This window comes from Lactobacillus helveticus, from assembly GCF_046109915.1.
Classification (GTDB): Bacteria; Bacillota; Bacilli; order Lactobacillales; family Lactobacillaceae; genus Lactobacillus; species Lactobacillus helveticus.
The window spans coordinates 1,094,667-1,325,352 of the sequence record NZ_CP151471.1 but is presented as its reverse complement, the minus strand read 5'-3'; the positions used below and the strand labels follow the sequence as shown (position 1 = coordinate 1,325,352).

197 protein-coding genes, 10 tRNA genes, 3 rRNA genes, 23 pseudogenes, 1 riboswitch and 2 other annotated features (1 of these 236 running past the window's edge) are annotated in these 230,686 nt (G+C 37.2%); of the genes and pseudogenes, 184 read left to right on the top strand and 49 right to left on the bottom strand.

Going from position 1 to position 230,686, the window contains the following annotated elements; all coding sequences use genetic code 11:
• Window positions 1-101: 101 nt before the first annotated feature.
• The 8 genes from AADV52_RS06745 (at window position 102) to AADV52_RS06710 (ending at window position 7,536) form a co-directional block, all read left to right on the top strand.
• Window positions 102-452 carry a hypothetical protein gene (locus tag AADV52_RS06745; protein ID WP_014919386.1) on the top strand — a complete coding sequence of 117 codons (351 nt, stop codon included), beginning with the start codon at window positions 102-104 and terminating at the stop codon, window positions 450-452.
• 127 nt (window positions 453-579) lie between these two features.
• Complete coding sequence (locus AADV52_RS06740) at window positions 580-1,605, top strand: hypothetical protein (RefSeq protein WP_014919385.1); 1,026 nt, start codon at window positions 580-582, stop codon at window positions 1,603-1,605.
• A gap of 12 nt (window positions 1,606-1,617) precedes the next feature.
• Window positions 1,618-2,793 (top strand): MerR family transcriptional regulator, encoded by a 1,176-nt coding sequence (locus AADV52_RS06735; protein ID WP_014919384.1) that lies wholly within the window; start codon window positions 1,618-1,620, stop codon window positions 2,791-2,793.
• Window positions 2,794-2,878: 85 nt separating this feature from the next.
• Window positions 2,879-3,916: a dTDP-glucose 4,6-dehydratase gene (rfbB, locus tag AADV52_RS06730; protein ID WP_014919383.1), complete on the top strand. Its 1,038-nt coding sequence runs from the start codon at window positions 2,879-2,881 to the stop codon at window positions 3,914-3,916.
• A gap of 4 nt (window positions 3,917-3,920) precedes the next feature.
• The gene (gene rfbA, locus AADV52_RS06725; protein ID WP_014919382.1) at window positions 3,921-4,805 is read left to right on the top strand and encodes a glucose-1-phosphate thymidylyltransferase RfbA; all 885 of its coding nucleotides are present in this window, start codon (window positions 3,921-3,923) and stop codon (window positions 4,803-4,805) included.
• Window positions 4,806-4,826: 21 nt separating this feature from the next.
• Window positions 4,827-5,435 (top strand): dTDP-4-dehydrorhamnose 3,5-epimerase, encoded by a 609-nt coding sequence (rfbC, locus tag AADV52_RS06720; protein ID WP_014919381.1) that lies wholly within the window; start codon window positions 4,827-4,829, stop codon window positions 5,433-5,435.
• Between the two features lie 15 nt (window positions 5,436-5,450).
• Window positions 5,451-6,437, top strand: a complete 987-nt coding sequence (rfbD, locus tag AADV52_RS06715; protein WP_014919380.1) for a dTDP-4-dehydrorhamnose reductase — start codon at window positions 5,451-5,453, stop codon at window positions 6,435-6,437.
• A 142-nt stretch (window positions 6,438-6,579) separates the two neighbouring features.
• A complete protein-coding gene (locus AADV52_RS06710; protein ID WP_014919379.1) occupies window positions 6,580-7,536 on the top strand; it encodes an ATP-dependent nuclease in 957 nt (318 codons plus the stop codon).
• A 33-nt stretch (window positions 7,537-7,569) separates the two neighbouring features.
• Here AADV52_RS06710 and AADV52_RS06705 read toward each other — a convergent pair whose 3' ends face one another.
• Window positions 7,570-8,748 carry an IS256-like element IS1201 family transposase gene (locus AADV52_RS06705; protein WP_126096201.1) on the bottom strand — a complete coding sequence of 393 codons (1,179 nt, stop codon included), beginning with the start codon at window positions 8,746-8,748 and terminating at the stop codon, window positions 7,570-7,572.
• Window positions 8,749-8,958: 210 nt separating this feature from the next.
• On the opposite strand from AADV52_RS06705, the gene AADV52_RS06700 reads away from it, so the two are divergent.
• Window positions 8,959-9,738 (top strand): DUF4393 domain-containing protein, encoded by a 780-nt coding sequence (locus tag AADV52_RS06700; protein ID WP_014919363.1) that lies wholly within the window; start codon window positions 8,959-8,961, stop codon window positions 9,736-9,738.
• Window positions 9,739-10,296: 558 nt separating this feature from the next.
• Window positions 10,297-11,691: a hypothetical protein gene (locus AADV52_RS06695; protein WP_014919361.1), complete on the top strand. Its 1,395-nt coding sequence runs from the start codon at window positions 10,297-10,299 to the stop codon at window positions 11,689-11,691.
• A gap of 315 nt (window positions 11,692-12,006) precedes the next feature.
• On the opposite strand, the gene AADV52_RS06690 is transcribed toward AADV52_RS06695, so the two are convergent.
• Entirely contained in the window at window positions 12,007-12,135 is a 129-nt protein-coding gene (locus tag AADV52_RS06690) for a hypothetical protein (RefSeq protein WP_257791307.1), read from the bottom strand.
• Between the two features lie 312 nt (window positions 12,136-12,447).
• On the opposite strand from AADV52_RS06690, the gene AADV52_RS06685 reads away from it, so the two are divergent.
• From AADV52_RS06685 to AADV52_RS06585, 21 genes and pseudogenes are all read left to right on the top strand, one after another.
• Entirely contained in the window at window positions 12,448-13,407 is a 960-nt protein-coding gene (locus AADV52_RS06685) for an Abi family protein (RefSeq protein ID WP_014919360.1), read from the top strand.
• Between the two features lie 88 nt (window positions 13,408-13,495).
• A pseudogene (locus tag AADV52_RS06680) lies at window positions 13,496-14,143 on the top strand (SDR family oxidoreductase); the annotation flags it as partial.
• A gap of 163 nt (window positions 14,144-14,306) precedes the next feature.
• Window positions 14,307-16,262, top strand: coding sequence for an AbiA family abortive infection protein (locus AADV52_RS06675; protein ID WP_014919358.1), 1,956 nt, complete (start codon window positions 14,307-14,309; stop codon window positions 16,260-16,262).
• 81 nt (window positions 16,263-16,343) lie between these two features.
• Window positions 16,344-17,027 carry a hypothetical protein gene (locus tag AADV52_RS06670; RefSeq protein WP_126096197.1) on the top strand — a complete coding sequence of 228 codons (684 nt, stop codon included), beginning with the start codon at window positions 16,344-16,346 and terminating at the stop codon, window positions 17,025-17,027.
• 162 nt (window positions 17,028-17,189) lie between these two features.
• Window positions 17,190-17,420 (top strand): hypothetical protein, encoded by a 231-nt coding sequence (locus AADV52_RS06665; protein WP_014919356.1) that lies wholly within the window; start codon window positions 17,190-17,192, stop codon window positions 17,418-17,420.
• A gap of 173 nt (window positions 17,421-17,593) precedes the next feature.
• Window positions 17,594-18,619 (top strand): ISLre2 family transposase, encoded by a 1,026-nt coding sequence (locus AADV52_RS06660; RefSeq protein ID WP_126096196.1) that lies wholly within the window; start codon window positions 17,594-17,596, stop codon window positions 18,617-18,619.
• A gap of 258 nt (window positions 18,620-18,877) precedes the next feature.
• A complete protein-coding gene (locus AADV52_RS06655) occupies window positions 18,878-20,413 on the top strand; it encodes an RNA-binding domain-containing protein (protein WP_014919355.1) in 1,536 nt (511 codons plus the stop codon).
• A 432-nt stretch (window positions 20,414-20,845) separates the two neighbouring features.
• Window positions 20,846-21,891, top strand: a pseudogene (locus tag AADV52_RS06650) (IS30 family transposase).
• A gap of 11 nt (window positions 21,892-21,902) precedes the next feature.
• Window positions 21,903-22,926, top strand: a pseudogene (locus AADV52_RS06645) (IS30 family transposase).
• 166 nt (window positions 22,927-23,092) lie between these two features.
• On the top strand, window positions 23,093-23,344 hold the full coding sequence (locus AADV52_RS06640) for a type II toxin-antitoxin system HicA family toxin (protein WP_014919354.1): 252 nt from the start codon (window positions 23,093-23,095) through the stop codon (window positions 23,342-23,344).
• Complete coding sequence (locus AADV52_RS06635; protein WP_014919353.1) at window positions 23,341-23,673, top strand: type II toxin-antitoxin system HicB family antitoxin; 333 nt, start codon at window positions 23,341-23,343, stop codon at window positions 23,671-23,673. Before AADV52_RS06640 ends, AADV52_RS06635 begins: the two co-directional genes overlap by 4 nt.
• A gap of 755 nt (window positions 23,674-24,428) precedes the next feature.
• Window positions 24,429-24,644, top strand: a complete 216-nt coding sequence (locus tag AADV52_RS06630; RefSeq protein ID WP_014919351.1) for a hypothetical protein — start codon at window positions 24,429-24,431, stop codon at window positions 24,642-24,644.
• A 38-nt stretch (window positions 24,645-24,682) separates the two neighbouring features.
• Entirely contained in the window at window positions 24,683-24,796 is a 114-nt protein-coding gene (locus AADV52_RS06625) for a helix-turn-helix transcriptional regulator (RefSeq protein ID WP_080588373.1), read from the top strand.
• 85 nt (window positions 24,797-24,881) lie between these two features.
• A pseudogene (locus AADV52_RS06620) lies at window positions 24,882-26,062 on the top strand (IS256 family transposase).
• Between the two features lie 50 nt (window positions 26,063-26,112).
• Window positions 26,113-26,352, top strand: coding sequence for a hypothetical protein (locus tag AADV52_RS06615; protein WP_014919347.1), 240 nt, complete (start codon window positions 26,113-26,115; stop codon window positions 26,350-26,352).
• Entirely contained in the window at window positions 26,352-27,281 is a 930-nt protein-coding gene (locus tag AADV52_RS06610; RefSeq protein ID WP_014919346.1) for a DUF6574 domain-containing protein, read from the top strand. The genes AADV52_RS06615 and AADV52_RS06610 overlap by 1 nt, the downstream gene beginning before the upstream one ends.
• A gap of 130 nt (window positions 27,282-27,411) precedes the next feature.
• Window positions 27,412-28,287, top strand: coding sequence for a UTP--glucose-1-phosphate uridylyltransferase GalU (gene galU / locus AADV52_RS06605; protein WP_014919345.1), 876 nt, complete (start codon window positions 27,412-27,414; stop codon window positions 28,285-28,287).
• Window positions 28,288-28,368: 81 nt separating this feature from the next.
• Window positions 28,369-28,704 (top strand): serine hydrolase, encoded by a 336-nt coding sequence (locus tag AADV52_RS06600; protein WP_014919344.1) that lies wholly within the window; start codon window positions 28,369-28,371, stop codon window positions 28,702-28,704.
• A gap of 95 nt (window positions 28,705-28,799) precedes the next feature.
• Window positions 28,800-30,031: pseudogene (locus AADV52_RS06595) on the top strand (RNA-guided endonuclease TnpB family protein).
• 54 nt (window positions 30,032-30,085) lie between these two features.
• Window positions 30,086-30,820 carry a serine hydrolase domain-containing protein gene (locus AADV52_RS06590; RefSeq protein WP_014919341.1) on the top strand — a complete coding sequence of 245 codons (735 nt, stop codon included), beginning with the start codon at window positions 30,086-30,088 and terminating at the stop codon, window positions 30,818-30,820.
• Window positions 30,821-31,127: 307 nt separating this feature from the next.
• Complete coding sequence (locus AADV52_RS06585) at window positions 31,128-31,691, top strand: GNAT family N-acetyltransferase (protein WP_014919340.1); 564 nt, start codon at window positions 31,128-31,130, stop codon at window positions 31,689-31,691.
• A gap of 16 nt (window positions 31,692-31,707) precedes the next feature.
• Here AADV52_RS06585 and AADV52_RS06580 read toward each other — a convergent pair whose 3' ends face one another.
• Together AADV52_RS06580 and AADV52_RS06575 are read right to left on the bottom strand one after the other, a co-directional pair.
• The gene (locus tag AADV52_RS06580; protein WP_014919339.1) at window positions 31,708-32,214 is read right to left on the bottom strand and encodes a hypothetical protein; all 507 of its coding nucleotides are present in this window, start codon (window positions 32,212-32,214) and stop codon (window positions 31,708-31,710) included.
• Between the two features lie 472 nt (window positions 32,215-32,686).
• A pseudogene (locus AADV52_RS06575) lies at window positions 32,687-32,932 on the bottom strand (hypothetical protein); the annotation flags it as partial.
• A gap of 290 nt (window positions 32,933-33,222) precedes the next feature.
• On the opposite strand from AADV52_RS06575, the gene AADV52_RS06570 reads away from it, so the two are divergent.
• The 4 genes from AADV52_RS06570 (at window position 33,223) to AADV52_RS06555 (ending at window position 36,702) form a co-directional block, all read left to right on the top strand.
• Window positions 33,223-34,560 carry a 6-phospho-alpha-glucosidase gene (locus AADV52_RS06570; RefSeq protein ID WP_014919337.1) on the top strand — a complete coding sequence of 446 codons (1,338 nt, stop codon included), beginning with the start codon at window positions 33,223-33,225 and terminating at the stop codon, window positions 34,558-34,560.
• A 124-nt stretch (window positions 34,561-34,684) separates the two neighbouring features.
• Window positions 34,685-35,458, top strand: a complete 774-nt coding sequence (locus AADV52_RS06565) for a MurR/RpiR family transcriptional regulator (protein WP_014919336.1) — start codon at window positions 34,685-34,687, stop codon at window positions 35,456-35,458.
• Between the two features lie 11 nt (window positions 35,459-35,469).
• On the top strand, window positions 35,470-36,474 hold the full coding sequence (locus tag AADV52_RS06560) for an asparaginase (RefSeq protein WP_014919335.1): 1,005 nt from the start codon (window positions 35,470-35,472) through the stop codon (window positions 36,472-36,474).
• 90 nt (window positions 36,475-36,564) lie between these two features.
• Window positions 36,565-36,702 carry a hypothetical protein gene (locus AADV52_RS06555; protein WP_014919334.1) on the top strand — a complete coding sequence of 46 codons (138 nt, stop codon included), beginning with the start codon at window positions 36,565-36,567 and terminating at the stop codon, window positions 36,700-36,702.
• A gap of 76 nt (window positions 36,703-36,778) precedes the next feature.
• On the opposite strand, the gene AADV52_RS06550 is transcribed toward AADV52_RS06555, so the two are convergent.
• Window positions 36,779-37,450 (bottom strand): hypothetical protein, encoded by a 672-nt coding sequence (locus tag AADV52_RS06550; protein ID WP_014919333.1) that lies wholly within the window; start codon window positions 37,448-37,450, stop codon window positions 36,779-36,781.
• An 87-nt stretch (window positions 37,451-37,537) separates the two neighbouring features.
• On the opposite strand from AADV52_RS06550, the gene AADV52_RS06545 reads away from it, so the two are divergent.
• The 3 genes and pseudogenes from AADV52_RS06545 to AADV52_RS06535 all read left to right on the top strand — a co-directional run.
• Window positions 37,538-38,809, top strand: a complete 1,272-nt coding sequence (locus AADV52_RS06545) for a TcaA 3rd/4th domain-containing protein (RefSeq protein ID WP_014919332.1) — start codon at window positions 37,538-37,540, stop codon at window positions 38,807-38,809.
• A 145-nt stretch (window positions 38,810-38,954) separates the two neighbouring features.
• Window positions 38,955-39,029, top strand: a pseudogene (locus AADV52_RS06540) (bacitracin ABC transporter ATP-binding protein); the annotation flags it as partial.
• A pseudogene (locus AADV52_RS06535) lies at window positions 39,028-39,213 on the top strand (aspartate racemase); the annotation flags it as partial. The pseudogenes AADV52_RS06540 and AADV52_RS06535, both read left to right, overlap by 2 nt.
• 103 nt (window positions 39,214-39,316) lie before the next feature.
• Here AADV52_RS06535 and AADV52_RS06530 read toward each other — a convergent pair.
• Window positions 39,317-39,967 carry a histidine phosphatase family protein gene (locus AADV52_RS06530; RefSeq protein WP_003627817.1) on the bottom strand — a complete coding sequence of 217 codons (651 nt, stop codon included), beginning with the start codon at window positions 39,965-39,967 and terminating at the stop codon, window positions 39,317-39,319.
• A gap of 60 nt (window positions 39,968-40,027) precedes the next feature.
• Window positions 40,028-40,714: a M57 family metalloprotease gene (locus AADV52_RS06525; RefSeq protein WP_003627818.1), complete on the bottom strand. Its 687-nt coding sequence runs from the start codon at window positions 40,712-40,714 to the stop codon at window positions 40,028-40,030.
• Window positions 40,715-40,863: 149 nt separating this feature from the next.
• Here AADV52_RS06525 and helD point away from each other — a divergent pair, with 149 nt between their 5' ends.
• The 5 genes from helD (at window position 40,864) to AADV52_RS06500 (ending at window position 46,150) form a co-directional block, all read left to right on the top strand.
• Entirely contained in the window at window positions 40,864-43,170 is a 2,307-nt protein-coding gene (helD, locus tag AADV52_RS06520; RefSeq protein WP_014919329.1) for an RNA polymerase recycling motor HelD, read from the top strand.
• A gap of 54 nt (window positions 43,171-43,224) precedes the next feature.
• Window positions 43,225-43,456: a binding site (T-box leader), on the top strand.
• Between the two features lie 153 nt (window positions 43,457-43,609).
• Window positions 43,610-44,257, top strand: a complete 648-nt coding sequence (locus AADV52_RS06515; protein ID WP_003627820.1) for an amino acid ABC transporter permease — start codon at window positions 43,610-43,612, stop codon at window positions 44,255-44,257.
• A gap of 15 nt (window positions 44,258-44,272) precedes the next feature.
• A complete protein-coding gene (locus AADV52_RS06510; RefSeq protein ID WP_003627821.1) occupies window positions 44,273-44,893 on the top strand; it encodes an amino acid ABC transporter ATP-binding protein in 621 nt (206 codons plus the stop codon).
• Window positions 44,894-44,896: 3 nt separating this feature from the next.
• Window positions 44,897-45,700 (top strand): amino acid ABC transporter substrate-binding protein, encoded by an 804-nt coding sequence (locus tag AADV52_RS06505; RefSeq protein ID WP_003627822.1) that lies wholly within the window; start codon window positions 44,897-44,899, stop codon window positions 45,698-45,700.
• A 3-nt stretch (window positions 45,701-45,703) separates the two neighbouring features.
• Window positions 45,704-46,150 carry a GNAT family N-acetyltransferase gene (locus AADV52_RS06500; RefSeq protein ID WP_003627823.1) on the top strand — a complete coding sequence of 149 codons (447 nt, stop codon included), beginning with the start codon at window positions 45,704-45,706 and terminating at the stop codon, window positions 46,148-46,150.
• Here AADV52_RS06500 and AADV52_RS06495 read toward each other — a convergent pair.
• Window positions 46,147-46,707, bottom strand: a complete 561-nt coding sequence (locus AADV52_RS06495) for an SGNH/GDSL hydrolase family protein (RefSeq protein WP_003629977.1) — start codon at window positions 46,705-46,707, stop codon at window positions 46,147-46,149. The two genes, AADV52_RS06500 and AADV52_RS06495, sit on opposite strands and share 4 nt — an antisense overlap.
• Window positions 46,708-46,765: 58 nt before the next feature.
• Between AADV52_RS06495 and coaA the strand changes: the two genes are divergently transcribed.
• Together coaA and efp are read left to right on the top strand one after the other, a co-directional pair.
• Window positions 46,766-47,680, top strand: a complete 915-nt coding sequence (coaA, locus tag AADV52_RS06490; RefSeq protein ID WP_003629976.1) for a type I pantothenate kinase — start codon at window positions 46,766-46,768, stop codon at window positions 47,678-47,680.
• Window positions 47,681-47,714: 34 nt separating this feature from the next.
• Window positions 47,715-48,287, top strand: coding sequence for an elongation factor P (gene efp, locus AADV52_RS06485; protein WP_003629975.1), 573 nt, complete (start codon window positions 47,715-47,717; stop codon window positions 48,285-48,287).
• A 52-nt stretch (window positions 48,288-48,339) separates the two neighbouring features.
• Here efp and AADV52_RS06480 read toward each other — a convergent pair whose 3' ends face one another.
• The 6 genes from AADV52_RS06480 to AADV52_RS06455 form a co-directional block, all read right to left on the bottom strand.
• Window positions 48,340-49,641, bottom strand: coding sequence for an extracellular solute-binding protein (locus AADV52_RS06480; RefSeq protein WP_014919328.1), 1,302 nt, complete (start codon window positions 49,639-49,641; stop codon window positions 48,340-48,342).
• Between the two features lie 255 nt (window positions 49,642-49,896).
• On the bottom strand, window positions 49,897-50,244 hold the full coding sequence (locus AADV52_RS06475; RefSeq protein ID WP_014919327.1) for a PepSY domain-containing protein: 348 nt from the start codon (window positions 50,242-50,244) through the stop codon (window positions 49,897-49,899).
• Between the two features lie 81 nt (window positions 50,245-50,325).
• Entirely contained in the window at window positions 50,326-50,502 is a 177-nt protein-coding gene (locus AADV52_RS06470; protein WP_227028434.1) for a hypothetical protein, read from the bottom strand.
• A gap of 150 nt (window positions 50,503-50,652) precedes the next feature.
• Complete coding sequence (locus tag AADV52_RS06465; RefSeq protein WP_003627831.1) at window positions 50,653-51,156, bottom strand: nucleoside 2-deoxyribosyltransferase; 504 nt, start codon at window positions 51,154-51,156, stop codon at window positions 50,653-50,655.
• 47 nt (window positions 51,157-51,203) lie between these two features.
• Window positions 51,204-52,205, bottom strand: a complete 1,002-nt coding sequence (gene add / locus AADV52_RS06460) for an adenosine deaminase (RefSeq protein ID WP_014919326.1) — start codon at window positions 52,203-52,205, stop codon at window positions 51,204-51,206.
• 89 nt (window positions 52,206-52,294) lie between these two features.
• Entirely contained in the window at window positions 52,295-53,209 is a 915-nt protein-coding gene (locus AADV52_RS06455; protein WP_003627833.1) for a prolyl aminopeptidase, read from the bottom strand.
• Between the two features lie 121 nt (window positions 53,210-53,330).
• Here AADV52_RS06455 and AADV52_RS06450 point away from each other — a divergent pair, with 121 nt between their 5' ends.
• The gene (locus AADV52_RS06450; protein WP_014919325.1) at window positions 53,331-54,935 is read left to right on the top strand and encodes an ATP-binding cassette domain-containing protein; all 1,605 of its coding nucleotides are present in this window, start codon (window positions 53,331-53,333) and stop codon (window positions 54,933-54,935) included.
• A gap of 160 nt (window positions 54,936-55,095) precedes the next feature.
• Window positions 55,096-55,833: a PAS domain-containing protein gene (locus tag AADV52_RS06445; protein ID WP_014919324.1), complete on the top strand. Its 738-nt coding sequence runs from the start codon at window positions 55,096-55,098 to the stop codon at window positions 55,831-55,833.
• Between the two features lie 483 nt (window positions 55,834-56,316).
• On the opposite strand, the gene AADV52_RS06440 is transcribed toward AADV52_RS06445, so the two are convergent.
• Together AADV52_RS06440 and AADV52_RS06435 are read right to left on the bottom strand one after the other, a co-directional pair.
• Window positions 56,317-56,427 carry an LPXTG cell wall anchor domain-containing protein gene (locus AADV52_RS06440; protein WP_201726561.1) on the bottom strand — a complete coding sequence of 37 codons (111 nt, stop codon included), beginning with the start codon at window positions 56,425-56,427 and terminating at the stop codon, window positions 56,317-56,319.
• Window positions 56,428-56,445: 18 nt separating this feature from the next.
• The gene (locus AADV52_RS06435) at window positions 56,446-58,197 is read right to left on the bottom strand and encodes a collagen-binding domain-containing protein (RefSeq protein WP_014919323.1); all 1,752 of its coding nucleotides are present in this window, start codon (window positions 58,195-58,197) and stop codon (window positions 56,446-56,448) included.
• 340 nt (window positions 58,198-58,537) lie between these two features.
• Between AADV52_RS06435 and pnuC the strand changes: the two genes are divergently transcribed.
• The 17 genes from pnuC to AADV52_RS06350 all read left to right on the top strand — a co-directional run bounded on the left by pnuC (window position 58,538) and on the right by AADV52_RS06350 (window position 77,947).
• The gene (pnuC, locus tag AADV52_RS06430) at window positions 58,538-59,278 is read left to right on the top strand and encodes a nicotinamide riboside transporter PnuC (RefSeq protein ID WP_014919322.1); all 741 of its coding nucleotides are present in this window, start codon (window positions 58,538-58,540) and stop codon (window positions 59,276-59,278) included.
• Between the two features lie 86 nt (window positions 59,279-59,364).
• A complete protein-coding gene (locus tag AADV52_RS06425) occupies window positions 59,365-59,814 on the top strand; it encodes a DUF3290 domain-containing protein (protein ID WP_014919321.1) in 450 nt (149 codons plus the stop codon).
• A gap of 1 nt (window position 59,815) precedes the next feature.
• A complete protein-coding gene (locus AADV52_RS06420; protein WP_014919320.1) occupies window positions 59,816-60,454 on the top strand; it encodes a DUF421 domain-containing protein in 639 nt (212 codons plus the stop codon).
• Window positions 60,455-60,468: 14 nt separating this feature from the next.
• Window positions 60,469-61,290, top strand: coding sequence for an NAD-dependent protein deacetylase SIR2 family (locus tag AADV52_RS06415; protein WP_014919319.1), 822 nt, complete (start codon window positions 60,469-60,471; stop codon window positions 61,288-61,290).
• An 8-nt stretch (window positions 61,291-61,298) separates the two neighbouring features.
• The gene (locus AADV52_RS06410; protein WP_014919318.1) at window positions 61,299-62,252 is read left to right on the top strand and encodes an exonuclease domain-containing protein; all 954 of its coding nucleotides are present in this window, start codon (window positions 61,299-61,301) and stop codon (window positions 62,250-62,252) included.
• A 90-nt stretch (window positions 62,253-62,342) separates the two neighbouring features.
• Window positions 62,343-63,197, top strand: a complete 855-nt coding sequence (locus tag AADV52_RS06405) for a DNA/RNA non-specific endonuclease (protein WP_014919317.1) — start codon at window positions 62,343-62,345, stop codon at window positions 63,195-63,197.
• Between the two features lie 40 nt (window positions 63,198-63,237).
• Entirely contained in the window at window positions 63,238-64,665 is a 1,428-nt protein-coding gene (locus tag AADV52_RS06400; protein ID WP_014919316.1) for a C69 family dipeptidase, read from the top strand.
• A 253-nt stretch (window positions 64,666-64,918) separates the two neighbouring features.
• Window positions 64,919-66,004, top strand: coding sequence for an ABC transporter ATP-binding protein (locus tag AADV52_RS06395; protein WP_014919315.1), 1,086 nt, complete (start codon window positions 64,919-64,921; stop codon window positions 66,002-66,004).
• Complete coding sequence (locus AADV52_RS06390) at window positions 66,004-66,870, top strand: carbohydrate ABC transporter permease (RefSeq protein WP_014919314.1); 867 nt, start codon at window positions 66,004-66,006, stop codon at window positions 66,868-66,870. The genes AADV52_RS06395 and AADV52_RS06390 overlap by 1 nt, the downstream gene beginning before the upstream one ends.
• Before the next feature lie 3 nt (window positions 66,871-66,873).
• On the top strand, window positions 66,874-67,698 hold the full coding sequence (locus tag AADV52_RS06385; RefSeq protein ID WP_003629944.1) for a carbohydrate ABC transporter permease: 825 nt from the start codon (window positions 66,874-66,876) through the stop codon (window positions 67,696-67,698).
• Window positions 67,682-68,977, top strand: a complete 1,296-nt coding sequence (locus AADV52_RS06380; protein ID WP_014919313.1) for an MBL fold metallo-hydrolase — start codon at window positions 67,682-67,684, stop codon at window positions 68,975-68,977. The genes AADV52_RS06385 and AADV52_RS06380 overlap by 17 nt, the downstream gene beginning before the upstream one ends.
• Window positions 68,978-69,027: 50 nt before the next feature.
• Entirely contained in the window at window positions 69,028-70,329 is a 1,302-nt protein-coding gene (locus AADV52_RS06375) for an extracellular solute-binding protein (RefSeq protein WP_014919312.1), read from the top strand.
• A 138-nt stretch (window positions 70,330-70,467) separates the two neighbouring features.
• Window positions 70,468-71,385 carry a magnesium transporter CorA family protein gene (locus AADV52_RS06370; RefSeq protein WP_014919311.1) on the top strand — a complete coding sequence of 306 codons (918 nt, stop codon included), beginning with the start codon at window positions 70,468-70,470 and terminating at the stop codon, window positions 71,383-71,385.
• A gap of 12 nt (window positions 71,386-71,397) precedes the next feature.
• Window positions 71,398-72,348, top strand: a complete 951-nt coding sequence (locus tag AADV52_RS06365) for a serine hydrolase (RefSeq protein ID WP_014919310.1) — start codon at window positions 71,398-71,400, stop codon at window positions 72,346-72,348.
• Between the two features lie 135 nt (window positions 72,349-72,483).
• Window positions 72,484-73,056, top strand: coding sequence for a TetR/AcrR family transcriptional regulator (locus tag AADV52_RS06360; RefSeq protein WP_014919309.1), 573 nt, complete (start codon window positions 72,484-72,486; stop codon window positions 73,054-73,056).
• A 4-nt stretch (window positions 73,057-73,060) separates the two neighbouring features.
• On the top strand, window positions 73,061-76,765 hold the full coding sequence (locus AADV52_RS06355) for an MMPL family transporter (RefSeq protein ID WP_014919308.1): 3,705 nt from the start codon (window positions 73,061-73,063) through the stop codon (window positions 76,763-76,765).
• 147 nt (window positions 76,766-76,912) lie between these two features.
• Window positions 76,913-77,947, top strand: coding sequence for a zinc ribbon domain-containing protein (locus tag AADV52_RS06350; protein ID WP_014919307.1), 1,035 nt, complete (start codon window positions 76,913-76,915; stop codon window positions 77,945-77,947).
• 44 nt (window positions 77,948-77,991) lie between these two features.
• Here the strand turns inward: AADV52_RS06350 and AADV52_RS06345 are convergent, their stop codons facing one another.
• From AADV52_RS06345 to AADV52_RS06335, 3 genes and pseudogenes are all read right to left on the bottom strand, one after another.
• Complete coding sequence (locus AADV52_RS06345) at window positions 77,992-79,374, bottom strand: NAD-dependent succinate-semialdehyde dehydrogenase (protein ID WP_014919306.1); 1,383 nt, start codon at window positions 79,372-79,374, stop codon at window positions 77,992-77,994.
• An 83-nt stretch (window positions 79,375-79,457) separates the two neighbouring features.
• Window positions 79,458-80,315 (bottom strand): annotated as a pseudogene (locus AADV52_RS06340) (helix-turn-helix domain-containing protein).
• Window positions 80,315-81,112, bottom strand: a complete 798-nt coding sequence (locus AADV52_RS06335; RefSeq protein WP_014919303.1) for an alpha/beta hydrolase — start codon at window positions 81,110-81,112, stop codon at window positions 80,315-80,317. The pseudogene AADV52_RS06340 and the gene AADV52_RS06335 overlap by 1 nt, the downstream one beginning before the upstream one ends.
• Window positions 81,113-81,241: 129 nt before the next feature.
• On the opposite strand from AADV52_RS06335, the gene AADV52_RS06330 reads away from it, so the two are divergent.
• The 7 genes from AADV52_RS06330 (at window position 81,242) to AADV52_RS06300 (ending at window position 89,428) form a co-directional block, all read left to right on the top strand.
• Window positions 81,242-81,850: a TVP38/TMEM64 family protein gene (locus tag AADV52_RS06330; RefSeq protein ID WP_041808809.1), complete on the top strand. Its 609-nt coding sequence runs from the start codon at window positions 81,242-81,244 to the stop codon at window positions 81,848-81,850.
• Window positions 81,850-82,401: a GNAT family N-acetyltransferase gene (locus AADV52_RS06325; protein WP_014919301.1), complete on the top strand. Its 552-nt coding sequence runs from the start codon at window positions 81,850-81,852 to the stop codon at window positions 82,399-82,401. The genes AADV52_RS06330 and AADV52_RS06325 overlap by 1 nt, the downstream gene beginning before the upstream one ends.
• 223 nt (window positions 82,402-82,624) lie before the next feature.
• Complete coding sequence (serS, locus tag AADV52_RS06320; RefSeq protein WP_014919300.1) at window positions 82,625-83,932, top strand: serine--tRNA ligase; 1,308 nt, start codon at window positions 82,625-82,627, stop codon at window positions 83,930-83,932.
• A gap of 551 nt (window positions 83,933-84,483) precedes the next feature.
• Window positions 84,484-86,047: ribosomal RNA gene (locus AADV52_RS06315) — 16S ribosomal RNA — on the top strand.
• A 203-nt stretch (window positions 86,048-86,250) separates the two neighbouring features.
• Window positions 86,251-89,154 (top strand): 23S ribosomal RNA (locus tag AADV52_RS06310).
• A 71-nt stretch (window positions 89,155-89,225) separates the two neighbouring features.
• Window positions 89,226-89,342: ribosomal RNA gene (rrf, locus tag AADV52_RS06305) — 5S ribosomal RNA — on the top strand.
• Together the 16S, 23S and 5S rRNA genes with 1 tRNA gene alongside form the textbook arrangement of a ribosomal RNA operon.
• Window positions 89,343-89,355: 13 nt before the next feature.
• Window positions 89,356-89,428 (top strand) — tRNA-Asn (locus AADV52_RS06300).
• A gap of 99 nt (window positions 89,429-89,527) precedes the next feature.
• On the opposite strand, the gene AADV52_RS06295 is transcribed toward AADV52_RS06300, so the two are convergent.
• Window positions 89,528-89,704 (bottom strand): AraC family transcriptional regulator, encoded by a 177-nt coding sequence (locus AADV52_RS06295; RefSeq protein ID WP_227028488.1) that lies wholly within the window; start codon window positions 89,702-89,704, stop codon window positions 89,528-89,530.
• Window positions 89,705-89,983: 279 nt separating this feature from the next.
• Between AADV52_RS06295 and AADV52_RS06290 the strand changes: the two genes are divergently transcribed.
• The 4 genes from AADV52_RS06290 to AADV52_RS06275 are packed head-to-tail and all read left to right on the top strand — an operon-like array spanning window position 89,984 to window position 93,146.
• On the top strand, window positions 89,984-90,994 hold the full coding sequence (locus AADV52_RS06290; protein ID WP_014919299.1) for a PTS sugar transporter subunit IIB: 1,011 nt from the start codon (window positions 89,984-89,986) through the stop codon (window positions 90,992-90,994).
• An 18-nt stretch (window positions 90,995-91,012) separates the two neighbouring features.
• The gene (locus AADV52_RS06285; RefSeq protein ID WP_014919298.1) at window positions 91,013-91,825 is read left to right on the top strand and encodes a PTS mannose/fructose/sorbose transporter subunit IIC; all 813 of its coding nucleotides are present in this window, start codon (window positions 91,013-91,015) and stop codon (window positions 91,823-91,825) included.
• A gap of 28 nt (window positions 91,826-91,853) precedes the next feature.
• Window positions 91,854-92,774 carry a PTS system mannose/fructose/sorbose family transporter subunit IID gene (locus tag AADV52_RS06280; RefSeq protein ID WP_014919297.1) on the top strand — a complete coding sequence of 307 codons (921 nt, stop codon included), beginning with the start codon at window positions 91,854-91,856 and terminating at the stop codon, window positions 92,772-92,774.
• A gap of 3 nt (window positions 92,775-92,777) precedes the next feature.
• Window positions 92,778-93,146, top strand: a complete 369-nt coding sequence (locus AADV52_RS06275; RefSeq protein ID WP_014919296.1) for a DUF956 family protein — start codon at window positions 92,778-92,780, stop codon at window positions 93,144-93,146.
• A gap of 44 nt (window positions 93,147-93,190) precedes the next feature.
• Here AADV52_RS06275 and AADV52_RS06270 read toward each other — a convergent pair.
• Window positions 93,191-94,072: pseudogene (locus tag AADV52_RS06270) on the bottom strand (LysR family transcriptional regulator).
• Window positions 94,073-94,181: 109 nt separating this feature from the next.
• Between AADV52_RS06270 and AADV52_RS06265 the strand changes: the two are divergent.
• Window positions 94,182-94,697: a DapH/DapD/GlmU-related protein gene (locus AADV52_RS06265; protein WP_014919295.1), complete on the top strand. Its 516-nt coding sequence runs from the start codon at window positions 94,182-94,184 to the stop codon at window positions 94,695-94,697.
• 37 nt (window positions 94,698-94,734) lie between these two features.
• Here AADV52_RS06265 and AADV52_RS06260 read toward each other — a convergent pair whose 3' ends face one another.
• Window positions 94,735-96,108 carry an amino acid permease gene (locus AADV52_RS06260; protein ID WP_014919294.1) on the bottom strand — a complete coding sequence of 458 codons (1,374 nt, stop codon included), beginning with the start codon at window positions 96,106-96,108 and terminating at the stop codon, window positions 94,735-94,737.
• Window positions 96,109-96,420: 312 nt separating this feature from the next.
• Between AADV52_RS06260 and adhE the strand changes: the two genes are divergently transcribed.
• From adhE to AADV52_RS06245, 3 genes are all read left to right on the top strand, one after another.
• On the top strand, window positions 96,421-99,045 hold the full coding sequence (gene adhE / locus AADV52_RS06255; RefSeq protein WP_014919293.1) for a bifunctional acetaldehyde-CoA/alcohol dehydrogenase: 2,625 nt from the start codon (window positions 96,421-96,423) through the stop codon (window positions 99,043-99,045).
• 194 nt (window positions 99,046-99,239) lie between these two features.
• Window positions 99,240-101,051, top strand: coding sequence for a glutamine--fructose-6-phosphate transaminase (isomerizing) (gene glmS / locus AADV52_RS06250; RefSeq protein ID WP_014919292.1), 1,812 nt, complete (start codon window positions 99,240-99,242; stop codon window positions 101,049-101,051).
• 73 nt (window positions 101,052-101,124) lie between these two features.
• The gene (locus tag AADV52_RS06245; RefSeq protein ID WP_014919291.1) at window positions 101,125-101,292 is read left to right on the top strand and encodes a hypothetical protein; all 168 of its coding nucleotides are present in this window, start codon (window positions 101,125-101,127) and stop codon (window positions 101,290-101,292) included.
• Between the two features lie 134 nt (window positions 101,293-101,426).
• Here AADV52_RS06245 and AADV52_RS06240 read toward each other — a convergent pair.
• A pseudogene (locus tag AADV52_RS06240) lies at window positions 101,427-102,050 on the bottom strand (APC family permease); the annotation flags it as partial.
• 168 nt (window positions 102,051-102,218) lie between these two features.
• On the opposite strand from AADV52_RS06240, the gene AADV52_RS06235 reads away from it, so the two are divergent.
• From AADV52_RS06235 to AADV52_RS06205, 7 genes and pseudogenes are all read left to right on the top strand, one after another.
• Window positions 102,219-102,488, top strand: a complete 270-nt coding sequence (locus tag AADV52_RS06235; protein ID WP_227028433.1) for a mucin-binding protein — start codon at window positions 102,219-102,221, stop codon at window positions 102,486-102,488.
• The gene (locus AADV52_RS06230; RefSeq protein WP_041808807.1) at window positions 102,442-103,068 is read left to right on the top strand and encodes a mucin-binding protein; all 627 of its coding nucleotides are present in this window, start codon (window positions 102,442-102,444) and stop codon (window positions 103,066-103,068) included. Before AADV52_RS06235 ends, AADV52_RS06230 begins: the two co-directional genes overlap by 47 nt.
• A gap of 31 nt (window positions 103,069-103,099) precedes the next feature.
• Window positions 103,100-103,570: an LPXTG cell wall anchor domain-containing protein gene (locus tag AADV52_RS06225; protein ID WP_014919289.1), complete on the top strand. Its 471-nt coding sequence runs from the start codon at window positions 103,100-103,102 to the stop codon at window positions 103,568-103,570.
• 331 nt (window positions 103,571-103,901) lie between these two features.
• Entirely contained in the window at window positions 103,902-105,086 is a 1,185-nt protein-coding gene (locus tag AADV52_RS06220) for an acetate/propionate family kinase (RefSeq protein WP_014919288.1), read from the top strand.
• A 111-nt stretch (window positions 105,087-105,197) separates the two neighbouring features.
• Window positions 105,198-105,803: pseudogene (locus AADV52_RS06215) on the top strand (carboxymuconolactone decarboxylase family protein); the annotation flags it as partial.
• 86 nt (window positions 105,804-105,889) lie between these two features.
• On the top strand, window positions 105,890-106,117 hold the full coding sequence (locus AADV52_RS06210) for a hypothetical protein (protein ID WP_003626979.1): 228 nt from the start codon (window positions 105,890-105,892) through the stop codon (window positions 106,115-106,117).
• A gap of 147 nt (window positions 106,118-106,264) precedes the next feature.
• The gene (locus AADV52_RS06205; RefSeq protein ID WP_014919286.1) at window positions 106,265-106,678 is read left to right on the top strand and encodes a bis(5'-nucleosyl)-tetraphosphatase; all 414 of its coding nucleotides are present in this window, start codon (window positions 106,265-106,267) and stop codon (window positions 106,676-106,678) included.
• An 83-nt stretch (window positions 106,679-106,761) separates the two neighbouring features.
• On the opposite strand, the gene AADV52_RS06200 is transcribed toward AADV52_RS06205, so the two are convergent.
• Window positions 106,762-108,420 carry a phosphoenolpyruvate carboxykinase (ATP) gene (locus tag AADV52_RS06200; RefSeq protein ID WP_014919285.1) on the bottom strand — a complete coding sequence of 553 codons (1,659 nt, stop codon included), beginning with the start codon at window positions 108,418-108,420 and terminating at the stop codon, window positions 106,762-106,764.
• 220 nt (window positions 108,421-108,640) lie between these two features.
• Between AADV52_RS06200 and AADV52_RS06195 the strand changes: the two genes are divergently transcribed.
• From AADV52_RS06195 to AADV52_RS06180, 4 genes are read left to right on the top strand one after another with little or no spacing between them, the layout of a single operon-like run.
• Entirely contained in the window at window positions 108,641-110,479 is a 1,839-nt protein-coding gene (locus AADV52_RS06195) for a TerB N-terminal domain-containing protein (protein ID WP_014919284.1), read from the top strand.
• Between the two features lie 4 nt (window positions 110,480-110,483).
• A complete protein-coding gene (locus tag AADV52_RS06190) occupies window positions 110,484-111,809 on the top strand; it encodes an ATP-binding protein (protein ID WP_014919283.1) in 1,326 nt (441 codons plus the stop codon).
• A gap of 11 nt (window positions 111,810-111,820) precedes the next feature.
• Window positions 111,821-114,052 (top strand): DEAD/DEAH box helicase, encoded by a 2,232-nt coding sequence (locus AADV52_RS06185; protein WP_014919282.1) that lies wholly within the window; start codon window positions 111,821-111,823, stop codon window positions 114,050-114,052.
• Window positions 114,053-114,084: 32 nt separating this feature from the next.
• On the top strand, window positions 114,085-114,456 hold the full coding sequence (locus tag AADV52_RS06180; RefSeq protein WP_003626968.1) for a hypothetical protein: 372 nt from the start codon (window positions 114,085-114,087) through the stop codon (window positions 114,454-114,456).
• A gap of 17 nt (window positions 114,457-114,473) precedes the next feature.
• Here the strand turns inward: AADV52_RS06180 and AADV52_RS06175 are convergent, their stop codons facing one another.
• Window positions 114,474-115,223 carry a TIGR02452 family protein gene (locus AADV52_RS06175; protein ID WP_014919281.1) on the bottom strand — a complete coding sequence of 250 codons (750 nt, stop codon included), beginning with the start codon at window positions 115,221-115,223 and terminating at the stop codon, window positions 114,474-114,476.
• 133 nt (window positions 115,224-115,356) lie between these two features.
• On the opposite strand from AADV52_RS06175, the gene AADV52_RS06170 reads away from it, so the two are divergent.
• From AADV52_RS06170 to AADV52_RS06145, 6 genes and pseudogenes are all read left to right on the top strand, one after another.
• A complete protein-coding gene (locus AADV52_RS06170) occupies window positions 115,357-115,479 on the top strand; it encodes a hypothetical protein (RefSeq protein WP_257791310.1) in 123 nt (40 codons plus the stop codon).
• A gap of 15 nt (window positions 115,480-115,494) precedes the next feature.
• Window positions 115,495-115,956, top strand: coding sequence for a PD-(D/E)XK nuclease family transposase (locus tag AADV52_RS06165; protein ID WP_157951890.1), 462 nt, complete (start codon window positions 115,495-115,497; stop codon window positions 115,954-115,956).
• A gap of 383 nt (window positions 115,957-116,339) precedes the next feature.
• Window positions 116,340-116,412: transfer RNA gene (locus AADV52_RS06160), tRNA-Thr, on the top strand.
• A 166-nt stretch (window positions 116,413-116,578) separates the two neighbouring features.
• Window positions 116,579-117,292, top strand: a complete 714-nt coding sequence (locus AADV52_RS06155) for a GntR family transcriptional regulator (protein WP_014919280.1) — start codon at window positions 116,579-116,581, stop codon at window positions 117,290-117,292.
• 16 nt (window positions 117,293-117,308) lie between these two features.
• Entirely contained in the window at window positions 117,309-118,463 is a 1,155-nt protein-coding gene (nagA, locus tag AADV52_RS06150; RefSeq protein ID WP_014919279.1) for an N-acetylglucosamine-6-phosphate deacetylase, read from the top strand.
• 274 nt (window positions 118,464-118,737) lie between these two features.
• A pseudogene (locus tag AADV52_RS06145) lies at window positions 118,738-119,971 on the top strand (RNA-guided endonuclease TnpB family protein).
• 304 nt (window positions 119,972-120,275) lie between these two features.
• Here AADV52_RS06145 and AADV52_RS06140 read toward each other — a convergent pair.
• A complete protein-coding gene (locus AADV52_RS06140; RefSeq protein ID WP_003632976.1) occupies window positions 120,276-120,674 on the bottom strand; it encodes an iron-sulfur cluster biosynthesis family protein in 399 nt (132 codons plus the stop codon).
• Between the two features lie 98 nt (window positions 120,675-120,772).
• Window positions 120,773-120,973, bottom strand: a complete 201-nt coding sequence (locus AADV52_RS06135; protein WP_003626960.1) for a hypothetical protein — start codon at window positions 120,971-120,973, stop codon at window positions 120,773-120,775.
• Window positions 120,974-121,083: 110 nt separating this feature from the next.
• Between AADV52_RS06135 and AADV52_RS06130 the strand changes: the two genes are divergently transcribed.
• Window positions 121,084-121,476: a hypothetical protein gene (locus AADV52_RS06130; RefSeq protein ID WP_014919278.1), complete on the top strand. Its 393-nt coding sequence runs from the start codon at window positions 121,084-121,086 to the stop codon at window positions 121,474-121,476.
• Window positions 121,477-121,510: 34 nt separating this feature from the next.
• Complete coding sequence (locus AADV52_RS06125) at window positions 121,511-122,386, top strand: metallophosphoesterase family protein (protein ID WP_014919277.1); 876 nt, start codon at window positions 121,511-121,513, stop codon at window positions 122,384-122,386.
• A 249-nt stretch (window positions 122,387-122,635) separates the two neighbouring features.
• On the opposite strand, the gene AADV52_RS06120 is transcribed toward AADV52_RS06125, so the two are convergent.
• Complete coding sequence (locus AADV52_RS06120; RefSeq protein ID WP_126096195.1) at window positions 122,636-124,042, bottom strand: ISLre2 family transposase; 1,407 nt, start codon at window positions 124,040-124,042, stop codon at window positions 122,636-122,638.
• Between the two features lie 737 nt (window positions 124,043-124,779).
• On the opposite strand from AADV52_RS06120, the gene AADV52_RS06115 reads away from it, so the two are divergent.
• From AADV52_RS06115 to AADV52_RS06075, 9 genes and pseudogenes are all read left to right on the top strand, one after another.
• Window positions 124,780-125,445 (top strand): SLAP domain-containing protein, encoded by a 666-nt coding sequence (locus tag AADV52_RS06115; protein ID WP_014919274.1) that lies wholly within the window; start codon window positions 124,780-124,782, stop codon window positions 125,443-125,445.
• Between the two features lie 137 nt (window positions 125,446-125,582).
• Complete coding sequence (locus AADV52_RS06110) at window positions 125,583-126,641, top strand: SEC10/PgrA surface exclusion domain-containing protein (RefSeq protein WP_014919273.1); 1,059 nt, start codon at window positions 125,583-125,585, stop codon at window positions 126,639-126,641.
• Window positions 126,642-126,710: 69 nt separating this feature from the next.
• Window positions 126,711-127,289: a histidine phosphatase family protein gene (locus tag AADV52_RS06105; protein ID WP_013854631.1), complete on the top strand. Its 579-nt coding sequence runs from the start codon at window positions 126,711-126,713 to the stop codon at window positions 127,287-127,289.
• Window positions 127,290-127,877: a histidine phosphatase family protein gene (locus AADV52_RS06100; protein WP_014919272.1), complete on the top strand. Its 588-nt coding sequence runs from the start codon at window positions 127,290-127,292 to the stop codon at window positions 127,875-127,877.
• Between the two features lie 66 nt (window positions 127,878-127,943).
• Entirely contained in the window at window positions 127,944-128,603 is a 660-nt protein-coding gene (locus AADV52_RS06095; RefSeq protein ID WP_014919271.1) for a putative quinol monooxygenase, read from the top strand.
• 51 nt (window positions 128,604-128,654) lie between these two features.
• Entirely contained in the window at window positions 128,655-129,350 is a 696-nt protein-coding gene (locus AADV52_RS06090) for a glycerophosphodiester phosphodiesterase family protein (RefSeq protein WP_014919270.1), read from the top strand.
• A gap of 256 nt (window positions 129,351-129,606) precedes the next feature.
• Window positions 129,607-131,050: pseudogene (gene gtfA / locus AADV52_RS06085) on the top strand (sucrose phosphorylase).
• Window positions 131,051-131,254: 204 nt separating this feature from the next.
• A tRNA-Gln gene (locus tag AADV52_RS06080) sits at window positions 131,255-131,326 on the top strand.
• 235 nt (window positions 131,327-131,561) lie between these two features.
• Window positions 131,562-132,604 (top strand): annotated as a pseudogene (locus tag AADV52_RS06075) (PTS transporter subunit IIC).
• Between the two features lie 50 nt (window positions 132,605-132,654).
• On the opposite strand, the pseudogene AADV52_RS06070 reads toward AADV52_RS06075, so the two are convergent.
• A pseudogene (locus tag AADV52_RS06070) lies at window positions 132,655-132,989 on the bottom strand (transposase family protein); the annotation flags it as partial.
• Between the two features lie 170 nt (window positions 132,990-133,159).
• Here AADV52_RS06070 and AADV52_RS06065 point away from each other — a divergent pair.
• The 5 genes from AADV52_RS06065 (at window position 133,160) to AADV52_RS06045 (ending at window position 136,006) form a co-directional block, all read left to right on the top strand.
• On the top strand, window positions 133,160-133,711 hold the full coding sequence (locus AADV52_RS06065; RefSeq protein ID WP_014919267.1) for a hypothetical protein: 552 nt from the start codon (window positions 133,160-133,162) through the stop codon (window positions 133,709-133,711).
• Window positions 133,712-133,784: 73 nt separating this feature from the next.
• Window positions 133,785-133,866 (top strand) — tRNA-Tyr (locus AADV52_RS06060).
• Window positions 133,867-133,900: 34 nt separating this feature from the next.
• Window positions 133,901-133,972 (top strand) — tRNA-Gln (locus tag AADV52_RS06055).
• A gap of 128 nt (window positions 133,973-134,100) precedes the next feature.
• On the top strand, window positions 134,101-135,216 hold the full coding sequence (locus tag AADV52_RS06050; RefSeq protein ID WP_014919266.1) for a hypothetical protein: 1,116 nt from the start codon (window positions 134,101-134,103) through the stop codon (window positions 135,214-135,216).
• A gap of 88 nt (window positions 135,217-135,304) precedes the next feature.
• Complete coding sequence (locus tag AADV52_RS06045; RefSeq protein WP_014919265.1) at window positions 135,305-136,006, top strand: GntR family transcriptional regulator; 702 nt, start codon at window positions 135,305-135,307, stop codon at window positions 136,004-136,006.
• 63 nt (window positions 136,007-136,069) lie between these two features.
• Here the strand turns inward: AADV52_RS06045 and tagD are convergent, their stop codons facing one another.
• Together tagD and AADV52_RS06035 are read right to left on the bottom strand one after the other, a co-directional pair.
• Window positions 136,070-136,456, bottom strand: coding sequence for a glycerol-3-phosphate cytidylyltransferase (tagD, locus tag AADV52_RS06040; RefSeq protein WP_014919264.1), 387 nt, complete (start codon window positions 136,454-136,456; stop codon window positions 136,070-136,072).
• Between the two features lie 110 nt (window positions 136,457-136,566).
• A pseudogene (locus tag AADV52_RS06035) lies at window positions 136,567-137,797 on the bottom strand (RNA-guided endonuclease TnpB family protein).
• Window positions 137,798-138,007: 210 nt separating this feature from the next.
• Between AADV52_RS06035 and AADV52_RS06030 the strand changes: the two are divergent.
• The 19 genes from AADV52_RS06030 to AADV52_RS05940 all read left to right on the top strand — a co-directional run bounded on the left by AADV52_RS06030 (window position 138,008) and on the right by AADV52_RS05940 (window position 160,247).
• Entirely contained in the window at window positions 138,008-138,736 is a 729-nt protein-coding gene (locus AADV52_RS06030; RefSeq protein WP_014919262.1) for a WecB/TagA/CpsF family glycosyltransferase, read from the top strand.
• Between the two features lie 7 nt (window positions 138,737-138,743).
• Window positions 138,744-139,844 (top strand): glycosyltransferase family 4 protein, encoded by a 1,101-nt coding sequence (locus tag AADV52_RS06025; RefSeq protein WP_014919261.1) that lies wholly within the window; start codon window positions 138,744-138,746, stop codon window positions 139,842-139,844.
• 84 nt (window positions 139,845-139,928) lie between these two features.
• Window positions 139,929-141,407, top strand: coding sequence for a nicotinate phosphoribosyltransferase (locus tag AADV52_RS06020; RefSeq protein WP_014919260.1), 1,479 nt, complete (start codon window positions 139,929-139,931; stop codon window positions 141,405-141,407).
• A complete protein-coding gene (gene nadE, locus AADV52_RS06015; RefSeq protein WP_014919259.1) occupies window positions 141,404-142,234 on the top strand; it encodes an ammonia-dependent NAD(+) synthetase in 831 nt (276 codons plus the stop codon). Before AADV52_RS06020 ends, nadE begins: the two co-directional genes overlap by 4 nt.
• A 191-nt stretch (window positions 142,235-142,425) precedes the next feature.
• Entirely contained in the window at window positions 142,426-145,095 is a 2,670-nt protein-coding gene (locus tag AADV52_RS06010) for a calcium-translocating P-type ATPase, PMCA-type (protein WP_014919258.1), read from the top strand.
• A gap of 87 nt (window positions 145,096-145,182) precedes the next feature.
• Window positions 145,183-146,337, top strand: a complete 1,155-nt coding sequence (locus AADV52_RS06005) for a CDP-glycerol--glycerophosphate glycerophosphotransferase (protein ID WP_014919257.1) — start codon at window positions 145,183-145,185, stop codon at window positions 146,335-146,337.
• Window positions 146,338-146,341: 4 nt separating this feature from the next.
• Window positions 146,342-147,772, top strand: a complete 1,431-nt coding sequence (locus AADV52_RS06000; protein WP_014919256.1) for an oligosaccharide flippase family protein — start codon at window positions 146,342-146,344, stop codon at window positions 147,770-147,772.
• 2 nt (window positions 147,773-147,774) lie between these two features.
• Window positions 147,775-148,473 carry a glycosyltransferase family 32 protein gene (locus AADV52_RS05995; protein WP_014564064.1) on the top strand — a complete coding sequence of 233 codons (699 nt, stop codon included), beginning with the start codon at window positions 147,775-147,777 and terminating at the stop codon, window positions 148,471-148,473.
• Entirely contained in the window at window positions 148,461-148,931 is a 471-nt protein-coding gene (locus AADV52_RS05990; RefSeq protein WP_014919255.1) for a SprT family protein, read from the top strand. Before AADV52_RS05995 ends, AADV52_RS05990 begins: the two co-directional genes overlap by 13 nt.
• 65 nt (window positions 148,932-148,996) lie before the next feature.
• Window positions 148,997-149,084: transfer RNA gene (locus tag AADV52_RS05985), tRNA-Leu, on the top strand.
• Between the two features lie 84 nt (window positions 149,085-149,168).
• The gene (locus tag AADV52_RS05980) at window positions 149,169-149,807 is read left to right on the top strand and encodes a glycoside hydrolase family 73 protein (RefSeq protein WP_014919254.1); all 639 of its coding nucleotides are present in this window, start codon (window positions 149,169-149,171) and stop codon (window positions 149,805-149,807) included.
• Window positions 149,808-149,892: 85 nt separating this feature from the next.
• Entirely contained in the window at window positions 149,893-152,139 is a 2,247-nt protein-coding gene (gene pcrA, locus AADV52_RS05975; protein WP_014919253.1) for a DNA helicase PcrA, read from the top strand.
• Window positions 152,140-152,179: 40 nt separating this feature from the next.
• On the top strand, window positions 152,180-154,186 hold the full coding sequence (gene ligA, locus AADV52_RS05970) for an NAD-dependent DNA ligase LigA (RefSeq protein ID WP_107775323.1): 2,007 nt from the start codon (window positions 152,180-152,182) through the stop codon (window positions 154,184-154,186).
• Between the two features lie 12 nt (window positions 154,187-154,198).
• Window positions 154,199-155,347: a CamS family sex pheromone protein gene (locus AADV52_RS05965; RefSeq protein WP_014919252.1), complete on the top strand. Its 1,149-nt coding sequence runs from the start codon at window positions 154,199-154,201 to the stop codon at window positions 155,345-155,347.
• 13 nt (window positions 155,348-155,360) lie between these two features.
• Entirely contained in the window at window positions 155,361-155,669 is a 309-nt protein-coding gene (gatC, locus tag AADV52_RS05960) for an Asp-tRNA(Asn)/Glu-tRNA(Gln) amidotransferase subunit GatC (RefSeq protein WP_003633051.1), read from the top strand.
• The gene (gene gatA / locus AADV52_RS05955; protein WP_014919251.1) at window positions 155,669-157,108 is read left to right on the top strand and encodes an Asp-tRNA(Asn)/Glu-tRNA(Gln) amidotransferase subunit GatA; all 1,440 of its coding nucleotides are present in this window, start codon (window positions 155,669-155,671) and stop codon (window positions 157,106-157,108) included. The genes gatC and gatA overlap by 1 nt, the downstream gene beginning before the upstream one ends.
• A 4-nt stretch (window positions 157,109-157,112) precedes the next feature.
• Window positions 157,113-158,543 (top strand): Asp-tRNA(Asn)/Glu-tRNA(Gln) amidotransferase subunit GatB, encoded by a 1,431-nt coding sequence (gene gatB / locus AADV52_RS05950; protein WP_003626901.1) that lies wholly within the window; start codon window positions 157,113-157,115, stop codon window positions 158,541-158,543.
• Between the two features lie 24 nt (window positions 158,544-158,567).
• Window positions 158,568-159,488, top strand: coding sequence for a diacylglycerol kinase family lipid kinase (locus tag AADV52_RS05945; RefSeq protein WP_014564055.1), 921 nt, complete (start codon window positions 158,568-158,570; stop codon window positions 159,486-159,488).
• Window positions 159,489-159,554: 66 nt separating this feature from the next.
• Window positions 159,555-160,247 (top strand): TMEM175 family protein, encoded by a 693-nt coding sequence (locus AADV52_RS05940; RefSeq protein WP_014919250.1) that lies wholly within the window; start codon window positions 159,555-159,557, stop codon window positions 160,245-160,247.
• 44 nt (window positions 160,248-160,291) lie between these two features.
• Here the strand turns inward: AADV52_RS05940 and AADV52_RS05935 are convergent, their stop codons facing one another.
• On the bottom strand, window positions 160,292-160,996 hold the full coding sequence (locus AADV52_RS05935; protein WP_014919249.1) for a Bax inhibitor-1/YccA family protein: 705 nt from the start codon (window positions 160,994-160,996) through the stop codon (window positions 160,292-160,294).
• A 240-nt stretch (window positions 160,997-161,236) separates the two neighbouring features.
• Here AADV52_RS05935 and AADV52_RS05930 point away from each other — a divergent pair, with 240 nt between their 5' ends.
• The gene (locus AADV52_RS05930; protein ID WP_014919248.1) at window positions 161,237-161,518 is read left to right on the top strand and encodes a hypothetical protein; all 282 of its coding nucleotides are present in this window, start codon (window positions 161,237-161,239) and stop codon (window positions 161,516-161,518) included.
• 36 nt (window positions 161,519-161,554) lie between these two features.
• Here AADV52_RS05930 and nhaC read toward each other — a convergent pair whose 3' ends face one another.
• A complete protein-coding gene (gene nhaC / locus AADV52_RS05925) occupies window positions 161,555-162,931 on the bottom strand; it encodes a Na+/H+ antiporter NhaC (RefSeq protein ID WP_014919247.1) in 1,377 nt (458 codons plus the stop codon).
• A gap of 362 nt (window positions 162,932-163,293) precedes the next feature.
• Here nhaC and rlmD point away from each other — a divergent pair, with 362 nt between their 5' ends.
• The 3 genes and pseudogenes from rlmD to AADV52_RS05910 all read left to right on the top strand — a co-directional run.
• Window positions 163,294-164,646: a 23S rRNA (uracil(1939)-C(5))-methyltransferase RlmD gene (gene rlmD / locus AADV52_RS05920; protein WP_126096194.1), complete on the top strand. Its 1,353-nt coding sequence runs from the start codon at window positions 163,294-163,296 to the stop codon at window positions 164,644-164,646.
• Between the two features lie 400 nt (window positions 164,647-165,046).
• Window positions 165,047-165,355 (top strand): hypothetical protein, encoded by a 309-nt coding sequence (locus AADV52_RS05915; RefSeq protein ID WP_014919245.1) that lies wholly within the window; start codon window positions 165,047-165,049, stop codon window positions 165,353-165,355.
• 58 nt (window positions 165,356-165,413) lie between these two features.
• Window positions 165,414-165,749: pseudogene (locus AADV52_RS05910) on the top strand (transposase); the annotation flags it as partial.
• 94 nt (window positions 165,750-165,843) lie between these two features.
• Here AADV52_RS05910 and AADV52_RS05905 read toward each other — a convergent pair.
• On the bottom strand, window positions 165,844-166,041 hold the full coding sequence (locus AADV52_RS05905) for a cold-shock protein (RefSeq protein ID WP_014919244.1): 198 nt from the start codon (window positions 166,039-166,041) through the stop codon (window positions 165,844-165,846).
• 214 nt (window positions 166,042-166,255) lie between these two features.
• On the opposite strand from AADV52_RS05905, the gene AADV52_RS05900 reads away from it, so the two are divergent.
• Window positions 166,256-166,684, top strand: a complete 429-nt coding sequence (locus tag AADV52_RS05900) for a HEPN domain-containing protein (RefSeq protein ID WP_014919243.1) — start codon at window positions 166,256-166,258, stop codon at window positions 166,682-166,684.
• Window positions 166,685-167,557: 873 nt separating this feature from the next.
• Here AADV52_RS05900 and AADV52_RS05895 read toward each other — a convergent pair.
• A complete protein-coding gene (locus AADV52_RS05895; protein ID WP_349884197.1) occupies window positions 167,558-167,626 on the bottom strand; it encodes a hypothetical protein in 69 nt (22 codons plus the stop codon).
• Window positions 167,627-168,025: 399 nt separating this feature from the next.
• Between AADV52_RS05895 and AADV52_RS05890 the strand changes: the two genes are divergently transcribed.
• From AADV52_RS05890 to AADV52_RS05865, 6 genes are all read left to right on the top strand, one after another.
• Window positions 168,026-168,526, top strand: a complete 501-nt coding sequence (locus AADV52_RS05890; RefSeq protein ID WP_003633097.1) for a GNAT family N-acetyltransferase — start codon at window positions 168,026-168,028, stop codon at window positions 168,524-168,526.
• Between the two features lie 108 nt (window positions 168,527-168,634).
• A tRNA-Ser gene (locus AADV52_RS05885) sits at window positions 168,635-168,721 on the top strand.
• Between the two features lie 6 nt (window positions 168,722-168,727).
• Window positions 168,728-168,801 (top strand) — tRNA-Asp (locus tag AADV52_RS05880).
• 6 nt (window positions 168,802-168,807) lie between these two features.
• Window positions 168,808-168,883 (top strand) — tRNA-His (locus AADV52_RS05875).
• Between the two features lie 4 nt (window positions 168,884-168,887).
• Window positions 168,888-168,960: transfer RNA gene (locus AADV52_RS05870), tRNA-Val, on the top strand.
• Between the two features lie 61 nt (window positions 168,961-169,021).
• Complete coding sequence (locus tag AADV52_RS05865) at window positions 169,022-170,488, top strand: MFS transporter (RefSeq protein ID WP_014919242.1); 1,467 nt, start codon at window positions 169,022-169,024, stop codon at window positions 170,486-170,488.
• 7 nt (window positions 170,489-170,495) lie between these two features.
• On the opposite strand, the gene AADV52_RS05860 is transcribed toward AADV52_RS05865, so the two are convergent.
• Window positions 170,496-171,008: a TetR/AcrR family transcriptional regulator gene (locus tag AADV52_RS05860; protein WP_014919241.1), complete on the bottom strand. Its 513-nt coding sequence runs from the start codon at window positions 171,006-171,008 to the stop codon at window positions 170,496-170,498.
• Between the two features lie 109 nt (window positions 171,009-171,117).
• Here AADV52_RS05860 and AADV52_RS05855 point away from each other — a divergent pair, with 109 nt between their 5' ends.
• Window positions 171,118-172,890, top strand: a complete 1,773-nt coding sequence (locus AADV52_RS05855; protein WP_014919240.1) for an oleate hydratase — start codon at window positions 171,118-171,120, stop codon at window positions 172,888-172,890.
• 404 nt (window positions 172,891-173,294) lie between these two features.
• Window positions 173,295-173,828, top strand: a complete 534-nt coding sequence (locus AADV52_RS05850) for a GNAT family N-acetyltransferase (protein WP_227028486.1) — start codon at window positions 173,295-173,297, stop codon at window positions 173,826-173,828.
• Between the two features lie 64 nt (window positions 173,829-173,892).
• Here AADV52_RS05850 and AADV52_RS05845 read toward each other — a convergent pair whose 3' ends face one another.
• Window positions 173,893-174,750, bottom strand: coding sequence for a helix-turn-helix domain-containing protein (locus AADV52_RS05845; protein ID WP_202452176.1), 858 nt, complete (start codon window positions 174,748-174,750; stop codon window positions 173,893-173,895).
• Between the two features lie 385 nt (window positions 174,751-175,135).
• Between AADV52_RS05845 and AADV52_RS05840 the strand changes: the two genes are divergently transcribed.
• The 5 genes and pseudogenes from AADV52_RS05840 to AADV52_RS05820 all read left to right on the top strand — a co-directional run bounded on the left by AADV52_RS05840 (window position 175,136) and on the right by AADV52_RS05820 (window position 179,931).
• Window positions 175,136-175,264 (top strand): hypothetical protein, encoded by a 129-nt coding sequence (locus tag AADV52_RS05840; protein ID WP_023061789.1) that lies wholly within the window; start codon window positions 175,136-175,138, stop codon window positions 175,262-175,264.
• A gap of 18 nt (window positions 175,265-175,282) precedes the next feature.
• Window positions 175,283-176,104 (top strand): annotated as a pseudogene (locus tag AADV52_RS05835) (helveticin J family class III bacteriocin); the annotation flags it as partial.
• A 374-nt stretch (window positions 176,105-176,478) separates the two neighbouring features.
• Window positions 176,479-177,537 carry an SLAP domain-containing protein gene (locus tag AADV52_RS05830; RefSeq protein WP_014919237.1) on the top strand — a complete coding sequence of 353 codons (1,059 nt, stop codon included), beginning with the start codon at window positions 176,479-176,481 and terminating at the stop codon, window positions 177,535-177,537.
• Between the two features lie 300 nt (window positions 177,538-177,837).
• A complete protein-coding gene (locus tag AADV52_RS05825) occupies window positions 177,838-179,061 on the top strand; it encodes an RNA-guided endonuclease TnpB family protein (protein ID WP_174225715.1) in 1,224 nt (407 codons plus the stop codon).
• A 54-nt stretch (window positions 179,062-179,115) separates the two neighbouring features.
• Window positions 179,116-179,931 carry an aldo/keto reductase gene (locus AADV52_RS05820; RefSeq protein WP_014919234.1) on the top strand — a complete coding sequence of 272 codons (816 nt, stop codon included), beginning with the start codon at window positions 179,116-179,118 and terminating at the stop codon, window positions 179,929-179,931.
• A 54-nt stretch (window positions 179,932-179,985) separates the two neighbouring features.
• Here the strand turns inward: AADV52_RS05820 and AADV52_RS05815 are convergent, their stop codons facing one another.
• Window positions 179,986-181,314 (bottom strand): solute carrier family 23 protein, encoded by a 1,329-nt coding sequence (locus AADV52_RS05815; protein ID WP_014919233.1) that lies wholly within the window; start codon window positions 181,312-181,314, stop codon window positions 179,986-179,988.
• Between the two features lie 12 nt (window positions 181,315-181,326).
• A complete protein-coding gene (pyrR, locus tag AADV52_RS05810; protein ID WP_014919232.1) occupies window positions 181,327-181,857 on the bottom strand; it encodes a bifunctional pyr operon transcriptional regulator/uracil phosphoribosyltransferase PyrR in 531 nt (176 codons plus the stop codon).
• 291 nt (window positions 181,858-182,148) lie between these two features.
• On the opposite strand from pyrR, the gene AADV52_RS05805 reads away from it, so the two are divergent.
• Window positions 182,149-183,618 (top strand): MFS transporter, encoded by a 1,470-nt coding sequence (locus AADV52_RS05805; protein ID WP_014919231.1) that lies wholly within the window; start codon window positions 182,149-182,151, stop codon window positions 183,616-183,618.
• 23 nt (window positions 183,619-183,641) lie between these two features.
• On the opposite strand, the gene AADV52_RS05800 is transcribed toward AADV52_RS05805, so the two are convergent.
• Window positions 183,642-184,847, bottom strand: a complete 1,206-nt coding sequence (locus tag AADV52_RS05800) for a multidrug efflux MFS transporter (protein WP_014919230.1) — start codon at window positions 184,845-184,847, stop codon at window positions 183,642-183,644.
• A gap of 126 nt (window positions 184,848-184,973) precedes the next feature.
• Between AADV52_RS05800 and AADV52_RS05795 the strand changes: the two genes are divergently transcribed.
• From AADV52_RS05795 to AADV52_RS05780, 4 genes and pseudogenes are all read left to right on the top strand, one after another.
• On the top strand, window positions 184,974-186,056 hold the full coding sequence (locus tag AADV52_RS05795) for a M42 family metallopeptidase (RefSeq protein WP_014919229.1): 1,083 nt from the start codon (window positions 184,974-184,976) through the stop codon (window positions 186,054-186,056).
• A 103-nt stretch (window positions 186,057-186,159) separates the two neighbouring features.
• Window positions 186,160-187,782, top strand: a complete 1,623-nt coding sequence (locus AADV52_RS05790; protein WP_014919228.1) for an ABC-F family ATP-binding cassette domain-containing protein — start codon at window positions 186,160-186,162, stop codon at window positions 187,780-187,782.
• 156 nt (window positions 187,783-187,938) lie between these two features.
• Window positions 187,939-188,730: pseudogene (locus AADV52_RS05785) on the top strand (XRE family transcriptional regulator).
• 12 nt (window positions 188,731-188,742) lie between these two features.
• On the top strand, window positions 188,743-189,411 hold the full coding sequence (locus AADV52_RS05780) for a type 1 glutamine amidotransferase (protein WP_014919227.1): 669 nt from the start codon (window positions 188,743-188,745) through the stop codon (window positions 189,409-189,411).
• A gap of 42 nt (window positions 189,412-189,453) precedes the next feature.
• On the opposite strand, the gene AADV52_RS05775 is transcribed toward AADV52_RS05780, so the two are convergent.
• Complete coding sequence (locus tag AADV52_RS05775) at window positions 189,454-190,272, bottom strand: transporter substrate-binding domain-containing protein (protein WP_014919226.1); 819 nt, start codon at window positions 190,270-190,272, stop codon at window positions 189,454-189,456.
• Between the two features lie 141 nt (window positions 190,273-190,413).
• On the opposite strand from AADV52_RS05775, the gene AADV52_RS05770 reads away from it, so the two are divergent.
• The 5 genes from AADV52_RS05770 to AADV52_RS05750 all read left to right on the top strand — a co-directional run bounded on the left by AADV52_RS05770 (window position 190,414) and on the right by AADV52_RS05750 (window position 196,586).
• Window positions 190,414-190,875 (top strand): MarR family winged helix-turn-helix transcriptional regulator, encoded by a 462-nt coding sequence (locus AADV52_RS05770; protein WP_014919225.1) that lies wholly within the window; start codon window positions 190,414-190,416, stop codon window positions 190,873-190,875.
• Window positions 190,854-192,584, top strand: coding sequence for an ABC transporter ATP-binding protein (locus tag AADV52_RS05765; RefSeq protein ID WP_014919224.1), 1,731 nt, complete (start codon window positions 190,854-190,856; stop codon window positions 192,582-192,584). The genes AADV52_RS05770 and AADV52_RS05765 overlap by 22 nt, the downstream gene beginning before the upstream one ends.
• Window positions 192,584-194,353, top strand: coding sequence for an ABC transporter ATP-binding protein (locus AADV52_RS05760; protein ID WP_014919223.1), 1,770 nt, complete (start codon window positions 192,584-192,586; stop codon window positions 194,351-194,353). The genes AADV52_RS05765 and AADV52_RS05760 overlap by 1 nt, the downstream gene beginning before the upstream one ends.
• 28 nt (window positions 194,354-194,381) lie before the next feature.
• Window positions 194,382-194,472: riboswitch (TPP riboswitch) on the top strand.
• A 48-nt stretch (window positions 194,473-194,520) separates the two neighbouring features.
• On the top strand, window positions 194,521-195,099 hold the full coding sequence (locus AADV52_RS05755; RefSeq protein ID WP_014919222.1) for an ECF transporter S component: 579 nt from the start codon (window positions 194,521-194,523) through the stop codon (window positions 195,097-195,099).
• 257 nt (window positions 195,100-195,356) lie between these two features.
• Window positions 195,357-196,586 (top strand): MFS transporter, encoded by a 1,230-nt coding sequence (locus AADV52_RS05750; RefSeq protein ID WP_227028429.1) that lies wholly within the window; start codon window positions 195,357-195,359, stop codon window positions 196,584-196,586.
• A 30-nt stretch (window positions 196,587-196,616) separates the two neighbouring features.
• Here the strand turns inward: AADV52_RS05750 and udk are convergent, their stop codons facing one another.
• Entirely contained in the window at window positions 196,617-197,252 is a 636-nt protein-coding gene (gene udk, locus AADV52_RS05745; RefSeq protein WP_407937383.1) for a uridine kinase, read from the bottom strand.
• Window positions 197,253-197,465: 213 nt separating this feature from the next.
• Here udk and AADV52_RS05740 point away from each other — a divergent pair, with 213 nt between their 5' ends.
• The 6 genes from AADV52_RS05740 (at window position 197,466) to AADV52_RS05715 (ending at window position 203,417) form a co-directional block, all read left to right on the top strand.
• Window positions 197,466-198,794, top strand: a complete 1,329-nt coding sequence (locus tag AADV52_RS05740; RefSeq protein WP_014919219.1) for an RNA-guided endonuclease InsQ/TnpB family protein — start codon at window positions 197,466-197,468, stop codon at window positions 198,792-198,794.
• A 258-nt stretch (window positions 198,795-199,052) separates the two neighbouring features.
• Window positions 199,053-199,298 (top strand) — a binding site (T-box leader).
• A 247-nt stretch (window positions 199,299-199,545) separates the two neighbouring features.
• Window positions 199,546-200,286 carry an amino acid ABC transporter ATP-binding protein gene (locus AADV52_RS05735; protein ID WP_014919218.1) on the top strand — a complete coding sequence of 247 codons (741 nt, stop codon included), beginning with the start codon at window positions 199,546-199,548 and terminating at the stop codon, window positions 200,284-200,286.
• 10 nt (window positions 200,287-200,296) lie between these two features.
• Window positions 200,297-201,115, top strand: coding sequence for a transporter substrate-binding domain-containing protein (locus AADV52_RS05730; protein ID WP_014564026.1), 819 nt, complete (start codon window positions 200,297-200,299; stop codon window positions 201,113-201,115).
• Window positions 201,115-201,756 (top strand): amino acid ABC transporter permease, encoded by a 642-nt coding sequence (locus AADV52_RS05725; protein WP_014919217.1) that lies wholly within the window; start codon window positions 201,115-201,117, stop codon window positions 201,754-201,756. The genes AADV52_RS05730 and AADV52_RS05725 overlap by 1 nt, the downstream gene beginning before the upstream one ends.
• A gap of 14 nt (window positions 201,757-201,770) precedes the next feature.
• The gene (locus tag AADV52_RS05720; protein WP_014919216.1) at window positions 201,771-202,424 is read left to right on the top strand and encodes an amino acid ABC transporter permease; all 654 of its coding nucleotides are present in this window, start codon (window positions 201,771-201,773) and stop codon (window positions 202,422-202,424) included.
• 75 nt (window positions 202,425-202,499) lie between these two features.
• The gene (locus AADV52_RS05715) at window positions 202,500-203,417 is read left to right on the top strand and encodes a DUF2974 domain-containing protein (RefSeq protein ID WP_014564023.1); all 918 of its coding nucleotides are present in this window, start codon (window positions 202,500-202,502) and stop codon (window positions 203,415-203,417) included.
• Window positions 203,418-203,521: 104 nt separating this feature from the next.
• Here the strand turns inward: AADV52_RS05715 and AADV52_RS05710 are convergent, their stop codons facing one another.
• Window positions 203,522-203,977 (bottom strand): hypothetical protein, encoded by a 456-nt coding sequence (locus AADV52_RS05710; RefSeq protein WP_367776550.1) that lies wholly within the window; start codon window positions 203,975-203,977, stop codon window positions 203,522-203,524.
• A 460-nt stretch (window positions 203,978-204,437) separates the two neighbouring features.
• On the opposite strand from AADV52_RS05710, the gene AADV52_RS05705 reads away from it, so the two are divergent.
• Entirely contained in the window at window positions 204,438-205,193 is a 756-nt protein-coding gene (locus AADV52_RS05705; RefSeq protein ID WP_014919214.1) for an SLAP domain-containing protein, read from the top strand.
• Window positions 205,194-205,704: 511 nt separating this feature from the next.
• On the opposite strand, the gene AADV52_RS05700 is transcribed toward AADV52_RS05705, so the two are convergent.
• Window positions 205,705-207,006 (bottom strand): extracellular solute-binding protein, encoded by a 1,302-nt coding sequence (locus tag AADV52_RS05700; RefSeq protein WP_014919212.1) that lies wholly within the window; start codon window positions 207,004-207,006, stop codon window positions 205,705-205,707.
• A 153-nt stretch (window positions 207,007-207,159) separates the two neighbouring features.
• Between AADV52_RS05700 and AADV52_RS05695 the strand changes: the two genes are divergently transcribed.
• The 6 genes from AADV52_RS05695 (at window position 207,160) to AADV52_RS05670 (ending at window position 213,604) form a co-directional block, all read left to right on the top strand.
• A complete protein-coding gene (locus AADV52_RS05695; RefSeq protein ID WP_014919211.1) occupies window positions 207,160-207,963 on the top strand; it encodes a DUF4931 domain-containing protein in 804 nt (267 codons plus the stop codon).
• 177 nt (window positions 207,964-208,140) lie between these two features.
• Entirely contained in the window at window positions 208,141-209,067 is a 927-nt protein-coding gene (rbsK, locus tag AADV52_RS05690; RefSeq protein WP_014919209.1) for a ribokinase, read from the top strand.
• Window positions 209,067-209,759: a ribose-5-phosphate isomerase RpiA gene (gene rpiA / locus AADV52_RS05685; protein ID WP_014564015.1), complete on the top strand. Its 693-nt coding sequence runs from the start codon at window positions 209,067-209,069 to the stop codon at window positions 209,757-209,759. The genes rbsK and rpiA overlap by 1 nt, the downstream gene beginning before the upstream one ends.
• Window positions 209,760-209,819: 60 nt before the next feature.
• Entirely contained in the window at window positions 209,820-211,835 is a 2,016-nt protein-coding gene (locus tag AADV52_RS05680) for a KUP/HAK/KT family potassium transporter (RefSeq protein WP_014919208.1), read from the top strand.
• 117 nt (window positions 211,836-211,952) lie between these two features.
• A complete protein-coding gene (locus tag AADV52_RS05675) occupies window positions 211,953-212,879 on the top strand; it encodes a nucleoside hydrolase (RefSeq protein WP_014919207.1) in 927 nt (308 codons plus the stop codon).
• The gene (locus AADV52_RS05670) at window positions 212,879-213,604 is read left to right on the top strand and encodes a GntR family transcriptional regulator (RefSeq protein WP_014919206.1); all 726 of its coding nucleotides are present in this window, start codon (window positions 212,879-212,881) and stop codon (window positions 213,602-213,604) included. The genes AADV52_RS05675 and AADV52_RS05670 overlap by 1 nt, the downstream gene beginning before the upstream one ends.
• 310 nt (window positions 213,605-213,914) lie before the next feature.
• Here the strand turns inward: AADV52_RS05670 and AADV52_RS05665 are convergent, their stop codons facing one another.
• Window positions 213,915-214,733, bottom strand: a complete 819-nt coding sequence (locus tag AADV52_RS05665; RefSeq protein WP_014919205.1) for a Cof-type HAD-IIB family hydrolase — start codon at window positions 214,731-214,733, stop codon at window positions 213,915-213,917.
• A gap of 133 nt (window positions 214,734-214,866) precedes the next feature.
• Window positions 214,867-215,028 (bottom strand): annotated as a pseudogene (locus tag AADV52_RS05660) (bacteriocin immunity protein); the annotation flags it as partial.
• Between the two features lie 95 nt (window positions 215,029-215,123).
• Here AADV52_RS05660 and AADV52_RS05655 point away from each other — a divergent pair.
• From AADV52_RS05655 to AADV52_RS05625, 7 genes and pseudogenes are all read left to right on the top strand, one after another.
• Window positions 215,124-215,982: pseudogene (locus tag AADV52_RS05655) on the top strand (IS982 family transposase).
• Window positions 215,983-216,068: 86 nt separating this feature from the next.
• Window positions 216,069-216,863, top strand: coding sequence for a Fe-S cluster assembly ATPase SufC (gene sufC / locus AADV52_RS05650; RefSeq protein WP_014564008.1), 795 nt, complete (start codon window positions 216,069-216,071; stop codon window positions 216,861-216,863).
• 11 nt (window positions 216,864-216,874) lie between these two features.
• Complete coding sequence (gene sufD, locus AADV52_RS05645; RefSeq protein ID WP_014919202.1) at window positions 216,875-218,152, top strand: Fe-S cluster assembly protein SufD; 1,278 nt, start codon at window positions 216,875-216,877, stop codon at window positions 218,150-218,152.
• Window positions 218,127-219,365, top strand: coding sequence for a SufS family cysteine desulfurase (locus AADV52_RS05640; protein WP_014919201.1), 1,239 nt, complete (start codon window positions 218,127-218,129; stop codon window positions 219,363-219,365). Before sufD ends, AADV52_RS05640 begins: the two co-directional genes overlap by 26 nt.
• Window positions 219,352-219,813, top strand: coding sequence for a Fe-S cluster assembly sulfur transfer protein SufU (gene sufU / locus AADV52_RS05635; RefSeq protein ID WP_014919200.1), 462 nt, complete (start codon window positions 219,352-219,354; stop codon window positions 219,811-219,813). The genes AADV52_RS05640 and sufU overlap by 14 nt, the downstream gene beginning before the upstream one ends.
• Window positions 219,806-221,209 (top strand): Fe-S cluster assembly protein SufB, encoded by a 1,404-nt coding sequence (gene sufB, locus AADV52_RS05630; RefSeq protein WP_014919199.1) that lies wholly within the window; start codon window positions 219,806-219,808, stop codon window positions 221,207-221,209. The genes sufU and sufB overlap by 8 nt, the downstream gene beginning before the upstream one ends.
• Complete coding sequence (locus AADV52_RS05625) at window positions 221,209-221,532, top strand: metal-sulfur cluster assembly factor (RefSeq protein WP_014919198.1); 324 nt, start codon at window positions 221,209-221,211, stop codon at window positions 221,530-221,532. Before sufB ends, AADV52_RS05625 begins: the two co-directional genes overlap by 1 nt.
• A gap of 86 nt (window positions 221,533-221,618) precedes the next feature.
• Here the strand turns inward: AADV52_RS05625 and AADV52_RS05620 are convergent, their stop codons facing one another.
• A complete protein-coding gene (locus AADV52_RS05620; RefSeq protein WP_014919197.1) occupies window positions 221,619-221,972 on the bottom strand; it encodes a bacteriocin immunity protein in 354 nt (117 codons plus the stop codon).
• A 5-nt stretch (window positions 221,973-221,977) separates the two neighbouring features.
• Window positions 221,978-222,742 (bottom strand): DeoR/GlpR family DNA-binding transcription regulator, encoded by a 765-nt coding sequence (locus AADV52_RS05615; protein ID WP_014919196.1) that lies wholly within the window; start codon window positions 222,740-222,742, stop codon window positions 221,978-221,980.
• Between the two features lie 296 nt (window positions 222,743-223,038).
• Between AADV52_RS05615 and AADV52_RS05610 the strand changes: the two genes are divergently transcribed.
• Both AADV52_RS05610 and AADV52_RS05605 read left to right on the top strand, forming a co-directional pair.
• The gene (locus tag AADV52_RS05610) at window positions 223,039-225,435 is read left to right on the top strand and encodes a phosphoketolase family protein (RefSeq protein ID WP_014919195.1); all 2,397 of its coding nucleotides are present in this window, start codon (window positions 223,039-223,041) and stop codon (window positions 225,433-225,435) included.
• A gap of 67 nt (window positions 225,436-225,502) precedes the next feature.
• Entirely contained in the window at window positions 225,503-226,351 is an 849-nt protein-coding gene (locus AADV52_RS05605) for a patatin-like phospholipase family protein (RefSeq protein WP_014919194.1), read from the top strand.
• A gap of 475 nt (window positions 226,352-226,826) precedes the next feature.
• Here the strand turns inward: AADV52_RS05605 and AADV52_RS05600 are convergent.
• A pseudogene (locus AADV52_RS05600) lies at window positions 226,827-227,330 on the bottom strand (HAD-IIB family hydrolase); the annotation flags it as partial.
• 507 nt (window positions 227,331-227,837) lie between these two features.
• On the opposite strand from AADV52_RS05600, the gene AADV52_RS05595 reads away from it, so the two are divergent.
• From AADV52_RS05595 to AADV52_RS05585, 3 genes are all read left to right on the top strand, one after another.
• Complete coding sequence (locus AADV52_RS05595; RefSeq protein ID WP_014919193.1) at window positions 227,838-229,718, top strand: alpha-glucoside-specific PTS transporter subunit IIBC; 1,881 nt, start codon at window positions 227,838-227,840, stop codon at window positions 229,716-229,718.
• Window positions 229,719-229,782: 64 nt separating this feature from the next.
• Window positions 229,783-230,592 (top strand): MurR/RpiR family transcriptional regulator, encoded by an 810-nt coding sequence (locus tag AADV52_RS05590; protein WP_014919192.1) that lies wholly within the window; start codon window positions 229,783-229,785, stop codon window positions 230,590-230,592.
• Window positions 230,579-230,686, top strand: the 5' end (the start) of a protein-coding gene (locus tag AADV52_RS05585; protein ID WP_014919191.1) for a hypothetical protein. It continues 390 nt past the right edge of the window; only the first 108 of its 498 coding nucleotides appear in the window; it begins with the start codon at window positions 230,579-230,581; its stop codon lies off the right edge, out of view. The genes AADV52_RS05590 and AADV52_RS05585 overlap by 14 nt, the downstream gene beginning before the upstream one ends.

Here is a 230,686-nt window from a genome sequence, read left to right as displayed (position 1 = left end):
CAGAATTACAAATATGTTTAGATTTAAAAGATTCAAGTGAATCTAATACAGTATACAGGTTTATAATAATTGGTTTTGTATGTATTTATGCAGGTCTATTGTTGAAATATGTTCTGCAAATGATTAGCTTAAAGGATGGATTAACACGAGAACAAGAGTACCATAACTGTATTTTGAAATTTATTGAAGGGGTGCTTTTAGTTTTACCTATATTACTGTTACAAGATCAAACGTTAACTTTTGCTTCGGATGGTTATTTGCAGCTGAATTCTAATTTGATACTAAGTATTTGGATAATAGTAGCATGGTTACTTTTTAATATTATTAAAGGTATATCTCTTTTAAAGAGGTGGATAACAAAAGACAAGGATAGCGGTGAGAAATATCCACGTACATATTTACTACTTGCAATTATTACATTTTTAGTTGGTTTGCTTTTTAGAGGAAAATAAACAAAACCTTATTTTTATATGGCCTATTTTATAGCATAATAATCAGTAATATTAAGATAGAACTGAGTATCTTTTGTTAATATTGATGCTGGAGTTTATTTTGTTGTAATTGGGAAAAACAAGAAATATGAAAAAAATTAAGCACTTTAAATCAACAAATATATCAGATACACAACTTTGGGTAGAATCGATAAGGCATATGAGAATATCACACTGCTTTTATCCTGGATGCAAGAATAAGAATATTATAAAATCTCATACTCTTCAGAATAATGGGGTGATTTCGAAATTAGCATTAAAAAATCAAGTTTGTATGCCCAGAGTTTCGAGAGATAGTATGGGTCCTTTAGATAAAAAGATGGGGCTGGAACTAAGAAAAGTTGGCAAAAACATTGCTACCACATTTACAGGTTTTTGTAAAGAACATGATGATAAGCTTTTTGCAGATATAGAAAAAACAAAATGGCAGATTAATGATAAAACTGCCTTTTTGTTTACGTATCGTACTATTTGTTCAGAATTACAAACTAAGCAAGAATTTATAAAAAGAATAGATTATATAGTTAATAAGAAATTTTGGAAGATTAGTAATTTACCGGAGTATACGCAAGCTGATTATCAATTGAATAAATTGGCTGTATCAGATCTGAAACGAGTAAAGAACCAGTGTGATCACTATTTAGAAAAATCTGAGGATAAAGAAATTCCAATATTAGGAATTGCATTAGATATGCCCCAGGCTAAGTTCGCTATTAGTGGTTATTATATTCCTTATTATGATTTCAACGGTAAACTTATGAATAGGAGATTTGGAGAAGTTGACTTCCCAGTCTTTGTAAATATTATTCCATATGGCAATAAGACTATAGCTTTTTTAACGGCATCAAGAGATGATTATGAAAAATTTTATAAGGATTTTTTTGCAGAGATTAATGATCTTTCTTTAGTTAAAAAGGAAATTTTTTTGACCAATATATCAATTAAAAGCTCAGATAATTTAGTAATCAGTCCTGAAGCTGCCAAAAATTTAACCAGAGATCAAGTTAAGTTAATTGAAGGGGAAAATAATAGTGATTATGTAGCGTTAGAAACTATTGCTGAGTCAGGAAGACTTGATCTTATAGATAAAGGCTTAAATTTATTTAAAATATAAAGGAAATCTTTTATGCCTCAATACTACACAAGTGGCGAGTTTGCGAAGAAAGCACATGTCTCGATTCGCACGATTCGCTATTATGACCAAAAAAATTTATTAAAACCAGCAGCCCGCACTAAAGGTGGCGCACGGCGTTATACTGACCAAGATTTTGCCAAGCTGCAACAGATTTTGCTTTTGAAATACTTGGGCTTTTCACTCAGCGACATTCGTGAAATGACGATTGGCTCAGGGGATGCACAATTTTTGCTAAATTCTTTGCAAATTCAGAAGCGTCTAGCTGAAGAACGCCTAGAAGAAATGAAAAACGTGATTGCAGCAATTGATTCAACTAGTCAGGCATTAGAATCTCACGAACAGGTTGATTGGAGCAAGATGCTTAATCTGATTCATCTGACTTCAATCAATCAATCATTAAGCATGCAATACAAGAATGCTACGAATATTTCTGCGCGGATTCGTTTGCATCGAGACTATTCTGTTAATAAGGAAGGCTGGTTCCCGTGGTTGTTTAGCAATTTGCACTTAAAGCCAGGGATGAAAGTATTGGAATTGGGTGCTGGCAATGGGGCGTTATGGTCGCAGAACATCGACAAGGTGCCAGCCGGTGTAACGGTAGTTTTAACTGATATTTCCGAGGGAATGCTTGCCGATGCTAAAAAGGCAATAGGTGATCATTCGCAGTTTCAATATGCGGTGTTTGATGCGCAAAAGATTCCATTTGCAGATAACACTTTTGATTTGGTGATTGCCAATCACATGCTTTTTTACTGTGATGATATTTCCAAGACATTGAAAGAAGTGCGACGGGTGTTAAAGCCAGGAGCATCATTTGTTTGCAGCACATATTCTAAAAGACACATGCATGAGATTACAGATCTGGTTCAAAGCTACAATTCCAATATTGTTCTATCTTCGACTAATTTATATGAACGTTTTGGTTTGGATAATGGTAAACAGATTTTGCAGCCATTTTTTGAAGATGTAACTTGTCACAAGTATCAAGACGCAATTGAATTGTCTGAATCAATGCCGATCATTTCCTATATTTTGTCTTGTCATGGTAATCAAAACTCAATTTTGCTAGATCATTATCAAGATTTTAAGCAATATGTTGATCGCAAGGTTAAGAATGGCTTCTATATTACTAAGGACGCTGGGTATTTTAGTTGTAAAAAAGCTTAACTTTTTTTTATTTACCCTTGAAGGTGACGTAACGTAATGTTATATACTTCGTATGAAATATGATTTTTCAAAGCGGAGGATTAATATGAAAGTTATTGTTACTGGTGGTGCCGGCTTTATCGGCTCAAACTTCATTTTTTATATGATGAAGAAGCATCCCGATTACGAAATTATTTGTTTAGACAAGTTAACCTATGCAGGTAACTTATCAACTTTGAAGAGCGTTTTAGACAAGCCTAACTTCAAGTTTGTTAAGCTTGATATTTGCGATCGCGATGGTGTTTACAAGTTATTTGAAGAAGAAAAGCCTGACGTTGTAGTTAACTTTGCTGCTGAAAGCCACGTTGACCGTTCTATCGAAAATCCAGAAATTTTCTTGGAAACCAACATTATTGGTACTTCAGTTTTGATGGATGCATGTCGTAAGTATGGCATCAAGCGTTTCCACCAAGTTTCAACTGACGAAGTTTATGGTGATTTACCACTTGATCGTCCAGACTTGTTCTTCCACGAAGATACCCCACTTCACACTTCTAGCCCATACTCATCAAGTAAGGCTAGTGCAGACTTGTTAGTTGGTGCATATGGCAGAACTTACAACTTGCCCGTAACAATTTCACGTTGTTCAAACAACTACGGTCCATATCAATTCCCAGAAAAATTGATCCCATTGATGATTCAACGTGCCTTGAATAATGAAAAGTTGCCTGTTTATGGTGATGGTGAAAACGTTCGTGACTGGCTTTACGTTGAAGATCACTGCAAGGCTATTGATTTGATCCTTGAAAAGGGTACTCCAGGCGAAGTTTACAACATTGGTGGTCACAATGAAATGCACAACATCGATATTGTTAAGTTAATCTGTGACTACTTAGATAAGCCTTACTCATTAATTGAACACGTTACTGACCGTAAGGGTCACGACCGCCGTTACGCTATTGATCCAGAAAAGATCCACAACGAATTAGGCTGGCTTCCAGAAACCATGTTTAAAGATGGTATTAAGAAGACTATTCAATGGTACTTGGACAACAAGGAATGGTGGGAAAACATCATTTCTGGCGACTACCAAAACTACTACAAAGAAATGTACGGCGGCAGAAAGGTTTTAGACAAGGACTAATACGATGAAAGGCATTATTTTAGCAGGTGGCTCGGGCACCCGACTTTATCCTTTGACTTTGGTAACTAGCAAGCAATTGTTGCCTGTTTATGATAAGCCAATGATTTATTACCCATTATCAACTTTGATGTTAGCTGGCATTAACGATATTTTGGTAATTTCAACACCAGCAGATACGCCTCGCTTTAAGGAATTATTAGGTGATGGTTCAGAATTTGGTGTTAAGTTGAGCTATAAGGTACAACCAAGTCCAGATGGTTTGGCTCAAGCCTTTACTTTAGGTAAGGACTTCATCAATGGTGAACCTTGTGCCATGATTTTGGGCGATAACATTTTCTACGGCAACGGTTTTACTGAATTGCTTAAGAATGCAACTGCTGATGCACAACAAGGCAAGGCTACTGTCTTTGGTTATTACGTTAATGATCCTGAGCGCTTCGGTGTGGTTGATTTTGATAAGAATGGCAAGGCAATCTCTATTGAAGAAAAGCCAGTACATCCTAAGAGCAACTATGCTGTAACTGGTCTTTACTTCTACCCAGCTGGTGTTAGTGAAAAGGCTGCACAAGTTAAGCCGAGTGCTCGTGGTGAAGTAGAAATCACCAGCTTGAATGAAATGTACTTGAATGAAGATAACTTGAACGTTCAACTTCTTGGTCGTGGTTATGCTTGGCTTGATACTGGCACAATGCAAAGCTTGGTAGATGCAAGCAACTTTGTTAAGATGACTGAAGAACGTCAAAGTGTAGCAATTTCAGCTCCTGAAGAAATTGCATATATCCACAAGTGGATTGATAAGGATCAATTGCTTGCAGCTGCAAAGCACTATGGCAAGAGTCCATATGGACAACACTTGAAGTCAGTTGCAGAAGGTAAATTACGTTATTAATTTTTGTAAAGGAGAAAAATAATGGTACAAATTAAAGTTGAAAAAAATGTCGGCGGTATTGAAGGTTTAGCTGTTATCACCCCAACTGTTCACGGTGATGATCGTGGTTACTTCATGGAAACTTTTAACCAAAGAGACATGATGGATGCCGGTTTCAGCATTAACTTCGTACAAGACAACCAATCAAGTTCAACCAAGGGTGTGCTTCGTGGCTTACACTTCCAAAAGCATTATCCACAAGTTAAGTTGGTTCGTGCTGTTCGTGGTTCAGTATTTGACGTTGCTGTTGACCTTCGTAGTGAATCAAAGACTTATGGTAAGTGGTATGGTGTTGAATTAACTGCAGAAAACAAGAAGCAATTCTTGATTCCACAAGGTTTTGCACATGGTTTCTTAGTATTAAGTGACGTTGCTGAATTTTGTTACAAGGTTAATGACTTCTGGCACCCTAATGATGAAGGTGGTATGGCTTGGAACGATCCTGAAATTGGTATTAAGTGGCCACACGTTAAGGGTGATTACCCAGGCAGTGCTAGTGCTGAAGGCTACACTTTAGATGACGGCACCAAGTTGAACTTGGCAGAACGTGACCAAGAATGGGTTGGTTTAAAGGATACTTTCAAGTTTTAATTAGTGAGGTAAATAATGAAAGTTTTTGTAACTGGCGTTAATGGTCAACTTGGCCATGACGTGATGAATGAACTTGCTAAGCGCGGTTACGAGGGCGTTGGTTCAGACTTAGCTCCTGAATATGCTGGTGTTAATGATGGCACAGCAGTTACCAAGGCACCTTACTTGTCTTTGGACATCACTGATGCCGATGCTGTGGATAAAGTAATTACTGAAGTTAACCCAGACGTAATTATTCACTGTGCAGCATGGACAGCTGTGGATATGGCTGAAGATGATGACAAAGTTGCCGCAGTTCGCAAAGTTAATGTTGGTGGTACGCAAAATATTGCCAACGTTGCCAAGAAGTTAGACGTGCCAATGGTTTACCTTTCAACCGACTATGTATTTGACGGTCAAGGCACTGAACCATGGGAGCCCGACTTCAAGGGTTACAAGCCATTGAATGTTTACGGTGAAACCAAGTTAGGCGGCGAAAAGGCTGTTGCCGACACTTTGGACAAGTACTTCATCGTTCGTATTGCTTGGGTATTTGGCATTAACGGCCACAACTTTATCAAGACCATGCTTAAAGTTGGTTCTACCCACGATGAAGTTAAGGTTGTCGATGACCAAATCGGTACGCCAACTTACACCCTTGATTTGGCTCGCTTGCTAGTCGACATGATCGAAACCGACAAGTACGGTTACTACCACGCAACCAATTCAGAATTGCCTGATACGGCTAGCGGCTATGACAAAAACGGCACCAAGACTGGTTACATTTCTTGGTACGATTTCACCAAGGAAATTTACCGCCAAGCCGGTTACGACACCAAGGTAACGCCAGTTACCACCGCAGAATACGGTTTGTCTAAGGCAGTTCGCCCATTTAATTCACGTCTCGATAAGAGCAAGTTGGTAGAGAACGGCTTTAAGCCATTGCCTGTATGGCCCGATGCGGTTAGACGATATCTTGAGATTTTGAAGAAGCAAGGCTTCTTTGAGGAATTGGGTAAGTAATTGGATAGATGAAGGAAGCGCCCCTGTTTGGGGCGCTTTTTTGTCTTTCATGCTTTTAAAATTAATTTCGATTTTTTGTATATTTTTAAGTAATATGAATAATGTAATAGTAGAGTAGAAATAATCAAGGTGAGGAATTTATATGTGGATTGAAAAATTAGAAATTAAAGACTATAGAGCTTTCCAGAAAAGTACAAAACTAAATTTGAGTAAAAACTTAACTGCAATTTCTGGAATGAATGGCGTAGGTAAATCGACTATATTAGCTATTCTTACTAATGTAGGTGAAATTTCTCCCAAATATAAAACAATTAGTGGTACGCAATTTAGAGGTGAATTCAGTAATGTAATTATGTATGATGAAGATTTTGATAAGCCTGGAGATAAAGTTAGTATAACTTTTAGTGATTTGCCTGAAAATAGTGAAAAATATAATGTAGTTAAAGATTTAGAGTTTAGAGCTACAAGGCAAAAAAGTATTAAAAGACATTATAAGTATCATAAGATTTTAGGAACGGAGAATTATAAAAGAATAGAAGATAAAGAATTTGTTACTAGGTATAGATTGATTCCTAAAAAAGTGGAAGGACATAATAATGAAAAAAAGATTGAATGGCCTTCTTTATATTTAGGATTATCCAGATTGGTTCCTTTAGGTGAATATGATATAGCAGTCCCTAAGAAAATATCTCCCAAAATAATTCCAGAGATTATTCAAGCTCATTCTGAAATTTTAGGAGAAAATTTGGATGAGAATACAAAATTTGCCAATTTAGATATTGGTGTATCTCATTTAAAATCAGAAGTAAATACAAATTATTATGGTTTTAAATCAAATTCAAGTGGTCAAGATAATACAGGTCAAATTATAGAGGCAGTTTTATCTTTTAAAATTTTGAAGAATGAATTAAAAGAAAAATATATAGGTGGAATTCTAGCTATTGACGAAATTGATGCAACTCTACATCCAGCGGCTCAAAATAGACTTATAGATTGGTTGTTAAAAAAGTCAGAGGAATTAAATATTCAAATTGTTTTTACAACACATAGTTTAACTTTATTAGAACATTTGAAACTGTCAAATCTTTTGTGTAAATAGATCTTTCTCATAGATTGATTTTTTATTCTTTATTTAATCAAAGTAAGATTCTAAGGTGTCCTGAACCTGACCAAAGCCTTTGTGAATTCGGTTGAAGTAGCGGTCATTGTAACTCATTACTTGGATGCCAATGAAAGTATCAAGCGACTGTTCAGTCGGAAACTCTGCTTTAGGCTTAGCCTTGCGCTTAATGACGTTGTTAAAAGATTCAATCATGTTGGTAGAGTAAATTGAAGCTCTGATCTGCTTAGGATAATTATAGAAGACCAGCAGGTCCGGCTCGATGTCTTTCAGGTTTCTTATGACATGATTATAACTCTTGTCCCATTTGGCATAGAAGGCATGCAATACATCAACAGCAGCTGCTTTATTGGCTTGCTGGTGAATCTGCTTGAATTCGTTCATAATTGCCTCGCGATCCTCCACGCGTACTTTAGCGCAGATATTACGCATGACATGAACCAAGCAACGCTGGAAATGAGCTTGAGGATAGGTCTTTGCCAGTGCTGTCTTCATGCCCACAACGCCATCTGAAAGAAAAAGCTCTACTTGCTCTAAGCCGCGAGACTTCATGCTTTGGAGCAGCTCCGTCCAGACTTCAATGTTTTCATTGGGCGCAATGCAGTAGTCGATAACTTCCTTGTGGCCATTAGGTTTGATACCAATGGCAATATAGACAGCTTCACGTTCAAAAGTTTCTCGGCGCAGAGGAACGTAGGTAGCGTCTAGATAAACGCAGAAGAACTTATCGCTCAGCTTACGCTTGTGATAGGCCTCTACCTTGGGGATCATCTGCTTAGAAATATTGGATACTTGAGCGGGGCTGTAATGGCTGCCATACATTTTTTCAATCAAATCAGCTATCTCTCTGGTAGTTACACCTTTAGAGTAAAGCTTGATGATCATGTTTTCCAAGACATCGGAGTGCTGCTTGTAGTCAGGCAGCGTGTGCTGATGAAACAGGCCGTTGCGGTCTCGTGGCACCTGGATTTCAATTTTGCCAAACTGCGTATCCACCTTGCGAAAGTAGGCACCGTTCCTAGAATTGCCGGTATTCCAGCCGTCTCTTGCATAAGGATTATAACCTAAAAAGGCAGTTAATTCAGCTTCTAACAAGTCATTAACTGCTTGTTGTAATTCTTTACGCAATAAATCATTAATTTTGTCTTGATTGAATAGAGCTTGAGCCATATTTTTGGTAAAATCATTCATGAAGGAGTTCTTCTTTCTGTATGTGTTTTTTGTTCAAACCAATCATACGAGAAAGGAACTCCTTTTTCTAATATTTTAAGAAATTAATTTAAGGAATCATTCATCCTTACACAAACTATTTTACAGTCTCTACCTTTAAGTCTCAGATTATAATTATTAGTGTAAATAAAATTGATAATAAATAATTAAATATGAAAGTGGTGGATAACTTTGGATTTAGGACCATTACATGATTTAAAAGATGTTTTACCAGAGTCTACTTTAGAAGCTTTATTAAATCCTGCTGCTAAGTCAATTGGGACAGCAGTAGGAGGCTTGAGCGATTTTATATTTTACCCATTACATAAATTAGGTATATATACTGAACAAAAGCTAAAGGAATATAGTGACAAGATAAAACAAAAGACAAATGATATTCCAATCGAAAATAGAGATGCTAGTAAATTAAATCTAGTGTTTAAAGCATTGGAAGATTCTAAATATCAAGTAAATGAAGAAGAATTGCAAGAAGCTTTTGCCAATCTTATAGCTTCTACCATAGATAATAGAGTTAATAAATTTATTACACCAAGATTTTCAACAGCATTAGCTGAATTAGGCCCTGAAGATGCTCAATTAATAAATATAATTGCCAAGCAACCTAATTTTCAAATGGTATGTGGAGATTTGATAGTAATGTATAAAAAAGATGGAAGTTCAAAACCAATTTCTGATCTCTGGATGTCTACCATTGATAGTGTAGTATTTAGTATGCCAGATTCAGTAGATACACTGGATGCATTAAAAATAATATCAGTAACTAGAAATGAGTGGTTTTTAGCTGATGCTTATCAAACCAATTACAAGATTATGGAAAATGCTTTAAAAACTAAATATCATATGTCAAATTTAAAGGAGAATGAAGAAGTTCAACTTAGAAAGGGATGCCTAAGAACTACTACATTTGGAAAACATTTTATTTCTTGTGTAACAGGTAATAAAATGAAATAGTTATATTACTTAAAATTATTTTATTCAAAGTATTATTTGTCGAGTGCTTTTTATGATCGAAGTAAGGTAATACTGTTCTTGTATTAAATATAGATTCCTTCAAATATTTAAGAAGGAATTCACTAAACCAAATATCGCTAATTCATACTGGGAAGATGCCAATAATTTATCATTTATGAAGCATGCTAATGCATACGTAGCACAGCTCATTGCTCTTTATCGATTGGCTTTGGTCGAATATATCAAGGCTAATAAGGATGCTCTTGATGAAATACAAACGAAAATGAAAGATACGGTATTACGTAACGCTATTGTGTGGAGTAATACTTCGCCTCAAGCTGTGCCAAATGCTATGAAGCAGAATAACTTTACGTTGCATCCATAGTAGCGTTGCCAGATTTATTTCGTTTTTATAGGACATTAGAGAAAGAGAATATAGTTAAAATTGAGTAATGACGAAAAATTGCTATAATTTAGATATTTGTTAAGTTTCAGCTTCAATAATTTTATAGTTTGAGGTTATTGGAGTTTTTTTATGTGATATAGATGAATAGAAAAATGGATAAGATTAAATACTTAACACGTCCTCAAATTTGTAAAATTACAAAAGAATTTTTAGTTCATTGCAAGAAAAATGTTCGTTCTATTACTCCTTTAACAAATAAAAACGAAATGTTTCTTTGGAATAGAGATAAGACACTATATGTACAAAAAGACGAATATGAGATGCAAGTCCAATCAGATATTTTTTATTCAGTTTTAAAAAGAATAAATCCCGATTTAAAAGATAGATATACTAAGGATGACATAAGTAATAATTTTTTAGGCGTTTTTTATCATTATGTATTTGATGAGAAAAAGGTTTTAACCGTTGATGAATGGGTATATGATTGGACAAATAGAAAGAAAATTTATACTACTTATTGTTTTAAAATTGCAAATATCCCTGTCTTAGAAAGGCGAGTAAGATTTAATTCAAATATATTTATTGATAAGGTACAAAGAATCAAACTTTTTAAGCCGTATTTACAAGATAAAGAAAAATTTAAGAAGGAGAAAAATGAATTAGTATATTCAACAGTCGAAGATGAGGATACTGCATTAGCAATAAGGGTACATGGTTGTGAATCAAAAAAGACATATAAGAAAGCTAATGATATAGCTCAAAAAGTGATCGATTGCATAAACGTTGCATATAGCTTATTTAAATATCCATTGCAGATAAAAAACTGGAATATTAAAGAACAAGAAAGCCATGTATTTCCCAAATTCTATGAAACGGATGCTATCTCTGTCTTTATAAACAATTGTAAAAAAATCGAAGCACTATCTTTTGAACCACATCCTAATTTGCAATTTGTAACTCAAAGTGATTTAAGGAATATAAAAATTTTTATTAATGGAATGATTAATTTGCCTAGTCTTTTATCTGAAAATATATTGATGAAAAGATATCAAATTGCCTTTAATTGGTTGGGGCAAGCAATAAGAGATCCATTACAATATAGAGGCTTTTTACAAGGAATGATATCTCTCGATACATTTTTAAGTAGAGAAAAATCAGAAATAAAAAATCAGAAGATTCTGACTTCAACTGGACAGAAAATAAAACTTTTTACATCTAGTAAGAGAAAAAGCAAAGAAGTGGATAGATTAAGTTGGAAAAAAGTACAGATTGCAGATGTTGTTGCATTTATTAATAAGGATATGTCATTCTCACGACAAGAGATTCGGGATAAATTTTTGTATTATGGTGATTTAAGAGATGAAATAGTTCATGATGGTTTAACCACGATTGATGAAAATGAATACAAGACATTTTTTATAATAACAGTTGGATTTTTCATGAATGTGTTCATAAAAATCGTTAAAAATAATCTGTCTTCGGCTGAAGATTTATGGAAGTATTGCCATCCTGAAATAATTAATAAACGCTTGGAAAGTATAGAATAGAATTTAAATTTTGATAATATTTTACTTTTTATAATCTATAGATCATTTTTAATAGTAGAAAAAGTAGAGAATTAAGAATACAAAAAATAGGGAGGTCCTAAGCGGATTTCCCTATTTTTTTATGTTTCTTTGATGTAGATTCGACTCGGCAAGCCAATCACATATTCTTGTTCAAGCAGGCCGTACATGATTAGTTTTTTCTTAATGTGAATTACTGAGGATTAGCATTGCTGCAATAGTTCCATTAATTTGCGAATGGTGAACTCACAGTAGACATTGCCCGTCTCATCTTTTAATTTGGATTTCTTAAAGCGATCAATAGATGAGGACATAGGCAAGTTTAGCTTCGCCTCGCAATTTCTTAAAGTGCGGATCCTTGAGAAGCAGTTCCGGAATGAAGAAGTTGAGATCTAATGCGTCTGGTTTTTTGAATAATGTAATCATAGTAGTTCCTCCTTGGATATGAAATATAAATTATTGATTACACTATTACTAACGAATAAGCGACGGAAAATGTGCCAAATTTTTTAAAAAATTAAAGTTTGTGAAATCACGAGTTGAGAGAAAGTTATACAAACTAGTATTCAAGTTTAAAATCCTTTGATAAAATAGAACATATATTCAGTAAATAATAATTATTAATTGACTTAATAATAAAATCTAGTAGAATAAAGGTTAAATGGAAGAGCGGTAGATACTCTACGGAGCCTATTGCGGGAAATACACCTTTATTCTTAAGAATAAAGGTGTATTTTTTTGCAAAAACCATTTAAGACTTTAGACGAACAGATTGAAATTTTAAAAAATCGACACTTACTGGTACCTGATGAGGAGAAAACGAAGAAATACTTACTTTCAACAAATTATTACAATATTATAAACGGATATAGTAAACCATTTTTAAAACAAAAAAACTTATATTTAGATGGTACGACTTTTGATGAAATAAAAAGTTTATATTTTTTTGATAAAGAATGTAAACAGACTTTGTTTAATGCGATTTTAGATGCAGAGCATCATTTAAAATCAAGTTTTGCTTATCATTTTGGTGAAGCGCATAAGGATAATCCTGAGGCATATCTTGATGTTAATGCCTACAATCATGAATATAGCCTTGACATTGCTTATATTATTACAAAATTGCATCGAATTATTAGTGCTAATAAGCGATATCCTAACAATTCTATTTATCATTACTGTAATGATTATGATAATTTGCCAATTTGGATATTAGTAGATTATTTAGATTTCGGAGATTTGTATACTCTAATCAAGATAAGTCCAGTAAAAATTCAAAATGAAATAGCACGTGATATGTCAGATTTTATTCGTAAAAACAATCCAACCTTTCATAATAATTTTCAACCGGCTATTATGCTTTCATTTATTAAGAATATTCATGAAGTTAGAAATTTGTGTGCCCATAATAAGCGACTAATATATTTTAAATGTAGATCAGACTCAATGTATTTTCCCTTCATTCATGATCAGTATCATATTAATGCTGAGGACAATAGGAAAAATATCTACACTACGTTTATCAGTTTACAATGTTTTATTAGTAACACAGAATACTCTAAGTTGAACAATACTTTAAGAAAACGAATGAAAAAAATTTTGTTTAATCATATACATACAATTAATCCAAATGATATTTTAGGTAAACTTGGATTTCCAACGAATTGGCAAGAATTACCACCATTACCACAAGAATAGATATTAAGAGGCAGTGAAATTCATATCTCAGTACTACACCAGCAGTGAATTTGCGGAAAAAGCGCATGTTTCAATTTTATATGAATATGTGCCAATGGTTTACCTTTCAACTGACTATGTCTTTGACGGTCAAGGAACCAAGCCATGGGAACCAGACTTCAAGGGTTACAAGCCTTTGAACGTTTACGGTGAAACCAAGCTCGGTGGTGAAAAAGCTGTTAGCGATACTTTAGATAAGTACTTTATCGTTCGTATTGCTTGGGTATTTGGCATTAATGGCCATAACTTTATCAAGACCATGCTTAAAGTTGGTGCCAATCATGATGAAGTTAAGGTTGTTGATGATCAAATTGGTACTCCAACTTATACCTTTGACTTGGCACGTTTGCTTGTCGACATGATCGGAACCGACAAGTACGGTTACTACCACGCGACCAACTCAGAATTGCCTGATACGGCTAGCGGCTATGGTGAAAATGGTACCAAGACTGGCTACATTTCCTGGTACGATTTCACCAAGGAAATCTACCGCCAAGCCGGTTACGACACCAAGGTAACGCCAGTCACCACTGCCGAATATGGCTTGTCCAAGGCAGTTCGCCCATTCAACTCACGCCTCGATAAGAGCAAGTTAGTGGAGAACGGCTTTAAGCCATTGCCTGTTTGGCCTGATGCGGTTAGACGATATCTTGAAATTTTGAAGAAGCAAGGCTTCTTTGATGAGTTGGGGAAGTAATTGGATAGATGAGGAAGGAAGCATCCCTGTGGGGGATGCTTTTTTGATACATAAAAATATATGATATTGATATAATTAAATTGCTATAAATGTTGTAAAACTCCGTTAATCTCTGAGTGAGGTTAATGGAGTTTTTTAGTGACCAAGATATAGAGAGCGGAAAATGGAAGATACTACAAACTATTTATTTCATATTTCTAAAAAGGTTTGGAAGGATACATGTAACATGTATTTTAAGATTAGTTCGGGATCATTAAGAAATTACTTACAACTTTATCCATTTTCTAAAATGACTTGGAATGATAAGCAATATCTCATGAATGATAAATTTTATAGTAAATATATAAAAAATGGAGCAATAGTACAATTTACTGATGTTATGAGGATTACAGATAACTATCTCTTAAAAAAGGATGGTAGTTTTCGGGATTCAACACTATTATCACCAATATTATTCTTAGTTCTTCAAGCTATAGGAAAAGAAATTTCGTTGAAATATCAAAATACTAGGAGTACTCAGATTGCAACTTATTATTCAGGTAATTACAGTTCAATGAATGCCAAATATAGTAAAGAATATAGTTATTTTTATCGTGAATGTAAAAGATGTGCGACAAAATATGATTATTTCATAAAAACAGATATTTCTAGTTTTTTTGTTAATATTAACGTTGATAAATTGATAGAAAAAATAAAAGTGAATTGTAATGATAGTGTTCAATTAAATCAACTAAAAATATATAAAGAATTTTTACAATATTGTGGAAAGGGAAAATTTCCATTAGTTGAAAATAGTATTGCAAGTTCCTATTTGGCAACAGTCGTTTATTTAAATGATAGTGATAATAGACTTATAGATTATTTAACTAACAATTTAAATATTGCAGATTTTAAAATAGTACGATATGTTGATGATTTATATATTTTTTCAAATGAATTTGATATAAGAAGCTTTCATAAAATTAGAAATAAATATTCTTCATATTTAAAGAAAGAGGATTTAGCAATAAATAGTGAGAAAACTAAATTTTTACGATCAGATGAATTAGAAAATGAAATTAAAACCTCTTTTTATGGTGAAGATCAAATTAAAATTGTTGATGATTCTGATTTGAACTTAAATAATATTAGAGACAGATTTCTTCAATTTTTAAAATCTTTGAATGATCTTTTAGCTGATAATGAATTAGATTATAAAGAATATAAAAAGATAATTGATAGTTCATTTAAAAGTGATAGTAATTTAGTTCCAGATGAGTTGTTTAATAAAATAATTTACGATAAAAAGATAAATTCAGGGGCAACTTCTGTATATCAAGATCCTTATATATTAAGTGAACTTTCAAAGTTGATAGCATATGATGACTTCTTTTGGGTAGATCCCAAAAGATTATTCATTATGTTCTTGAATACTAAGGACGGTAAACTAATAAAGCCTATTTTAAGTATGTTAGGGAAGAAAAAAGCTGAAGAATGGACATTTTATGATTTAGTTATGGCAATAACTTATTTGACTCATAGAAGAACCTCATTTAGAAACTTTTACTCGCATATTTACAATATTGATCATAATTTGGCTACCTACTTAGATTATGATTATACTGGTAATTTTAAATCCCAGTTTGAAAGTGTTGCTATAAATAATTTAATTACAGTTACTGACGCCGATATTACTTCAGGTTGGATCTCCTACTATTTGTATTTTGAATCGATAATAGAATATTCTAAGAACAACATACTAACAAGTTATGCATTTTTTAAAAATTATTTTGATAGAACAACTGCAAATATTGATTTCTATTTTGATGAGAATAAAAGAAAAAGAATGAAGAGGAGAGGAAGAAAAGGAAAAGGATCTATTTATAGTGGGTATTATAAGAAACAGCAACTGCAAAAAGTTTATCGTATTTTGAATAAGCAAAATGAAACAGATGAGATAATCTCAAAGGCGAATGACCTAAGAAACAATAATCCACTTTCTCATGCAGCAGCTCAGTTATTGCTTGATATTGATAATCCAAGTGAACCCAAAACGGAAGAGCTAATTGCTACCATGCGATCATTGTTTAAATTATTAGTGGAGTTATGCAACTATTACATAAATAAGCGGTATAACTGAGATAAAGAGAAGTTTGAAAACTATAGCAAATTGCTAAGAATCTTTTTACCAATTCAGGATTTGTATCGAACATATCGAAATGTGAATTTACAATTTTCTTTATTACAAGACTTAACAGCACAATATGATGCTAGGAAAATAGATCCTAACACTGTTTTCAACTTAACAGAAAGCAGTATAACAGCTTACATACTTATGCATAGAATGTTTGTAGAGAATTGTAAAAGCTTTCAACGTAATCATGAGAATGCGAATATTTCGGCTTTGATTATCGATTTACAAAATAAAGATACGGAAAAGAATATGAAAGTTCTTCGAGACTATGCTATGCATACTAGCATTCCAATGTCAGGAGTGAAAATGCATACGGATGTAAATGATGAAGCTAATCTCCGACAAAGATTTCATTCTACTCTTCATGTAAAAATTGATGCTGATGAGATGGATACTCATGAGTTAAGTCGCCAGAATATAGAGAGAATTAATGAGTGGGGATATGAACTAGATATAACTGAAGAAATAAAAACTGCATGGAACAATTTAAAGGATTTTGCCAAAAAAGTATTTAAAAATTACTTGGACACATATGTTGATGAGAACTTACGTAAAGTGGTAATTTCTGATAAGAAATTATGGCAGGAGAGACTAATACCTTTAAAAACTACTGGAGTTACATATCAACCTAAAAATAGTATCCCTCAGGATACTGTTTTTATGGATTATGATGCATTGGCATATTGTGTTAATTGTATGTTAGATGAGTAACATTATGATAAATGAAAATCACAACGCAATGCTTTTTATGATCGAACTAAGATAAATACTGTTCGTGTATTAAATATAGATTCCTTTAAAGATTTTAAGAAGGAATTCGCTAAAGCAAATATCACTGATTCATACTGGGAAGATGCCAATAATTTATCATTTATGAAGCATGCTAATGTATACGTAGCACAGCTCATTGCTCTTTATCAATTGGCTTTGGCCGAATATATCAAGGCTAATAAGGATACTCTTGATGAACTACAAGCGAAAATGAAAGATACGGTATTGCGCAACGCTATTGTGTGGAGTAATACTTTGCCTCAAGATGTACCAAATACTAAGAAGCAGAATAACTTCACGCTGCATCCCATAGTAACGCTGCCAGATCTGTAGGACGCTGGAGGCGGAGAAGATAGTTGAATTTGAGCACTAAGTGTATAATTTTTTGCGGTAAGCTGAATAAAGGATTAAAAAAAGCTCAAGTCCGTTGAATTTGGACTTGAGCTAAAACAAAAAGACCAGTAGTCTGATGTTAACCAAAAAAACACATTAGAAGCTGGTCTTTTATGGAATCTATTATAACTGATATCGTGAAAATTATTAAGTCTGAAAATAATGTTCTTGCCCGTGAAAAAGCATTAATGTGCTATTTCTTTGATCTGATTGGAGAGTTGATGAAGCTGGCACTAGAGGAAGTTGATGTTGGTTTAGTTGATGAAACTAAAAAGCAAGGCTATCAGATTGAAAAGAAAAATAAGCGTTCAGTGGTGACAGTTTTTGGCGAAATCAGTTACTGGCGCAGAAGATATGTCTGTCCAGGCAGGAAGGCAAAATACCCGTTGGATCAATTGATGGGCTATGACAAGTATAAGCGCTATAGTGTTTTAGCAGTTAAAAATATTTTGCAGGTTAGTGCTGTATCAACTTACCGCAATACTGCCTTAGCTGTTAATACCCTGTCTAGCTTTAACATTAGTCATAGTCAAGTTGGTAAGCTGATTGTTCAAGCGGGCAAGCAAATCAAGGCACAGCAACAGTCTGAAGAAAGGTACGATGGCATTACCCAAAAGAAAAAAGTACCAGTGCTTTATCTTGAAGGCGATGGCGTTGTAATTAAAGGGACCAAAAAGCGGCTGGAGTTTCACCGCTATCAAGTCTGTGAAGATATTATTAATGTGAGCAAGACGCGCAGAAAGAGAGTTCAAGCCAAAGAGTTCGTTTCTTTAAGCCGCTTGAATGCCTTGCAAGAAATCAAAGCTTATTTAGCTAATACCTATGACTTAAGCGATACTTTGATCATCAGTAATGCCGATGGCGGCGCTGGCTATGCCAAAAAAGATTTTGATGAAATAGTCGGTCGCTGCAAGCAGCACGAACACTTCTTGGATGTCTTTCACTTGAATAAAAAGATCAAGGACCGTTTAGGCTTTATGCCGGCTATGCCAAGCAAATTGAAAGGTGCAGTTCGTGCCAGCCTAAGAAAGACGCATGAAGCTCATCTGGGCATTCATCATGGAGCAATCGAAAGCTTAACAGAAGGACATAGCTATTTAAACGATTTTAGCAGAAAATTAAGTCAAATAAATATTTAAGAAATCAAGGTCAGACTAATGGTTAATAGCCTACCGCAAAAATATTGACACTTACGTTAACTTTTATCAATTTGGGTGATTTTAGATTTCAAGGTATAATTATTAAAGTTATAAATTATATCGCGGCTCTTGCAATGCACAAAATAATACAAATGTCAATACTTTTCTTTTTCTTTTTTTGTGAAGATAAAACTAACTTGAAATGTTGATATAACAGTATTTCTTTCTTTTTTCTTTCTTTTACTTACAGGTGAATTTATGGATTTTATTAATTTTGTTAAAGACGTAGATGCAATTGAATTTACAACTCCAAAAGAGAGTTTACATTTAGAGTTCAAAAAGGCTAGTTGGAAATTGCCTAAAAGTATATGGGAAACAATAAGCTCGTTTTCTAATACAGATGGTGGTCTTATTGTATTAGGTGTAGATGAACCGATACCACATCATTATAAAATTGTAGGTGTTGATCAACCTGATGATGTAATAAAAGAATTGTTTAACGATAATAGTAATTCTACTGTAATCAATAAGCCTGTAATTCAAAATTCTGATGTTAAAATAACTACATTTAAGGGTAAAAGATTAATTCAAATTAAAATATTTCCTGCTCAGTTTTCTGATAAGCCCATTAATGCTAAGGGTAAAACTTATATGAGGACTGATGATGGTGATCGCTTAGCCACTCATGATCAATTGAAGTATTTATATGCTGAAAGCCAAGATCAGGTAGATACTAGATTGCTTGAGAATTTTGATTGGGATAGTGACTTAAATCTAGAGGATCTTAGTGATTATCGCAAAAAGCTAGAAAAATTAGAAGATGCAGATAGTGTATCTAAATTAGATCGTGAACTTTTGATAGATATCGGAGTATTAAGACGTGATAGGCGTTCCTCAAATAGAAATTATAAAATGACAGAAGGCGGTCTGTTGTTTTTCGGTAAATTTATGTCGATAATGGACCGATTTCCTAGATTTCAATTAGACTATACAAGATATGCTAAAGATGGTGATACTGATTGGATTGATCGTGTTTCAGCAGGTGATATGAACTATCCGGAAATGAATATTTATTCGTTTTATAATGTAGTCTTACCTAGAATAGCGTCTAATATTAATGACAAATATACTCAAGATGAAGATTTGACAAGAGGCAGTTATGTTGCTGATTTAAGATCTGCAGCCAAGGAAGCATTAGTTAATTGTTTAATGCATGCTTATTATGATGGTACGATAGCAATTCAAATTGAGGATCGCCCAAGTTATTGGGAATTTACTAATCCAGGCGACATGAGAGTCAGTAGAGAATCGTTTTTACGTGGTCAAAAGTCTGAAGTAAGAAATTCAGAGATCGCTACTTTATTTAGAAGAATTGGTATTTCAGAAAAGAAGGCCAGCGGAGGACCTAGAATTTTAAGGGCTGCAAGTAGAAACCATTTGATGGAACCTGAAATAGAAATTGATTCAACCAATAAGATTACAAAGATAAGGATTTGGAAAATAGATATTCGAACTAAAATTGATGATGAAATGGTTTTGGATCCAACTGAAAAATTTATCATTGATTATGCCATTCAAAAATCTAAATTTAGCTTTTCTCAAATGTTTAAAGATATGAATGATAAATTTGGAAGTAACAGTACTGTAAGAAAAAGATTTAATCACTTGTTGGACGAGAAGCTTTTAGTTTCAGAAGGAAACGGTAAGTCTACTGTATATAAGTTAGAAAAGACCAGTGAACAAGAACAAGTAGATAGAATAATGAGATTGAAAAATATGGAAAAGAATTTATAATGATTTGAACCTTTCTTCTCATAGGGCTTGTTGTTAAGTATAAAGGTAGGCAGGAACATGGCATTGTTTTTGTCTATCTTTTTTTGGAATAATTAATTATATGACAAGATTGGAAAAATTTTGTCATGTATATTCGGATGAGTGATAGATCTGCAGTCAATATAGTTTCTTATCTTATCAAAGAGCCATAAAATTTAGATAATAACGTGAATTTAGTAAAAGCGAAAGTTATGCAATTTTAATTGATAAAGAATAAAATGAAAATGTATTATAGTTAGCTTATTGAAGTAGATAAGAGATGTAGGCTAAATGAAAAAATTTTCTAGAGGCCGATTGTAAAATTAAGTTGAACACTTTGTAAAAAATAAAAGTCCATCTGGACCTGTTTGATAGAATGTTAATAACCACAAAAACATCTATTGGAGGTCACAAATGGACTCTTTACATTCTACCATGAATCAGCACGTTAAAGGCAAGCACTTGTCATTTGAAGAACGGGTTATTATCCAAACTCGCTTAAAAGATGGCTGCTCTATTAGAGCAATTGCTCGCAAACTGGGCTCTCCTTCTACGATCAGCTATGAAGTCAGACGGGGCACTGTTTCTCTCTATCACGGCAAGCAGAAGCGCTACAAGGCTGATCAGGGCCAAAGCGTTTATCAAATAAATCGGTGCCACTGTGGCCGAAAATCAGATTTCTTGAAGAAGGCTGGCTTTATCAATTATGTCATTAAGCATTTCTTTGAAGACGGCTGGTCGCTTGACGTTTGTGCCAACCGTAGTTTAGCTACCGGGGAATTCTCGCATTATCAAACAGTCTGCACCAGAACTCTGTACAACTACGTTGATCAAGGACTGATGACCATCAAAAACTATAACTTGCCCGAAAAGCTCAAGCGCAATACCAAGCTTCATCATGTTCGCCAAAACAAGAAGAAGCTGGGACGAAGCATCGAAGAGCGGCCTAAAGAGATTGAGCAGCGCAGCGAATTTGGTCATTGGGAATGCGATCTTGTCTTGGGTCATAAGACCAAGGACGATCAGGTTCTGTTAACTCTTTCCGAGCGCATGAGCCGCGAATTCCTGATTATTCGTATACCTGACAAGACCTCTGCCAGCGTCATGCAGGCTTTTCAAATGCTTCAAAAACAGTACAGCGAGCATTGGAACGATATCTTTAAGACAATTACTACTGATAATGGTTCAGAGTTTGCGGATCTAGCTAATCTGGAACAAGTCTCTAAAACGCTTATTTATTATGCTCATCCTTATACTTCTTGTGATAAAGGAACTGTTGAAAGACATAATGGCCTGATCCGCAGATTTATTCCTAAAGGAGACTGCATCAATAACTATTCTCTCCAACAAATCATGATATTGAAACCTGGTGCAACTCTTTGCCCAGAAAGATCCTGGCATATCACACGCCAGATGAAATCTTTGAGAGAGAATTAGATCAAATCTATCAAGCAGCTTAAGCGTTCAATTTATTATTGCAATTTGCGAGCATTTATCATTCGAGGAAAGAGTTATTATTCAATTGCGTTTGAAAGATGGCTATTCTTTGCGTGCCATCGCCCGTGAATTAAACTGTTCTCCTTCTACTATCAGCTATGAGGTTAAGCGCGGTACTGTAGAACTGGTATCATGGCAAAGTCAAAAGATATAAGGCTACTCAAGGGCATGATGCATATCAAGCTCATCGTAAAAATTGTGGGCGCAAATCAGACTTTCTCAGGGAAACTCAATTCATGCGCTATGTCCACAAGCATTTCTTTAAAGACGGCTGGTCGCTTGATGTGTGCAGTAATCGTGCCACTGCTGTTGGCGCATTTAGCAGCAGAGATGTTGTCTGTACTAAGACTCTTTACAATTATGTCGACCAAGGTCTATTAGATATACATAATTACGACTTGCCAGAGAAGCTTAAACGCAATACCAAGCTTTATCGTATTCGCAAAAATAAGAAAAAACTTGGCAGAAGCATTGAAGAACGTCCTAAAGAGATCAATAAACGTAATGAATTCGGTCCTTGGGAATGCGATTTAGTTCTCGGACATAAGAGCAAAGATGATGAGGTGCTGCTAGCCTTATCTGAGCGTATGAGTCGTGAGTTTTTAATTCTTCGTATTCCTGACAAGACTTCTGTCAGTGTCATGCAGGCCTTTAAAGAACTCCAAAGGCAATACAGCGAACATTGGAATGATATTTTTAAAACCATTACCACTGATAATGGCTCAGAGTTTGCAGATCTTTCCAACCTAGAAAAAGCATCCAATACACTGGTTTACTATGCCCATCCTTACACTTCTTGTGATAAGGGAACAGTTGAAAGACACAATGGTCTTATTCGCAGATTCATTCCTAAAGGAGAAGCAATAGCTAACTATTCTTTACAAGACATCATTAATATTGAAACCTGGTGCAATTCTTTGCCAAGAAAGATACTGGCCTATCATACACCAGATGAAATCTTTGAAAGAGAATTAGATCTAATCTATCAAGCAGCTTAACTAAAAGTGTTCAATTTATTATTGCAATTTGCGGAAATATTCTTTTGTTTGTGTATTTAGAATATAGGCTCGTAATGATAAGTTTGGTAAGTGATCATAATTAGTATAGTAAAAAAATAATGGCAACTATAAATAGTTGCATAGAGGACGAGATATTATTATAATCATGGGGCATAAACAAACAATAAGGAAATTAAAAAGTAGGTCAAATAGTATTACTTTTAGTGAACTGGCATCATTGTTAGAAAGTTTAGGTTTTCACCAAGATAATAAGGGAAGAACGAGCGGATCTCGAGTTAAATTTCTTAATAAAAACGGTGTGCCAATCTATTTGCATAAGCCGCATCCAAGAAAAACTCTTTTAGCATATCAAGTTAAAGAAGTTGTTGAAATTTTGAAAGAAGAGAACATCCTATGAAAATGCTACATTATAAAGATTACTATGGAACAGTTAATATTTCCGAAGAGGATAACGTCTTGTATGGGAAGGTAATTGGCATCAAGGGATTATTGTCATATGAGGGCGAAACCGTTGAAGAACTGAAGCAAGATTTTCACAATGTCGTTGATGAATATATTGCTGATTGCAAACGAAATAATATTAAGCCGCAAGTTTCTTACAAAGGAACGTTTAATGTGCGTATTACTCCAGAGCTGCATAAGGATTTAGTTGAATATGCGGAAGCTAATAATGAAAGTCTAAATTCAGCGGTAACTACTGCGATTGAAAGATTAGTATTGAGGTAATATAAGATTGTGATTTTCGTGCCATCGTCTCTGTTTGAGTGATGGTTTTTTCATATACAACAGTTTTTGTTAAAACAAAATTGACTTCTTACTAAATTGACCAGTAAAATTAAAGCAGGCTTTCTACAACGGTTAGCTACCGCGAAAGCTTAGTAACTTAGTGCTGACTCCACACCCTTCACAAATCCTGATGTTACGGAGGTGATGAGTCATGCCGAATTGGATAGACTGGAGAGTGCGAAAACCGCGTGATAGCTTGGTCTATTGCAATAAGTATAACGCTAGGTGCAATTGGCAAGTTAGCCATCAGTCTAGCAAAAGCTTACGCGATAATAAAAAAAGCTAACCACAAGGGTTAGCACAAACCGTCACCTGAGTTACGATTGGAGTTAGCAACTTGCCCTTGCTAGCTCCTTTTCTTTTATTATTATATGAAAGAAAGGCAAAAACTGCAATTATTTAAATTAAGTAATAGATTCTATTAATAATTTAGTAGAAAGATTTTAATAAAAACAGGAAGGTCTCGATCTACTAAATATTCTGTCCCTGTGACTCCCACACAGTTATTGGTACAAATGGAGGCAATGCCTCAACTATATAAAAGGAAATAATGAAGAAAGAGAGTTAATGATATTAATTATTTCGTCATATTTGCGTTCCTTTTCCCCCGTATTATAAGCTGAAAATATAATCTCTAGACGTTCTTGAAGTTCACTAAACTTGAGATTCTCCATATAAATAAGGAGATTTTATTCATGAAAAAGAAGTTTTTTAATCCTGAGCTTAATCAATATGATTACTATACTGAAGTTTGGCTACCAGAAACGGTAACAGTCAAAGATGAAAAAGATATATTAGTAATTAATCACTATTGGAAAGATAAAGATGGGGAACTCTGGGGAGATTTTGATAATCCAATGGAAAATGTGTATCGTAGTTTTGTGGAATATCGACAAAAGAAAGGTTTTTAACACCTGAACAGATAAGAGAATTACGAACAGATTTAAATATGTCTGTACGAGAATTTGCCAATTCATTAGGTATTAGTTCTTCTGCTTTAACCAAAATAGAAAATAGAGACCGTAAAATAGTTTGTGTAAGGATGAATGATTCCTTAAATTAATTTCTGAAAACATTAGAAAAAGGAGTTCCTTTCTCGTATGATTGGATTGAACAAAAAAACAACATACAGAAAGAAGAACTCCTTCATGAATGATTTTACCAAAAATATGGCTCAAGCACTATTCAATCAAGACAAAGTTAATGATTTTTTGCGCAAGGAAATTCAAACTGCAGTTAATCAATTGCTTGAAGCTGAATTGACTGCCTTTTTAGGCTATGATCCTTATGCAAAAAGCGGATGGAACTCTGGCAATTCCAGAAACGGCATCTATTATCGCAAGGTTGATACGCAGTTTGGCCAGATCGAAATTCAGGTTCCCAGAGACAGAAACGGCGAATTTCATCAGCACACTCTGCCTGACTACAAGCAGCACTCGGACGTCCTGGAAAGCATGATTATCAAGCTTTATGCCAAAGGCGTCACTACCAGAGAAATAGCCGATCTGATTGAAAAGATGTACGGCAGCCATTACAGTCCGGCTCAGGTATCAAATATTTCCAAGCAAATGATTCCAAAGGTTGAAGCCTATCACAAACGCAAGCTTAGCGACAGGTTCTTTTGCGTTTATCTTGACGCAACGTATCTTCCGCTGTGCCGAGAAACGTTTGAGCGTGAAGCCGTCTATATTGCCATCGGCATCAGGCCCAATGGCCATAAAGAAGTAATCGACTACTGCATAGCACCCAGCGAAAACGTCGAAGTTTGGACTGAAATGCTTCAAAACATGAGATCGCGGGGTTTGAAGCAAGTCGAGCTTTTCTTGTCTGACGGTGTTGTCGGCATGAAAACAGCTCTGGCAAAGACTTATCCCAAAGCACATTTTCAGCGCTGCCTGGTTCATGTCATGCGCAATATTTGCAATAAAGTGCGTGTTGACGATCGTGAGACAATCATGAACGATTTCAAGCAGAGATTCATAGGCAGCCTAACAAGACAGCCGCTGTACAAACTCTTCATGCATTCTATGACAAATGGAACAAGGCATACAATCATGTCATTAGGAATCTAAAAGACATTGAGCCTGATCTATTGGTCTTTTACAACTATCCCAAACAGATCAGACCCTCAATCTATTCCACCAACATGATTGAATCCTTTAACAATGTCGTTAAACGCAAGGCAAAGCCCAAAGCAGAGTTTCCAAGCGAGCAGTCGCTTGATACTTTCATTGGCATTCAGGCAATAAGCTACAATGATCGCTACTTCAACCGAATCCATAAAGGCTTCGGCCAAGTGCAGGATACATTGGAATCCTACTTTGACTAAGAAAAAATTAAAAAATCAATTTACGAGAAAGATCTATTTACACAAACTATTTGACAGTTTCAGAAAATAATCATCGCATTCAAACTAAATATCAGGATATGCTATTTAGATTAGTTATGCTGAACAAGAGTGACTTTAAAAAAGAGCTAGCCAATAATGATAAAAAAACTTGGCTTGATAATTTAAATCAAATGATTGATAAAAAATATCAAAGGTCAGATTCATATTATGTAGTTTCTGATAATAATATTGTATTTAAAAGTAGTGTAGAAAGAGGGAGTATAGCGTAATGCCTATTTTAGAATTTCGTGATTATGTAGTAGATGATATGAAATATATCAAAAATAAGAATTTTAGATCAAAAAAAGATGACATAGACTTAAAGCCAAAAGTAGATGTCAAATTGGAAGCCGATGTCAATTTTTGCACTAATTGTGGGACCGACATCCGCAATGTTCAAGTTGAAGTAAAACAACCGGTGCAAGAGGCAGCTCAAGAAAATGCAATGCCTACTCGCAAAAGTCAAAGAGTTAATTCAAACCAAGACCAATCTCAAAATGCAAGTCTTGGACAAGATTTTGCTCAATCAATGAGAACCTTTGACGTGCATAATATGTGGGAATGGTTTGTTAATTCATGGAAACATCCCTTTGCGGAACAAAATGCGGATAAATGGTATGGCTGGATTACTTTATTGGCAGAAGACATATTAGTTGGATTAGGTTTATTCTTTGGTGCGCAAAGAGCAACTAGTTCCGTGTTAGGCTCAGATATTGCTAGCAGCACGTCTAACTTTACCTTTGGCATGGCAATTGAATTAATCTTTTTCCTTTTAGTAGCACAAGTTGCTTGGATTGGTTCAGCTTATTTAGCTTATAAAGTTATCTACAATAAGAATAAAGACTTTTTACAATTAACTAATCATATTGTTCAAACTAGCAACTTGTCAGTAATCTTCATCGTAATTTTCCTTATTTTTATGATTCTTGCTGGCCCTAGTGGAGTTGTGATGGCATCTTTGATGTTGTGGTTATCCGCAATTTTCTTCGGCATGGTATTAACCGTAGTAGTTTTAGGTGATCCTAACCCAGTACATGATAATTTTTATGGCTATCTTTTATTCATCGTTTTGCAAGCAATTACTGGGGTAATCATCTTCATGTTAATTTCAAGCATGATTATTGGGCAGATTGGTTCATCATTTTTAAATCTTATATAATGATTGAAGGCTAGGTATTGCTAAAATGCCTAGCTTCTAATCTGCAAATCTGCAGAAAACGAGCAAAATTTTAAAAAATATTTTAAAATATAGATGTTTGATTATAATCTTTGGAGAAGGTATAGAAAGTATGAAAGTAAGAAAAGCGATTATCCCAGCAGCAGGATTAGGTACTAGATTTTTGCCAGCAACTAAGGCATTGCCTAAGGAAATGTTGCCAATTGTTGACAAGCCAACGATTCAATTTATCGTGGAAGAAGCTAAGGCTTCAGGAATCGAAGATATTTTAATCGTTACCGGTAAAAACAAGCGTGCGATTGAAAACCACTTCGACTCTAACCCTGAATTGGAGCAAGACTTGGAAAAGACCGGTAAATCTGGTTTGCTCAAGTTAACCCAAGAAATTACTGATTTAGGTGTGAACTTGTACTATACTCGTCAACCATACCCAGCTGGCTTGGGGGATGCCGTCTACCGCGCACGTAGCTTCGTAGCTGGTGAACCATTCGTGATTATGCTTGGCGATGATTTAATGAAGGATAAAGTTCCTTTGACTAAGCAATTGATCAACGATTACGACAAGACTCATGCATCAACCATTGCCGTTATGAAGGTGCCACACAAGGAAGTTTCCAAGTACGGTGTAATCGCACCAGATGGCAATATCGCACCTGATTTATACAATGTTAAAAACTTTGTGGAAAAGCCAGCCGTAGACAAGGCTCCAAGTGATTTGGCAATTATCGGTCGTTACTTGTTGACACCTGAAATTTTCGACATTCTGGAACATCAAAAATCAGGTCGTGGTGGTGAAATTCAATTGACTGATGCAATTGATACCATGAACAAGACACAACGTGTATTTGCCCATGTATTTAAGGGAGAACGCTTTGACGTGGGTAACAAGGAAGGCTACCTTGAGACTTCTATCCAATACGGTTTAATCCACCCAGAAACACGCGATGCTCTTCGCAAGTACATCAAGGAATTAGGTAAGAAGTTATAAAATTAGCCGATATTATTAAAGCCAGCGCAATTTGACGCTGGTTTTTCTGTTAGTTTCATATGGCGTGATTGGGGGAGAAAAATGAAAAAGAAGATCACACTTGGCCTGTTTCTAGCATATATTTTATTCTGCGGCTTTCTTTTTATCAAAACTAGGTTCACTACTCCCGATCAACAACCTGTATTGCAATCAGAAAAAGCACAAAAATATAAAAAGCTGCTGGATAATGCCGGTCTTAAAGGTAATATGACGATATATAAAAACAAACAGCGGATGTGGCAGTATACAACGGCGGGCGATGCTAATTCTTCTTATTTAATTAATTCTGTGCAAAAGGAACTGACGGCCGGATTAATTATGCGGGCGATAAGTGAGAATAAGTTTAGCTTAGATGATAAAGTAGCTAAATTTTATTGATTAATTGCCGAAGAAAACACGGGATTTTAATCCCGTGATGAATCCGGCCTTTTTCTTTTGTTTTTTTGCTTGTTCCCCCCTTCTTTCTTAAACATATGTTTGATATAATCTTAAAAAGAAAGGAGGGAACAAATGTGCTAAAAGGGATCAAATTAAGACTCTATCCTAATAGAACACAACAAAACCAGCTTGAGCAGATGTTTGGCAATGATCGTTTTGTTTGGAATCAAATGCTGGCCATGATGAATGAGCGCTATCAGAATAATAAAGATTTGCCTTTTTTAGGCAAGTTCAAGCTGAATTATCTGCTTAAGCCGCTTAAAAAAGAATATCCTTTTTTGAAAACCAGCGATTCTTCAAGCTTGCAGGTAGTTAATGAATTCCTAACTCAATCTTGGAAGAACTTCTTTCAAGATAAAACTGGTCAAATTTGCAAGCCTCGTTTTCATTCACGCAAGTATCTGAAAAAGTCTTATACAGGCAAGTCAATCATAAAAACTGCAGGTAAAAGATACTTGAAGATTCCTAAATTAGGCTATGTCAAAACCAGCAAGACTGGAGTTTTGCAAAACACTAAGATTAAGCGCTACACTGTTCTGCTTGAACCAACGGGCAAGTATTATTTGTCTCTACAGGTAGAAATATCTGAACCAGAGAAGTACAGCTTAACCGGCAAACGAGTTAGGATTGATGTTGGCGTGGCTGATTTAGCGATTCTGTCTAATGGGCTAAAATATCCTAGTTTTAATAGCTCTTATTTTGAAAAGAAAGCTAAAATTTGGCAGAAAAAGTATTCTCGACGTAGACATTTAGCTAAACTATTAGCTTTACAAGACAGGAATAAAAAGGTGCTTTGTCCTAGAAGTTTAGAAAGCTTTGCTAATTGGCAAAAAGCGCAAAAGTCAAAAGCCAAATACCAAGCTAAAGCAGCTAATCAGCGCAGAGATTATCTGCATAAACTAACTACGCATATGATTAAGCAATATGATGTAATTGCAATTGAAGATTTGAAAGCCAAGAATCTTCAGAAAAATCATCACTTAGCCAAATCAATTGCCAATGCTTCATGGCGAATGTTTAGACAAATGCTAGAATACAAATGCGAATGGTATGGCAAGAAACTAATTGCAGTTGATCCTAAGAATACTTCCAGAATTTGTTCAAAATGTGGCTATAATAGTGGCGCTAAGCCATTAGAAATTCGTGAATGGACCTGTTCTAAGTGTCAAACCAAGCATGATCGAGATATATTAATGCGGCAGTTAATATCTTGCATAAAGAAAGTAAAAAGCTAAGTGGTCAGGGACTGGCCATGGTAACAAGCTGAGTTCTGTGAGTTAGGTATTTGACTAGTTCAATGTAAGATCCTAAACACTACTCAGTGTTCCCAGAAACCCGGCACTTCAGTGCCGGTGTAGTTCATCCGAATGTTCCAAATGCTCAGAATATTAGTGTGCTGAATCTGCTGGACATGACTAGTGGTCTGGATCCTACTGGGCCGATGGGGGATGCGCCATACAATAATGACGATGCCAATGCCCAGAAGATGATTCAAGATACGCATTATAATGAACAGAATTTTGGCAAGTGGGATTATCAAGATCTAGATTATATTTTGCTGAGTCATATTTTGGAAAAGGTCAACGGTCAAAGCTATGAAACACTGTTTAACGATATGTATGTTTATCCACTAAAATTAAAGCATACTGACTTTGTCTGGGCTGACCAGCAGAAGCTAAAAGAGATAGATTTTCTTTTTAATGGTCAAAACGTTGATATGAATGCGATACATGGCTTGCTAGGTGCGGGTAGTGTTGCCATGTCGAATGATGATTTGTACAAGACAAGTTTAGATTTGCTTAATGGTAAGCTGTTATCGGAGCAAAATAAAGACATCATCTATGCTCCTGGGAATAATGCTTTGCATTATCGTGGCGGGCTGTATACTAAAAATAATCACTACGAATCTAACGGTAATGGTTATGGCTATTGTAACTTTTTACGCATATCTAAAGACGGAAAGAATGCTGTTGTGTTGCAGAGTGCAGATAGTAGTCATTATGGCGATTTGAGTAATAGCGCTAATAAAATTTATACGGATTTATTTGAAAAATAAAAAAGAGAGGACTACAACTGTAATCCTCTCTTTAATATCCAAGACACGAATCAAGCACCTTTACGCATGACTCCTGGCTTGATGGTTGTCTTTAGACATGTGGTATTTCATATTTTCATTGAAGGAAAACCAATCAATTTCAGTATTTGATATCACAACAACACCCATTTCTAAAATATATATTGAAGTAAGCGCTTACTCTATCTACTTATAATATACCATATAAGTTTAAAAATGATAGTTTTTGTTGTAATGAAGATGAGGCTTATACTAGATAGTAATAAGTTAAATAGGAAAGGGACCAGTGATGATTAGAAGAGCGAGAAAAACAGATTTTCCATTTATATATCCAATTTTAAAACAGATTTTTGATGAAATGCAGATGGAGGCGATTGAAAAGCTACCCGAAGATCAATTTTATAGCTTGATGAAGTTAGGCTTCATTTCGGAGGATTATCGTTACTCATACCGTCGTATTTGGGTAAGTGAGAAAGCTGGCAAGGTGGTAGGCATTCTCGATATGTATCCATATAAAGATCAAAAGATTATTGATATCGTCTTGCGTCATGATTATGCCAAAACTGGTTTGCCAATCTCAACGGTGATCTTCTCAGATCAAGAAGCTTGGCCACATGAATGGTACATCGATGCATTGGCAGTCGATCCAGATCATTGGGGTGAAAAGATTGCCAGTCACTTGCTTGATAAGGCTGAAGTGGTAGCTGCTAAGCAAGGCTACCATATTTTAAGTTTAAATGTAGACCAGGAAAATCCTCGAGCACAGCGCTTGTATGAGCACAAAGGCTATCAAACAGAAAAGACGATGACGATCGGGGATCGGACATACGACCACATGATTAAAAGAATATAGCAAAAAAGGCTACTGGTTAGCAGTCTTTTTGTTTAGGCAAAATAATTGCGACATCAGTATAAACGTCGAGCACATGGGCATCGCAACCGTGATCAATCCAATTGGTGATATGGGCAAGCAGAATATTGGTCATGCTCTTAATATGCTTATTGGAGTAATCACTGTTAAAAAGATGTTTTTGCATTTCTGTAAAAAGCGTGCGATTAATCTGATCGCAGATGTGAGTAGTATGCTTTTTGCGAGTTAGACGATAAATATTAGTGTAGAAAAGGCGATCATTGCCAATTTGTCTAAGAAAAGCAAAGATCAATTTATTAGACTGACAGTCACCATATTCGCGGAAATGAGTTTTAATTTCTGCTTGAATACTTTTACAAAATAGATCGGTTAATCCAGTATAAGTATTATAAAAAACGCCGCGGCTCATACCAGTGGCCTTGCAAAATTGGGTAACAGAGTATTTAGTAATAATACCTCTAGTTAATTCTTCGCGTAAAATCTCATAAGTTGTAAGTTTTCTCATTAGATTCATCCCTTTCAATAACAACTCCAAGTAAGTTTGAATATTTTTGTTAAAAATTATTTTTATAAAATATACCAAGCGTGCATCAATATAGCAATAGCTATTTTTAATAATAATTGGTTTATGGCTTGATGTAAGCATGATTTAAGCAGATTAGCTATAAATAGATATCTCAAAAAAATTTTAAAAAAATAAAAAAACAAGAACTAAAATTTATAACTTATAGTTGCTGAAAATGCTTGAAACGTTGATATATCAACATTCTTGCTCAAAAAGTGATAAGACCGGGCATTTCAATACTTACTTTTAATTATTAATCTTGCCTAATATAGAGTACAAAAAGACCAAATTGTCTGAAAATACAGAGCAATCTGGCCTTTTTTGAGTAAATTAAAAGAGCTCAAATAGGTGACCAAACCATCTGAACTCTTGGATTAGGAACATTATTAAGTTTTAAACTACAACGTCAATATTAACGGTTAAATTTCTTGTAGTTTTGGATGTAACGCTTAGCAACGCCCATCATGTGAACACTAATCTTGCTTGAATCGCCCTTTAAGCCGCTGAAGCTGATACCAAAGTATTTAGTCTTAGCATCATAATGCTTTGTACGACAACCAAGCAAGTCACCAGCGTGTTCCCATTCAGTGTATCTTGAAGAATCATTCATTTGACTGTCTGAGCCATAGAAACCACCGAAAAGCATTCTTGCTAAATCTCGTCCTTTTATCATAGTAGAAACTGATTAAATAATCAAAGTCCGATTTTGAAATACATTTTGCAATAACAAGGACATGTTTTAGCTATTATTATACTAAAACTATATGTGAATAGACAATGATAAACCAAAATATATTTCACTATTTGAAATGAGGTTCAACTGACGAAACAAAGTCTGAAGCCATTGAAAACGAATACATTCTAAAAGAAAAATGTTATAAATATATGCGTAAGGTAATTAAGCAATTCCCAAAAGATGAAAACTTACGAAAAGGAGAGTAAAGAACTATGGATGGTAAAAAATATTCAGTAGTTATTGCCGGTGGTGGTAGTACTTTTACACCAGGATTTGTTTTGGACTTAATTAAGAGTCAAGATAAATTCCCAATGAGACAATTGAAGTTCTACGATAACGATGCAGAACGTCAAAAGAAGATTGGTGAAGCTGTTAAGATCATAATGAAGGAAAGAGCTCCACAAATTAAGTTCTCATACACCACTGATCCAAAGGAAGCCTTTACTGACGTAGACTTTGTAATGGGTTCAATTCGTGTTGGTAAGTACCACATGAGAAGCTTAGATGAAAAAATCCCATTAAAATATGGTGTAAATGGTCAGGAAACTACAGGACCCGGAGGTATGGCTTATGGTCTTCGTTCAATTCCTGCAATTTTGCAAATCATTGATTGGATGCAAGAATATTCACCAAATGCTTGGATGATCAACTACTCCAACACTATTGCTATTGTTGCTGAAGCTTGTCGTCGCCTTCGTCCAGGTGCAAAGGTTATCAACATCTGTGATATGCCAATTGATGACATGGACAGAATGGCTGCTATCTGCGGTTTAAACAGCTGGCACGACATTGACTTCAACTACTACGGCTTAAACCACTTCGGCTGGTGGAAAGAAGTTAGAAACAAGAAGACCGGTGAAGACTTGATGCCTAAGCTTAAGGAATACGTCAAGGATCACGGCTACTGGGTAGGCGGCGACTACGACAAAGATACTGAAGCTTCATGGAAAACTACCTTTAAGAAGGTTGCTGACGACTACAAGATGGATCCAGAAACCTTGCCAAACAACTACATGCAATACTACTACTTCCCACAATATGAAGTAGCAAACGCCGATCCAAAGCACACTCGTACTGATGAAATTCGTGAACACCGTCAAAAGATCGTCTTCGGTGAATGTGAAAGAATCGTTAAGGCAGGTACTGCTAAGGACAATATTTGGGACATTTCAGGTTTGCACTCAGAATATATCGTAGATATTATTCACGCTATTGCTTACAACACCCACGAGAAGTTCTTGGCTAACTGTGAAAACAACGGTGCCATTGCCAACATGGATCCAGATTCAATCGTTGAAGTTCCAGCATTGTTTGGTGCTGATGGTATTCAACCAATGGCAACTGGTAAGGCTGGCCGTTTCCAAAGAGGTTTGATGATGGAACAACAAACCTGTGAAAAGTTGGTTGTTGATGCTTATGTAGAACACTCATACCAAAAGATGCTCCAAGCCTTCGCTTTGAACAAGACTGTTCCAGATGCATCTGTAGCTAAGAAGATTTTGGATGACATGATTCCAGTTAACGCTCCATATTGGCCAGAACTTAAATAACAATTTTGACAAGTCATAACAAATAAGGAAAAGGTAACTATTCTATAATTGAATAGCTACCTTTTTTGTGTTGATCATGATATTCTGAACTTGTTATTAAGTTAATGACGGAAAGGACATAGAAATGGATTTAGAAACAGTAGTAATGAAGAAAAAGGAAAGCTTCAATGATACTGACAAGGCAATAGTCAGTTACTTGCTTAAGTATCCTAAGGAAGCTAGCAAGTTGAGCTTAATGGAATTAGCGCAGAAGTTATATGTTTCTAAATCTGCCATTTTTCGTTTGAGTAAAAAATTAGGCTTAAGTGGCTTTAGCGAGCTTAAATTTGAACTATCTGAATTGATTGCTAGAAAAGAGCAATATGCCAAGCATGCTCAAGAATTAGATTTTGACGATAATTTGCAAAAAATCATCAATGACACCTTTAAATATTTTAAAGGACTGGATTTACATGACTTATGTGCGGATTTAGATCAAGCTGAAACTATCTACATTTATTCCACAGGTTGGCAACAACAGATTATTGCGGAATATTTAGCGCATTCCTTTTATTTAATAGGTAAAAATGCAATTATTTTGCCAAGTGCGCGGGATGAAGTTTCAATGCTTGGCCAAGCTGCCAAAGAAAATGATATGCTATTTGTGATTTCGTTTGGCGGCTTTAATAAGACAATTATTGAAGAGTTAAAGAAAATTGATGTAATCAATAATAAGCTAAAGCTGGTTTCGCTAACGAGTTGGCAGCCAGGAAAATTGGCTTCTCTTAGTGATTACAGCTTTTTCTTTAAAACTACGCCATTTCAGTTTAGTAAAAAGGTTGAGACTTTTAGTTCAGCCTATGTTTTAATTGATTTAATAATTAATGAATATGCAAAACAGCGTAAATTGCAAAAGTAGAGGAAACAAAGATGGAAAAGAAAAAGTTATTATTGCTTTCAACTGGTGGGACGATTGCGTCAGTTGCTTCTGATGCGGGCTTAGTGCCAAAAGAGAGTGGCGAAGAATTGATTAAAATGCTGGGTAAGTTGCCATATGATATCGACGTTCAAGATATTTTGCAGCTTGATTCTTCCAATATTCAACCAGAAGAATGGAAGATTATTGCAGAAAATATTTATAAATATCGCGACGATTATGATGGCATTGTCGTTTCACACGGTACCGATACGATGGCTTACACCGCGTCAATGCTTGCTTTTATGTTGAAGAACATTAATATTCCAGTTGTTTTAACTGGAAGTCAGGTGCCAATCAATGTCGTTTTAAGTGACGCTCACGATAATTTGCGTTTAGCCTTTGCGGCAGCGGCTACTTGTCCGCCTGATATTTATTTGGCTTTCCATAATAAAATCATGCTTGGCTGCAGAGCCGTTAAGGTTAGAACAACCAACTTCGATGCCTTTGAGAGCGTGAACGTTCCACCTATCGCAACTGTTTCGTCTGATGGCTTAGTATTCAATAAGGACTACCAACCTAGAGAAAAGACGGGTGCACCTAGTTTAAACACCGATATTGATTCGAATGTTTCATTAGTAAAATTATTCCCAGGTTTTGATCCTAAATTATTATTTGCGATGGTAGATAGTGGCTGCCAAGGAATTGTTATTGAAGCCTACGGGTTAGGTGGGATGAACTTTATTCGCCGTAACATGGTTGCCGCAATTGGTAAGTTGATCAGACAGGACATCCCTGTAATTGCCAGCAGCCAATGTTTATATGAACGTAGCGACTTAACCAAGTATGAAGTTGGACGTGAGGCCTTGCTAGAAGGTGCGATCAGTGCGTGCGACATGACTTCTGAGAGTGCCATTACCAAATTGATGTGGGCCCTTGGTCAAGGCATGAACGTACATGAAGTGGCAGATTTCTTCAATACAGATGTGGCTGGTGAAGTAACTCTTAAAACTAATTAAAGAATGTTACAATTTTATTAATTGTAAGCGCAGACAATGCTAATGCACTAATGCTTTTTGTATAATAGAGGCAAAAGGAGTGCATATAATATGAAAAGTAAACTATTAGGAAAAGTCTGGCTTACTTTAGCGGCAGTAGGAATTGGGGTTTCACTTTTTGCTAATAATTCAAATCAGTTGATTGAATCTAATGCGCAAACATTTTCTAGTGCAATCGTTAAAAAGTAAACTAAAACAGTCACTACAATGTGATCTTGAATGACTACACTTTCTTGAATTAGGATAGCAAGGCAACGTAGCCTTGCTATTTTCTTTTGTGGAAAAGTTTGGTGAACCAATTTTGTTTTGTAGGTTGTGTATGTTCATGTTTTTCAGCAGGCTTGTCCACAGTTTTTGCACTAGAGAAATGTTTCGCCTTTTTTAAGTTAGTGTGTGAATGATTTTTTCCTACTTTTTTAGTTTGATGATCCTTGAGCTTGATGTGTGGCTTAGTATTTTTCATGCGGGAATGAAATTGCTTAGAAGTCTGAGCCTCCATGGCAATGTCGGGTCGAATATAATACAGATCTTGCCTATCGTAGCTATTGATTAAGAAGACTAGAATATCGTGCAAATCACAGATGCAGCGCCAGGCCTGCTTTTTGTCAGGTTCGATTTTACTATCGTGGATTGCCGCATTTCCCATTCGGCGGACTTCATCGAATAAATCCATGATGCTTAAAGGATAATCGAGTTCACTGCGTAAATAATGCGTATCATTGCGCAGATTGCGATATTCGCCATCAGGTACATGATAATAGGCATTCAGGTTTTCTAATTTAAAAAGTTTCTTAGTAAGTGTTTCAAGCAGCAGTCGGGAGTTGCTGATGACATCGCGATAATCATCAATTGTGTATAACTTGTGAATTTTTTCAGCAGCAGAATCTTGCTCACTAAATGTTGGACTATTTTTGACAAAATTAAAATTAATTTCCATAATTTTCCTCACAAAAATGAAGATAGTTGCTATTTTGGCTCAACCTGTTAATCTAAATTTAAAGTATTAATTTGGTGGGTTTTAAGTATGAAAAAATGTAAAACTATTTGGATATTTGGAATTATTGTAATTTTAGTTGGCGGATTAATTACCGCTGGCAATTTTTATTATACAAAAGATCGGCAGATTAGCCGCATTGTTGCTAACTTAAAAGATCCCAAGACAGGGATGGCACAATACGTGGTTGCTTCAACGCCTGATATGAAGGTAACTGATGACAGTTTAAAGCCATTGCAGAATTATTTTAAAAATCACACAGCGGCTGTGAAAAAATTGGATTCCAACTTACGAAGCGGTCGCGATGATGGTGAAATTCAATTGATTGAGGACGGTAGGTATTTTCTGTTCTTCAGTAAATATAAATTGAGAGTGCAATGCTACCGTCCGCAAGTTCAAACCAATCATGCCAATTCCACTTTATTTGTCAATGGTGAAGATTATGGCAAAATGAACGGCGGCAACCAGAACTATTATCAAGATCTAGGATTGGTCTTCCCAGGTCGCTATCATATTTTAGTTAAATCTAAAGTCAATGGTAGAAAGCTGGATGCTGACTCGATTGTAAATATTTGGTCAAATAAGACGGTCAATATGAAAATTAAGACCGCCACTTTCCAGATTCGCAGCGTTCCTAATGGCGTGGTCTATATTAATGATCACAAGGCAGCTACTCTTAATAAAAAGGGACATTATACCTTTAAAGATTATCCGCTTGCTAAAAGAATGGAAATTTATGTTAAAAGCAAGGCAGATGGCAAAACTATTAAGTCTGAAAGAGTGACGGACTTGTCGCAGTCAATCAGCGCTGAATTTAGCGATAGCGAAGACGATGTGACTGATTATGATGGCGCAGCAGATTACCAAGGCAATGGTGAAAAGGATGTTTACCAAGATGCTGAAGGTGATTATATTGTTAATCCAATTTGGCCAGGTCTAATTAAAGTTGAGGATGCTGCAAGCATGCTATATACCAACTTTAAGAAGCCAATGGTAACCAATTTTGAAAATGGCAAAGAAAACGCCGATTACAAGAAGATTGAGCAGCAAATCAAGAAGTGGAAAAAAGATAAAAAACTTAAGAAGTTCAATGTCGAAGTAAAAGTCTTATCTGTTTTGCCGGGCAAGCGTAATTACAGCAAGATAGATTACGAGGTAACTTTTATCAAAAAGTATAAAGATAAGAGCAAAAAGAAAGAAAAACTGTTATACCAGGATGCAGTTTTGCATCTAGTAAACGGTCATCAAGAGATTCAAACATTAGGAAAATGCAAATTAATTAAAACAAAAACCAGCAACTAAATGCTGTTAAATCAGGGTTCTTCACGTATTTAAAAGTGAAGAGCTCTTTTTTGCGCAAAAATAGATTGACAAAAGCTGAATATCATATTGGTGTATTAAGTTAATAACACAGTAAAACAAATTAACGGAGAAAGAGGAACATAAAATGAACGAAATTCTTGTGGTTGACAACGTCACCAAAACTTATGGTAAAAAAGGCGAAAAACAATACCAAGCTTTATGGGTGTAAAGTGGTTTTGTTAGGCTGCACCGAATTATTCTTAGCCAATAAAAAAGCACCCGATCCTGACGTTGCAGTAATTGACCCCCAATCAATTATCGCTGACGTTTCCACTGAACTAGAAGAAAAGATTAGAAATGGAATGGATCCAAAAGAAGCAGTTAAGAAATATATGTATGATTAGATTAAATAAATACCCACAAACTAAATAGCGTAGTAATAATATAGCGTTCATCTAAAAAAGAGAAGCCTAGATCAAGTTGATCTAAGCTTCTTTTTGTATATGTTCATAAGTGCATTTCATTCCAAATAGGAATCTTGATGTCGCCTTTATCGCTCATGGTCATCACGGTAATTGAGGCATTCTTTGGACCGGGTACAAGAGGGATGTTATCGCCGTAACGGTACCACAAGCTTCTAATAGTAAAACCATGGGTAACCAACAAGATGTTTTCAGCTCCATCAAGTTCGCTGATCATCTTTAAACCATTTTCCATACGAGACCAATATTCTTCAGCATCTTCTGCTTGATGGTATGGGTCAGCTTCTTTGATCCAATCTTTAATGGTATCGATACTTTCATGTTTAAACATTTCTTGTCTAGTAGCGTAGCCATGACTGCCACCGATCATGCGCCAAGCCATTTCAGAATCCATTCCTTCAAAGTAGCCGTAGAATTGTTCTCTGAAAAATGGACTAGCAATATGTTGCAATTCATCCTTGTTGACGTTGTATTTCATGATAGTTTCGCAGGTATCGCTAGCTCTTTTTAAATCACTAGAAAGGGCAATATCAAAAGGAACGTCGTGCAATGCCTTGCCGGCTTCTTCGGCACCTTCGATTCCTGCGGTAGTTAAAGGCGTATCACACCAGCCCTGCATCTTGTTATAACGATTAATATAAGTCTGTCCGTGACGAACAATATAGATTCTTTTCATAAATTTCTCCTCATCAAAAAACTCCTCTCTATTTTAGAAAAAAGAGAGGAGTAATTAAAGTTAATTGTTTTCGTGGTAGAGCTTACGCACATTTTTGATATCTTGTGGCTGAATGGTGTAAATTGATCCCTTAGGATACATGACTGAAACGCTATTGGTGTGATTTAAACCGATCGCGTGACCTAATTCATGCTCAGCGGTATTGATAATACGATTATTGCTGTAACCATACCATTCATTTTGCAAGTAGTAACGATTGAGATGAACTTCTGCTTTTAGCAAATGTCCTGTTGCTGGATTGTAGGTTGTGGCCGTTTCACCAGCGGCGTTTGTATCGCTATTATCCACAATGTTGATAACTATTTGTGCCTTCTTTTTGTTAGCAATTTGATGAAAAGTGAAGGCTCCGGTCCGATTCCAAGCATTCATGGCATCTATTGCAGCTGAACGTAATTGAATATTGTTTTTAATATCTACGTAAACATTCGCTTCCGGCTTTGACCAAGTCCGGTTGTCAGAAGTATCGTCATCTTTTGTTTTGTCGGTTTTGGTGGAAATGTCTTTATCGCCTAGCTTAGGTGGCGTGGCAGTTCCGGTTTCTAATAACTGCTGGATGCGATAATTCAATGTAGTCAGAGAATCTTGCGTAGCCATGCGCATGTTAGGGTCATTTTTATAAGTCCAAACAGCAAAGGCAAGTAATGCAAGCAAGAAAATATTTCTGATGAATCTAAAAAATGTTCTCATTTTTTTCAACTCCAATGTTGAAATTATAATCTTCAATTCTTAAGTTTTCACCTATTTTTGCTTATATTTTGTCTATGAGCATGTGGACTATTATGAAAGCGTTATTCATGATAAAATATAATGCGAGTTTTTAAAGAAAAGGTGATTAAATGACCACAGCAAAAAGTGAAAATAGTGAAGAAACACTTGAACAAAAACACCTTGATAATATTATGAAACAAATCAAGGAACGTGAAAAATCTTTAAAAAAGTCAATTAAATCAGCTGAAGGCGAAGCTAGAGATCTTAATTCACATTTCTTTGATGATGTTAAATTAGACTATGATGGCTATTCGACTTCAATGGAAACTGCCTTGTCGATTCATCAACAGCAGCAATTATTAAGTGAGCGTGAGCATACTTGGCAACATTCAGCTAAGCAGTTGGATACTGTCGAAAGACTGGAAAAGCGGCCATATTTTGCTCGAGTTGATTTTAAGGAACAAGGGGAAAAGAAGCCTGAAACTATCTATATTGGTCTGGGTTCTTTTGCTGATAAAGATGATCATTTCTTGATTTATGACTGGCGTGCGCCTATTTCTTCAATTTATTATGATGGCAAGTTAGGCGAAGTATCTTATAATTCGCCAGAAGGTAAGATTACCGTCGACATGACGAAGAAGCGCCAATTCATGATTGAAGATGGCAAGATCGTCAACATGTTTGACACTAATGAATCAATCGGTGATCAAATGCTTCTAGAGGTTTTATCTGAAAAGTCATCAACTCAGATGAAATCAATCGTAACCACGATTCAACAAGAACAAAATAAGATTATTAGAAATACCAGCGCTGACTTGCTCTTCGTGCAAGGTGCTGCAGGTTCAGGAAAGACTAGTGCGATTTTGCAAAGAATTGCATACTTGCTTTACCGCTACCGTGGTAATTTAACTTCTAGTGACGTTATCATGTTCAGTCCTAACCAATTGTTCAATGATTACATTAAAAATGTTTTGCCTGAAATGGGTGAACAAAACATGGTGCAGATGACTTATTGGCAATTTGTGGCACGGCGACTTCCAGGGATGAATGTGGAAAACTTGTTTAAACAATTTGAAGATCAGAATTCTGATACTGATATCAGCAAGCTCAAGGGTTCAGTCAATTTCTTCAATTTGTTAACGCGCTATGCTAAACACTTGAATAAACGGGGCGTAATTTTCAAGAATATCTATTTCCGTGATAAGAAGGAGCCTTATTTTGATAAGGAAAAGATCAAGGAAATTTATTACTCATATAATGAAAACTACAATTTAGCTAATAGAATTGATGCAACGCGCGAAGAGCTTATTAAGATGCTTAATCGCAAGATTACACCAGAAGCTAAAAAGGCCTGGGTTGCTCGCACCATTGAAGGGATGAGTCAATCAGAGTTAAATGAATTGTATGATCGCCCTGATCAAGAATTTGAATCAGAAGCTAAGGAAGAAGCTTTCTTAGGCAGAAAGATTGTTTTGAAAGCTTTAAAGGGCGTGCACAAGCGCATTTTGCACAATCACTTTATCAACATGCGTGCACAATACTTGAGCTTCTTGCGTGCCGTACCTAAGATGGTTGATTTAGCTAAGTGGGACATTACAGAAGATGATTGGTTGCATCATATTGATGAAGTTAAGGAGAACTTCAAGAAACATGATATTGCTATCACTGATGTTTCTGCCTATCTTTACTTGTATGATTTGATCACTGGTCGCAGAACCGATTATGAAATGCGTTATGCATTTATTGATGAAATTCAAGATTATACGCCATTCCAATTGGCTTACCTTAAGTACAATTTCCCACGTGCTAAGTTTACGATGCTCGGTGATTTGAATCAGGCCATCTTTACTAAGGATGAGAGTCGCAGCTTGCTTAAGCAGATTTCTGGTTTGTTTGATCCAGAAAAAACTGATGTGGTTCAGCTTACTAAGTCCTATCGTTCAACTAAGCAATTGACTAATTTTACCAAGCAGATTTTGCGTCAAGGTGAAAAGATCGAAGCCTTCAACCGTCAAGGTCCAAAACCTGTGATTTGGGGAAGAGATAATGATGAGAAGGCAATTGATGTCTTAGTCGATGTTTTGCGCGATAATGAAAAGCGTAAGATGACTACAGTCATCATTACCAAGGATTTGGCTAGTGCTAAATTTGTGCATGAAGAATTGAGCAAGAAGAAGGAACCAACCACTTTGATTGCGACAGCTAACCAGCGTTTAGTTGATGGTACCTTGGTAATTCCTTCATACCTTGCCAAAGGATTAGAGTTTGATGCCGTAGTTATGTGGGGCGCAAACAAAGAAAATTATCATCAATTGGATGAAACCCAGTTAGTTTACACGATTACATCTCGTGCAATGTACAAGTTAGATGTGATTTATACAGGTGAAAAGAGTCCACTTTTAGATGTAGATCCAGCTACTTATGAAGAAAAATGAAAAAGAAATAATTGACAAATATTTGTTAATCCTATAAGATTTATAGCAACATTAAAAACAACTTAGAACAGAAGCAGTAAGGTTAGCTGCGGTAATAGAGAGTTTCTGATGGTGGAAATGAAACACGAGCTAATCTGAAGTCACATCTGTGAGTTGATTTTCTGAATTAAGTAGGAAGACCCGGGATAGCCCGTTACAGCTAAAGGTTGATTATTAACTTATTGAGGCAGGTTATGCGAATAGCCTGTGAACATGAGGTGGAACCGCGATTTCATTCGCCCTCGTAGCCAATTGGCTATGGGGGCTTTTTCTTTAAGATAATCAATCTAGTGAGGCATTTTGCGTGAGCAGATGCGAAGATGAGGTGGAAACACGATCAGTTCGTTCTCTTAGGTTAGTCCTAAGGGGACTTTTTTATTAGAAAAATGCAGGTGAGGATATGTCATTAAAATATATTGGAGAAATTTTACCGGCCCTTTTTAGCGGCGCAACGATGACGCTTAGTATTTTCTTTTGGACTATTATTTTGGCAACACCGCTCGGAATTTTAGTTTCATTGGGAGAAATGAGCAAAATTAAGCCAATTAAATGGCTGGTTAACTTTTATGTCTGGATTATGCGAGGAACACCGCTGCTCTTACAATTGATTTTTGTGTTTTATGGTTTACCAATTATCCATATTGTGTTTCCGCGTTATCAGGCAGCACTCTTGGCATTTGTCTTAAATTATGCGGCATATTTTGCGGAAATTTTCCGGGGCGGATTTCAATCAATTGATGAAGGACAATTTGAAGCCGCAAAAGTTTTGCGTTTAAGCCGCTGGCAAACAATGACCAAGATAGTTATTCCCCAGGTAATTAAGATTGTCTTACCTTCAATTGGTAATGAAGTAATCAACTTGGTTAAGGATTCGTCACTTGTTTATGTAATCGGCTTGGGCGACTTGCTTAGAGCCGGTAACGTGGCCATGGCGCGCGATGTAACGCTGGTTCCATTAGTTTTAGTTGGCGTGATTTATCTACTTTTGATTAGTATTTGTGCTTTTGTTTTGAAAAAGTTGGAAAAGCACGTCTCTTATTACAGATAGTGGCAGGTGGATTAAATGTTAGAAGTAAAAAACTTATACAAGGAATTTAATAATCGACCAATTTTAAAAGATATCTCGTTTACCCTAAACGATGGTGAGATCATGACTATTGTTGGTCCATCTGGTGCGGGGAAAACCACGCTTCTAAGAATCATTGCTGGCCTTGAAACAAAAGATAGCGGCGAGATTTTGATTGAGGGCCAAGCCTATGATTCAGGTAAAGTGGGCGTTGTATTTCAGGATTATAATCTTTTCCCTAACTTAAATGTGTTGCAAAATATCACTTTGGCACCAACGCTGGTACTTAAAGAAAGCAAGGAAGAGGCTAATAAAGAAGCTTATGAGCTGCTCAATCGTTTACAAATGAATGGTCGAGAAAAGCAATATCCTTATGAACTGTCTGGTGGTCAAAAGCAGCGTGTCGCAATTGCGCGAGCTTTGGCAATGAAACCACGTATTCTCTGTTATGATGAGCCAACTTCAGCGCTTGATCCTAACTTACGTAAAGAAGTTGAGAAGATGATTTTAGGCCTGAAGAAGTCTGGTTTAACACAATTAATTATCACGCACGATTTGCAATTTGCAGAGAATGTGGCAGATCAGATGTTAAAGGTGCAACCATTAAGTGAGGGTTAGCCTATGAAAAAATGGATAATAGCAATTATTGGAATTCTAGCACTAACTTTAACTGGCTGTGCTAAATCTAATAATCCGGACAGCTGGCAAACAATCGAAAAGAATAAACAGGTAGTTATTGGCCTAGACGACAGCTTTGTGCCGATGGGCTTTGAGAAGAAAAATGGTCAGCTCACGGGTTACGATATTGATTTAGCAAGGGCCGTTTTTAAGGAATACGGGATTAAAGTCAGTTTTCAAACGATCGACTGGTCGATGAACGTAACGGAATTGCGTAACGGTACCATCGATTTAATCTGGAACGGCTATAGCATTACGCCTGAGCGAAAGAAAAAAGTAGCTTTTAGTCGACCATATTTGCGCAATCGTCAGGTTTTAGTAGTAAAGAAGAATAGCGGCATTGACAGTGTTGCACAGATGAAAAAATATGAGCTGGGGATGCAAACTGGGTCAACAGCTGAACAATGGTATGAGACCAAGCAGAACGTTTTGCATGCTAAGAAGACTATTTTGTACGACACCATTTCTAATTCATTCTTAGATTTAAACTCTGGCAGAATTCAAGGGATTTTACTAGACGAAGTATATGCCGACTATTACATTGCACACATGGTTAAAAGCAGCGAATATAAGGTGATTCAGAATGATCGCGTACCATTCGATGAATTTGCTGTAGGGATGCGTAAAGGCGACAAGACTTTGCAAAAAAAGCTCAACGAAGGATTGGCCAGATTGCAGAAGAATGGCAAATTGCGTCAAATTAATGAAAAATGGTTTGGTAAAGATAGTAATTATTTAGGTAAATAAACGATGAATAATAATTTTTCTTTTAAAAAGATTGATGAAATGACAAGCAGAGAAATGTTTGCGGTGGCTCGCTTACGCAATGAAACTTTTGTAGCTGAGCAAAAAATTACTGTGCCGGATTTGGATGATCAAGATTTAACAGCTATTCAAGTTTTTTTGTTAAATGAAAAACAGACGGATGCCCTTGCGACATGTCGTCTGTTTGTGGAAAAAGATAAGTGGATGCTAGGCCGTGTTGCAGTATCAAAGAAAAGTCGCGGTCAAAGCTTAGGCAAGAAAATGCTGTTAGCTGTGCATAATTATTTAAAAAAGCAAAATGCTTCAGCTTTGTATTGTCATGCCCAAATGCATGTTAAGCCATTTTATGAAAAAGTAGGTTATCAAACCTGTGGTGAACCTTTTGAGGAAGCTGGCGTTGAGCATATTATGATGAAGAAGGACTTGAATTAATCAAGTTCTTTTTTGATTGCTGGCAGAATTTGATTAACTAAAAATTCATTGCCCTTATCTGTTAGATGCTGGCCATCTTTTTGATAGTATGTCGAAATGTCCGTGAGTTTTCTAAAAGCAGGTAAGATATCCACAAACTGTGCACTGTGCTTAGCTGCAACTCTTTTAGCAATATCGTTAAAAAGATCTAGTCTCTTATCGCCATAAAATTGGTTAATTTCGCTGTTAGTAGGATCAGGATAACAAAGACCAACGACTATGGCTTTGCCTATTTTAGTGAGGATTTCGTTTAGATTTTGCTCATAGCGTTCTGGTCGAATGCCCCAGCCAGTTGCGGCATCATTATTGCCATATTCGACTACAACTAAATCTCTTTTTTGAGGAATTAGATGCAAATAGTCCAATGCTTCGACAGTCGTAGCACCACTTTTAGATATGTTTTCCACCTGTGCATAATCTTTTAGTCCTTTTTGAAATAGGTTAGTAACTAAATCTGTGTCTTGGCCATTGCGAAAACCGTTGAAAATAGAATCACCGAATAAAATTATTTTTTTCATAATTAATGCCTTTCAATTATAATTAGTAAGTGTAGATATAAGAAAAATGGATATTATCATGAGAAATTATACAAGTTTTAAAAGAAATGAATGGGCTAAATTAGCTCCAAAAAATAAAGCAAATATTACAAAAGAAGAATTAGCGCAAATCAAGTCACTGGGTGATGTAGTTGATTTAACCGATGTTCATGAGATTTATACTAGTTTAATTAGCTACTTACATTTAGTCTATCAGGATAAGCAACAAGCGCGTCAAGCACAGATTAAATTTTTGCATAAATCATTTGAACCAGCTCCGTTCATCATTGGTATTTCAGGTTCCGTAGCGGTAGGCAAATCAACTACGGCGCGCCTTTTGCAGTTGCTTTTGCAAAGAACCTATCCAGATTTGAAAGTACATTTAATGACCACTGATGGCTTTATTTATCCAAATAAGGAACTAGAGCGCCAAGGCTTAATGTCACGCAAAGGCTTCCCTGAAAGTTACAATATGGCTTTATTAAGCGATTTTTTGCGGGATGTTTTAAGTGGTAAAAAAGATATTGTTTACCCACTTTATTCACAAGAATTAAGCGACATTGTCCCTGGAAAATATGGTCATGTGAAGAATCCTGATATTTTGATTATTGAAGGAATTAATACCTTGCAACTCCCAGAAAGTGGACAAGTTGTGACTAGTGACTTTTTTGACTTTTCAATTTATATCGATGCAGAAGAAGATTTGATTGAAAAATGGTATATGCAACGTTTCCAAAAGATATTGAAGCTAAATAAAAACAAACCCGATAACTTTTATTATCAAATGGCAAATGGTCCGTTGGATCAAGCGATGCAGTTTGCGGAAGAAGTATGGCAAATGGTAAATTTAGTAAACCTACGTGAATATATTGCTCCAACTAAGGAACGTGCAAGCTTAATTTTGCATAAGACTGATGGACATTTAATTGATAAGATTTATTTGAGACATATTTAGTTTGTTATAATCTAATTAGATAAGGAGATTTTTTATGCAAGCAATTAATTTGAAAAAAGGTATGATTTTTAGCCAAGATGGTAAGTTGATTAAGGTTTTAAAGGCTAACCACCATAAGCCAGGTAAGGGTAACACCGTTATGCAAATGGATTTGCGTGACGTTAAGAGCGGCGCCGTTGTCCACAAGACTATGCGTCCAACTGAAAAGGTTGATTTAGTTAATGTAAATAAAAGAACTGCACAATACCTTTATGGTGAAGGTGATGTTTACACCTTTATGGATACTGAAACTTATGACCAATACGAAATTTCAGCTGATCAATTGGGTGATGATGTTAAGTTTTTGATGCCTAACATCATGGTAGATATGGAATTCACTGGTGACAACAAGATCATTGGTATTGAATTGCCAACAACTGTTGAAATGACTGTTAAGGAAACCCAACCAGAAATTAAGGGTGCTACTGTTGCCGGGGGTGGTAAACCAGCTACCATGGAAACAGGCTTGGTTGTTCAAGTTCCTGACTTCATTAAGGAAGGCGAAAAGTTGATTATCGGTACCGAAAATGGTGATTACAAGTCACGTGCTGATAGCCAACCTAGATAAAAATAAGTAAAATAAAAGGGCTCTCTTTGGAGAGTCCTTTTTAAGTTGCAATTTATTGCTTCCAAGCAGCATCAAATTTTTGTTTGCCATTGTCAATTTGGCTATTAACATTTTGTCCCTTTTGAGCTGCTGACAAGATGTTTTGCATAATGCTGTTTAATTGGTTGTAAGCTGCGTTAGAATTCTTTTCAGCTGGAACACTGTAGAGGTGCTTCGTTGCGCTCTTTAACTTAGTAGGCATCTTGATGTTCTTGTTATCAAGGAATTCCTTGTCGTCAAGTACGCCGTTGTTAACTGGAATGTAACCAGTAGCATTTGCCCACTTAAGTTGTGAAGATTCAGAAGTTAAGAATTTCATGTACTTAAAGGCAGCTGCTCTTTGTATTGATGAAGCTTCTTTAAACATGTAGATATCAGTACCTTGTTGCATGGTGTATTTGCCTGGACGAGGAGCAACATCATAAGTGAACTTGTTGCCCACACCTTGTTTTACGAAGCCTTCACCTGCAGAAGTACCGATGAACATTGCAACTTTTTCATTAGCAAATGGACCAGATAAGTAGTGTTCAGAACCGGCTACACGGAAGTAACCCTTTTTTACGCCTTCTGCGTAGTAGTTAATTACTTTCTTAGAAGCAGCACCAGTGAAGTTGATTTTATCAGTAAAGTTAAAGCCTTCATCCTTCATGCCAAGGGTGTAGTAGTTAGCTAATGAATCAAAACCGGCACCAACAACTTTGTGGTTACTCTTCTTGTAGATGGTTTCAGAAACTTGCTTAAGTTCTTCCATTGTTGAAGGAACTTTTTTAATGCCATATTTCTTGAACATGGTCTTGTTGTAAGTCAAAGATTCGATAGATTTGTTAAATGGAATACCATATTGGGTACCCTTAATTTGAGCACCATCTAACAATTCAGTTCTAATATCAGAAGCCTTAGCACTGCCCCAACCAACGTTCTTATTGTTGATGTAAGGAGTTAAATCAACCAACATCTTGTTTTGAGCGGCATTATATAACCAGCCAGGGTAAGCTTGAGTAATTGTTGGCAAGTTCTTTGGTGATTGCATGGTAGAGTTGATCTTACCTTGCAAGTCAATGTAAGAACCTTGGTTTTCAAGCTTGATTTTGATGTTAGGGTTCTTCTTTTCAAAATCACTAGTCAATTGCTTGAGAGTATTTTCTTGTGCACCATGCATCCCGTGCCAAAATACTACAGTAGTCTTTTTAGTGATTTTTGATGGAATCTTAGCATCATTTGAAGATGAATTGTTTTTACCATTGGAACAAGCAGCTGTACCAACTAAGGCAAGGCCAGCTACAGCAAAAGTGATTAATTTTTTACCTAGTCTCATAAATAATCCTCCGATAAATATAATAGATAAATATAATATCAAGCGCTAGATATTGTAACATATAAATTATTGACTACAAGATCTTGTATTTTAGCTAAAATGTGTTATAAGGATGGGAGAATTGATTTTGATCGTATATAACAAAAGCCGATTACAATGCTAAGTTGCAATCGGCTTTTTTGATTAAATAATATTTTTATTTAAAGCATCGATTTTTAATTCACGCTTTTGGTTTTGATAAATCAAATTAATTTTTCAAATGGCTTTACTATTTTCGTCAGTTAATTCCCAAAGAATTGTGGTGGCGCCACGCAAATCTCTAAGTGCGATTTCATTTGCTTCTTGTCTTGAAATAGTCTTTTTAAGATTTAAAGCCTCTTCTTTGACATAGTCGTAATCCAAAATTTGAGTAGATTGACCAATGATTTTATTATTAGTGGCATCGATTTGAATGGTGCAATCTTTTACAGAGTCAAAGCCCACGATCGTATAAACGTAAATATCATTTCGTAAAGCCAAAGTAATTGATTTAATTGCTGCATTTGAATACAAGGACTTGAATCTTTGGATCGCAGAAGCTTGATTCATTCTGATTTGTGGCAATTTATTGCTAGATAACTCACGTTTTTAGGAACAACGTTTTTATTGATAATAGAAAAATTAATGGGTTTTTGTGGTTGGTGTTTAGTCCAGAAAATAGTCGAAAATATACCGATCAAAATGCCGATAACACCAATTAAAAAGGGGTTGATAATTTTTTTCATAGTAGTCCTCTGTTATATCATTGCTATATGCAACAGTACCGATAGCTAAAGCTCCGATAAGAGCAGCACCAGCAGTTAATTTAGTTAATTTATTCATACGCATTCTCCTTGACACATTTACATCAATATCATTCTCTATATCATGATATTAATTATACGCGCTTACCCAAAATAAGTATGGTTAAAAATGACATTTTGTCACCTACTTATGTATTTCTTAATGAAATTAAGAAATTGCTTATTGATATTAATAGATACCGTAACCGCGAACTGGATTAGAAGGACATTCGTTGAAGTTATAATCAGCTAGTTTTTCAAATTCAGTATTGCCATCAATGATGGTGGTTACGCCTTGTGCGATCATCAGGTTCATTTTCTTTTCTTTTTCGGGATGCTCAGTGAATGGCACCAAGATCACCGGCTTATGCATCGCACGCATGAAGCCAATTTCAAAGGCAGAGCCGTCATCTAATTGATCCATATCATATAAGAAGACGCCACAAGTGGCATTCGAAATACCAGTTAAATCATTTTGGTAAGTTGCATCCCGCCAAACCATGCTTCTGATGCCGCCAATTTCAGGATTCTTTTCATCAGGATCGGTGAAACCATCATCAAAGGGGAAGAAGACGTGCGCGATGCTTGGATTTTTTGCTAACAACTCTTTTGCCTTAGCTGCTCTTTCTCTTTGAGCATCGCTGTAAAATGGTGAGCCTAAATAAATTTTTCCTGTTGGAACTACTGCTTTCATAATTTTCCTCCGTATATAATTTAAAAATTAGTTTGATTTTAGCATACTTAGATTAAAGATAATAAACGACTTTTTTCTTGTTCTGAACAAAATGCGGCATTAACTGCGTTTAAATAGAGCTGTTTTTCATCGCTACTAGTTAAACCAGTTTTATCCTCTAATAATTTGTATTCATGAGGTAGGTCGATATTAGAAATGGTCATGTCATCGGTGTTAAGCGTGACGTTGACTCCCTGATGCAGCAATTTTTTGACAGGGTAGTGGTCGATCTGGCTGAAAGCCTTGGTGTTCAGATTCGAAGTGGCGCAACATTCTAGCGTGATCCTATTTTGGATAATGTCTGCTACTAGCTGCTTGTCCTCAACGCAGCGAATGCCGTGACCGATCCGCTTGGCCCCTAAATCTAGCGCTTGATAAATGGATTCGGGTCCCATAGCTTCACCTGCATGAATGGTGAAGGGGATGCTTTCTCTACTAGCCAGACTAAATAAAGAAGCATAATTGCTGATGGAAAATGCGGGCGTTTCAGCTCCGGCTAGATCTAGTCCACTGACGCCGCGGTCTAGGAAATGCTTGGCCGTTTCAACGGTTTCTAAGTTTTGCTCATAATTATCCTTAAGCCGCATTAGACACAGCAATAAATTTGCATGTAGTTCTGGTTGATCAGTCGGATTATCTTTTTGCCAATTAAAAAACTGGTTTAAGCCGGCAATCGCTGCGCGCACTACTTCCTCTTGAGTCAAACTTTGCTCAGTATGAAGCTGGGGCGCAAAACGAATTTCGACGTAAACCAGTCCTTGTTTCTTTAAATTTTTTAGCAGACTAAAAACGATCAGTTGTAGATCAGCTGCCGTTTGCATTAAATGAACGGAAAAAGCAAACTTCTCCAGGAATTCATTTAAATCACGGCAGTCAGGACCCACTGATAATTTTTGCCGCAGAATTTGATCATCAATGGTAGGTAAACCATGGATGTTCATTAATTTTTTAATTGTGGTAAATGGTACGGAACCATCTAGGTGAAGGTGTAAATCAATTAGTTTTCTCATATTGCCATCCCCTTAAAATATGTTAAATTGTTCTAATTCTAGCATATTAGGGAGAAAAAAGAAGCCCTAATTGGACTTCTTTTCAATCTTTATTCACCTTTAAAAGTGCCGTTTTCAACTTCACGAATGAAATCAGCTAAGTGCTTATAGTAGACGTCCGGGTTATCGACCATGTGGTGGTGACCACCATCTGGAGTAGTAACCAAGCGTGAGTTAGGAATTTCCTTTTGCATGATCTTAGCAGTAGAAATTGGCATAGTTTCATTTTCACCGAAGGTAAGCAAAGTAGGAACCTTGATGTTTTTCAATTGATCTCTAAAGTGCCAATCTTTCAACTTACCAGTAATGACGAATTCGTTGTCGCCTTGGAATGCGTGGTAAACAGCGCTGCCACCGATGTCCTTCAAATGGTAAAGCTTAGAAGGTTGCTTACGGTCAACGAAGTTGATGTTCAAGATTTGAACGTCATCTTGGTAACGTTGGTTGTCGTAGTCATTGTTTTTTTCGCATTCGTGCATAAAGTCGATCTCAGTCTGTGGCAAAACTTCCTGACGTCTTCTGTTAACTGAAGCAACATATTCATCAATTTCATCAACCATGGATGAAATGATGGCACCCTTTAAATGTTGACCATATTTAACTGCGTATTCTTGAACAAGAAGTCCGCCCCAGCTTTGACCGATTAAGTAAAAGTTATCAAGGCCAAGCTTTTCACGCACTTCATCAACTTCGTCTAAGAAGTATTCATAAGTTAAATACTTCTTAGCAATTTCTGGATCAGAATAATCAGGTTGATCTGAATAAAGAGAACCAAGTTGGTCATACATGGTAACTTGAACGTTAAGACCTTGCTTCTTCAATTGTTCAGCAGTGTCTTCCCAGTATTCGTGATTGCCGCCGGGACCACCATGAAGTGCTAATAAGTGGATATCACCTTCGCCTTGAGTGTTAGTCCACAAGTGATAACCGTTGTCTAAAGTAATGATTTTAGTACCAGTTTTCATTAAAAAATCCTTTCTTTTCTATGTTTAAAAATAATGTTAAGATACTTTAATTATTGTATCAGATTGAGAAAAAGGCAAGATAGCGGGTATAATGATTTTAATAAAAAGAAAAGGGGTCTATATGAGTCTTAAATACGCTAAGAAAAGCCAACTGATTACTTACACCATTTTAGCTGCAATTAAAGCCTGCAACATTGTCTTTGTTGCCTATATGATTGAAATCATGTTGAACGTTGCTTCGTCTGGTTCTCATGATTACATGCATTTAGTTAGATTAGCTTTATTGACTGCTCTGGGACAAATGTGTTTTATGGCCAGCAACTTTGTGTATGAAACGGTTAAGATGGGAATCATTCGTGATGTGAACATGACTTTGAAGAGAGCAAATCTTCGATATCTGGTTGATCAGGGGGACCCAGATATTAAAAGTGGTTTGTCACTGATGACGAATGATTTGAAGCAGATTGAAACTAACCGTGTTACTGCTCAATTAGACATGATTTTTCAAGGTTTGTCATTTATTGGTGCGATTGGTTTTGCCTTTTACAGTTCATGGCAGATGACATTAGTATTTGTTGTAGCAACGATTGCACCAGCAGTTGTGCAAATTATTACTAGCCCAATCATTACGAAAAAGTCTAAGATCTGGGCCCAGACTAATGCTAACTATACTCAGCATGTTTCTGATTCATTAAATGGTGCGCAAGCAACTAAACTGTATAACGTGCGCACAAATATCATTACGCGTGCAGCAAATGCGGCCCAACAAATGGAAAACGCTTTGAGAAACATGACTTTAACCCAAGCTTGGGCATTGGAATTGATCTATTCTGCAGCAGAGCTTTTCTGTTTCATTATTCCATGTACCATTGGTGGTATATTGATGATGCAAGGCAATTTAAAGGTTGGTACCTTGGTCATGATGGTTGATTTGGCGATGAACTTTATCACGCCAGTTGTTACGCTTTTTAACGAATTCAACCAAGTTAAGTCGACCGTTCCAATGTGGGAAAAGACACAAGTTGCCTTGAAGCATGTCATGAAGAATGACAAGCAGAAGATCGATCATTTTGAAGGCATGGAAGTTAATGACCTGTCTTATGTAACTGGCAGTGATCATAAACAGATTTTTGATGGGGTAAGTCTGCAGATTAAGCCTGGTGAAAAAGTTTTGCTTATGGCTCCAAGTGGCTGGGGTAAGACGACTTTGCTTAGATTGCTCTTAGGATTGAAGCAGCCGAAGAAGGGTAAGATTTTACTGAATGGCAAAAACGTAACGGGTAATTGGGACGCAGCCCATAACTACTATTCATACGTTAACCAAAAGCCGTTTATGTTTGATGATACGCTTCGTTTTAATATCACCTTAGGAAGACAAGTTAGTGATGAGCAATTGAAGCAAGTGATTCATGAGGCAGGACTTGATGAGCTGGTTAAAGAACAAGGCTTAGACAAGCAAGTTGGTGAAAACGGTAGCGAACTTTCTGGTGGTCAGATTCAGAGAGTAGAAATTGCGCGTGCGCTTTTGTCTGGCAGACCAATTTTGCTAGCAGATGAAGCAACGAGTGCGCTTGATCCTAAATTGTCATTGGATATTCATGAGACGTTGCTTAAGAATCCGAAGGTAGCAGTGCTAGAAGTAGCCCACAAGATTTCTCCAGAAGAAAAGGCTATGTTTGATGTGATTATTCATTTGGATAAGCATACGGTTGAAACTAAGATGTAAGGGATGAAAATCCCTTATTTTCATGCATTTAATTATATGAATTAATATATAATATTCATACGAAGAATATTCCTATAAATAATATCAATTAATTGGAATGAAAGAGCTTACAAGATATAATCAACATGTATAAAAGATAGTTCTTTAGGGGGATACAATTATGGCTGAACCTAAATGGTTACAAAATATGAATTCTGACGAATACTTAAAAGAAGATTTTGATGCAAAAGGTAAATCAAAATATACGATTGAAGGCATTGATAAAAATGACCCAGATTGGTTAGACAAAGCTGCTAAAAAAGTTCATGCGGCAGAAGGCGACGATTACGTTAAGCTTGATTCAGGTCTTTTAACAGTAAATCAACTTAATTGGATGTTTCGCAATACTCTTGGTGAAATGACCTTCGTTGACGATAACAATCAATTCTTGTGGTATAACCGTCCAGTTGATCCAAATTACAAGATGAAGGCAAAGCGTACGCCTGATCAAGTAGGTGACACGATGAAGGCAGTTCACCCAGATATTAGGGAAGTTATTCCTACTGCTAAGAAAGTTGTTCATGCATTGCGTGAAAAGCAGGATGGTCATGACGATGTTTATATGCCAGTGCCAAATGGTAATTTGAAGAAGCTTATTTTACACTACTATAAGCGTGTTGAAGATGATAATGGCAATTATGCCGGTATTTACGAATGGGTACAAGACTTGTATCCATTGGTTAAATATTTCTGCGAGACTACTGGACAAAAGCTGGTAGTTGACGATGATGCAACGACTGGCGCAACTTATCGTAGAAATTCTGATCCAGATGCGGTCAGTGGTGCTTCTAAGAAAAAGGCTCCAGAAGAGAAGAAAGAAGAAAAGCCAGATACATCAACTGGTGCTTCTGAACACTAATAGCAAAATAAAAACGGCTCAAGTTGAGCCGCTTTTTTAGTAGATTGGTTTGACTGCGATCATGATTTCGTCAGGAATATTATTTAGAGTAACGTCTTCTTCTGGATAAGCAAAGTATGGCATGATTTTATAATATTGAGGAATATGCGAATCAATTAATATTCTTAAGGCATCCTTGGTGATAACCCAATTGTCTTTAACTAGATTAAGAGAATGAGAACCGACTTTATTTCATTCAGCATCGTAATAATTAATCGTAATTTGTTTGGTAGGTACAGAAGGGGAACTAAATGATAAGAGTAATGAAGTAGTACATTTAACTACTTTGTTTAGGAATACTTGTTATGTTTGATCTCAATATATTCAGCCTCGCTTCTAAAATTCGTTTTATTAATCGTACCAAGATTTTAGTCGTTTATAAATAACATAGTGTCACTGCTCAAAAATAATTAAAAAACGACTCGTTAAGAGCCGTTTTTGTAATTAGTTCTTCTTCTTGATGATAAGACCAAGAGAAAGAATAGCTGTTGCAACTGCACTCATCATAGCACCGATGGAGATAAGTTTGTTTTGTTTTTCACCAGTTTCTGGCAAAGCAATCTCTTTTTCAGTTTAAGTTTCAACAACTGTACTTGTGCTTGTTTGAGGGGTTGCCTTTTCTTGTGTTGCTTGTTCTTGAACCTTGTTTGTTGTAGATTTAACTACATTTTCAGGAAGTGGACGAACGAAATCTTCTTCGCTAGGAGGAAGTTCCTCATCTGTAGGAGGTGTGGTTGGGTCCTCTGGTTGAGGTTCAGGGTCTGGAGTAGGCTTCTCCGGTTCTTCCGGAATGTGAATTTCTTCCATTGGTGGAACTAAGTCCCAACGGTGGCTTTCACCCTTAATAGTAACCTTGTCCCCAATAATATTACCGTCCATAGTTACGTTAGTAGTAATATGTGCGTTCGAAGCTAAAATACTTCCCAAGTGGTAGTCACCCGCAATGTTTAATGAGTTAAGGTTTGTACCGAAGTTCCACAATAACTTGTTAGCTTGGTCGTGCTTTTCACTAGAACCATTTACATTGTTTTGGTCTGAGTATTCTAAAACAAGATGTATCTTTACAGTCAAGTCACCGTTTTGAACATTAGTAACGTTCAAAATAATGATCGGAGCGTCTTCGCCAGCGGGGATGCCCTTGATAGTGATGTTGCGCTTGTTATCACCTGAAATGTGACTAGCGTCGACTGTTACATAAATAGGTTCTTTGCTGTCGCCAGCGTTTTTGATAGCTTCAGAAACATCAATCAAACTGTTGTTGTGGTCAGTGAAGTCAGCCTTAACGCCTTCAGTTTGACTTGGGCTTGCCCAGTTATCTGACTTCTCACCTAATTTGTCCAATTCACCTTGAATGTCTAAAGGTTTGTCAGCTTGAATAATGTGGCTGTGCTTGATGTCAACTTTTTGCCACTTAGGTTCATCCTTAGTACCAAAGTTAACTTGAATGGCACCACCATTTTCATAAGTACGGTATTCAATGTCTGGGGCAAAGATAACTAACTTGTTGTCACCATTAATTTTGTTGAAGTGGTCAATGCTGCCAATGTAGTGGATGTCGCCATTAGTTAAGTTGCTAGTAGCACCTGAATTAGTGCCGAAGTCACCAGCGCCAACTTTATCTGCGGCAATATTACAAGCGATGTGCACTTGACCATCTACTTCGTTACCAAAAATGTGGAAGATGCCTGCGATTCCCAATGGGTGTTTTGCAGCTACTTCTTCGATGTATTTTTTGATATCTTCTAATTTCTTTGTTTCTTCTTCATCTTCTTGTTCTACTTTTTCAGTGTCAACGTTAATGGTTGGCTTCTTAGTAGTTGTTGATTCTGTTTGATCTGTGTTTTCTGGAGAAGAAGTTTCAGTTTTATCAGTAGTAGGTTGATCTTTATCAGTGGTTACATCATTAGTAGTTGCATCTTCTACTGTAGTTTCTTGCTTGTCTGTATTTTCAGTTTTGTTGATCTCAGTGGCAGTTTCAACTTGAGTATTTTCAGAAACTGATTCTGCATTTTGAGTAGTTTCTGAGTTTACTGGAGTTGATTGATCATTGTTTGCTGTTTCAACTTCAGTTGATTGTTCAATATTTGAAGCTTGAACATCAGTAGTAGATTCAGGAGCAGTTTCGCTTGTTAACTCTGCTTCAATAGAATTTTGAGTACTTGCGTTATTTTCAATTTGAGTAGTATTTACATCGCTACTTTCATTTACTGCAGCTGACACAATACCAGAAGTAGTGTTAGCAAAAATACCAAAAGTCAATAAAACCGCACCAGCACCTTGTGTTAATTTTCTAATTGCAAATTGTGATTTTGTTGATTTAAACATGATTTTACTTCTTATTGCACAAATGTGACATTATGTCACTTGACTATATTTATATTATATGATGGAGCGTCACTTTAGAATAGTGTTTTTTTCTTACCTTTATAGATTCTTAAGTATTTGAATCGTTATTTTGTATAGATATGACCGAAGCTGATAAAAATATCAAAAACACAACATATAGATAAATTTTCATGCTATTAGCACAATATTTTGTAAGATTCAAGATTGTATAAAATTCTTAATTAGATTACGATATATATCGATGCTTTTATTAGGGAAAAGCGGACAAGACACAAAATGTTGTATTTGTGAACCTAAATTCAAAAGGGAGTTTGTATAGATGGAAAGAGAACACGAGAATTATTTTGTTTGGCTATTTAATCAATTAAAAGGGTGGCCAGTACAAAATTATTGTTTATGGTTTTTTGCGTTTGGTTTTCAATTGGCATTGCTTATTCAAGCTAAGGTTACCAGCGTAACTTTAATTACTTTTATTGGTACATTGTTGGGTACGCTTTGCGTATTGGCAATTAATGCTACCAAGGCAATTAATGGATGGTTAGGATTAGTTTCTGCCGCTTGCTTCATTTATGCAGGTTGGTCTGCTAAGAATTATCTTTCCATCTTTGAACAAATTGCTTATATTGCAACTTTGGACTTGCCAGTCATTTTGTCAGTGAAGTCATGGAATGATGATACTAAAAACCACTTAAAAAAATTTGGCTCTAAGGAATGGCTCATTGCTATCGTTGGTACCTTGCTTGTTTATGTGATTTCTGGTTACTTGATTGGCAAGTTTACTAATGATCCTCGTCCTTGGGTCGATGCAATTAGTTTTGCCATTTCATTGACTGCCGGAATTATGTGCTTCATGCGTTACAACAATCAATACTTCTGGTGGACTGCAAGTGGCGTTTTCCAATTGATTCTTTGGGGCATTACTTATGCACAAGGGGATGCTAACTTGGCAATGGCAATCAATTCATTGATTTATGTTGTAAATGATATTTTGGCATTTACGGTTTCACCATGGTTTAATATGGGACGTCGTCATGCTGGACTTAAGGAAATTTCAAAATAAAAAGTTGAATAATAAGATTTAAAAAGCAGCGATTTCGCTGCTTTTTTCGTATGGTAAAATGTAGCAAAAAACAGAGGGATGAGAGAATGACATTTTACACGTTGAAATATATTCAAAATAACCAAAATGCAGACAAAGCAATCCTTTACGGTTTAATGCTCGTTGCAGCATTTGCTATGATCATCTTCACATTGCTATATTTGCATAATCGTTTTGCTACAAGATATCGTGATTTAGGCATCATTGCACTGCTTTTTCTAATGTTGTTTGCCGGCACTCAATATGAAAAATATACTCAAATAAATACGCAAAAGTCGCAGGCAACGCAAATTATTCCTTTCATTAAATCAGTGGCAAAAGATGAAGGCGTTAAAGACTCTGATGTTTTAGTTAACTCCACCAATTTAGTAGATGGCATGATTATCAGAATCGATTCAAAAGATAGTGACTATCAATTGAACTTAAATGATGATCGCAATACTTATACGCTAACGCAGGCCCATGTAATTGATCATAAAGTAGAGGTGAAAAATTAAAATGCAGCTGGATTATACACAACTTTTCATTAAATTAGCTCTAGGTATCTTAACTTTAATTATTCAGATCAATCTTTTCGGAAAAACAAATTTGGCGCCAACCACTGCACTCGATCAACTGCAGAATTATGTTCTTGGTGCGATTATTGGTGGAATTATCTATAATCCTAGTATCACCGTTTTGCAGTTTTTCTTAGTATTGATTATTTGGACCTTAGTCGTTTTCATTTTAAAGTTCAGTAGAGACCACAATAGCTGGATTCGAGGAGTAATTGATGGCAAGCCTGTTCAAGTAATCAAAAATGGACAAGTTCTGGTAGCAAACTGTATGAAGGCCGGAATTTCTGCTAATGAATTAATGTTCAAATTGCGTAGTCGTGGTATTTATTCCGTTGAAAAAGTGAAAAACTGTATTTTTGAACAAAATGGTCAATTAACTATCATCGAAAACGATGAAGTCAATATTCGCTTTCCAATTATTAGCGATGGTCAAGTAAATGAAGATGTTTTGGAATTAATTCATAAAAGCGAGGCATGGCTTGAGCAAGAAGTTAAAGCCGCAGGTTATAATGGAATTAATGATGTATTCTTAGGTGAATACATTGATGGACAATTACGTTTGACCGGTTATTCTAAGTAGGAAAAGAGATAAAAATGGCAGATTTTACTAAGGTAAAAGAATGGATTAAAGATGCAGATGCAGTGATCGTTACTGCAGGTAATGGCATGGCTAAGGAAGAGGGGCTGGACATCTTAAGTGAAGAAAACTTCGATGACCAGTTTGGCAAAATTGCTGATAAATACGATGTGCATACAATTGGGGATGCGTTAGACAAAAAGTTTGATTCTTGGAGTGAGCAATGGAGCTTCTGGAGTGAATTGGTTAATGAATATTCACTGCAATATGAACCAAGTGAAACCATGCAAGCTTTAAAGCAAATTTTGCAAGATAAAGACTACTTTATTGCTACAAGTACATTTGCTCATTTCTTTGAAAATGCAGGTTTTAAAGAAAATAGAATTTTTGATGCCTTCGGCGATTGGACTAAAATGCAATGTTCTAGTGGCATTAACCATGGGCAAAAAGATGATCGTGAAGTAGTCAAACGCTTTTTAAAGGCTATTGAAGAAAACAACGTAACCGAAGATTTAGTGCCAAAATGTGAAGATTGCAATAGCCCAATGGAATTGCACATGCCACTTAATGCCAACTTCTTCCCTGATACTGATGCTAACACTCGTTTTCGTTGGTTCTTAACAGGCAATGAAGATAAAAAGGTAGTCGTACTTGAATTAGGTGTTGATGAAACCAGTCCGCAACTACTGGATCCAATGGTTAAGTTAGTTGAACAACTCCCTAACTGGAAGTATGTTGCAGCAGATTTGGCAGATGAAGATATGCCAGATGATCTTAAAAAGAGAGCAGCTGGTTTTGCCACTAATTCACATGATGTATTAATGAATTTGACTAAATAGGGTGAATAATGAGTATTTACGTAAAAAATGGGATTTTACATGTAGACGGAGCGCAAGATAAGTTACGCCAAAAAGGTCAGGAAAAGCCAGATTTTTTATCTAACTACACGATGCTTGATATTGAAACGACTGGCCTTAGCCCTTTCCGTGATCGCATTACCGAACTTGGCGGAGTCAAGGTTAGAAATGGTCAAATTGTCGATCAATACACTAATTTGGTAAAGTTCCCTAAAAATAATAAGGTTCCAGCTTTCATTACTAAATTGAATGGGATCACTGAAGAGCAGCTTACTAATGAAGGAATTCCCGCTGAACAAGCAATCAAGGAATTTCGTGAGTTCATTGGTGATGACACTATTATTGGCTACAACGTCAATTTTGACTTGAACTTTTTGTATGACCTTAGTCAAAAATATAATTTGCCGGTGCTAAATAATGATTATGTCGACGTGCTCCGCTTGGCCAGAGTCTATTATCCACGCCAACATAATCGTTTGATTGATTGCATGCAGCGTGCTGGAATTGCTCAAGTAGAGCAGCACCACGGATTGGCCGATTCACTGGATACTATTAAGGTTTATAACGACTTTAATCAGCATTTTACAGAGGATCTGTTAGAGCAAGCCATTGGCAATATTAAGAATGTCGATTTGACTGGAGATGAAGTTGATTACTATCAGCTTGGTTTCCGCAATCCTGTTCAAGATAAAAATATTGTTTTGTCTGGCAATCTCCACATGGATCAGCGCGATGCCGGAAAAATGATCAACAATATGGGCGGTCAACTTGATCAAAATGTAGAAAATACTACGAATTATTTGATCATGGGTGATCATGATTTCTTCAGAAAAAATAATGAAGATTTAAATAGAGCTTGTCTTTTGATTAAAGATGGTGCGAAAATTAAGCGTTTATCAGAGAGCTTCTTTTTATCGATGCTTGATGACTGGGCTCGCAGCTAAAAGTTGTCTTGAAAAAGGCAACTTTTTCTTTTGTACTATTGCAAACTAATGTTTGGACTAGTATCATATCTTAAATAATGGAGGATTTTTATGGCAAGAAGAAGACGCAAAAAACAAGGAACAGTCTTTTCATCAGTTATCGTTTTGGTAGCAATTGCCTGGGGAATTTTTACTAAAGCAGGCAGTGATCCAAGTGGCAGTCAATTTTTAAAAGACTTTACTGGCAATCATGATGAACATGTTACTAATACGATTGGGGATGCTACTAAGGCGAATAAGGCCTATGGCGGTTTGTCTGATGCTGATTATAAGAAGCTCGCTAATTTAAACTTTAAAAACGGTGGCAAGGCTTTTACTGAAGTGAACCATAATCAATCAACTTTAGTGAAAAATTCATGGAAGGTTAATCGAGTAATTTATTCTAATCTTGATTCGCTCAACCGGACATCTCGTCCTAACACTGCATTTTTAGAAAAGCGCAATGTGGCTAATGATAGTTTACGTGTGCGGCAATTTGTGGAACCAACTGGTTGGCATTATAACCGCAGAAATGGCACGCAAATTTATAATCGAGGCCATTTGATTGCTTATTCTGTTTCTGCAGGGATTGATCAAAGCGGTAATTATGATCCACGCAATCAGTCAGGTGATCAGAATAATCCTAAGAATTTATTTACTCAGTCTGCCTTTTCTAATCAAAAAATTCAAACGATCTTTGAAGCCAAGGTTCGTAAGGCTTTACGGCAAAATAAGCGCGTAATATATCAAGCAACTGCGATCTTTAGAGGCAATGAATTAATGGCTCGTGGAGTAAATCTGCAGGCTGTTTCAACTGATGGCACATTAAACTTCAATGTTTATCTTTATAACGTGCAACCTGGTTATGAATTCAATTATAATAATGGTAGGGCTAAAGTTAATCACCAAATACAGGTTAATGAATAGCAGAATATAATATAGATAAAACAAAAAAGGAAGTACATGCATGAAAAAAGATAACTGTACCGCGATGCTTGTTGGTAAAGACGCTTCAATTGATGGCTCAACTATGATTGCTCGTGACGAAGATGGTTACGGCGGCATCAATGAAAAGCTTTTTGTTGTTAACAAAGCACGCCACTATGATGAAGACTATGTTTCAAAATACAACGGCTTCAAGATGCACCTTGAAGGCGATGGTTGCAAGTGGACGGCTGCTCCAACTGCTGATGATTCAGAAGGTCGCTGGGATGAACAAGGCATTAACGAATATAACGTTGCCATGTCAGCTACTGAAACTGAAGCAACTAATGCACGTTGCTTAGGTCATGATCCGCTTGTTGAAGATGGTATCAATGAAGATTCAATGGTTTACATCACCTTGCCATTTGTTAAGACTGCGCGTGAAGGGGTACTCCGCTTAGGTCGCTTAATTGAAAAATATGGTACTGGTGAAACTAACGGTATTGCTTTTTCAGATAATAAGGAAGTTTGGTACCTTGAAACTGGTGCAGGTCACCAATGGGTAGCTGCTCGTGTGCCAGATGATTCTTATGCAATTTGTCCTAATATTATGGTGATTCAACACGTTGATTTTGATGATCCTGATAACTTCATGTATTCAGAAGGTATTCAAGAATTCGTTGAAAAGAATCATTTGAACAATAGTACAGATGGCAGCTTCTCATTTAGAGATATTTTTGGTACTAAAGACGAAGCTGATGCTTTCTACAACACCCCAAGAACTTGGTATGGACAAAAATTGTTCAATCCAAGTATTGAGCAAGACCCAACTAGTCAAGAGATGCCATTTACTCGTGTACCTGAAAAGAAGATTGGCGTTGAGGATGTGCAAAAGTTTTTATCAAGTCACTATAATGGCACTCCATATGATCCAATGCATACCTTCTCATCCGGCAGCGAAAAAGAGCAAAAGATGTTCCGTTCTATTGCCTTAGACAGAAACCAAGAATCAAGTATTTTGCAAATTAGAAACGATGTTCCTGCTAAGATGGCCGCAATTCAATGGATTAACATGGGCTTTTACGCATATTCACCATATGTTCCTTTCTACACAAATATTGAAGATACCCCACTTAACTACAAGGTCGCTGAACACACAGTTGATCCTGATAGCAGTGCTTACTGGCTTTACAAGACTTTGCAAGTAATTGTTGAGCCACGTTATCACCAATACATTTATGAAGTAAATGCATATCGTGATGATTGCCAAAGCTATGCTATCAGCCGAGTTGATGCTATTGACGAAAAGGCTAAAGATCTTGATGATGTAGAATTGATCAAATATTTGACTAATGCAAATGATGAGACTGCTGGCGTAATTACTAAGAAGACTAAGAACTTAATGAGCAATTTAGTAAGACAAGCATTAAACAGTTCTAAATATCAATTCGAACGCGGAGATAATTTATAAAAAAGAGGTCATGTTCAACCATGACTTTTTTTGGTGCGTACCACAACATTTAGAAAATACGAACAAAAATATAGGATATTTAGTATAAGACATTAAAATTCAAATTGAACCCGAATACTGGATGAAATATATTTCATTACTACGTAGAAAATCCGAATTTTTTGTTAAATCATTTGTTATTTTAGTGTCTTTATCTTAGAATTAATAGAGAAATTTATAAAATAAAATCAATATATAGTGGTGTGTGAAACTTATGAATGATGAACGATTCGTGGAAGTAAAGAACCTCAAGAAGGTATACGACAACGGTCATGAAGCAATTAAAGATGTTAGCTTTTCAGTTAAGAAAGGCGACCTTGTTTGTTTGCTTGGACCATCTGGTTGTGGTAAGACAACCATTTTGAACATGTTAGCAGGATTACTCAATCCTACTAGTGGAGATATTCTTTTTAATGGAAAGTCTGTTGTTAACGTAGCTCCAAAAGACCGACAAATTGGCTACGTTTTCCAGAACTATGCTTTATATCCACACATGACAGTATTACAAAATGTTATGTTTCCTTTAACTGTAGGTAAACAAAAGATGCCTAAGGATAAAGCTAAGGAAATTGCGGAAAAGTACATGAAGACTACTCAAATTATGGAATTGGCTGACCAAAAGCCAGGTAATTTGTCAGGTGGTCAACAACAGCGTGTTGCTATTGCACGTGCTTTGGTTCAACAACCTAAGATTTTGTTAATGGACGAACCTTTGAGTAACCTTGATGCAAGATTGCGTTTGAAGATTCGTGAAGAAATTCGTACTTTGGTAAAGAAGGTAGGCATTACTACTTTATTCGTTACCCACGATCAAGAAGAAGCATTGTCCATTGGTGACAAGATTATCCTCTTCAACAATGGGGTAATTCAACAAGATGATTTAGGTCAAAACTTCTATCTTGAACCAAATAATTACTTCGTTGCCAACTTTGTTGGTAATCCAGTTATTGATAACTTTAAAGTTCAAGTTAATAACGGCAAGATCGTAGGTAGTGATTTTGAAATTAACGTTGATGACTTAGATAAAAGTCGTTTTAAGCGTGACTTAACTGATGGCGAATATGCTTTATCTGTTCGTCCAGAAAATATTTTGCCAGGTGATCATGGTGAGGTTTCAGCTAAGGTCGATGATGTTGAATTGATCGGACGTGAACGTATTTTGAAATTCACTCATGATGGCGTTCAAGCTCGTTCACTTGTAGATCTTGAAACTCCTATTAAGCCTGGTGACAATATTAATTTGAAGATGCGACTCAATCGAGTATTCCTGTTTACTAAGGAAGGAGAACGTATCTACTAATGAAAACTAATCAGAAAAAAGCGTGGCTCTTTTTAGCGCCAACGATCATTTTTGTTACTTTCTTTAGTATTTATCCAATCTTGCGGGCGTTTGTAATGAGTTTTCAGAGCGGTTCTTTGATCAATATGAACTGGACCGGGCTGAGCAACTATCAATACATTTTTCATGATCCGGAATTTTGGCGTGCTATTAGAAATACCATTCTTTATGCATTGATCTCTGTGCCAGTTGCTTTGGCTATTTCAATCATGTTAGCTTGGTTTATGTTTAGTAAGGTAAAGCATAAGTCATTCTTTGAAACGACTTTCTTTATGCCTTATGTAACATCAACTATCGCAATTGGTATTGTTTTCCGTTATATCTTTAATGGTGAATATGGTTTGCTTAACTTCTTGTTAAGAGCACTTCATTTGCCAGCTCCAAACTGGATTGATGATCCGGCAATGTCGCTTACAACCATCATTATCTTTGGTGTATGGACTTCATTAGCCTTTAACATCGTTATCTTGATGGGAGCATTGCGTAATATTGATCCTAACTATTACACTATTGCAGATATGTATGGTGCTAGCGGTACAGAAAAATTCTGGCGCATTACAATGCCACAATTGGTACCAACTATTGCCTTCTTGCTTACGATGAACATTATTGCAGCGTTTAAGATTTATACTTCAGTATATGCATTGTTCAACGACCAAGCAGGTGTTGGTAACTCCGCTACAACGGCAGTGTTCTACATTTATAACAAGTTCCAAATTGTAGGTACGCCAGGTGTTGCGATGGCCGCAACGGTTGTATTGTTTATCATTATTATGTTTGTAACGTTCTTGCAACGTAAGATGATGAAAAAGATTGGAGGACGGTAAAGAATGAAGAAAATTCGTTGGGGTACTTTGATTGCATATATTGTGTTAGCAATTTTCGCAATTATTACCGTCTTTCCATTTATCTACATGATTTTAGGCGGGTTAATGAGTTTTAGGGAAACTACTACTATTCCGCCAACAATTATTCCTAAACATTTTGAATGGGCTAACTATACTAAGGTCTTTGCACAAGCTCCATTTGGTCGCTACTTCTTAAACACCTTTATTACTGCTAGTGTTACTACAATAGTAAGTTTGTTTAACGCCTTGCTTGGTGCTTTTGCCATGGTTAACTTGAAGTTTAAGGGCAAAGGCGTAGTGCAAATTGTTCTTTTGTCATTGTTAATGGTGCCGGGTGAAGCAATTATCTTTACCAACTACAACACTATTGCTCAAATGGGCTTGCTTAACACCTACATCGGTTTGGTATTGCCATTCTTGACTTCAATTTTCTACATGTATTACTTACAAAGCTACTTTGGCTCTATTTCACAAACTATTTATAAGACTGCGATGATTAACGGAGCAAGTGACTGGGAATACATTTGGAGAATTTTGGTTCCAATGTCTAAAGGTGGTTTGTTCACTGTAGCATTGTTGAGTTTCATTTCTGGTTGGAATTCATTCCTATGGCCATTATTGGTAACTAATGAAGACAGCATGAGACTTTTGAACAACGGTTTAACTTCATTTGCTTCAGATGCAGGTAGTGAGACACAGTTGCAACTTGCAGCCGCAACGCTGACTGTTTTGCCAATCTTGATCTTGTACTTCATCTTTAGAAAGCAAATTATTCGAGGGGTGGTACGTAATGACCTTAAAGGATAAGACAACAGTTACTTTTTATAATGGTTTAACTACCATTGGCGGACCAATGATTGAAGTGGCTTATAACAAGTCACACGTTTTATTTGATCTTGGGGAAGTATATCGCCCTGAGCTTAAATTGCCTGATGAAAGTTATCAAACTTTGATTAAGAATGAATTGATCGGGGATGTGCCTAACTTCTATGATCCTAAGATTACGGGTAAGGCAATTGATACTGATCGCTGGGAACATGCGGCAGCATATATTTCTCACTTGCATCTTGATCATAGTAAAGCAATGAATTTGCTGGCTCCGGAAATTCCGCTTTATGCTGGATCAATTACCGCTCATTTGTTGCCAGCATTAAATGAAAAAGGCGACTTTTTATTGCCAGCTGCTGGTCATGATAAGAGCTATACTCGTCCGATTATTGCGGCTGAATATAAGAAGCCAATTCAAGTCGGTGATATTACCCTGAAAATATATCCTAGTGATCACGATGCTTATGGCGCTACAGGTTTGATTGTTAGAACGCCTGATAAGCAAATTGCCTACACTGGTGATATTCGTCTTCATGGTTATCATCCTGATTGGGTGCGTGAATTTATGAAGGCATCCAAGGGTAGTGATATGCTGATTATTGAAGGTACAGGAGTTTCTTGGCCAGAAGAAAAGCATGATGAAAATAGTGAAGAATTTACTGGCCCTAAGAATGAGGTTGAATTAACCGAAGAAATCGTTCGCTTGCAAAATGAAAATCCTGAACGTCAAATCACTTTTAACACTTATCCAACTAATGTGGAAAGAATGTTAAGAATTATTGCTGATTCACCAAGAAAAGTTGTTTTGCATGCAGAACGTGCCCACTTGATTAAGGAAAGCTTGGATGAGGATTATCCTTACTATTACTTGCCACAAGATAAGAAGTATTCTGACTTAAATCCAGAACTTGAAGTAAGTTATGATGAGCTTTTAAAAGATAATCATAAATACTTGTGGCAAGTTGTCACCGATTATGATAAGCTTCGAGAAGGCGGTTTATACATCCACTCTAATGCAGAACCGCTCGGTGATTTTGATCCTGCCTACAAACCATTTGTAGAGCAGTTTGCTAAAAATAATATAGAGTTCAAAGCATTGCGTTGTTCAGGACACGCCGATGAAAAAGAACTCAAGGAAATAATTGCCGGGATTCAGCCAGCTATTTTGGTACCGGTGCACACATTGCATCCGGAGCTGGAAGAGAATCCATTTGGAGAACGGATTTTACCTAAACGTGGTCAAACAGTCACGCTTTAGTGAATCAAAAAATATTGTTGTTTAGTTTTACTTTTTAGGAGGATTATCTAATGAAGTTTAGTAAGAAACTTGCTATGGCTGCCGTTGCTGCTTTAGCCTTAGTTGGAACTGCTGCTTGTTCAAATGGCAACAAGAATTCGTCATCAAGCTCAGAGAAGATTCCATCAAAGATTACCAAGAAGACAACAGTTGTGTTCTGGAATTCAATGACTGGTGTTCAACAAACTACCCTGAAGCAATTGACCAAGGATTTTGAAAAGAAGAATCCTAAGATCACTATCAAGCTTGAAAACCAAGGTGCATATAACGATTTGCAAGCTAAGATCAACTCAACCTTGCAATCACCAAACAACTTGCCAACTATTACTCAAGCATACCCAGGTTGGCTTTGGAACGCCGCACAAAACAAGATGCTTGTTAACTTAACTCCATACATCAACAACAAGAATGTTGGTTGGGGCAGTGCTAAGGCTTCTGACATTACCCCTGATCTTCTTGATGGTGCTAAGATCAAGGGTACTCAATACGGTATTCCATTTAACAAGTCAATTGAAACTTTGACTTACAACAAGACCATGTTTGAAAAATATGGTATTAAGAAGGTTCCAAGTACTTGGAAAGAATTCAAAGATGTTGCAGAAACTATCTACAAGAAGAGTAATCACAAGGTTGTAGGTGCTGGCTTTGACTCATTGCCAAACTACTACACTATTGGTATGAAGGATGAAGGCGTAAACTTCTCAGACAAGATTAACTTCAGTGGTGCAACTTCAAAGAAAGTTATTAACTACTACGCAGATGGTATCAAGAAGGGCTACTTCAGAACTGCTGGTTCAGAACACTACCTTTCAGGTCCATTTGCTAACCAAAAGGTTGCAATGTTTGTAGGTACTTCTGCAGGTGAAGGTTTTGTTAAGCAAGGTGTAGGCGACAAGTTCACTTACGATGTTGCTCCACGTCCTGGCAAGTACACTTTGCAACAAGGTACTGACATTTACATGTTCAACCACGCTAGTGCAGAACAAAAGGCTGCTGCATTCAAGTACATTAAGTTCTTGGTATCACAATCAAGCCAACTTAAGTGGGCTAACGCTACTGGTTACATCCCAGTTAACGAAAAGACCATTGAATCAAAGGCTTACAAGGCCAACAAGAGCATCAAGCTTCCTGCTAAGCTTCAAGATGCTATGAAGCACCTTTACAGTGTTCCAGTTGCTAAGAACTCAAACGCTGCATACCAACAATTGGACAGTATTCAACAAAACATCTACGCAGCTGCAGAAAAGGGACAAAACATTAACAGTCAAATTGAAGCTGGTAAGCAAAAGTTTGACGCTGCTTGGAAGCAATAAAACTAAATAGCAATTAATTTCAAAAGACAGACCGTGCTGGGTCTGCCTTTTTTGATGGAAATAATAAGTTTGCGGTTCCTATGTGCTTCGAAAAAATGGTACTATTTATTAGGTAATAAAAAAGCAGAGGTGAGTTAGTTGATTAGACAACAAAATTTCCCCGTACCCACAAAATATAAGTGGTACGACATCAACAACTTAAGTGAAGAGGACAGTGAGAAATTGCAAAAAGATTTCAATTTCACACCGGATATCATTTCATATATTTCCGACCGTCACGAACGTCCTCACTACGACTACGATTTACACACGCATAGTCACCTGTTAGTTTATGATGTTCCTATTTGGCCAACCAATACGATTAAGCATTTTACCTCACAACCAATTACTTTCTTAGTTGTTGGTGAAAATGTCTTTACTTTCCATACGGAATCAACTAGCTATGTTTTTGATGAATTTAATGATGAGTATATGCGTGAGCGACTTTCTGAGGCCAAAGATGTAACAGAGTTGTTGATGCTCTTCTTCCTTTATTCATCACAATATTTCCAGCGTGCTGTAACTCAGCTCGACGTTGAGCGTAATAGCTTGGATCAAAAATTATCTGATGATATTAACAACAAGGATCTAGTTGAATTGTCCAATATTGAAAAAAGTTTGGTTTATTTATCTAGTTCAATTCAAACAGATTTGATGATGCTTCACAGTTTGGATCATAGCAAGTTGGACTTCACTAAGGATGCGCGTGAGCGACTTGATGACGTTCTCATTGAATCAAGCCAGTCTGCAGAAATGGTTCAGATTTCTCGACAAGTAACCAAGACGCTGTCGGCTACCTCGAATAACATGATGAACAATAACTTGAACGATACCATGCAATTTTTGACAGGGTGGTCACTAGTGTTAACTATTCCAACTATTTTGACAGGGTTTTATGGAATGAATGTTAGCCTGCCTATTTTAAAAAATTCATTTGACTGGATTTTGATTACTGTTTTGATGGTAGTCTTAATGGTTTGGCTGGTCGTTTTAATGAAAAAGCATCACTTCTTTTAAAGAGGAAATCTTATGAAACATAAAATATTTATAGGCTCTATTATTTCTACTTTGTTAGCATTTATCTTATATACAAGCAATATGAGACGAGTTGAAAATGCGCAGCTCAAGATTGTAGGACCTACAACTAGCAAAGTTAAGAAAAGCAAGAAGAAGGTTAAAGAGCACAAGATTAAGAAGGTTAAGGAACCTAAAGTTAATTCAATTGAGTATTCTAATCACGTTAAGGCAAAAAGCGGCAGTAATAAGCAACTAGTTAAAATGATCAAAAAGGTAATGGGACTTGATGACAGTTATCAAGTTGCTGTCCAAGATTTAAACAATTCTAGTCGTTATGCAGTTGTATCAAATACTGCCAAAGCGCATGACGCTAAAGACGTGATGAAGCTCTTCTTGTTAATTGCATTTTATGAACAAGAACAGAAGGGCAAAATAGGTTCTAAAACAGCGATTAAAATTAAAAAGGCTGATAAGGTCAAAGGCGATGGCATGTTCCAAGTCAACATGGCTTATGGTGTTGCCTATTTGCGTGAAGCAATGTTGAAGAACAATAAGACTGCTTCCAATGCATTGATTAGAAAAATTGGCATTAAGAATATTGAATCAGTTGCCAAAAGAATGGGAGCTGATCAAACTACTATAGCCAAGCGCTTTACTGGTGATGCTTATGGCAAAGCTACTGCTAATGATCTAGCTAAAACTATGATCGGTCTTTATCAAGGAAGAGTTTTGAATCGACAATATGCCGGCAAGGTCTTGAGTGCTTTAGCTAAGTCAAAAGAACGAATCAAGATGGTTAAGGGCATCAATGGTGGCGTTTATGCTACAGGTGATGATGCTTTTGCTACAGCAATTGTTCAAGGTAAAGGAAATTACTGTATAGCAGTGTGGAGCAGCAATAATAAGAACTTTAATAAGTTAGCCAAGAATGTTAACACTTGGTTCGATAAGAAACATAAATAAGAGATGAAGATAATGAAGCTTGAAAAGGGCTTCATTATTTTTTTATTAGAAAAAGCAATTATTTACAAATTGTAGATTGTAATCTTCAAATTGTAGTGATATATTATCTAGTATGCTAGGAAAAGGAGGGACGTTATGGCACAGAAGAGAAATCTTGATCTAGATAAGATAATTGATCAAGCAACTAAGATGATTAGTGAGAAGGGGTTGAGTGCGACAACTTTGCCGGCTTTGGCCAAAGCATTGAATGTGCGCTCGCAGTCACTATATCATTATGTATCTGGTCGCAAGCAATTATTATCTTTGGTTGGTGCAAGGGAGATCAGAATCTTGCGGCATCAATTAATGGATGATTTGATTGGCTTGTCTGGCAGGGAAGCATTGCTTAAGTTTGCTGATACGGTGCGGGATTTTTTGTTAGGCGATCAGGCTTTATCAAGCATTTTGTATCACTTGAATGAATATCCTAAGGATGCGGCAATTAGTCAAGAGATTTTGAATCTGATCAAATTGGGCGAAAGGCTTAATTTTAGAAAAGAGAGTGCCATTTCGTTCCATGCTTTAATTGGCGCTGTATTGGGTTACGTTTTTTTGGATAATTCTTCTTCATTTGTTGATGAAACAAAGGATGAATCTAATCGTAATTATCATGAGATGATTCTGCGACTTGTAGAACCAGTACCTGATTTACAAATAGGGAGGAAATAGGAAAGTGCAGAAATTTCTGAAAAACCATGTTTTTTCTTTAATTGCATGGATTTTGATATTGATAATTTCCATCTTTGCTTTGCCTAATATTAAGGAGCTGACTAATGCCCACTCGGACATTACGCTTCCAAGTAATGTGCAAAGCAATGTGGCACAATCTATCAAAAACAATTGGGGTGCAAAAAAGAAAAACACCTATGAAGTAGCACTTGTTTTTAACAAGAAACATGGCAAGCTGACGGAGGCTGATAAAGCAGCTATCAATAATACGCTTGACAAGTTTACTAATGATAAACACAAGTATGGAATTAAGGATTCACTTCTTCCAGATTCTAATATTGCTACAAGAAAGAAGCTTCAATCAAAAGATGGTACGACTTGGGTAGCACAATTTAATATTGCTAAGAGTCATGGCACTATTGAAGAAGTTTATAACCAAATGAACAGGGATGCCAAGACGCAAGGTCTTCGCACTTATGTAACTGGTGCTGATATTTTGCAGCATGACTTCTCTGCTTCAATTCAAGAAGGAATTAAGAAGACTGAAGCTATTACCGTTGTATTTATTTTCATTGTTTTGGTAATCGTCTTTAAGTCACCAATTGTTCCATTAATTTCATTATTGACAGTTGGGGTATCATTCCTTACTTCCTTCTCAATCGTTACAAACTTAGTTGAACATGCTAACTTTCCATTCTCTAACTTTACACAAGTGTTCATGGTTATCGTCCTCTTTGGTATTGGTACCGACTACAACATCTTGCTGTATGACAAGTTTAAAGAGAATCTGGGGAAAGGGATGGACAAGTACGAGGCCTTACATGATGCGCTTTTAAAAGCTGGTAAGACAATCTTGTACTCCGGTTTATCAATCTTAATCGGATTTACTGCATTAAGTTTAGCTAAGTTCTCAGTTTACCAATCAGCCGTTGGTGTTGCGGTTGGTGTTGCGGTACTTTTGGTAGTGCTTTTAACACTCAACCAATTCTTCATGGCAGTTCTTGGTAAGAAAATGTTCTGGCCAGTTAAGAAATTTACTGGTGAAAGCGATGATAAACTTTGGCATGGAATTTCCGCTTCAACTTTAAAACACCCAATTATTTACTTGGTTGTTTTGGCTGTAGTTACTATTCCATTCATGCTAATGTATTCAGGTCACTTGAATTACGATGATACTGATGAAATTGCTGATTCAGTTCCATCTAAGCAAGGTTTATTGGTAGTTCAAAAACACTTCTCAGAAGGCATGGCTGAACCATCATACTTGTACATTAAGAGTAAGCATCGTTTAGACAATGAAGAAAACCTGAAGTTAATTGATCAATTGACCAAGCAACTTCAAAACTCAAAGGATGTTTCATTTGCAACATCTGTAACCGAGCCATATGGTGAGCCAATTGATATGCTTTATGTGAATAATCAATTGAACACTGTTAATGACGGTGTTGACCAAGCTCGTTCTGGTTTGGGTAAGTTAAGCAAAGGTTCTAACAAGGTGGCTAATGGTGCCAACAGCTTGAAGGATGGTGCAGATCAACTTCAAGATGGTACTAGTCGTCTTCAAAGTGGTGCGCAACAATTAGTTGGTGGTACTAGTCGTTTGCAAAACGGTGCACAACAATTACAAAGTGGTGCCGTTCGGTTACAAAACGGTTCAAATCAATTAGTTAGTGGTGTAGCTCGTCTTGAAACTGGTGCTGGTCGTTTGGCTAGTGGTACTCATGCACTTCAAAGTGGTGCAAGCAGTTTACAAAGCGGTGCTAACAAGTTGCAAAATGGTGCTAACAGCTTACAAGCTGGTACCAAGACTTTGCAAAACGGTACCCAACAAATGGCTAACCAATTGCAACAATTGAGTTCACAACTTTCAAACCAATTAAGTGGTTCGAACAAGCAACAACTTGCTGCATTGCAAACTGCTTTGCCACAAATTAACAGTGGTATTCAACAATTGAATGCTGCTTTAGGCAATTCTGTTGATGTTTCATCTGCAACTAGTGGTTTAGCTGCTGTACAAAAACAAGCAGCTCAATTGGAAAGCAGCTTGAAGGAATTGCAAAGTGCTGCTGGTAGTGTCGGTTCATCTGTAAGTCAGGCAGATGTTCAATCAGCAATTAGTGCTGCAGTTCAATCAGCTGTGAAAGATGTTCCAAATGATCAAAAACAAGCAGCTCAACAAGCAGCAACTGCAGCTGCAACCCAAGCGGTACAATCAGTAGTTCAAAAAGCTCAAGCTGGTGCTAATACTGACAAGTTAAAGTCAGCTATGCAAAATGCAACTCAAGCTGCTCAAGGATTACAAGGCTCAATGGCTGCAATGCAACAAAGTGATTTGATGACACAACTTCAAAGTTTGAAGACTCAAGTGAATACTTTAGCTCAAGCCTCAAACCAAGCACTTCCAGGTGCTGCCACTGCTTTGAACCAATTAAGCTCAGGCTTAAGTCAAGTTCAATCAGCTGCTAGCGCAGGTGTTGCCGGTGCAAACAAGCTTAACTCAGGTGCCGTAGCTCTTAACAGCGGTGCAGGTCGCTTGAGTACTGGTCTTGGCAGTCTTGCAAGTGGTGCTGGTCGTCTTAATGCTGGTGTTGGTCAACTCAACAGTGGTGCTGGCCAACTTCAATCTGGGTTAGGTACTCTTGCCAATGGTGCAGGTACTCTTAACACTGGTCTTGGCACCCTTGCAAATGGTGCCGGTCAACTTAACTCAGGTGTTGGTCAATTAGCAAGCCAAGCTCCAGCCCTTATCTCAGGTATTGGTCAACTTAATAGCGGTGCAAGTCAACTCAGCATGGGTGCTGGCAAGTTAGCTGCTAAGGTTCCAGAACTTACTACTGGTATTGACACTGTAAACAGTGGTTTAGGCCAAGGTGAAACTTACTTGAAGGGCTTAGGTTCATCTGCAGCTGCAGATACCTTCTACATTCCAAAGGAATTCTTGAAGAATGAAATGTTCAAGAAGTCAATGGATGTATACCTTAGCCCTGACAAGAAGTCAGCTCAAATCATCTTAGTCTTCGATTCAAACCCAAGTGCAACCGAAGCTACTAACGAATCACAAGAATTGAGCGCAATGGCTAAGAAGACCTTCCAAGGTACTGCTCTTAAGAATGCTACTGTTGCTATGGGTGGTCAAAGTTCAAAGATTAAGGATACTAAGACAGTTGCCAGCGGCGACTTCCTTAGAACTGCCGCAATCATGTTAATTGGTATCGGTATTGCCTTAATGTTTGTAACTCGTTCACTTCTTCAACCAGTTTACATTCTTGGTACTTTGCTTATCGCATACCTTTGCTCACTTTCAATCAACCAATGGATTGTTAAGGCTGTTCTTGGTAGAAGCATGCTTTCATGGAACACACCATTCTTCAGCTTTATCATGTTGATTACCTTAGGTGTTGATTACAGTATCTTCCTCATGACTCGTTATCGTGAACTTGAGACTGAAGGTTACACAACTCCAAGTTCAAGAATCTTGAAGGCATGTGCTATTATCGGTATTGTTGTTGTTTCAGCTGCAATTATCTTGGGTGGTACTTTTGCAGCCTTGATCCCATCAGGCATCCCAACCTTGATTGAAGTTGCTTTGACTGTGGATGTTGGTTTGTTAATCTTGGTATTTATCTTGCCAATTACTTTATCAGTTGCAGTTAAATTAACTTATGAAGGTGTCAACTTCGGTAGGTTGTTTAAGAAAAACAATAAATAATAATTAACTCAAAAGACTCTACAATTGCTGTAGAGCCTTTTTTGTATAATTTAATTGATTACTAATAAAATCCGCTCATGTCGTCACTATTTGCCTTCATCTGCATGTTATAATTATTGATAAAGAAGCAATAAGAGAGGGCTTTATATGACTACGTGTCCAAATTGTGGTCAAGCAATTAATGAAAAGGACGATATTTGTCCAAATTGTGGTTTTAATCTAAAGAAATACCGTGACAACTTTTTCACAGATCAGCATATTAAGACTAAGTATGAATCTGATAATGAGGGGCAACAAATTATCAGCCGTGCTGCATATCGGGCAGAATTTTATCCCGAAAAGCAAAATTCCACTGTTCAACGCATGATTGCTTGGATCAGAAAAAATGCCACTTTAGTTTTTCTATTAGGTGTTTTTCTGTTAATTCTGATGAGCTTTTCAAGAGCAGCAGGTTGGATTAGTTTTTTGGTTTTGATGATTTGGCTTTATATTGTTTGTGATCGACAAAAGAAGATTGAACAATATACAGTTGATAAACGATTAACTCAAAAAATTAACCAAATGGGATCTAAAATCTTCAATCGAGTTGATGAGCGCGAAGACAAAATAAAAAAGCGTAATGCAGATTTTGAACAAAGTCATCCGCGTGTTGAAAAACAGGTGCGTGAAATAAAGAAGCAAAGACAAAGTCGCTTTAACTACGTTCAATTATCAGTCATTTTAACAGCGCTAATTAGTTTAATCGTTCTCTTTACCGATTCAGGTGCGGCCGTTTCAGCTGTGAGCTACACGCAGAGAATGTCGATCTCCAATGTGATTTTCAGTTTGGCAGTCAGATTACTAGCATCTGGAGCCACTTCTGTTTATTCGATTGTGCTTTATCTTGTCTGGCTGTTTTTATTCCTTTTCCCAATATTTATCATTTACAATATATTGAAAAATACACGATCCAGTCAGGTTTTAGCTTTTGTTTTGTCACTAATTGAAACGATCTTTTTAATTTATTTAATCTATAAATTATCTAGTTCTAGTCGTGTTGCAACTGGCGTTATGAGTCAATTGACCAGTCAGTTGATTACTTATGCTGTATCATTAGGTGCATCTGCTTATTTCTTGATTTTATCTAGTGCACTTACTACGGTTTTATCAGGTTATAATTTATTTAAGAAAAAAGAAAATTAGAGCATAAAAAAGGAGCAAATCTGCTCCTTTTTTCGTATAGTCAATTATTGATTATTTTTAGTAACATCAATAACTAGATGTTCGTTAACAAATGCCATCATGCCTAAGTCGCTTAATTCACGGCCATAGCCGGATTTCTTAACTCCGCCAAATGGAAGTTCACCTGAGGTGATCCAGCGGCCGTTGATGACTGTCATTCCCGTTTCAATTTGTGCGGCAACCTTTTTAGCGCGATCAATATCACGGCTAATAACTGATGAACCAAGGCCATAGCTTGAATCGTTAGCTAATTGAATAGCTTCATCGTCATCTTGAACCACATAGACTTCAGCGACTGGTCCAAAGAGTTCTTCATCGAAGATTGGGTTGTTTTTATCAATATTAGTTAAAACTGTAGGTCTAAAGAATGCACCTTTGGAATCAATTTCAGGATATTGATAGAAGACTTTAGCTCCTGCCTCAGTTGCTGCTTGAACTTGTTTTTCTAATTTCTCTTTAGCTCTTTCTGAGTTCATTGGTGGCAAAGTAGTATCTGCTTCAAGCGGATCACCAGCCTTTAACTCTGAGAAGACGTTTCTAAGTTCATGCAAAACTTCGTCATAACGTGATTTTTCGACAATAATTCGCTTAGATGAAGTACATACCTGTCCACCGTTATAGGTTCTGGCATCGTTTAAAACGTTGCGCAATAATTGCGGATCGGCATCGTCTAATACTATAAAGGCATCATTGCCGCCAAGTTCCATGGTAGACTTCTTTAGATTTTTACCAGCAGCTTCAGCAACAGAACTACCGCCACGCTCTGATCCGGTTAATGCCACGCCTTGAATCCGTGGATCAGCAATAACGTCTGCTAATTGGTCATAGCTGAGGTAAAGATTGAGCAGACAGCCTTCAGGTGCTCCAGATCTCTTGATAATTTTAGCGATTAAGGCTGCTGAACCTGGTACGTTGTGAGCGTGCTTAAGCAAAACAGGATTACCTACGATGAAGTTAGGCGCAAATACGCGAACTACTTGATAGAGTGGGAAGTTCCATGGTTCGCAAGCCATGATTACACCTGTGGATTGCTTTAAGTAATAAGCATCGCCCAATTTGCTTTTAATAGGCGTAGGTTTTAACATTGCTGCACCATTTTCTGCGTAATAATCACAAATAGAAGCACATAATTCAACTTCTTCTTTTGATTCACGCAATAATTTTCCCATCTCTAGGGTCATCATTTTAGCTAATTCATCTTCATGCTCACGAAAGGCATCTGCAATTTTGTGCAAAAGTTCTGCACGACTGCTTGGATCTTCATGACGCAATTTTTTATATAGCATGTGCGCTAAATTGATTGCCTCATCGATTTGTTGGGATGTTGGATTATTATAGCTAGCGAATTCTTCGTTGGTGTATGGATTAATTGATTGATATTTGGACAATTTCTTTCCCCCGTTCAGTAAGTTTTATCTCTATAAAGTTATGCTTATATTATAAAGCGTTTGCAAATAAAACACAGCTATTTTCATTCATTTAATTGTTTAAGCAGTTTTCGAGCCTTGTTCAAGGTGATGCGATTGCGGTTGATACGAGCAAACGCACAGGCATCATGCAAGTGCTGACTAATAATTGTTTTATCTTTATTTTGCGCTATGTCATTAATGCCTTGCTGCAGGAGAATGCGAGCCATGTAAAAGATGACATGCTTTTCAGTACCGATCTTGTAGGCGTAACGCAAAAGTGAATTGGATTCTTTGTACATTTCGCGTTGACCATAAAATTCACTAGCATCGCATAAAATAGCTAGAGCATGCAAGGTTGTAAGTGGGTTGTTGATTTCAACGTCTTTAATATTTTTGAGAACTTGGCTGTAATAATGCTCTGCCTTTTTCGTCTCACCTTGCTTAGCATAAATCTGACTGCAGCCATTGAGTGCGAGCAAACGATAGATATCGTTTTTAGGCAAATCTTTAGTTGTCAAAATATTATTGAAATAAAACAAGGCACTCATTTCATTGCGGTCGCTTTTAAGTGCGTATTGTCCTCGTAAAAATTGATAGTGCACCTGATCTGTTTTACGTTTGAGAGTATCTTCGTTAACTTCAGACAGCAAGTTCAAGATTTTTGTGTAGTAATAATTAATAAATGAAAAGTCTGCATCAAATAGCAGATGAGCAATTCGTTGCTCATCACTGCAATTAATAATATCGCCAACTTCGATATGCAAGCGATCGCATAGCTAATTAAGAATTTTTAAGGAGGGTACTTGACCGTTATTTTCAAATTTACCTAAAGTTGATTGTGTACAGATACCATCACAAAGTTCCGTTTGCGATAGTTTCTGTTTTTTACGTATTTGAACGAATTTTTTGATATCGATAATCACTGTTTTTGTCTCTTAATTGTTTGATATAAAAAGTCCAGGGATTCATCAATATAATCCTGACTATAATCCATAGCGTGGCCGTGTCCTGGAATTACTAATAATTGCACGCCGTGATTTTCTTTAGCTAAGAATTTAATAAAATCTAGTGTAGTGGATAACGGTGTTAGTTCATCAGTAGAGTTAAGCATCATTAATTTGCCCAATTTAGAAAAATCATATGATTGAGCATCAAGCTTTTGTAAAACATCAGCTTTTTCTGAGCCGGCATAAGCTAGAGTGAAGTACTTGTAAAAGGATGCTCTGATTTGTGCAGAATCAGTGATGCCGAAGTCTTGCTTGGCTTGTGGGGATGCATTAACATCTTGATGCTGCTTAATCCAGTTGGCATATTCAACAGGGGCAGACCAAGTTACAGTTGGAAAACCGTACTTACCGGCCACGTATAAAGCCATTGTGCCACCAACGCTGGCACCGATTTGAACGATATTCTTGATGTCATCATGATCGGTATAATCGGAATTTAACAGCCACTCGACAAAATGAAGTGCATCATCATGAGCAGCTGGAAAATGGTTTGCTGGAGCTAAGCTGTAGTTAGGGATAAAAGTCATGAATCCGGCATTAGCAAAATCTACGCCTACTTTTTTAACGTCTTTTTTGTCTCCGCGAAGCCAGCCGCCACCATGCCAAAAGATTAAAATTTTAGTCTCAGAAGTTGTATCATTTGGATAGTAGATATCAGCTCCTAGTTCTTTATTCTCGTCATAAATAATATTATTTTTAATGACTACCATAATCTGTGTTCCTTTCATTTCTACTGTTAAGAATATTATATATTAACTAAAAAGCAGATAAGTTAATAAAGACTTGCTAAGTTTTTTGATAGAATTAGTGTATTAAATTTATGAAAGAAGGCGAAAAAGATGCATCATTTGTCAGCTAAGGCCAGTCGTAAACTAATCAATATTGCGACGGTGGTCTGTGGATTAGTAATTATTTTGTTGGTTATTTATTGGTATCAATTAGGGATATTTACTGATCAAACGAAGATGCGCGCTTATTTAGCCAATAAACAAATCGTTGGGCCAATCATTTTCGTATTGATCCAGATTGTCCAGGTAGTAATCCCAATTATTCCAGGTGGTGTTTCTTTGTTAGGTGGGGTGGTCTTTTTTGGACCAGTCGCCGGATTCATCTATAATTACGTCGGAATTTGCATCGGCTCAATTATCAACTTCTTTTTGGCTAGGCATTATGGGCGTTCATTTATTTTGCACATTGTTTCAGAAAAAACGCTGGACAAATATATGAAGTGGACCGAGAATCAAAAGAAGTTTAATTGGTTTTTCGCCATCTGTATTGTTGCGCCTGCTGCGCCTGATGATGTGCTTTGTTTGCTTGCCGGCTTAACCAAGATGAAGTTTTGGACTTACTTTTGGATAATTATTTTATGTAAGCCATGGACAATTATTGCTTACAGCTTTGGCTTGCAGTACGGTGCCGAATGGCTTCTGAAGTTGATGGGTAAATAATGCTAGAATCAAAAAGAATATATTTAAGAAGATTTGAAGAAAAAGATGCAGAACAGCTATTGAAGTGGGGAAAGAATGCTCGCTACCATAATTTAGCTGCTTTTGAAAATTACCAAAATATAGATGAGGCTCGCCGCGGCGTCCAGCAATACATGGCACGTCCAGAGAGTTATATTATTTGTCTGCGACAAAATGATCAGACAATTGGCTTGATTGAACTATATGAACGCGGTTTAGATGAACAAAGTGGCTTGTTAAAAACAAAAGAAGTAGGCTTTTTGCTAGATCAAGTATTTGAAGGCCATGGCTATATGACTGAAGCGCTCCGTTTAATTTTGAATTATGCTTTTAAAAAGAAGCGTCAAAAAGAAATTTGGGCAGGAACTTTTGTAAATAATGAAAAATCGCAGAAATTATTGAAAAAATTAGGTTTTCAGTATGTTTATACCGTAGATTATTCCCAAATTAGTACACTTTTTTCGTATCAAGAAAAATATTATTTGCTCAAACAAGCAGAATGGCTTAAAATAGACGCAAACATGAAATCTTAAGACTACTTCAGAGAGTTCACGGTTGGTGCGAGTGAATGGATGTCGTTTCCAGATTTCGTTAAGATGGGCAATTAATAGTTGCACGGTTTGGCGTCGTTATTCGTCTGTTAAGAGGTGCAGTCTATATCAGACTGAAGATGGGTGGTACCGCGAAGCTGTGCAAGAGCCGATTCGTCCCAAGCAAGGGATGAGTCGGCTCTTTTTTGTATTATGGAGGTTTTTAATGCTTGATATTAAGGTGATTCGTGAGAATCTCGATTGGTCAAAGAAAAAGTTAGCTACACGTGGCATCAAGCCAGAAGAATTGGATGAATTGGTTGAAATCGATGCTAAGCGTCGTAAGGATTTAACCAAGAGTGAACAATTAAAGGCTAAGCGTAATGACGTTTCTAAGCAAATTGCTGAAAAGAAGCGCAATAAGGAAGACGCAAGTGATGCTATTCAAGCTATGCGTGAAGTAGGTAAGGAAATCAAAGACTTAGATAAAGAAGTCGCTGAATTGACTGAAAAGCAAAACTACATTTTGCTTAGATTACCTAACTTCCCAGCAGATTCAGATCCAATCGGCCCTGATGATAGCTACAATGAAGAAGTTCGTAAATGGAATGAACCAACTAAGTTTGACTTTAAGCCAAAGGCTCACTGGGACATTGGTACTGACCTTGGTATTTTAGACTGGGATCGTGCTTCTAAAGTTTCAGGTGCACGTTTTGTTTACTACATTGGTGCAGGTGCGCTTTTGGAACGTGCTGTCTTTAACTTCTTCCTTGATGAAAACACTAAGGATGGCTATACCGAAGTTATTCCACCATACCTTGTTAACGATGCATCAATGCAAGGTACTGGACAATTCCCTAAGTTCCACGAAGATGTTTATACTATCGTAGATAACGACGATCCAGATAAGCCACGTGACTTGACTTTGATTCCAACTGCTGAAGTTCCTTTGGTAAACTACTTCAGAAATGAAATTATTCATGAAAACAAGTTACCAATCAACGTAACTGCTTTATCACCAGCATTTAGAAGTGAAGCAGGTTCAGCAGGTCGTGATACTCGTGGTTTGATTAGAATGCACGAATTCCGCAAAGTTGAAATGGTTAAGGTATGTAAGCCAGATGAATCATGGGATGAACTTGAAAAGTTGACCCACAATGCTGAACACTTATTGCAAAAGTTAGGTTTGCCATATCACGTAGTCGCTTTGTCAACTGGGGATGCAAGTTTTACTAGTGCTAAGACTTACGATCTTGAAGTTTGGATGCCTGCACAAGACAAGTACCGTGAAATTTCAAGTTGTTCTAACTGTACTGACTTTCAAGCTCGTCGTGCACAAATTCGTTACCGTGACGAAGATGGCAAGCTTCACTTAGCTCATACTTTAAATGGTTCTGGTTTAGCCGTAGGTAGAGCAGTAGCTGCAATTTTGGAAAACTACCAAAACGAAGATGGTTCTGTAACTGTTCCTGCTGTTCTTGTACCATACATGAATGGTATGAAGAAGATTACTAAAGAATCAGGTTTGATTTAATAAAAAATAATAATGAAGAAAAAGGCTTAAGAATTAGCGTTCTTAGGCCTTTTCGTTTGTCTAAAAATATTAAAAATGCAAAAAAACAAAATTTTTTTGAAAAAATTTCAGTAATTTTTGAACCAAAATACAGCGAAAAGCGAACTATCTACTTGCTAGTTGGCAAAATTAACAGGATATATGATATATATGTAAGACAATAAAAATGGTAATTGTTACAACGCTGCCTAGCGTTTCGTTCTTAATTCGAACAAAATACGAGATTTGACGAATAGGGATAGACCGTGTAATATATTTAAATGTCGTCAGGCGAGAGCTTGAGCGGCAAAAAAACAAATTCAAAAAGTTCTTGACAAAGAATTATGAATTTGATAAAATATAAAAGCCGTTTGGTTCAGCCAGACGGAGGTAGTACTTTGAAAACTGAACAAAGTTTCGCTAAAAGTGTGCGGGTGTAAAAACCCAAACAAGAAGCGAAGTCAATTCGCAAGCAATAAATTTGAGACAAAGATCTTAAATAATCGAATGAGCAATCATTCAAACTTAAATTTCAAAATGAGAGTTTGATCCTGGCTCAGGACGAACGCTGGCGGCGTGCCTAATACATGCAAGTCGAGCGAGCAGAACCAGCAGATTTACTTCGGTAATGACGCTGGGGACGCGAGCGGCGGATGGGTGAGTAACACGTGGGGAACCTGCCCCATAGTCTAGGATACCACTTGGAAACAGGTGCTAATACCGGATAATAAAGCAGATCGCATGATCAGCTTATAAAAGGCGGCGTAAGCTGTCGCTATGGGATGGCCCCGCGGTGCATTAGCTAGTTGGTAAGGTAACGGCTTACCAAGGCAATGATGCATAGCCGAGTTGAGAGACTGAACGGCCACATTGGGACTGAGACACGGCCCAAACTCCTACGGGAGGCAGCAGTAGGGAATCTTCCACAATGGACGCAAGTCTGATGGAGCAACGCCGCGTGAGTGAAGAAGGTTTTCGGATCGTAAAGCTCTGTTGTTGGTGAAGAAGGATAGAGGTAGTAACTGGCCTTTATTTGACGGTAATCAACCAGAAAGTCACGGCTAACTACGTGCCAGCAGCCGCGGTAATACGTAGGTGGCAAGCGTTGTCCGGATTTATTGGGCGTAAAGCGAGCGCAGGCGGAAGAATAAGTCTGATGTGAAAGCCCTCGGCTTAACCGAGGAATTGCATCGGAAACTGTTTTTCTTGAGTGCAGAAGAGGAGAGTGGAACTCCATGTGTAGCGGTGGAATGCGTAGATATATGGAAGAACACCAGTGGCGAAGGCGGCTCTCTGGTCTGCAACTGACGCTGAGGCTCGAAAGCATGGGTAGCGAACAGGATTAGATACCCTGGTAGTCCATGCCGTAAACGATGAGTGCTAAGTGTTGGGAGGTTTCCGCCTCTCAGTGCTGCAGCTAACGCATTAAGCACTCCGCCTGGGGAGTACGACCGCAAGGTTGAAACTCAAAGGAATTGACGGGGGCCCGCACAAGCGGTGGAGCATGTGGTTTAATTCGAAGCAACGCGAAGAACCTTACCAGGTCTTGACATCTAGTGCCATCCTAAGAGATTAGGAGTTCCCTTCGGGGACGCTAAGACAGGTGGTGCATGGCTGTCGTCAGCTCGTGTCGTGAGATGTTGGGTTAAGTCCCGCAACGAGCGCAACCCTTATTATTAGTTGCCAGCATTAAGTTGGGCACTCTAATGAGACTGCCGGTGACAAACCGGAGGAAGGTGGGGATGACGTCAAGTCATCATGCCCCTTATGACCTGGGCTACACACGTGCTACAATGGGCAGTACAACGAGAAGCGAGCCTGCGAAGGCAAGCGAATCTCTGAAAGCTGTTCTCAGTTCGGACTGCAGTCTGCAACTCGACTGCACGAAGCTGGAATCGCTAGTAATCGCGGATCAGAACGCCGCGGTGAATACGTTCCCGGGCCTTGTACACACCGCCCGTCACACCATGGAAGTCTGCAATGCCCAAAGCCGGTGGCCTAACCTTCGGGAAGGAGCCGTCTAAGGCAGGGCAGATGACTGGGGTGAAGTCGTAACAAGGTAGCCGTAGGAGAACCTGCGGCTGGATCACCTCCTTTCTAAGGAAGCTGAAGTGATGGAGAGTAGAGATACTAAGAGAAGTCACAAAAGCAAGCGGAAGCACACTGAGAAACTTTGTTTAGTTTTGAGGGTAGTACCTCAAAGAGCTAGTACATTGAAAACTGAATATAATCCAAGTAAAAAACCGAGAAAATCAAAGAGAACAGATTGTAAGGCGACCGAGAAGAGAATTCTTGAGTAAGGTCAAGTAGAAAAGGGCGCACGGTGAATGCCTAGGCACTAAAAGCCGATGAAGGACGTGACGAACTACGAAAAGCTTCGGGGAGCGGTAAGTACGCAGTGATCCGGAGATGTCCGAATGGGGGAACCCAATGCAGCGATGCATTATTGGTTGATGAATAGATAGTCAATCAAAGGAATACGCAGTGAACTGAAACATCTAAGTAGCTGCAGGAAGAGAAAGAAAAATCGATTTCCTTAGTAGCGGCGAGCGAAGAGGAAAGAGCCCAAACCAAGTGATTTATCATTTGGGGTTGTAGGACTGCGACGTGGCAGCGTGAGCGATAGCAGAATTATCTGGGAAGGTAAGCCAGAGAGGGTGAGAGCCCCGTAAGCGAAATTGCAAGCGCGCCTAGCAGAATCCTGAGTAGGCCGGGACACGAGAAATCCCGGTTGAAACCGCGAGGACCATCTCGCAAGGCTAAATACTAATTAGTGACCGATAGTGAACCAGTACCGTGAGGGAAAGGTGAAAAGAACCCCGGAAGGGGAGTGAAATAGAACCTGAAACCGTGTGTCTACAAGTAGTCAAAGCACATTAAAGTGCAATGGCGTGCCTTTTGTAGAATGAACCGGCGAGTTACGTTATCTAGCGAGGTTAAGTCAGAAAAGACGGAGCCGGAGCGAAAGCGAGTCTGAATAGGGCGAGAAGTTAGGTGACGTAGACCCGAAACCAAGTGACCTACCCATGACCAGGCTGAAGGCGTGGTAAAACGCGCTGGAGGGCCGAACCCACGTAAGTTAAAAATTGCGGGGATGAGTTGTGGGTAGCGGTGAAATTCCAAACGAACTTGGAGATAGCTGGTTCTCTCCGAAATAGCTTTAGGGCTAGCCTCGTGGAGAGGATAATGGAGGTAGAGCTCTGTTTGGACTAGGGGCCCGTCAGGGGTTACTGAATCCAGATAAACTGCGAATTCCAGATATCCATACACGGGAGTCAGACTGCGAGTGATAAGATCCGTAGTCGAAAGGGAAACAGCCCAGATCACCAGTTAAGGTCCCAAAATCTATGCTAAGTGGAAAAGGATGTGGAGTTGCGCAGACAACTAGGACGTTGGCTCAGAAGCAGCCATCATTCAAAGAGTGCGTAATAGCTCACTAGTCGAGTGACGCTGCGCCGAAAATTTACCGGGGCTAAGCATAGTACCGAAACTGTGGATGTACGTAAGTACGTGGTAGGAGAGCGTTCTAAGTGCGGCGAAGGTTAACCGAGAGGATAATTGGAGCGCTTAGAAGTGAGAATGCCGGTATGAGTAGCGAAAGATAGGTGAGAATCCTATCCGCCGAAAGACTAAGGTTTCCTGGGGCAGGCTCGTCCGCCCAGGGTAAGTCGGGACCTAAGGCAAGGCCGAAAGGCGTAGTCGATGGATAACAGGTAGAGATTCCTGTACTGTGTTCAATCGTTAAGAGCGAAGGAGGGACGCAGGAGGTGAAGCACGCATCGCGATGGAACGATGTTCAAGCGACAAGTGCGGTTAAGAGTCAAATGCTTCTAACCAGCAACACGAGTCGTGATGAGGAGCGAAATAAAAGTAGCGAAGGTGTGGTAGTCACACTGCCAAGAAAAGCTTCTAGCCAGAGAGAACATACCCGTACCGCAAACCGACACAGGTAGTCGAGTGGAGAACACTAAGGTGAGCGAGAGAACTCTCGTTAAGGAACTCGGCAAAATGACCCCGTAACTTCGGAAGAAGGGGTGCTGGCCATGAGAATGGTTAGCCGCAGTGAATAGGCCCAAACAACTGTTTATCAAAAACACAGGTCTCTGCAAAATCGTAAGATGACGTATAGAGGCTGACACCTGCCCGGTGCTGGAAGGTTAAGAGGAGAGCTTAGCGCAAGCGAAGGTTTGAATTGAAGCCCCAGTAAACGGCGGCCGTAACTATAACGGTCCTAAGGTAGCGAAATTCCTTGTCGGGTAAGTTCCGACCTGCACGAAAGGTGTAATGATTTGGGCACTGTCTCAACGAGAGACTCGGTGAAATTATAATACCCGTGAAGATGCGGGTTACCCGCGACAGGACGGAAAGACCCCATGGAGCTTCACTGTAGCTTGATATTGAGTATCTTTTAAACATGTACAGGATAGGTAGGAGCCAAGGAAAGCAGGACGCTAGTTTTGCTGGAGGCAATGTTGGGATACTACCCTTGTTTGAAGGATGCTCTAACCTCGACCTGTAAGCCAGGCCAGGGACAGTGTCAGGTGGGCAGTTTGACTGGGGCGGTCGCCTCCTAAAGTGTAACGGAGGCGCTCAAAGGTTCCCTCAGAATGGTTGGAAATCATTCGCAGAGTGTAAAGGTATAAGGGAGCTTGACTGCGAGAGAAACAGCTCGAGCAGGTAGGAAACTAGGACTTAGTGATCTGGTGGTACCGCATGGAAGGGCCATCACTCAACGGATAAAAGCTACCCTGGGGATAACAGGCTTATCTCCCCCAAGAGTTCACATCGACGGGGAGGTTTGGCACCTCGATGTCGGCTCGTCGCATCCTGGGGCTGTAGTCGGTCCCAAGGGTTGGGCTGTTCGCCCATTAAAGCGGCACGCGAGCTGGGTTCAGAACGTCGTGAGACAGTTCGGTCCCTATCCGTCGTGGGCGTAGGAAATTTGAGAGGAGCTGTCCTTAGTACGAGAGGACCGGGATGGACGCACCGCTGGTGTACCAGTTGTTCCGCCAGGAGCATCGCTGGGTAGCTATGTGCGGAAGGGATAAGCGCTGAAAGCATCTAAGTGCGAAGCCCCCCTCAAGATGAGATTTCCTTTGCGCAAGCAGTAAGACACCTCAAAGACGATGAGGTAGATAGGCTGGGAGTGGAAGTTCTGTGAAGAATGGAGCGGACCAGTACTAATCAGTCGAGGACTTGACCAAAGGCCAAGCAATCAGAAGAAGGTTTTTTGCGAAAGATTATGTTTAGTTTTGAGCGTAGTAGCTCAAAAGAGTACGGTGGCGAAAGCAAGAAGGATACACCTGTTCCCATGCCGAACACAGAAGTTAAGCTTCTTAACGCCGAAAGTAGTTGGTGGGCAACTGCCTGCGAGGAAAGGAAGCTGCCGTGCTCTTTTTTAATATTCCGGCTTAGCTCAGTTGGTAGAGCGCTTGACTGTTAATCAAGATGTCGTCAGTTCGAGTCTGACAGCCGGAGCAAGGGAAGAGAAGGAAGCTTGGCTTCCTTCTTTTTGTGTTTAAAAGGTAGTTAATACTAAAAAAGGAGATCATGTTCTTTCATGATCTCCTTTTTTATTTAATTTGATAAATGAGTTTCAGTCGCCTGTTTTCGATACGATGATGGTGAAGATTGAGTATATTGTTTAAATACTTTAGAAAAGGCTAATGAATCATTAAAACCTACTGAGTTTGCAACCACAGTAATTGTGTTGTTGGTGGTAGATAGTAATTTTTTGCTTTTCTGATTTTTAATTTCATCAAATATTGTTTTGGCGATAAATTAAATTCTTCCTTAAAAGCAGAACAAAGCAGAACTTAGATAATTTACATTCACATTTAGAAAATTGGCGATATCTTTAATTTTGATGGCATCATAATAATTTAAATCCATGTAACGTTTGGCCCTAGTAGCTAATGAATTTGAAAATAATTTCAATTAGAAGAAATTATTTTCGGAAAGTGCTTTGTAAAAGAAGTAATTTATCGTATAATAAAAGCGGATTCATTTTTCTGATCTAGAGGAGGAAATTACATGGTAGGAATTGTTTTAGCCAGCCATGGTGGCTTTGCCGATGGTATTGCACAATCTGCGCAAATGCTTTTCGGTGAACAAAAAGATTTTGCCCACGTTATCTTGAAGCCTAGTGAAGGTCCAGACGATATTCGTGGCAAAATGGAAAAAGCAATTGCTTCATTTGAAAACCAAGATGAAGTTCTATTCTTGGTTGACTTGTGGGGTGGTACACCATTTAACCAAGCAAATGGTCTTGCTGAAAAGCATGATAAATGGGCAATTGTAGCTGGTATGAATTTACCAATGGTTGTACAAGCATTAACTGAAAGAATGATGGATGCTAATGCTACTGCACATCACATTGCAACTTCAGTCGTAGAACCCGCAAAAGATGGTATTAAGACTAAGCCATCTGATTTGATGCCTAAGACAGCTGCACCAGCAGCTAAGGCAGACACAAAGGGCGGCAACGGCAATGGTAAGTCAATCCCAGAGGGGACTGTGATTGGCGATGGCCACATTAAATATGTTTTGGCCAGAATTGACTCACGTTTACTTCACGGTCAGGTTGCTACTGGTTGGATTCCAGCAATGAAGCCAGATCGAGTAATCGTTGTTTCAGATAGTGTTGCTAAGGACGATTTGCGTAAGAGCATGATTCGTGAAGCAGCTCCAGCAGGTGTGAAGGCTCATGTTGTTCCACTTAAGAAGATGGAAGAAATTGATAAGGACCCAAGATTTGGTAATACTCATGCACTTCTTTTGTTTGAAAATCCAGAAGATGTTTTGAGAGCTATCAAGGGTGGTATTGATCTTAAAGAAATCAACGTTGGTTCAATGTCATATAAAGACGGCGACGTTAACGCAAACAACGTTTTGTCTATGAACCAAAAAGATGTTGACACTTTCCACGAACTCGAAAAGATGGGCGTTAAGTTTGATGTTAGAAAGGTTCCTTCAGATCAAGCAGGCAATATGGATGCTATCTTGAAGAAAGCTCAAACCTTACTTAACGAGCAAAAGAAATAATTAATTAGGAGTAAAGAAATGAACGCTATACAAATGATTTTGGTTGTGTTTGTTGCCTTTCTTGCAGGTATGGAAGGTATCTTGGATGAATGGCAATTCCACCAACCATTAGTTGCATGTACTTTGATCGGTTTAGTAACCGGTCACTTGGACTTAGGTGTTATTTTGGGTGGTCAATTACAAATGATCGCCTTAGGTTGGGCAAACATTGGTGCCGCTGTTGCACCAGATGCCGCTTTGGCTTCAGTAGCTTCAGCTATTATTTTGGTTGAAGGTGGTCAAGGAATTAAGGGTATGGGTACTGCTACTGGTATTGCTATTCCTTTGGCTGTTGCTGGTTTGTTCTTAACTATGATTGTACGTACTATTTCAACTGCTATCGTTCACATCATGGATGCTGAAGCTAAAAAGGGTAGTTGGCGTATGATTAACGTATGGCAATGGATTGCTGTATGTTTGCAAGGTTTGAGAATTGCTATCCCAGCTGCACTTCTTCTGGCTATTCCATCAGGTATTGTTAGAGGTTGGCTTGCAATGATGCCACAATGGTTATCAGATGGTATGACCATCGGTGGTGGCATGGTTGTTGCTGTAGGTTATGCAATGGTTATCAACATGATGGCAAGCAAGGAAGTATGGCCATTCTTCGCAATTGGTTTTGCTTTAGCTGCTATCAAGGACTTAACTTTGATCGCCCTTGGTGCTATCGGTCTTTCAATGGCTTTGATGTACTTAGCTCTTGAAGCTAAGGGTGGTAACGGCGGAGGTTCAAACAACTCTGACGATGCTGGTACCGGCGATCCACTCGGCGATATCATTGATGATTATTAAAATGAACGCATAGAGGAGGATTTAAATAATGGCTGATAAGAAAATTAAATTAACCAAGCATGATCGTTTAAACGTTATGTGGCACTCACAATTCCTTCAAGGTTCATGGAACTATGAAAGAATGCAGAACGGTGGTTGGGCTTACTCAATGATTCCTGCATTGAGAAAGTTATACCCTAACAAGAAAGATTTGTCTGCCGCTTTACAAAGACACTTAGTATTCTTTAACACTCACCCATACTTAGCTTCACCAGTTATCGGTGTTACTTTAGCTTTGGAAGAAGATAAAGCTAATGGTACTCCAGTTACTGACGATGCTATTCAAGGTGTTAAGGTTGGTATGATGGGACCTTTGGCCGGTGTTGGTGACCCAGTCTTTTGGTACACTGTTCGTCCAATCGTTGGTGCCTTAGGTGCATCAATGGCCATCTCAGGTAACGTAATGGGTCCTATCTTATTCTTCGTTATCTGGAACATCATCAGACTTGCCTTCTTATGGTACACACAAGAATTTGGCTACAAGGCTGGTTCAGCTATCACCAATGACATGTCAGGTGGTATGCTTCAAAAGGTTACCCGTGGTGCTTCAATGATGGGTATGTTCGTTTTGGGCGCCTTGATTGAACGTTGGGTAAACATCAAGTTTACACCTATTGTTTCAAAGACCCCTGTTCAAAAGGGTGGTTACATCGAATGGGACAAACTTCCTGCCGGTGGTAAAGGTATTCAAGAAGCTCTTACTCAATGGAATATGGGTAATGGTAAAGCATTATCAAGCACTAAGGTTACTACCTTGCAAGATAACTTGAACCAATTAATTCCAGGTTTAGCTGGTCTTCTTTTAACCTTCTTATGTATGTGGTTATTGAAGAAGAAAGTTTCTCCAATTTGGATTATCATTGGTATCTTTGTTATTGGTGTTCTCTTCCACGTATGGGGCATTCTTTAATAAATGGCTAAATCAATTAACACAAAGGTCGATCTTACTGCTAATGCAACCTGGTTTAGAGGAATTGCATCATATGGCAAAATTATGATCGGCGATAGAGCTTTTGAATTTTATAATGAACGAAACGTTGAAGACTATGTTCAAATTCCATGGAAGGAAGTAACTTATGTAGTTGCAGATATCCACTTCAAGGGAAAATATATCCCTCGTTTTGAAATTAGAACAAAGTCTAATGGTAAATTTATTTTTGCAGCACGTGAGCCCAAAGAAGTTTTACGTGCAATGAGAAAATATGTGCCAGCTGATCATATGCGCAAAGCATTGAGTATGTGGCAACAGCTTAAGCAGCGTTTTACTCGTAAGAAAAAATAAAAAAGTATGAAAATAACCTAGTTCGAATTGAACTAGGTTATTTTTTAGTCTTCAGCTATCGAGGCTTGCAGACGATTTAAGAAAAGTTCAGCAACAGCTGAAAGGTTAGTGCTATGTTTCCAAATGACGGTAATCGATTCTGTCATTTTTGGATAAATCGGTCGGAAGGTTAAGTTGGATTCATCCGAAACATCTGCTAATTTATCTAAAGTTAATGAAAATGTAGCGTGATTTTTAACTAATAAAGTACCGTTGAAACTTAAATTATAGGTTCCAATGATATTGATCTGGTCTTTGTAATTGCAAAACCAGCTATCAAAGTAAATGCATGGTCTCTGCCTGTTGTGAATTTAAAACGTTGAGGCCAGCTAAATCAGCAGCAGTAATGTGATCTTTTTTAGCTAGAGGATCATCCTTTGTCATTAACACACCCCAAGTGTCTTTCTCAGGGAGTTGCAAAGAGGCATAGTTGGATAAAGGCAAGTTGCCGATGATCACCGCGAAGTCAACCGTACCAACATTTAATTTCTTTTTGGCAAATTCATAATCACCACTTAGAATATGAACCTTAACTGTAGGATAATCTTGAATAATATTGCTTAAAATATTCATGATTCGTTGCATAGCGATACTTTCACCTGCAGCGATAGTTAAATCACCACTAATGATAGCTGTAGATTGTAAATTGCTCTTAGTTTTAGCAGTTAAGGCTAGAATTTCTTTGGCTTGTTCAAATAAGTATTGTCCCGCAGATGTTAAGGTCAAATGACGTGGCTGCCGGTTAAATAATTTAACACCCAGTTCGTCTCGAGATCAGCAATTTGTCTCGATAAAGCAGGTTGTGAAACCAACAATTTTTGTGCAGCTCGAGTCATATTCAATTCTTGTGCTGTAGCGACAAAATAATTTAATACTCTTAATTCCATTTTTCTTTTACCATAAAAAATAGTTATCTAATCTGATAATAAATAAGTTTTTTATATTGTTTAGCTTACCTTTTAAACTAAAAATGAGCAAGAAAAGGAAGGCAATAAAATGAATGCGGAAAATCAAGAAATTATGCAGCAAATTATTTCACAGAATCAACGACTTTTACAAAACTTAAATACGCAGCGTCATTGTAGCTGTGAAGTGCAGCAGCTGGTAAGCGAGATTATTGGCGATCCGGTGGCTGACACAACTGAGATTCGATTGCCGTTTTATTCGGATTATGGTCGCAATATTAAATTGGGTGAACGTGTTTTTATCAATGCAAACGTGATGATGGTTGACTTAGGCGGTATTACTATTGAAGATGATGTGTTAATTGGCTCTGGAGCCTACTTAATTTCAGTTAATCATCAGCTTGATCCTCATCATCGAAAAGAATTAGAACTAAAGCCGGTGCTTATTAAAAAGAATGCTTGGATCGGTGCTAAGGCTACCATTTTGCCTGGTGTAACCGTAGGTGAAAATGCTGTTGTAGCTGCAGGTGCCGTGGTTACTAAAGACGTGCCTGCTAATACGGTAGTGGCAGGGATGCCAGCTAAAGTTATCAAAAAAATCGACTAAAAAAGACGTGATGCTTGAAACATCACGTCTTATATTTTTAAACAGCTTTTTCATTGCTCCATAATTTAGAAATTAAGTAAAGCACGATGAAGGTAACGATAGCTACGATCATCGAGATACGATAGCTTGGTAAAATTAAGAGCAAAATAATTAATAAGATGAAGAAAAGTAGGATGAAATAATCAATATAAGGGAAACCAGGCATCTTGAAGTCATTTAATTGATCAGCTGGTGTTTTTCTTCTATATGAAATATGGGTTAAAACCATTAAACACCAAATGATCAGGAACATACTAGTTGATGTTGAAGAAATAAAGTTAAAGGCTTGATCACCAATAACCAAGATGATAGCCGGTGCACATCCCATGAGCAAAGCAGACAGAATTAATGCATTTTGAGGCAATTGTCTTCTAGATAAGTGACCGAAAGCCTTATTCCATTTACCTTTGCCGTCGTAAGTAACAGAGAACAGAAGTCGACCAGCACTGTATAAAAAGCTGTTAGTGGAAGAGACTGCTGCCGAAATTACTACGAAGTTAATGATTGAACTAGCATTGGGAATACCGGTTGCACCTAAAGCTTGAACAAAAGGACTAGAATTAGTAGAAACCTTTGACCAAGGAATTACTAATAAAATTCCTAAAATTGCCATGACATAGAATAGGATAATTCTAATTGGCAATTGATTGATTGCTCGTTTTAATGTAGTTTCTGGATTTTGAACTTCTGCCGCTGTTAATCCGATCAATTCCACCCCAATGAAACTGAAGATTACCATTTGGAATCCTTGTAAAAATCCGTGTGGACCACTGGCGAAGAATCTGCCATGATCATCTAAATTAGCAAAAGCTACAGGTCCGAAACTGGTTTTGCCACCTGTAATTAATAGATACAAAATTAATAAAACAAAAGCAACAATTGTAATGATTTTGATAATAGCAAAACTAAATTCCAAATTACCAAAAACACGTGCCGAGATTAAATTGATGATTAATAAGGCAACGATGGTAATTATGCCAGGTATCCAAGGCTTTAAAGTAGGGAACCAGTATTTGAAATAGATTCCTAAGGCAGTAGTTTCTGCCATTCCCAAAGTAATCCAACTAAGCCAGTACAGATAGCCGGTAATAAAACCAATATTTTTTCCAAGGTACTGTTCAATAAAGTCAATGTAAGTGTGCTTGTTGAGGTCGGACATAATCAATTCGCCCAATGCACGCATGAGCAGGAATAGAAAGATACCGACGATGATATAGATCAAGATAACGCTAGGCCCGGCCCTATGAATACTGTCACCGACACCTAGAAAAAGACCAGTTCCGATTGTTCCTCCTAAAGCAATTAATTGAATGTGAGCATTGCTTAGGGTTCTCTTATATCCAGAACTAGTCTCTGATTTTTTCTCACTCATATATTTTCCCCCATATTCTCAATTTTATCACATGTACTTAATATTTTATCATTTTTGCAATGGAGCACCAGTTATTATAGGAAAGCTTTAAAAAATTAAGAAAAATAATGCAAATTAATATGTTTGTTAATTCACAAACTGGCGAAATAGCAACCGTTTTCATTAGCTGAATAGTAAATTTTAGGGTGATTTTTTACGCTTGTTCACTAGTGAATCACCAAAATTAGGGCGTTTACTTTTAATTTTATTGTGCTATAGTTGACATTGTAAATTAGTTCACAAGAATTAGTAGATCTTAGAGGTAATAAAATAATGGCTAAGACACAACCAAAAGAGACTCAAACAGAGGAAGAGAAGAAAAAGCAAATTTACGACATGGTTGATAATTTAGTAAAAAGATCACATGTTGCTTTAGATGAAATGGCCAACTTCACACAAGAACAAGTTGATAAGATCTGTGAAGCAGTTGCTACTGCAGGTGAACAAAATGCTTACCCACTAGCTAAGATGGCTGTTGAAGAAACTAAGCGTGGTGTGGTAGAAGACAAGACTACCAAGAACATGTACGCTAGTGAAAATATTTGGAACAGTTTGCGTCACGAAAAAACTGTTGGTGTAATTGAAGAAGATAAAGAATTAGGTTTAACCAAGATTGCTGAACCTAAGGGTGTTATCGCTGGTGTTACTCCAGTAACAAACCCAACTTCAACTGTTATCTTCAAATCTATGCTTGCTTTAAAGACTAGAAATACTATTATTTTCGGCTTCCACCCACAAGCTCAAAAGTGTTGTGTAGAAACTGGTAAGATTATTCGTGCTGCTGCTGTTGCCGCTGGTGCTCCAGCAGATGCAGTTCAATGGATTGAAGAGCCAAGCTTAGATGCTACTACTGATTTGATGAATAACCCAGGCGTTCAAACTATTTTGGCTACTGGTGGTCCAGGTATGGTTAAGGCTGCTTATTCATCAGGTAAGCCAGCTATCGGTGTTGGTCCTGGTAATGGTCCTTCATATATTGAAAAGACTGCTAACATTGACCGTGCTGTTTATGACATTGTTTTGTCAAAGAACTTCGATAATGGTATGGTTTGTGCTTCAGAGAACTCAGTTGTTGTAGATACTGAAATCTATGACCGTGTTAAGGAAGAATTCAAGAAGTGGAATTGCTACTTCTTAAATAAGGAAGAAATCAAGAAGTTTGAGGAACACTTCATTGATCCAAGACGTGGTACTGTTGCTGGTCCTGTAGCTGGTAAGTCAGCATACGAAATTGCTAAGCTTTGTGGCGTTGATGTTCCAAAGACAACTAAGGTAATCGTTGCTGAATACAAGGGCGTTGGTAGAAAATTCCCACTTTCAGCTGAAAAGCTTTCACCAGTATTTACTTTATACCGTGCAAAAGATCATGATGATGCATTTAGAATTTGTACTGAACTTCTTAACTATGGTGGCCGTGGTCACACCGCTGGTCTTCACTCAAGCGACAAGAAGATAATTGATGAATTTGCTATGAAGATGGATGCTTGTCGTATCTTAGTAAACTCACCAGCTGCCCTCGGTGGTATTGGTGACCTTTACAACAACATGTTGCCATCACTTACTTTAGGTACTGGTTCATACGGTGCTAACACATTCTCACACAACATTGGTGCCAGAGACTTGCTTAACATCAAAACTGTTGCAATGCGCCGTGACAACATGCAATGGGTAAAAGTCCCATCAAAGACTTACTTCGAACACAATGCTGCTAACTACTTGCGTCATATGCCAAACGTTAACCGTTTCTTCATCGTAACTGACGAAGGCGTAGCTGACCAAGGCTTTGCTGACGAAATTACTGACATTATTTCTAAGCGTCGTGGTCAAAAAGAATACGAAGTCTTCAAGGCTGTAACGCTTGATCCAAGCACCGACGTTATTAAAGATGGTGTTCACAGAATGAACATCTTCAAGCCAGATGTTGTTATTGCCATCGGTGGTGGTTCAGTAATGGACGCTGCTAAGGTAATGCGTTTATTCTACGAAAATCCAGAAATGAAGTTTGAGGAAGCTTACCAAAAGTTTTTGGACATCAGAAAAAGAGTAGTTCGCTTCCCAAAGATTAACGGCGTTCAACTTGTATGTATTCCAACTACTTCAGGTACTGGTTCAGAAGTTTCACCAATTGCCGTCATTAGCGATGCTAAGACTGGCATTAAGCACACTCTTTGTGACTACGCATTAACTCCAGATGTATCAATTGTTGATGATCAATTTGTTCAAACCTTGCCCAAGCGTTTAATTGCATGGTCAGGCTTTGAAGCTTTAGGTCACGCTATTGAGAGTTATGTTTCAACTATGGCTACTGACTTTACTCGTGGTTGGTCACTTGAAGCTATCAAGACTATCTTTGCTAACTTAAAGAATTCTTACGATGGCAACCTTGATGCTAGAAAGAGAATGCATGATGCAGCTACTATCGCAGGTATGGCTTACTCAAACGCATTCCTTGGTTTGGAACACTCAATTGCTCACACTGTAGGTTCAACCTTTGGTATTCCAAGTGGTGTAAGTGACGCTATTGCTTTGCCACAAGTTATTCGCTTCAACTCAAAGCGTCCAGAAAAACTTGCTATGTGGCCTCATTACTCAGTTTACCGTGCTGACAAGGACTACGCAGAAATTGCTAGAGCTATCGGTTTGACTGGCTCAAGTGATGCTGAATTGATTGAAGAATTAGTTCAAAAGATTATCGACTTGGCTCAATCAGTTGGTATCAAGATGGCCTACAAGGATTACGGTGTTGATGAAAATGAATTTAACAAGAAGGTTGACCAATTAGCTGTTGAAGCTTACGGTGACCAAAACACTGTAACTAATCCAGTTGCTCCATTAATTAGTCAAATTGCTCAATTGATGAGAGACAGCTTTGAAGGTAAAGATATTAAGACTAAGTAATTAGATTTTAAATATTCAAAACAGCGATCAGTATATTAAAACTGACCGCTGTTTTTTTGCTTTAAAATCGATTATACCAATTTCGATAATAATCACTTGACCGCTTTGGTAAAAAATAATATTATTGCTACTGTAACAATGAAATCAAACTAGTCCACTGACAAAAAGTGAACTAGACCAAGGGAGAAAAATTTATGTGTGGAATTGTTGGGGTTGTTGGTAAACCAGCAAGAGAAATTATTTTAAGCGGATTAACTAATTTGGAATACCGTGGCTATGATTCAGCTGGTATTTACTTGAATGATTTGAATGGTCATGAATATTTAACCAAGGCTGTTGGTCGTATTTCAAACTTAAAAGAAAAATTAACTCTAGATGAACAGGGTTTAGTTGGTATTGGTCACACTCGTTGGGCTACTCATGGTAAGCCAACTGTTGACAATGCTCACCCTCATTTTGATGAAACTAAGCGTTTCTACTTAGTTCACAACGGTGTGATTGAAAACTTCGCTGAATTGAAGGAAAAGTACTTGCAAGGCGTACACTTCCATTCAGATACTGATACTGAAGTAGTTGTTCAATTAATCGGCAAGATTGCTCGTGATAAGAACTTGGACGGATTTTCAGCATTTAAGGAAGCTTTGAAGCTTGTTAAGGGTTCATACGCATTCTTGCTTGTAGATAATACTGAACCAGATCATGTTTTCATCGCTAAGAACAAGTCACCAATGATGCTTGGTATCGGCGACGGCTTTAACATCATTGCTTCAGATGCTATTTCTGTAATGGATCAAACCAAGACTTTCGTTGACTTACACGATGGGGATGTTGGTGACATTACTAAGGATTCTTACACCATTGAAACTGTTGATGGTAAAAAGGTTGATCGTGAACCTCACGTCTTGAACATTGATCCAAACGCAGCTTCAAAGGGTGCTTACGAATTCTACATGCTTAAGGAAATCGATGAACAACCTGGCGTAATGCGTCACATGTCACAAAACTACCTTGATGACAATGGTGAACCAAAGGTTGATCAAGATATTCTTGATGCTATTTCTAAGGCTGATCGCTTATACATCTTTGCCGCTGGTACTAGTTACCACGCAGGTTTAATTGGTAAGACTATTTTTGAACACTACACTGGCATCCCAACTGAAGTTGGTTTGGCTTCAGAAGCTGGTTACCACTTCCCAATGATGAGCAAGCACCCATTCTTCATCTTCTTGACTCAATCAGGTGAAACTGCTGACTCACGTGTTGTATTGAAGGAAGTTAATAAGCGTAGCATTCCAAGCTTAACTATGACTAATGTAGAAGGTTCAACTCTTTCTCGTGAAGCTACCTATACTATGCTTTTAGGTGCAGGTCCTGAAATTGCCGTTGCTTCAACTAAGGCTTATACCGCTCAAATTGCTTTGCAAGCTGTTCTTGCTAAGGCTCTTGGTGAAAAATTAGGCAAGCAAGAAGCTAAGGATTGGAACTTGCGTCAAGATTTGGCAATGGCTGCAGAAGGTATCCAACAAATCGTTGATGGTAAGGAAAAGCTCAAGAAGCTTGCAGACGACTACTTGATTAAATCAAGAAATGCATTCTACATTGGCCGTGGCATTGACTACGCTGTTGCTCTTGAAGCTGCACTTAAGTTGAAGGAAGTTTCATACATTCAAACTGAAGGCTTTGCTGCAGCAGAACTTAAGCACGGTACTATTTCATTGATTGAAAAGGGCACTCCAGTAGTTGCTTTGATTAATGATCCTGTAACAGCTGATCTTACTCGTGGTAATATTCAAGAAGTTGTTTCTCGTGGTGCTAGCGTAATTACTATTATTGGTAAGGCCTTTGCTCGCGAAGGCGATGACATTGTTTTGCCAGAAATTAATTACTACATGTCAGCACTTTTGACGGTTGTACCTGCTCAACTTCTTGCTTACTATGCTTCTAAGGATAAGGGCTTGGATGTTGATAAGCCACGTAACTTAGCTAAGAGTGTTACTGTTGAATAATTAATATGTGAATAAAACTAAGAATAGCGATGGTGAATGTGCCATCGCTATTTTTTGGTGAGGTGATAGAAGTATGAAACTGACTGATGAAGAGTTAGATGAACGTTTTGTGACAGAAATCTCAATGATTATTGAACGTGAAATTGCTAAAGAAGATTTTGAATCTTCAAAGACTTATTCATATCCATTTATTGAAGAAGGTCCTGAGTACTTCTTGGATCTATATATCGTAATGAACTAAAATATGGCAAAATGATTTCTTCGGATACTCTGTATTTCAAGCAAAAATATCCTAAGGAATATCAAGAAGCCGGTATAAAGTAAGCCATAACAAAAGAAATTCATTGGGATATTTTTACATCTAATTGTTTTTATCTATTTCTTCCGCATCTTTGCTAAATATTGCTGGTGCTTCTGTTCTGCTTTTTCGTCTTTTTCAATGAAGAAGTAGGTAACAGCAGCCAAAACACCGACAACGACACCAACTAAAATGGTCTTCCAAGTGAAGTTGGTGACCATGTAGCAAGAAATCATCAAAGCTAAAATTGGAATGGTATAGCCACCAGGAAGCTTGAATCCATGGTTAGGGAATTCATTCGTGTGCTTGAATTTGATGACTGCCAAGATGAAAGAGACATATTGAACAAAGGAAGCAAGGACGATGCAGGATACCAAGAAGGGGTATGACTGGGTGATTAAAATTGAACTGATGACAGCACTGAATAAAATTGCGACCCAAGCAGCATCGTGCTTGTTCTTTTTACCAATCCAACTAGGAAGCATAGAGTGCTCAGTAGCTAAAGATGCAATTAACGCTGGCGTGTTAAATGAACTAGCGAAGGCGACGCCCAAGATACTGATCAGCATCCCTGCGATTACCAAAACGTAGCCCCATTCACCGACAGCTTTTTGGAAGGCAACAGCAATTGGAGTACTGTAGTTGCCCATTTTTACACCTAAAATGCCGATTGCTACTAAAAGCATCAAAGAATAAAGAAGCTGACAATCAAACCTTGCCAACTAGCTACACATTTAAGGCTAGTGATAATGAACCAGTTGTAAGTTCACCTGGTTCACATTAAGAAGACAATTGAACACACTAATCCAGTTCCAGCAGCTGATAAGACTCCAACTGATAAGCCAATTGATGGTGCACATGAGGATGATTTGAATAAGACCATTACTCGTACTATTAATGTGACTGATCCAGAAGGTACAACTAAGAAAACTGATCAAACAGCTACTGTTTATAGAAATGCCGTAGTTGATGAGGTTACTGGTGAAGTAACTTATGGTGATTGGTCAACTGGTAACTGGAGCTCATTCACCACACCAGCAATTGCAGGTTACACACCAACAATTTCCAGTGTTGCTACAAAACCTGTAACTGTTGGTACTGATCCAGAAATTATTAAACATTACTTACACACCAAATAAGCAAACTACCAACATTGTCTACAAGGATGGCCAGACCATTAAGACTGACAAGGTTGACGGTAAGACTGATGAAACTATTCCTGTTGATCCAACTAAGGATGTTCCAGCAGGTTGGAAGATTATTCCAGATCAGAAGATTCCAGAAACTGTCAAGGTAACTCCAGATGGTGTTCCAACTGTTGTAGTTAAGATTGAACATAAGACCATTACAGTAACACCAGAAACTCCTGAAGGGGACATTCCAACAGGCAAGGTTCCAGGTGATCCAAGCAAGACTTATCCAGCAATGGAAAGCATCACCAAGACTCCAACTCGTACAATCACAGTTATCAAGCCAGATGGCAGCAAGCTAGAAATTAAACAAACAGTTGAATTTACTAGAACTGCTACCTTCGATGAAGTAACTGGCGCAGTAACTTACAGCGATTGGAAGTTTGCTAAGTCCACTGCTAAAGGTGGCAAGTCACAATGGGATGCTTACACTCCACAAGCAATTTCAGGCTACACAATGCACATTGAACAAAAAGTAGGCGACAAGACTACTACAATTAGTTCAATTGCTGCTGCTGACGTAACTTAAGCTACTGGCAACGTCACTATCACTGTTACCTATGTTCCCTATTACTCCAGGTGGCGGCGAAGGCGGCGGAGATGATAGCATCCCAGGTAAGCCAAGCAAGCCAGACGATCATAAACCAGGAGTTCCTGATAGGACACCAGATAAGCCTATAATTGAGACTCCAGATGATACCGAAATCGATACCACTCCTAAAGATCAAGATCTTGAATTTGGTCCAGCCGCAATTAAAGGCTACAAGGAAACTAACGCACCTTTGCATGAAGATATGAATAATGCTGCTCCAGTTAGAGGCAATGATTCAATTTCTCCAAAGGGCGCTGATACCTACGCTGAAACCAATGCTCCGACTAAGGCTGCTTCAGTTAAATCTGAAGAAAAGGGCGGCAAGCATGAATTGCCACAAACTGGTGAAAAAGAAAATACCGCTGGTATCTTCGGCATTCTTGCAATGGTTTTAGGCTTCTTTGGTTTAGCCGATCGCAAAAAGAAAAAGGATGAATAATCATCCCTTTGAATAAAACAAGACTCTAACGCAAAACTGCGTTGGAGTTTTTGTTTGCCCCTAAAATTTTGTTATAAATTGAACAAAGTGGAATGAAATTTTTATATTTTTTAAAAAATTAACACAATATTGATATTTGTCAAAATATAATTTTCATTGTTGTATATCTTGGATAACATATTCTAAATAATACCTATATAGCAATAAGTTTCATTAATTACTCTACCTAGTTAATTTTGAAAAATAATTTGACTGGCTATTCTAATAAGCTATACTATTAAGTGAAAATTTACTTGTGAAAAATATAACTATTATTTAGGAGATGTAGTTAATGAAAAAAGTTTTGGCGGTCAATTCGGGGAGTTCGTCATTCAAGTTTAAATTATTTTCATTGCCTGACGAGAAGGTAGTAGCACGGGGGATGGCAGATCGTGTCGGTTTAGCTGAATCTACCTTTACTATTGTGTTAGCTAATGGAGAGGCTCATCAAAAGCAAATTGCTATTCCAGATCAAGAAGCTGCAGTCAATTTGCTGATTAATGCTTTGAAGAAGTATCATGCTGTTGAAAAATTGCATGAGATTGTTGGAGTAGGACACCGTGTAGTAAATGGTGGTGAGTATTTCAAAGATTCAGCTGTCATTAACAAAGATAATTTGCAAAAAATTTGGGATTTAGCAGGTTTTGCACCTTTGCATAATCCTGTCGAGGCCAAGGGAATTGAGGCCTTCATGCATGTTTTGCCAGATGTGCCACAAGTAGCCGTGTTTGATACTTCTTTTCACCAAACACTTGATCCTGTGCACTACTTGTATTCCATTCCTTATGATTATTATAAAAAGTATGGTGCTCGTAAATATGGTGCTCACGGGACCTCTGTTCACTATGTAACCTTGGAAGCTGCCAAAATGATGCAGCGCGATGTGAAAGACTTAAAGCTGATTATTTGTCATTTGGGTTCTGGTTCTTCGATTACTGCTATTAAGAATGGCAAGTCTTACGACACCTCAATGGGCTTTAGTCCCTTATCTGGCGTAACTATGGGTACTCGTTCAGGAGATATCGATCCATCTCTTGTACAGCATTTGATGCATGAAACTGGAGCATCAATTGATGAGATGATCGATATTTTGAATAAAAAGTCTGGCTTAATTGGCTTATCTGGGATTTCCTCAGATATGCGAGACCTGAAGTACAATGATGATCCGCGAGCTGTTTTGGCACGCAAGATTTTTATTAATCGTATTGTGCGCTACATTGGTTCTTATCTTGCTGAAATGGGCGGCGCTGACGGAATTGTCTTAACTGCAGGCGTTGGTGAAGGCGATGTAGAGGTGCGCAAACAGATTATGGATGCCTTTAAGTACATGGGTGTAAAACCTGACTATGAAGCTAATAAGAGCAATGGCCAGAAGTTTATCACCAAGCCCGATTCTAAGATTCAAGTGATGATCATTCCAACTAATGAAGAGTTGATGATTGCTCGTGATGTTGTCCGTTTAACTAAGCGCTGCTAATAAGCAGAAGTTATTCCGCAGAATAAAAAATAGATATTTTTCTTTAAGTCTGAAACGTACTTAAATAAGTAGTGAAGAGATCGTTTTAGAAAGGAAAATATCATGTCAATTAGAGCTAAGATGTTGTCGATGCTGGAATATTTGCTGGGGATGCAAGGCGTAGATGAATATAAGGTAATGCTTCCTGTAGCTCTTGATAATGGGGTTAGTCCAGTCGAGGCTAAAGAAGTTTTGTATCAAGCAGTTGATTATTTAGGATTAGGTCGCGTTTTTCCATTTTTTAAAGCAACTAACGATATCTTAACTGCCAGAGGAGTAGATTTACCTTTAGCATCACAAGCAACTACAACCATGGAGAATCGCCTAGAAAAAGGCGAAGAGACCCAGATTCGTTTATTTGGTCCACAAATGAAAGATTTTGCTAAGAAAGGGACCATTAATAAGTGGTTAGTTGATAACTGCTTTGGTGATTATTACACTAGAAAAGGCTTAAACGATAACGATCGGGAAATGATTACTTTTTGCTACATTGCCGCACAAGGTGGTTGTGAACCACAACTTTTGGCTCATGCTCAAGCTAATATTAAATTGGGTAATGACAAAGAGTTCTTAATGAAGATCGTTGAACAAAACGTGCCATTTATTGGTCATCCTCGTTCACTTAATGCAGTAACTGTGGTTAACCAAGCCGATGAAGCAGTTAATGGTAAAGATTAGACAATTAATAAATTAAGCCCTTTCATTTAACAGCTAAGACTAATAGAACTAGAATAAAAGATGTAGATGAAAGGAAGCTTATAATTATGGCAGATGCAAAAGAAATTGAACAAACAGCAATGATTGATCGTGAAATGGACCAAGTATTTGATTGGGCAAAGGACAATCATGAACCTATTCGTGATGCTATTTGGAACCACGAAATGGAAGCTAATGATCATGACACCATGAAGACTGAAGCAGCTTGTGAATGGATGCTTAAAGCCGATGATGATAAGGTCAAGGAATACTGCGAAAAGAACTTAAAGAAATAACCTAAAATATTCTATAAAAACTTTACAATTTCGTCTGCACATAAGGCTGACTAGATATTTACTTGATCTGGTCAGTTTTTTTATTGCTTGACTTTTATTAATAAATATTTAATAAGTATTTCAATTACAAAGGTTGGGTGACAAAAAATGATTATGGAACATTCTGCAGGTGCAGTTATTTATAAAAAACGTGCTTATGGACAATTAGAATATTTGATTGTTCAGAGTGTAATTAACCATAATTGGGGCTTTCCTAAAGGACATTTAGAGGCAAGTGAAGATGCACAAGAAGCTGCTAAACGTGAAGTTTTTGAGGAAGTTGGCTTAAAGCCAAAATTTGATTTTAACTTTGTACGTAAAACCCATTATGCATTAACAGATACTAAATTTAAGACGGTTACGTTCTTTTTAGCAAAGTATGTTCCAGGTCAGGAGGTAGTTGCTCAGAAGGAAGAAATTCTTGCTGACAAGTGGGTAACTTTTGATGCAGCTAAAGAATATCTTACTGAGTATGGTAAGATGGGCGTTTTAACGGCGGCTAGAGATTATATTGAAAAGTAAAACCAAAAAGACGAGAGCTGATCTAAACTCTCGTCTTTTTGTCATTAAGAAATTATATTCAATTATATGAAGTAAATATCTTATTAACTCAATTCTTTAATAATAGCTTCCAAGGTCTTCTTAGCTTCATCTTGAATTGGAGTTTCAGGATGCTCTTCATCGTACTTGTTGAGCCAGTTCAAACGATCTTGCATTCTGTCTTTCAAGGTCTTTTGATATTCTGGGTCATCAAGGTGAACTTCGTAACCATCGATAGGTAAGTAGCTTACACCCTTGAAGTTACCGAATGGCTTGAAGTCACTGTCCTTGATGTTGCCGTTAGCTAAGTCTTCGATTAACTTCTTAGTAACTTCCTTAGGAATATCTTTGCCCATGAATGCGTCAGTGTTCAAGCTGTAGCAACTTGCTCCACGCTTAGTGAACAATTCCTTGAAGTCAGTGTAGTCACCGGATACTGGGTAAGCACGGAATGGGTCTGCGAATGGTTCGATAACCAAGGTGTTCATGTCGAAGCCCTTTGGCAAGTTTTCTGCAGAGGTTCTCTTAGTTGCTAAAGTACAACCCATAGTAGTTGCTAATACTGGATCATCAATCTTAATAATTGGTGGCAATGAACCATCCTTCATGATCCAGAACAAAGCAGTAATTGGTGACTTTTCAAAGTCTACACGGTGAGGACTAGTGTAACGGGTCTTGATAACACGACCGTTGTTGTTACGTAAGTCTTCAGTAACAATAACTTTCTTGCCATTTGAGTCTAACGTTACGTCACAGTTCATAATAGTGGTGTAGTACTTAGTCTCATGATGACCTGCTGGGTAGTCGTGGGTCTTGTCGAAGTATGAAGGCTCAAGAGCTACAGATGAACCATCTTCACGTGAAATGATGAATGCATCGTCGTGAAGGACAGTGATGTCGTATTTGCCATCGTACATTTCGTGAGTCAAAGTTGACTTACCAGAACCTGACAAGCCGTAGAATGCGAAGGTCTTGTCGTCTTTATCGTCAAAGTGGAATGATTTTTCACCACCGTGACATGCGGTGTAGCTGTGACGGTGAGCAATAGCCCAAGCTAAGGTTAAAGTACCCTTCTTAAGTTCACCGAAGTAGCGAAGGTTGAAGACAGCAGCACAGTTATGTGGAGCGTCGAATACGCCTAAGCCCTTTGGATAATCTTCGTCTTGAACATTAGGATCGAAGTAGAAGTAAATATCAGGTTCATCATAGAACTTAGATTTTGCATACATCTTTTCAGCTTCATCGTCGAAGAAGTGGAAGTTCAAAATGTATGAAAGCAAGTTGAAGGCTTGATCTTCTGGCATCATGATGTGGGCCTTAACAGTGAATGATGGGTCAAGACCTACCAAAACAGTAGCCTTTAAATACTTTTGTTCATGGCCCTTGTAGATATCTTCACGCAAGTTGCCGTTTAATGCTTCAGCATCTTCGTTAGGATTATCAATGAAGTGACGTGCACTAGCAGTTCTACCTAAGATCTTACCGTGGTTGTAAACCAATTGGGTTGCACCATGTGGTAAACCTAATTCCTTAGTGTGTAAAATTGGCAAATCAGTAACAATAACGCCTGATTGCTTCTTAGCTAAATTATAAGCTTCAGCAACACTAGTTACTTCGTGTACGTTGTTGCCATAAAATACACTCTCAATAGTTGCACGAGTGCGGCTAAACATTGGATTTGCTTTTCTAAGTTCGTCTTGAGAATAACGTTCTTTTGTACTCATATTAAGTTTTTGTCCTCTCTAGGAAACTATTAATTAAAGCGTTTTCATTAACTTGCATTTATTATACTAACATACTTGACTTGTTATAACCACATAAATATTAAAATATAAGCTTTATGAAATACGAAAACATATACATAAAATAAAGAAACCTAGAGAAGACGCAGAAGTAAATAGATGATATAATGTAGAACATACGTACGAAAAAAGGATGACGTAAATGGATTCTAACCAGCTTTTTAAATATGTTTATGCCAAATATGGATTAAAATTTGAACCGATCGTATCAGGTTCGACTGATACTTATGTATTGATGTCTCCTCTTGACAGCAGCTATTTTGCCATGCTTTCGAGAATTAAAGATAAGGGTAATGATAATAGTGATGCTGTCCTTGATTTAAAATGCGGCGAGTTTGCTTCGACTATTCGTGATTTACCTGGATTCATGGATCCCGTGCGCATTACTTCAGAGAATTGGGTCGGAATTGCTTTAAAGCATAATTACAATGATCAAGCAATTAAGAAGGCGCTGGATTATGCATTTAAATTGGCAATGAATGATCAAGGTACAAATGTCACGAAAAGCCAGTACTTTTATATTCCGGGAGAAAAAACAGAAGAAAAATACCAGGCTCAGCCGATCAAACAGCGTTTGCCGCGAAGACAAGTTAATGACGAGATTCCCGATAAGATCAGACAAATGCGAGAATTATATGATTACAGCATTTTGCCTAGCACTGGTCGACAGAAGAATTTTTATATTCAAGGTCAATTCATGGCTGATTATGAAGATAAGTATAAAAAATATTTTTCCTTCAAGCGATTCTCCCCAACTTATCATGATATGAATGTAGGGCAATTGCGCAGCTACTTTACCTGGCGTACCAAAATTCGTAAAGGAGAGTATCACCGCGCTAGTACGTCATATGTTTATGTATATTTGTATGAGTTGTTTAACAATATTGGTGTGGAGGATCCGCAAGCTGGTTATGAAAGGCTGATCGATTTTGAGAAAAATTATGTTGATGAATTTGATTTAGGGATTAAAACATATTTAGATGATTGGCTAAAAGATTATGTGCTCTATTATGAACTTGGAAAAGAAAAGATAGCTGAGCATTTTGCTCAGGAAATCGAGCAAGATCATGATAGTGAGATATTGCATTATCCACAAAAATATACGGCAGAAGAATTAGCGGAAGTTTTTGCTAAAAAAACGACATATTGGAAATCTTCAAAAGTAATTGTAAAGAATAAGCCAGTTTTTACTCAAATTTTGAAGTGCGTTTGGCAGGAATTATTAGATGCCAAAAAGTACGGTATAGCTTATTACAGCAGCTTTGTAGATAAGCCGAAGGTCGTTGAGCGTCCCGTTTTTAAAAGTGGCGTCTTTTATAGAAAAGCAAAAAAGCCAATGACAGTTAAGATTGATGATGTTAGAGAGTATCATTACCAAAAGGGCTGGTGGCATATTCACTTAGAAGAAGCTGTGCCAAGGCAGCGAACGAACTTGAATACTTTTTTGCATGAAGTGGATCGATTAGTGCGAGAAAAGCTCAAGTTGGGACGTGCGATTAAGCCTCGCTTTATTGATCAAGCAGTATTGCGAGCAATCGAAGCAGGAATTGCTGTTTATCAAAAACAAAAAGAAAAAGCCAAGATTGATCAAATAAAAATTGATTTTTCTGATTTGGATAAGATTCGGGCCAATGCCTCTGTCACGCGTGATAGCTTGCTGACGGATGAAGAAAAACAGCTTGAGCAAGAAGAGCAAGAGCAAGTTAAAAAGCAAGAGCAGAAAGTAGAAGTTCCAGTAAGTGAGGATGACTATGGTTTAGATCAAGACGAAATGTTTTTATTGATGACCTTATTGCAAGAAAAGCCATGGCAAGACTATGTGCAAAAGCACCATCTAATGGTTTCAATTTTGGCTGATAATATTAACGAAAAATTATTCGATGAAATTGGCGATAGCGTGATCGAATTTAATGAGCAAGATCAACCTCAGATAATTGAAGATTATCAGGAAGATTTAAAAGAATTATTTTTAAAGGGATGATAAAATGCCAGAAAAAAGAAGAGTACCAAAAAGAATTGCACAAACTGTATTGAATTCATTAAAAGGTGGGGTCGTACCGCGCATAGGTCTGCCCTATATTACGGTGGGCCGTAAAGAAGAAATTGAAGCCTTGATTCATGATGTTGATATTATTCAAGATGGCGGTGCAAGTTTTCGTTTTATCGTTGGCCGCTATGGATCAGGTAAGAGTTTTTTACTGCAGACGATTCGTAATTATGTGATGGACAAAAATTTTGTCGTAGTTGATGGCGATTTATCTCCAGAAAGACGCTTGCAAGGCTCTAAAGGACAAGGGCTTGCAACTTATCGTGAATTAATCCAAAATCTTTCTACCAAAACTCGTCCTGAAGGTGGAGCTTTAACTTTAATTCTCGATCGTTGGATTAATTCCGTGCAAAGTCAGGTGGCCCAAAGCGGAATTGCCAATGATGATCCTAAATTTGAAGCTGAAGTAGATAAGAAAATTTATGCGGTAATTTCATCATTGAATGAATTAGTGCACGGTTTTGATTTTGCTAAATTGCTTAACATGTATTATCACGCCTATATGAGTAATGATGATGAGACTAAGGCTAAAGTACTTAAGTGGTTTAGAGGCGAGTATAGTCATAAAACTGAAGCCAAAAAAGATTTGGGTGTGGATATTATCATTTCAGATAGCGATTGGTACGAATATCTCAAATTATTTGCGGCTTTCTTCAGACAAGCTGGTTATGCCGGTCTAATGATCATGATTGACGAGTTGGTTAATATTTTTAAAATTCCGAATGCGATTAGCCGTCAATACAATTATGAAAAGATTTTGACAATGTATAACGATACTTTGCAGGGTAAGGCAAAGTACTTGGGCATCATCATGTGCGGGACGCCACAAGCAATTGAGGACCGTCGCCGTGGTGTCTACTCTTATGAAGCACTTCGCAGCCGTCTTGCTACAGGGAAGTTTGTGCAAGATGGTGCGCGTGATATGTATGCTCCGGTGATTAAGTTGCATCCATTAACTGCAGAAGAAATGCTGGTTTTGACTGAAAAATTGGCAGATATGCATGCTAATTTGTATGGTTATGAAAGAACTATTACCAATGATGATTTAGCACAATTTATCAAGATAGAGTATGCGCGCGTTGGTGCAGATACTAACATTACACCGCGTGAAATTATTCGCGATTTTATTGAACTGCTCGATATTGTTTGGCAAAATCCTGACACTAAAATTACGGATTTGCTTAATTCGGATCGTTTTAGTTATGCAAAATCTGAAGCTGTCTCAGATAATAAAGAACAAGACTATACCGAATTTAGAATTTAAGGGTAAAAAAGATGGATGTTTTTTCACATTATGCGCCATTTATCCAAGATTATATTTATGAACATGGTTGGCAGAATTTGCGTCCTATTCAGGTAGCAGCCGCAGAGAAAATTTTTGAAACGGAAGATAATGTGCTGCTGTCGGCTTCAACTGCATCAGGAAAAACTGAAGCCGCGTTTTTCCCGATCCTGTCAGACATCTATAATGAACCAGAGGATTCGGTCAAGGTGCTCTATATTGCACCGCTAAAGGCTTTGATTAATGATCAATATGATCGTTTGACCGAATTGTGTCAGGATGTCGATATCCCAATTTGGCGCTGGCATGGGGATGTAGCTCAAACGCAGAAGAGAAAGATGCTTAAGAATCCTTCAGGTGCTTTGCAGATCACGCCAGAATCGCTTGAGAGCTTTATGATCAATAAGCATATGGATATTCCGCACTTATTTGGCGGTTTGAAATATATTGTGATTGATGAACTCCATTCATTTTTGCGTAGTGATCGCGGAGGCCAAACCTTTTGTTTAATTGAACGGTTGTCAAAATTAGCAGGGGTTAATCCTAGAAGAATCGGACTTTCGGCAACTATCGGCAATTTGCAAGATGCTAGTGATTTTTTAGGAGCAGGTTCAAATAGAAAAACAGTAGCACCTAAGGTGCAGAATGAACCACAGATTTGGCATTTTTCAATGGAACATTTTTATAAAACTGATCCACAGGCTAGCAGCAAGGACTTTGATCCTAGTCAAGTCGAACCTAAAACGGACAAGGCACCAGAATTGGCTGATCCGGGTATTGGTTATATTTTTGAACATACTCGTGGTAAAAAATGCCTGGTTTTTACCAATAGTCGAGAAGAGTGTGAAGCCGTATGTCAGGAGCTTAGGGCTTATTGTGCCTATAATCATGAGCCAGATCGTTTTATGATTCACCACGGTAATCTTTCACCAGCATTGCGCGAAACAGCCGAAGCAGCAATGAAAGATGAAGATGTTTACATGACAACATGTGCTACTGCAACGCTGGAATTGGGAATCGATATTGGCCAGCTGGAATCAGCTTTTCAGATTGATGCGCCCTTTACCGTCTCAGGATTTTTACAAAGAATGGGGCGTACGGGTCGCCGCGGCAATCCACCCGAAATGCATTTTGTCATGCGTGAGGAACACCCAGAATCGCGAGCAATGCTTCCAGAACTAATTCCGTGGCCGCTTCTTCAAGGGATTGCCTTAGTGCAGCTTTATGCGGAAGAAAAATGGGTAGAACCGCCTGAACCTAACCGTTTGCCATATAGTTTACTTTATCATCAAACCATGAGTACGCTCGCATCTAGTGGAGAGATGACACCGGCAGAATTAGCTTCAAGGGTATTGACTTTATCGTATTTTCACAATGTTAGCCAGGAAGACTATAAGGTTTTGCTCAGACATTTACTGAAGATTGACCATATTGAATGGACTGAGAATAAGGGCTTAGTGGTTGGCCTTGCCGGTGAAAAAGTTGTGAATAACTTTAAGTTTTATGCAGTTTTTGCGGAAAACGAAGAATTTAGTGTTCATGCTGGCAGTGAAGAATTAGGTACAATCGTTAAGCCGCCTCCAGTAGGCGATAAAATCGCAATTGCTGGGCGAGTTTGGGTAGTTGAAGACGTTGATCGCAAGCGGCATCAAGTATATTGCCATGAGGTGAAGGGCAGGATTCCCGCTTTCTTTGGGGATGTGCCCGGTGATATTCAACCGAAGATCTTGCAAAGAATGAAAAAGTTTTTGGAAGAAAAGACTATGTATCCGTATTTGATGCAAAATGGTAAGGCACGTTTGACGCAAGCTCGTGATACTGCGGCTTTAGCGGGCTTAGCTAAAAAGAATTTGATTAAGCTTGGCGGCAACATGTGGTGCCTATTTCCATGGACTGGAACGTATGCATTTTTAGCACTGGAGCGTTTGATCAAAATTAAGTGCGGAGAACAGTTGAATATTCGTGGTTTTAATTCATCGCGGCCATATTTTATGTATTTTGCGATGGATGGGGATGAGCAAGATTTTTGGCGCATTCTAAAAGAAGAGGCTGCTAAAGATTTTGATCCATTAGATTTGGTTTATCCTAAAGAAGTTCCAGGAATTGATAAGTATGATCAGTATTTGCCTAAAGAATTATTGCGTAAGGAATTTGCTTATAGTGTATTAGACATTCAAGAGATGAAACGCTGCGTTAAACAAATGGCGGATAACTATTTGGTATAATGGGAATATCTTGAAAAGGAAAGAGAATATCAATGCTTAAAATTAATCAAAATGTGTCTAAGGATGCTCAAACCAGAACTTTGTTAAAAGAATTGCTCAAGGTACACCAAATTCATCAAGCATACAATGTGCGTGATTTGACGGATGCGGATGAGCAAATTTTGGAAAAGTCTTTTAATTTAACCCGTGAATTGATGTCTAAGATTTCCACTAAAAAGATTAAGTTTGCAGATAAAAAGTGGGATTCTTTGTTTAACTTTTTGATGGCGGAACAAATTGCTTTTGCCAGGGTTTTAGCCAGTGGTGATGATAACTTGAATGGCTACGTTCAAGCTAAAAATCAGGCTCAACAAGCTTATGCTTTAGCTGAAACTGCTATTAATAATTTGGAAAATGAAAAATAAAAAGAGTCACTTAGGACTCAATCAGTAAATTCATTTCTAAAATCTTGTGCCGCCGAATTACGATGATCATCGATTACGGCGAAAGTTACTTTTTTAATTGAAGATTTTGTATTAAAGACGTTGTGCCACATTTGTGCAACGTCTTTTGCTTTAAAGCCAAAAACTCCGGCTCCCCATGCTCCAAGGATAAGATGGGCGACATGTTCTTTTTCTGCAATTTGTTTTACGAAGGACATGCGATTTTGTAAAGTTATACATGCATTTCTATACGAAATATCGAATAGTTTTGCTTTGCCGTAGTTTGGAGCGGCACAGGTAATGATATCCACCTGTGCATAAATCTCAGGGCTGGCAAATAGAATGTTAGGTGAATAAAGAGCGCGATTTTCATAAAGTGAATAGTTAATATGAGCATTATTCCATTGATAGTAAGTTTGTTCAAATGGCGCAAGACACTGATAAAGATCAGATTCAAGACACAGCGCTTCTTCTTGAGCAACGCTGCCGCGTAAGTATCCGCCACCAGCTTCTAAGTAGTCGGCAAAGTTGAGTGCAGCTGTTTTTTCAGATTGCCACTTGGAATTTTTGATCGCTGTAGCGGTATTTACTGGCATGAAACATAACTGTGGATAAGTGGAAGATGATGGAGTTGAAAAGGTGGATTGCTCATCATAAATAGTAGTGTTATCGACAGTCTCACGGATTTGTTGTGCATAAAGCTTGGTCATTTGTTCGTTGTGAGTTCTTATTTTAGGGATGCTGTACATGTTGGCTGCCTTCTTTTAAGTAAATATTGTATTTTCTAAGTATAAGTATGAATTTCTGAAAAAATTTGCCAACTTTTTGCGTATTAAATAGTGAAGGGTATTTTCTCTTACATTATTAGAAAGTGGGTGTGTAATGAAAGAAACACAAAAAAATCAGCCATGGTATGTCTTCTCAGAAGATCAGGCTTTTGGCGAAGTGATGGCTAATCCTGATTTTTGTCGCTATGTTTTGCAAACAGTGACTGGAAAAAAGTAAATTTCAAAGATTTTCTTGCCCGAAAAGCAGAAAGAAATCAAGGATCCATCGCATAAAGTTCAAAAAGATGTCCGGTTAGATGTCTTTGTCGAAGATCATGAACATAACCTTTATGATCTAGAAATGCAGGTTGAAGACAAGCAAGATTTGGGTTGGCGGATTCGCTATTATATCTCCAAATGTGATCAGCGCTATACCTTAGACAAAGGTAAAACGTATCAGGATATGAAGAATCTGACAATTATTTTCTTTTGCTTGTTTGATCCATTTAAGCAATGGAAAATTAAGTATTCTTTGCACTGGGGTGAAGATTTTGATCATACAATTAAATTGCTTACAGGTGTTGATGTCATTATAATTAATGCTAAAGGAAGGCCTAATGGTGAAAGCAAGGATCTGTTAGGATTAGTTGACTTGATCAATGATCGTCCGGTGCATTTAAACATGACTGGGCACAGAAGAAAATCAAAGAGCTAAATTGATGATTCGGAGTGGAGGGATAAAACAATGGACTATGAGACAAAACTTTTGGAAGAGAAACAAGCAGGTATGAAAGAGGGCATGCGAGAAGCTACGATTGTAGGACTAAAGAAAATGATTGTTGTATTAAAGAATTAGAAGAATCCTTACGATCAAATCTTGCATCAATTATAACTTTCATACGGTGATCAATTTACTAAAAAAGAATTAGAAGATTTATTTAAACAAGCTTAATAATGAAAAGATGTTGTTTACACAAAAATAGCATTTTTTTAATTAAATTTAAAATATACTGCAATCTAATCACATCACTAGATGAAATATGCTTCCCTAATTGCATGGAATCCACACTTTTGGTATAATTCTAGTGTTGTGAGGTTGCTGAATTAGCTCAGTTGGTAGAGCGTCTCCCTCGTAAAGAGAAGGTCGGCAGTTCGATTCTGCCATTCAGCATCAGAGTACTAAGAAAAAGACCTGTAATGAAGCCCAGCTTTAGAAGTTGAGTATTCATGCAGGTCTTTTTTTGCATAAAAAATAACTGGTTATAACCACTTTACAGAAAGCCTTTTCATGATATAATTTTACTTGAAGTGGTACTAACCAGTTAGAAGGTGAGTAAATGAAAAGCCCACTTTATAAAGAATTGATGAACCAACTGGCTTCACATATCAAAAAAGATTATCAACCTAATCAGAAGCTTCCTAGTGAACGAGAATTAGTTGACATGTTCAAGGTGAGTCGAAGCACTGTGCGTTTGGCGCTTAATGAATTAGAAGAAAAAGGTTTGATTTATCGTCTGCACGGTAAGGGCACCTTTGTCGCACCGATTTTTATTAAGCAACCAAACCTAGGTAGCATGTATTCTTTTAGCAGCCAGATGGAAGGCGAAGGCAAGGAAATATCTACTAAGAATATTTCTCTTAAATTGTGTAAACCAGAAAAAGAAATTGCACTGCAATTAAATCTTGCGCCAAATGATCAAGCATACGAATTGATCAGATTGCGCCTCGCTGATGGCGAGCCGTTAGTGTATAACCGCACCTATTTGCCAGAGAAGATTTTTTCTAATTTAATACTAGAAGATTTGAATCAAGGGACTTTATATGGAATCTTGAAAAAGAAATATCATCAAATTAGTGTTTTAGCATTCGAAGATGTGCAAGCAGTCAATTTAACTAAGGAAGAGGCTAACCTTCTTCACGTTAAGGAAAACACGGCTAGCTTAAAAATTAATCGTAAAGCAATAAATGATAAAAACATCCCGATCGAGTTTACGCAGGCACTCGCTCGCGGAGATAAATTTGTATATAGATCTAAGCAATATAATGAATAATATGAGGAGAAAAAAGATGACATATTTCATTCATGCAGATAAATTCTTTTTGGAAAACAAAACTGAAATTGGTGGTTATTTAGAAGTTGATGATCACGGAAAATTTGGTTTTTACTATCCAGAAGATGAAAAACCAGAAGGCAAGATTGTTGATTACACTGGTAAGTGGATCGCTCCTGGATTAGTGGATACTCATATTCACGGTTTAGTTAATGAAGATTCCATGAAGAGTGACTGGGAAGGAATTAACAAGATTTCTGAAGGTTTACTCCAAGCAGGGGTTACTTCATGGCTGCCAACTACAATTACTGATAGTGATGAACATTTAATCGAAACTTGTGAGAAATATGCAGCACATAAGGGTGAAGAAACTGGTGCCAAAATTCAAGGATTACACTTTGAAGGACCTTACTTTACCCCTAAACATGCTGGTGCCGAAAATCCTAAGTACATGCGTGATCCTTCAATCGAAGAGCTTCGCCGTTATGAAAAAGCTTCAGATGGGATGCTAATTAAGATGTCAATAGCTCCAGAACGTAAGGGCTCTAAGGAATTCGTTCGTCAAGCGGTCAAAGATGGCATCATCATCGCATTAGGACACTCAGCTTCAGATTATAAGGATGCTATTGCATGTGTCGAAGCAGGTGCTACTATGTTTTGTCATACTTATAACGGTATGGAACCAATGTCACAACATGCTCCTAACTTGCTTGGTGCTGCATATTCTGCTCGCTTGGTAACTGATGAATTGATCTGCGATGGCCACCATGTATTGGAACCAACTGTTAGAGCTTTGGTACGTGCTAAGGGTCCAGAACATATTTGTTTGATTACTGACTGTATGCAAGCAGGACTCATGTCAGATGGTGATTACATGTTAGGCGAATTGCCAGTTTATGTAAAAGATGGCATGGCTCGCTTAAAAGACGGCGATAACTTAGCAGGTAGTATCTTATTGTTGAAGCAAGCTGTGAAGAATCTAGTTGATTGGAACGTTGTTACTCCTGAAGATGCAATTATGATGGCTTCATATGTACCAGCTCGTTCAATTAATAAGCTTGATAAATGTGGTTCAATTAAGCCAGATAAGCCAGCTGATTTCATTGTTTTGAATCCAGACATGACTTTGAGTGAAACTTATTTAGATGGTGTATCTAGATATAAGGCTTAGAATAATATTTTAGATAAAAAACATTATGTCTTAAAAGAGATGATAGCGGCATTCCACGATTTGTGGAGAAAATAAGAAAGCAAACAAAAAAGTCGCCTCTAACTCTGGACAGGTTGTAGTGACTTTTTTGTTGATATGATTTGTACCACCATGGATTTGGCGGCTCGTGTGAAAGAGGGGTGTTACCGCAACTCCCTTTTTCTTTCTACTTATAATTCACTATTTAGGTTATGATATAATATTTAATGAATACAGCTAAGGGGGGTGAAATTATTTGGATCAATCAGTTGTTATTAAAGCTCAATTACTCAATATTGATGATGAAACAGCCCAAGCTTTTTCAAATACCATGTGCAAATATCGTGATGCCTGCAACTTTATCTCGCAGTATATTTTTGAACATACTTTTGAATTAAAACAGTCCAAGTTAAACAAAGCTCTGTATCATGATTTGCGTGATAAGTTTTCAAATGGCACAGTCAGCCATTAAAACTGTTATAGCTCGCTATAAGACAGTTAAGACACAGCTCTTTCAACATCCTTTTCGTTACGATACTGGCAAGAAAGATGGCAAAGGTCGTGGTATTTGGGCACAGATCTATCGTGATTTAACTTGGCTTTGGCAACCGATTATTAATTTCAAACGCCCTCAGCTTGATTTACAGCGTGGTCGAGATTGGTCTTACCTATCTACTACTAACCAGCTATCATTAAATACCTTGAATGGCAGAAGGAAAGTAGATTTTGTGTGCAAAGGCTTTGACCAGTATCTTGATCAGACTAAATGGAAGTTTGGTTCACTTAAAATGCTTCAATTAAGAGGTAAATGGTATATTCACCTTAGCGCTACCACGGCTATACCGGAGTTTGAAGCTGAACAGGCAGTGCATGTTGTGGGGATTGATCGCGGCTTGCGGTTTTTAGCCGCTTGTTATGATGAAAAGGGCAAATCAATCCTTTTTAGTGGTCAAAAGATATTGCGCAAAAGGCGCAAATATAAGAAGCTAAGAGCGGAGTTACAAGCTAAAGGAACTAAATCTGCTAAGCGTAGATTAAAGAAGATTGGTCAACGAGAGAACCGTTGGATGAGCGATGTCAATCATCGTTTAACTAAGACACTCATTGACCATTATGGCTCTAACACGATCTATGCCTTGGAAGATTTAACTGACGTGCGTTTTGCCACGGAAAAGTCGCCAAAGGATCAGCGCTATGAAATAGTGTCATGGGCTTTTTACCAATTTGAGCAATTCTTGACTTATAAAGCTAATTTGAACTCTTCTGCAGTAGTAAAAGTGCCAGCTAAGTATACCAGTCAGCGCTGTCCTAAATGTGGACGTATCCACAAAGATAACCGAGATCATGAACTGCATCTCTATACTTGCGATAAATGTGGCTACAAGTCCAATGATGATCGTTTAGCAGCCATGAATATCCAATTTTTAGGCACGCTTTACCGCAGTGGTGAAGAAGCACCTCAATTTAACAAACAAGCATCTGTCGAGTAGTACTTGATGGATAAACGGGCATCGTCAACTGCCCGATGATGTAGTCTCTTTAGGTGGGAGTCGCAAGACGCTATTACCACAATTCTGAAAAGAATGAGAACTACAAACCTCGGAATTTATTCCGGGGTAGTTGATTATAGAAAACTTTGGACTTAAAGTATATTTTTACTTAATAAGTTAAAAAATAGGCAAAAACACCGAAAGCTTTAACTATAGTTAAATAAATCGACAAAAATGCTAAAAGTTTTAACTGTAGTTAAACAAAAAACTGCCTTTGCATAAAGCAAAAGCAGTTTTTTCATTATTAACAGCGCCATTCAACGCCAGTCATTTTGACATTCTTGTTAGCCTTGATTAGGGCAGCACCGTTGCCAATTTCAACGCCGCCATCTAAGATTCCTTCATCAGAACGAAGATTAAGGCTACCGGCATCATAGTCCATCACCATGTTTGGTCCCATCAAGGTCATGTCATACTTAGAAGTATAAATTTTAAGACCTTGATCATTGTCTAATTGAACAGGGTAGTCAGGATCTTTTTCATCAACCCAAATAATTGAAAAATGGGAGCCAATGCTGCAGCCACCGCCTTTGATGGAATACTTACCGCCGCCATCATCAGTGATTAAAATTAAAGTCTTGTCAGCGATTTCTCTTCTTTTAAGATAATCAAGTGCTCGGTCAGTAAATGTGATTTTTAGCATATTCGTTACTTCCTATTTAGATCTCTTTACTTGTTAACTAAATTATACAAGAAACAATTAGATAAGAAATTGATTTAGATCAAGAAAAGCTGACTTTTTTAGTCACCCCAAATGACAATCATTTCTTGCCATTCGCCGCTTTGACCGATATTGCGAAATTCTAAGCTAAATACCTTAGCATTCATATGACTTTCTTGCCATTTTTCATAAGCTTCATTAGGCATATCCTCAGTTGATTGATACTTAAAAGAATCAACATGTAAATTTTTAGCTAAAATAGCATTCTTGTCATTAAACATATAAATCACTTCTTTTCATCTATATTGTAGTAGATTTTCTAATAGTTGATGCAAAAGGCGCTTATAATAGAAGTAAGAGGAAAATAATGTAATAGAAAAGAGGAAGAGCAATGCAACTTTGCCAATTATTTATTGATAAGAACAAATCAGAATTTATGTTAATGAAAATGCCTGATGAAGTTACACCTGACAATTATCAAGGTTGGGTAAGTCAAAAAGAATCAGAAAGTACTATTCAAGCATTTGAATTTCCTCAAAAGCTGCTAGATCAAATTGCTATGGAATATTTGGACGAGAATCAAACTGATGCTCCATATGAAGCAAAATATGTTTTAATGAAGGAACCTGATGAGGAAGCATTATTTATTTCTAGTTTGGAATTAAGTCGTAATGACGATGAAAAACTAGATGTAGTTAGAAACGGATTATTAATTGTGTTTGATGAAAACGAGTTGCAACATTTTAGCGATGTTTTGCAAAAAGCTTGGAGCAAAATAAATTAACGATCTAAAAGCAAAAGGATAAGAAGGGGTAAGAATGACCCGTAAAATTGTTAATCGAACTCTTGAAGATAATCAGAAAAAAGAAAATTATATTTTTATTTCTGATATTCATGGCAATTTAGAGACAATTGATTTAATTGAACAAGCCAAAAAAGACTATCCATTGGCTCAATTGGTTACCGGCGGTGACTACATTGATGGCCGCGAGCATGTTAAAGAGGTCCTGGATTACTTAATGGATCAAAAAAATCAAGGTGCCATCGTTTTACTAGGCAATCATGAACAGATGATGCTTAACTTTGCGGACGGAATCGAGCACCAAAATGGAATCTGGTTCTATAACGGTGGTGGTAAGACTTTAACCAATATATTTGGTCGGACTCTTTTACCTGAAGAAGTTAGAGAGAGTAAATATTACCGTTTCTTGAAATCTTGTCCGACGATGTATGATACGCCGCAAATTATTTTGGTCCATGCTGGTGTGCGCCCTGATGAAAAATACAATGATCCTGCGACATATAATAAGGAAGTTTATGGTTTGAAGTTTGATTACGATTTTTACCGTATTTGGGCGCGAGAGGAATATTGGTATTCTAATCAAGTAGATGAAATAATTGCTCATAATCGAACTGTTAAGACGATTGTTACTGGTCATACGCCTACAGCTGCCTTGGAAGGTAAATATAATGATGGACGGAAGATGAAGCAATTGTTAAGAGATGACTGCATTGTTAGAAAAATGCAGTATCCAGGTGAGCCAGCCAGAATTTTTACTGATGGTGGTTCGCATTCTGATCCTTTAATTTATCCACACAATGATGGTAATGTGGTAGTACTTGATGGTGATGGTAAGATCGTTCGCATCTATAATTGGAAAAATCCACAAGGAATTGAATTTAATGAAAGATAAATGTCGCTAACCTTGCTTCTAGTTAAAGCTTTATGTTTTAAAAATTGGTGAAATAAAAAATCGTTACTCATTTCCGAATTTGGAGTAACGATTTTTTGTGTCCTATTGTTTATTTAATGCAAAAAATAAGCAAATTATTTTATACACTTACTGTATCACGAGTTATAGTTTTTAGCTAGTAACTGAGTGGTAAGGTAAGTGTCAATATTTTTGCGGTAGGCTATTAGCCATTAGTCTGACCTTAATTTCTTAAATATTTATTTGATTTATTTTTCTGCTAAAATCGTTTAAATAGCTATGTCCTGCTGTTAAGCTTTCAATGGCGCCGTGATGAATGCCCAGATGAGCTTCATGCGTCTTTCTTAGGCTGGCACGAACTGCATCTTTCAATTCTTCCTGATCACCAATATCGAGCTGTCCACCTGCAAATTCACTGCTAAGCCAGTATTCCAGCTCTTTGTTTTTAATGCAAGTCAGTACACGCAGAATTCCTTCGGCACCATCTTCTGACCAGTATTTTCCTTGCCCTTTGACGCGATAAGTATATTTACGGTGATTGCTCTCACAGCAGCCAATTGCCTTAATTACGGACAAATGACGCATTTTGAATGGCTTAATATCCACCCAGCGACGATGAAGATAGCTGCGCAGGCGCCTTAAATTCTCATGATTTTCTGGCGTATTCAGCTCATCAATCAGATTGCTTTCAATCGTGTCTAAAATCACGTCAGTCAAGTGACGGTCATATTTAAACTCAACTGCACTGATCAATTTGCCTTGCATGGCCGGCATGAAGCTTAGACGATCTTTAATCTTTTTGTTCAAGTGAAAGACATCCAAGAAGTGTTCGTGCTGCCGGCAATAGCCAACTATTTCATCAAAGTCTTTCTTGGCATAGCCAGCACCGCCATCGGCATTACTGATGATTAAAGTATCGCTTAAGTCATAGGTATTGGCTAAATAAGCTTTAATTTCTTGCAAAGCATCCAAGCGGCTTAAAGAAACAAACTCTTTGGCCTGTACTCTCTTTCTGCGCGTCTTGCTTAAATTAATAATATCCTCGCAGACTTGATAGCGATGAAATTCCAGTCGCTTCTTGGTGCCCTTGATCACAACGCCATCGCCTTCAAGATAAAGCACTGGCACCTTTTTCTTTTGAGCAATACCATCGTATCTTTCCTCAGACTGCTGCTGTGCTTTAATCTGTTTGCCTGCTTGCACAATCAGCTTGCCAACTTGACTATGGCTAATATTGAAACAGGAGAGAGTATTAACAGCTAAAGCAGTATTGCGGTAAGTTGCCACGGCGCTAACCTGCAAAATATCCTTCACTGCCAAAACACTGTAACGCTTATATTTGTCATAGCCCATCAGCTTATCCAGTGGATATTTAGCCTTTTTGCCAGGACAAGCATATCTTCTGCGCCAATAGCTGATTTCACCAAAGGCAGTCACAACTGAACGCTTATTTTTCTTCTCGATCTGATAGCCTTGCTTTTTAGTCTCTTCAACTAGACCAGCATCAACTTCTTCTAGTGCTGCTGTCATCAATTCTCTAATCAGATCAAAGAAATAGCACATTAATGCCTTTTCACGGGCAATAACATTATTTTCAGACTTAATAATTTTTACGATATCAGCTATAATAGATTCCATAAAAGACCAGCTTCTAATGTGTTTTTTTCGTTAACATCAGACTACTGGTCTTTTTGCTTGAGCTCAAGTCCAATTTCAAAGGATTTGAGCTTTTTTAATTAATTATTCAACTTACCGCAAAAAATTATACACTTAGAGTGGTAAGTTAGTTAACTAACGATTCTGAATGAAAAAAGAACCTAGGAGCAATATACTACTTCCTAGGTTCTTTTCTTAGATTTAGAGATCAAAAATATTAATTAGTCTTCAACTTTCTTAGCTTCGTTCATAGCCTTCATGATTGAAGGGTTCTTTGAGTGACAATCTTTGATCATTTGTAAATCTTCTTCAGTTAACTTAACTTCGTATTTAGTCATAATATTCCTCGCTTTTATTTAAAAATACAATTTTACTATAGCACTTAACTTTCTAACTGGAAAGAATCTATTTTTGTTTGCAACAATATTTCAGCGTGTTAAATACGAACATGCTTTTGCACATAGCAAACCAAAAAATAAAAGTGCTCGAAAGCTTGATAGATCAATGTTTTGTATAAGCTAAATAAATTTACACTAATGTTACAAATGTTACAAGAATGTCATATTAAGTAATACTTTCTTAATGATCGAGTGATATTCCTGTTATGGTTCTGAAACGAAAAGCTTGTAGTATATACGATGTCGATTGAATACAGACAGACGAATAAGTGAAAATTCGTTACTTATATTATTTTTTATAACTTTAAGGAGAGAATTTTTTTGAAGATTAAATCTATCTTAGTTAAGTCAATTGCAGTAGCTGCTATGTCAGTTACAGGTTTAGTAGTAGCAAACAATGCGGGTTTACAAACAGCTCAAGCTGCTACAGTTCAAAATGACGCTCACGTAGTAACTGTAAACTACGTTTCAGATAATTCAATTACTGTATACAACAACTACGAAAACCCAGTAGCAACTGGTCAAACTTTAGCAAGCAACACTTCATGGAAAGTTATTAAGACTGCATACGACTCAAAGGGTCATAAGTGGTACGACTTAGGCAAGAACCAATGGATTCGTGCTGAGTACGTAACTGCTGGTTATGTAGCAGCAAACAATGCAACTGCTAAGTCAACTACAACTGTTAGCCAAGCACCTGCTGCTCAAACTCAATCACAAGCAGCAACTACTAGTGCAAAGTCATACACTTCAAATGCAACTGGTTCAGAAGCTAGTGCTAAGGCTTGGATTGCTAGTCGTGAATCAGGTGGTTCATACAGCGCATCAAACGGTCAATACGTAGGTAAGTACCAACTTTCATCATCATACTTGAACGGTGACTACTCAGCTGCCAACCAAGAAAGAGTTGCTGACCAATACGTACAAAGCCGTTACGGTTCATGGACTGCTGCTAAGTCATTCTGGCAAGCAAACGGCTGGTATTAATCAGTTAAAAACTAAATAACAATTGAATAATAAGAAAGGGCACTTTTTCCAAATTCGGAGAGGTGTCTTTTTGTAATTCAAAATAGTACGATATAATTAAATTATGGCTATGACAGTGCTAGAAAGTGAGGACAATTATGAGAAAGAAAATGATGGTGACATTGCTCACTAGTGTCTGTTTAATGGGACCTGTTAGCATGCTTACTCAAACTCATCCTCAAGTAGTACAAGCGGCCAGCAAAGGTAAACTGCGAGTAAAAGGAAATAAAAAAGTACGTCTTTATACAAATCGCGGTAAAAAATCTAAGTATTACGCTTATACAAGCAGAACATATTCCTATTCTGCTAAGAAATATCTAAAAATTGGCAAGAAAAAGCATTTGGCTTATAAAATTGGTAATAATTCACATTGGATTTTAGCTAAAAATGCTAAATTGGTGAAGAAGACAGTGGATAGATATAGTCAAGCTGTCATTAAATTGCCAAGTGGCTATACGTGTTCTGCACTTTTAGAAGCATATAAGGGCCATCCAAGTGAAGAATTTATTGCAGCTTCAATGAAAGGCATGGAAGAAAATAATTTCTCACGGGTTGCAACTGATGAAAGTGCAAGCGATAAAAAGCTAATTAATCCGGATAAGCTTTCTGCGAGTGAACAACATGAATTAGCCGATTTTTCATTAAGAGTAATTAATAGTGCTCGTGAACAATTAGGACTTGAACCTTGGATTTATAGTACTGGTACGCAAGAATTGGCAGATGATATTGCCAAAGAATATGAAGAACATGGACGTAGCATTAAAGATCAAGGACATTATGTAGAAGGTATTGTCAAAGCTTGTCAAAAGCATGGCCTTGAATTAGATGATAATTATGTTGAAGATATGGCTGGTTTTACTATTAATAAAACCACTATGCCAATGGGTGAAATGAAGCGCAATGTCTACTTTGCCTTGAAACAAATGATTTTTGGCTTCGCTGGATCTGGTGAAGATGAGCGTAAAAACAAGTCTTTGTACCGTGAATGGGAACATGCTGGCGATTTGTTTAATACTCAAGGATCAAGCCATGATGGCGATCATAATTATTATGGCTTTAGTATTTCTAAGACGGGCAAGATTTACTCAATGCACTTTATTAGTGTCCCGACTTTCATTGTGGAAAGCGAGAAGTATAACACCAATTTTAGGCCGTAAAAATTAAATTAAGCACGTAATAGGCGTGCTTTTTTGATATGATAGATAAAAAATACTACGGAGAGAGATATGACAAAAACTTTATATTTAGTGCGACACGGACAAACATATTTTAATTATTATCACAAGGTGCAAGGAAGATGTGATTCTCCATTAAATGAGATGGGAATTCGTCAAGTAGAGATGGCACGTGACTATTTCCAAAAGCATGATGTTCATTTTGACAAGGCTTTTTCATCAACCCAAGAACGTGCCTGTGACACTTTAGAAATTATTACAGATCATAAGATGCCATATAAGCGACTAAAGGACTTGCGTGAAAAATGTTACGGCATTTTTGAAGGTCGAGATGAATTTTTGCTTCCTTGGAACTACAATAATCCCAATGTTGATCCAACTATGGAAAAAGATGAAGATGTTGTGGGTAGAATGCATCGCGCTATTACGCAAATCTTGAAGGGTGTAAATGATGGTGAAACTGCATTAGTTGTTGGTCACGGTGATATTTTAGCTAAATATGTTAGAGATGTTGCCGATCCTAACTTTGCTGGTTTTGCCAATGCTTCTATTGTTAAGTTGTCAGTTGATGGCAAAAATGTTCATTTGGATACTTATGTATGGCCTGCGGAGGGTTTGAAACAAATTTAAATGGCGATAAATTTATATTTAGTACGACATGGACAGACATTATTCAATGCTCAACAAAGAATGCAAGGTAGCTGTGACTCTCCTTTAACTAAGTTAGGTATTAAGCAGGCTGAGGCTTTGCGAGATTATTTTAAGAAAAAGCGAATAGTCTTTGATAAGGCGTATTGTTCAACGCAGGAGCGTGCCAGTGATACGTTAGAGATTATTGCTGGTCCTGAAATGGATTACGAGCGCTTGAAAGATTTAAAAGAGAAAAATTATGGGCCATTTGAGGCTAAGAAAAACTTTTGGTGGCCACTAATGAAGTTTAGATCAGGTTCAATGGAAGATAATCGCGAAGTAGTTGAGCGGATAGAACGCGGAATTAATTTGATTTTGCGGGATGCTAAAGATGGCGAAAATATTTTAATAGTCGGTCACGGCGATAGCATGGGACAATACATTCGTGAAAAGGCGGGTAATCGCAAATTCCATGGCTTTCGTAATGCTGAATGCGTTCAACTGAAGAGCAATGGTCATGAAGTCGAATATGTGAAAAGCTATTTGCCTGCAAAAAAAGTGAAAATTGAACAATTAACTGAAAAATAAAGGGTTCATTTTTCAGCGTTAGCTTATAATTAAGTATGTAAATAATATAAAAACGAGGCAAGAAAAATGGATGAAACACCAATTTTTAAAATTACTAAATTAAATATTGCAGAAAATGATCGCGATGAATATATTCGCAAGGCTGAAAAATATATGCATGATTCTATTCCAGCCGAAGAAGGAACTTTGGTTATCGGTAGTGCTCATGATGATGCTAAGGGCGAAGATAATTACAAGATTGAATTGTTCCGCAATAAGGAAGCAGAAGATGTGCATATTGCATCAATGTCAGCAGTAGATTTCGAAGAAACTGTGGATAGCATTAGCACAGATAAGAAGATTATCAACTTAAAGCCAGAAGTAATCACAACTCATGCACAAAAGGCTTTGAACAGCTATGCAGATAATTTTGTTATGCGTCTGGTAACTGTCGAAGTTAAAGAGAAAGATGCTGAAAAGTTTTCACATTCAGTTAAGAAGGAAATGACTACTAGTATTGCATCTGAACCAGGTATGGAAATTATGATGTCCGGTACTAACAAAGATGATCCTAACGAATGGTACTTTGTTGAAGTTTATGCAAACAAGGAAGCATATGATTCCCATGTTCAAACTCCTCACTATAAGGAATACATTGAGGAAACTGACGGCATGGTTATTAGAAGAGACGTTAAGAATCTTGTACGCGATGCATTGGCAACTCAAGGTGCAATTGTATTAGATTAATTTTGAAAAAGGGGTGCTGCCGTGAGGCGGCATTTTTTTGTGGGATAAAATATGACAGAAACAATTATTTTTGCTCACCGGGGATTGCCGGTGAAATTCGCTGAAAATTCATTAGAAGGCTTTCGCTATGCGGCAACGCATGGGGCTGAAGGCGTCGAATTTGATGTGCATTTGACTAAAGACAAGGTGCCTGTGGTAATGCACGATGAAGAAATTGATCGTACTACTGATGGCAGCGGCTATATCAAGGATTATACGTTAAGTGAAATCAGAAAGTTCCATTTAAAAAATGGCGAACCTGTGCCTATGTTGAGAGAACTTTTTGAAGTTTTGCAAGATAAAGACTTGTACATTAACTTAGAATTCAAAACTAATAAGGTTCATGATAAGGGCATTGAAGCTATTGTTTTGGCACTGGCAAAAGAGTATCACTTCGTGCATCCTATTATCTTTTCGTCTTTCAATTATCAAACCTTGAAAAATTGCCAGCGTGTTGATCCGCATCAGCAATATTGCTTTTTAACCAAAGTTCCGATTCTTTTTCCACAAAGGTTTGTTAGAAAAAATCATTTTGCTGCGATTCATCCACATTGGTATTTACCAAGTAAAATTATTCAGCGCATTTGGACTGTGGATAATCCTAAATTAGCTAAGAAATATATGAAGCGCGGTGTAGCGGGTATTTTTACTAATAATTTTGAATTGATGAATAGAATGAAGAGAAAGATGCTTGTTAATACAAAATAGTGGGACGTTAATGACCTGCCATTTTATGGTTGATATAATTTTAATCAAAAAGATTAAAAAATTACTTTATTTATTGAGGTAAACCAAAAGCTCGCTTCTTCGATAAAGACACTACAATGGCTATTTACAATTAATAATTTTCTCTCCCCCCCTAATTTTTGAAAAACAATTCGACATAATCCTCGATGATCAAAAATATTTATAGGTTCGATCTTTTCCCGAAGATTGAACCTATTTTTGTAAAGAAGGTTTAAAAATGAAATTACAAAATAAAGCGATGTTGATAACTTATGCAGATAGTTTGGGTCATAATTTAAAAGATTTATTTTACGTGATGAATCACTATTTTAGTAAAGCGATTTGCGGCATTCACTTATTGCCAATTTTTCCTTCAAATGGTGACCGTGGCTTTTCACCAGCACGATATGATGTGGTTGATTCTAAATTTGGCACTTGGGAAGACGTTGAAAAACTAGGTAAGCAATATTATTTGATGTTTGATTTTATGATTAATCATTTATCCAAGCATTCAGCTTATTTCCAAGATTTGGAGGCTAAGCATAATCAGAGCAAGTATAGTGATTTGTTCTTAAGCTGGGATAAGTTCTGGCCTGCTGGTCGACCAACACAAAAGGATATTGATTTAATTTATAAGCGTAAAGATAAAGCTCCATATCAAGATATTGAATTCAAAGATGGCAGCCATGAAAAGATGTGGAATACTTTTGGTCCCGATCAAATGGATTTGGATGTGAGAACTAATACCACTCAAGAATTCATTAAGAATAATTTGCAAAATTTGACTAAGCATGGTGCTAGTCTGATTCGTCTGGATGCTTTTGCTTATGCCATTAAAAAACTAGATACCAATGATTTCTTTGAGGAACCTGAAATTTGGTCATTGCTTGAAGAGGTAAATGACTATTTGAAAGACACACCAGCAACGATTTTGCCAGAAATTCATGAGCATTACACTATGCCATTTAAGGTCGCTAAGCATGGCTACTTTATCTATGATTTTGCTTTGCCAATGGTCTTGCTATATTCACTTTATAGCGGTAATAGTACACAATTAGCTAACTGGTTAAAGAAGTGTCCAATGAAGCAATTTACTACGCTAGATACTCATGATGGGTTAGGCGTAGTTGATGCTAAGGATGTCTTGACCGATGAGCAGATTGATTATACAACCAAAAAAACTCTATCAAATTGGCGCAAATGTTAAGAAGAAGTATTCAAGTGCTGAATATCATAATTTGGATATCTATCAGATTAATACTACTTATTATTCTGCATTAGGTAATGATGATAAAAAGTACTTCCTTGCTCGATTATTGCAGATCTTTGCACCAGGTATTCCTCAAATTTATTATGTTGGTTTGCTTGCTGGTGAAAATGATATTAAATTGTTGGAAAAGACTAAAGAAGGTCGAGACATTAATCACCACTATTACGAATTAGATGAAATTGAAAAGCAAGTTCAAAGACCAGTGGTTAAATCATTAATTAAGTTATTAGAATTCCGCAACTCTGTGCCTGCATTTGATTTGGATGGATCAATTGAGGTGGAAACGCCTAGTGAACATGAAATCGTGATTACTCGAATGAATAAGGATAAGACAAAGGTAGCTAGTGCACATGTAGATCTTAAGAATTTGACTTACCAAGTTAAATATAATGATCAAGTATTTGTATTTTAGACAAAAAAGCCATTAAGAGTGTTGTCTGCTCTTAATGGCATTTTTTGTCTAATTACGATTATATTGGTAAAAAGATGGAAAAATTTTTACTGAAAAAATTTAAATTTTCCCTTGACCTTTTTGCCTTGTTCTCCTATACTAATACCTGTTGAGTGATTGAGAGGTCATTCAAATAGAACCAATCAAGTAAAAAGGTTTGAAGATTGGGTTATAGCCAAGTGGTAAGGCAATGGTTTTTGGTACCATCATGCGCTGGTTCGAATCCAGCTAACCCAATAAGTAAGATCAGGTAGTGAGCCTGATCTTTTTTTGTGCCTAAATAAAAACTAACCTTAACTATATTAAAAATAAAAAGTACAGTATAATATTTATCAGGGGAAAAATTAGGATGAGAATTTAATATTATTGCAGAGAGAGTCTGCGTTCTCGACTAGTTTTTCAAGTACAAGTGAAGCCCCAGAGACGTAAGTTTCTGGGGCTTTTTTCATTAAAATGAATTGAGGGAAGTTATATGCGAAAAGATTTCAAAGAAAACCTTTTGAACATATTGAATGGTGTGAGTACTGGCGTAGTGATCGCCTTGGTGCCTGGTGCGTTAGTTAATGAATTGATGAAGAATATCGCACACTCTTGGTCTGGTGCACAGAATATTTTGACAATGACATCGTTGATGGGCAGCTTGCTAGCTGTATTTGCGGGATTGTGCGTGTCATATTTGCTTAAGTTCAACTTTTGATTCAGTCAGGTTCAATTACAGCGGCTGCGATGATTACAAGTGGCGCATTTCAGGTGAAAAATGGTCAGATTATCTTGTCGGGTTCTGGAGATGTAATTAATATTGCATTGACTATTTTCTTTGCGGCATTCTTGGTGAAGTTTTTGACACCAAAATTGGGCAGTTATACTGTGCTTTTGTTGCCATTGATCGTGGCAGTAGTTGCTGGTGGCGTGGGTCAATTCATGCTTCCTTACACAAAGATGGTAACTGGAGCTGTAGGACAAACAATCGGCACTTTGACTAACTTCCAACCGCTCGTGATGGGCATGCTCATGGGAATTGCCTTTGCAGCATTGATTGTGTCACCAATTTCTTCAGTAGGAATTGCCATGGCAATTGGTGTTGAAGGCATCGCTTCTGGTAGTGCCAACTTGGGTATTACTGCATGTGCATTCACTTTGGCTATTATGAGCAGCAAGGTGAACGGCTTTGGTACGACAATTGCTCACTTCATTGGAACTCCTAAGATTCAGATGGCTAATATGTTGAAAAATCCGCGCTTGTTCTTGCCGGTGATTGCATCTGCGGGTATTGCTGGATTAGTTGGTGCAATCTTTGAAATCAGCGGTACAGCTAATTCCGCAGGATTTGGTTCTGCAGGATTGATTGGTCCGATGGCAGCATATCAAGAGATGGCTGGTGGACCGCTTGCAATTGGATTCATTATGTTGTTATTTGCGGGGATGCCAATTTTGTTAGGATTTGCCATGAGATATATCTTCATTCAAAAGTCACAATTTGTTCGTGAAGAGGATCTTGTTATTGAAGATAAGTAAAATGTGTAGACTGATTTTGGGTGAAAGTCAACACTTTGTGGAAAAGTTCACAAAATTTTTAGCTTAGAGGCATTAGAAATAGAACAGTACTTGCTTGCCAATTCTGATTGGACCATTTGCAATCACGGCATCTAACTCGCTGCTTAGCCAGTCTAATAGTTACTGGATGGCTGGCATTAGCTGTTAAATAGCGAATGTTGGTAATCAGATGTCCATTATGCAGGAGAGCCAAGGAGCCACAGTAAGGACAAGCAGGCTGAATCAATTCTGCTTCATAGATTTTGTGCTTTTTCATCTGGACCATTTTGTAGAAATAGTCTTTGAAAACAATATTTTTTTCTTTAATATCAAGATCAAATTTAATACAATTATTACAGGGGACTATGTCCTCCTTTTTTATGCAATAAAAAACCTGTTAACAGCTTATCATATTGATAAGTCATCAACAGGAAAAATTATAGAGCCATTAAAATAAATGAAAAAGTCGATGCAGAAATGCACCGGCTTTTTTGCTGTACAATTGAAGAAATGTATTAAGTAATAAGAGGAAAAATTATGGGCTTATGGATATTTTTAATTATTTTGATTTATTCTTTTTTGAAAACTACGGGGGAGTATGAAACAGCGACCAGACTGTCATTGATCATCATTCCGTTATATTCTGCGATTATGATGATTCTCGGCATAGGTCAAAACTTTACGCCTCTAACTATACTGGTTACGTTGCTCTTAATTTTAGTCGGCATCGCAATCGGACTTTTTCAAACGCGCAATGTTAAAGTTAAGATTAGTAATGAAAAGGATAAGCTAGGTTTGCCTAAGGTGAAAATTAAACGAGGCTGGTATTACTTGCTTGGCTGGATTATTATCTTCATCATTGGAATTCTAGTCGAATTGTTTTACGGTGCAGAAATGGACAAAACAGAATTATCTGAAAAACTGATCATTGAAATCTTACGGGATATTTCTAGTATTGTCATGTTCACCAATAAGAGTTCTTGGTTCATTTGGGTACTCAACGTTAGTTCTAGTTGGACTTATGATACATATTTGTTCTTGGAATATCCTAAGTTGCGGCAATATGTGGTTTTGCATCAAAGGAATTAATTTATTTGCAAAAAAATTAAAAATACCCTTGCATTATATCCCGATATTAGTTATTATAATTAAGTCAGTTAACGGAGGAGTAGCGAAGTGGCTAAACGCGGCGGTCTGTAAAACCGCTCTCTCTGAGTTCGGCGGTTCGAATCCACCCTCCTCCATTGTTGAACGACAAGTAAAAAGTTCAGCTGGTACTGGGTTATAGCCAAGTGGTAAGGCAATGGTTTTTGGTACCATCATGCGCTGGTTCGAATCCAGCTAACCCAATAGTTCTAAAAGAACACCCAACCCGAAGAAGAAACGTCCTAACGGCGTTTCTTTTTTTGCGCTAAAGCAATACATCAACGCTTAAAAACAAGTACAATAGTATTTAGTTTTCACAGAAAGGATACCCAATGGCTAGAATAATTAGAGTTGGCGGTTCCAGTAGCGCTACTAGTTGGCATGATGCCTTGAATGACCTGCATGCTGATGATGTTTTAATGCTGGGACCTGGATATTATTATTTGCCTCAAGGTCGAAAATTAACAGACATTACAATTAAGGGAACAGGTAGTATAGCTGAGGATACAACTATTTATGGCAATATCAGCGTTTCAGAAGATAGTCGTTATGTCACATTAGAAAATCTTTGTGTAAATACGACAACCGATAATAATAGTATTTTTGTGCCTATCGAAACTGATGGCTATGTTACTTTGCGAAATTGTTGCGTTAAGGGATATGGTACAGACACGGCAGCTATTGCCATTAACGGCAAGGTGACGTTAGAGCTTTATTCAACGAAGGTAACTGGCGGTTCCGTCTCTATGTATGAGAATGCGGACTTTCGTTTGGAAATGAATGATTCACAGATTGATTATCCATCTGAAAATTATTGTGCTTTGGCTCTTGAGGGTCACGGTACCGCAATTATCAATAATTCTAATATTCGCGGTAGTATCAACACTTTTACAAAAACAAATGCGGAATTAGATCTCAATAATTCTGAAGTCGACTATGTTTTATTGCATGGTCAAACTTGGATGAATATGCTTAACAGTACTATTACGGCTAAGGATGATTCGTGTCTTTATCTAAGTGATGATTGCTGGAGCAACATCGTTAATAGCAAATTTAATGGTGGAATCTATATTGATAAAAAGACGCATACTATTATTCAAAATTCGACTATTGATCGCATGGTGGTAGTCGATGAGGCTAAGGTGACAATGAATAATTCTATCATTATGGAGCATGCGGATTTTCAAGACAAGAGTAATTGTGAAGCTACGCGGGTAACATTTATCGGCAATATGAATTATGAATATTTCTTAGCTTTGAGTGGCAAAGCTCAACTAAATGGACATGATCTGGTACTGCATCCCAATCAAGCCGATTTGGCAGTGCAAGACGAGGCCAAACTGAAGACCAATGTTTTAGCTGAACAAAATGACACGTTGAACGTAAAATATAGCAAGCGTCCCAACGTTTATATTTTAGGGATGCATTGGACCGCTAAGAAAAAATAGCTAAACAAAATTAACTTAGTGTATCAAATGCAATCTAGACCAATTTATCATATAATGATAATTGGTATTAAACTTTGGGGTGTGAGTTATGGAAGAACCAATGTACATCAAGATCCACAACCAGATTAAACACGATATTGAAAACCACGTTTATAAAGTTGGGGATCGAATTCCAGCAGAACGTCAGCTATCAGTACGCTTTGGCGTTTCACGGATGACTTTGCGCCAGGCAATTAAAACATTGGAAGAAGAAGGAATTCTGGAACGCCGACTTGGCAGTGGTACTTATGTTGCCAGCCAAAAGGTACAAGAAAAAATGTCCGGAATTATGTCGTTTACTGAAATTACCAAGGCTAATGGTCAAGTGCCTTCAAGTAAGTTAATTTCCTATCAAGTAGGTAATCCATCCTTATCTGAAAAAGAACGTTTAGCTCTTAAACAGTATGAAAACGTATTGCGAATGGAAAGAATTCGTTATGCAGACGATGTCCCAATTTGTTATGAAGTAGTTACGGTGCCATATTACTTGGTTAAAGATTTTTCTAAGGAAGATATTTCTAGCCATTTGTATGAAACCTTGGAAAAGCGTAGCGGTTTTGAAATTGGCAAAGCAATAGAACATATTTCTGCAACTATTGCCAATGAACAAGATGCTCGTTTATTGAAGGCTAAGAAAGGTGAACCTTTAATCACTAGACGCCAGGTAACTGAGCTTTCAAGTGGTCAACCATTTGAATATACCCGTGCTCGTTATGTGGCTGAACGATTTGAATTTACTTTTTCTAAATAGAATTTAAAAGACAAAACAAAAACTCCAATTTCACTCATAAACTGAGTGGAACTGGAGCTTTTTTTATTTAAGATCCTCTTTAATTTTTGTGGTGGAAATACCTGGTGTTCTTGGTAAATAGACTACCTTGCAATAAGGCTTTAAGAAGTCAAACTTGCCTTCCCAATCGCTGCCCATCACGAAAGTATCGACATCGTACTTTTTAATATCGTCGATCTTTTGGTCCCAATCTTTTTCGGGAATAACTTCATCGACGTAGCGAATAGCTTCCAAAATATATTTGCGTTCAGGATAAGTGCTGTAAGCTTCCTTATGCTTCTTGAATTCATTAAATTCATCAGTAGAAAGTCCTACAATTAAATAATCGCCTAATTCTTTAGCTCTTTTAAGCAGGCGAACATGACCATAGTGAAGCAGGTCAAACGTGCCATAAGTAATTACCTTTTTCATTTTTTCTCCTTTTAATGAACTACACAGACACTGAAGTGCCGGGTTTCTGGGAACACTGAGTAGTGTTTAGGATCTTACATTGAACTAGTCAAATACCTAACTCACAGAACTCAGCTTGTTACCATGGCCAGTCCCTGACCACTTAGCTTTGTACTTCCTTTATGCAAGATATTAACTGCCGCATTAATATCTCGGTCATGCTTGGTTTGACACTTAGAACAAGTCCATTCACGAATCTCTAATGGCTTAGCGCCACTGTTATAGCCACATTTTGAACAAATTCTGGAAGTGTTCTTGGGATCAACTGCAATTAGTTTCTTGCCATACCATTCGCATTTGTATTCTAGCATTTGTCTGAATATCCGCCATGAAGCATTGGCAATCGATTTAGCTAAGTGATGATTTTTCTGAAGATTCTTGGTTTTCAAATCTTCAATCGCAATTACATCATATTGCTTAACTAAATGCGTAGTTAGTTTATGCAGATAATCTCTGCGCTGATTAGCTGCTTTAGCTTGGCACTTAGCTTTTGACTTTTGCGCTTTTTGCCAATTAGTAAAGCTTTCTAAGCTTCTAGGACAAAGCACCTTTTTATTCCTGTCTTGCAAAACTAATAATTTAGCTAAATGTCTGCGACGAGCATATTTTCTTTGCCAGACTTTGGCTTTCTTTTCAAAATAAGAACTGTCAAAACTAGGATATTTTAGCCCATTAGACAGAATTGCTAAATCAGCCACGCCAACATCAATTCCAACCTGTTTGTCAGTTAAGCTGTACTTCTCTGGTTCAGATATTTCAGCTTGTAGAGACAAATAATATTTTCCTGTTGGTTCAAGCAGAACAGTGTAGCGCTTAATCTTAGTGTTTTGCAAAACTCCAATTTTGCTTGTTTTAATATAGCCTAATTTAGGAATCTTCAAGTATCTTTTACCTGCAGTTTTTATGATTGACTTGCCCGTATAAGACTTTTTCAGATACTTGCGTGAATGAAAACGAGGCTTGCCAATTTGACCAGTTTTATCTTGAAAGAAGTTCTTCCAAGATTGAGTTAGGAATTCATTAACTACCTGCAAGCTTGAAGAATCGCTGTTTTTCAAAAAAAGGATATTCTTTTTTAAGCGGCTTAAGCAGATAATTCAGCTTGAACTTGCCTAAAAAAGGCAAAGCTTTATTATTCTGATAGCGCTCATTCATCATGGCCAGCATTTAATTCCAAACAAAGCGATCATTGCCAAACATCTGCTCAAGCTGGTTTTGTTGTGTTCTATTAGGATAGAGTCTTAATTTGATCCCTTTTAGCACATTTGTTCCCTCCTTTCTTTTTAAGATTATATCAAACATATGTTTAAGAAAGAAGGGGGGAACAAGCAAAAAAACTAAAAAAGGCCGGATTCATCACGGGATTAAAATCCCGTGTTTTCTCTGACAATTAATCAATAAAACAATCTTATCATGTTTGAAGAAAAGATAAAACTTGAATATCATACGCGTACTTGCTTATTCCAATGGTAAAATAAATACTAGATGAAAAGACGTGTGAGGTGTGTGGAAATGGATAAAGTTAATATTTTAGGCGTTAATTTTGATAATAAAACTTTTAATCAATTTCAAAATGAATTTATTAGTCGACTGAATGATCACTTATCTACTTTTGTAGTAACTGCTAATCCTGAAATTGTGATGGTAGCTAACGAAAACCCAGAATTCATGAAAATTTTAAAAAATGATACAGATTATATCACTGCAGATGGAATAGGTATCGTTAAGGCGGCTAAGATGTTAAAACAGCCATTGCCTGAAAGAGTGACGGGTTATGATCTGTTCACTTGGCTGATGAGCGTAGCCAATGATCGTGGCAGCCGTGTATATCTTATTGGTGCTAAGCCAGCGGTAATTCATGCTGTACAAGCAAAAGTCGCTAAAGAATATCCTAATATTAACTTGGTCGGTGCAGAAGATGGCTACTTTAAGGGAGACTTAGATTTAGTAGCTCACAGAATTCAAAAAACACAGCCAGATATGGTCTTTGCGGCGCTAGGTTTTCCTAAACAAGAAAAGCTTTTAGCCATTTTACGTAGAAATGAAACCCCAGCTTTAATGATGGGTGTAGGGGGTAGCTTTGATGTCTTTTCTGGCATGGTCAAAAGAGCTCCAGAAGGTTTCCAAAAAACACATTTAGAATGGTTCTATCGTTTAATTACTAATCCATCTCGCTTTAAGCGAATGATGGTGTTGCCTAAATTTGTTGTCCGCGTTAAACAATCGAAGAGAGGAAAATAATTAATTGATGAAGGTTTTGCATGTAAATGCTGGTCTTGAAAATGGTGGCGGTTTATCACATATTGTTAATTTGTTAACTGAAGCCAAAAATGAAGGTAAAAATTTTGAATTGCTGACTTTAGCTGAAGGTCCGGTAGCTCAGGCAGCCCGCGCCAAGAGAATTACTACCCATGTGCTTGGAGCTAATAGTCGTTATGATTTAGCTAGTTTGCGTAAATTGACCAAATTTATTAATGATGGCAACTACGATATTGTGCATACTCATGGGGCTAGAGCCAATCTTTTTCTTTCTTTAATTCATAAGAAAATTAAGGCAACTTGGTGCATCACTGTGCATTCAGACCCTTACTTGGATTTTGAAGGGCGCGGCATTTTAGGCAAAATTTTTACCAAGTTGAATTTGCGTGCGTTAAGAAAAGCCGATTGTATCTTTGCAGTAACTAATCGTTTTGCACAGCTGCTCATTAATAAAGCACAGGTGGATAAAAACAAGGTACACGTGATTTATAATGGTATCTTTTTCCACAGCGATAGCGAAATTCCAGCTAAATATGAGCATCCTTATTTCAATATTATTAACGTTGCGCGTACTGAAAAGGTTAAGGGACAGGAATTGCTTTTAAAGGCCGTGAAAAAATTGGATGACCAGCATATTCGCTTGCATATTGCGGGGGATGGCAGTCAACTTGAGGGTTTGAAGGCTTTGACTAGACAATTGGATATGGCTCCTCAAGTAACTTTTCACGGCTTTATGACTCATCATCAGCTTAGTGATTTATATAAGCGAATTGATTTAGCAGTGCTTACTTCATATTCAGAAAGTTTTCCACTTGTGCTTTTAGAAGCTACTGATAATTTGATTCCAATTTTGTCCACAGATGTTGGTGATATTCACAAGATGATTCCTAGGCCAAAGTATGGCTTTATTGCTAAAACTGGTGATATTGACTCGATTGCTAAGGTAATTGGTGAAGCAGTAGATAAGTCAAACAAAGAATTGCGTCAAATTGCTAATAATGAGAAACGTTATGCCGAAGAGCACTTTTCTGTAAGAAATCAATTAGAGACAATTCAAAAAGTTTACGACACATTGTCAGAAAACGTCTAAGAAAATCAAGTTCAAAAATAGCAATGTATTAGTATTGGCTGTATAATAATGAAAAATGAAATTTTAATTACAGAAAGGGGAACAATGTTTTACCCAGAATTAGACAAAGACGATTCTTTGGCCTTACACACTGATTTATACGAAATTAATATGATGTATACCTACTTCAAAAAGGGGATTGCTGATCGCAATGCTGTTTTTGAAGCTTTTTATAGAACTGAGCCATTTGGCAACGGCTATGCTGTTTATGCCGGCTTGGAACACATTATTGATTATTTAAAGAATTTAAAGTTTAAAGAAAGCGACCTGCAATATTTGAAGGAGCAGGAAGGCTATGATGACGACTTTATTGACTACTTGCGCAACTTTAAGTTGAAGCTTAATATCCGTTCCATGAAGGAAGGGGAATTGATTTTTGCTAACGAACCAATTTTGCAAGTTGAAGGACCGCTTGCTCAAGCACAATTAGTCGAAACAGCTATTTTGAACATCATTAACTTCCAAACTTTGCTTGCTACTAAGGCAGCAAGAATTAAGCTAGCTGTGCAAAATGATGGCTTGATGGAATTTGGTTCACGTCGTGCCCAAGAAACTGATGCCGCAATTTGGGGTGCACGTGCTGCTTATATTGGTGGCTTTGACTCAACCAGTAATGTACGTGCCGGTAAGTTATTTGGTATTCCAATCTCAGGAACTCACGCTCATGCTTTAGTTGAAGCCTTTGGTAGCGAATATGAAGCATTTAAGGCTTATGCCGAAACACATAAGAACTGCGTCTTCTTAGTTGATACTTATGATACAGTTCGCAGTGGTGTACCAAATGCCATTAAGGTTGCCAACGAAATGGGCGACAAGATCAACTTCTTAGGTGTTCGTATCGATTCCGGTGATATGGCTTATATTTCTAAGCAAGTTCGTAAGGAATTAGATGACGCTGGCTACCCAGATGCTAAGATTTTTGCTTCTAACGACCTTGATGAAAATACAATCACTAACTTGAAGATGCAAGGTGCTAAGATTGATGTTTGGGGTATTGGTACCAAATATATCACCGCCTATGATCAGCCAGCACTTGGTGCAGTTTACAAGTTAGTAGCCATGGAAGATGAAGTACATGCAATGCATGATACGCTTAAGATTTCTTCTAATGCTATCAAGGTATCTACGCCTGGTAAAAAGCAAGTATGGCGTATCAGTGCCAACACTGCTAAGAAAAATGAAGGAGACTGGGTATCTCGTGATAACGAAGATCCGCGCAAGTTTGATGCCTTGTTCATGTTCCACCCACAATACACTTATATCAACAAAGTGGTAACTGATTATACTGCTATTCCGCTTTTGCATGATATCTTTAAGGATGGCGAGCTTGTTTACAAGCAACCTAGCCTCGATGAGATTAAGAAGTTTGTTGCTGATAATTTGGACGGCTTATGGGATGAATACAAGCGTAGCTTGAACCCACAAGAATATCCAGTTGATTTGTCACAAAACTTGTACGAGAGTAAGATGGATATTATTCAAGATATCCGTCGTAAGATTAGAGAAAGAAGCATTGGTCGATGAGAGAATTACAAAAAGAAATTATTGCATATGAACATGTTTTGCCTGAAATTGATCCTAAAAAAGAAATCAGACGTTCAATTGATTTCTTAAAGGATTATTTAAAGGCTAATCCATTTTTGAGGTCATATGTTTTGGGCATTTCTGGTGGTCAAGATTCTACCTTAACTGGAAAGCTTTGCCAAATGGCAATTGAAGAAATGCGTGAAGAAACTGGCGATGATTCTTATCAATTTATCGCAGTTCGTTTGCCATATGGCGTTCAAGCTGATGCTAGCGATGCTGCAGATGCTGTTAAGTTCCAACATCCAGACCAAGATTTAATCGTTAATATTAAGGAACCAGTAGATGCAATGGTAAAGGCTGTTGAAGCTAGTGGTAAAAAGATTACTGACTTTAACAAAGGCAATATCAAGGCTCGTCAAAGAATGGTGGTTCAATATGCCATAGCTGGTGCTAATAAGGGTGCAGTTGTAGGTACTGACCACGCTGCCGAAAACTTCAGTGGATTTTATACCAAGTTTGGTGATGGTGCTGCTGACTTAACTCCACTTTTCCGCTTGGACAAGCGTCAAGGCAAGATGCTTTTAAAGGAATTGGGGTGTCCAGCTCACCTTTATGAAAAGGCTCCTACAGCTGACCTTGAAGAAGAAAAGCCAGATTTACCAGATGAAGTTGCTTTAGGTGTAACTTATAAGGAAATCGATGACTACCTTGAAGGCAAGGAAGTTAGCGATAAAGCAGCTGATCAAATCGAAAAATTATGGAAGAAGAGTGAACACAAGCGTCATTTGCCAGTTACTGTATTTGATGATTTTTACAAGAAATAATTATTCGTTAAAACTTGTTAAAGATTCAAACCTTTCTTATAATGAACTTGATCATAAGGGAGTAACGGCAATTTGCTTGCGATAAACCCAACAGCCGAAGATGATATACTTCTGGGTTTATCTTAATTTGTGAGACTTATGTGCTACAAGCATGTAAGTCTCTTTTTTATTTTGAGAGAGGATGATATAGAATGGCTCGAAAATATTACACAGAGACAATTCCCGATGTCGTTGAGAATTTGAATACCGCAATCGACACTGGTTTGTCTGGTGAAGAAGCCAAAAAGAGATTAGCAAAGTATGGTCCAAATTCTCTTGCTTCTAAAAAGAAGAAGAGCATGTTCATGCGGCTTGTTGATCAATTTAAAGATTTTATGATCATTGTTTTGATCATTGCTGCGATTCTTAGTGGGGTAGTTGCCCATGAGTGGACAGACGCCGCAATTATTATGATCGTGGTTATTTTGAACGCTGTTTTAGGGGTAATTCAAGAAGCACGTTCTGAAGCTGCGATCGATGCGTTAAAACAGATAGCCACGCCGAGTGCCCATGTGCGCCGGGATAATGCAATTGTGCAAATCCCAAGTACAGAGCTGGTAACGGGGGACATTGTATTACTTGAAGCAGGGGACGTTGTCCCAGCCGATCTGCGTTTAATTAGTGCTCATAGTTTAAAGATTGAAGAAGCTGCTCTAACCGGTGAATCCGTTCCAGTTGATAAGAGCGATGAGACCCTGCAAGGTGATGACATCGCTTTGGCTGATCGAATTAACATGGCTTATTCTAGTACCAATGTTACCTATGGTCGCGGTGAAGGTATTGTTGTTGGAACAGGGATGAATACCGAAGTTGGTAAGATTGCCACTATGCTTAACAATGCCGATGAAACTGATACTCCTTTAAAGGAAAACTTGAACTACTTAGGCAAGATCTTAACGATTATGATTTTGACTATCTGTGTGATTGTTTTCGTTGTCGGGATGTTCACCAAGCAAGGCACAGAGCCAATGAATGCCTTGCTGATTGACATGTTCTTGGTTGCCGTTTCATTAGCTGTTGCTGCCATTCCTGAAGGACTTCCAGCAATTGTTACGATTATTTTGGCCTTGGGTACGCAAACGATGGCAAAACACAAGGCAATTGTAAGAAAGTTGCCAGCCGTTGAAACTTTGGGTGCTACCGACATTATTTGTTCAGATAAGACTGGTACTTTGACCCAAAACCGAATGACCGTAGAAAAGATTTTTTATCGTGGCAGTTTGCACGATGATAACGATGAAATCGAAGAAAATAATCCTGCCTTATTGTCCATGGTCTTAGCTAACGATACCAAGATTGAAAATGGTGGGGACTTGCTTGGAGATCCTACCGAAACGGCTTTGATTCAATACGCATTTGATCAAAATATTAACGTGCATGACTTGCTTGAAGAACATAAGCGAGTTCAAGAAGTACCATTTGATTCAGGACGTAAATTGATGAGTACTGTTAACAAATATGGCGATAAGTTCTTTGTAGCAGTTAAGGGTGCGCTTGATGAACTGCTTAAGCGAGTAACCTCTGTCAAAATAAATGACGAAATTACTCCAATTACTGCACAGCAAAGACAAGATATTCTGCAAACTAACCAGGATATGGCAAAAAAAGCTCTGCGTGTCTTGGGCTTAGCTTACAAAGTAATTGATAAGACTTACGATGATCCAAGTACTGACAACGTTGAACAAGATTTGATTTTTGCAGGTCTTGTCGGCATGATTGACCCAGAGCGTCCAGAAGCGAAGGCTGCTGTAGCTGAAGCTCATAGTGCTGGTATTAGAACTATTATGATCACAGGTGACCACCAAGTAACAGCTCAAGCGATTGCGGAAAGACTAGGGATCCTAGAGCCAGAACATGACGAACGCGTTTTGACTGGTGCACAGCTTGATCAATTAAGCGATGACTACTTTAAGAAGCACGTAGCTGACTATAACGTTTATGCCCGCGTATCACCAGAACACAAGGTAAGAATCGTTAAGTCATGGCAAGCTAATGACAAGATCGTTGCCATGACTGGTGATGGTGTTAATGATGCACCAAGTTTAAAGCAAGCTGATATCGGAATCGGTATGGGAATTACCGGTACTGAAGTGTCTAAGGGTGCTGCCGATATGGTTTTGGCGGATGATAACTTTGCCACGATCGTTGAAGCTGTTAAGCAAGGACGTAAAGTCTTCAGCAATATTCAGAAGGCTATCTTATATTTAATGAGTTGTAACGTCGGTGAAGTGTTAACCGTCTTTATGATGACGATGCTGGGCTGGGATATTTTAGCTCCAGTACAATTACTTTGGATTAACCTGGTAACTGATACTTTGCCAGCCATTGCCTTAGGGGTTGAACCTGTTGAAGATGGCATCATGAAGCGCAAGCCTCGTGGTAAAAAGTCCAACTTCTTTAGCGGCGGCGTAGCTAGTTCAATTATCTATCAAGGTATTTTAGAAGGCGTCCTAGTATTAGGTGCTTATCAATTCGGCTTGCATGTTGGTCCGCACATCGATAATCCTGCTTTGCAACACGGGGATGCCTTAACTATGGCCTTCTTAACATTAGGCTTGATTCAATTGTTCCATGCGATTAACTCAAAGTACTTGCACCAATCTATTTTTAGAAAGCATACTTTCTCTAACAAGTGGTTCAATGGTGCGATCATCATTTCTGCTTTAGTAATGTCAGCTGTTGAATTGCCATTTATGACAAGATTCTTTGATATCACTGAACTTAATGGCGCACAATGGGCAGTTGTTTTAATTGCTGGTCTTTGCATGATTTTGATTGTAGAAATCGTTAAATTCTTTGAAAGAAGAGCTAGCAAAAGATAAAGTTTAGCAAAATAAACGAAAAAAGCTTGAGTAAACTCAGGCTTTTTTTGTATGCTTAAATCAGATTATTTTGAGGAAGTATATTTAATGAAAAGTTTTTTATTCCGCCTGTATCTAGCGCTAATGAAATTTAGGGCGCGTTTTACGACGATGGAAAATAATAATATCGTTATTCTAAATGGCTCAGGACGTTCTGGATCAAATGGCTATGCATTTTATAAATGGCTTTTGCTTAATCATCCCGAATATAACGCGTCTTTGATTGAGCCATGGCCATCATCCCACTTGAAATGGGAAGCTTGGCAAAAGATCGGCGCAGCGCGTTACGTCATTACAACGCACCAACCATTTAAAGTGCGCAAGCATCAAATTAACGTCCAGCTGTGGCATGGCGTTCCGCTGAAGCGTATGGGCATCATGGCGAACAATACGCGCTATCGTGATAATAAGCGCAATGAAAAATTGTGGCATAAGAATGCCGACATCGTTGTTTCTAGCTCAGATTTGTATGAGACGCTCATGAGTGCTTGTATGGCGATTGAAACTAAGAAGTACCATAAGTTAGGCTTCCCTCGTTTGGATCTTTTAAATAAGCCTGTCATTAGCAAAGAACAATTATTAAAAGGTTTGTTTAAAACGACAGATGACAAAGCGCAAATCGGAATTTACATGCCAACTTTTAGGTATGAACTAGAAGACAAGACCATCATGGATAAAATTAAGGCAGGTAATTTCTTTGCCTTTGAGGATTTTGATGGGGAAAAATTGAATGATGAATTAGCTAAACGTCACCAATATTTGATTGTGAAATTGCATCCCTACGAAATGCGCTTATTCGCTAACTTCAAGAGCAATTATTCCAACATTGCCTTTTTAAACAATGATTATTTGTTTGATCATAATTATGACTTGTATGAACTGCTAGGTGATACTGATTTCTTGATGACTGATTTCTCATCAATTTATTTCGACTATTTACACTTGAACAAACCAATTGTCTTTGTCACTAACTTTTTACAGCAATATAAGAAAACACGTGGACTTTTGCTTAGTCCGTATGCTGAAATTACACCGGGCATTTGCGTTAATTCAGAAGCAGAGTTGATCAACAATTTGGATCATCTTGATAATCAACAAATTGCCAATCGGCGCCTTTACTGGCTACATCTAACTAGTGAAGCTAAAGGCGATTCATATTGTCAAAACGTCTTTGAATACATGACTCAAGAATATCGAGGTTAAGGTATTGCGGAAAACATTTTTAAATATTTTATATAATGCGGTTTATCAGCTTTTTATTGTTTTGGTGCCGCTGATTACAGTACCCTATCTTTCAAGAGTATTAGGGCCCAAAACTTACGGAATCTATAGCAGCGTTAACAATACGGTACAATTTTTGATGATTTTTTGTATCCTTTCAGTTTCTTATGTAGGGATGCGAACCATTTCAAAAACGCGTACTTATGGCACGCCTGAAGAGTTAACTAAAGCATTTTGGGGATTGTGGTACTTCCAAGGAATTGCCGGTATTATCACTATTACTTTCACCGTTTTTATTACCACGGTATTTCATATTCAATATTGGTTTTATCTATTATTGATGGTGCCATATTTGATTTCTGCACAAGTGGATATCTCATGGTTCTTCCAAGGGCTAGCCGACTTCGGTCGAGTTGTTTTGAAAAACACTTGTGTAAAACTAGTCAGCGTTGTGTTGATCTTATTGTGGGTAAAATCACCAGCTGATTTGTGGAAATATTTGTTAATCATGTCAGTTTCAACCATGCTTGGTTCCTTTGTCTTTTGGTTTGATATTCACCGTTATGTTGGTCAACCTGTAGCGCATTTTTATAAATTCAAAAAGACTGCGATTGCGATCGGCACACTGATGATTCCGCAGATTGCTACTCAAATTTATACATCGCTAGACAAGCCAATTTTGGGACTTTTTTCAAGTTCGACCCAGGTTTCTTTTTATGATAATTCACAAAGAATTTCGAACATGATTTTAGGCGTGATTACTAGTATCTCGCTTGTTATCATGCCTAAGATGGCTAGTGAAGAAAAAGAAGCACAAAAGGTAGTCATGAAGAAGTCACTAGAAGTTACCGTAATGCTGGGAACATTATTTGCGGTAATCATTATGGCCAATACCAAGCAATTTGTGCCATTTTTCTTTGGCAATCAGTATATTCCGATGACACCGTTGATGTTTTGGTTTACCTTAACCATTATCATGATTCCAACTGGGGGCGTTTTTGCCAATCAGTTTGCGTTGGCTAACAGCCGGGATCGCGACTATGCCTTCCCAGTTGTAATTGGAGCAATTTTAGAAATTGTTTTAAGCTATGTGCTAGATCGTCCTTATGGTGCAATGGGGGCAATGATTGCTATTTTGATTACTGAATTTGTGGTCTTGGTGCTTAGACTTTGGGTAGTACGTGATGGCTATCAATTTACTTATGTATTTCATGATGTGCCTAAATATATTGCGATTGCCTTGATTACTTTAGCTGCGGGGATGCTAATGCCTAACTTTATCCCATCTGCATTTTTCAATATGGCAGTTAAATCGATTATCATGCTCGTAATTTATTTGGGCTTGATGTTCATGTTTAAGTTGGACTTTAACGAAGATATTGTTAAACTGCTCAAGAATTTCTTTAAACGAGGTTAAAAATGATACCAAAAATAATTCATTATGTTTGGGTGGGTCATAATCCTAAATCAAAAATAATTAGAGAATGCATTGCGATCTGGAAGAAAAATTTGCCAGATTATCAATTCATTGAATGGAATGAAGATAATTTTGACATGCATGAAAATAAATATATTGAACAAGCCTATCAAGCTAAAAAATGGGCATTTGTTTCTGATTACGTTCGTGCAAGAGCAATTTATGAACAGGGTGGTATTTATTTAGATACCGATGTGCGCGTAATTGATGATTTAACCCCATTGTTAAAAGATCGTGCATTTATTGGCTTTGAGAATAAGGATTACCTGTCCGCCGCCATTTTTGGTGCAGAAAAAAAGCACCCATTTATGCAGGATATTTTAGATTATTATCAAGACCGCAGTTTTGAATTTGATGCCAATAATCAAATGGCTGGCGTAAATAGTATTTCAGTGACAGACATTTTGTTAGACAAATACGGTTTAAAGATTGGCAATCAGGAACAAATGCTTAAAGATGGCATTCATGTTTATCCAGATGGCGTATTGTGCAATCCTTCTAAAGATTCAAAGTCTATCCACCTTTTCACAGGAACGTGGATGAATGGCAAGCATTCTTTTAAGCATAAAATCGTAACGGATTTAAAGCGTCATATCAATACTCCAAAACAGGCTGGGCGATATGCTAAATGGATTCGGTAAAATTACAAAATCTAATAGAACAAATTTCACTGCAGTATTTTAATCGACCATTTTTGCATGAAGCTAAAATCAATCGCAGGATGACCACAACAGGTGGCCGCTATCATCTTGATGATCATCACATTGAAATCAATGCTCATTTTTTAGCACCACAATATCATGAATATTTGATAGGCATCATTAAGCATGAATTGTGGCACTATCATTTGCACTTGCTAAAACGCGGTTATCGGCATCGTGATCGTGATTTTAAAGTTTTGCTCAAAAAAGTAGGTGGCAGTCGTTATGCACCAGATATTGGCTTGCGCCGTCAGAAAAAATTCAATTATATTTATATCTGTGAACGATGCGGCTTGCAATATCCGCGTATGCGCCGAATTAATACTAGAAGGTACAGATGCAGCAAATGCAAGGGACATCTGCGTTTAGAGCAAAATTTAAAAGCTAAAAACAAATAAATTTAAATTATTTTCAATTTTTCCTTGCACATCTCTTAGATTTAGTCTATTATATTTGATGTGCCGCGGGCGTGGCGGAATGGCAGACGCGCAAGACTAAGGATCTTGTGATCGCTTTAGATCGTGGAAGTTCGAGTCTTCTCGCCCGCACCAATTAAGAAGTCGCAGTGAGCGACTTCTTTTTTTTACACAAAAATAGGTTATACTTTACTTAATGAATTAAAGGAAATAAGGATTATGGCAAAAAAGCGTAAGTCAAGGATATCTAAGAGCGTAAAGACTGTTGTTCGTGTGTTTATCATTTTGTTAGTAGCTTATGTCGGTTTTCACTACTACAGAAGATACGCTATTCAATCTGAACAAATTAGACAAGCACAACTAGAGCATGAACAAGAAGCCGCAAAATTATTAAGAGAGAAAGAGGCATTTATTAAAAAGATTGGGCCGATTGCCCGTGAGGTGGATAAATCATATGATTTATTGCCAAGTATTACGGTTGCACAAGCCTGTCTTGAAAGTAATTATGGTCAAAGCAATTTGTCGCAAAAATACAATAATTTATTTGGGGTAAAAGGAACTAATCCAAATACTTCTGCGGTGATGACGACTAAAGAATACGTTAAAGGCAAGTGGATTACGGTTAAAGCTCGTTTTCAAATTTATGATTCATATGAGGCTTCAATTCGAGCTCATGCGCGCCTGTTTCAAAATGGTACAACATGGAATCATCAGCAATATAAGCATGTCTTAGCTTCTAAAGATTATAAAACTCAGGCAAAAGCCTTAGTTACTGATGGTTATGCCACTGATCCTGATTATGCCGATAAATTAATTAATTTAATTGAACAGTTTGATTTAGAAAAATATGATAAGTAAAAGTAAAGCAGCAAAATGAATGCTGCTTTTTTTGGTATAATATTCGAGTTGCATTAGTAAAATTATTTTTGTGAAGGGGATAATAATGAGCGAAAAATCTATCTTAGCCGGTTTGAATCCGCAACAGAAAAAAGCGGTTGAAACTACTGAAGGACCGTTGTTGGTTGTTGCTGGGGCAGGTTCTGGTAAAACTTCTGTTTTAACTAGACGAATAGCCTACTTAGTTGAAGAAAATCAGGTTGCACCATGGAATATTTTAGCCATTACCTTCACCAATAAGGCGGCTAATGAAATGCGTGAGCGTGAACAAAAATTGTTGGGACCAGCTGCCCAAAATATTTGGATGTCGACTTTCCACGCTCTTTGCGTTCGAATTTTGCGTAGAGACGCTGATAAGATTGGCTATAGTCATAATTTTTCTATTGCGGATTCTGCAGAGCAATTGACCTTGGTGAAGCATATTGAAAAGGATTTGAATATTAATCCTAAGATGTATGATCCACGCGGGATTTTATCTGCTATTTCTAATGGGAAAAATGACCTGCTTGATCCTAAGGCGTTTGCTGCAAGTGCCAGTTCACCATTTGATAAGATGGCAGCTAAGGTCTATGAAGAATATCAAAGAAGACTGCGCCGTGATCAAATTATGGACTTTGATGATTTGATTATGCAGACTTTGGTTTTGTTTAAAAAGGATCCAGAGACTCTTAATTATTATCAAAATAAATTCCGTTACATTTTGGTAGACGAATACCAGGATACTAACCAAGCACAATATGAACTTTGTCATGCACTAGCTGCACAATATAAAAATATTTGTGTAGTTGGGGATGCAGATCAGTCAATTTACGGTTGGCGTGGTGCCAATATGGAAAACATCATGAATTTTGAATCTGACTACAAAAAAGATGGTGTTAAGACTGTTAAGCTAGAACAAAATTACCGTTCAACTGGCCATATCTTGTCAGCAGCCAACTCAGTGATTAAAAATAATCAAAACCGTAAGGCAAAGAATTTATGGACCGATCAAGGCGAAGGTGCCAAAGTTACTTATTATCAGGCTCAAAGTGGTGATGATGAGGCGCACTACATTATTTCAAAAATTAAAGAAGAGGTAGAAGCTAAAAAACGCACATACAAGGACTTTGCAATTCTTTATCGTACTAACGCTCAATCACGTACAGTCGAAGAAGCTTTTGTTAAATCAAATATTCCTTATCAAATCGTAGGAGGACACAAATTCTACGACCGTAAAGAAATTAAGGACATCATGGCTTATTTGAAGTTAGTTGCAAATCCTGCAGACACCATGAGCATGAACCGAATCATTAATGTACCTAAGCGCGGTATTGGTGCAGCAACTGTGGATAAGTTGTTAGCATTTGCGGATGAAAATCACTATAACGCCTTGGATGCAATGGATCATGTGGCCGAAAGTCCAATTAATACCAGAACTGCTAAAAAATTAAGTGATTTTGGCACAAAATTGAGGGATGCAATTGCTTATGCGCAAACTCATGGCGTGACTGGTTTAACTGAAAAGATCTTGTCTGACTTTGAATATACTGATGCTTTGAGAGCAGAAAATACTATTGAAGCTGAAACAAGATTAGAAAACTTGGATGAATTCTTATCAGTTACTAAGCGTTTTGATGATCATTATGAACCAGATGAAGATGAATCAAATCCATTGAGTGATTTCTTAGCAGAAGTTTCATTGCTCAGTGATCAAGATGACTTAGATGAGGATGATAACCAAGTAGCCTTAATGACCTTGCATGCAGCCAAAGGTCTAGAATTTCCAGTTATTTTTTTAGTAGGGATGGAAGATGGTTTGTTTCCATTGCAGCGAGCAATGATGGACGATAACGAACTTGAAGAAGAGCGTCGTTTAGCTTATGTAGGAATTACTAGGGCTAAGAAGGAACTTTATTTGACTAATGCATATTCACGAATGATGTATGGCCGTATGCAAAATAATCCACCTTCAAGATTTTTAGATGAAATTGACCCTAAAGATTTGCAAAAAGAAGAAAGCAACCAACTTCAGAGTAGTTTCATCAAGTCTAATTTCCAATCACAAACGGCACCATTTGCGCGTAAAGCTGAACGAGCTCGTGCACAAGTTTATACCGCTAAGAAAGCTTCTGGTGCCGTAGGTGCCGAAAAGAAGGGCTGGAGCGTTGGTGATCAAGTTGAACATAAAGCCTGGGGCCGCGGTGTTGTAACCAAAGTCAATGGCACTGGTGAAGATATGGAATTAGACATCGCCTTCCCAGATAAAGGAATTAAGCGGCTTCTAGCAGCTTTTGCGCCTATTAAGAAGGTATAATAAAGATAAAAATAAAAAGATTTTTAATCAGGAGGTAAAAATGGCTAAGATTACTCTTGATGAAGCTAAAAAAGAAGCAGCTTCTCTTAGAACCAAGCTAGATGAATGGGCCGATGCGTATTATTCAAAAGATGCGCCTGAAGTTGAAGATAATGTTTATGATCAAAGTTATAATCGATTACTTGAACTAGAAAAAGCTTTCCCTGAAATTGTTACGCCTGATTCAATTACTCAGCGTGTAGGTGGAGAAATCGATAGTGATTTTACAAAGGTTAACCACCCAATTCCTATGCTTTCAATGGGGGATGTCTTTTCAAAAGACGAACTCAAGGAATTTGACCAAAGAATGCAAAAGTTGGTTGGTCATCCTGTTGAATATAATGTCGAGTTAAAGATCGATGGTTTATCTTTGTCTCTTGAATATCAAGATGGCAAATTGGTTCGCGCTTCAACTCGAGGCAATGGTTATGTTGGTGAAGACGTAACGGCTAATGCGCGTTACATTGCGGATATTCCCCAAGTTTTGCCGGAGCCTCTGACTATCGAAGTTCGCGGTGAATGTTACATGGGAAAAGAAGCTTTTGCCAAGTTGAATCAAGAGCGTGAAGATGAAGGTTTGAGCGTGTTTGCTAATCCACGTAACGCTGCTGCCGGTTCACTTCGTCAGCTTGATCCTAAGGTTACTAAAAAGCGGCAACTGAGTACCTTTATTTATACATGGGTTAATCCACCACGCGAGATTACCAGTCAGCACCAAGCAATTGAGCGCATGCATGAATTGGGTTTTCATACTAATGAAACTGGTCGTAAATTGGCTAATCTTGATGAAGTATTTGATTTTATCGACGAATACACGGCTAAGCGTAATAGCTTAACTTATGGCATTGATGGTATTGTTTTAAAAGTTGATGATTTAAGCCTTGAACAGCAATTAGGGAACACCGTGAAGGTGCCACGCTGGGAAATTGCTTATAAGTTTCCACCAGAAGAGCAAGAAACAATTGTGCGTGATATCGTTTGGACGGTAGGTCGTACCGGTGTTGTAACACCTACGGCGGTGATGGATCCTGTTCAATTAGCAGGGACAACAGTTGCCAGAGCTTCATTACACAATCCAGATTACTTAAATGAAAAAGGCGTTAGAATCGGAGACACTGTTAAGCTTCATAAAGCTGGCGATATTATTCCTGAAATTTCTGAAGTAGTTTTATCAAAGAGACCTGCAGATTCTGTTCCTTATGAGATTCCTACTACTTGCCCATCCTGTGGACAAAAATTAGTTCACTTAGAAGATGAAGTAGCCTTACGCTGCATTAATCCATCATGTCCAGCTCAAGTTGAAGAAGGAATTATCCACTTTGCTTCTCGTCCTGCGATGAATATTGCGGGCTTAGGTCCAAAAATTGTTAAACAATTAATTGCTAAGGATTTAGTACATAATGTCGCTGATCTATACCATTTAACAGAAGATGATTTAGCTCAGCTTGATCACTTTAAAGAAAAGTCTATTAACAATTTGTTAACGGCAATTGATAATTCGAAAAAAAATTCTGTTGAATTATTGATTACTGGCTTAGGAATTGACCATGTTGGAGCTAAAGCAGCTCGTTTAATTGCACAAAAGTTTAAAAATCTGGAAAAGATTATGTCCTTAGGGGTGCAAGATATTGCTTCAATCGATACAATAGGCATGACGACTGCAGAATCAATGACAACATATTTTGCTCAACCCGAAGCACAAAAATTAATTGAAGAATTAAGAGAAAGTGGTCTTAATATGGATTACTTGGGTGCAGATGAACCAGAAGAAGCACCAGATAATCCATTTAAAGATAAAACTGTTGTTTTAACCGGTAAGTTAGAGCATTATACAAGAAGCAAATTTACTAAGAAATTGCAAGCTTTAGGTGCTAAGGTTACAGGATCTGTATCACATAAAACTGATTACTTAATTTATGGCAAAGATGCTGGATCTAAGTATAATAAGGCTGAGCAATTAGGGGTACCACTTCTGACTGAAGAAGAGGCAATCGCACAGATTGAATAAAGGACAATTATTGTGAAAAAATATTTGCAGATTATGGCTTTAGCTGGAGCAATGCTCACTCTGAGTGGTTGTGGTAAATTAAAAGATTCAAGTTTAGCAAATAATGCCACGACTACTTCAACAGCTAAGAAAAAAAGCTATCAAACAACTAATACAGGTAAAAATGGCTACACTGTTTTAATGAAAAATGGACGCTATGTAATTAGTCCTATTGCAGGTTTAACCGCAACAAATAACGATAATTCGGTTGATACGCGTGAATTAGAACGTGGATTGATCCAAATTTCTAAAAATCAATTTTCACCTAATCAATATGTTTTCCAAGAAGGTCAATATTTAGATACTTCAACAGTAACAGATTGGCTGACTAGAAAATCTAAGAGCAATCCTAAGGGCTTGAATCCAGCTAATAATGGCAAGACTGGCTCTGATACTCGTAATCCTATTTATTTGGAAGAAATTGTAGAGCAGGACTATTTAACCGGTTCAGGTTCAAAGTATCAATTAGGCGGAATGAGTTTGGGATTGGCAATGAATTCTGTTGACTATTACCAAAAAAAGCGGAATGGTGCAGAATTTAAGACTGAAATTTCACGTGCTGAACAAAAAGCTCAGGGTGAAAAAATAGCTAATGAAATTGTAGCTCGTTTGCGTAAGAAGAAGGCTTTGAAGAATATACCAATTACTATTGGATTATTCTCAAAGACAGAAAAAGATTCATTAGTTGGTGGAACTTACTTTGCTTACGGGACAGCGGCCGCTAATAGTAGTAAAATAACTAAATGGAAATCCGTGTCGGAAAAAATTCAAGTTTTACCGACAATTGGTAATGAAAAAGCAATTAATAGTGATGATGCATCTCACTTTAATGATTTTAAGGCAGCTATTCAAAATTACTTCCCTAATATTAGTGGGGTAACGGCTACTTTGCGTTATGATAATGACAAGCTTGTTCAAGAAAATATTTCAATTACCACCCAATTTTATGGTTATGAGCAAATTCAGAGTTTTACTCGTTTAGTCTTATCATCTGCAAAGAAATATCTGCCTAATAATGTTCCAATTGAAATTAAGATTGGATCTGTGGATGATGTACAAGCATTGATTGCCAAAGAAACCGGCGACAGTGATTATCAAGTCCATGTATATGGCGGCGAATAGGAGGTATATTTGCGTGGAAATCACAAAAGATACCATTAAACACGTTGCGACTTTATCGCGACTTGCGTTTAATGAAGAGGAATTAGGTAAATTTACAGATCAAATGGGATCAATTATCAACATGGCTGATCAACTTAGTGAAGTTGATACTGAAGGTGTTGAAGAAACTGTTCAAGTTGTTGATCGCGATACTGTATTTAGAGAAGATAAACCTGAACACTGGCAAGGACAAAACAGAGAAACATTAATGGCTAATGTTCCTGAAAAGGCTAACGGCTATATTAAGGTTCCTGTAATTATTAATAAGGATGAGGACGAGTAATGAATTACTTAAACGAAAATATTGATTCATTAAATAAAAAGCTTGCCAGCGGTGACTTGTCAGCAGATAAGTTGGCTAAAGATACTGTGGCAAACATTAAAGACACAGATAAGAAATTAAATGCTTGGATTACTGTAGTAGATGATGCAAAGCCTGCAGAAAACCTTGATTTTTCAAAGAGCAAATTAGCAGGTATTCCAATTGCTATCAAGGATAACATTATTACTAATGGCATTAAGACTACTGCAGCAAGTCATATGTTGTACAATTACATGCCAATGTACGATGCAACAGTTATTTCTAAGCTTAAGAAGGCTGGCGCAACCTTTGTTGGTAAGACTAACATGGATGAATTTGCTATGGGTTCTTCAACTGAACACTCATACTACGGTGCAACCCATAACCCATGGAACTTAGACAAGGTTCCTGGTGGTTCATCAGGTGGTTCTGCAGCAGCAGTTGCCGGTGGTCAAGTTGTAGCAGCTCTTGGTTCAGATACTGGTGGTTCAATTCGTCAACCAGCAGCATTTAACGGTATTTTTGGTATTAAGCCAACTTATGGCCGTGTATCTCGTTGGGGTCTTATCGCATTTGGTTCTTCACTTGATCAAATTGGTGTAATGACTAAGCGCGTTAAGGATTCAGCAGAAGTACTTAATGTAATTGCAGGTGGCGATGACCACGACTCAACTGTTTCAACTCGTGAAGTTCCTGACTTTACTAAGTTTATTGGTCAAGATGTAAAGGGCCTTCACGTAGCTGTTCCTAAGGAATACATGGAAGCAATTAGCGGTGAAATGCGTGAAGTTGTTCAAAAGCAAATTGATGCTTTAAAGGATGCCGGTGCAATCATCAATGAAGTATCATTGCCACATACTAAGTATGTTGTGCCAGATTACTACATTATTGCCTCAAGTGAAGCTTCATCAAACCTTCAAAGATACGATGGTATTCGTTACGGCTACCGTGCTGAAGACACTAAGAACTTGCTTGATGTTTATGTAAAATCACGTTCTGAAGGTTTTGGTGCAGAAGTTAAGCGTCGTATCATGCTTGGTTCATTTGCACTTTCAGCTGGTTCATACGACAGATTCTTTAGACAAGCTGCTAAAGTTAGAACATTAATCTGCAATGACTTTGATAAGATCTTTGCTGAAAATGATGTTATCGTTGGACCAACAACTACTGAACCTGCATTTGATATTGGCAGTGAAATTTCTGATCCAATTAAGATGTACAACAACGATATTTTGACTATTTCTGCCAACTTAGCAGGTATTCCTGCAGCTAGTGTTCCAGCTGGTTTAGTTGATGGTATGCCTGTCGGCTTACAAGTTATGGCTAAGCGTTTTGATGAAGGTAACGTCTTCAAGACTGCTGACTTTATTGAACGCACAAATAAGTTTTATGAAAAAACACCAACTGGAATGGAGGATTAATTGAATGAATTTTAAATCGACTATCGGACTTGAAGTCCACTTCGAATTAAAGACAAAGAGCAAGATTTTCTCTCCTTCACCAGTAACTTACGGTGCTGAACAAAACACGGAGACAAATGTTATTGACTGGGCTATGCCTGGCACCTTGCCAATGGTTAACAAGAATGTATACCGTTTAGGTATTATGGTTGCCATTGCAACTCATGCTCACATTTTGCCAACTACTCACTTTGACCGTAAGAACTACTTCTACCCTGATAACCCAAAGGCTTACCAGATTACTCAATTCTTCCAACCACTTGCTCGTGATGGTTACATTGAAGTAGAAGTTCGTGGTAAGAAGAAGAGAATCGGTATCCATGAAATGCACATCGAAGAAGATGCCGGTAAGAACACTCACGGAACCAATGGTTTTTCATACGTTGACTTAAACCGTCAAGGTGTTCCACTTCTTGAAGTTGTTTCTGAACCTGATATGGAAGACCCAGAAGAAGCTTACGCTTACCTTGAAAAGTTACGTAAGATTGTTCAATTTACTGGTGCTTCTGACGTTAAGATGGAAGAAGGTTCAATGCGTGTTGATACCAACATTTCTATTCGTCCAGCTGGACAAAAGGAACTTGGTACCAAGGTCGAAATGAAGAACTTGAACTCATTTGATCACGTTCGTCGTTCACTTGCATACGAAGAAAAGCGTCAAGAACAAGTTCTTCTTGCTGGTGGCCACATCCAACTTTCAACTCGTCGTTTTGATGAAGCAACTGGTAAAACTGTTTTGGAACGTGTTAAGGAAGGTGCATCGGACTACCGTTACTTCCCAGAACCAGATATTGCTCCAGATCACATTAGTCAAGAATGGATCGATCAAATTGCTAAGGAACTTCCAAAGAGCCCATTTGATCGTTACGATGACTATGTAAATAAGTTTGGCTTGAAGCCATACGATGCAAATGTTTTGCTTCAAACTAAGGAAAGTTCAGACTTCTTTGACGCAGCTGTAGCTGCTGGTGCTGATCCAACACTTGCTGCTAACTGGATGAACACTCAAGTAAATGGTTACTTGAACGATCACCGTGTAAGTTTGAATGACATTAAGCTTACTCCAGAACACTTGGCTGAAATGATCAAGTTGATCAAGGATGGTACTATTTCATCCAAGATCGCTAAGAAGGTCTTCGCCGAAACTATTGCTAATGGTACTGATCCTAAGAAGTACGTTGAAGACAATGGTATGGTTCAATTATCAGATACTTCAGTTTTAGCTCCAATGGTTAAGAAGGTTGTTGATGATAACCCTCAATCAGTTGAAGACTTTAAGAATGGTAAAGATCGTGCAATTGGTTTCTTAGTTGGTCAAATCATGAAACAAACTCGTGGTAAGGCTAACCCTAAGATGGTTAATAAGTTGCTTAACCAAGAATTGCAAAATCGTTAATTTTAGAACGTTAAGGTAGTAATTATGACTAGTAAAGCAAGATTAATTTATAATCCTGTATCCGGTCACGAGCAGATGCCCAAGAATGTGGCCGATATTTTAGATGTATTAGAGCAGGCTGGCTATGAAGCTAGTGCGTTTAGAACTACACCTGAAGAAAATAGTGCTCGTAATGAAGCTACTCGTGCTGCAAAGGAAGGTTTTGACCTGATTGTAGCTGCTGGTGGCGATGGCACAATCAATGAAGTGGTTAATGGAATTGCCTTTTTAGAAAAAAGACCTAAGATGGCAATTATCCCTGCTGGTACTACCAATGATTATGCTCGTGCATTAGCCATTCCACGTGATAATATTCCAGATGCAGCGAAAGTTATTCTGAAAAATAAGACACGGAAGATGGATATCGGTAAAGCAGTTTTTGGCAATCAAACTCAATATTTTGTAAATATTGCTGCCAGTGGTTCTTTAACTGAATTAACATATGGTGTGCCATCTGAAGTAAAGTCAGCTTTGGGTTATGCTGCATACTTGATCAAGGGCGCAGAGATGCTGCCACATTTAAGCGAAAACGAAATGCGTTTGACCTATGATGACGGCGTTTATGAAGGCAAGCTTTCCATGTTCCTGCTCGGAATGACCAATTCAATCGGTGGCTTTGAACAGGTTATGCCTGATGCACAGCTTAGTGATGGTTTGTTCCAGTTGCTCGTGGTTAAGCCTTCTGATCCTGTCAGCATGATGAAGTTGATGGCTTTAGCTTTAAATGGTAAGCACGTTGATGATCCTAATATCATTTATACCAAGACGCGCAGTTTAAAGGCTGAGCTCATTGGTAAGAGTGAGGGACAGGATCTGCCAGTTAACCTTGATGGTGAAATTGGTGGCTATTGTCCAGTAGAATTCAAGAATTTGCAACAACGTATTGAATTCTATGTTGGTAAATAAAAGTTGAAATTGTAAAAATAAATGGAGCTTAGTCAATCGTGCTAAGCTCCATTTTTTAGGTGAAAAATGTTTAAGTTGCATAAAGTATTCGATAGTCGACATTATCGAAGATTATCGTCAGTTCAGAAAGAAGAATTAAAAGAGGCGCGAGATAAAGTACATCAGGCACAACAAAAAGAACCTGAGAGATTGCGAGAACACCTCGAAACTTTCAATGATGCCGTGATTGCGATTATTATTACGATAATTGTTTTGCAAATACAGCCAGCTTTTAAGGCAAGTCAATATTTAGAATTTTTAGGAAATATCGTAACTTTCATTATTGCTTTCTTTATTATTGCGGATTTTTGGTATGAGTTGCATTTAGCTTTTTCTTATTTCATCTTTAAGCCTGACAAAATTACTGCAATTTGTGATTTTTGTTTGTTAGCTACTTTATCTCTTTTGCCCGTGATGACCAAGTGGATCATGATGCATGATTCTGCTTTTGCGGTAACAAATTTTGGGATAGTGTATTTCATTGCTCAGATTTTAAAGGTTTTTGTGCAATACTTTGGAGCAAAGCCACTAATGCGTAGCTCACAGGTGATGAATATAATGATGGTAAAAACGTCAGTGCATAGAATTATTCTCGTGTTTCTTTTGACAATATTTTTAATATTGTTATCACTAGTTGTGCCTAAGGTGGCTATGGTCTTATATATTCTTATTCCATTTATTTCATTTTTTAAGCCAAATAATAGTCGTGGCTTTAGATAAAAAAATAGATGCAGATTTTTTCTGCATCTATTTTTTTATTAAAATTAATCGCGATCTCCGCCCATGCCGAAAATTTGAAGCAAGAACAAGAAGATGTTCACGAAGTCTAAATAAAGTTGCAAAGCACCAAGTACGGCTAAACCATTAGTTGAAACTTGGCTACCGTAGTTGTTGTAAATTGCCTTCATCTTTTGTGCATCGTAAGCAGTCAATCCAGTGAAGATTACTACACCGATGATTGAGAAGACGAAGCTGGCAACGGAATTGCGCAAGAAAATGTTAACAACCATTGCAACTAACAAACCAATCAAGGCAGCACTTAGGTAAGAACCCATGTTGTTCAAGTTCTTCTTAGTAAATGTACCAAAAACGGCCATTGCTCCGAATACAGCGGCAGATGATACAAATGCCGTACCGATTTGAGCTTGGGTATAGAAGCCAGCTAAAAGTGCAAATTCAAAGCCATAAATAACAGCTAAGATCATTAACATCACAAAACCTGCAACTGGATTTCTAGTAGCTTTGAAATTGATGCCCAATGATAAACCGATTGGAACAAAAAGAATAATCCACATCATTGCAGGTGGCATTTGCATCACTGCTGATCTAAAGACAGTCATGGTCAAAAATGCGGCAAGTGCTGAAACTAAAACGGATAGTCCCATGTAACCGTACATTTTTGAAAGAAAACCGTTTACTTCTGAAACGTCATGAACTTCACGATGTCCAGGATTTGAAAAGTTATCCATATTATATGTCACTCTTTCTTTTATTTAGTTGTCTTATATATTTTAACGTATTTAGAAAAAAAGTATAGTATTGCTGTTTGTAGCACTAGTTTTTAAGGTTTTCTTATAAATGAGTTATTTGAGGCAAAGAAATTTTTTATAAACAATATTTCCCGTATAGTTAGATTAAGGAAGTGATTGTATGGATAAAAATATTCAGATAATGAAGTGCGTGGTGAACGCAGCAGCCGACCAGAGCAGGTGGAAAAACAAGCTTTAACTTTAAGTTTTACCAAAAATGCTTGGGACAAATATCGACAACTAACAGGGTCACAGAAGACGTTTATTGATAGTGAATTAGACGATTTAAAATTTAATCAAAATAGACAAAAAAGTAAACAGGTTAATGCAGAGCTTGATCAGGCACTTGTTTTTGAAAAAAATGATGCAGAGATAGTAATTACGGATATTGGGTATGAACCATATCGTGAAAGCCAAGAGCATAAGAAGGCCCAAATCAGGATGGAAGATATGAATAACTAAAAAAGAGTGCTTTGGGCACTCTTTTTGTCTTAAACTTTATTTCTTATCCTTAGCCCACTTCAAACCGATACCAGTAAATCCACTGATGATTGAGAATACTGGTGAAAGCAAACTGAAGAATGCAAATGGCAAGAATTGAAGTACAGGTACGCCCAAGGTAGCAGCGGCAAATGAACCAGCAACACCCCATGGGATTAAGTAGTTGATAACACTACCACCATCTTCAAGCACGCGGCTAAGTGCAAGTGGTGAAAGCTTAATTTTATCAAAGGCAGGCTTAAATGCACGACCTGGCAAAATTACTGATAAGTATTGTTCACCAACAAACAAGTTGATACAGATACCTGAAAGAATAGTAACGGTAATTAAACGACCTGGTTTTCTTAAATGCTTAACAAGTGGTTCCATTGCACTTTGAACTACGTTAAATTTCATTAACATCCCACCTAATGAAAGAGTAGAGATGATTAAGGCGACTGTCGCCATCATGCTGGAAATACCACCACGAGTAAGCAGAGCGTTAACAGAAGCATCGCTAGTTTTAGCTACGAAACCATTCATAATTAAATTATTCAATGATTGTACTGATTCATGAGGATTTTGAACGAAAATCATGATCACAGTTGCTGCAATGTTGACGAAAAGAGTAGGGATAGCTGGTACTTTACGCCAAGCGCAAAGGAGCATTAAGACGATAGGTACAACTGCCCACCAAGAAATAGAGAAGTTGATTTGTAAAACGTGAGAAGTACGTTCAATCTTAGTTGGATCCATATGACCACTATTGCCAAGAATCCAGAACAAAATCAAGGAAACAACAAATGATGGAATAGTTGACCACATCATGTTCTTGATATGGTCAAATAACTCACTTTCGGTAACTGCAGATGACAAATTAGTTGAATCTGATAATGGAGACATTTTATCGCCAAAAACGGCACCTGAGATGATTGCGCCGGCAACCAAAGCTGGATTGGCGTTCATGCTGGCACCAATACCAAAAAGGGCGATACCAACTGTAGAAATAGTAGTAAAACCACTACCAATAGCGACACCAACAATGGCACAGACGATAAAGACTGATGGAACAAAGAAGCTGCCACTGATTAAATGAAAACCAAGAACCATGATGGAAGGGATGATTCCGGCTTTAATCCAAAGACCAATCAAGGCCCCAATTAAAATAAAGATAAAAATCGGAATGATTGCAACGCCGATTCCCTCTTTAATACCATCTTGCACGTCTTTCCAAGTGAAGCCGCGAAATCTTGCCCAAAAGGTGAGCAAAAGAACCGTGAATAAAACAGGGACTTCTGGTGAAAGACCGAATTTAATTACTGAAATACCTAGAATAGCTAATAAAGCTATGAGGATGATAATTGATTCCGTAAAGGAGACCTTTTCCTTTTTCATATGTTTTCCTCCAAATAAAAAATCTCGTTGACTTAAATAGTCAACGGGACGACGATAGCCGTGGTACCACCCACTCTTTCAAGCGTAAGAGCTTGAATCTCTATCAGATGGTAACGGTTCTGAAAAGTTATCCGAACAATATTGAATCACGATGTAATTCGTCTAACTTCGCCTGACTGGTTCGCACTAACCACCAGATCTCTGAACGCTTAACGAAGTAGCTACTTTGTCGTTGATTGTTGGAAATTATGATAGCAAGATTAAAAAAATATGTCAATACTTTGGATAAATAATCTTGTAGTAGCTTTGGATCAAGTATTATAATAAAGGATTAAATGGTTTATTAAAAAGGCTGGTTGTTTATGGAAAAAAATCAAATTATCGATTTAGAGATTACTGATCTTTCATATGAGGCAATGGGTGTTGCCCATTACAATGGAATGACAGTATTTGTAACTAATGCTCTTCCAGGAGAAGTAGTTAGTGCCAAAATTTTAAAAGTTAAGAAGAACTTTGCTTTTGCTAAAATTGAAAAAATCAAAAAAGAAAGCCCTGACCGAGTAAAGGTTAAGTTAAATCATGGGGTCCAATCAGGCTTGGCTTCTCTTGCTCATATTAAATATGATAAGCAGCTTGATTTTAAGCGTAATCAAGTGGTTAACCTCCTTAAGAAGGCCCATCTTGAAAATATTGAAGTGGGGGAAACTTTAGCTAGTCCCGAAGAAGTAGGTTATCGTAATAAGGCGCAAGTTCCTGTGCGTGAAGTAAATGGTCAACTAGAAATTGGCTTCTTTAGACGTCATTCACATGATTTGATGCCTTTGACCCACTTCTTTACCACTGATCCTGAAATTGATCGCGTGTTAGTAGCAGTAAGAGATATCTTGCGTAAATACAAGGTACCTGCTTATGATGAGATCAATAATAAGGGTGAGGTGCGTTACCTTGAAGTTCGCCGTAGTAAATCGACTGGCGAGATGATGGTAATTTTAGTTTGCTTGCATAAAGATTTTATGCAATTACCAAATGTAGCTGCAGAAGTTAGTCAAATTCCAGGTGTTTCTGGCTTGATTCTAAATCATAACCCTAAGAAGACTAATGTCATTTTAGGGCCAAAGGATTATTTGGTCTTTGGTAATGATCAAATTACTGACCAAATTGGAGACTTGAAGTTTAGAATTTCACCTCAAAGTTTCTTCCAAATTAACTCTTTGCAAACGCCACGTTTGTATAATTTAGCAATCAAACAGGCTGATTTGAAGCCAGATGATGTAGTAATTGATGCTTATTCAGGTATCGGAACTATTGGATTAAGCGTTGCTAAGCATGTTAAGGCTGTGCGAGGAATTGAAGTAGTTCGGGATGCGATCAAGGATGCCAAAGATAATGCTAAGCTTAATGATATTACTAATGCTAAGTATTATTTAGGTAAGGCAGAAGAAATTATGCCACGTTGGGCTAAGAGCGGCTTAAAGACAGATGTGGTATTCGTTGATCCGCCAAGAAAGGGATTAACTCCTGAATTTATTAACGCTGCTGTTAAGACAGGACCTAAGAAGATTGTTTATATTTCATGCAATCCAGCAACATTGGTGCGTGATTTGCAATTGTTCCAAGAAAAAAGTTATGAATTTAATCGAATTGATCCTGTTGATATGTTCCCACAGACTCCACATGTGGAGAGTGTTACGGTCCTCGAACGTACAGAAAAATAGCTCATAAACCGCGCTCTGACGGCATTTATAGATGATTGAAAGTGTACTTTTTCCCTTCTGAACTATTGGAATTAGTACACTTTTTCTATTTGAAGCTGGCGGGTCGAGTGTTCTATGTCCTATTTCGATAGTCGAGTAGACGAAGGTCCAGTTTGGCAGGTCGTGTCGATTAGGGTTGTGGAAGTAGAGGTGAGCCTTGATATGGTAGCGTTTGTGGTATGTACGAATCGGTCAGTTTGGTACTAAGGATTGAGTTAACAAAAATAATATTGAATTTATGCCAATTCGGTTAAAATATCGAAAATTCGCAGGAGAGTTGTATACTCGACGTATATGACAAAAATTATTCTTTTTAAATACATATAGAATAAACATGATGATTACGAATGAAGGTGCTTTCATGAAAAATAAAATAAGTGATAAGAATATGTTCCAGAATTTTGAGGTAAAGGCCTACTGGTTTCTTAATGACAATCAAAATTCCGGCTCTTACGGTTTTTTAAAATATAATGCTGGTCAGGATTCTGTATTCGAGATATCACCTGCTTTTTGTGATAAAACTGAACAATTTAATAGTCCATCACCATATGATATTTGTGGGATTTCTGAATATGGAGAAATTATCCGCGGAATTGGATACAGAGTAGGTAGTTCTTTTAATCATCCGGGATTAAGCATTGAAAAGATTCAATTCTTTGATTTAAAATAAAAAACGAAAGATGGCTCGAACCCCCGTCTTCGTTTAAAGAAAGGACCATCTTTCATGGATTATTCTCGCGATCAATCATCGTAGTAAGGATGAACTCAATCATTTACTCGCGATCAAATGGACCCAGCTTCCCCAATCACTTCAAAAAGTTCAACGGACTCTCCGGAGGCATCATAAAGAGATTATCACCAGCTTTAAATATGGTGACTACACGAATGGTCCAGTCGAAGGAACTAACAATAAGATCAAAGTTATTAAACGAACTGCTTATGGCTTTCGTAACTTCTTTAATTTTCGGGCTCGAATCCTGCTTGCCCTTCCTAACTCATACTTTGCCATCAACTGGAAGAATAAAAGAACAGCTCATGTCCAATCTCAGACACAAGCTGTTTGAAAAGTTATTCAAATTTTTCTATCAGTACTTCTTGACGAAGAGCCATAAAAAAGAACTGCTCCATCAAAAGCAGTTCTTCATAATATTAGACAAATTATTGTGGAACAACATTAGTCGCTTGAGGTCCTCGATCGCCTTGTTCAACATCGTAACTAACTTTTTGCCCTTCCTCAAGACTCTTAAAACCGTCAGTTTTAATTGATGAAAAGTGTACGAATGCATCTTTACCATCTGAACCAGTGATAAACCCAAAGCCCTTATCAGCATTAAACCATTTTACAGTACCTTGCATATATATATATATCCTCCTAGGAATCAAACCAAAGTAACCAAATTGAATTAACATCTAAGAAAATAATAGATAGCAAAAATGAATGATACTTATAACTTCCGTATATGTCAATTTAACTAAGCTTAACACTTTAATTCGCTGTATGCAACCCTAAATAATTCAAGCGCACAGTTTTTTATATGACTATAATGATGTCCAATCGGAGTTGCTCAGTGTGATAAATAATTGGGTAAGTTCCTCAAAAGAGTTACAGTTACTGGTGGATGACTATTTGTTAACGGTTAACTACAGGTCGGTAATTGAAAATGATCTTGTCAATTATACACAAGGCATTGAATCGTATTTTAGGAATGAACGTCTTACTTTGAGGGATAAAATAAACAAATTTATTGAGGAATTGCCTGAATCCTATAGAGAACTATTATCTGAACACGTTGGAAATACAGATGATTGGATTGGAAAGCTTGTAAGCACAAGGGTATTCCTAACACACGGAGATAGAGAAAATATGGTGGTATCTAATCCTTATAAGTTAGTGCAGATGACAAAAATATTCGACTTTATGGTTAGAATCTTTATTTTACAAAAATTAGGGATAACCATTGATAAACCAAAGATACTTAATAAAGATCAGAATGTTTAAAATAGCACCCAGCCAAAATAGCTGAGTGCCGTACACCATAAATTTCACATATTAACTCTAATTACTTCACCATTTTTGAACGTGAACTCCATGTAGCGTTAAAAGATGGTGATTTTTCGTGATATAAAGAGGTGTAAAATAACAATAGAGATTAGTATTCATTCGATGAGGTGACGCACTATGCAAAAACACATTAAAGTGATAATAATGACTGTCGTGATTTTAGCCTTGATGGTTGGTGGTCAAGTTGCACCATTGGCCGTCGCTGATCAGCTAAACCTTTCGAAGAACGCCGCCATAATTACCATGACGATTACTTGCAGGAAGTTAAGGACATTGTGATGGGGAGGTATAAGTGATGAAAACTATACAACTAAATAAAAGATATAACACTCAACGAACTCCAAGATAGAGTGAAATATATTTTAAGCTTTAAAAATAAGTTATAAATATTAGAGGAAAACGATATACAGCAAGGGGTTACTGTAGCTAGGGCATTACAAAGTTTTATTAATGCTGAGGATAAAGAAGTAACCAAAGCAAGGTACGACCTTTTGATGAAGAGCAACAATTATTTATCAAATTACAAGGGCTTTATTCTGGAGTTCCGACAATTTAACGGTCAAATTACTAAAAGAAACCTGCATAGTTTTATTTTTGAAATAACATCAGCTCATGAGTCAACAGTACTTAATGCATTATTTCCAAATGGAAATGTGCAGTTTAAGGATCTGTAATTTGCCACTAGTAATCACTGATGGTAAAATATGAATGTAGACAAAAAAGCGAGCCGCTTTAAAGGCGATGGTTTAGTTACTTTTTATTTAATAAAAGATTGTCCGCAACTGGCCAAAGTTATGTGACGATCTTTTATTATGCACAGAATGTGAAAATAAAGGTTAGTAATGCAACGATGAAAGTCTCAAATGCTAACGCTAGCATGAGTGCTTGGTAGACGCTCACGGGCCGTAATCTTTTCTGAAGAATAGCTCATTGGAACCACCTCATCTCGAGGAAACAGACACCGCCCATAAAATTTCTCGCAAAGGTGATTATGTCATAATTGGATGATGGCTTTGATATTTATAGTTCAGGTTTCCGCAAACGTTTGTCTACTAACCATTGTGGATCTTCTGTTACCACAGATGGCTATATAATTTTGATCAGCTAATCATCTACACAATCTAGATCTATTAGCATTTTTGAGTCGTGTAGATATATGTGCTACTATTTCGTAGACATTCCCTATTGCGACAGGGCGCAATTTGTACCTAATGTGCAATTGCCAGACACCAGTCACTGCATGTTGAAGCTGTAACTGTTCTTACAAAGAAGTAGAAAATGATTATTAAACCACTAATTTCTGAAGATGAAGCAAAAGAAACAAGTCGACTTTTTCAAAAATGTTGGCAAAATACATATAAAGATATATTGCCAGATGTATTTTTAGATAATATTCCTGAAAATGCATGGGTTAAACGGTTGAATGAAAGTGGCCGTCACAATTTAATTTTTATTGATGATGACAATAAAATTCGTGCTGCGGTGAGCTATGGTCGCCCGCGTGATACTCGCATGCTAGGGTGCGGCGAATTAATGGCTTTATATGTTGAACCAGATTTCCAAGGCTTTAATATCGGAAAAACTTTGCTTAATGCTGCCGAAAATGAATTGAAAAAGATGGGTTACGGTAAGATCTATCTGTGGTGCATTGATGGAGATGAAAATGCACGACAATTTTTTGAACATTTTGGCTGGGTTAATAATGCTACCGAAAAGTTTGTGGAAATTGCTGGAAAAGAATACAAGTACTTGCTATATCAAAAGAATTTGCATGATTAAAAATTATTTGAGATGCAGTTATGTTCTAAATTGGACATAACTGCATTTTTTTGCAAAAAAGACTTGCGCTTTTATCTCACTTTAGTATAATAGTATCTGTTCGGCTATGGAGGATTACCCAAGTGGCTTAAGGGGACGGTTTTGAAAACCGTTAGGCGGTTCTGCCGCGCGTGGGTTCAAATCCCACATCCTCCTCTGATTGGTCCATTGGAGCAGTGGTTTATCTCGCCTCCCTGTCACGGAGGAGATCGTGGGTTCAAATCCCACATGGACCGTTTATGGCGGAATTGGTGAAGGGGTTAACACACTGGTTTGTGGATCCAGCATGCGTGGGTTCGAATCCCACATTCCGCCCCATAATGGAGGATTAGCTCAGCTGGGAGAGCATCTGCCTTACAAGCAGGAGGTCACAGGTTCGAGCCCTGTATCCTCCATATTTTTTTACTCTTATTATCGCTGATAATAGGAGTTTTTGTTTTTTAAAGGGAAAGTTGAATGAATAAAAAACAAATTACAATGGTTACGATTGCCCTGATGCTTGGGAATGTAATGTCAGGACTTGATGGAACAATTATTAATACTGCAATTCCGACAATTGTGGCAGCTTTGCATGGGATTCAGTTTATGGGCTGGATTGTGGCGATTTTCTTATTAGGGATGTCGATTTCGATCCCAATTTGGACTAAGATTGGTGAGAAAATCACTAATAAAAAGGCCTTTGAAATTTCTCTAGTATTATTTGTGCTTGGAGCTGCTTTGCAGGGAATGGCACCAAATATCATCTTTTTCTTGTGTTCTAGATTCATTATGGGGATCGGCGCAGGTGGCATGGGATCTCTTCCTTACATTATTGCCGGTTACGTTTTTAAAAATATTAAAACTAGAACCAAGGTCCTTGGCTACTTGACTGCTAGCTGGAATGGTGCTGCAATTTTAGGACCATTAGTTGGTGGTTGGCTGATCGATGCCTTTTCTTGGCACTGGGTCTTCTATATTAATATTCCAATTGGTTTGATAGCATTAATCATTTGCTTTATCTACTACAAGCCTGTTACACCAGAAAAAACACCAGTCTTCGATATTCCTGGTGCTGGTTTGTTAGTTATTGGCTTGCTTTTATTCTTGATGGGTGTTCAATTAGTTGGCTTAACTGCTAATTGGATTGTGATTAGTTTGATTATCATCAGTCTAGTATTTATTGTTCTCTTCTTTATTCGAGAGAATCATGCAGCTAATCCAATCATCCCAGTATCTTTGTTTAAAAATAAAGATTTAGATGGTGACTTTCTTTTATTTGCCTTTACTTGGGGTGCATTTATTGCAGTTAACACCTACATGCCAATGTGGGCTCAAGCATTGCTTGGTTTATCTGCACTTTTAGGTGGGATGACTTTGATTCCTAATTCAATCGTAGAAATCATAGCCTCTCAAAGTGTAGCGGCTATTCAAGAGCACATGAGTACATTTAAATTAGCCTTAATCGGAATCATTGCAATGATGATTTCATCAGCTGGTTTATTTTTAGCAGATATCCATACACCGGTACAGATGCTGACCTTTATCGGTGCATTTTCAGGAATCGGTGTTGGCTTTATCTTCGTTGCTATGCAATTGAAGGTTCAACTTGATGCTGGATTGAAAAATATGGCTACGGCTACTTCAACTTCATATTTGATTAGAATTTTGGCTCAAACCGTCATGGCAGCTGTGTACGGCGTAATTATGAATTTGAACTTGGCAAGCGGCGTCCATACACATAAGGGCATTACGATGGCAATGATGAACAAGTTAAGTGATGCAAAAAGTGCCAAATTATTGCCTCAGGGATTGGTACCAACAATGAGAACAATTTTCCATGCGGGGATTAAAGAGATTATGTTGGTATCGTTAATTTTGTTAATCATCGCTTTTGTGTTGAATTTCTACTTTAACTTTGGTAAAAAGCGTAAGAAACTACAATAATAAGACATTAAAGCATAATGTGTTTTTCCGCATAATTAATTAAATCTTCTAGTGGAGTAGCATAATCTTGCTTCACCCACCAGATTAAAAGCATGTAAATTCCGCCGGATTGGTAGGCAATTGCATAATCTGGCAAATTTAAGTCAGGGTGGTAGACACTAAGCAGCTTTTTTAAGTAGCGAGTTTGAAAGTTTAATAGACTCCCTTCAAAGCCAGCGTCTAATAAGATTTTCATGACCTTGGGATTTCCTTTGAAAAAAGTTAGGTAAGCTACTAACTGCTTGGTCAATGTTTTCAATTTGTGTTCATTGATATCGACAATGAATTTTTTATATTGATTAGCCAAAAATAGCATTAATACATCATTTTTTTGGCTGTAGTTACGATAAAAAGAAGTTCGAGAAACATGAGCTTTACGCGTAATTTCTGCAATGGAAATTTCTGCGTAAGGCTTTTTTTGTAATAAAGAAAATAAAGCTTTTTCTATATGTTGCTGCGTGTGCAGGCTTTTCATATTCATAAAAAATCATCCTTTGATTAGTTTTAATTTGACAAATGATATCGCTTACACTATTATTATAGCTGTAAATAGTTACAGGTGTAACGATTATTTGAAAGAAGTGTAAATTATGCATTATAGCAATGGTAATTATGAAGCATTTGTAAAGGCTGAAAAGCCAAAAGACGTTGATCAAAAATCTGCATATATTGTTGGATCAGGCTTAGCTGCTCTTGCCAGCGCTGTATTTTTGATCCGTGATGGTCAAATGAAGGGCAATAGAATTCATATCTTTGAAGAATTGTCACTCCCTGGCGGTTCAATGGATGGTATTTATAGCAAAGAAAAAGAAAGTTATATCATCCGTGGTGGTCGTGAAATGGAACCACACTTTGAATGTTTATGGGACTTGTTCAGATCAATTCCTTCAACTGAACATGAAGGCGAATCAATTTTGGATGAATTCTATCGTTTGAATAGAAAAGACCCAAGTTACGCTAAAACTCGTGTCATCATCAATCGCGGTGAGGCTCTTCCAACTGATGGTCAACTTTTGTTAACACCTAAGGCAGTAAAGGAAATCGTTGATCTTTGCTTAACCCCTGAAAAAGATTTGCAAAACAAGAAGATTAACGAAGTCTTTACCAAGGAATTCTTCCAATCCAACTTCTGGCTTTACTGGTCAACTATGTTTGCCTTTGAACCATGGGCAAGTGCAATGGAAATGCGTCGTTACTTAATGCGTTTCGTTCAACACGTTGCTACATTGAAGAACTTATCATCACTTCGCTTTACTAAGTATAACCAATATGAATCATTAATTCTGCCAATGGTTAAATATTTAAAGAGCCATGGCGTACAATTCCACTATGATACGGTGGTAGATAATATCTTTGTTAACCGTTCAAATGGTGAAAAGGTTGCTAAACAAATTATCTTAACTGAAAAAGGTGAGAGAAAGACAATCGATTTGACCGAAAATGACCTCGTCTTTGTTACTAACGGTTCTATCACTGAAAGCACCACTTATGGTGATAACTTCCACCCAGCTTCAGAAGAGCATGAATTAGGCGCTAGCTGGCAATTATGGAAGAACTTGGCAGCCCAAGATTCCGACTTTGGTCATCCAGATGTCTTCTGCAAAGATATTCCGAAGGCTAACTGGAGAATGTCAGCTACGATTACCTTTAAGAATGACGATATTGTGCCATTTATTGAAGCTGTTAATAAGAAGGATCCACACAGCGGCTCAATTGTTACTAGTGGTCCAACTACGATTAAAGATTCTAACTGGTTATTAGGTTACTCAATTAGTCGTCAACCACACTTTAAGGCACAAAAGCCTAATGAATTGATTGTTTGGCTTTATGGTTTGTTCTCAGATACTAAGGGTAATTATGTTGAAAAGACTATGCCTGACTGTAACGGTATCGAATTGTGTGAAGAATGGCTTTACCACATGGGCGTTCCTGAAGAAAGAATCCCTGAAATGGCTGCAGCTGCAACTACTATTCCAGCACACATGCCATATATCACTTCATACTTTATGCCAAGAGCATTAGGCGACAGACCAAAGGTAGTTCCAGATCATTCAAAGAACTTAGCCTTCATCGGTAACTTTGCGGAAACTCCAAGAGACACCGTCTTTACTACTGAATATTCAGTTAGAACTGCGATGGAGGCTGTCTACACATTGCTTGATATTGATCGTGGCGTACCAGAAGTATTTGCTTCTGCCTTTGATGTCAGAATGTTGATGAATGCACTGTACTACTTGAACGATCAAAAGAAGCTTGAGGACCTTGATTTGCCAATGGGTGAGAAGTTGGCAATTAAGGGGATGCTCAAGAAGGTTAAGGGCACTTATATTGAAGAATTGATGAAGGAGTATAAGTTGATTTAAGTAATGAGTTTGTTAATGGTATGTATCATGTTATAATAAATAGCGTAAGCAAGGTATATACATAACGTATTCACCGAACTAAATGAGCATATGAAAAAACGTCACCCAGACTGGAAATGGGTGACGTTTTTATTTTAAAGTTAAGTCCAAGGACTCAACAGGCTAATGGCGTCTGTGTTGCCGTTTAGATATAGCCGATTTTCGGTGACTGTGGGTACGACGTTTTAGCCAATTATCGTAAGCTTTGTTAAGCATATGAGATACAAAGCTAGCCAAAATCGAACTGGCAACTGTAAGCAAAATATTGTGAAAAACAGAGCAACTGTCGCGCCACGCGGCAGTTTTTCTGTTATTATTATGGTATTGAGTTTTAATAGTGATTTTAATTAGAAAAGAAGGATATTATTTTAGACTCGAAACCCGCCCGATGGGGCACAAAAGCATACCGTGACGCAAAAGATTTATACATGAAGGCCTTTCCTGCATGGGAAAGATTCTCAATGTTTTCTCTTTTAGCAATGTCACTACACCGTAATGTTAAGTTTCACGCAATTTACAATGAGGATCAGTTCTGTGGCATTACTTATTATGCCGAAAACGATAAAACGGTCTACTTGACCTACTTGGCAATCAATGAAGAATTGCGCGGTCAAGGCTATGGTTCTAAGATTTTGACCATGCTTGAAGATCGTTTCCTAGATAAGCAAATTGTGATTGATATTGAGCCAGTTACTTCGAAGGCTAAGAATTACAAGCAGCGAGTTAGCCGACTTAAGTTCTATAAGCGCAATGGCTTCCATAGAACGGATCAAAAATTGAAAGATCCTGATGGAGAATTTGAAGCGCTGACGACAGGGAAGAAGCTGGATAAGGAAAGCTTCATTGATACCTTGCGGCAGATGAGCTTTGGTTTTTATCAGGCAAAAGTTGAAAAATAGAATATGAAATAAGTGAAAAGAAGTTCCAAGTTCTGGAACTTCTTTTTTAGTTATTAGAGTAAAATTATCCGTAAATTTGTTTAATTTGCTTGAAGCCAGTGATGAAGCCATCTTCAAGTTCTTTGAGATTTAATGCCTTACATGCGTTGATTATCTCGTAAATTCTTCTATTATCTTTAGTTTTAATATATGTTATAAATGCACGATATAGTTGAGCGTGCATTTTTTCGCAAGCATATCCGTCTGAAACCTTCATTTGGTCAAATCTATCTAGTAGTTTTTCAGCTAATAGATAATTTCTTCTGACTAAAATTGAAATTGAGTTTAAAATGGCAGCTAAAACTTCATCATACCAGCGTTGATGATAAAGTTTTTCATTAATTGAATAGGTAATCAAAGAACTACATAGCCGATTAATATTTTCTGGATCTAATAATTCCAATGTATTACCAAAATAAAAAATATTTTTATAATTCCATTCTGAGATGTTAGTTAGAATATTGGTTAGTCTTATTTTGTCATATTTAGTAAATATATTGTCAGAACTCAAATCTTGATAAAACATACAGGTAAAACAGTATTCCAAAAATATATCATTATTTTGGGGATGTTTTTTTGATAATTCTCTTTTTTTGATTACATATCTATGTAGAGTAACAGTATCACTAGCTACGTATGCTAAGTGAATCTTCTCGGATAAAGATAATAAGTCTGAAGAAATGATATTTTCAATAAATTCAATGGGTTGAGTATGAATATGTTTGAGTAATTCGAGTACTTGGTTAAAAGAAAGATTATCCTTTCCATTTTCCCATAGAGATAGAGTCGATTTTGATGTAATACCTTTAGCTGCTTTTGTTAGTGTAATATTTTGTTGTTTTCTTAATTCTCGAAATTTTGCACCGTAGATATTTTTTATCATGACTATTGCACTTTCTAGTTATTCTAAATATCAAATCATAAAACTTTTTTGTTAAATATATTCTCTAAATTCCTATAAATAGTAATTTTGCAATTAAATAGATTACATTACTGTAAAATAATAAAAATATATATTTTTATAGAAAGTGAATAACCGTATGTTTAATAAATATATGCGAATCTTAATTAAATTTATTTGGAATGGAACTTTAATGACTGGTGGGACAAAAATATTGATTGCATTATTACAATCAATATCAAATATAAAATAAAATTCTATTATTAGGAATTTAAAGCAAAACGATTTTTAGAGCATGTATAATTTTAGATACTTTAAGAAAGTATCTTAGAGCATTAGAGCTTTCTTAATCGAGGAGGTATTTCTTATGTCAGATATTTATGATGCTTATGTTGATCCAAACTATTATACTTTAAATAGTCCTGATCATAATGTTTTACGTCGTGTAGTTGTCCAAAAGGGTAACGTTGCAAGTCGTTATATTTATGCTGAGTAATTATGGAATAGTCAACAAGATATTTATGTATTTCGTGCTAATAAGGAATCATATGTTCCTTTCAACAAGAATAACCCTATTTTGATCATGGATGGTCAAAATGGTGCAACTGCTGGTGGTCACACTCAAACTTGGGAATATGCTAATAGAACCAACGAATGGTTTGTAGGTACTAAACCAAAGAATAAGTGGACTACCCAAATTGCTAGAGTACATATTTCTTCTTCTACCAGTCGTTATACGAGTAATACTCAATTACCGCGTTTGTCATATTTAAATAGAGCTGGTTCTCAACAAGGCATCAATTATGCTGGTGCTGACTTGAAACGTGTTGAAGCTGCTGTTTCTCCAGACTATCAATACTTCATGATTGCAACTATTGATAGATACAATACTGGATACTTTTCAATTTATTATTTAGATGATATTAATACTGCACTTGATAATGCAGGAGTTAATGATGTAAATATCCAGACACTTACTAGTGTAAAAGCATTTATTATTCCAAGCTTTGTAGATAATATTGGTTCTATTCAGGGGTATGATATTGATAATGGAGCAAACTATATTTATGTATCCAGTCAACATAGTCCAGGTTATGAAGATATTTCAAGAAAAATTGTAAAAATTCCATGGGGAAGCCAAAATCCAAGTGAATGGGATTTTGTTCGGTTAGATTCCAATTCTACAATTAATAGTTTTAGTGGAAACTATCAAACTGAGTTTGAGAGTGTTCAAGTGATTGATAATAATAATGTTTGGTTAACTGTAGCTTATCATGATATGGATACTTCAACTAATTTGACAGTTATGAATAGAATTTATAAGATTAGTTGGTAATTTTTAATTACTACATCATAAGTTTCTAGTTAGCTAGAAACTGACTAGAAACTTTTTCTACCTTAAGTCAAGTAATATCAATAATTTAATAGATTATTTTATTAGAATTATTGGTACGAATGAAGCTAATTAAGTTAGAAAACTAAATTTATTAATAATTATATGTAACATAAATAAGCCTATGAGTACTTGTAGTTTTTTCATAGGTTGTTATACTGAAGTTGATCATTTGATTTCAACTAAAGTCTTTGGTTATGTGTGGCTACGTTGTAATCATATAATTGATCATGTTTGATAAGAGCAAACATTGTACGTATCAGTTTTCTTTATTAAAATATAGAAAGTGAGTAAATAAAATGACCAGGAAAATAAAAATGATTAGCTTAGCTGCAGCAGCCCTCCTTGCAGTGGCTCCAGTTGTAAGCCCAGCGGTAGTCCATGCAGCTGATACTACGTCAACTACTACAACTCTCAATAGTAATGCTGAGAATCCAGTAATTACTTATAACGGCAAAAAGTATGACAGTAATCAAGATATTACTGCGGCAATCGCAAACTCTTCATTTAGCCGAGTTCCTTTAAAGGGAAGTAGTACTTTTATTCAAGATGTTAAAAATGCATTTTCTGCTACCGAATCAAGTACAGATAATTCAAAAGTAAATATCGTAGTTTACACGGGTGATTTGTATACTAATATTGCTGGAAAATATCCTGTTAGAGTTTTAGCTACAAATAAAGCGGGAAAATCTACTGCTTTAACTTTTCAAGTTATCGTAGGTAATCAAGGTGCTAATGCAACTTATGCAGTAGCTAAACCACAAGTGAGAGGCAATGTAACCCTTTATACTATTCGTGATGGTAAGGTGATTCATAATTCTTATGGTTCATACGTTTTAGATGGTGGTACAACCGTTGCAACTTTTGGCACTGTAGAAATTAATGGTATTTCATATACTAGATTGAATGGCCCAGATTCAGATTTGTTTATTGAAACTAAGTCTGTTGATGGAACTTATCCAGAATCTGCAACAAATGAGGATGGTCAAGCCAAGACAGTGACCAAGACTTTAATGCATACAGCTATTGCATATAATTCAGATGGTCATTCGACAGGCAAGAAGTATTATGCATACCGTCAATTGACTTTGAGTGCTGTTAAGAAGAATATTAAGGGGTCAATGTACTACAACGTTCAAGGTACGGGCGATTACATTAAAGTCGGTAATATTGACGGCACTAAGAGAACTTTAACTCGTAACGCTTATATTTATGCAACCAGTAAACGTCGTGCAGATAGAACTTTGCTGAGAAAGGGCTATACCATTACCACATATGGTGGCTCTTACAAGTTCAAAAACGGCAAGCGCTACTACCGGATTGAAGGCGCAACGTCAACCAACAAACGCTACGTCAAAGTAGTGAACTTTAAATAGGCTCACGCAAAATTGAATAGAAAAGAAGACGATCGAAATGATCGTCTTTTTTTCTGATCTGTAAAGTACTATTTCATCAATGATATTAATTACCCATGTTAGAATGATTACAAAATAGTTTTTAACTAAAGGAATAACATTATGGAAAAATATGTAACTTTAAACAATGGCGTAAAAATGCCGCGGCTTGGCTTTGGCGTTTATTGATTAATTGCCGGAGAAAACACGGGATTTCAATCCCGTGATGAATCCGGCCTTTTTTAGTTTTTTTGCTTGTTCCCCCCCTTCTTTCTTAAACATATGTTTGATATAATCTTAAAAAGAAAGGAGGAAACAAATGTGCTAAAAGGGATCAAATTAAGACTCTATCCTAATAGAACACAACAAAACCAGCTTGAGCAGATGTTTGGCAATGATCGCTTTGTTTGGAATCAAATGCTGGCCATGATGAATGAGCGCTATCAGAATAATAAAGATTTGCCTTTTTTAGGCAAGTTCAAGCTGAATTATCTGCTTAAGCCGCTAAAAAAAGAATATCCTTTTTTGAAAAACAGCGATTCTTCAAGCTTGCAGGTAGTTAATGAATTCCTAACTCAGTCATGGAAGAACTTCTTTCAAGATAAAACTGGTCAAATTGGCAAGCCTCGTTTTCATTCACGCAAGTATCTGAAAAAGTCTTATACGGGCAAGTCAATCATAAAAACTGCAGGTAAAAGATACTTGAAGATTCCTAAATTAGGCTATATTAAAACAAGCAAAATTGGAGTTTTGCAAGACGTTAAGATTAAGCGTTATACGGTCGTACTTGAACCAACAGGAAAATATTATTTGTCTCTACAGGTAGAAATATCTGAACCAGAGAAGTACAGCTTAACTGGCAAACAGGTTGGAATTGATGTTGGCGTAGCTGATTTAGCAATTCTGTCTAATGGGCTAAAATATCCTAGTTTTGACAGTTCTTATTTTGAAAAGAAAGCCAAAGTCTGGCAAAGAAAATGTGCTCGTCGCAGACATTTAGCTAAATTACTAGTTTTACAAGACAGGAATAAAAAAGTTCTTTGTCCTAGAAGCTTAGAGAGTTTCACTAATTGGCAAAAAGCGCAAAAGTCAATTGCCAGATACCAAGCAAAAATAGCTAATCAGCGCAGAGATTATCTGCATAAACTAACTACGTATTTAGTTAAGCAATATGATGTAATTGCGATTGAAGATTTGAAAACCAAGAATCTTCAGAAAAATCATCACTTAGCTAAATCGATTGCAAATGCTTCATGGCGGATGTTTAGACAAATGCTAGAATACAAATGCGAATGGTATGGAAAAAAGCTAATTGCAGTTGATCCTAAGAATACTTCCAGAATTTGTTCAAAATGTGGCTATAATAGTGGCGCTAAGCCATTAGAAATTCGTGAATGGACTTGTTCTAAGTGTCAAACTAAGCATGATCGAGATATTAATGCGGCAGTTAATATCCTGCATAAAGCAACGCCAACTGGTCAGGGACTGGCCATGGTAACAAGCTGAGTTCTGTGAGTTAGGTATTTGACTAGTTCAATGTAAGATCCTAAACACTACTCAGTGTTCCCAGAAACCCGGCACTTCAGTGCCGGTGTAGTTCATCAAATTAATGACCTAGCTCAAACACAACAAGTCGTAGAAGATGGACTTGAAGTAGGCTATCGTCTAGTCGATACCGCGCAAGTGTACGGCAATGAACAAGCTGTGGGGGATGCAATTAGACACAGCAACATTCCTCGAGAGGATATTTTCGTCACTTCTAAAATCTGGGTCGATGATTACGGCTACGATGCAACGCTCAAGGCCTTTGACGAGACAATGAAAAAATTGCAGCTCGATTATCTTGATCTATATCTGATTCATAAGCCATATAACGATTATTATGGCACTTGGCGTGCAATGGAGCGTTTATACAAAGAAGGCCGCATCCGCGCAATCGGCGTCAGCAGCTTTTGGAACGAACGTCTAGCTGATTTAATCACCTTTAATGATGTGAAACCAGCGGTAAATCAAATTGAAACCAATGTCTGGAACCAAGAATGGAAATCACAGAAGTATATGGAAAAAGAAGGCGTGCAGCCTGAAGCGTGGGCACCATTTGCTGAGGGTGCCGATCATATTTTCACCAACCCTGTTTTGGAAGAAATTGCTGAAAAGCATCATAAGACTACGGCACAAGTGATGCTTAGATGGTTTTTACAAAGAAATTATGTGGTGATTCCTAAATCAGTGCATAAAGAGAGATTGGCACAAAACTTTGATATCTTTGACTTTGAATTGGATAAAACGGATATGGAGAAGATAAAGACGCTGGATCAAGGTCGCAGTATTCTAGAAGATGAGATGGATCCAGAAATTGCAGAAAGTTTTAGATAAAGAAAAAATAGGAGCTCCACTTGGAACTCCTATTTTGAATATGCTTAATTAATTCTATTGATAAATTTTGCCTTCTTGTTTTTCCTTGTTCTTTTCAGCCAAAGCTTTTTCACTAGCAGCTTGCTTAGGCAATACCCAGTTCAAAATCATACCAATGATAGTTGAAAGAGCAACTGAAGTTAATTGGAAGTTGCCGAGTTGGAGGTAAGCACCACCGATACCGATAACCAGGATGACTGAAGTAATCAACATGTTACGCTTTTCACCAAAGTCAACCTTGTCGTCTACCAAGATCTTCAAACCGTTAGAAGCAATTGTACCAAAGAGCAAGAACGAAATTCCCCCGATTACTGGCATTGGAATTGATTCAATCAAGGCAGCAAGCTTACCAACAAAACTGAAGATGATTGCACAAACTGCGGCACCAGCAAGGACCCAAACTGAGTGAACCTTAGTCATGGCTAACACACCGATATTTTCGCCGTAAGAAGTGGTAGGAGGACCACCGATGAAACCGGCAATAATTGTGGAAATACCGTCACCCATCATGGTTCTGTGCAAACCAGGATTCTTGAAGAAGTTACGCTTAGTCAATGAATTAAGCACCATAATGTGTCCCATGTGTTCCGTCATCGTAACGAAGGCAATTGGTGCCATGGCTAAAATTGCAGCTGGATACCATTTAAAGTGGTAGCTAATACCCATCACATCAAGTGAAGGAATAGAGAACCAAGCAGCTTTTTCAACTCCTGAAAAGTCGACAATGCCTAAGAAGCAGGCTAAAACATAACCACAGATGATACCGAGCATGATTGAAACTAAACTAGTGAAGCCTTTGAAGCACATTTGGAAGACCAAGGTCATCACCAATGTGAAAATGGCAACACCGAAGTAAGTTAAATCATACTTTTGGTTGTTCATCATCGCATCGTTTGCGGCAGTAGTTGCAAGTGACAAACCGATAACAATGATAATTGGACCAACGACAATTGGTGGCAAGACCTTGTTAACCCAGCCAGAACCAACTTTAGCAATGATCAAAGCAACGATTACATAAACTAAACCAGAAGCAATCGCACCTTGAGCAACGGCAGGATAACCGTCAGCCTTCATCAAGGCTTGCATAGTAGCAACGAAGGCAAAACTTGAACCTAAGTATGCTGGAATCTTGAAGTGAGTCAAGATCATGTGGACTAAAGTACCAATCCCTGAAGAAAGCAAGGCGATACTTGGATTGATCCCAATCAAAATTGGTACTAATACAGTTGAACCGAACATGGCAAACATGTGCTGCAGGGACAAGAGCACGCCCTGACCAAACTTCGGTTTTTCGTAGACGTCTAAAATCGCATCCGGATTTCTAAAATTCTCTTTTTTACTCATTCATTCAAACTCCTATTTGTTAATTAGCTCAATGCTGTCTTTGTCATCGACTTCAGTCATTGAGACCTTAACTTCTTCATTCATTGCAGTAGGAATATTTTTACCAATGAAATCAGGTCTGATCGGTAATTCACGGTGACCGCGATCTACCAAAACAGCTAGATTAATTTTGGCAGGACGACCTTGATCCATTAATGCATCAAGAGCTGCTCTAATGGTTCTGCCTGTGAAAAGGACATCATCGACTAAAACTACATTTTTATCGGTAATGTCAAAATCTAACTGTTGATCATGAATCATTTTTTCTTTTTTAGACTCAGGTAAATCGTCACGATATTGCGAAACATCAATTGCTCCTACAGTAATTTCAACGTCTTCGAGCTTCTTTAAATTTGCAGCTATTCTTTGTGCTAAATAAAGGCCACGCGTTTTAATTCCAACTAGAACTAAATTCTCTGTTCCTTTATTGCGTTCGACAATTTCGTAAGTCATACGCATCAATGCTCGCTTCATGCCGATCGCATCGATAATTTCTTTTGCCATATAAATCCTTTCTAGATGACCAAAGGAAAAAAGACCACCTGAACACGGAGTCAAAGATGGTCTTTCTGTTATTACTAGCACAAAAAATCCTAGTTAATGCAGATTTCCTTCTTAGCCTCACGGGACTAACTTTAAAGGTCATCACTATTTTTTCTTATATTAAACTAGCAAAGCCATTTTTTGTCAAGATCATTAAAGTAAAATGATGAAAATCATTTTTATTTTGACAATTACTATATAAGTTAATAGTATGTGATTACGTATATTAAGGGAAGAGACGAGGATAGTTGGATGAATAAAAAACAGCTTTTCATGGTGACGCTTGCACTGCTGCTCGCTAATATTATGTCCGGGCTTGATGCAACGATTATTAATACTACCATCCCAGCGATTGTATCTGATTTGCATGGTATTCAGTATATGGGCTGGATTGTGGCTTGCTTTTTATTGGGGATGTCAGTTTCAGTTCCTATTTGGGGTAAGCTAGGCGAGAGAATGGGTAATAAATTTGCCTTTGAGCTTTCATTGGCTTTGTTTATTTTGGGTTCCCTTCTTGAAGGAATTGCTCCAGATATCTATTTCTTTTTGATTGCTCGAATTTTAATGGGTGTCGGAGCCGGCGGTATGGGTTCACTGCCTTATGTTATCGTGGGCTATATTTATCCTAATATTAAAAGAAGAACTGTAATTTTGGGTTATATTCTTGCAAGTTTTAGTGCCGCTAGTATTGCAGGACCACTAGTTGGTGGTTGGATCGTTGATACCCTGTCTTGGCACTGGGTCTTTTATATCAATGTCCCATTAGGATTGATCGCAATTATCCTGAGTTTTGTTTATTATAAAGGTATTCGTAAGCCTAATAAAAATACGCAATTTGATAAGTTGGGTGCTTTCACTTTAATTGCAGGATTAACTTCATTCTTAATTGGTATACAACTACTAGGAATGGTTAGTCTGCCAGTGGTTTTAGGCTTTATTATTCTCGGTATTTTGCTATTAGTAGTCTTTATTCGTGCAGAACGAAAAGCTAAAAGTCCAGTAGTGCCACTAAGTGTATTTACCAATAAGGCTTTAGTAGGAGACTTCTTGATTTTTGCCTTAGCTTGGGGTTCATATATTGCAGTCAATACATATTTGCCTATGTGGGCACAGGCAATTTTAGGTGCATCGGCTTTGGTCGGTGGGATGACTTTAATTCCTAACTCGATTGTAGAGATTGTTGGTTCTCAGACTGCACCATATTTCTTAAGACATGTAAATAACTATCGCTTGCTGATTGCGAATCTGACTATTATGGCAATCACTGCAGTTGGTTTGATCCTTGCTCCAATTAGTACGCCATATCAGATTTTAGCCTTGATTGCTGCTTTTTCTGGTTTTAGCGTTGGTTCAATCTTCGTCATCTTGCAAATTAAAGTACAGGTTGATGCTAGTGAAAAAGATATGGCTCCAGCCACCTCACTGAGTTTCTTGATTAGAATTCTTGCGCAGACCATTATGGCTGCTATTTATGGGGTAATCATGAACTTAGCATTAGGGCGCGGAATTGCTGGTCATCCAGGCATTACGATGACGATGATGAACAAGCTGAGTGATGCCGAATCAGCTAAGAGCTTACCAGTTCAACTATTGCCTACAATGAGAAAGATTTTCTATGGCGGAATTAGAGAAATTATGATTGTTTCGTTAGTTTTATTGGTAGCCGCATATGTAGTCAATTATCTTTATAACCGTCATGAAGCAAAAATAATGGCAGAATAAAAAGCTTGAGGAAACTCAAGCTTTTATTTTTGTCTTAAATTGTTGATCACGTTGAATTTAAATAGAATCAGGTTGAAGACCACGATGATGGCGGTGACAATGAAAACCATGCTATAGCTAGTTAAACCTGAAATAGTTGAACCTAATAGTGGTCCAAAAATGTTGCCGACATACATCGCGGACTGGTTCCAAGAAAAGATCCGGCCAGTAATTTTAGCTGGGGTATTTTTGGTAAGAAGAGTCTGAACTTGTGGGAACAGGCAGGCATCAGTGAAACCGACTAAGAAGCGTAAGATTCCAAGCTCCACAGTATTTTGAACAAACGCTGTTAAGAAGAATAGAATCGTAGCTCCGATAAAACCACCCACAATAATTTTGTGAGTTCCAATTCTGTCACCAAGTGCACCAAACCTGGAGGCAGCAAGGAACGTTGCAATACCAGGGAGTGCTGCTATAACCCCTGAGATAAAGACAACGTTGCCGTGATTAGCCATTAATTGCTTAACGTACAAAGATACAATTGGGTTAATCGAATTATTTGCAGCTTGAATGATTAAGGTAGTAAGCAATAGTCCAAAAATCAGTTGCGGACTGCGTAATTCTTTGATAATACCACTGGCTTTGTCGAGCTTCTTTTCTGTCACTGGTTTGAAGTCCGTTTCGTGAACAAAGAAGAGTGATAAAAAGAATGAAATAAGTAATAATCCACCAGTGATAAAGAAAGTTACCCGATAGGAAAAAATTGATGCTAAAGCACCACCAATAAATGGTCCAAGCAAGTTACCAGCAGTAAAGCTTGATGCCATTGTTCCAAGAGTTTGACCAGATTTTTCTTTGGGAGTTTCTGTTGCAATCAATGCGTTAGAATTAGACACAAATCCTGCAAATACCCCTTGCAGCATTCTTAAAATGAATAATTGGTAAACGTTAGTAACTAATCCCATGCAGCCAATAACGATTGCCATTCCTAAGGATGCTCGCAAGGTCATTGGTTTACGTCCTTTTTTATCGGCAAGCTTGCCCCACCATGGTGAAATAAGTGCTGAAACTAGATAGGTTCCAGAATAGATAAAGCCAGACCAAAAGTTTAATTGTTGATGGCTAAATTTGCCTAGTGTGTCAATATATAGCGGCAAAAATGGCATGACTTCTGAAAAGGCAATACCTGCAATAAAGACCGCGATTGATAAAACAAATAAGTTCTTTTTCCAAATTGGTTTTTCTTTCATGCTATCATTCCTTACTAAACATATTAATTTTAGCAAAGATTTTTTAATATTTTTGAAAATAGACAAGATTAGCGTGGAACATTATGATTAAAGTTAATGTTATTCCTAATTGTTAAGGAGAAAATTATGCAAAAAGAACAAGAAATTCAAATGTTAAAGGAATTCTCTGATGTCAACAGTACCTCTGGCTTTGAGGAAGAATTCGTTAAGCTTTTTACTAATTATGCAGAAAAGACCGCTAATATTGAGGTCGATGGGATGCTCAATGTTTATGCGTCTAAAAAAGAAAACAAGGGTGATCGTCCAGTCATTCAGCTTGATGCTCACTCTGATGCGGTAGGCTTTATCACTCAAGCCGTTCGTCCAAATGGATTAATCAAATTTGTTCCACTTGGCGGTTGGGTTAAATATAATATTCCCGCTTTAAAGGTTAAAGTTAGAAACCGTGATGGCGAATATATTCCTGGTGTAGTTGCAACTAAGCCGCCTCACTTCATGACGGCTGCAGAACGCAGCAATGTACCAGATGTTGTAGATATGTCAATCGATGTTGGTTCTTCAAGCAGAGAAGAAACTATTAAAGACTACAAGATCGATACGGGATGTCCAATTTTTGTCGATGTAAAATGCGAATACCATGAAAAATCAGGCCTTTTCTTTGGTAAAGACTTTGACGACCGCTTTGGTGCTGGTGCCATGATTGATGTGCTTGATAATTTGAAAGGCGAAGAGACCAATTTTGATGTGGTTGCGGCACTTTCCAGTCAAGAAGAAGTTGGACTTCGTGGTGCTTACGTAACGGCTAGAAAAGTTAAGCCTGATCTTTGCTTAGTACTTGAAAGCTGTCCAGCTGATGATACCTTTACTCCAGATTGGCTGTCACAAACTGGTTTAAAGCGTGGTCCAATGCTTCGTGATATGGATACTACTTTTTTACCAAATCCTAAGTTTCAACAATATGCTTGTGATTTAGCTGATAAAAACAATATTCCATATACTCGTTCAGTTAGAACTGGTGGCGGTCAAGATGGTGCTGCAATCTACTATGAAAATGGTGCTCCAACAATTGTTATTGGTATTCCAGTTCGTTATGAACATTCGCCATATTGTTTCAGTAGCTATAAAGATTTCAAAGCATCAGTCGATTTAGCTACTGCAATTATTCGTGATATTACCCAGGAAAAATTAGATAGCTTTAAAAAGTTTTAATTAAAAGTTAAAAAGCAGATTCTTACTTCATTTGGATCTGCTTTTTTTGATATACTGATACATAATTTTGATTTTTTAAATTAATAATAGTGAGGTATAACGATTGATTACAGTATCCGACTTAAGTCTTAAATTTGGCGGCCGTACGCTTTATGAAGATGTTAACTTAAAATTTACCCCAGGTAATTGTTACGGCGTTATTGGTGCAAACGGTGCCGGTAAATCTACTTTTCTTAAATTGCTTGAAGGCAAGCTTGAACCAACCACTGGCTCAATTAGCATTGATCCGAATGAAAGAATGTCTAGTCTTAACCAGGATCACTTTGCTTTTGAGGATTTCACCGTTATGGATACGGTTATTCAAGGACATAAAGAACTTTACCAAGTAATGAAGGAAAAAGATGCGCTCTATGCCAAGCCAGATTTTGGTGATGAGGATGGTGTTAAGGCAGCAGAACTTGAAAGCAAGTTTGCGGAACTGGATGGTTGGAATGCTGAAGCCGATGCTTCTAAGTTATTGCAATCGCTAGATATTCCTGAAAGTGAACACCAAATGCTGATGAAGGAATTGCCTGAATCAGAGAAGGTTAAGGCCCTTTTAGCTCAAGCTTTATTTGGCAATCCAGATATTCTTTTACTTGACGAACCGACTAACGGTCTTGATGTTCACACCGTTGAATGGTTAGAAAACTTTTTAGCTGATTATCCAAATATTGTGATCGTGGTTTCTCACGACCGTCACTTCTTAAATCAGGTATGTACCGAAATGTGTGACGTGGATCGTGGTAAGATTCAACTTTATGTTGGTAACTATGACTTCTGGTATGAATCAAGCAAGTTGGCTAATGAACTCGCTGCCAACCAAAATGCTAAGAAGGAAGAAAAGATTAAGCAGTTGCAAGAATTTATTGCACGCTTCTCAGCTAATGCATCTAAGTCTCGTCAGGCAACGTCTCGTAAGAAACAACTTGATAAAATTACTTTAGATGATATTAAGCCATCATCAAGAAAGTACCCATTTGTTAAGTTTGAAACGCATCGTGATCTTGGTAATGACTTAGTTAAGGTAGAGAATGTTTCATATTCAGTTGATGGTGAAAAGATTTTAGATAATGTTTCATTTATTGTTCGTCCAGGAGACAAGGTAGCCTTTTTATCCCGCAATGCTTTAGCAGCCACTGCCTTGCTTGATATTATTGCTGGTAAGATTAAGCCAAACACTGGTACCGTTACCTGGGGACAAACCACAGCATTTAACTACATGTCTCGTGACTTAAATGCAAACTTTAATAATGATGATCTAACCATTTTAGATTGGTTAAGACAATACGCTACTAAGGAACAAGATGATAATACCTTCTTGCGTGGTTTTCTAGGTAGAATGCTTTTCAGTGGTGAAGAAATTGAAAAGAAGATTAAAGTCTTATCTGGTGGGGAAAAGGTGCGCTGTCAATTATCTCGCATGATGCTTGAACCAGCTAACGTATTAATCATGGATGATCCAACTAACCACTTGGATTTGGAATCAATTACCGCTTTAAATGATGCTTTGGTAGCATATCCTGGTTCAATCTTGTTTACTTCTCATGACCATGAATTTATTCAAACAATTGCCAACCATATTATCGAAGTTGGACCAAAGGGCATTGTCAGCAGACAAGATACTACTTATGATGAATTCTTGGATAAAGAGAGCATTCAAGATCAAGTTGAAAAAATATATTAAAATTAAGAGGATTCATATGAAATGAATCCTTTTTTTGTGTTAAAAATACAAGTGAAAAGTAAAATAAAATTAAAAAAGTTGTCTTTATAAGAATGGTTCTTTGTTTATAATATTAATATAATAATTATATTATATTGGGAATAGGGAAAGTTGTTAATGAAAGAGCAGATTATTTTTGAAGATTTTATTCAAGATCGTGAAGTAAGAATGTACGATAAGCATTTTTCTGATACAGATAATAAAGTAGAATATGATGTTTACGTTCAGGTCTTTACGATGGATAACTTGCCATTTTCTTCTGTGACAGGTAAGTTGGACAATATACCTTTTAATTATGATCATGCAGGTACAAAGAAGTTGTAGTAAAATAATGTCATAGGAGATTATTTTAATCCTGTCACTAAAAAATACGAAGTATCCGATCATACTTTTGTTGTGGGGCACATTAAGGATAGTAATCTTGATCAAGATATCGCGATTGAGCAAATGCAACAAGCAGCTATGAACATAATTAATGAGTTGAATAAACGACAGATGCCTCCTCATATAGTTATGCCACATCTTTTAACAGATGTAGAAAAAGCTAAGCAAGTTGTAATTGATGATGATGTAAAAATTTCACAGTTGAGCAAAGAAACAGGAATTTCTGAAGAGATCTTATCTGATTACCGTGAAAATCCTGCCACTTTGAAGAAAGCCTCAAATTCTACGATTGAGCGGTTAATTACTAAATATTATGAAAAATATTTTAATCGGAATGAAATAGAAAAATTCAGATTCATGCTAATCAAGACTGTGATGGCTTATTTGAAAGAAAATAAGAAAGATGAAATTGATTATGATCCTGTTTATGAACTATATAAGTTGTGTCAACAAGCTGATTGGCATCGCTTAGCTCGAATGGAAGAAATTTGGCGAGCTTTTTATACTGTGGATAATCAACATTAAAGGAAGTAAAAAATGCGTGTTAATGTATTGCAGCATGCACCAAATGAGGGACCAGGTTCGATTCAAGATTGGTGTCATGAGCATAATCATGAAATGTTTGTTTATCATCCAACAGATTTTGGTATTTTACCAACTATAGATGAAACTGACTTATTAGTGATTTTAGGAAGTCCTAATAGTCCAAATGATAAATTAGACTGGATAAAGAACGAACGAGTATTAATTAAGCAAATGCTGAAAGCTAACAAACCGATTTTAGGTATTTGTTTTGGCAGTCAGCAAATTGCTAAGACATTAGGTTATGAAGTATTAGATGCACCAGCTAAAGAAGTAGGTTGGGCGCCAGTATATTTACAGGATCATACGATTGAAAATATTCCTGAAAAATTAACTGCACTTCATTGGCATCAACAAATGAGTGAAATCCCAGAAGATGCTAAATTATTGTTTTCAAGTGATTTAGTAAAGAATCAAGGATATTTACTGGGAAATAATGTAATTGGTCTGCAATTTCATTTTGAACCTAAAGAAGACAATGTGCGCGAGATTGCCATCAACGATGGCGCATATGCTTTAGAAAATAATGATTTGCATCAAACTCCGCAAGAAATTATTGCTCACGGCGTGCCCAAAGAGAATAAAGATGTGATGTTTGTCTTGTTAGATTACATTACCAAATAAAAAGAGATTAGCTATGTTTATGTAGCTAATCTCTTTTTTGATTTAATATTTCTCAGCTGTTTTAACGTTGAAACCTGGAATATTACCGAACCATTTCTTAAGCAACCGATTGTAAGTACCATCTTTTTCTAGTTTAGTTAATGCTAAATTGATCTGCTTGTCCATTTCGGTTTGGCCCTTATTGACTGCAATCCCGTATGGTTGATTGGTAAAGTTGCCACCGACTAATTTGTAACCAGAACTATCACGTAAAATACCAACTAAAATACCGTTATCAGTTACAAAAGCATCACCTTGACCAGCTTTTAAAGCGGCAAAAGCTTGACCGTAATCATCGAATTGTAGAATTTCTGCTTTTGGAGCGAACTTTTTAACTGCATCAGCGGCAGTCGTTCCTTTTACAACCAAAACCTTTTTATTGTTTAAGTCCTTAACATTCTTAATTTTGCTATTTTTAGCAACCATGATTGATTGCCCAGCAGGGAAGTAAGGCTTACTGAAGTCAACTTGTTTTTCACGTTCAGGTGTAATAGTCATTGCGGCAATTACTGCATCTACGTTTCTATTTTTTAATAATTGAATTTTGGTGTTTGCCGTTGTAGTAACAAAATTAGCCTTGGCATTTTTACCTAGCATTTCCTTGGTTAGTGCTTTAGCAAGATCGATTTCAAAACCGTTGATTTTTCCAGTTTTAATGTTCATTGAGCCAAACAGTGGGGTATCAGCCTTAACACCCCAATTAATAGTTTTGGTAGATTTTACTGTTTGATAAACATTTTGCCTTTTATTCTGTGAGCAAGCTGATAGTGTAAAAAGCGCTATTCCAATTAGTAAAGTTGAAAGAAAAAATCTCTTTTTCATGGTGTCACTCCCTAACCTTCTATACTAATTCTTCATTATACCAATTTCTTCTAAAAAAATGAAAACTTATCTTCTTGACGATAGTCCATATATGTACTAATATTATTAGTACGTGTAGAGACTAAATAAGTGGGTGAAACAATGAAAATAAGTGAATCAGAAAAATTAAATATGGCCATAGTCCATAGTAATAGAGCTTATCAACAGTGGGATCAAGACCATGAACTATCAGATTATTTATCGGTAATTTTGTATGAATTATTATTACGTAAAAAGTTAACGCAAAAACAGTTGGTTGGATTAACTGATCTGCCCAAACAATCCATTAATAAGGGAATAAAGATATTGCATGATTCAGGTTATCTTGCTATGAGCGTTGATCCTCATGATAAGCGAGTGCGCTTTTGTGAGTTAACTGCTGCTGGAAATAAATATGCTAAGCAAAAGATGCAATCATTATTTAGATTGGAAGAGCAGACCGCTCAAAAACTTGGCTCTGAAAAGATGCAGCTTTTAACGGATTTATTAACAGAATGGAGCAATACTTTCTGGGATTTTTTAAATGAAGAAAGGAGCAAGGAATGCAAGCATTCAAAATCTTAGTACCACATTTTAAACATTATAAGAAAGATATTTTTGCAGCTTTAATTGCAATTATTATTTCAGCTTTTGCAACAGTATATCAACCAAAATTATTAGAAAATATTCAGCGAGCAATTATATTGGATCAAAAAGACATCGTTGCTCGTGATGGCGTTATTTTAGTTGTATTGGGAATCGTTGCCATTATTTCGGGTATTTTTAATGTGTATTATGCAGCTAGAATTGCCCAAGGCGTAACTAGTGACTTGCGTGAAGAAACTTATGCCAAGATTCAAAGTTTCTCTTTCGGCAATATTGAAAAATTCTCTGCAGGTTCACTGACTACGCGGTTGATCAACGACATGAATCAGATCATGAACATGTTGATGCAACTTTTTATGCAATTGCTCAGAATGCCTATCTTAATTGTAGGATCTTTTATTTTTTGTATCGTGATTATTCCACGATTTTGGTGGGCAACTGTAGTAATGGTGATCTTGATCATCGGCTTCGGTATCTATGTTTTAAAACAAATGAACAGCTTGTTTGATAAATTTCAAAAGACGATGGATAAAATTTCTGGTCGTGCACAAGAAACTTTACAAGGCGTTCGTGTAGTGAAATCTTTCAACCATGGTCCACAAGAAATTAAGAAATTTAATCAGACTTCAGATCGTTTGAATAACTATAACATCGTGATTGGTTATTGGTTTTCAACGATTATGCCGGCCTTTCAGCTTATTGCATATTTAGTGATTACGCTGGTAGTTTATCTGATTGGGCAAGGCATTGCGGCTCATCCTACTGATGTAGCAGTTGTTAGTCCATTTGTTAACTATATATTAACCTTGCTATGGACTATTATGATCGCCGGAATGACCATGATGCAATTCGCCAGAAGTAACATTTCCTTAGGTCGTATTAAAGAAATACTTGATACAGAGCCGGATGTTAAATTTAATGAAAATGCTCCAACTGATGTTTTGGGTGGCTCTGTTGAATTTGATCACGTGTCATTTACTTATCCTGATGGCGATGATGAAACCTTAAAAGATATTTCATTTAAAATCAAACCAGGTCAAATGGTTGGTATCGTAGGTGCCACAGGCTCAGGTAAATCAACCTTGGCTCAACTGATTGCTCGTCTTTATGATCCAACCAAAGGTGAAATCAAGATTGGTGGTCATAATTTAAAGGATGTTAATGAAACAGCCTTGCGTAAAACCGTGGCGTTCGTATTGCAACGTGCTATTCTGTTTTCAGGCACCATTGCTTCTAATTTGCGTCAGGGTAACTCTAGGGCAAAGCTGCATGAATTGCAGAGAGCAGCTAATATGGCACAAGCATCTGAATTTATTGAACGTTATAACGATTCATTTGATCATGAAGTAGAAGAGCGGTCATCCAATTTCTCAGGTGGTCAAAAGCAGCGTCTATCTATTGCACGTGGCTTGGTTGCTAAAACACCGATTTTAATTTTAGATGACTCTACTTCTGCACTTGATGCGGAATCTGAAAAGAAAGTTCAACAGGCGTTAGAACATGAATTGCCAGATACAACGACGTTTATTATTGCGCAAAAGATCGTGTCAGTTGTACATGCAGATATAATTTTAGTTTTAGACGATGGAAAACTGGTTGCACAAGGTACTCATGAAGAATTATTAAAAACTTCGCCAGTTTACCAAGAAATTTTCAAGACACAAAAAGGCAAGAGAGGAGGCAAATAATGAGTGATACAAGAAAAGCTATTCGCTATTTTATTAAGTATTTAAAGCCATATAAAAAGGGCATTGCTATTGTGATTATCTTATCTTTGCTATCAAGTGGTGCCCAGGTTATTGCTCCTACTTTTTTAGGTTGTGCTGTAACTGATTTGACGAAATATTTATCTGACTTAAAGAAAGGTACGGCTAGCTTAAACACCTTTTATAGTGCGTTATGGTCAATGCTGCTGTTTTACGTATTAAGTCAGGTGGCAATTTTTATTGCTTGGATGGTGATGTCCAAGTTTAATGCAGATTCAACTAACGATATGCGTGAAAATTTATTTGCTAAGTTTCAACGCATGTTAGTGCGCTACTTTGACACGCACCAAGATGGTAAGTTGCTTTCCTTATTTACTTCCGACTTGGATAATATTTTTAACGCAATGAACAACGCGATCTTTGAGATTATTTCTCAGGGAATAATGTTCATCGGTACGATTGTGATCATGTTTATGGTTAACCAGCAATTGGCATGGACGACAATTGCTACTACACCATTAATCTTGATTGTCAGTGTCTTAATTATGAAAAAAGCTCGCATTTATCTTGATAAGCAACAAGATGAGATCGGAGATTTGAACGGATATATTACTGAGCAGATCAATGGTGAAAAGATCATTATTACTAATGACTTAAGAAAAGAATCTGTGGAAAATTTCAAGACCTACAACAACCGAGTTCGAAATGCTATGTTTAAAGGACAATTCTATTCAGGTATTCTTTTCCCATTAATGAACGGACTAAACTTGCTTAACTTAGCCATTGTAATTGCCATGGGTGCCTGGATGATTATTTCAGGTCAAGTTAGTCAAGCAATTGGTTTGGGCTTAATTGTAACTTTCGTTGAATATTCTCAAACTTATTTCCAACCATTAACTCAAATCACTTCTATTTACTCAATGATTCAATTGGCACTAACAGGTGCTAGAAGATTAGCAACGGTTGAAGAGCAAAAAGACGAAGATGCAGTGCCAAATGGCAAAAAAATCCATGGCTTACAAAAGGCTGTAAAGCTTGAGAACGTTCATTTTGGTTATGACGAAAACAAAGAAATTTTGCATGGAATTAATATTTCAGTAAATAAAGGTCAGTCCGTAGCTGTAGTTGGTCCAACTGGATCAGGTAAGACCACGATTATGAATCTGATTAATCGTTTTTATGATGTAAATTCCGGTAAGATTACATTTGATGGAACCGATGTGCGTGATATTCAGCTTGAATCATTGCGTAATAACGTTGGTATCGTGTTGCAGGATTCTGTTTTATTTACTGGCACGATTGCAGACAATATTCGCTACGGCAAGCCAAATGCTTCGATGGATGAAGTAATTAGTGCGGCAAAACAAGCTGATATTCATGAATTTATTGAAAGTTTGCCAGATGGTTATGAAACCCAGGTGAATGATGCCAGTTCTGTTTTCTCGACGGGACAAAAACAATTGATTTCAATAGCCAGAACTATTTTAACTAATCCAGATTTCTTGATTTTGGATGAGGCTACCTCAAATGTGGATACGGTAACTGAGGAAAAGATTCAAAAGGCGATGGATGCAGTAATTGCTGGTCGTACTAGTTTCGTAATTGCTCACCGATTAAAGACTATCTTGAATTCTGATAAGATTGTTGTTCTAAAGGACGGCAATGTAATTGAGTCTGGCAGCCATGAAGAATTATTAAAAGAAAAAGGTTTTTATTACAAACTTTATACTGATCAAATGGCATTCGATTAATGTGGTATGCTGTGATTAGTTAAATAAAAAAAGTCACTAGGGGTGCTGAAAGGCTGAGACATACCCTTTGAACCTGAACAAGATAATACTTGCGTTAAGGAAAGTGCGATGAGATAGATTATTTTTGTGCTCCTACTGACTGTGATAGTTAGTTAGGAGTATTTTTTATGTTTACACGTTCATCAAAAAGGAATGTTAAATCAATTATTTTAGTTGCCCTGATCGGGATTATCATGGGAGTTCTCTACACCTATGGCTTTAATAATGTGTATAACTTAGTCAAACTTAGTTTTTTACCGACAGGATATGCACCAGTTGTGGATAATATTTTCACAGGTCTTTGGTACATGGCCGCACCTCTTGCAATGTATTTTGTTCCTACGCCAGGCTCAGGTACGATTGGTGAATTGTTAGCTGCAACAGTTGAGATGGCAATCGGTGGACAATGGGGTGCATTGACGATTTTTGAAGGTTTGGTTCAGGGGGCCGCAAATGAAGTTGGCTTTTTCCCTAAAAACGAACGTTATGAAAGATTTTCTTGGAAGAGTGTTTTAACTGGGGCTTTCTTTGCTAATTTAGGTGGTTTTATTCCTTCATACTTCTTATTTGGATGGAGTCATTATAGCGTAACTTTGCAAGTTGCAATGTTCATTACAAGTATGATTTCAGCTCTTCTTTTTGATGGGGTATTAGTAAAATTAATCACTAATTTGTTCGATAAAGCCTTAAAACCAATAACAAAATAAGTCTTATCTAAAACGTATATACTGAATTAATATAGTTTGAGTGCTAAAATGAATATGGATATGTGTATACGCTTTCATGAAAAGAAGGGATTTTTTTGACTCGACGAACAAGCGAAGAAAAGAAAGAAGAAGCGGAAGCGATAAAGAATTGGAATCCGCGCTATCGTAAAAATGTCATCATCTACTTATAGATTTATGGTATTTTAGGTGCAGTTACTGGTATCACCAATGACGCAGCACTTTCTTACTATAAAATTGTGGCACCACATTTAATTTCGGGATTTAATATTTTTAATGCCGCAACGGCGATCTTGATGTCTTTAATGATTGCGACAGTTCACAAATATGGTTATAGAAATATCTTGTTGGTTTTGCCACCACTGACAGCTGTTTTCATGGTTTTACCAACCTTAACCACTAACCAGCCAATAATTATGATATCTTTCGTCGTATCTTCTTCGGCAATCGGAGTTTATGACTTAATGTATCCACTGATGTGGACTTCCTATGTGCCTAGCAAGATAAGAACGAAGATGTTCACTGTAGTCATGGTGGTTAACTTAATCGCTGAAAGTATCATGATGTTTATTGGCGGCAAAGCCGTTGTATTTATTTTTAGCAAATTGCAAGGGATTAGTTATCAAATAGCTTCAAATCTGTCAGCTGATTCAAATGCAATGAAGGGAGCAATGCTTTCAAATTATATTAATGCGTATAAATGGGTAATTATCATCACAGCTATAATTATTTTTATTGCCTTTGTTCTTGTTTTATTTATTAAAGATAAGCCAATTGATTATCGTTCGGTTGAAAGTAAGGGCGATAAAAAGACAATGCAAGAAAAGATGGCAACCTACAAGCGTCTTGTTAACTATAAAACGGTTGTCTGGGTACTATATCTATGTGCCGTTCAATTAGGTGCCGGTTTATTTATCCAATATGTACCAATTTATTTGAACAATATTTTGCATATTCCGCGGGGAATAACTTCAACTATCAATACTTTGCAAACCGTTGCCATCTTCGTAGGTTACTTCTTTGCACCTTATTTGGCTAAGAAGTTAGGCTCAATCATGACAATTGCGATCAGTACAATCATTTGTGCACCGTTAATGTTAGTGATGGCCAATGCAAAAATGCTTGGAACTGGTGCTGCTTTGTTTGCAGTAGTAGGAACAATCTTATTCTTCCGTTCAGGTCTTGCTAATGCATCGATGCCTGTACAACAAGAAGTACAAATGATTTTAGTAGATAAAGATATGCGTCCTGCCTTCAGTGCAGTAATTGAAATAGCATTGTCAGTTGTAGGCGTCATCGATGGATTATTTACTGAATTCTATCTTTTGAAGACGCAACAAGGTTATGCGAATGCTTATATTATTGCAGCTGCCTTGTATATTGTGTCAGGCATCGTATTGATTCTTGTATTTGCCAAAAAGTACAATCGGATTTTGCGTGATAGTCATGCATCTGAAGAATCTAAATGAAAAATAAAAAATGGGGCTGAACCCCATTTTTTATTGGTTTAAAACTGATTGCAACTTAGTAGTAAGCATGTCGATTGCCACATCATTTTCTCCACCTTCTGGCACAATAATGTCAGCGTAACGCTTAGTTGGCTCAATAAATTGATTGTACATTGGTTTTACTGTACCAAGGTATTGGTTAATAACTGAATCAAGAGAACGACCACGTTCTTTCATATCACGTTCAAGTCGACGAATGAAGCGAATGTCATCGTCAGTATCAACGTAGACTTTAATATCCATCAAGTTGCGAATATCTTCGTTGAAGAGAACTAAAATTCCTTCCAAAATAATGATGTCAGCTGGTTCAACATGAATTGTTTCATCACTGCGCGTGTGTTGAGTGAAGTCGTAGGTTGGCATTTCAATTGGCTTGCGATGAAGTAATTGATTAAGTTGTGCTTCAAGAAGAGGCATATCAAATGCATCGGGATGATCGTAGTTGATCTTCATTCGCTTCTCCATTGGTACGCCAGTATTATCCTTATAATAAGAATCCTGAGTCATAATCATAATACGATCATGTTCGTTAATGTTGTTAGCAATCTCGCGGGCGATAGTTGTTTTCCCACTTCCTGATCCTCCAGCAATTCCGATAATAACAGGTTTTTCAAGTTTTCCCATCATAAACTCCTTTATTTTTCTATATATCAATAAACATTTTAAGCTATTTTCCGAATATTAACAGATCTAATTTGCTTTAATAAAAATCGCCCGAAAATCCCGTATTTTAATGCGGGGATGGATAGGGCTTAGTTGACCGGCAGGTCAGCTTTTTTATGGAGACATATGTTCGGCTCTTTGGTAAAATATAATTATTAAAACGAGGAGGTGAAAAGCATGGAGCGCATGAGCAGTTTAGCCTATCATTTTGGCATTAAATTGCGCTTTTATCCTAGTTCCAAGCAAAAGAAAATAATCAAGCTGAACTATGATGCCCAGCGTTTTGTCTATAACTCTTATGTAGGACGTAATCGGACTAATTATCATGCTCGTCGTTTTCTAGCTGTTAAACAAATTAATGCAATGCCATTTGCTTTTCCTATTCTTAATGATTATGAAGCCAAGCTGGCAGAAACAGTAGTCGCTAATGACGAGTTATTAGCTAAGCCCAAGAATATTCGCGATGCTTATAGCTTCTTACGCGTTAAAGAAATTGATAGTCTAGCGCTGGCCAATGCTATTCAGAACTATCGCAAGGCCTGGAACAACTATCGTAAAATCGGGCACGGAATTCCAACCTTTCACAAGAAACGCAGCGATTGGTCATATCAAACCAACTGTCAATACATTAAGCAGGAAGAAGCTTATTTGGACAACGGAACAGCTAAGTTTATTGATGCTAAGCACGTTAAATTGCCTAAGCTGGGCGTTATTCGCATTGCTGGCTTGAGAAAACTAATTAAGGATCGTTTGCTTAAGCATGTTCCAACTAGAATCGGAACAGTTACGATTAAAAAGACTGCTGATGACCAGTTCTATTTGTCAATGCAATTAGGCAGCGATATAGCCTTTGCTCAAAAATTGCCTAAAACGCAGAGTCAAATTGGGATTGATCTTAATTTAGACAATTTCTTGACTGATTCCAATGGGGCAATGGTTGCCAACCCCTGCTTTTACCGTCAAGCTAAAAAGAAGCTTGCTCACGCCCAACGCGTCCTCTCTCGTAGGCAAAGACGTGCTAAGCAAGAAGGGCACAATTTGCGGACAGCTAAGAATTATCAAAAACAGCGACTAGCAGTTGCTAAACTGCACGCCAAGATTCGCAGACAGCGTGAAGACTTCTTGCAAGTCCTTTCAACTGCATTAATCAAAAACCACGATTTGGTAGTTGCCGAGGAGCTAAGAAGCAAGAACCTGCTTAAGAATCATGCCTTATCTCAAGCAATCTCTGATGTGGGCTGGCGCCGTTTTCTTAACATGCTGGCATATAAAGCCAAGCTATATGATAAAGAGTTCATCACTATTGACCCTAAATACACTACGCAAAGATGCCATCAATGTGGTACAATCATGGGACAAAATGGCTGCCGTAAGCTAAAGTTAAAAGATCGTGAATGGACTTGCCCAATGTGTCAGACCTATCATATTCGCGATTGGAATGCGGCGGTAAATATTCTTGAAAAGGGCTTAGGCAGTTGGCAGAATCCTAAAAAACAAGCTGCTTAAAAAGTGGAAGTCCGTTAGCAACTCGCGGACTAAAAAGGCTTTGGTAATTAGGCGACCTCTATCAATAATAGCCATAAGATTATTAGTGACAAGTCCAGCCTGTATCTAAGCAAGTTGGTGTTCTGGTTTAGCGTAAGCTAACGAGCCACCAAGCTTCAGAATTTATTCTGGGGTAGTTGACAATCAAACTTCTTTGCAAAAGTAAGAAAATTGCCTTGCTTTTTAATGAAAAATACTGTTAAATATATATCAATAAATTAAAAGGCTATGAAAAAGACGAGTAAATAATCTATTCTTTACAGTGAGCTGATGGCAGTGAAAAATCAGTAGACCCTGGATTATTGAAAAACACTTTTAGCAGCTCACCGAAATAATAATTCTTAAAGTAGGGTGAGACGTTTCCGGTACGTTACCTCGCCGGTGGAGCATGATTGTGCTTCATGAGATGGTCTATTTAATAGACAATTTGGGTGGTATCGCGGAAAGAAGCCTTTCGTCCCTGCAATAGGAAGACGAAGGGCTTTTTCTGTATCTTCTAAAAGAAATTCATAATCTATACAAAATTCGTAAAAATATCTAAGTTGGCTTAATTTGTTAAATGAAATTAGACTCTTTTTTTGAAAAGCCGAATAAATATTATTAATTAGATTATGAACGTATCATTTTAGCTGGTGCAGGTATTTAGTTTTAACCATAAAAAAGGTAAAATAGTATTATTACATAACATAAAACGAAAGAAAGGGTAGAAACCATGGCAGCAATTATTGAATTTAAACATGTTGATAAATATTACGGAAAGCTTCATGCATTGAAAGATATAAACTTAAAAATTGATGAAGGCCAAGTGGTTTCAATTATTGGTCCATCAGGTTCTGGTAAGAGTACTTTAATTAGAACAATGAATGGACTTGAACCAATTAACAGCGGTCAATTGATTGTAACAGGTTATGACCTAGCTGATAAAAAGACTGATATCAACAAGATTCGCAAGAACGTAGGAATGGTATTCCAGCAATTCAATTTGTACAATAATCACACTGTACTTGAAAATGTAATGTTGGCACCTAAGATTGTACTTAAAAGACCTGACGATGAAAATCGTAAAGTAGCGATGGAATATTTGGAAAAAGTTGGGATGGCTGACAAGATTAATTCATACCCACGTCAATTATCAGGTGGTCAAATCCAGCGTGTAGCTATTGCTCGATCACTTGCAATGCATCCTAAGGTGATTTTATTTGACGAACCAACTAGTGCCTTGGACCCAGAAATGATCGAAGATGTGCTTGACGTTATGAAGTATGTTGCAGAGCAAGGTATTACAATGGTTGTGGTTACTCACGAAATGGGCTTTGCTAAAAAGGTAAGCAATCGTTTGATCTTCTTTGATAAGGGTCAAATTTTGGAAGATCGCAATCCAGAAGAATTCTTTGCACATCCTGATACTGAACGTGCTCGTCAATTCTTGAGCAAGGTTATTTCTAAAGACTAAGGTAACTATTATGAAAAAAGCAAAAAGATTCCTTTTAATTCCGCTATTGTTTTTTCTGTGTTTTGCATTAATAGCTTGCGGGAAAAGAAATAATCAAAATGTTTATCAAAAAGTAAAAGAGAGTAAGCACATAATTTGGGGCGTTAGAGCCGATACCAGATTATTTGGCTTAACTAATGTTAAAACTGGTAAAATCGAAGGTTTTGAAATTGATTTAGCTCATGCTTTAACTAAGCAAATGCTAGGTAAAGATGCTACGGCTAGTTTTGTGACGACAACAGCCAATACTAGAATTCCTTTGCTTAAGAATGGAAATATTGATGCGGTCTTAGCTACGATGACCATTACGCCAGAGCGTGCGAAACAAGTTGATTTTTCTAAGCCATACTTCCCAGCTGGTTCATCTTTGCTTGTTCCAGATAACAGCAAGATTAAGAACGTTAAGGATTTGAATGGTGAAACAGTTTTGGCTGTAAAGGGAACGACTGCCGTTGACGATGTGCACAAGTTTGCACCTAAGGCACGAGTTCTTCAATATGATGATTATGGTCAAGCAATGTCAGCTTTAAAGGCAAATCAAGGTGTAGCTTTGACTACGGATAATGGTTTGCTTGCCGGTATTGCACAAGAAAATCCAGGTTATAAATTAGTAGGTGGCGTTTATAATAATGCACCTTATGGTATAGCTGTGAATAAGGGACAAAAAGATATGGTTGATCATATTAATAAAGCCCTAGATCAGCTTGAAAAGAATGGTACGTATGACCGTTTAATTAAGAAATGGTTTGCAGGAATTCCTGGTTTTAGTCTTAAGGGGGTACTGAAATAATGTGGCAAATTATTACTAATAACTGGGGAAGTTTTTTAACAGGTTTTTGGAATACTATTTTATGTAGTATTATTGCCTTAATATTCAGTTTGATTCTTGGTGTGTTCTTCGCTTTGCTTGAAGTTGCACCAACTAAGTTTGGCAAGATAGTTGCTAAGGTTTATATTGCGATTTTTAGAAATATTCCATTGCTAGTTATCGTAATGATCTTCTATCTGATTGTGCCACGCTATATTGTTAAGTTGTCAGGCTTTCAAGCAGGTACGATTGGCTTGACGCTTTACACTTCCGCATTTATCGCTGAAACAGTGCGTGCAGGTATCAATTCAATTGGTACAGGACAAATGGAAGGTGCCCGTTCTAACGGGATGACTTATACGCAAGCAATGCGCTATGTCATTTTGCCACAAGCAATGAAGATTGTGATTCCACCACTTGGCAACCAGTTCGTAAACTTAGTTAAAAACTCTTCAGTTTTGGCCTTTGTAGCTGGTTTTGACTTAATGTATCAGGCACAATTGATTGCCTTTTCAACATTTAGAACAATCGATACTTATGTGGTTGTAGGTCTGTTTTACTTGATTTTGACATTGCCACTTAGCTACTACATGCGTCACTTAGAGAAAAAGTTAGCACAATAGGAAGGGGATAGAAAATGGAAACTTTTATTCGTGCATATTCATGGGTTGATATCCGCTTCTTGTTGCAGGGACTTTGGGTAACGATCTATGTTTCATTGATTTCAATTGCACTTAGTTTTGTAGTTGGTCTGATTTTGGGGCTGATTCGTTATATGAAGATCAAATATGTTTCAGCAATCGTGGGCTTCATTATCGATATTATTCGTAACTTGCCACTTTTGCTGATCATCTTCTTTACTTACTTCGGATTGCCTCAACTAGGCATTGTAACTAATCCAACCACGGCTTCAATTGCGGCATTGGTAATCTTTGAAGGGACAATGCTTGCGGAAATCGTTCGTTCAGGTATCGGCTCAGTTGATCCAGGACAAATGGAAGGCGCCCGTTCTAATGGGATGAGTTATGGTCAAGCAATGTATCATGTGGTAATGCCACAAGCTTTGCACAACATGATTCCAGCTCTTCTTTCCCAGTTCGTATCATTGGTTAAGGATACGTCACTTGCAACAATTATTGTTTTGCCAGAACTTTTATACCATGCACAAATTATCTACAGTCAAAATACGACTTACTTGATTCCAATGTATGTCATTATTGCGATCATGTACTTTGTTGTATGTTTCTGCTTATCAACAATTGCCAATTACTTGCAAAAGAAATACAACTAAAACTTTATTCATATATTAAAAAACTAACTATGCTACTATGAGAGTAAAAGTTAGTTTTTTGTTTGGGTAAAAATTATGAATGTGAATGAACAATTAACAGATCTGGAGCGAATTGAATTAACTAAAAAATCGTATGATGAATTACAATTGGGCGAAAGCATTGATATTGGCTCTCATCATATTGGAACTGTATGTCGCAATGTTCATGCAGAAGATGGCATGCGTGCGTTTGTCATTAGCAACCCGCAGGAAGTGACAATTTTATTTAAGGGCTCGTATGGCATAAAAAGAGGAAATCCGCAGACTTGGAGAGATGAATGGTTTAAAACTAATCTGCCAATTTTGCGGGCGATGCTATCGCATGAAAGCCGAGTTCCTAGCCAGTTAAAATCTGCCAGTAAATTATTAAATGAAACGATTGATCAGTTTAAGGGTACACAGATTTATATATATGGGCATTCTTTGGGTGCGATTAATGCGCAATTTGCTTTGGCTAATTGTCATCATCCAGAGGCAATTGGAGCTGCTTACTTGTATGAAGGAACTAATATTTGGCTGTTGTTTACGCAAAAAGAACGTAGACGAGTTGCCTTGATGCGAGAGAAAATTTTTAATTATGTCGATATATATGATCCAGTTACGTTGGGGATTACTGAAACGCACCACATGGTTGGTAAATTGTGTTATGTGGACAGTGAGCCGATGAAACCAATTAAGCAGCATATGTGGGGCGGATATTCGTTTAATCCTGACGGCAGCGTGAAGCTGCGGAAAATTGATCAGGCATTCTTGGCGGAAGCTAGAAGTGAGCATAAGTTGCTTACTCGGTCTGGGGATATGACTGAGTTCATTGAAAAGATTAGTTCGAATGATGAGATTAAGAAGATGGCGGCTGAGAAGATTGATCGGATGGTAGAGCATTATCCAGATCATAGTAGTTTGGCTAAGATGGCTACGTTGTTTAAGTCGGAACTTCTTAAGGATAGGGATTGATCAATAAGAAAAGGCACCTTTCTAATCGTGAAAGGTGCCTTTTTTGTAACGTTTATTTGCTGTTCCCATAATTGGGAAGCTTCTACACTATATTTCTCTTAGTGCTAAGGTATAGTTATCTTATTTGAGGAAGTGGTGCTAATAGAGGCTGAATATCTGATTCGCTGCAAATATAGATGATCTAGTCCAAGATTTTTAATAGAGAGCAGTTGAGATTGAATTTCTGATTTATCTTTGGTAGATGTATATTGGATTAAAGATGTCATAAAATTAATCCTTATTTGTTCCAATATGAAGTTTTCATTGAATTTCATAGTGTAAAAACCATCTACTAGTTCTTTTGCTTTATCGAGTTGTTTCATTTTTAGTAAAGCAAAAATTGCATTTAAAATTGCTTCTAGTAATAAAGAATGCCAATTTTGTCTGTTAATGTGATTTTCAATAGAAAAATTAATTAATGATTTGCTTAATCTAAATAATAATTGAGGCTTTATTAATAATTGTGTGCAGGAGAAGTAAAGAATGTTTTCGTAGGTCCAGGTTTCTAAGTTGAAAAATATTCGTTTAATTTTATTTGAAGGTAACTAGGAAAAATATTTTCAGTGGTTAAATCTTCATAGAAATTACATGCGACCGAAGCTTGAAGAATGTATACTTTTTCTTTAGGAGAATCTTTATAGAGTTCAAGATATCTTTGGGCAAGTTTTTTTAGGCTGAGATATCGCTGTAGTAATAGGCGATCATTGATTGTTTATATAGGTTTGCTAGTTGTGATGGAGTATTTGAACCTAAAAATTCATCAGGTTGAATGTGAATTCTATAAAGAAGGTCAATCACCTTGCTAAAAGATAAGTTATCATTACCTTTTTCCCATCGGTCGAGGCTAGGAATGAACTACATTAAAAGAATAAATGATGATTTAATTAGTGTAAGCTTTGAAGAAATAATTCAAGGCAAATATCTATATAGAAGGGAAGATCATATGAATTTAAAAAAGTATTAATTGGCTCAGTAGCATTAGTGTCTGCTGGATTAACTTTTAGTTTTTCTGAAATAAATGCTCATCAGGCTCAAGCAGCAACATCTGAAGGTACAATTACTATGCGCTTCGATGGTGCATTAGTATATGACAAAAATGGGAAGCCTTTAAGCAGTTATCCTGGAGCCGGAACTTATCTTGAAAAGGCTCACCTTGAGGAAGGCGCAACTGTCAATTATTACGGAAAGCCTAAATATATGAATTGGTATCATAGAAATACTAATAAAAAGGCAGTTTTCTATAATATTGGCAAAGGTGGATATGTATTAGGCTACAACGTTGCTTCCCTTGATGACAAAGGTACGCTTAGCGTGTACCGCAACTCATATGTTTATGATAAAAATGGTAAGAGATTAAAGAAATATCAAGGAAGCAAATCCAATACTTTAATTAGAAAAGGAACAGCTGTTAATTACGTTGGTAAGTTAAACGAAATGCCTAATACGGATAAAAATTTACCAAAGTTTTATTACTTTAATACAGGAATTCAGCGTACGGCTGACAAGATGCTTTGGCCAAGCTATCGTACTGTTAAAGGTAAGCAATACTACAATATTGGCAATGGAGGCTACATTAAAGCAAGCAACATTAAATTTATAAATGGTAAACTGCTTTACGCTTCAGAAGCTACTATTACAATGGGGAAAAGCTTGCATAAAAATGGCAAGTACCTTGTTCATAATAGTGAAGGCAAACTAACTAATAAGAGAATATCTCTTAAAGAAGGTCAAAAATAACTGTTGATCGAATGTTAATGAATGGTAGATCATGCTGGAGAATGAAAGGTACTAATGACTATCTTGGGAGATCAGAAATAAAGAAATTCCCACTACAATCTCTGCGTTATTAAAAATCAAAGGCTATTAATGCAATAAACATTTAAAACTTCTCACTTTATAGGCCAAAAACTCTGACCACATAAAAAGACCATCGCTAAAATAGAGCGGTGGCTTTTTGCATGGTTAATTTTATTGATAATTCATTATGAGGGCTTAACAGTAATCTCACTTTCTAATTTTCTAGTTTCATTATCAAATTCTTGCTTGAATTCAGGATTTTTAAGCTGTTCTTGAAGATAATCATTAAAGTTGGTATTAATCATAATTAATCATTCTTTCTATGCCAAATTTAATTTTATTAAATGGTGATATTAATTTCTTCTATGATATCATGTAAAAATAAATCATAATCAAAAAAGGCATCCCTCAAAACGAAGGATGTCTTTTTAATCTAATTAATTAACTTATTTTATTGCTTCCAAGCAGCATCAAGCTTACTCTTGCCAGTTTTAATATCATTAGTCCATGATTGGTGCTTAGCAGCCTTTGCCAAAATGTTTTGCATATTAACGTTAACTTGGTCATATGCAGTGATTGAATTCTTAGTTACAGGTAAGAAGTAAAGGTTCTTAGAAGTCTTAGCTAAGATAGCTGGAATCTTGCTGTCCTTTGCTTCTTGGTAAGCAGTGTCGTTCAAAGCGGCAGTGTTAACTGGCATGTAGCCGGTTTGCTTTGCCCAGTAAAGCTGTGATGACTTAGAAGTCAAGAATTTAAGGTACTTGAATGCGGCAGCCTTTTGCATTGCGCTAGCCTTCTTGAACATGTAGATGTCAGTACCTTGTTGAACGTTCATTGAGCTTGGACGAGCAGCTACGCCATATGTGTAGCCCTTCTTCAAACCTTGCTTAAGGTATGCTTCGTTAGCAGTTGAACCGATGAACATTGCAACTTGACCATTGTTGAATGGAGTTGACATGTACTTTTGCGTACCGGCTTGCATGAAGTAACCAGCCTTAACACCATCTGCGTAGTAATTGATAGCCTTGACAGAATCCTTAGCAGCGAAGTTCAAGTTCTTGTTGAAGTCCTTGCCGTAAGTTTCCTTCATTTGCATCATGTAGTAGTTGTTCAAAGCGTCAAAACCAACACCGCGAACCTTGTGGTGACTTTCACGGTAGATCTTGGCTGATGCAGAAGCAAGTTCACTCATGTTAGTTGGAACCTTAACGCCGTACTTATCAAGCAATGTCTTGTTGTAGAAAAGCACTTCTACAGACTTGTTAAATGGTACACCGTATTGTACGCCGTTGATGTTGGCACCATCCCAAAGGGCCTTCTTGATGTCACTAGCCTTGTATGAACCCCAGCCGATTTCTTTATTATTAACGTATGGAGTTAAGTTAACAAGCATCTTATTCTTAGCGGCATTGTAAAGCCAGCCTGGATAAGCTTGTGTAATGGTTGGCAAATCTTTTGGTGATTGAAGTCCTGAAACAAGCTTAGCTTGCAAGTCGGAATAGTTACCACCTTGGCTTTGCAATTTGATGTGAATGTTAGGATTTTTCTTTTCAAAATCGCTAGTTAATTTCTTTAAAGCATTTTGAGAAGTACCAGTTAATGAGTACCAAAAGTTGATTGTTGTCTTCTTACTAATCTTGGTAGGAATCTTAGAAGAACTCTTAGAACTACTATTGTTATTTGAGCAAGCACTTAAACCAGCAACTGCTAAAACAGAAGCTCCAATTAGTGCCATTTTTTTGTAAAATTTCATTTTTTCTGCCTTTCGCTTTTTTACATTTCAAGGGTAGTTTACCACAGATAAGTGTACTATTCACAGATAAAATATAATATTGTTCATAATTGACAGTGAAATATAATGATTCTAATATTGAAAATAAGTAAATATTTTTAGCAGGTGGAAAATATGGACAAAAATCCTTTAGTATATGAATATTCAATTGGTAAACGTAAGCCTTATGATTATGATTACGGCAATCGCCAGGGTAACCAAAATGCTGGTTGTCCCTTTTGCGATGTCGCACATTTAACTAATATCTATGAAAAAGATGGGGACAAGATTTGGCTAAAGAACAAATATCCAACTTTGCAGGATACTGACCAAACTATTTTGATTGAATCAAGCGATCATCAAGGCGATATTTCAACTTATACCCGTGAAGACAATCAAGAATTAATGAAGTTTGGATTGAAATGTTTTCAAAAAATGAATAATTCAGGACGCTACGAAAGCGTGCTCTGGTATAAAAACTTTGGTCCTAAATCCGATGGTTCTTTGACGCATCCCCACATGCAGATTGTTGGTCTCTACCATAAAGATGGCTATCGCGATATTGGCCCCGACAATTTCAAAGGCTTTGAAGTTGGACGATCAGGATCAGTAGAAATGAATCTTTCAGCTTATCCAGTTCAAGGCTATCAAGAGGTAAATATTTTAACTCAAGATAATACCAATTTAGAAACGTGGGCAGATTTAATCCAAAAGGGTGCGCAATATATGCGTTCCGTTTTGTCACACGGTGTGGATTCATACAACTTATTCTTTTATCCGATTAATGATGGCAAAGGCACTTGCTGCAAGATTATTCCTCGTTTTTATGCTTCACCATATTTTGTTGGCTATAAGATCTCACAAGTCGATGATTCCGATACTCTTAAATGGGAAGCAGAGCGACTTAAAGGCTTTGTCAATGGCGGTATTTTACATTAAAATGTCAAAAACATTCGCAGGATTGAATGCTTTTTTTGATATAATTGAGCAGAGCGACTTAAAGGCTTTGTCAATGGTGGTATTTTACATTAAAATGTCAAAAAAAACATTCGCAGGATTGAATGCTTTTTTTGATATAATTGAAATGATTAAATACATTTCTAAGAAGGGATGCTCATGAAGAAGATTGTAGTTATTGGTTCAAGCAATGTAGATACTACATTGCATATAAAGGACTTTCCAAAACCAGGTGAAACGATTAACGCCACAGAAATAACTTCTGCTGGTGGTGGTAAGGGTGCAAACCAAGCCATTGCTGCAGCTAAAAGTGGTGCGGAGACTTATTTTATTAATCGTGTCGGTGAAGACAGCGAAGGTGGTTATATCACCCATCAATTGAAGAATTATGGCGTTGACACTACCTATGTTCAAACCACGATGGGAAGCAAGACTGGTCATGCTTATATTACATTAAATGAAGCAGGACAAAATGATATTATTATCGATCACGGTGCTAACTATGAATTGACTGTTGAAGATATTCAGGCTGCTAGTGATTTGTTTAAAGATGTTGACTGCGTTATTGCCCAATTCGAAACGCCACTTGAAGTAACAATTGAGGCTTTCAAATTAGCTAAAAAGGCAGGAAAAATCACAATTTTAAATCCTGCTCCTGCTATTGATAAGATCCCAGAAGAGTTGTTACAATACACAGATATTATTACGCCAAATGAAACTGAAAGTGCCAAAATTACGGGCATCCAAATAAAGGACAATTCAACTTTGGCAACGAATGCTGAAAAGTTGCATCTTCTTGGCGTTAAAAACGTAGTAATTACATACGGTGATAAAGGTGCATATATTTCATCTGCAGATATTGAAACCTTAGTTCCAGCTTATAAAGTTAAAGCAACTGATACCACTGGTGCAGGCGATACCTTTATTGGTTATTTAGCAAGCAACTTAAAGCCAGACTTATCTAATTTTGAAGCAGTTGCCAAGATTGCTAGTCGTGCCTCATCAATTGCAGTTCAACGCTTGGGTGCTCAACCTTCAATTCCTACTGCCAAGGAAGTAGAAGAAGCCATGGAGGATAATGAATAATGGATAAAACAGAACAAGATCGCTTGAAAAAAGAAGCCGCTGAAAAAGCAGCTAGCATGGTAAAATCTGGCATGATTTTAGGCGTGGGTACTGGTTCAACCGTCGCTTTCTTTATTGATGCTCTAGGCAAGCGCAAGGACAATGATGGCTTAAAGTTAAAGGCAATCGTTACTACCAGCAATAGAAGTAAAAACCAACTTGAAGGTCTAGGCTTTAAAGTTAGCGAATTAGCCGATGTTGATCAAGTTGATTTAACCGTTGATGGTTCTGACCGTGTTGCGGACAACTTAGACGGAATTAAAGGCGGCGGGGGTGCCTTAACCCTTGAAAAGAATGTTGCCATTAATTCTAAGAAGATTATCTGGATTGTGGATGAATCAAAACTTGTCCACAGATTAGGTGGATTTCCTTTGCCAGTTGAAGTATTGCCAATTTCTTGTGAACAAAACTTTAAACGTTTTAAGCAAGAAGGATTGAAACCTCAATGGCGAATGGATAGCGATAAGCGCTACATTACTCACTACGGCAATTACATTATTGATTTGGCTGCCGATCCTGTTCCAGCACCACATGGTTTAGCCGATTATCTTGACCACACCGTTGGTGTAGTTGAACATGGCCTATTCCTTGATATGTGTGATGAAGTAATCATTGCCCATAGCGATGGCACAATTGAAGATAAAATTAAATAATAATTTTTAGCAAAAAATGGTTAAAGTTAACTATTTTTTATTTATAGAGGATTATTAGACATGAATAAAATTACTAAAAAGCAAAAGATGAGTTTTGCGGGATTGTTGATCGCCATAGGTATTGTGTATGGCGATATTGGAACAAGTCCATTATATGTAATGAAATCAATTGTGACCGAAAATGGCGGGATTGCCAACGTTAATCGAGAATTGATCGTTGGTTCAATCTCGTTAATTCTTTGGACAGTAACTTTGTTGACTACTGTTAAATATGTCATGATTGCTATGAAGGCAACTAATCATGGCGAAGGAGGAATCTTCTCTCTTTATGCTTTAGTTAGAAAAAGAGCCAAATGGCTGGTCATACCGGCTCTGATTGGTGGTGCAGCTCTGCTTGCCGATGGTACTTTGACACCAGCAGTGACCGTTACCACTTCGATTGAAGGGTTAAAGAATATGCGCTTTGGTGATGTGATTCCGGTTCCTTCTCAAGAAGTTGTAATTATGATTACTATCATCATTTTGGTAATTTTATTCTCAATTCAGAGGATGGGAACCAGCGTTATTGGTAAAGCATTTGGTCCAATTATGCTGATATGGTTTACCTTTTTAGGAGTAGTTGGCATTGCTAACTTGAGCCATGACTGGAGTCTTTTGGAAGCGATTAATCCCATTCATGCTGTTCGAATTTTGTTTAGTCCAGCTAATAAAGTCGGGATTCTAATTTTGGGTTCTGTCTTCTTGGCTACTACTGGTGCTGAAGCGTTATATTCGGATGTTGGACACGTAGGTAAAGCGAATATTATAGGCTCTTGGCCATATGTATTTGTTTGTCTTTCATTAAACTACCTAGGCCAAGGCGCTTGGATTTTGCATAATGCTAGCTATCATGCTGGTAATGGTGACTTCAATCCATTCTTTGAAGTTGTTCCTAGCAATTTGCGTCTTTTTGCCATTGCCTTGGCTACGATCGCAGCTATCATTGCTTCCCAGGCATTGATTACTGGATCGTTTACTTTGGTTGCTGAGGCCAGCAGTCTAAAGTTTTTACCAAGAATGAATATTATTTATCCTTCAACTGAAAAAGGACAAATTTATATTCCATCAATTAACAAAATGATTTGTGTGGTAACTGTAGCAATTGTGTTCTTATTCAGAACTTCACACCACATGGAAGCAGCATATGGTTTGGCAATTACTGTCACTATGTTGATGACTACAATATTATTGTTTGAATACTTGGGTAAAAAAGGCAAACCACTTTACTTACGCGTAATCTTTTTGATTGCATTTGCTTTTATTGAAGGGATGTTCTTAATCTCCAGTTTGACTAAATTCTTACACGGCGGTTACGTAACTGTTTTAATTGCTGGCTTTATCTTGGCAATCATGTATGTTTGGTTTTATGGAAATAAGATTCGTGATAAGCGTGAGGCTAAGAATGCTTACGTTCGTTTAGACGAGTATACAGAAATGCTGACAGATTTAAGCCACTGCGAAGATTACCCTGTTTATGCCACTAATGTTGTTTATATGGCAAAGGTTAAGTATAATAAGTTCATTAAGCGTGAGATGCTTTATTCAATTTTGGATAAAAGACCTAAACGTGCTAAAGCCTATTGGTTTGTTACTGTCAATGTAACAAACGAACCATATACCGCAGAATATGCAGTAAATACGTACGGTACTAAGAACGTAATCAACGTTCAGCTTTATCTAGGTTTTAGAAAGCAAACTAGCGTTAACGTCTACTTACGGCAAATTGTTCATGAATTGATTGCAGATGGTACTATTGAGGCTCAACCACAAAGATTCACTACTACTCCTGGTAGAGATGTAGGTGACTTCTCCTTCGTCATTGTTAATGATGTAATTAGTCCATTAACTAAATTGACTGGTTATGAGAAGTTTATGGTCGAGGCTAGAGTCTGGCTACAAAATTTATCTTCTAACCCGGCTTCTTGGTTTGGTTTAGAGTATGCAGATACTGTGGTAGAACGAGTACCATTGATCTTAGGCAAGCATCAAGAAAGCTATATTAAGCGAATTAAACCTAAGAAACAAACTAAAAAGTAAATGAAAAAAGTCTAGCCAAGCTAGGCTTTTTTATTTAGATTAGATCGAACCACTTTTTTTATTGGTTGGTTTTTTGTATCATTAAGGTAATGAATAAGCTTAGAAGAGGTAAATTTCATGAACAAAAAACCTTTAATTATTAGTACAGATCCAGGAATTGACGATATTGCAGCAATGACAATCAGTTTTTTTGCTAAAGAGCTCGATGTTCGAATGATCATTCCAACCTGGGGAAATGTCCAACTTGAATATACTTTGCAAAATACTTTGAATTTAGAAAAGTTTTTGCATACTAAGGTTCCTGTAGTGGTGGGTGCCAATCAACCATTAGTTGCACCAATGATTAGTGCCGCATCAGTACACGGCAAGACTGGCATTGCCGGCTTTGATTTTGAAGAAGCAGATCGCAGTTTGGTTAAGCCTGGTCTTGCTGCAACTGTCATGGCTGAAGAAATTAAGAATAGTCCTGAAAAAGTCACTTTGCTTGGCATTGGACCGTTGACTGACTATGCTTTGCTTTTTAAACAATATCCTGAAGTGAAGGAAAATATTGATCAAATCGTGATTATGGGTGGTAATATCGGCCGCGGCAATCATAGTCCACTTGCAGAATACAATATTGCAGGGGATCCTGAAGCTGCTCAAGTTGTTTTCCACAGCGGTTTGCCAATTAAAGTTGCCCCACTTGAAATCGGCAATAAGGCCCATTTAACTCAAGACCAAATGAGCAAGGTAAAAGAATGTGGTGAAGTCGGCAACATGCTCTACTCACTATTTTCACACATTCATGAGCCAGATGGTGATCCTCGTATTAAAATCTATGATCCAACAGCTGTGGGCATTTTGCTTCATCCAGAAATGTTTACCTTGAAAAAGGCTAATGTAGAGATTGAATTGCGTGGTCAATTTACATACGGTGCAAGTGTAATTAATTTTATGGATCAAGAGCATGCTAATGCAGAGATTGCGACAGATGTAGATTTAGATCAATTTTCAAAATGGTTTATCGATAGTATTGAAAATTCTGATCAAGGAAGAGAATAATGGCAGATTACGTTTATTGGACAGTAATGCAGGATATTAAACAGAATATTTTAAATAATAAATATAATGGGATGCGGATTCCCGATGAGCGTAGTTTAGCTAAGCATTATGACGTTAGTCGTTCATCGATGAAGCGTGCACTAGAGTTATTGGCCCAGCAAGGAATTGTTTTTAAAAAGCGAGGCAGTGGCACGTTTATTAACCCGCTGTATTTAAAAAATCAGGCCATGTTTCGTTATGATGGCTCGAATTTGGGAATCACCGATAGTTTTAAGGTACCTGGTAAAAAGCAGCAAATAAAGCTGTTAGATTTTCAAGTGATTAAGGCTACTAAGGAAATTGCGGAAGACTTATTTTTAAATGAAAATGCTTTTGTTTATGAATTCAAGCGCCTGCGTTTACTCGATGAACAGCCATTTTTGATTGAAACAGGTTATTTGCCGATCAAAATTATGCCGGAATTAAAGCCTGAAACTTTGCAGAAGTCTTTGTTTAATTATTTAGAGGATGAACAAAGCAAGACCGTAACTAAGGCGTTTTTGAATATTACGGTTGAACCTTCGAATGCTGAAGATCAAAAGCAGATGCATTTAAAGGAAAATGAACCAGTCGGCGTTATGGAGGGTATTTTCTTTTTAGATGATGGAACGCCGTTTGAAGTGTCAAATATGCGGGTTCATTATCATTACATGAATTTCAATACTTTTGTTAATTTGGGGAAATAGAAATATTATATGAAAAGAGAATCAATCAGCGTAAGTTGAATTGATTCTCTTTTTTGTCGTATTTATTCTTCAATTTTATATTCCTTGTTGATAGCATAATCAGTGATTGCGTAGAATCGATTAGTACTACGTTCGAATAATTTTAAAATTTTTTTAGGAGTATTTTTTGAAAACTATGGTAGAAGTTTTGGTTTTTGGATCATCATTAGAAGTCTTGATCCATTGGCAAATTCTAGCTACGATTATATCGTTTTTAGATGGAACTTGTAGAATATCCATCGGCTCAATTTTTCCCATAATTGATCACGCTTTATTCATTCAAGTACTTATCTAATACTCGCAAAACACCATCATCATTATTGCTTGGTGCAATATATTTAGCTACTTTTTTAAGTGCAGGTTCAGCATTTTCCATGGCATAACTATAGCCAGCAAGCTCCAGCATTTCTTTGTCATTCATGCCATCACCAAACGCGATTAATTCACTAGATTTAGCATCGAAGTAACGTAAGAAGTATTTTAATGCATTTCCTTTATTTACACTGTAAGGGACGATATCAAGCAAGCCGAATCCGCTTGAAGTACAGTGGATTTTTTCCGCATGATGAGCATTAAATTCACGCTCTAGTTCTTCTGAAAAATCATGTTGATAGCTCAAGGTCAGCTTAGTAATTTGATCATGAGGACTTACGGCAGTCATTAAGTCGGGTACTTCCACACGATCAGGATAGTAGAAGTTCATTGTCTGTTTAAAGGCAGGGGATGCATCCATCGTTGTATATGAGCTATTGATGCCAGTGACGATGACGGAACTCTCAGGATAATGAATTTGAATAAATTCTAGTAATTCCATTGTAGTTTTGTGAGTTAATAGGTGAGTGCTGATAATGTTGTCATCTTGAATAAGAAGTGAGCCATTGTCGGCAATCATATCAATTCTATCTAAAAATCCAGTGAAATCTTTTCTCAAACGGGAATATGGCCGACCACTTGAAACAATAAAGTGGGTTTTATTTTCATGAATTTGATCTAAAATTCGGTCAAATCTTTTATGATCAAAAGTCTGATTATCACGCATGAATGTACCATCCATGTCTACGGCAATAACTTTAAAAGGTAATTTGCTCATTTAATTTGTCCTCTTTTTATAAAATCTATATCTTTTCTATTTATTTACTATTATAAAGTAAAAAGCCGAGTAAATGTTCTACCCGGCTTTTTGGATTTCATTTTTTTGATCTAGAGCAGATATACTGTTCACTTTAGATCTTAACAAATTGTTCTGCTGAATCAATTGGACTTAAATAAACGTAAGAAATATTTACATATTTTGTTTTTTCTGTTAAGTTTTTCATTATTTTTTCTTGATCAGGGGTTAAATGTAAATGATTCAATGCTACCTTGACTTCAATATACATTACTAATACGCGTGGTGCTAGTTAAATCGTTTTAGTTAATAAAAAAGTCCAATCGGACTAGACTCAAGTTTTAGTATTCAATAGAAAAGAGTCTGATCTGATTGAGCTGCCTTAAGCTTAAGCGTTTTAGTCATCCTAACACAAGTTGGTTTTAAAGATTTAGTCAAAATTTGCCGGTACTGGTATCGTTTATCTGCTCCGGCTGAATTTAGTCAACGGCGAAACATCAACCGGGTAAAAGCTACGGACAGTTTAATCTTGGCTTTGCTTATCTGGCAGGCCAAGACTGGAATCGAATCACAAAGAAGGTTCTGCGAATGCTTCGGCTGTCTATCGCATTCGCGTTTTAACCGCCGTTCTCGACAGCTGCTCCAGTTGATTTATCAGATACGCCAAAAAATGAATCAAAAAGTTGATTTAAGCGGACAATTCTTGATTATTGACAGTTTTCCCGTTCCAGTTTGTCAGCCGGTTCGCAATTATCGCGTAAGGATTTTTCGCGGTTCTGCGAATATTGGCTATAAGGCAGCCAAAAAGATCTACTATTATGGTTTCAAAGTTCATGCGATTGTCAGCGACGACGGCTATGTTCTTGATTATGCCGTAACCCGCGCCTCAGTCCATGATGCCAAGGAAACGGTGGAACTAATGAAAAATACTCATCCAGCCAATCGCTATCTGCTTGGCGATGAGGGCTATTTAGGCAAACGATTGCATGATCAATTAAAACAAATGGGCTATGAACTGTGGACGCCATATCGGAAAAACATGGCTGGCGCCAAAAAGCACAATGATCGTCAATTGATGGCTATTCGCAGAACAATTGAAAGCGACTTTTCACTTCTAACTCATTACAACGCCGAGAACAATCGAGTGCGCAGTTTAACTGGCTTTCAAGCACGATTAGAAATTGCTATTCTGACTTATAATCTAGCTTATTGTCTAGAACGATTTAACTAGCACCACGCGTATACTAAGGTAAATAATTAATTAACAAATGTCTATGCTATAATGAAAAAAATATTGATTACTGAAAGGAAATATATATGTCAGTTCTGGAGATAAAGGATTTACACGTTGAGGTCAAAGATGATGAAAAGAAAAAGATGAAGGAAATCCTGAAGGGAGTCAATTTAACCCTTAAAACTGGAGAAATTCATGCCATTATGGGTCCTAATGGTACAGGTAAGTCGACGTTGTCTGAGACTATTATGGGAAATCCACATTATCACGTAACTCAAGGAGATATTTTGTTAAATGGTGAAAGTATCTTAAGTATGCCAGTTGATGAGCGTGCTCGTAAAGGACTTTTTTTAGCAATGCAATATCCTGCCGAAGTTCCTGGTGTTACTAATGCGGAATTTTTAAGAACTGCGATCAATGTACGCCGTCCTAAAAATGATCCAATGCCAATAACTGAATTCTTGAAAGAATTGGATAAGAATCTAGATCTGCTTGATATGAATGAAGCAATGACTGAACGTTACTTAAATGAAGGCTTCTCAGGTGGTGAAAAGAAGAGAAATGAAATTTTACAATTATTGATGATTAAGCCACAATTTGCCATCCTGGATGAAATTGACTCAGGGCTTGATATTGATGCTCTTAAGGTAGTGGCTCGTGGTGTAAATGCAATGCGTGGTGACAACTTCGGTTCATTAATTATTACTCACTATCAAAGATTGCTTAATTACATTGTACCCGATGTAGTTCATGTTATGATGGGTGGCCGTGTTGTCAAAGATGGTGGCCCTGAACTGGCTAAACGTCTTGAAAATGAAGGCTATGCTGGCCTGCGCGACGAATTAGGCCTTCATATCAAATTAGTTGATGAAGATTAGGAGGCTATCTCATGGATGAGAAAGCACAATTAATTAAATTAAGTGAGGAAAATCATGAACCGTCCTGGCTTACTAAAAGAAGAGAAAAGGCTCAAGAACAAATTTTTCAATTAGCTATGCCAAAGATGGAACACTTTCATCCTGGTGATGTAGATTTTGCAAACAAATCTGAAACTATATGCACCAATGATGCAAGTAGTGAAAATGTTACAGAAGATTTTGAAACTAATCTAATTCAGTTTGGTACTGATACTATTCAAACTAACTTATCACCAGAGATGGCTAATAAAGGTGTAGTATTAGTTGATCTATTTGAGGCGTTTCGTGATTTGCCTGATTTTATGCGTAAATATTTCATGACCGAAGTAATTAAAGGTGATGAAAATAAATTAAATGCGGAACATTTAGCTTATTTAAACAGCGGAATTTTGCTTTACATTCCTAAAAATGTTGTTTTAGATGATCCAATTGAAGTTAAGCTAATTCAAGACAGTACTAAAAAATTGAATTGGTACCAACATTTGTTGATCGTGGCAGATAGTAATAGTAGTTGTCGTTTTTTGCAACACTTAACTACAGTTGGCGAAGAAAGCAATATTGCGAATATGATGGTGGAAATTATTGCTAAACCAGGCAGTCATGTTGAATTTTCATCAGTAGAAGAATTAAGCAAGAAAACCACTTTTTACTTTGATCGTCATGCCAAGATTGAAAAAGATGCGCATGTTGAATGGGCTGTTGGATTGATGAACTCTTGTGATACCTTGGGCGAAATTGATTCAGAGCTAATTGGCGAAGGTAGTTATGCTAACTCACAATTGGTTTCAGTTACTAGTGGTAAGCAAAAGTCCTTTATCAATAATCGCGTTACGAATCGTGGCCCTCATTCAACGGGTTTAATTAATCAGCGTGGGGTTCTGTTAGATCAATCCAAGCTGATCTTTAACGGGATTGGTCAAATTGTTCATGGAGCTCATGGCTCTAAAGCTGATCAACAGAATAGAGTATTGATGATGTCACCAGATGCTCGTGGGGATGCAAACCCCTTACTGTTAATTGATGAAAACGATGTTATTGCTGCTCACGCTGCAAGTGTGGGACCAGTTGATCCTGTTCAAATGAATTATTTGATGAGTCGTGGTATTCCTTATGATCAAGCACAGAGATTAGTTATTAGAGGCTTTTTGGGTGCAGTGTTGGATGCAGTTCCAGATAAAGATGTCCGGCAAAAGATGATTGATATTCTAGAAAGAAGATTGATTAATGGACAAAAATATCAAGCAAATTAGGGATAATTTTCCTATATTAAAACGCAAAATCAATGATAGTCCCTTAATTTATTTAGATAATGCTGCTACAGCGCAGATACCTGTGTCAGTTAGTAAAAAAATGATGGATTTTGACGAAACTTATCGGGCCAATGTTCATCGTGGCGTCCATACTTTAGGGATGTGGGCTACTAAGTATTACGAAAGCGTGCGCGAGAAAGTTAAAGATTTCATTCATGCTAAAAGTGAACGTGAAATAGTATTTACTAGTGGTTGCACTGATAGCTTGAATTTAGTAGCTAATACCTATGGTGAGCAGAATATTCAGGCTGGGGATGAAATCGTGGTTTCCATCATGGAACATCACAGCAATTTACTTCCTTGGCAACAGTTAGCGATGCGTAAGCATGCTAAGCTTAAGTTCATTGAATTAGATCAGGAACAAAAGCTTGATTTAGCAGATGCTAAGAAGAAGATCACGCCTAAAACAAAAATTATAGCAGTTGCCCAAGTTAGCAACGTATTAGGATGCATTAATCCAATTAAAGAATTGGCTCAGCTAGCTCATCAAAATAATGCAGTTATTGTCGTGGATGGCGCGCAGGCTATCGGTCATTTTGATGTTAATGTGCAAGAACTAGAAGCTGATTTTTATGCTTTTTCTGGACATAAAATGTTTGGCCCAGATGGCATCGGAATTTTATATGGGAGAAAAAAGTTATTAGAGAAGATGCCACCATATCGTTTAGGCGGTGAAATGATTGCTAATGTAACACGTGAGGGTGCTACGTGGGATCCTGTTCCTCAAAAATTTGAAGCTGGCACGCCAAACATTGAAGGGGCAATTGGCCTAGAAGGCGCAATTGATTTTATTGAACATGTTGGTTTAGATAAGCTGCGGCAATATGAGCAAGATTTAATTGATTATGTATTTCCAAAAATACAAAAAATAGCAGGATTGACGTTTTATGGCCCTCAAAATATCAGTGAACGCAGCAGCGTAATTTCCTTTAATATGCAAGGTATTCATCCTCATGATTTGGCTACAGCACTAGATCTAGAAGGAATTGAAGTGCGAGCTGGTCATCATTGCGCACAGCCTCTAATGGAAACTCTAGGAGTTGAAAGTACTGTGAGAGCTAGTTTTGCGATTTACAATACGCAAGAAGAAGCGGATAAGTTCTTGAGCGCATTAGTAGAAATAAAGGAGTTCTTCCAAAATGAGCTTAGATAGGCTTAAATCTTTATACCGTGAAGTAATTTTAGAAAATGCAAACAATCCACAGAATCATGGCAGTCTTGCTGATGCTGATTATCAAACAACAGTGTATAACTCTAGCTGTGGAGATAAATTGAATTTATTTCTTAATTTGAATGATCAAAATGAGATTTCCGCGATCAAATTTAATGGCGAAGGCTGTACAATTAGTCAAGCTTCTGCGAGTTTAATGATTCAGGTTGTTAAAGGAAAGAATAAAGATGAGGCAATAGAAATTGCTAAGATTTTTTCCAAGATGGCAATGGGCAAAGATTGTAGCAAGGATGAGATTGCCAAACTGGGGGATGCACAAATAATGACCAATATTATGATGTTTCCAGCTAGAATCAAGTGTGCGACTTTAGCCTGGTGGGCACTTGAGCGGATTTTGTTAGGCAAAGACGAGGACGAAGAAAATGACTAAGGTAGAAGACATTGTAAAAGATGAAGATTATCAATATGGATTTCACGATAATGTGAAACCAAAGTTCTCAACTGGACGTGGTTTAAACGAAGAAGTTGTTAGAAAAATTTCTGCAGAAAAGCATGAACCACAATGGATGTTGGATTATCGTTTAAAGTCATTCAAGATCTACCAAAAAATGGCAATGCCTAATTTTGGACCAGATTTATCAGGTCTTGATCTGAAGGATATGCTTTACTATCAAAAAATGACGGATAAAAAATACCGTGATTGGAAAGACGTACCTGAAGATATCAAAAAAACTTTTGAGCGCTTGGGTGTGCCGCAAGCTGAAAGAAAGTACTTGGCTGGTTCAGCTGCTCAGTATGAATCAGAGATGGTTTATCACAACATGAAGAAACAATTCGATAAGCTAGGCATTGTCTTTATGGATACTGATAGCGCCTTGCAACAATATCCAGAATTATTTAAAAAGTATTTTGGTAAATTAGTAAAACCAACTTCTAACAAGTTTGCCGCCTTAAATGGCGCTGTATGGTCTGGTGGTACATTTATTTATGTGCCTAAAGGCGTTAAGGTGCCAACTCCTGTTCAAGCTTACTTTAGATTGAATGCTGAAAATTCTGGTCAGTTTGAAAGAACTTTAATCATCGTGGATAAGGGCGCGCACCTTGATTATGTTGAAGGATGTACTGCTCCACAGTATTCATCTGATTCATTGCACGCTGCGGTAGTTGAAGTCAATGTGTTGAATGATGCATATTGTCGTTACACTACTATTCAAAACTGGTCAGATAATGTTTATAGTTTGGAAACCAAGCGAGCTGTAGCTGGTGCGCATGCCACGATGGAATGGGTTGACGGCAATTTAGGTGCGAAAGTTACTATGAAGTATCCTAGTGTTTATTTGAATGGTGAGGGTGCACGCGGAACGATGCTTTCAATTGCGGTTGCACATCACGGCATTCATCAAGATTCTGGGGCAGGGATGTTTCATAATGCACCTAATACCTCTAGTTCAATCGTTTCCAAGTCAATTGCCAAAGGTGGAGGTTCAACCGATTATCGTGGTAGCGTCAAGTTTGCTAAAAATTCAGACGGTTCTAAAGCTCACGTTGAATGCGACACGATTATTATGGATGATCAATCATCTTCAGATACAATTCCAACTAATGAAATTAACAACGCTCATGTAGCGATGGAACATGAAGCTACGGTATCCAAGGTTTCTGATGAGGAATTATATTATCTTGAAAGCCGTGGTATTCCTGAAAGGAAAGCTACCGAAATGATCATTATGGGATTCGTAGAACCATTCACTAAACAATTGCCAATGGAATATGCTGTGGAGCTTAACCGATTGATTAGTTTCCAAATGGAAGGAGCCATTGGCTAATGGATGTTAGCAAATTAAACGAAAAAGAAAAAGCTGTTTATGATGCTTTGGCGAAAGTGATTGATCCAGAATTAGGCGTATCGCTCATTGACTTAGGTTTGATCTATAAAATTGATGTAGATGATCAAGGAGTCTGCAAGATTAATTGGACTTTAACTACTATGGGGTGTCCAATTATCGATGTCTTGACTGGATCAATTTATGAAGCAGCGATGTCGATTGATGGAATAAAGAAGTGTGAAACAAAATTGGTCTATTATCCACAATGGACACCAGATAAGATGAGTAGAGAAGCACGAATGCTTCTTGGAATCCATCTTTAGGATAAAGAAAGTCGTTACTCTAATCGGATTAGGGTAACGACTTTTTTGGATTCATTTTTTTGATCTAGAGCAGGTCTAGATTTTACCTAAATATTAGCAAATTGTTCTGTTGAATCAATTGGACTTAAATAAACGTAAGAAATATTTACATATTTTGTTTTTTCTGTTAAGTTTTTCATTATTTTTTCTTGATCAGGGGTTAAATGTAAATGATTCAATGCTACCTTGACTTCAATATACATTACTAATTTACTTGTATATTCAAGTGGATGGTCATTACTATCGAATTTGTTAATAACCAGTCCAATAGCATCGCGAATAGGACGATAGCATCCAATATTCATTTCATTATAAATATTGCTGAAAAAACTATTATAGAATTTTTTTAAATCTTGATAGACCTCTTTGGTATCTGAGTTATGTTTAAAAATGCCGAACATCATAATCACTCCTTTAAAACCGGTAGGATTTGTGTTTTAGGATTAAACCAACTTCTCTGCTCATTGGTTAAAGGAGTATCTGTTATTAAGACATCCACCTTATCCAATGGAGCAGACATATATGGAGAAGATGAATCGTTAGTGAATTTATATTTTTCTGCTACTAAAACAACTTGATTAGCGCGTGCAATTGCCGTACGTACAACTTCTGCGTCTTCCATTTTAGGCGCATATACGCCATCTGCTCTAATGCGAGAAGCACCAATGAAAGCTGTATTGAAATGAATCTTACGAATCGTTTCAAGAGCGACTTCCGAGTAAATGTAACGCTGCGACTTGTTGATTAATCCGCCTAGCAATCTAACAGAAGGGATTTCGGTTGTTAACATGCTTAAAGCATTGTCGATTGAATTAGTAACTACTTGCATATCGATTCCGTTAAGCATGGGACAAAGTTGTTTTAAAATTGTTGAAGAACCAATAAAATCACATTGACCAGGATGAACGAATCGTTTAGCTTTTTTAGCCATTTTCAATTTAATTGGTGATTGAACTTCATTTCTAGCTAAAAAATCAGGTACGCTATTTTGATTGATCTCCATCAGCCCACCGTGTACTCGGATTGCTTGTCCAGTTGTCGTTAAATGAATTACATCACGACGCGCAGTATCAAAAGATACATTAAAATGTCGGGCAATCATTCTAGTTGAAAGCTGATGTTTTTCTTTCAATAGCTTTTTGATTTGAATTAATCGTTCTTCTTGAGTCATTTTTCTCTCTCCATGAATTAATCTAGCATTTTTACAGGTAGCTGTATTTGCTTGATCAGCATTTTGCATTTATTTATCAGTACTTTTAAGTATATCAAAACATAAACACTTATATTTCATTATAAAAAGCTGATTAGTTCAAGGATAAGGCTATTCTGATTTAAATTTTAAGACTTATTTAAATTGGTAGGGCCCAATTATAAAAATGATTGATTTTTTATTAATAATTGGTATGATATAAGTATAAAGAAAAGGATTACAAAACAGAGCGCTTAAACTTGCTCAAAGGAGAAAAAATGACAAATTACGACTCAAAGGATTATTTAAAGAGCGTCGATGCCTACTGGCGTGCCGCAAATTACTTATCAGTTGGACAACTCTTTTTAATGAAGAACCCATTGTTGAAGCATAAATTGGTTGCTGAAGATGTTAAGCCAAAGCCAATTGGTCACTGGGGTACAATTGCTCCGCAAAACTTTATTTATGCACACTTGAACCGTGTACTTAAGAAGTATGACTTGGATATGTTCTACATTGAAGGCTCCGGTCACGGTGGCCAAGTAATGGTTTCAAATTCATACCTTGATGGTTCATACACTGAACGCTATCCAGAAATTACCCAAGATGAAAAGGGTATGGCTAAGTTGTTCAAGCGTTTTAGTTTCCCAGGTGGTGTTGCTTCACACGCTGCTCCTGAAACTCCAGGTTCTATTCACGAAGGTGGGGAATTAGGCTACGCTTTGTCACACGGTGTAGGTGCAATTTTAGATAATCCAGATGTAATTGCTGCTGTTGAAATCGGTGACGGTGAAGCTGAAACAGGCCCACTTGCTGCATCTTGGTTTAGTGACAAGTTTATTAACCCAATTAAAGATGGTGCAGTATTGCCAATCTTGCAAATTAACGGTTTCAAGATTTCTAACCCAACTATCGTTTCAAGAATGAGCGATCAAGAATTGACTGAATACTTCCGTGGCATGGGCTGGGATCCACACTTTGTTTCAGTCTTTAAGGGCGGCCGTTTCGATGGTGAAAAAGATTCAATGCAAGTTCATGAAGAAATGGCTAAGACAATGGATGAAGTCATCGAAGAAATTAAGGTAATTCAAAAGCATGCTCGTGAAAATAATGATGCTACCTTGCCACATTGGCCATTAATTATCTTCCAATGTCCAAAGGGTTGGACTGGTCCTAAGAAGGATCTTGATGGTAATCCAATTGAAAACTCATTTAGAGCTCACCAAATTCCAATTCCTGTATCTCAAGGCGATATGAAGCATTCAGATATGCTGGTTGATTGGCTTGAAAGCTACAAGCCTGATGAATTATTCAATGAAGATGGTTCACCAAAGGAAATCGTGCTTGAAAACACTGCTAAGGGTGATCACCGGATGGCCATGAATCCAATTACCAACGGTGGTAAGAACCCTAAGCGTTTGATTTTGCCAGACTATCGCGACTTTGCCTTGAAGTTTGATAAGCCAGGTTCTGTTGAAGCACAAGACATGGTGGAATGGGCTAAGTACTTAAATGAAGTAGCCAAGCTCAACCCAACTGCTTTCCGTGGCTTTGGTCCAGATGAATCTAAGTCTAACCGTTTGTTTAAACTTCTTGATGATCAAAAGCGTCAATGGGAAGCAGAAATTCATGAACCAAATGATGAAAACTTGGCTCCAAGTGGTCGAGTAATTGATTCACAATTATCAGAACACCAAGACGAAGGCTTCCTTGAAGGTTATGTTTTGACTGGTCGTCATGGATTCTTTGCAACCTATGAAGCATTCGGTCGTGTAGTTGACTCAATGCTTACCCAACATATGAAGTGGCTCAGAAAAGCTAAGGAACAATACTGGCGTCATGATTATCCATCACTTAATTTTGTCGCAACTTCAACTGTATTCCAACAAGATCACAACGGTTATACTCACCAAGATCCAGGTGTTTTAACTCACTTGTTTGAAAAGAATCGTCCAGATCTTGTTCATGAGTACTTGCCATCAGACACTAATACTTTATTGGCCGTTGGTAACAAGGCATTGCAAGATCGTGAATGCATTAACGTCTTGGTAACTTCAAAACAACCTCGTCCACAATGGTTTTCAATTGAAGAAGCACAAAAGCTAGTTGATCACGGTTTAGGCTATGTTGATTGGGCTTCAACTGATAAGGGTGCTAAGCCGGATGTAGTCTTTGCTTCAACTGAAACTGAACCAACAATGGAAACTTTGGCAGCAATCGATATCTTGCACGACAAGTTCCCAGATCTTAAGATTCGTTACATTAACGTGGTTGACGTGATGAAGTTAATGAGCCCTAAGGATAATAAGAATGCTCTTTCTGATGAAGAATTTGATCGCTTATTCCCTAAGGATGTTCCAGTAATCTTTGCATGGCACGGCTACAAGACCATGATGGAATCAATCTGGTTTGCTAGAAACCGTCATAACGTTCACATTCACTGCTATGAAGAAAATGGTGACATTACTACTCCATTTGACATGCGTGTTTTGAACCACTTGGACCGTTTCGATTTAGCTAAGGATGCTGTTGAAAGCGTTGAAAAATTAAAGGGCAAGCATGCGGACTTCATTAGTCATATGGATGACTTGCTTGAAAAGCACCACCAATACATTCGTGATTATGGTAAAGATATGCCAGAAGTTACTGAATGGGAATGGAAAGGATTGAAGTAATTTTAAAATAAGAATAAATTAGACCTATGTCGAAAAAACATAGGTCTTTTTTTATAGGGGATAGGTTATGAAATCAGGTTTAGTTTTAGAAGGCGGAGCCATGCGTGGGCTTTTTACCGCGGGTGTGCTTGACGTCTTAATGGAAAATAATATTAGTTTTGATAGTGCAATTGGCGTTTCAGCTGGTGCGGCTTTTGGCGTTAATATGAAGTCGGAACAGATCGGCCGAGTATTGCGTTATAATCTGCGCTTTACGGGTAAGCCATATTATGCAAGCTGGAAGTCATGGCGCAGATCAGGTAATTTGTATGCGGCCAACTTTTGTTATCACGTTTTGCCAGATAAGTTGGATGTATTTGATAAGAAGACTTTTATGGCTAATCCGATGGACTTTTGGTGTGTGGCAACGGATGCCGCAACAGGAGAGCCAGTTTATCATAAATTGAGGGATGCGGGTTATGTAGATTTAGAATGGATCAGAGCCTCATCATCGATTCCATTTTTTGCGCATCCGGTAGCTATTGGTGGTCATTATTATTTTGATGGCGGCGTTTCAGATTCGATTCCGTATGGCTTTTTGAAGAAGAATAATTTTGATAAAAAGATCGTGATTACAACTCAGCCAAAGGAATATCGAAAGAAACAAAGCAAACTTTTCCCAGTTGAAAAGGTGCTATTGCGTGAGTATCCGGCCGTATTAGATAAGTTGGCTACAAGAGCAGAAGATTATAACGCTGTGTTGGACAACATTGAAGCGGATGAAAATGCGGGAGAGACGTTTGTCATTCGTCCGCCAGAAGCATTAAATATTGGCACGCTTGAGCAAGATAAAAATGAGATTAAGCGTGTCTATCAGGTGGGACGTCAAGAGGCTGAGAAGATTTTGCCTGGTTTGGTTAGTTATTTGAATGAGTAAAATTAATAATCACTATCATTTTTGGTAGTGATTATTTTTTGTCCAAGTTTGAGTAAAAATAACCGAATTTGAATCAGTACAATTATATCTTTGCAAATAATGCTAAAGTGAAAAGGAATTAATAGTAAGAGGAAAAGAAAAATAAATATTTCATCATACAATTTGGGCTACTATACAGGGACGGTAGTTCTGGTAGTAATAGAGTTAGTCCTTTTTTATGCCATTACCAATGTCAAATTTAAGAAGCGAGATCTGATATTTGCACTGGTTATTTGGTTAGGTAATCAATTAACAGCCCAGCTTGCACCAGGTGTCAGTGATATTGTGGGAGCGACTGTCACGATTGCTCTTTATTATTGCTACTTCTACAAAAGAATAGGCAAGTTATTAACTGTGGCAGCTATCACTCTAATTCGTTCGGTTCTGATCTTAACTTACTTAATGAGTGATTACGTTTTTGCCTATTTACCCGTATTTCTTCCCATTGATCAATTAATTCTTCCTTGCCAACAAAGCATCCCTTAGCTATTTCAAAATCAGCAGGCAATTCATCCGGCTGGCGAATATATAATGTAGCGGAATTTTCGTAAGCCTGAGTATAGACCATTAAATCGACGTCATGATCACCAGTAATGATTTTTGAATCAGGTGAAACGATGTTAAAAGGAATATGATGCTTTTTACCAAAAGCAAACATCTTGCGATAAAGCCTGTTTGAAACCAAATCTTCAGTCATAACTTGACCATCTGCAGTCCTAGTAATCGCTCCATTTAAAGTGACTGCATATTGGTTAGGACCAACAATGCCTAATTCATCCATAAAATGTTTTAGACCCGCAATAGGTCGTCCAGAACAAAGCGCAACTTTAATCCCTTGCTCTAATGCTTTTTTGACGGCGATTTTCGTACTAGGTAAGATTTTACCGTTTGAATCAAGCAAAGTTCCATCCGTATCTAATGCAATAAATTTAATTGCCATAAAAACCCTTATTTTAGTAATCGCTTACATTATACCTAATATTAGTAGTATGAAAATGAAATATTTTGCATGCACTTAATATGTGTATGAATAGCATATTTCTTGACACGCTTAATTTGCATGTAAACTTTTTGCTTGAACATACGCTATGAAAGGGATAAAAATACAGAATTTTATTGAGCAGATTAAAAATATGCCTGAAATATATTTCAGGCGATGAAATATTATTTTAATACCTTGAAACAGCTTTTCGGTTTTTTCAAAAGCGCTTACATAAGAAGAAAACTATGGTATAAATAAGAATGTAAGCTAGCTGCTGAGATAGAGATAAATCTAAATTTGATATCACTTAGATTTTCTATCTTAATCGATTAGTTAGAGGAGAAATATTTAGATAAGATCTAGTTGTATGAGCACCTTGCAACTAGTCAGATTTGGTGAAATAGATTAGGTGCAATACAAGAAATAATTAACTTAGTTTGATTTTTCTTTCAGGGGTAAATTATTATGATGCAAAAGTTTCAGCGGTTTGGGGCCGCAATGTTCGTCCCAGTTATGCTGTTCTCGTTTGCGGGTATTGTTGTAGCTCTAGGAAGTTTATTCAATAACCCAACTCTGTTTGGCTCAATTGCTAATCCCGGGACGGCATGGAACTCAGTTTGGGACACAATTTCAGCTGGTGGTTGGACAGTCTTCAACCAAGAAGGTATTTTGTTTACTGTAGGTTTGCCTATCGGTTTAGCTAATAAGGCTAGAGGTAGAGCAGCTATGGAGTCAGTAATTACCTACTTGACTTACAACTACTTTATCGGTGCAATGCTTACTCACTGGGGTGCAGCATTTGGTATTCCAAACTTTGACAAGATTCAAATTGTTGCCAATGCTACTAACCACGGTTTGACTAACATTGCTGGTATTAAGACTCTTGATACTAGTATTTTAGCCGCATTGGTTGTTGCATTAATCGTAACTTGGCTTCACAACAAGTACTTCGATAAGAAGTTGCCTGATTGGCTTGGTACTTTCCAAGGTTCAACTTACGTTTATGTATTGTCATTCTTCTTAATGATTCCATTAGCACTTATTACCTGTTGGGGCTGGCCAAAAGTTCAACTTGGTATTTCCAGCATGCAACACTTCATCATAAGTAGTGGATTCATTGGTGTTTGGGTTTACAGCTTCTTAAACCGTATTTTGATTCCTACTGGTTTGCACCACTTGGTTTACATTCCATTCCAATTTGGTCCAGCTGTTGTTGCTGGTGGGTTGCAACCATACTGGTTGAAGCACTTAACAGAATACGCAGCTAGTGCTCGTCCATTGGCTCAATTGTCACCACTTGAAGGTTTCCAACTTTACGGTAACGAAAAAGTATTCTTGGTACCATTTATCTGTCTTGCCTTCTACGCAACTGCAAAGAAAAACAAGAAGAAGCAAACTTCAGCTTTGCTTATTCCAGCTGCTTTAACTTCAGTTTTAGCAGGTATTACTGAACCTATTGACTTTACTTATTTGTTCGCCGCACCAGCACTTTGGGTAGTTTACTCAGTAATGTCAGCTACTATGAACACTGTAATGTACCTCTTCGGTTTAAGAGGATTTATGTCAGATGGTGCGATCGGTATTGCATCAATGAACTGGTTACCACTTTGGCAAAACCACTGGCATACATATGTAATGCAATTTATCGTTGGTATTATCTTCGGTATTATTACTTACTTCGTATTTAAGATTATGATTGAGAAATTTAACTACATCACTCCAGGTCGTGAAGCTGATGACGAAGATGTTAAATTGATCAACAAGAAGCAATACAACCAAAAGATGGCTGCTAAGGCTGCCGGCAAGGATGCAAACGATCCTTACATTGCTAGAGCTACTGCTTACCTTGACTTATTAGGTGGTGCTGCAAACATTACTGAATTAAGTTCATGTGCTACTAGATTACGTGTATCTGTTGCTGATCCATCAAAGGTTGCTCCAGACTCACAATTTAAGGCTAACAAGGCTGTTAACGTTGTTCACCACGGTAAGGCTATTCAAGTTATTGTAGGTCTTGACGTTCCACAAGTTCTTGATGAAATGAACCAATTGATGCAAGAAAGTGGTAACGATGCTAAGGTTTCAACTGAACAAGATAATCCTTACATTGAAAGAGCCACTGGTATTGTCGATCTTCTTGGTGGTGAAGAAAACATTAAAGATGTAATTGCTTGCTCATCTAGAGTAAGAACCCACGTCTTTGATACTAAGAAAGTAGCTCCAGATGCAGAATTCAAGAAGATTGTAGATTCATACGAAGTTCAACATAGAGACAATAATGAAATTGATATCGTTGTCGGATTGGATGCCGATCAAGTCGTTGATCAAATGAAACAATTACTATAAATTGTGTAAGCGCTTGTGGTATTATTAATATATAAGCTATATATTGATAAGGGCACAGGTAAATATGGCAAATTTAAAATCAATGGTCTATGAAAATGGTAATAAACTAAACGATTCTGAAAAACAGATAATTCAATTTGTTTTAAATAATCCGAAAGACTGTAGTAAGTTAAGCCTTGCAAGGTTAGCGAAGAAGCTCTATGTATCTGAATCAGCAATATTTCGTTTATGTAAAAAGCTAGGCTTAACTGGCTACAGTGAATTGAAATTTGATTTAACGCAATTGGCTGAATCAAAACAAAAGCCAATCAAAATTGAAAATAATTTTGCAAGAGAACTCAGTCGAGTGAATGACGATGTTTTAAAGTATTTTAAACAGCGTGACTTTGACAGTTTGTATCATGATTTAGATGATGCTAGTACTGTATACATTTATTCAACTGGTTGGCAGCAGGAACTAATTGCACAATATTTAGCCCATGAACTATTTATAGTAGGCAAACATGCAACAGTTCTGCCATCAGCTCTTGACGAATTAAAGGCGGTTAGCCACTTTGCTAAAAAAGGCGACATCTTATTCGTAATTTCATTTACGGGTGATAATGAGACAATTAATGAGGAAATTACCAAGCTTGAATTAGTAAATGATAAATTTAGATATGTATCGTTTACTAATATGAAACAAAATAAATTAGCTTCAATTGTTCAGCATAATATATATTTCCCAACAATTGCCTTTACTGATGATGCCGACTATAAGAGTGGTAAGGTTGCCTTTACTCCAGCATATTATTTAATTGATTTACTTGTTAGTGAATATGTGGCTTGGCAACAAAGCCAAGGAGAGGATGTAGAAATCAATGTGGGCAATTAGTAAACAAAAAGTTGAAAACTTTTTCGATCGAATGACCAGAAGCATGAATTTGGATACTAAAAAAATTCTTAGTTGGTATTCATATGTCCTGTTT

Excerpts from the sequence above, each read along its gene's own strand:
- AADV52_RS06625 (WP_080588373.1), top strand. The coding sequence starts at position 24,683 with ATGTCTGTACGAGAATTTGCCAATTCATTAGGTATTAGTTCTTCTGCT.
- add (WP_014919326.1), bottom strand. The coding sequence starts at position 52,205 with ATGAGAAAACTAATTGATTTACACCTTCACCTAGATGGTTCCGTACCA.
- AADV52_RS06640 (WP_014919354.1), top strand. The coding sequence starts at position 23,093 with ATGGGGCATAAACAAACAATAAGGAAATTAAAAAGTAGGTCAAATAGT.
- pyrR (WP_014919232.1), bottom strand. The coding sequence starts at position 181,857 with ATGGCAAAAGAAATTATCGATGCGATCGGCATGAAGCGAGCATTGATG.
- AADV52_RS06660 (WP_126096196.1), top strand. The coding sequence starts at position 17,594 with ATGGAATCTATTATAACTGATATCGTGAAAATTATTAAGTCTGAAAAT.
- AADV52_RS06400 (WP_014919316.1), top strand. The coding sequence starts at position 63,238 with ATGAAAAAAGATAACTGTACCGCGATGCTTGTTGGTAAAGACGCTTCA.
- AADV52_RS06110 (WP_014919273.1), top strand. The coding sequence starts at position 125,583 with ATGAGAAAGAAAATGATGGTGACATTGCTCACTAGTGTCTGTTTAATG.
- AADV52_RS05845 (WP_202452176.1), bottom strand. The coding sequence starts at position 174,750 with ATGATAAAAAATATCTACGGTGCAAAATTTCGAGAATTAAGAAAACAA.
- AADV52_RS05945 (WP_014564055.1), top strand. The coding sequence starts at position 158,568 with ATGACTAGTAAAGCAAGATTAATTTATAATCCTGTATCCGGTCACGAG.
- AADV52_RS06005 (WP_014919257.1), top strand. The coding sequence starts at position 145,183 with ATGAAAAGTTTTTTATTCCGCCTGTATCTAGCGCTAATGAAATTTAGG.
- AADV52_RS05715 (WP_014564023.1), top strand. The coding sequence starts at position 202,500 with ATGAATGTGAATGAACAATTAACAGATCTGGAGCGAATTGAATTAACT.
- AADV52_RS05720 (WP_014919216.1), top strand. The coding sequence starts at position 201,771 with ATGGAAACTTTTATTCGTGCATATTCATGGGTTGATATCCGCTTCTTG.
- AADV52_RS06450 (WP_014919325.1), top strand. The coding sequence starts at position 53,331 with ATGAGTCTTAAATACGCTAAGAAAAGCCAACTGATTACTTACACCATT.
- udk (WP_407937383.1), bottom strand. The coding sequence starts at position 197,252 with ATGATGGGAAAACTTGAAAAACCTGTTATTATCGGAATTGCTGGAGGA.
- tagD (WP_014919264.1), bottom strand. The coding sequence starts at position 136,456 with ATGAAAAAGGTAATTACTTATGGCACGTTTGACCTGCTTCACTATGGT.
- AADV52_RS06050 (WP_014919266.1), top strand. The coding sequence starts at position 134,101 with ATGGCTAGAATAATTAGAGTTGGCGGTTCCAGTAGCGCTACTAGTTGG.
- AADV52_RS06585 (WP_014919340.1), top strand. The coding sequence starts at position 31,128 with ATGATTAGAAGAGCGAGAAAAACAGATTTTCCATTTATATATCCAATT.
- AADV52_RS06465 (WP_003627831.1), bottom strand. The coding sequence starts at position 51,156 with ATGAAAGCAGTAGTTCCAACAGGAAAAATTTATTTAGGCTCACCATTT.
- AADV52_RS06580 (WP_014919339.1), bottom strand. The coding sequence starts at position 32,214 with ATGAGAAAACTTACAACTTATGAGATTTTACGCGAAGAATTAACTAGA.
- AADV52_RS05915 (WP_014919245.1), top strand. The coding sequence starts at position 165,047 with ATGAAAAATAAAATAAGTGATAAGAATATGTTCCAGAATTTTGAGGTA.
- AADV52_RS06210 (WP_003626979.1), top strand. The coding sequence starts at position 105,890 with ATGGCAGATGCAAAAGAAATTGAACAAACAGCAATGATTGATCGTGAA.
- AADV52_RS05640 (WP_014919201.1), top strand. The coding sequence starts at position 218,127 with ATGGACAAAAATATCAAGCAAATTAGGGATAATTTTCCTATATTAAAA.
- AADV52_RS06375 (WP_014919312.1), top strand. The coding sequence starts at position 69,028 with ATGAAGTTTAGTAAGAAACTTGCTATGGCTGCCGTTGCTGCTTTAGCC.
- glmS (WP_014919292.1), top strand. The coding sequence starts at position 99,240 with ATGTGTGGAATTGTTGGGGTTGTTGGTAAACCAGCAAGAGAAATTATT.
- AADV52_RS05855 (WP_014919240.1), top strand. The coding sequence starts at position 171,118 with ATGCATTATAGCAATGGTAATTATGAAGCATTTGTAAAGGCTGAAAAG.
- sufC (WP_014564008.1), top strand. The coding sequence starts at position 216,069 with ATGTCAGTTCTGGAGATAAAGGATTTACACGTTGAGGTCAAAGATGAT.
- AADV52_RS06510 (WP_003627821.1), top strand. The coding sequence starts at position 44,273 with ATGTTAGAAGTAAAAAACTTATACAAGGAATTTAATAATCGACCAATT.
- AADV52_RS05805 (WP_014919231.1), top strand. The coding sequence starts at position 182,149 with ATGAATAAAAAACAGCTTTTCATGGTGACGCTTGCACTGCTGCTCGCT.
- AADV52_RS06470 (WP_227028434.1), bottom strand. The coding sequence starts at position 50,502 with ATGAATAAATTAACTAAATTAACTGCTGGTGCTGCTCTTATCGGAGCT.
- AADV52_RS06505 (WP_003627822.1), top strand. The coding sequence starts at position 44,897 with ATGAAAAAATGGATAATAGCAATTATTGGAATTCTAGCACTAACTTTA.
- AADV52_RS05865 (WP_014919242.1), top strand. The coding sequence starts at position 169,022 with ATGAATAAAAAACAAATTACAATGGTTACGATTGCCCTGATGCTTGGG.
- AADV52_RS06120 (WP_126096195.1), bottom strand. The coding sequence starts at position 124,042 with ATGGAATCTATTATAGCTGATATCGTAAAAATTATTAAGTCTGAAAAT.
- AADV52_RS06280 (WP_014919297.1), top strand. The coding sequence starts at position 91,854 with ATGGCTGATAAGAAAATTAAATTAACCAAGCATGATCGTTTAAACGTT.
- AADV52_RS06600 (WP_014919344.1), top strand. The coding sequence starts at position 28,369 with ATGAAAAAGAAGATCACACTTGGCCTGTTTCTAGCATATATTTTATTC.
- AADV52_RS05670 (WP_014919206.1), top strand. The coding sequence starts at position 212,879 with ATGGCAGATTACGTTTATTGGACAGTAATGCAGGATATTAAACAGAAT.
- sufD (WP_014919202.1), top strand. The coding sequence starts at position 216,875 with ATGGATGAGAAAGCACAATTAATTAAATTAAGTGAGGAAAATCATGAA.
- AADV52_RS06010 (WP_014919258.1), top strand. The coding sequence starts at position 142,426 with ATGGCTCGAAAATATTACACAGAGACAATTCCCGATGTCGTTGAGAAT.
- coaA (WP_003629976.1), top strand. The coding sequence starts at position 46,766 with ATGAGAAATTATACAAGTTTTAAAAGAAATGAATGGGCTAAATTAGCT.
- AADV52_RS06390 (WP_014919314.1), top strand. The coding sequence starts at position 66,004 with ATGAAAACTAATCAGAAAAAAGCGTGGCTCTTTTTAGCGCCAACGATC.
- AADV52_RS06285 (WP_014919298.1), top strand. The coding sequence starts at position 91,013 with ATGAACGCTATACAAATGATTTTGGTTGTGTTTGTTGCCTTTCTTGCA.
- AADV52_RS06495 (WP_003629977.1), bottom strand. The coding sequence starts at position 46,707 with ATGAAAAAAATAATTTTATTCGGTGATTCTATTTTCAACGGTTTTCGC.
- AADV52_RS06190 (WP_014919283.1), top strand. The coding sequence starts at position 110,484 with ATGCCAGAAAAAAGAAGAGTACCAAAAAGAATTGCACAAACTGTATTG.
- AADV52_RS06480 (WP_014919328.1), bottom strand. The coding sequence starts at position 49,641 with ATGAGACTAGGTAAAAAATTAATCACTTTTGCTGTAGCTGGCCTTGCC.
- pnuC (WP_014919322.1), top strand. The coding sequence starts at position 58,538 with ATGGAAAGAGAACACGAGAATTATTTTGTTTGGCTATTTAATCAATTA.
- AADV52_RS05605 (WP_014919194.1), top strand. The coding sequence starts at position 225,503 with ATGAAATCAGGTTTAGTTTTAGAAGGCGGAGCCATGCGTGGGCTTTTT.
- AADV52_RS05625 (WP_014919198.1), top strand. The coding sequence starts at position 221,209 with ATGGATGTTAGCAAATTAAACGAAAAAGAAAAAGCTGTTTATGATGCT.
- AADV52_RS06260 (WP_014919294.1), bottom strand. The coding sequence starts at position 96,108 with ATGAGTGAGAAAAAATCAGAGACTAGTTCTGGATATAAGAGAACCCTA.
- AADV52_RS06220 (WP_014919288.1), top strand. The coding sequence starts at position 103,902 with ATGAAAAAAGTTTTGGCGGTCAATTCGGGGAGTTCGTCATTCAAGTTT.
- AADV52_RS06130 (WP_014919278.1), top strand. The coding sequence starts at position 121,084 with ATGCAACTTTGCCAATTATTTATTGATAAGAACAAATCAGAATTTATG.
- AADV52_RS06635 (WP_014919353.1), top strand. The coding sequence starts at position 23,341 with ATGAAAATGCTACATTATAAAGATTACTATGGAACAGTTAATATTTCC.
- AADV52_RS05840 (WP_023061789.1), top strand. The coding sequence starts at position 175,136 with ATGTCAGATATTTATGATGCTTATGTTGATCCAAACTATTATACTTTA.
- AADV52_RS05760 (WP_014919223.1), top strand. The coding sequence starts at position 192,584 with ATGAGTGATACAAGAAAAGCTATTCGCTATTTTATTAAGTATTTAAAG.
- AADV52_RS05725 (WP_014919217.1), top strand. The coding sequence starts at position 201,115 with ATGTGGCAAATTATTACTAATAACTGGGGAAGTTTTTTAACAGGTTTT.
- AADV52_RS06740 (WP_014919385.1), top strand. The coding sequence starts at position 580 with ATGAAAAAAATTAAGCACTTTAAATCAACAAATATATCAGATACACAA.
- AADV52_RS05695 (WP_014919211.1), top strand. The coding sequence starts at position 207,160 with ATGGACAAAAATCCTTTAGTATATGAATATTCAATTGGTAAACGTAAG.
- rfbA (WP_014919382.1), top strand. The coding sequence starts at position 3,921 with ATGAAAGGCATTATTTTAGCAGGTGGCTCGGGCACCCGACTTTATCCT.
- rbsK (WP_014919209.1), top strand. The coding sequence starts at position 208,141 with ATGAAGAAGATTGTAGTTATTGGTTCAAGCAATGTAGATACTACATTG.
- AADV52_RS06610 (WP_014919346.1), top strand. The coding sequence starts at position 26,352 with ATGCCTATTTTAGAATTTCGTGATTATGTAGTAGATGATATGAAATAT.
- AADV52_RS06705 (WP_126096201.1), bottom strand. The coding sequence starts at position 8,748 with ATGAATGATTTTACCAAAAATATGGCTCAAGCTCTATTCAATCAAGAC.
- rlmD (WP_126096194.1), top strand. The coding sequence starts at position 163,294 with ATGGAAAAAAATCAAATTATCGATTTAGAGATTACTGATCTTTCATAT.
- rpiA (WP_014564015.1), top strand. The coding sequence starts at position 209,067 with ATGGATAAAACAGAACAAGATCGCTTGAAAAAAGAAGCCGCTGAAAAA.
- AADV52_RS06045 (WP_014919265.1), top strand. The coding sequence starts at position 135,305 with ATGGAAGAACCAATGTACATCAAGATCCACAACCAGATTAAACACGAT.
- rfbB (WP_014919383.1), top strand. The coding sequence starts at position 2,879 with ATGAAAGTTATTGTTACTGGTGGTGCCGGCTTTATCGGCTCAAACTTC.
- AADV52_RS05740 (WP_014919219.1), top strand. The coding sequence starts at position 197,466 with ATGGAGCGCATGAGCAGTTTAGCCTATCATTTTGGCATTAAATTGCGC.
- AADV52_RS06195 (WP_014919284.1), top strand. The coding sequence starts at position 108,641 with ATGGATTCTAACCAGCTTTTTAAATATGTTTATGCCAAATATGGATTA.
- AADV52_RS06410 (WP_014919318.1), top strand. The coding sequence starts at position 61,299 with ATGAGTATTTACGTAAAAAATGGGATTTTACATGTAGACGGAGCGCAA.
- AADV52_RS06030 (WP_014919262.1), top strand. The coding sequence starts at position 138,008 with ATGGATAAAGTTAATATTTTAGGCGTTAATTTTGATAATAAAACTTTT.
- AADV52_RS06425 (WP_014919321.1), top strand. The coding sequence starts at position 59,365 with ATGACATTTTACACGTTGAAATATATTCAAAATAACCAAAATGCAGAC.
- AADV52_RS06415 (WP_014919319.1), top strand. The coding sequence starts at position 60,469 with ATGGCAGATTTTACTAAGGTAAAAGAATGGATTAAAGATGCAGATGCA.
- AADV52_RS06690 (WP_257791307.1), bottom strand. The coding sequence starts at position 12,135 with ATGATTACATTATTCAAAAAACCAGACGCATTAGATCTCAACTTCTTC.
- ligA (WP_107775323.1), top strand. The coding sequence starts at position 152,180 with ATGGCTAAGATTACTCTTGATGAAGCTAAAAAAGAAGCAGCTTCTCTT.
- AADV52_RS06695 (WP_014919361.1), top strand. The coding sequence starts at position 10,297 with ATGGATAAGATTAAATACTTAACACGTCCTCAAATTTGTAAAATTACA.
- nadE (WP_014919259.1), top strand. The coding sequence starts at position 141,404 with ATGAGAGAATTACAAAAAGAAATTATTGCATATGAACATGTTTTGCCT.
- AADV52_RS06100 (WP_014919272.1), top strand. The coding sequence starts at position 127,290 with ATGGCGATAAATTTATATTTAGTACGACATGGACAGACATTATTCAAT.
- AADV52_RS05905 (WP_014919244.1), bottom strand. The coding sequence starts at position 166,041 with ATGCAAGGTACTGTAAAATGGTTTAATGCTGATAAGGGCTTTGGGTTT.
- AADV52_RS05940 (WP_014919250.1), top strand. The coding sequence starts at position 159,555 with ATGTTTAAGTTGCATAAAGTATTCGATAGTCGACATTATCGAAGATTA.
- AADV52_RS06360 (WP_014919309.1), top strand. The coding sequence starts at position 72,484 with ATGGCACAGAAGAGAAATCTTGATCTAGATAAGATAATTGATCAAGCA.
- AADV52_RS06550 (WP_014919333.1), bottom strand. The coding sequence starts at position 37,450 with ATGGAAATTAATTTTAATTTTGTCAAAAATAGTCCAACATTTAGTGAG.
- AADV52_RS05890 (WP_003633097.1), top strand. The coding sequence starts at position 168,026 with ATGATTATTAAACCACTAATTTCTGAAGATGAAGCAAAAGAAACAAGT.
- AADV52_RS06330 (WP_041808809.1), top strand. The coding sequence starts at position 81,242 with ATGCATCATTTGTCAGCTAAGGCCAGTCGTAAACTAATCAATATTGCG.
- efp (WP_003629975.1), top strand. The coding sequence starts at position 47,715 with ATGCAAGCAATTAATTTGAAAAAAGGTATGATTTTTAGCCAAGATGGT.
- AADV52_RS06445 (WP_014919324.1), top strand. The coding sequence starts at position 55,096 with ATGGCTGAACCTAAATGGTTACAAAATATGAATTCTGACGAATACTTA.
- gatB (WP_003626901.1), top strand. The coding sequence starts at position 157,113 with ATGAATTTTAAATCGACTATCGGACTTGAAGTCCACTTCGAATTAAAG.
- AADV52_RS05815 (WP_014919233.1), bottom strand. The coding sequence starts at position 181,314 with ATGAGTAAAAAAGAGAATTTTAGAAATCCGGATGCGATTTTAGACGTC.
- AADV52_RS06350 (WP_014919307.1), top strand. The coding sequence starts at position 76,913 with ATGACTACGTGTCCAAATTGTGGTCAAGCAATTAATGAAAAGGACGAT.
- AADV52_RS06025 (WP_014919261.1), top strand. The coding sequence starts at position 138,744 with ATGAAGGTTTTGCATGTAAATGCTGGTCTTGAAAATGGTGGCGGTTTA.
- AADV52_RS05680 (WP_014919208.1), top strand. The coding sequence starts at position 209,820 with ATGAATAAAATTACTAAAAAGCAAAAGATGAGTTTTGCGGGATTGTTG.
- AADV52_RS06665 (WP_014919356.1), top strand. The coding sequence starts at position 17,190 with ATGAAGCATGCTAATGTATACGTAGCACAGCTCATTGCTCTTTATCAA.
- AADV52_RS05935 (WP_014919249.1), bottom strand. The coding sequence starts at position 160,996 with ATGGATAACTTTTCAAATCCTGGACATCGTGAAGTTCATGACGTTTCA.
- AADV52_RS05730 (WP_014564026.1), top strand. The coding sequence starts at position 200,297 with ATGAAAAAAGCAAAAAGATTCCTTTTAATTCCGCTATTGTTTTTTCTG.
- AADV52_RS06565 (WP_014919336.1), top strand. The coding sequence starts at position 34,685 with ATGGATTTAGAAACAGTAGTAATGAAGAAAAAGGAAAGCTTCAATGAT.
- AADV52_RS06395 (WP_014919315.1), top strand. The coding sequence starts at position 64,919 with ATGAATGATGAACGATTCGTGGAAGTAAAGAACCTCAAGAAGGTATAC.
- AADV52_RS06365 (WP_014919310.1), top strand. The coding sequence starts at position 71,398 with ATGAAACATAAAATATTTATAGGCTCTATTATTTCTACTTTGTTAGCA.
- AADV52_RS06515 (WP_003627820.1), top strand. The coding sequence starts at position 43,610 with ATGTCATTAAAATATATTGGAGAAATTTTACCGGCCCTTTTTAGCGGC.
- AADV52_RS05825 (WP_174225715.1), top strand. The coding sequence starts at position 177,838 with ATGTTTGATATAATCTTAAAAAGAAAGGAGGAAACAAATGTGCTAAAA.
- AADV52_RS06095 (WP_014919271.1), top strand. The coding sequence starts at position 127,944 with ATGGATGAAACACCAATTTTTAAAATTACTAAATTAAATATTGCAGAA.
- AADV52_RS06020 (WP_014919260.1), top strand. The coding sequence starts at position 139,929 with ATGTTTTACCCAGAATTAGACAAAGACGATTCTTTGGCCTTACACACT.
- AADV52_RS05610 (WP_014919195.1), top strand. The coding sequence starts at position 223,039 with ATGACAAATTACGACTCAAAGGATTATTTAAAGAGCGTCGATGCCTAC.
- AADV52_RS06335 (WP_014919303.1), bottom strand. The coding sequence starts at position 81,112 with ATGGTAGTCATTAAAAATAATATTATTTATGACGAGAATAAAGAACTA.
- AADV52_RS06175 (WP_014919281.1), bottom strand. The coding sequence starts at position 115,223 with ATGTACAGCATCCCTAAAATAAGAACTCACAACGAACAAATGACCAAG.
- AADV52_RS06185 (WP_014919282.1), top strand. The coding sequence starts at position 111,821 with ATGGATGTTTTTTCACATTATGCGCCATTTATCCAAGATTATATTTAT.
- AADV52_RS06500 (WP_003627823.1), top strand. The coding sequence starts at position 45,704 with ATGAATAATAATTTTTCTTTTAAAAAGATTGATGAAATGACAAGCAGA.
- rfbC (WP_014919381.1), top strand. The coding sequence starts at position 4,827 with ATGGTACAAATTAAAGTTGAAAAAAATGTCGGCGGTATTGAAGGTTTA.
- AADV52_RS06155 (WP_014919280.1), top strand. The coding sequence starts at position 116,579 with ATGAAAAGCCCACTTTATAAAGAATTGATGAACCAACTGGCTTCACAT.
- AADV52_RS05775 (WP_014919226.1), bottom strand. The coding sequence starts at position 190,272 with ATGAAAAAGAGATTTTTTCTTTCAACTTTACTAATTGGAATAGCGCTT.
- AADV52_RS05830 (WP_014919237.1), top strand. The coding sequence starts at position 176,479 with ATGATTAGCTTAGCTGCAGCAGCCCTCCTTGCAGTGGCTCCAGTTGTA.
- AADV52_RS06065 (WP_014919267.1), top strand. The coding sequence starts at position 133,160 with ATGGGCTTATGGATATTTTTAATTATTTTGATTTATTCTTTTTTGAAA.
- AADV52_RS06675 (WP_014919358.1), top strand. The coding sequence starts at position 14,307 with ATGGAAGATACTACAAACTATTTATTTCATATTTCTAAAAAGGTTTGG.
- AADV52_RS06735 (WP_014919384.1), top strand. The coding sequence starts at position 1,618 with ATGCCTCAATACTACACAAGTGGCGAGTTTGCGAAGAAAGCACATGTC.
- AADV52_RS06545 (WP_014919332.1), top strand. The coding sequence starts at position 37,538 with ATGAAAAAATGTAAAACTATTTGGATATTTGGAATTATTGTAATTTTA.
- sufB (WP_014919199.1), top strand. The coding sequence starts at position 219,806 with ATGACTAAGGTAGAAGACATTGTAAAAGATGAAGATTATCAATATGGA.
- AADV52_RS05770 (WP_014919225.1), top strand. The coding sequence starts at position 190,414 with ATGAAAATAAGTGAATCAGAAAAATTAAATATGGCCATAGTCCATAGT.
- AADV52_RS06265 (WP_014919295.1), top strand. The coding sequence starts at position 94,182 with ATGAATGCGGAAAATCAAGAAATTATGCAGCAAATTATTTCACAGAAT.
- pcrA (WP_014919253.1), top strand. The coding sequence starts at position 149,893 with ATGAGCGAAAAATCTATCTTAGCCGGTTTGAATCCGCAACAGAAAAAA.
- AADV52_RS06630 (WP_014919351.1), top strand. The coding sequence starts at position 24,429 with ATGAAAAAGAAGTTTTTTAATCCTGAGCTTAATCAATATGATTACTAT.
- galU (WP_014919345.1), top strand. The coding sequence starts at position 27,412 with ATGAAAGTAAGAAAAGCGATTATCCCAGCAGCAGGATTAGGTACTAGA.
- AADV52_RS06105 (WP_013854631.1), top strand. The coding sequence starts at position 126,711 with ATGACAAAAACTTTATATTTAGTGCGACACGGACAAACATATTTTAAT.
- AADV52_RS06180 (WP_003626968.1), top strand. The coding sequence starts at position 114,085 with ATGCTTAAAATTAATCAAAATGTGTCTAAGGATGCTCAAACCAGAACT.
- AADV52_RS06385 (WP_003629944.1), top strand. The coding sequence starts at position 66,874 with ATGAAGAAAATTCGTTGGGGTACTTTGATTGCATATATTGTGTTAGCA.
- AADV52_RS05765 (WP_014919224.1), top strand. The coding sequence starts at position 190,854 with ATGCAAGCATTCAAAATCTTAGTACCACATTTTAAACATTATAAGAAA.
- AADV52_RS06200 (WP_014919285.1), bottom strand. The coding sequence starts at position 108,420 with ATGAGTACAAAAGAACGTTATTCTCAAGACGAACTTAGAAAAGCAAAT.
- AADV52_RS06225 (WP_014919289.1), top strand. The coding sequence starts at position 103,100 with ATGTTCCCTATTACTCCAGGTGGCGGCGAAGGCGGCGGAGATGATAGC.
- AADV52_RS06290 (WP_014919299.1), top strand. The coding sequence starts at position 89,984 with ATGGTAGGAATTGTTTTAGCCAGCCATGGTGGCTTTGCCGATGGTATT.
- AADV52_RS06325 (WP_014919301.1), top strand. The coding sequence starts at position 81,850 with ATGCTAGAATCAAAAAGAATATATTTAAGAAGATTTGAAGAAAAAGAT.
- AADV52_RS05615 (WP_014919196.1), bottom strand. The coding sequence starts at position 222,742 with ATGACTCAAGAAGAACGATTAATTCAAATCAAAAAGCTATTGAAAGAA.
- AADV52_RS06170 (WP_257791310.1), top strand. The coding sequence starts at position 115,357 with ATGAAAGAAACACAAAAAAATCAGCCATGGTATGTCTTCTCAGAAGAT.
- AADV52_RS06455 (WP_003627833.1), bottom strand. The coding sequence starts at position 53,209 with ATGAAAACTGGTACTAAAATCATTACTTTAGACAACGGTTATCACTTG.
- AADV52_RS05860 (WP_014919241.1), bottom strand. The coding sequence starts at position 171,008 with ATGAATATGAAAAGCCTGCACACGCAGCAACATATAGAAAAAGCTTTA.
- AADV52_RS06530 (WP_003627817.1), bottom strand. The coding sequence starts at position 39,967 with ATGAAAAGAATCTATATTGTTCGTCACGGACAGACTTATATTAATCGT.
- AADV52_RS06245 (WP_014919291.1), top strand. The coding sequence starts at position 101,125 with ATGAAACTGACTGATGAAGAGTTAGATGAACGTTTTGTGACAGAAATC.
- AADV52_RS06090 (WP_014919270.1), top strand. The coding sequence starts at position 128,655 with ATGACAGAAACAATTATTTTTGCTCACCGGGGATTGCCGGTGAAATTC.
- adhE (WP_014919293.1), top strand. The coding sequence starts at position 96,421 with ATGGCTAAGACACAACCAAAAGAGACTCAAACAGAGGAAGAGAAGAAA.
- AADV52_RS05595 (WP_014919193.1), top strand. The coding sequence starts at position 227,838 with ATGATGCAAAAGTTTCAGCGGTTTGGGGCCGCAATGTTCGTCCCAGTT.
- AADV52_RS06135 (WP_003626960.1), bottom strand. The coding sequence starts at position 120,973 with ATGTTTAATGACAAGAATGCTATTTTAGCTAAAAATTTACATGTTGAT.
- AADV52_RS06710 (WP_014919379.1), top strand. The coding sequence starts at position 6,580 with ATGTGGATTGAAAAATTAGAAATTAAAGACTATAGAGCTTTCCAGAAA.
- AADV52_RS06525 (WP_003627818.1), bottom strand. The coding sequence starts at position 40,714 with ATGAGAACATTTTTTAGATTCATCAGAAATATTTTCTTGCTTGCATTA.
- AADV52_RS06140 (WP_003632976.1), bottom strand. The coding sequence starts at position 120,674 with ATGCTAAAAATCACATTTACTGACCGAGCACTTGATTATCTTAAAAGA.
- AADV52_RS06405 (WP_014919317.1), top strand. The coding sequence starts at position 62,343 with ATGGCAAGAAGAAGACGCAAAAAACAAGGAACAGTCTTTTCATCAGTT.
- AADV52_RS05755 (WP_014919222.1), top strand. The coding sequence starts at position 194,521 with ATGTTTACACGTTCATCAAAAAGGAATGTTAAATCAATTATTTTAGTT.
- AADV52_RS05620 (WP_014919197.1), bottom strand. The coding sequence starts at position 221,972 with ATGTTCGGCATTTTTAAACATAACTCAGATACCAAAGAGGTCTATCAA.
- AADV52_RS05800 (WP_014919230.1), bottom strand. The coding sequence starts at position 184,847 with ATGAAAGAAAAACCAATTTGGAAAAAGAACTTATTTGTTTTATCAATC.
- AADV52_RS05590 (WP_014919192.1), top strand. The coding sequence starts at position 229,783 with ATGGCAAATTTAAAATCAATGGTCTATGAAAATGGTAATAAACTAAAC.
- rfbD (WP_014919380.1), top strand. The coding sequence starts at position 5,451 with ATGAAAGTTTTTGTAACTGGCGTTAATGGTCAACTTGGCCATGACGTG.
- AADV52_RS06570 (WP_014919337.1), top strand. The coding sequence starts at position 33,223 with ATGGATGGTAAAAAATATTCAGTAGTTATTGCCGGTGGTGGTAGTACT.
- AADV52_RS06560 (WP_014919335.1), top strand. The coding sequence starts at position 35,470 with ATGGAAAAGAAAAAGTTATTATTGCTTTCAACTGGTGGGACGATTGCG.
- AADV52_RS06555 (WP_014919334.1), top strand. The coding sequence starts at position 36,565 with ATGAAAAGTAAACTATTAGGAAAAGTCTGGCTTACTTTAGCGGCAGTA.
- AADV52_RS05995 (WP_014564064.1), top strand. The coding sequence starts at position 147,775 with ATGATACCAAAAATAATTCATTATGTTTGGGTGGGTCATAATCCTAAA.
- AADV52_RS05735 (WP_014919218.1), top strand. The coding sequence starts at position 199,546 with ATGGCAGCAATTATTGAATTTAAACATGTTGATAAATATTACGGAAAG.
- AADV52_RS05780 (WP_014919227.1), top strand. The coding sequence starts at position 188,743 with ATGCGTGTTAATGTATTGCAGCATGCACCAAATGAGGGACCAGGTTCG.
- AADV52_RS05795 (WP_014919229.1), top strand. The coding sequence starts at position 184,974 with ATGCAAAAAGAACAAGAAATTCAAATGTTAAAGGAATTCTCTGATGTC.
- AADV52_RS06420 (WP_014919320.1), top strand. The coding sequence starts at position 59,816 with ATGCAGCTGGATTATACACAACTTTTCATTAAATTAGCTCTAGGTATC.
- AADV52_RS05980 (WP_014919254.1), top strand. The coding sequence starts at position 149,169 with ATGGCAAAAAAGCGTAAGTCAAGGATATCTAAGAGCGTAAAGACTGTT.
- AADV52_RS06125 (WP_014919277.1), top strand. The coding sequence starts at position 121,511 with ATGACCCGTAAAATTGTTAATCGAACTCTTGAAGATAATCAGAAAAAA.
- gatA (WP_014919251.1), top strand. The coding sequence starts at position 155,669 with ATGAATTACTTAAACGAAAATATTGATTCATTAAATAAAAAGCTTGCC.
- AADV52_RS05675 (WP_014919207.1), top strand. The coding sequence starts at position 211,953 with ATGAACAAAAAACCTTTAATTATTAGTACAGATCCAGGAATTGACGAT.
- nhaC (WP_014919247.1), bottom strand. The coding sequence starts at position 162,931 with ATGAAAAAGGAAAAGGTCTCCTTTACGGAATCAATTATCATCCTCATA.
- AADV52_RS05665 (WP_014919205.1), bottom strand. The coding sequence starts at position 214,733 with ATGAGCAAATTACCTTTTAAAGTTATTGCCGTAGACATGGATGGTACA.
- AADV52_RS05700 (WP_014919212.1), bottom strand. The coding sequence starts at position 207,006 with ATGAAATTTTACAAAAAAATGGCACTAATTGGAGCTTCTGTTTTAGCA.
- AADV52_RS05990 (WP_014919255.1), top strand. The coding sequence starts at position 148,461 with ATGGATTCGGTAAAATTACAAAATCTAATAGAACAAATTTCACTGCAG.
- sufU (WP_014919200.1), top strand. The coding sequence starts at position 219,352 with ATGAGCTTAGATAGGCTTAAATCTTTATACCGTGAAGTAATTTTAGAA.
- helD (WP_014919329.1), top strand. The coding sequence starts at position 40,864 with ATGACCACAGCAAAAAGTGAAAATAGTGAAGAAACACTTGAACAAAAA.
- AADV52_RS06205 (WP_014919286.1), top strand. The coding sequence starts at position 106,265 with ATGATTATGGAACATTCTGCAGGTGCAGTTATTTATAAAAAACGTGCT.
- nagA (WP_014919279.1), top strand. The coding sequence starts at position 117,309 with ATGACATATTTCATTCATGCAGATAAATTCTTTTTGGAAAACAAAACT.
- AADV52_RS06435 (WP_014919323.1), bottom strand. The coding sequence starts at position 58,197 with ATGTTTAAATCAACAAAATCACAATTTGCAATTAGAAAATTAACACAA.
- AADV52_RS06380 (WP_014919313.1), top strand. The coding sequence starts at position 67,682 with ATGACCTTAAAGGATAAGACAACAGTTACTTTTTATAATGGTTTAACT.
- serS (WP_014919300.1), top strand. The coding sequence starts at position 82,625 with ATGCTTGATATTAAGGTGATTCGTGAGAATCTCGATTGGTCAAAGAAA.
- AADV52_RS06275 (WP_014919296.1), top strand. The coding sequence starts at position 92,778 with ATGGCTAAATCAATTAACACAAAGGTCGATCTTACTGCTAATGCAACC.
- AADV52_RS06655 (WP_014919355.1), top strand. The coding sequence starts at position 18,878 with ATGGATTTTATTAATTTTGTTAAAGACGTAGATGCAATTGAATTTACA.